This is a genomic window from Paraburkholderia sp. SOS3 (genome assembly GCF_001922345.1).
Lineage (GTDB): Bacteria > Pseudomonadota > Gammaproteobacteria > Burkholderiales > Burkholderiaceae > Paraburkholderia.
Map to the genome: position 1 here is coordinate 402267 of NZ_CP018811.1, position 228228 is coordinate 630494.

At 64.1% G+C, this 228228-nt stretch carries 208 protein-coding genes, 1 tRNA gene and 4 pseudogenes (2 of these 213 running past the window's edge); 111 read left to right on the plus strand and 102 right to left on the minus strand.

From position 1 onward, the window contains the following. From BTO02_RS01825 to BTO02_RS01845, 5 genes are all read left to right on the plus strand, one after another. A protein-coding gene (locus tag BTO02_RS01825; RefSeq protein ID WP_075155564.1) for a response regulator crosses the window boundary here: on the plus strand, positions 1-4535 show its 3' portion. It extends 511 nt beyond the left edge of the window; the window shows 4535 of its 5046 coding nt (coding positions 512-5046); the start codon falls outside the window, past its left edge; its stop codon occupies positions 4533-4535. A 67-nt stretch (positions 4536-4602) separates the two neighbouring features. Beyond that, positions 4603-5226, plus strand: a complete 624-nt coding sequence (locus BTO02_RS01830; protein ID WP_075155565.1) for a DUF2239 family protein — start codon at positions 4603-4605, stop codon at positions 5224-5226. A gap of 456 nt (positions 5227-5682) precedes the next feature. Further along, positions 5683-6987, plus strand: a complete 1305-nt coding sequence (locus tag BTO02_RS01835) for a solute carrier family 23 protein (protein ID WP_075155566.1) — start codon at positions 5683-5685, stop codon at positions 6985-6987. 436 nt (positions 6988-7423) lie between these two features. Further along, positions 7424-8701, plus strand: coding sequence for a sensor domain-containing phosphodiesterase (locus tag BTO02_RS01840; RefSeq protein ID WP_075155567.1), 1278 nt, complete (start codon positions 7424-7426; stop codon positions 8699-8701). A gap of 42 nt (positions 8702-8743) precedes the next feature. Continuing rightward, positions 8744-9496, plus strand: a complete 753-nt coding sequence (locus BTO02_RS01845) for a copper homeostasis protein CutC (protein ID WP_075155568.1) — start codon at positions 8744-8746, stop codon at positions 9494-9496. A gap of 115 nt (positions 9497-9611) precedes the next feature. Here BTO02_RS01845 and BTO02_RS01850 read toward each other — a convergent pair whose 3' ends face one another. From BTO02_RS01850 to BTO02_RS01890, 9 genes are all read right to left on the minus strand, one after another. Next, positions 9612-13388, minus strand: coding sequence for an indolepyruvate ferredoxin oxidoreductase family protein (locus tag BTO02_RS01850; protein WP_442953449.1), 3777 nt, complete (start codon positions 13386-13388; stop codon positions 9612-9614). Between the two features lie 292 nt (positions 13389-13680). Continuing rightward, complete coding sequence (locus tag BTO02_RS01855) at positions 13681-14487, minus strand: ion channel (RefSeq protein ID WP_232243423.1); 807 nt, start codon at positions 14485-14487, stop codon at positions 13681-13683. A gap of 241 nt (positions 14488-14728) precedes the next feature. After that, a complete protein-coding gene (locus BTO02_RS01860; RefSeq protein WP_075155570.1) occupies positions 14729-14974 on the minus strand; it encodes a hypothetical protein in 246 nt (81 codons plus the stop codon). 85 nt (positions 14975-15059) lie between these two features. Beyond that, on the minus strand, positions 15060-15281 hold the full coding sequence (locus BTO02_RS01865) for a hypothetical protein (protein ID WP_075155571.1): 222 nt from the start codon (positions 15279-15281) through the stop codon (positions 15060-15062). Positions 15282-15441: 160 nt separating this feature from the next. Beyond that, positions 15442-16353 carry a carbohydrate kinase family protein gene (locus BTO02_RS01870; protein WP_075155572.1) on the minus strand — a complete coding sequence of 304 codons (912 nt, stop codon included), beginning with the start codon at positions 16351-16353 and terminating at the stop codon, positions 15442-15444. Between the two features lie 5 nt (positions 16354-16358). After that, on the minus strand, positions 16359-17690 hold the full coding sequence (locus tag BTO02_RS01875; protein WP_075155573.1) for an AGE family epimerase/isomerase: 1332 nt from the start codon (positions 17688-17690) through the stop codon (positions 16359-16361). Then, a complete protein-coding gene (locus tag BTO02_RS01880; protein ID WP_075155574.1) occupies positions 17687-18673 on the minus strand; it encodes a LacI family DNA-binding transcriptional regulator in 987 nt (328 codons plus the stop codon). The genes BTO02_RS01875 and BTO02_RS01880 overlap by 4 nt, the downstream gene beginning before the upstream one ends. Before the next feature lie 308 nt (positions 18674-18981). Then, the gene (locus BTO02_RS01885; protein ID WP_075155575.1) at positions 18982-20829 is read right to left on the minus strand and encodes a GGDEF domain-containing protein; all 1848 of its coding nucleotides are present in this window, start codon (positions 20827-20829) and stop codon (positions 18982-18984) included. A gap of 284 nt (positions 20830-21113) precedes the next feature. Continuing rightward, a complete protein-coding gene (locus BTO02_RS01890) occupies positions 21114-22151 on the minus strand; it encodes a bile acid:sodium symporter family protein (protein ID WP_075155576.1) in 1038 nt (345 codons plus the stop codon). Positions 22152-22767: 616 nt separating this feature from the next. On the opposite strand from BTO02_RS01890, the gene BTO02_RS01895 reads away from it, so the two are divergent. From BTO02_RS01895 to BTO02_RS01910, 4 genes are all read left to right on the plus strand, one after another. Beyond that, positions 22768-23118, plus strand: coding sequence for a hypothetical protein (locus tag BTO02_RS01895; protein ID WP_232243424.1), 351 nt, complete (start codon positions 22768-22770; stop codon positions 23116-23118). 539 nt (positions 23119-23657) lie between these two features. Further along, complete coding sequence (locus tag BTO02_RS01900; protein ID WP_075155578.1) at positions 23658-24749, plus strand: porin; 1092 nt, start codon at positions 23658-23660, stop codon at positions 24747-24749. A gap of 103 nt (positions 24750-24852) precedes the next feature. Beyond that, positions 24853-25800, plus strand: a complete 948-nt coding sequence (locus tag BTO02_RS01905) for a LysR family transcriptional regulator (RefSeq protein ID WP_075155579.1) — start codon at positions 24853-24855, stop codon at positions 25798-25800. Positions 25801-25926: 126 nt separating this feature from the next. Beyond that, positions 25927-29514 (plus strand): methylmalonyl-CoA mutase family protein, encoded by a 3588-nt coding sequence (locus BTO02_RS01910; protein WP_075155580.1) that lies wholly within the window; start codon positions 25927-25929, stop codon positions 29512-29514. 65 nt (positions 29515-29579) lie between these two features. On the opposite strand, the gene BTO02_RS01915 is transcribed toward BTO02_RS01910, so the two are convergent. Further along, a complete protein-coding gene (locus tag BTO02_RS01915) occupies positions 29580-30539 on the minus strand; it encodes an NAD(P)H-dependent flavin oxidoreductase (RefSeq protein WP_075155581.1) in 960 nt (319 codons plus the stop codon). A gap of 320 nt (positions 30540-30859) precedes the next feature. On the opposite strand from BTO02_RS01915, the gene BTO02_RS01920 reads away from it, so the two are divergent. Continuing rightward, positions 30860-31564, plus strand: coding sequence for an alpha/beta fold hydrolase (locus tag BTO02_RS01920; RefSeq protein ID WP_075158526.1), 705 nt, complete (start codon positions 30860-30862; stop codon positions 31562-31564). A gap of 33 nt (positions 31565-31597) precedes the next feature. Then, a pseudogene (locus tag BTO02_RS01925) lies at positions 31598-31756 on the plus strand (EamA family transporter); the annotation flags it as partial. A 244-nt stretch (positions 31757-32000) separates the two neighbouring features. On the opposite strand, the gene BTO02_RS01930 reads toward BTO02_RS01925, so the two are convergent. From BTO02_RS01930 to BTO02_RS01955, 6 genes are all read right to left on the minus strand, one after another. Further along, a complete protein-coding gene (locus BTO02_RS01930; protein WP_075155582.1) occupies positions 32001-32921 on the minus strand; it encodes an MBL fold metallo-hydrolase in 921 nt (306 codons plus the stop codon). Beyond that, positions 32918-33409, minus strand: coding sequence for a MaoC family dehydratase (locus BTO02_RS01935; RefSeq protein ID WP_075155583.1), 492 nt, complete (start codon positions 33407-33409; stop codon positions 32918-32920). The genes BTO02_RS01930 and BTO02_RS01935 overlap by 4 nt, the downstream gene beginning before the upstream one ends. After that, complete coding sequence (locus BTO02_RS01940) at positions 33406-33666, minus strand: DUF1289 domain-containing protein (protein ID WP_075155584.1); 261 nt, start codon at positions 33664-33666, stop codon at positions 33406-33408. Before BTO02_RS01940 ends, BTO02_RS01935 begins: the two co-directional genes overlap by 4 nt. Continuing rightward, positions 33663-34211 (minus strand): YbaK/EbsC family protein, encoded by a 549-nt coding sequence (locus BTO02_RS01945; RefSeq protein ID WP_075155585.1) that lies wholly within the window; start codon positions 34209-34211, stop codon positions 33663-33665. Before BTO02_RS01945 ends, BTO02_RS01940 begins: the two co-directional genes overlap by 4 nt. A 31-nt stretch (positions 34212-34242) precedes the next feature. Further along, the gene (locus tag BTO02_RS01950) at positions 34243-35169 is read right to left on the minus strand and encodes a hydroxymethylglutaryl-CoA lyase (RefSeq protein WP_075155586.1); all 927 of its coding nucleotides are present in this window, start codon (positions 35167-35169) and stop codon (positions 34243-34245) included. Between the two features lie 74 nt (positions 35170-35243). Then, positions 35244-36185, minus strand: a complete 942-nt coding sequence (locus BTO02_RS01955; RefSeq protein WP_075155587.1) for a 2-hydroxyacid dehydrogenase — start codon at positions 36183-36185, stop codon at positions 35244-35246. 220 nt (positions 36186-36405) lie between these two features. Here BTO02_RS01955 and BTO02_RS01960 point away from each other — a divergent pair, with 220 nt between their 5' ends. After that, positions 36406-37029, plus strand: a complete 624-nt coding sequence (locus BTO02_RS01960; RefSeq protein ID WP_075155588.1) for an RBBP9/YdeN family alpha/beta hydrolase — start codon at positions 36406-36408, stop codon at positions 37027-37029. 20 nt (positions 37030-37049) lie between these two features. Here the strand turns inward: BTO02_RS01960 and bioB are convergent, their stop codons facing one another. The 12 genes from bioB to BTO02_RS02025 form a co-directional block, all read right to left on the minus strand. Next, entirely contained in the window at positions 37050-38129 is a 1080-nt protein-coding gene (gene bioB / locus BTO02_RS01965; RefSeq protein ID WP_075155589.1) for a biotin synthase BioB, read from the minus strand. Positions 38130-38184: 55 nt separating this feature from the next. Further along, on the minus strand, positions 38185-38916 hold the full coding sequence (gene bioD, locus BTO02_RS01970; RefSeq protein WP_075155590.1) for a dethiobiotin synthase: 732 nt from the start codon (positions 38914-38916) through the stop codon (positions 38185-38187). Further along, a complete protein-coding gene (gene bioF, locus BTO02_RS01975; RefSeq protein ID WP_075155591.1) occupies positions 38913-40097 on the minus strand; it encodes an 8-amino-7-oxononanoate synthase in 1185 nt (394 codons plus the stop codon). The genes bioD and bioF overlap by 4 nt, the downstream gene beginning before the upstream one ends. Beyond that, positions 40097-41470: an adenosylmethionine--8-amino-7-oxononanoate transaminase gene (gene bioA / locus BTO02_RS01980; protein WP_075158527.1), complete on the minus strand. Its 1374-nt coding sequence runs from the start codon at positions 41468-41470 to the stop codon at positions 40097-40099. The genes bioF and bioA overlap by 1 nt, the downstream gene beginning before the upstream one ends. Positions 41471-42088: 618 nt before the next feature. Continuing rightward, positions 42089-43393, minus strand: a complete 1305-nt coding sequence (locus tag BTO02_RS01990; protein WP_075155593.1) for a dienelactone hydrolase family protein — start codon at positions 43391-43393, stop codon at positions 42089-42091. 733 nt (positions 43394-44126) lie between these two features. Then, positions 44127-44639, minus strand: coding sequence for a YchJ family protein (locus tag BTO02_RS01995; RefSeq protein WP_075155594.1), 513 nt, complete (start codon positions 44637-44639; stop codon positions 44127-44129). A gap of 4 nt (positions 44640-44643) precedes the next feature. Next, positions 44644-45780 carry an acyl-CoA dehydrogenase family protein gene (locus BTO02_RS02000; RefSeq protein ID WP_075155595.1) on the minus strand — a complete coding sequence of 379 codons (1137 nt, stop codon included), beginning with the start codon at positions 45778-45780 and terminating at the stop codon, positions 44644-44646. 76 nt (positions 45781-45856) lie between these two features. Then, positions 45857-46234: an SDR family NAD(P)-dependent oxidoreductase gene (locus BTO02_RS02005; protein WP_075155596.1), complete on the minus strand. Its 378-nt coding sequence runs from the start codon at positions 46232-46234 to the stop codon at positions 45857-45859. 40 nt (positions 46235-46274) lie between these two features. Beyond that, on the minus strand, positions 46275-47465 hold the full coding sequence (locus BTO02_RS02010) for an acetyl-CoA C-acetyltransferase (protein WP_075155597.1): 1191 nt from the start codon (positions 47463-47465) through the stop codon (positions 46275-46277). After that, a complete protein-coding gene (gene can, locus BTO02_RS02015; RefSeq protein ID WP_075155598.1) occupies positions 47458-48234 on the minus strand; it encodes a carbonate dehydratase in 777 nt (258 codons plus the stop codon). The genes BTO02_RS02010 and can overlap by 8 nt, the downstream gene beginning before the upstream one ends. Positions 48235-48321: 87 nt before the next feature. Continuing rightward, positions 48322-50154, minus strand: coding sequence for a bifunctional isocitrate dehydrogenase kinase/phosphatase (gene aceK / locus BTO02_RS02020; protein ID WP_075158528.1), 1833 nt, complete (start codon positions 50152-50154; stop codon positions 48322-48324). A gap of 103 nt (positions 50155-50257) precedes the next feature. Further along, positions 50258-50662 carry a MerR family transcriptional regulator gene (locus BTO02_RS02025; protein WP_075158529.1) on the minus strand — a complete coding sequence of 135 codons (405 nt, stop codon included), beginning with the start codon at positions 50660-50662 and terminating at the stop codon, positions 50258-50260. Positions 50663-50927: 265 nt separating this feature from the next. Here BTO02_RS02025 and BTO02_RS02030 point away from each other — a divergent pair, with 265 nt between their 5' ends. Continuing rightward, positions 50928-51998: an MBL fold metallo-hydrolase gene (locus tag BTO02_RS02030; RefSeq protein ID WP_075158530.1), complete on the plus strand. Its 1071-nt coding sequence runs from the start codon at positions 50928-50930 to the stop codon at positions 51996-51998. Positions 51999-52144: 146 nt separating this feature from the next. On the opposite strand, the gene BTO02_RS02035 is transcribed toward BTO02_RS02030, so the two are convergent. After that, complete coding sequence (locus BTO02_RS02035; RefSeq protein WP_075155599.1) at positions 52145-53449, minus strand: MFS family transporter; 1305 nt, start codon at positions 53447-53449, stop codon at positions 52145-52147. A gap of 300 nt (positions 53450-53749) precedes the next feature. Here BTO02_RS02035 and BTO02_RS02040 point away from each other — a divergent pair, with 300 nt between their 5' ends. Then, positions 53750-55477 (plus strand): hypothetical protein, encoded by a 1728-nt coding sequence (locus BTO02_RS02040; protein ID WP_075155600.1) that lies wholly within the window; start codon positions 53750-53752, stop codon positions 55475-55477. A gap of 266 nt (positions 55478-55743) precedes the next feature. On the opposite strand, the gene BTO02_RS02045 is transcribed toward BTO02_RS02040, so the two are convergent. Next, positions 55744-56091: a hypothetical protein gene (locus tag BTO02_RS02045; RefSeq protein WP_075155601.1), complete on the minus strand. Its 348-nt coding sequence runs from the start codon at positions 56089-56091 to the stop codon at positions 55744-55746. Positions 56092-56319: 228 nt separating this feature from the next. Further along, entirely contained in the window at positions 56320-56649 is a 330-nt protein-coding gene (locus BTO02_RS02050; protein WP_075155602.1) for a ribbon-helix-helix domain-containing protein, read from the minus strand. A gap of 258 nt (positions 56650-56907) precedes the next feature. Between BTO02_RS02050 and sctC the strand changes: the two genes are divergently transcribed. The 15 genes from sctC (at position 56908) to BTO02_RS02125 (ending at position 70169) form a co-directional block, all read left to right on the plus strand. After that, positions 56908-58833, plus strand: a complete 1926-nt coding sequence (gene sctC, locus BTO02_RS02055) for a type III secretion system outer membrane ring subunit SctC (protein ID WP_075155603.1) — start codon at positions 56908-56910, stop codon at positions 58831-58833. Then, positions 58830-59930 (plus strand): FHA domain-containing protein, encoded by a 1101-nt coding sequence (locus BTO02_RS02060; protein ID WP_075155604.1) that lies wholly within the window; start codon positions 58830-58832, stop codon positions 59928-59930. Before sctC ends, BTO02_RS02060 begins: the two co-directional genes overlap by 4 nt. Positions 59931-60059: 129 nt before the next feature. Further along, positions 60060-60296 carry a hypothetical protein gene (locus BTO02_RS02065; RefSeq protein WP_075155605.1) on the plus strand — a complete coding sequence of 79 codons (237 nt, stop codon included), beginning with the start codon at positions 60060-60062 and terminating at the stop codon, positions 60294-60296. 82 nt (positions 60297-60378) lie between these two features. Further along, positions 60379-60747, plus strand: a complete 369-nt coding sequence (locus BTO02_RS02070) for a hypothetical protein (RefSeq protein WP_075155606.1) — start codon at positions 60379-60381, stop codon at positions 60745-60747. After that, entirely contained in the window at positions 60717-61613 is an 897-nt protein-coding gene (gene sctJ / locus BTO02_RS02075; protein WP_232243425.1) for a type III secretion system inner membrane ring lipoprotein SctJ, read from the plus strand. Before BTO02_RS02070 ends, sctJ begins: the two co-directional genes overlap by 31 nt. Next, on the plus strand, positions 61610-62218 hold the full coding sequence (locus tag BTO02_RS02080; RefSeq protein ID WP_156883732.1) for a hypothetical protein: 609 nt from the start codon (positions 61610-61612) through the stop codon (positions 62216-62218). Before sctJ ends, BTO02_RS02080 begins: the two co-directional genes overlap by 4 nt. Further along, positions 62212-62958 carry a FliH/SctL family protein gene (locus BTO02_RS02085; protein WP_075155609.1) on the plus strand — a complete coding sequence of 249 codons (747 nt, stop codon included), beginning with the start codon at positions 62212-62214 and terminating at the stop codon, positions 62956-62958. Before BTO02_RS02080 ends, BTO02_RS02085 begins: the two co-directional genes overlap by 7 nt. Beyond that, positions 62955-63941 (plus strand): FliM/FliN family flagellar motor switch protein, encoded by a 987-nt coding sequence (locus BTO02_RS02090; protein ID WP_075155610.1) that lies wholly within the window; start codon positions 62955-62957, stop codon positions 63939-63941. Before BTO02_RS02085 ends, BTO02_RS02090 begins: the two co-directional genes overlap by 4 nt. Continuing rightward, the gene (sctR, locus tag BTO02_RS02095; protein ID WP_075155611.1) at positions 63938-64585 is read left to right on the plus strand and encodes a type III secretion system export apparatus subunit SctR; all 648 of its coding nucleotides are present in this window, start codon (positions 63938-63940) and stop codon (positions 64583-64585) included. Before BTO02_RS02090 ends, sctR begins: the two co-directional genes overlap by 4 nt. Continuing rightward, positions 64582-64857, plus strand: coding sequence for a type III secretion system export apparatus subunit SctS (sctS, locus tag BTO02_RS02100; RefSeq protein ID WP_075155612.1), 276 nt, complete (start codon positions 64582-64584; stop codon positions 64855-64857). The genes sctR and sctS overlap by 4 nt, the downstream gene beginning before the upstream one ends. Positions 64858-64859: 2 nt before the next feature. Further along, positions 64860-65582 carry an EscT/YscT/HrcT family type III secretion system export apparatus protein gene (locus BTO02_RS02105; RefSeq protein WP_075155613.1) on the plus strand — a complete coding sequence of 241 codons (723 nt, stop codon included), beginning with the start codon at positions 64860-64862 and terminating at the stop codon, positions 65580-65582. Then, positions 65579-66319, plus strand: coding sequence for an EscU/YscU/HrcU family type III secretion system export apparatus switch protein (locus BTO02_RS02110; RefSeq protein WP_075155614.1), 741 nt, complete (start codon positions 65579-65581; stop codon positions 66317-66319). The genes BTO02_RS02105 and BTO02_RS02110 overlap by 4 nt, the downstream gene beginning before the upstream one ends. A 24-nt stretch (positions 66320-66343) precedes the next feature. Beyond that, the gene (locus tag BTO02_RS02115; protein WP_075155615.1) at positions 66344-68422 is read left to right on the plus strand and encodes a flagellar biosynthesis protein FlhA; all 2079 of its coding nucleotides are present in this window, start codon (positions 66344-66346) and stop codon (positions 68420-68422) included. Between the two features lie 11 nt (positions 68423-68433). After that, a complete protein-coding gene (locus BTO02_RS02120; RefSeq protein ID WP_075155616.1) occupies positions 68434-69756 on the plus strand; it encodes a FliI/YscN family ATPase in 1323 nt (440 codons plus the stop codon). Further along, positions 69753-70169, plus strand: coding sequence for a hypothetical protein (locus tag BTO02_RS02125; RefSeq protein ID WP_075158531.1), 417 nt, complete (start codon positions 69753-69755; stop codon positions 70167-70169). The genes BTO02_RS02120 and BTO02_RS02125 overlap by 4 nt, the downstream gene beginning before the upstream one ends. A 186-nt stretch (positions 70170-70355) precedes the next feature. On the opposite strand, the gene BTO02_RS02130 is transcribed toward BTO02_RS02125, so the two are convergent. The 7 genes from BTO02_RS02130 to argS form a co-directional block, all read right to left on the minus strand. Further along, positions 70356-71267, minus strand: a complete 912-nt coding sequence (locus tag BTO02_RS02130) for a hypothetical protein (protein ID WP_075155617.1) — start codon at positions 71265-71267, stop codon at positions 70356-70358. A gap of 239 nt (positions 71268-71506) precedes the next feature. Then, entirely contained in the window at positions 71507-73117 is a 1611-nt protein-coding gene (locus BTO02_RS02135; RefSeq protein ID WP_232243498.1) for an ABC transporter substrate-binding protein, read from the minus strand. 183 nt (positions 73118-73300) lie between these two features. Further along, the gene (locus BTO02_RS02140) at positions 73301-74128 is read right to left on the minus strand and encodes a helical backbone metal receptor (protein ID WP_075155619.1); all 828 of its coding nucleotides are present in this window, start codon (positions 74126-74128) and stop codon (positions 73301-73303) included. Positions 74129-74300: 172 nt separating this feature from the next. Next, a complete protein-coding gene (locus BTO02_RS02145) occupies positions 74301-75074 on the minus strand; it encodes an SDR family oxidoreductase (RefSeq protein WP_075155620.1) in 774 nt (257 codons plus the stop codon). 33 nt (positions 75075-75107) lie between these two features. Beyond that, a complete protein-coding gene (locus BTO02_RS02150; protein WP_075155621.1) occupies positions 75108-75746 on the minus strand; it encodes a thiol:disulfide interchange protein DsbA/DsbL in 639 nt (212 codons plus the stop codon). 217 nt (positions 75747-75963) lie between these two features. Next, positions 75964-76734 carry an SPOR domain-containing protein gene (locus tag BTO02_RS02155; RefSeq protein ID WP_075155622.1) on the minus strand — a complete coding sequence of 257 codons (771 nt, stop codon included), beginning with the start codon at positions 76732-76734 and terminating at the stop codon, positions 75964-75966. A gap of 173 nt (positions 76735-76907) precedes the next feature. Beyond that, the gene (argS, locus tag BTO02_RS02160; protein WP_075155623.1) at positions 76908-78692 is read right to left on the minus strand and encodes an arginine--tRNA ligase; all 1785 of its coding nucleotides are present in this window, start codon (positions 78690-78692) and stop codon (positions 76908-76910) included. 286 nt (positions 78693-78978) lie between these two features. On the opposite strand from argS, the gene BTO02_RS02165 reads away from it, so the two are divergent. Further along, entirely contained in the window at positions 78979-79305 is a 327-nt protein-coding gene (locus BTO02_RS02165) for a DUF1840 domain-containing protein (RefSeq protein ID WP_075155624.1), read from the plus strand. Positions 79306-79606: 301 nt separating this feature from the next. Here the strand turns inward: BTO02_RS02165 and metH are convergent, their stop codons facing one another. From metH to BTO02_RS02195, 6 genes are all read right to left on the minus strand, one after another. Then, a complete protein-coding gene (metH, locus tag BTO02_RS02170; RefSeq protein ID WP_075155625.1) occupies positions 79607-82324 on the minus strand; it encodes a methionine synthase in 2718 nt (905 codons plus the stop codon). 71 nt (positions 82325-82395) lie between these two features. Further along, on the minus strand, positions 82396-83472 hold the full coding sequence (locus tag BTO02_RS02175; RefSeq protein WP_075155626.1) for a homocysteine S-methyltransferase family protein: 1077 nt from the start codon (positions 83470-83472) through the stop codon (positions 82396-82398). Between the two features lie 248 nt (positions 83473-83720). After that, entirely contained in the window at positions 83721-83978 is a 258-nt protein-coding gene (locus tag BTO02_RS02180) for a BTH_I0359 family protein (RefSeq protein WP_075155627.1), read from the minus strand. A gap of 118 nt (positions 83979-84096) precedes the next feature. Beyond that, a complete protein-coding gene (locus BTO02_RS02185) occupies positions 84097-84885 on the minus strand; it encodes an alpha/beta fold hydrolase (RefSeq protein WP_075155628.1) in 789 nt (262 codons plus the stop codon). Positions 84886-84933: 48 nt separating this feature from the next. Further along, positions 84934-86256, minus strand: a complete 1323-nt coding sequence (locus BTO02_RS02190; protein ID WP_075155629.1) for a DUF3108 domain-containing protein — start codon at positions 86254-86256, stop codon at positions 84934-84936. Between the two features lie 106 nt (positions 86257-86362). Further along, positions 86363-87220: an IclR family transcriptional regulator gene (locus tag BTO02_RS02195; RefSeq protein ID WP_075155630.1), complete on the minus strand. Its 858-nt coding sequence runs from the start codon at positions 87218-87220 to the stop codon at positions 86363-86365. Positions 87221-87466: 246 nt separating this feature from the next. Between BTO02_RS02195 and BTO02_RS02200 the strand changes: the two genes are divergently transcribed. From BTO02_RS02200 to rfaE2, 5 genes are all read left to right on the plus strand, one after another. Beyond that, on the plus strand, positions 87467-88459 hold the full coding sequence (locus BTO02_RS02200; RefSeq protein WP_075155631.1) for a fumarylacetoacetate hydrolase family protein: 993 nt from the start codon (positions 87467-87469) through the stop codon (positions 88457-88459). 76 nt (positions 88460-88535) lie between these two features. Continuing rightward, positions 88536-89378 (plus strand): enoyl-CoA hydratase/isomerase family protein, encoded by an 843-nt coding sequence (locus BTO02_RS02205; protein WP_075155632.1) that lies wholly within the window; start codon positions 88536-88538, stop codon positions 89376-89378. Positions 89379-89699: 321 nt separating this feature from the next. Further along, a complete protein-coding gene (locus BTO02_RS02210) occupies positions 89700-90572 on the plus strand; it encodes a PhaM family polyhydroxyalkanoate granule multifunctional regulatory protein (RefSeq protein WP_075155633.1) in 873 nt (290 codons plus the stop codon). Positions 90573-91106: 534 nt separating this feature from the next. Beyond that, complete coding sequence (locus tag BTO02_RS02215; protein WP_075155634.1) at positions 91107-91985, plus strand: ferritin; 879 nt, start codon at positions 91107-91109, stop codon at positions 91983-91985. Between the two features lie 130 nt (positions 91986-92115). Next, a complete protein-coding gene (rfaE2, locus tag BTO02_RS02220) occupies positions 92116-92601 on the plus strand; it encodes a D-glycero-beta-D-manno-heptose 1-phosphate adenylyltransferase (protein WP_075155635.1) in 486 nt (161 codons plus the stop codon). Positions 92602-92614: 13 nt separating this feature from the next. Here rfaE2 and BTO02_RS02225 read toward each other — a convergent pair whose 3' ends face one another. From BTO02_RS02225 to BTO02_RS02235, 3 genes are all read right to left on the minus strand, one after another. Beyond that, positions 92615-92854, minus strand: a complete 240-nt coding sequence (locus BTO02_RS02225; RefSeq protein WP_075155636.1) for a hypothetical protein — start codon at positions 92852-92854, stop codon at positions 92615-92617. Positions 92855-92951: 97 nt separating this feature from the next. Continuing rightward, a complete protein-coding gene (locus tag BTO02_RS02230) occupies positions 92952-93839 on the minus strand; it encodes a type III pantothenate kinase (RefSeq protein WP_075155637.1) in 888 nt (295 codons plus the stop codon). After that, on the minus strand, positions 93836-94741 hold the full coding sequence (locus BTO02_RS02235; protein WP_075155638.1) for a biotin--[acetyl-CoA-carboxylase] ligase: 906 nt from the start codon (positions 94739-94741) through the stop codon (positions 93836-93838). Before BTO02_RS02235 ends, BTO02_RS02230 begins: the two co-directional genes overlap by 4 nt. Before the next feature lie 321 nt (positions 94742-95062). Between BTO02_RS02235 and BTO02_RS02240 the strand changes: the two genes are divergently transcribed. The 9 genes from BTO02_RS02240 to BTO02_RS02280 all read left to right on the plus strand — a co-directional run bounded on the left by BTO02_RS02240 (position 95063) and on the right by BTO02_RS02280 (position 103330). Beyond that, positions 95063-96199: an MlaE family ABC transporter permease gene (locus tag BTO02_RS02240; protein ID WP_075155639.1), complete on the plus strand. Its 1137-nt coding sequence runs from the start codon at positions 95063-95065 to the stop codon at positions 96197-96199. Next, positions 96196-97086 carry an ABC transporter ATP-binding protein gene (locus BTO02_RS02245; protein WP_075155640.1) on the plus strand — a complete coding sequence of 297 codons (891 nt, stop codon included), beginning with the start codon at positions 96196-96198 and terminating at the stop codon, positions 97084-97086. The genes BTO02_RS02240 and BTO02_RS02245 overlap by 4 nt, the downstream gene beginning before the upstream one ends. 24 nt (positions 97087-97110) lie before the next feature. After that, on the plus strand, positions 97111-98082 hold the full coding sequence (locus BTO02_RS02250; RefSeq protein ID WP_075155641.1) for an MlaD family protein: 972 nt from the start codon (positions 97111-97113) through the stop codon (positions 98080-98082). Between the two features lie 16 nt (positions 98083-98098). Next, entirely contained in the window at positions 98099-98788 is a 690-nt protein-coding gene (locus tag BTO02_RS02255) for an ABC-type transport auxiliary lipoprotein family protein (RefSeq protein ID WP_075155642.1), read from the plus strand. Positions 98789-98915: 127 nt separating this feature from the next. After that, a complete protein-coding gene (locus BTO02_RS02260; protein ID WP_075155643.1) occupies positions 98916-100085 on the plus strand; it encodes a VanZ family protein in 1170 nt (389 codons plus the stop codon). Positions 100086-100271: 186 nt separating this feature from the next. Further along, a complete protein-coding gene (locus BTO02_RS02265) occupies positions 100272-100595 on the plus strand; it encodes a (2Fe-2S) ferredoxin domain-containing protein (protein WP_075155644.1) in 324 nt (107 codons plus the stop codon). Between the two features lie 42 nt (positions 100596-100637). Further along, positions 100638-101264 (plus strand): alpha/beta hydrolase, encoded by a 627-nt coding sequence (locus BTO02_RS02270; RefSeq protein ID WP_075155645.1) that lies wholly within the window; start codon positions 100638-100640, stop codon positions 101262-101264. Positions 101265-101651: 387 nt separating this feature from the next. Continuing rightward, complete coding sequence (locus BTO02_RS02275; protein WP_075155646.1) at positions 101652-102875, plus strand: D-alanyl-D-alanine carboxypeptidase family protein; 1224 nt, start codon at positions 101652-101654, stop codon at positions 102873-102875. A 185-nt stretch (positions 102876-103060) separates the two neighbouring features. Beyond that, positions 103061-103330 (plus strand): DUF493 family protein, encoded by a 270-nt coding sequence (locus BTO02_RS02280; protein WP_075158532.1) that lies wholly within the window; start codon positions 103061-103063, stop codon positions 103328-103330. Here BTO02_RS02280 and BTO02_RS02285 read toward each other — a convergent pair. Next, positions 103296-104306 carry a transcriptional regulator GcvA gene (locus BTO02_RS02285; protein ID WP_083614952.1) on the minus strand — a complete coding sequence of 337 codons (1011 nt, stop codon included), beginning with the start codon at positions 104304-104306 and terminating at the stop codon, positions 103296-103298. The genes BTO02_RS02280 and BTO02_RS02285 overlap by 35 nt on opposite strands. A gap of 99 nt (positions 104307-104405) precedes the next feature. On the opposite strand from BTO02_RS02285, the gene BTO02_RS02290 reads away from it, so the two are divergent. The 9 genes from BTO02_RS02290 to BTO02_RS02330 all read left to right on the plus strand — a co-directional run bounded on the left by BTO02_RS02290 (position 104406) and on the right by BTO02_RS02330 (position 113874). Next, positions 104406-104732 (plus strand): DUF2917 domain-containing protein, encoded by a 327-nt coding sequence (locus BTO02_RS02290; RefSeq protein WP_075155647.1) that lies wholly within the window; start codon positions 104406-104408, stop codon positions 104730-104732. A gap of 170 nt (positions 104733-104902) precedes the next feature. Continuing rightward, positions 104903-105754 carry a lipoyl(octanoyl) transferase LipB gene (lipB, locus tag BTO02_RS02295; protein WP_075155648.1) on the plus strand — a complete coding sequence of 284 codons (852 nt, stop codon included), beginning with the start codon at positions 104903-104905 and terminating at the stop codon, positions 105752-105754. Further along, positions 105747-106760 (plus strand): lipoyl synthase, encoded by a 1014-nt coding sequence (lipA, locus tag BTO02_RS02300; RefSeq protein ID WP_075155649.1) that lies wholly within the window; start codon positions 105747-105749, stop codon positions 106758-106760. Before lipB ends, lipA begins: the two co-directional genes overlap by 8 nt. 300 nt (positions 106761-107060) lie before the next feature. Next, the gene (locus BTO02_RS34975) at positions 107061-107342 is read left to right on the plus strand and encodes a hypothetical protein (protein WP_075155650.1); all 282 of its coding nucleotides are present in this window, start codon (positions 107061-107063) and stop codon (positions 107340-107342) included. A 2-nt stretch (positions 107343-107344) separates the two neighbouring features. Further along, the gene (locus BTO02_RS02310; RefSeq protein WP_075155651.1) at positions 107345-107869 is read left to right on the plus strand and encodes a helix-turn-helix transcriptional regulator; all 525 of its coding nucleotides are present in this window, start codon (positions 107345-107347) and stop codon (positions 107867-107869) included. 96 nt (positions 107870-107965) lie between these two features. Then, entirely contained in the window at positions 107966-108736 is a 771-nt protein-coding gene (gene ugpQ / locus BTO02_RS02315; protein WP_075158533.1) for a glycerophosphodiester phosphodiesterase, read from the plus strand. A 370-nt stretch (positions 108737-109106) separates the two neighbouring features. Then, on the plus strand, positions 109107-110387 hold the full coding sequence (locus BTO02_RS02320) for a dicarboxylate/amino acid:cation symporter (RefSeq protein ID WP_075155652.1): 1281 nt from the start codon (positions 109107-109109) through the stop codon (positions 110385-110387). An 18-nt stretch (positions 110388-110405) separates the two neighbouring features. After that, entirely contained in the window at positions 110406-112505 is a 2100-nt protein-coding gene (locus tag BTO02_RS02325; protein ID WP_083614953.1) for an ATP-binding protein, read from the plus strand. Between the two features lie 19 nt (positions 112506-112524). Further along, complete coding sequence (locus BTO02_RS02330) at positions 112525-113874, plus strand: sigma-54-dependent transcriptional regulator (RefSeq protein ID WP_075155653.1); 1350 nt, start codon at positions 112525-112527, stop codon at positions 113872-113874. Positions 113875-113947: 73 nt separating this feature from the next. Here the strand turns inward: BTO02_RS02330 and BTO02_RS35370 are convergent, their stop codons facing one another. Both BTO02_RS35370 and BTO02_RS02345 read right to left on the minus strand, forming a co-directional pair. After that, complete coding sequence (locus BTO02_RS35370; protein WP_156883733.1) at positions 113948-115348, minus strand: M35 family metallo-endopeptidase; 1401 nt, start codon at positions 115346-115348, stop codon at positions 113948-113950. A gap of 540 nt (positions 115349-115888) precedes the next feature. Further along, a complete protein-coding gene (locus BTO02_RS02345) occupies positions 115889-116413 on the minus strand; it encodes a peroxiredoxin family protein (protein WP_075155655.1) in 525 nt (174 codons plus the stop codon). A 152-nt stretch (positions 116414-116565) separates the two neighbouring features. Here BTO02_RS02345 and BTO02_RS02350 point away from each other — a divergent pair, with 152 nt between their 5' ends. Then, positions 116566-117216, plus strand: a complete 651-nt coding sequence (locus tag BTO02_RS02350; protein ID WP_442953450.1) for a hypothetical protein — start codon at positions 116566-116568, stop codon at positions 117214-117216. 335 nt (positions 117217-117551) lie between these two features. Here BTO02_RS02350 and BTO02_RS02355 read toward each other — a convergent pair whose 3' ends face one another. Next, a complete protein-coding gene (locus tag BTO02_RS02355) occupies positions 117552-119114 on the minus strand; it encodes a YifB family Mg chelatase-like AAA ATPase (RefSeq protein WP_075155656.1) in 1563 nt (520 codons plus the stop codon). Between the two features lie 106 nt (positions 119115-119220). Beyond that, complete coding sequence (locus tag BTO02_RS02360; RefSeq protein ID WP_075155657.1) at positions 119221-119475, minus strand: accessory factor UbiK family protein; 255 nt, start codon at positions 119473-119475, stop codon at positions 119221-119223. A 433-nt stretch (positions 119476-119908) separates the two neighbouring features. Here BTO02_RS02360 and BTO02_RS02365 point away from each other — a divergent pair, with 433 nt between their 5' ends. The 7 genes from BTO02_RS02365 to ptsP (BTO02_RS02400) all read left to right on the plus strand — a co-directional run bounded on the left by BTO02_RS02365 (position 119909) and on the right by ptsP (BTO02_RS02400) (position 127579). Continuing rightward, a complete protein-coding gene (locus BTO02_RS02365) occupies positions 119909-120247 on the plus strand; it encodes a P-II family nitrogen regulator (protein ID WP_006048089.1) in 339 nt (112 codons plus the stop codon). Between the two features lie 27 nt (positions 120248-120274). Further along, entirely contained in the window at positions 120275-121729 is a 1455-nt protein-coding gene (locus BTO02_RS02370) for an ammonium transporter (RefSeq protein ID WP_075155658.1), read from the plus strand. A 245-nt stretch (positions 121730-121974) separates the two neighbouring features. Continuing rightward, positions 121975-123264: a glutamate--cysteine ligase gene (gshA, locus tag BTO02_RS02375; RefSeq protein ID WP_075155659.1), complete on the plus strand. Its 1290-nt coding sequence runs from the start codon at positions 121975-121977 to the stop codon at positions 123262-123264. Between the two features lie 113 nt (positions 123265-123377). Then, positions 123378-124334 (plus strand): glutathione synthase, encoded by a 957-nt coding sequence (gshB, locus tag BTO02_RS02380; protein ID WP_075155660.1) that lies wholly within the window; start codon positions 123378-123380, stop codon positions 124332-124334. 293 nt (positions 124335-124627) lie between these two features. Continuing rightward, positions 124628-125164 carry a PTS sugar transporter subunit IIA gene (locus tag BTO02_RS02385; protein WP_075155661.1) on the plus strand — a complete coding sequence of 179 codons (537 nt, stop codon included), beginning with the start codon at positions 124628-124630 and terminating at the stop codon, positions 125162-125164. Between the two features lie 117 nt (positions 125165-125281). After that, a complete protein-coding gene (locus BTO02_RS02390; protein WP_075155662.1) occupies positions 125282-125551 on the plus strand; it encodes an HPr family phosphocarrier protein in 270 nt (89 codons plus the stop codon). Positions 125552-125824: 273 nt separating this feature from the next. Then, positions 125825-127579, plus strand: coding sequence for a phosphoenolpyruvate--protein phosphotransferase (gene ptsP, locus BTO02_RS02400; protein ID WP_075158536.1), 1755 nt, complete (start codon positions 125825-125827; stop codon positions 127577-127579). A gap of 104 nt (positions 127580-127683) precedes the next feature. Here ptsP (BTO02_RS02400) and BTO02_RS02405 read toward each other — a convergent pair whose 3' ends face one another. The 3 genes from BTO02_RS02405 to gpmA all read right to left on the minus strand — a co-directional run bounded on the left by BTO02_RS02405 (position 127684) and on the right by gpmA (position 131400). Continuing rightward, on the minus strand, positions 127684-128496 hold the full coding sequence (locus tag BTO02_RS02405) for a HesA/MoeB/ThiF family protein (RefSeq protein WP_075155664.1): 813 nt from the start codon (positions 128494-128496) through the stop codon (positions 127684-127686). Positions 128497-128694: 198 nt separating this feature from the next. Continuing rightward, positions 128695-130296 carry a S41 family peptidase gene (locus BTO02_RS02410; RefSeq protein WP_075155665.1) on the minus strand — a complete coding sequence of 534 codons (1602 nt, stop codon included), beginning with the start codon at positions 130294-130296 and terminating at the stop codon, positions 128695-128697. A gap of 357 nt (positions 130297-130653) precedes the next feature. Further along, positions 130654-131400 carry a 2,3-diphosphoglycerate-dependent phosphoglycerate mutase gene (gene gpmA / locus BTO02_RS02415; RefSeq protein ID WP_075155666.1) on the minus strand — a complete coding sequence of 249 codons (747 nt, stop codon included), beginning with the start codon at positions 131398-131400 and terminating at the stop codon, positions 130654-130656. Positions 131401-131549: 149 nt separating this feature from the next. On the opposite strand from gpmA, the gene BTO02_RS02420 reads away from it, so the two are divergent. From BTO02_RS02420 to BTO02_RS02440, 5 genes are all read left to right on the plus strand, one after another. Next, positions 131550-131975 carry a rhodanese-like domain-containing protein gene (locus BTO02_RS02420; RefSeq protein WP_075155667.1) on the plus strand — a complete coding sequence of 142 codons (426 nt, stop codon included), beginning with the start codon at positions 131550-131552 and terminating at the stop codon, positions 131973-131975. Beyond that, the gene (gene grxC / locus BTO02_RS02425; protein ID WP_075155668.1) at positions 131972-132235 is read left to right on the plus strand and encodes a glutaredoxin 3; all 264 of its coding nucleotides are present in this window, start codon (positions 131972-131974) and stop codon (positions 132233-132235) included. The genes BTO02_RS02420 and grxC overlap by 4 nt, the downstream gene beginning before the upstream one ends. Positions 132236-132608: 373 nt before the next feature. After that, the gene (gene secB / locus BTO02_RS02430) at positions 132609-133079 is read left to right on the plus strand and encodes a protein-export chaperone SecB (RefSeq protein WP_075155669.1); all 471 of its coding nucleotides are present in this window, start codon (positions 132609-132611) and stop codon (positions 133077-133079) included. A gap of 22 nt (positions 133080-133101) precedes the next feature. Then, positions 133102-134100 carry an NAD(P)H-dependent glycerol-3-phosphate dehydrogenase gene (locus BTO02_RS02435; protein WP_075158537.1) on the plus strand — a complete coding sequence of 333 codons (999 nt, stop codon included), beginning with the start codon at positions 133102-133104 and terminating at the stop codon, positions 134098-134100. A 76-nt stretch (positions 134101-134176) separates the two neighbouring features. Then, entirely contained in the window at positions 134177-134743 is a 567-nt protein-coding gene (locus tag BTO02_RS02440; protein ID WP_075155670.1) for an O-acetyl-ADP-ribose deacetylase, read from the plus strand. On the opposite strand, the gene trmL is transcribed toward BTO02_RS02440, so the two are convergent. Next, positions 134716-135186, minus strand: coding sequence for a tRNA (uridine(34)/cytosine(34)/5-carboxymethylaminomethyluridine(34)-2'-O)-methyltransferase TrmL (trmL, locus tag BTO02_RS02445; RefSeq protein WP_075155671.1), 471 nt, complete (start codon positions 135184-135186; stop codon positions 134716-134718). The genes BTO02_RS02440 and trmL overlap by 28 nt on opposite strands. 19 nt (positions 135187-135205) lie before the next feature. Then, complete coding sequence (locus tag BTO02_RS02450) at positions 135206-135910, minus strand: ComF family protein (RefSeq protein WP_083615198.1); 705 nt, start codon at positions 135908-135910, stop codon at positions 135206-135208. 331 nt (positions 135911-136241) lie between these two features. On the opposite strand from BTO02_RS02450, the gene BTO02_RS02455 reads away from it, so the two are divergent. The 8 genes and pseudogenes from BTO02_RS02455 to BTO02_RS02485 all read left to right on the plus strand — a co-directional run bounded on the left by BTO02_RS02455 (position 136242) and on the right by BTO02_RS02485 (position 143519). Then, complete coding sequence (locus BTO02_RS02455) at positions 136242-137210, plus strand: methyltransferase domain-containing protein (protein ID WP_075155672.1); 969 nt, start codon at positions 136242-136244, stop codon at positions 137208-137210. A gap of 380 nt (positions 137211-137590) precedes the next feature. Beyond that, entirely contained in the window at positions 137591-138064 is a 474-nt protein-coding gene (locus BTO02_RS02460) for a DUF2244 domain-containing protein (RefSeq protein WP_075155673.1), read from the plus strand. Positions 138065-138209: 145 nt separating this feature from the next. After that, a pseudogene (coxB, locus tag BTO02_RS02465) lies at positions 138210-139553 on the plus strand (cytochrome c oxidase subunit II); the annotation flags it as partial. A 140-nt stretch (positions 139554-139693) separates the two neighbouring features. Next, complete coding sequence (ctaD, locus tag BTO02_RS02470; protein ID WP_075155674.1) at positions 139694-141307, plus strand: cytochrome c oxidase subunit I; 1614 nt, start codon at positions 139694-139696, stop codon at positions 141305-141307. A gap of 116 nt (positions 141308-141423) precedes the next feature. Then, complete coding sequence (locus BTO02_RS34075) at positions 141424-141558, plus strand: cytochrome oxidase small assembly protein (protein WP_232243500.1); 135 nt, start codon at positions 141424-141426, stop codon at positions 141556-141558. 42 nt (positions 141559-141600) lie between these two features. After that, on the plus strand, positions 141601-142197 hold the full coding sequence (locus BTO02_RS02475; protein WP_075155675.1) for a cytochrome c oxidase assembly protein: 597 nt from the start codon (positions 141601-141603) through the stop codon (positions 142195-142197). Between the two features lie 100 nt (positions 142198-142297). Further along, the gene (locus tag BTO02_RS02480; protein WP_075158539.1) at positions 142298-142507 is read left to right on the plus strand and encodes a DUF2970 domain-containing protein; all 210 of its coding nucleotides are present in this window, start codon (positions 142298-142300) and stop codon (positions 142505-142507) included. A gap of 154 nt (positions 142508-142661) precedes the next feature. Next, a complete protein-coding gene (locus BTO02_RS02485) occupies positions 142662-143519 on the plus strand; it encodes a cytochrome c oxidase subunit 3 (RefSeq protein ID WP_075155676.1) in 858 nt (285 codons plus the stop codon). Between the two features lie 190 nt (positions 143520-143709). On the opposite strand, the gene BTO02_RS02490 is transcribed toward BTO02_RS02485, so the two are convergent. Then, positions 143710-143919 (minus strand): twin transmembrane helix small protein, encoded by a 210-nt coding sequence (locus BTO02_RS02490; protein WP_075155677.1) that lies wholly within the window; start codon positions 143917-143919, stop codon positions 143710-143712. Positions 143920-144009: 90 nt separating this feature from the next. Here BTO02_RS02490 and BTO02_RS02495 point away from each other — a divergent pair, with 90 nt between their 5' ends. The 7 genes and pseudogenes from BTO02_RS02495 to BTO02_RS02525 form a co-directional block, all read left to right on the plus strand. Continuing rightward, the gene (locus BTO02_RS02495; RefSeq protein WP_075155678.1) at positions 144010-144789 is read left to right on the plus strand and encodes an SURF1 family protein; all 780 of its coding nucleotides are present in this window, start codon (positions 144010-144012) and stop codon (positions 144787-144789) included. A gap of 241 nt (positions 144790-145030) precedes the next feature. Continuing rightward, the gene (locus BTO02_RS02500) at positions 145031-145585 is read left to right on the plus strand and encodes an SCO family protein (protein WP_156883871.1); all 555 of its coding nucleotides are present in this window, start codon (positions 145031-145033) and stop codon (positions 145583-145585) included. A 46-nt stretch (positions 145586-145631) separates the two neighbouring features. Next, entirely contained in the window at positions 145632-146741 is a 1110-nt protein-coding gene (locus tag BTO02_RS02505; RefSeq protein ID WP_075155679.1) for a COX15/CtaA family protein, read from the plus strand. A gap of 6 nt (positions 146742-146747) precedes the next feature. Beyond that, a complete protein-coding gene (gene cyoE / locus BTO02_RS02510) occupies positions 146748-147653 on the plus strand; it encodes a heme o synthase (protein ID WP_075155680.1) in 906 nt (301 codons plus the stop codon). Positions 147654-147766: 113 nt separating this feature from the next. After that, complete coding sequence (locus tag BTO02_RS02515) at positions 147767-148396, plus strand: SCO family protein (protein WP_075155681.1); 630 nt, start codon at positions 147767-147769, stop codon at positions 148394-148396. 268 nt (positions 148397-148664) lie between these two features. Next, positions 148665-150524, plus strand: coding sequence for a methyl-accepting chemotaxis protein (locus tag BTO02_RS02520; RefSeq protein WP_075155682.1), 1860 nt, complete (start codon positions 148665-148667; stop codon positions 150522-150524). A 109-nt stretch (positions 150525-150633) separates the two neighbouring features. Further along, positions 150634-150747 (plus strand): annotated as a pseudogene (locus tag BTO02_RS02525) (MetQ/NlpA family ABC transporter substrate-binding protein); the annotation flags it as partial. 192 nt (positions 150748-150939) lie between these two features. On the opposite strand, the gene BTO02_RS02530 reads toward BTO02_RS02525, so the two are convergent. Continuing rightward, positions 150940-151866, minus strand: a complete 927-nt coding sequence (locus tag BTO02_RS02530) for a bifunctional helix-turn-helix transcriptional regulator/GNAT family N-acetyltransferase (RefSeq protein ID WP_075155683.1) — start codon at positions 151864-151866, stop codon at positions 150940-150942. Positions 151867-152235: 369 nt separating this feature from the next. Between BTO02_RS02530 and BTO02_RS02535 the strand changes: the two genes are divergently transcribed. The 5 genes from BTO02_RS02535 (at position 152236) to nagE (ending at position 159755) form a co-directional block, all read left to right on the plus strand. Then, positions 152236-152970, plus strand: coding sequence for a GntR family transcriptional regulator (locus BTO02_RS02535; protein WP_075155684.1), 735 nt, complete (start codon positions 152236-152238; stop codon positions 152968-152970). Positions 152971-153054: 84 nt separating this feature from the next. Continuing rightward, positions 153055-154158, plus strand: a complete 1104-nt coding sequence (gene nagA / locus BTO02_RS02540; RefSeq protein ID WP_075155685.1) for an N-acetylglucosamine-6-phosphate deacetylase — start codon at positions 153055-153057, stop codon at positions 154156-154158. Then, positions 154151-155158: an SIS domain-containing protein gene (locus BTO02_RS02545; RefSeq protein WP_075155686.1), complete on the plus strand. Its 1008-nt coding sequence runs from the start codon at positions 154151-154153 to the stop codon at positions 155156-155158. Before nagA ends, BTO02_RS02545 begins: the two co-directional genes overlap by 8 nt. A 12-nt stretch (positions 155159-155170) precedes the next feature. Continuing rightward, positions 155171-157840, plus strand: a complete 2670-nt coding sequence (gene ptsP, locus BTO02_RS02550) for a phosphoenolpyruvate--protein phosphotransferase (RefSeq protein ID WP_075155687.1) — start codon at positions 155171-155173, stop codon at positions 157838-157840. Between the two features lie 127 nt (positions 157841-157967). Beyond that, on the plus strand, positions 157968-159755 hold the full coding sequence (nagE, locus tag BTO02_RS02555) for an N-acetylglucosamine-specific PTS transporter subunit IIBC (RefSeq protein WP_075158541.1): 1788 nt from the start codon (positions 157968-157970) through the stop codon (positions 159753-159755). 59 nt (positions 159756-159814) lie between these two features. On the opposite strand, the gene cydX is transcribed toward nagE, so the two are convergent. From cydX to rpoH, 5 genes are all read right to left on the minus strand, one after another. Then, entirely contained in the window at positions 159815-159928 is a 114-nt protein-coding gene (gene cydX / locus BTO02_RS02560; RefSeq protein ID WP_075155688.1) for a cytochrome bd-I oxidase subunit CydX, read from the minus strand. A gap of 61 nt (positions 159929-159989) precedes the next feature. After that, positions 159990-161126 carry a cytochrome d ubiquinol oxidase subunit II gene (cydB, locus tag BTO02_RS02565; RefSeq protein WP_075155689.1) on the minus strand — a complete coding sequence of 379 codons (1137 nt, stop codon included), beginning with the start codon at positions 161124-161126 and terminating at the stop codon, positions 159990-159992. A 51-nt stretch (positions 161127-161177) separates the two neighbouring features. After that, entirely contained in the window at positions 161178-162767 is a 1590-nt protein-coding gene (locus tag BTO02_RS02570; RefSeq protein WP_075155690.1) for a cytochrome ubiquinol oxidase subunit I, read from the minus strand. Continuing rightward, positions 162757-163023 carry a cytochrome oxidase putative small subunit CydP gene (cydP, locus tag BTO02_RS02575; RefSeq protein WP_075155691.1) on the minus strand — a complete coding sequence of 89 codons (267 nt, stop codon included), beginning with the start codon at positions 163021-163023 and terminating at the stop codon, positions 162757-162759. The genes BTO02_RS02570 and cydP overlap by 11 nt, the downstream gene beginning before the upstream one ends. 341 nt (positions 163024-163364) lie before the next feature. Beyond that, positions 163365-164300, minus strand: coding sequence for an RNA polymerase sigma factor RpoH (rpoH, locus tag BTO02_RS02580; RefSeq protein ID WP_075155692.1), 936 nt, complete (start codon positions 164298-164300; stop codon positions 163365-163367). Positions 164301-164665: 365 nt separating this feature from the next. Here rpoH and BTO02_RS02585 point away from each other — a divergent pair, with 365 nt between their 5' ends. Both BTO02_RS02585 and BTO02_RS02590 read left to right on the plus strand, forming a co-directional pair. Continuing rightward, positions 164666-165229, plus strand: coding sequence for an acyloxyacyl hydrolase (locus tag BTO02_RS02585; RefSeq protein ID WP_075155693.1), 564 nt, complete (start codon positions 164666-164668; stop codon positions 165227-165229). A 45-nt stretch (positions 165230-165274) separates the two neighbouring features. After that, complete coding sequence (locus tag BTO02_RS02590) at positions 165275-165658, plus strand: nuclear transport factor 2 family protein (RefSeq protein WP_075155694.1); 384 nt, start codon at positions 165275-165277, stop codon at positions 165656-165658. A gap of 245 nt (positions 165659-165903) precedes the next feature. Here the strand turns inward: BTO02_RS02590 and leuA are convergent, their stop codons facing one another. Beyond that, positions 165904-167592, minus strand: coding sequence for a 2-isopropylmalate synthase (gene leuA, locus BTO02_RS02595; RefSeq protein ID WP_075155695.1), 1689 nt, complete (start codon positions 167590-167592; stop codon positions 165904-165906). A gap of 537 nt (positions 167593-168129) precedes the next feature. Next, positions 168130-169122, minus strand: a complete 993-nt coding sequence (gene ybiB, locus BTO02_RS02605; protein ID WP_075155697.1) for a DNA-binding protein YbiB — start codon at positions 169120-169122, stop codon at positions 168130-168132. 272 nt (positions 169123-169394) lie between these two features. Here ybiB and BTO02_RS02615 point away from each other — a divergent pair, with 272 nt between their 5' ends. Both BTO02_RS02615 and maiA read left to right on the plus strand, forming a co-directional pair. Beyond that, entirely contained in the window at positions 169395-170093 is a 699-nt protein-coding gene (locus BTO02_RS02615; protein WP_075155699.1) for a fumarylacetoacetate hydrolase family protein, read from the plus strand. 74 nt (positions 170094-170167) lie between these two features. Next, positions 170168-170812: a maleylacetoacetate isomerase gene (gene maiA, locus BTO02_RS02620; protein ID WP_075155700.1), complete on the plus strand. Its 645-nt coding sequence runs from the start codon at positions 170168-170170 to the stop codon at positions 170810-170812. A gap of 41 nt (positions 170813-170853) precedes the next feature. Here the strand turns inward: maiA and ftsY are convergent, their stop codons facing one another. Next, complete coding sequence (ftsY, locus tag BTO02_RS02625; RefSeq protein WP_442953451.1) at positions 170854-172251, minus strand: signal recognition particle-docking protein FtsY; 1398 nt, start codon at positions 172249-172251, stop codon at positions 170854-170856. 365 nt (positions 172252-172616) lie between these two features. Between ftsY and rsmD the strand changes: the two genes are divergently transcribed. From rsmD to BTO02_RS02640, 3 genes are all read left to right on the plus strand, one after another. Next, on the plus strand, positions 172617-173234 hold the full coding sequence (rsmD, locus tag BTO02_RS02630; RefSeq protein WP_075158543.1) for a 16S rRNA (guanine(966)-N(2))-methyltransferase RsmD: 618 nt from the start codon (positions 172617-172619) through the stop codon (positions 173232-173234). 133 nt (positions 173235-173367) lie between these two features. Further along, complete coding sequence (gene coaD / locus BTO02_RS02635; protein ID WP_075155701.1) at positions 173368-173874, plus strand: pantetheine-phosphate adenylyltransferase; 507 nt, start codon at positions 173368-173370, stop codon at positions 173872-173874. A gap of 117 nt (positions 173875-173991) precedes the next feature. After that, a complete protein-coding gene (locus tag BTO02_RS02640; protein ID WP_075155702.1) occupies positions 173992-174249 on the plus strand; it encodes a YfhL family 4Fe-4S dicluster ferredoxin in 258 nt (85 codons plus the stop codon). A gap of 46 nt (positions 174250-174295) precedes the next feature. On the opposite strand, the gene hisC is transcribed toward BTO02_RS02640, so the two are convergent. The 8 genes from hisC to BTO02_RS02680 form a co-directional block, all read right to left on the minus strand. Continuing rightward, positions 174296-175372, minus strand: a complete 1077-nt coding sequence (gene hisC / locus BTO02_RS02645) for a histidinol-phosphate transaminase (protein ID WP_075155703.1) — start codon at positions 175370-175372, stop codon at positions 174296-174298. Positions 175373-175420: 48 nt separating this feature from the next. Beyond that, complete coding sequence (gene pth / locus BTO02_RS02650; RefSeq protein ID WP_075155704.1) at positions 175421-176023, minus strand: aminoacyl-tRNA hydrolase; 603 nt, start codon at positions 176021-176023, stop codon at positions 175421-175423. Between the two features lie 207 nt (positions 176024-176230). Then, complete coding sequence (locus BTO02_RS02655; RefSeq protein WP_075158544.1) at positions 176231-176848, minus strand: 50S ribosomal protein L25/general stress protein Ctc; 618 nt, start codon at positions 176846-176848, stop codon at positions 176231-176233. Positions 176849-177012: 164 nt separating this feature from the next. Further along, a complete protein-coding gene (locus BTO02_RS02660; RefSeq protein ID WP_075155705.1) occupies positions 177013-177969 on the minus strand; it encodes a ribose-phosphate pyrophosphokinase in 957 nt (318 codons plus the stop codon). Positions 177970-178016: 47 nt separating this feature from the next. Beyond that, positions 178017-178093 (minus strand) — tRNA-Gln (locus BTO02_RS02665). 52 nt (positions 178094-178145) lie between these two features. Then, on the minus strand, positions 178146-179039 hold the full coding sequence (gene ispE / locus BTO02_RS02670) for a 4-(cytidine 5'-diphospho)-2-C-methyl-D-erythritol kinase (protein WP_075155706.1): 894 nt from the start codon (positions 179037-179039) through the stop codon (positions 178146-178148). Positions 179040-179094: 55 nt separating this feature from the next. Then, positions 179095-179769 carry a lipoprotein insertase outer membrane protein LolB gene (gene lolB, locus BTO02_RS02675; protein ID WP_083614955.1) on the minus strand — a complete coding sequence of 225 codons (675 nt, stop codon included), beginning with the start codon at positions 179767-179769 and terminating at the stop codon, positions 179095-179097. Continuing rightward, positions 179769-181631, minus strand: coding sequence for a tetratricopeptide repeat protein (locus BTO02_RS02680; RefSeq protein WP_075155707.1), 1863 nt, complete (start codon positions 181629-181631; stop codon positions 179769-179771). The genes lolB and BTO02_RS02680 overlap by 1 nt, the downstream gene beginning before the upstream one ends. Before the next feature lie 87 nt (positions 181632-181718). Here BTO02_RS02680 and mutM point away from each other — a divergent pair, with 87 nt between their 5' ends. Both mutM and mutY read left to right on the plus strand, forming a co-directional pair. Continuing rightward, positions 181719-182549 (plus strand): bifunctional DNA-formamidopyrimidine glycosylase/DNA-(apurinic or apyrimidinic site) lyase, encoded by an 831-nt coding sequence (mutM, locus tag BTO02_RS02685; RefSeq protein ID WP_075155708.1) that lies wholly within the window; start codon positions 181719-181721, stop codon positions 182547-182549. A 48-nt stretch (positions 182550-182597) separates the two neighbouring features. Then, positions 182598-183686 carry an A/G-specific adenine glycosylase gene (mutY, locus tag BTO02_RS02690; protein ID WP_198039174.1) on the plus strand — a complete coding sequence of 363 codons (1089 nt, stop codon included), beginning with the start codon at positions 182598-182600 and terminating at the stop codon, positions 183684-183686. A 31-nt stretch (positions 183687-183717) separates the two neighbouring features. On the opposite strand, the gene BTO02_RS02695 is transcribed toward mutY, so the two are convergent. From BTO02_RS02695 to kdsD, 11 genes and pseudogenes are all read right to left on the minus strand, one after another. Next, positions 183718-184353 (minus strand): LON peptidase substrate-binding domain-containing protein, encoded by a 636-nt coding sequence (locus BTO02_RS02695; RefSeq protein ID WP_075155710.1) that lies wholly within the window; start codon positions 184351-184353, stop codon positions 183718-183720. Positions 184354-184392: 39 nt separating this feature from the next. After that, positions 184393-185286 (minus strand): RNase adapter RapZ, encoded by an 894-nt coding sequence (gene rapZ, locus BTO02_RS02700; RefSeq protein ID WP_075155711.1) that lies wholly within the window; start codon positions 185284-185286, stop codon positions 184393-184395. An 86-nt stretch (positions 185287-185372) separates the two neighbouring features. Then, entirely contained in the window at positions 185373-186341 is a 969-nt protein-coding gene (gene hprK / locus BTO02_RS02705) for an HPr(Ser) kinase/phosphatase (RefSeq protein ID WP_075155712.1), read from the minus strand. A 220-nt stretch (positions 186342-186561) separates the two neighbouring features. Next, positions 186562-187077 carry a PTS IIA-like nitrogen regulatory protein PtsN gene (ptsN, locus tag BTO02_RS02710; protein ID WP_075155713.1) on the minus strand — a complete coding sequence of 172 codons (516 nt, stop codon included), beginning with the start codon at positions 187075-187077 and terminating at the stop codon, positions 186562-186564. A 275-nt stretch (positions 187078-187352) separates the two neighbouring features. Continuing rightward, positions 187353-187712: a ribosome hibernation-promoting factor, HPF/YfiA family gene (gene hpf, locus BTO02_RS02715; protein ID WP_075155714.1), complete on the minus strand. Its 360-nt coding sequence runs from the start codon at positions 187710-187712 to the stop codon at positions 187353-187355. A 172-nt stretch (positions 187713-187884) separates the two neighbouring features. Beyond that, positions 187885-189402, minus strand: coding sequence for an RNA polymerase factor sigma-54 (locus BTO02_RS02720; protein ID WP_075155715.1), 1518 nt, complete (start codon positions 189400-189402; stop codon positions 187885-187887). A 242-nt stretch (positions 189403-189644) separates the two neighbouring features. Beyond that, on the minus strand, positions 189645-190427 hold the full coding sequence (lptB, locus tag BTO02_RS02725; protein ID WP_075155716.1) for an LPS export ABC transporter ATP-binding protein: 783 nt from the start codon (positions 190425-190427) through the stop codon (positions 189645-189647). A 95-nt stretch (positions 190428-190522) separates the two neighbouring features. Beyond that, a pseudogene (gene lptA, locus BTO02_RS02730) lies at positions 190523-191164 on the minus strand (lipopolysaccharide transport periplasmic protein LptA); the annotation flags it as partial. A gap of 30 nt (positions 191165-191194) precedes the next feature. After that, a complete protein-coding gene (gene lptC, locus BTO02_RS02735) occupies positions 191195-191782 on the minus strand; it encodes an LPS export ABC transporter periplasmic protein LptC (protein WP_075155717.1) in 588 nt (195 codons plus the stop codon). A gap of 13 nt (positions 191783-191795) precedes the next feature. Beyond that, positions 191796-192332, minus strand: a complete 537-nt coding sequence (locus BTO02_RS02740) for a KdsC family phosphatase (RefSeq protein ID WP_075155718.1) — start codon at positions 192330-192332, stop codon at positions 191796-191798. Beyond that, a complete protein-coding gene (gene kdsD, locus BTO02_RS02745) occupies positions 192332-193315 on the minus strand; it encodes an arabinose 5-phosphate isomerase KdsD (RefSeq protein ID WP_075155719.1) in 984 nt (327 codons plus the stop codon). The genes BTO02_RS02740 and kdsD overlap by 1 nt, the downstream gene beginning before the upstream one ends. Positions 193316-193451: 136 nt before the next feature. Between kdsD and BTO02_RS02750 the strand changes: the two genes are divergently transcribed. From BTO02_RS02750 to purU, 5 genes are all read left to right on the plus strand, one after another. Beyond that, positions 193452-195458 (plus strand): monovalent cation:proton antiporter family protein, encoded by a 2007-nt coding sequence (locus BTO02_RS02750; protein WP_075155720.1) that lies wholly within the window; start codon positions 193452-193454, stop codon positions 195456-195458. A 169-nt stretch (positions 195459-195627) separates the two neighbouring features. After that, positions 195628-196194, plus strand: a complete 567-nt coding sequence (locus BTO02_RS02755) for an adenine phosphoribosyltransferase (protein WP_075155721.1) — start codon at positions 195628-195630, stop codon at positions 196192-196194. 123 nt (positions 196195-196317) lie between these two features. Further along, entirely contained in the window at positions 196318-196932 is a 615-nt protein-coding gene (locus BTO02_RS02760) for a LysE family translocator (RefSeq protein ID WP_075155722.1), read from the plus strand. 82 nt (positions 196933-197014) lie between these two features. Then, positions 197015-197893, plus strand: a complete 879-nt coding sequence (locus BTO02_RS02765; protein ID WP_075155723.1) for an NUDIX hydrolase — start codon at positions 197015-197017, stop codon at positions 197891-197893. Between the two features lie 117 nt (positions 197894-198010). Beyond that, positions 198011-198892 carry a formyltetrahydrofolate deformylase gene (gene purU, locus BTO02_RS02770; protein WP_075155724.1) on the plus strand — a complete coding sequence of 294 codons (882 nt, stop codon included), beginning with the start codon at positions 198011-198013 and terminating at the stop codon, positions 198890-198892. Positions 198893-198926: 34 nt separating this feature from the next. On the opposite strand, the gene BTO02_RS02775 is transcribed toward purU, so the two are convergent. Then, complete coding sequence (locus tag BTO02_RS02775; RefSeq protein ID WP_075155725.1) at positions 198927-200210, minus strand: PepSY-associated TM helix domain-containing protein; 1284 nt, start codon at positions 200208-200210, stop codon at positions 198927-198929. A 504-nt stretch (positions 200211-200714) separates the two neighbouring features. Here BTO02_RS02775 and BTO02_RS02780 point away from each other — a divergent pair. Then, positions 200715-202814, plus strand: a complete 2100-nt coding sequence (locus tag BTO02_RS02780; protein ID WP_232243428.1) for a TonB-dependent siderophore receptor — start codon at positions 200715-200717, stop codon at positions 202812-202814. 125 nt (positions 202815-202939) lie between these two features. Here BTO02_RS02780 and BTO02_RS02785 read toward each other — a convergent pair whose 3' ends face one another. Further along, complete coding sequence (locus tag BTO02_RS02785) at positions 202940-204025, minus strand: AI-2E family transporter (protein WP_075155727.1); 1086 nt, start codon at positions 204023-204025, stop codon at positions 202940-202942. A 41-nt stretch (positions 204026-204066) separates the two neighbouring features. Next, positions 204067-207021, minus strand: coding sequence for an excinuclease ABC subunit UvrA (gene uvrA / locus BTO02_RS02790; RefSeq protein ID WP_232243429.1), 2955 nt, complete (start codon positions 207019-207021; stop codon positions 204067-204069). On the opposite strand from uvrA, the gene BTO02_RS34690 reads away from it, so the two are divergent. Genes BTO02_RS34690 through BTO02_RS02800 form a run of 3 tightly spaced genes read left to right on the plus strand, consistent with a single transcriptional unit; the run spans position 207020 to position 209050 of the window. Then, positions 207020-207352, plus strand: coding sequence for a hypothetical protein (locus BTO02_RS34690; protein WP_198039264.1), 333 nt, complete (start codon positions 207020-207022; stop codon positions 207350-207352). The two genes, uvrA and BTO02_RS34690, sit on opposite strands and share 2 nt — an antisense overlap. Next, a complete protein-coding gene (locus BTO02_RS02795) occupies positions 207309-208496 on the plus strand; it encodes an MFS transporter (protein ID WP_075155728.1) in 1188 nt (395 codons plus the stop codon). Before BTO02_RS34690 ends, BTO02_RS02795 begins: the two co-directional genes overlap by 44 nt. Positions 208497-208534: 38 nt before the next feature. Beyond that, complete coding sequence (locus BTO02_RS02800) at positions 208535-209050, plus strand: single-stranded DNA-binding protein (RefSeq protein ID WP_075155729.1); 516 nt, start codon at positions 208535-208537, stop codon at positions 209048-209050. A 198-nt stretch (positions 209051-209248) separates the two neighbouring features. On the opposite strand, the gene BTO02_RS02805 is transcribed toward BTO02_RS02800, so the two are convergent. From BTO02_RS02805 to BTO02_RS02815, 3 genes are all read right to left on the minus strand, one after another. Next, a complete protein-coding gene (locus tag BTO02_RS02805; protein WP_075155730.1) occupies positions 209249-209779 on the minus strand; it encodes an RNA polymerase sigma factor in 531 nt (176 codons plus the stop codon). Between the two features lie 360 nt (positions 209780-210139). Next, positions 210140-211105, minus strand: a complete 966-nt coding sequence (locus BTO02_RS02810; RefSeq protein WP_075155731.1) for a LysR family transcriptional regulator — start codon at positions 211103-211105, stop codon at positions 210140-210142. Between the two features lie 302 nt (positions 211106-211407). Further along, positions 211408-211770: a BON domain-containing protein gene (locus BTO02_RS02815; RefSeq protein ID WP_075155732.1), complete on the minus strand. Its 363-nt coding sequence runs from the start codon at positions 211768-211770 to the stop codon at positions 211408-211410. Positions 211771-212253: 483 nt separating this feature from the next. Between BTO02_RS02815 and BTO02_RS02820 the strand changes: the two genes are divergently transcribed. Further along, the gene (locus BTO02_RS02820; RefSeq protein ID WP_198039175.1) at positions 212254-212655 is read left to right on the plus strand and encodes a c-type cytochrome; all 402 of its coding nucleotides are present in this window, start codon (positions 212254-212256) and stop codon (positions 212653-212655) included. Between the two features lie 129 nt (positions 212656-212784). On the opposite strand, the gene BTO02_RS02825 is transcribed toward BTO02_RS02820, so the two are convergent. Continuing rightward, on the minus strand, positions 212785-213528 hold the full coding sequence (locus tag BTO02_RS02825; RefSeq protein ID WP_075155734.1) for an SDR family oxidoreductase: 744 nt from the start codon (positions 213526-213528) through the stop codon (positions 212785-212787). Between the two features lie 154 nt (positions 213529-213682). Here BTO02_RS02825 and BTO02_RS02830 point away from each other — a divergent pair, with 154 nt between their 5' ends. Beyond that, positions 213683-214624, plus strand: a complete 942-nt coding sequence (locus tag BTO02_RS02830; protein WP_075155735.1) for a LysR family transcriptional regulator — start codon at positions 213683-213685, stop codon at positions 214622-214624. On the opposite strand, the gene BTO02_RS02835 is transcribed toward BTO02_RS02830, so the two are convergent. The 8 genes from BTO02_RS02835 to BTO02_RS02865 form a co-directional block, all read right to left on the minus strand. Continuing rightward, positions 214621-215424: a bestrophin-like domain gene (locus BTO02_RS02835; RefSeq protein ID WP_075155736.1), complete on the minus strand. Its 804-nt coding sequence runs from the start codon at positions 215422-215424 to the stop codon at positions 214621-214623. The genes BTO02_RS02830 and BTO02_RS02835 overlap by 4 nt on opposite strands. A 159-nt stretch (positions 215425-215583) precedes the next feature. Beyond that, a complete protein-coding gene (locus tag BTO02_RS02840; protein WP_075155737.1) occupies positions 215584-216411 on the minus strand; it encodes a c-type cytochrome in 828 nt (275 codons plus the stop codon). Continuing rightward, positions 216408-218045, minus strand: coding sequence for a b(o/a)3-type cytochrome-c oxidase subunit 1 (locus BTO02_RS02845; RefSeq protein ID WP_075155738.1), 1638 nt, complete (start codon positions 218043-218045; stop codon positions 216408-216410). The genes BTO02_RS02840 and BTO02_RS02845 overlap by 4 nt, the downstream gene beginning before the upstream one ends. Then, positions 218032-218613, minus strand: a complete 582-nt coding sequence (locus BTO02_RS02850; RefSeq protein WP_075155739.1) for a cytochrome C oxidase subunit II — start codon at positions 218611-218613, stop codon at positions 218032-218034. The genes BTO02_RS02845 and BTO02_RS02850 overlap by 14 nt, the downstream gene beginning before the upstream one ends. A gap of 9 nt (positions 218614-218622) precedes the next feature. Continuing rightward, on the minus strand, positions 218623-218796 hold the full coding sequence (locus BTO02_RS34695) for a hypothetical protein (RefSeq protein WP_198039176.1): 174 nt from the start codon (positions 218794-218796) through the stop codon (positions 218623-218625). A 64-nt stretch (positions 218797-218860) separates the two neighbouring features. Then, on the minus strand, positions 218861-220243 hold the full coding sequence (locus tag BTO02_RS02855; RefSeq protein ID WP_083614958.1) for a c-type cytochrome: 1383 nt from the start codon (positions 220241-220243) through the stop codon (positions 218861-218863). After that, positions 220240-221052 (minus strand): c-type cytochrome, encoded by an 813-nt coding sequence (locus BTO02_RS02860; protein ID WP_442953431.1) that lies wholly within the window; start codon positions 221050-221052, stop codon positions 220240-220242. The genes BTO02_RS02855 and BTO02_RS02860 overlap by 4 nt, the downstream gene beginning before the upstream one ends. 255 nt (positions 221053-221307) lie before the next feature. Continuing rightward, complete coding sequence (locus tag BTO02_RS02865; RefSeq protein WP_075155741.1) at positions 221308-222231, minus strand: LysR family transcriptional regulator; 924 nt, start codon at positions 222229-222231, stop codon at positions 221308-221310. 156 nt (positions 222232-222387) lie between these two features. Between BTO02_RS02865 and BTO02_RS02870 the strand changes: the two genes are divergently transcribed. Further along, entirely contained in the window at positions 222388-223734 is a 1347-nt protein-coding gene (locus BTO02_RS02870) for an MFS transporter (RefSeq protein WP_075155742.1), read from the plus strand. Between the two features lie 83 nt (positions 223735-223817). Here the strand turns inward: BTO02_RS02870 and BTO02_RS02875 are convergent, their stop codons facing one another. Beyond that, complete coding sequence (locus BTO02_RS02875; RefSeq protein ID WP_075155743.1) at positions 223818-224849, minus strand: hypothetical protein; 1032 nt, start codon at positions 224847-224849, stop codon at positions 223818-223820. Between the two features lie 627 nt (positions 224850-225476). On the opposite strand from BTO02_RS02875, the gene BTO02_RS02880 reads away from it, so the two are divergent. The 4 genes from BTO02_RS02880 to aqpZ all read left to right on the plus strand — a co-directional run. After that, entirely contained in the window at positions 225477-226109 is a 633-nt protein-coding gene (locus BTO02_RS02880; protein ID WP_075158547.1) for a response regulator transcription factor, read from the plus strand. A gap of 174 nt (positions 226110-226283) precedes the next feature. Continuing rightward, on the plus strand, positions 226284-226964 hold the full coding sequence (locus tag BTO02_RS02885; RefSeq protein WP_075155744.1) for a response regulator transcription factor: 681 nt from the start codon (positions 226284-226286) through the stop codon (positions 226962-226964). Between the two features lie 195 nt (positions 226965-227159). Continuing rightward, positions 227160-227801, plus strand: coding sequence for a response regulator transcription factor (locus BTO02_RS02890; RefSeq protein ID WP_075155745.1), 642 nt, complete (start codon positions 227160-227162; stop codon positions 227799-227801). A 225-nt stretch (positions 227802-228026) separates the two neighbouring features. Continuing rightward, positions 228027-228228: the 5' end (the start) of an aquaporin Z gene (gene aqpZ, locus BTO02_RS02895; RefSeq protein ID WP_075155746.1), read on the plus strand. 557 nt of this gene lie beyond the right edge of the window; the window shows 202 of its 759 coding nt (coding positions 1-202); its start codon is at positions 228027-228029; its stop codon lies off the right edge, out of view.

Sequence of the window (228228 nt, forward strand, 5' to 3'; positions counted from 1 at the left end):
GCGAAAGGCAGCTCGCCTTGTTGCGCGAGATCGGCGCGTTGACGACCGAAGCGCGCACCTGGCTCGAGGCATGCGAATCGGGCATGCGCGCGCTCGCGACCGATTCGCGCGACATCCCGTTTGCGATGTTCTATTCAGGCGAAGCCGGCAGCGACAGCGTCACGCTGACGGGCACATGCGGCATCGCGCCCGGCCACCCGGCCGCGCCCGTCTCGATGCAGGCGGGCGAGCACGCGCTGTGGCCGTTCGCCGAGGTGCAGCGCCGCCAGACGGTCGAGGTGGTCAGCGATCTGGCCGAGCGGTTCGGCCCAACGCTACCGGCCGGCCCATGGTCGCAGCCGCCGGCGCAGGCGGCCGTGCTGCCCGTGCAGCCAAGCGGCGAACGCGGCCGCGGCGGCGTATTGATTGTCGGGCTCAACCCGTTTCGCCTGTTCGACGATCGCTATCGCGCGTTTCTGAACCTGGCTGCGCGGCAGATCGGCGGCGCGATCGGCTATGCGCATGCCTACGAGGAAGAGCGCCGGCGCGCCGAAGCGCTCGCCGAAATCGATCGCGCGAAGACGACGTTTTTCTCGAACATCAGTCACGAATTCCGCACGCCGCTCACGCTGATGCTGGGGCCGCTCGAGGAACTGCTCGCGGACCCGGAAGCGGGCGCGAGCGACAGGCGCGAGCTCGTCGAAGTCACGCATCGCAACAGCCTGCGCTTGCTGAAGCTCGTCAATGCGCTGCTCGATTTCTCGCGGCTCGAGGCGGGCCGCATTCAGATTCGTCGCGAGCCTACAGATATCGCGGCGTTCACGGCCGAACTCGCGTCGCTGTTCCGCTCGGCGATCGAATCGGCCGGCATGTCGCTCGTGATCGACTGCGCGGCGTCGCCGCGGCTCGTCGATATCGACCGCGACATGTGGGAAAAGATCGTGCTGAACCTGCTGTCGAACGCGTTCAAGTTCACGCTGTCGGGCACGATCACCGTCAGCGTGAGGCCGGCCGACGGCGACACCATCGAGGTGTGCGTGTCGGATACCGGCATCGGCATTCCCGAGCACGAGCTGCCGCGTCTTTTCGAGCGCTTTCATCGCGTCGAAGGGGCGGCGGGCCGCTCGGTCGAAGGTAGCGGCATCGGTCTCGCGCTCGTGCAGGAGCTCGTGCGTCTGCACGGCGGCGAGATTCGGGTCGACAGCACGGTCGGCGTCGGTTCGTGCTTCACGATCGCGCTACCGGCCGACAGTGCCGTCGCTGCCGCACCGCCCGAGCGAAACGGGCAGCCGGCGCCTGCTACGACGAGCAGGCAGGCGCAATCGTATGTCGACGCGGCGCTGCGCTGGATGCCCGACGGCGCGGCCACGGCTCCCTTCGGCGCCGGCCCGGATGTCGATGCGGACATCGATACGAACACCGACGCGGACACCGACACGGACACCGACACGGACGCCGACGCGGACATCGATACCGACGCCAACGCCGACAACGCATGGCGCGTCGCCGCCGAGGCGCTCGACGGCACGGCGACGGCGGCGGCGCCGGCCGATGACCGGCCCGCACGCGTGCTCGTGGTCGACGACAACGCGGACCTGCGCGATTACATGCGGCGCATTCTGAGCGCGGCGGGCCACGACGTGCGCGTTGCCGACGACGGCATTAGCGCGCTCGAGGCCATCCACGCCACGCCGCCCGATCTCGTCGTGTCGGATGTCATGATGCCGCGCCTCGACGGCTTCCGCCTGTTGCGCGAGCTGCGCGCCGATCCGCAACTCGGCGAAACGCCGGTGCTGCTGCTTTCGGCGCGCGCGGGCGAGGAAGCGAAGGTCGGCGGCCTCGAATCGGGTGCCGACGACTATCTGACGAAGCCGTTTTCCGCGCGCGAACTGCTCGCGCGCGTGGCCGGCAATCTTCAGCTCGCCCGGCTGCGCCGCGAGACGCGGCAGCGTCTGGCCGACGAAACGCGCACGCTCGAAATCCTGAACCGCATCGGCACCGCGGTCGCGGCGGAACTCGACCTGAACCGCGCGGTGCAGGTCGTCACCGATGCGGCGACCGAGCTGACGGGCGCCGCGTTCGGCTCGTTCTTCTACAACGTCGAGGACGAAGACGGCGGCCGCTATACGCTCTATACGCTGTCGGGCGTGCCGAAAGACACGTTCTCGAAGTTTCCGATGCCGCGCAATACGGCCGTGTTCGGGCCGACCTTCAATGGCGAAGGCATCGTGCGTTCCGACGACATCACGAAAGACCCGCGTTACGGCAGGAACGACCCGCACCGCGGCATGCCGCCGGGCCATCTGAAGGTGACGAGCTATCTCGCGGCGCCGGTCGTTTCTCGCACTGGCGAAGTGCTCGGCGGCCTGTTCTTCGGCCACCCGGAACCGGGCGTGTTCACGGCGCGTTCGGAGCGGTTTCTCGCGGGCATCGCCGCGCAGGCGGCCAGTGCGATCGACAACGCGCGGCTTTATCGCGCCGCGCAGGACGAGATTGCGGCGCGCTCGAAAGCACAGGCCGCGCTGCACAACCTCAACGAAACGCTCGAAGCGCGCGTCGCCGAAGCAGTCGCGGACCGCGACCGCCTGTGGGAGCTGAGCGAAGACCTGCTCGTCGTGGCGGCCCTCGACGGCTCGCTGCAGCGCGTGAGCCCGTCATGGACGCGCGTGCTCGGCCATCCAGGATGGGCGCTGACGTCGCAGTCGTATTTCGACCTGATTCATCCGGACGACCGCGAAGCCGTCAACGCGCGCATCCACGACCTGCGCGTGACCGGCGTGCCGGTGCGTGACGAAAACCGGCTGCGGCGCAGCGACGGCAGCTGGTGCTGGATTGCGTGGACGCTCGCGCTCGACCCGCATACCGAGCGCATTCACGGCGTCGGCCGCGACGTCACTGCCGATCGCGAAACGCAGGAGGCGCTGCGCCATGCGGAAGAGGCGCTGCGTTTCGCGCAGAAGATGGAAGCGATCGGCAAGCTGACGGGCGGCGTCGCGCACGACTTCAACAACCTGCTGCAGGTGGTCGGCGGCAATTTGCAACTGCTTGCCGAAGACGTCGCCGGTTCCGAGCGCGCCGCGCAACGCGTGCGCAATGCGCTCGCCGGCGTCGCGCGCGGCGCGAAGCTCGCCGCGCAACTGCTCGCCTTCGGCCGGCGCCAGCCGCTCGCGCCAAAAGTGGTCAATCTCGGGCGCTTCGTGCGCGGCCTCGACGATATGCTGCGCCGTGCGCTCGGCGACGGCATCGAGATCGAGACGATCGTGTCGGGCGGGCTCTGGAATACGCTCGTCGATCCGTTCCAGGTCGAAAACGCGCTGCTCAATCTCGCCATCAACGCGCGCGACGCGATGAACGGCCAGGGCAAGCTCACGATCGAAGCGGGCAATGCCGCGCTCGACGACGCATACGCGCAGCGCAATGCCGACGTGCAGCCGGGGCAATACGTGATGGTCGCCGTGACCGATACCGGTAGCGGGATGACGCCCGAGGTGCAGGCGCATGTGTTCGAACCGTTCTTCACGACCAAGCGCGAAGGCCAGGGCACGGGCCTCGGACTCAGCATGGTGTACGGCTTCGTCAAGCAGTCGGGCGGGCATGTGAAGATCTACAGCGAGCCGGGGCATGGCACGACGATCCGCCTCTATCTGCCGCGCGTGCGCCAGGAGGAGGACCTCGAAACGGAAGTCGACCCGGGGTCGTCGAAGGGCGGCGCCGAGACGATCCTCGTGGTCGAAGACGACGAGGACGTGCGCACGACCGTCGTCGACATGCTGTCGAGTCTCGGCTATCGCGTGTTGCGCGCGAAGGATGCGCAAAGCGCGCTGGCGATCGTCGAAAGCGGCGTCCCGATCGATCTGCTGTTCACCGACGTCGTGATGCCGGGGCCGCTGCGCAGCACCGAGCTTGCGCGCAAGGCGCGCGAGCGGCAGCCCGCCATCGCGGTGCTGTTCACCTCCGGCTATACGGACAACGCGATCGTGCATGCGGGCCGGCTCGACGAAGGCGTCGAACTGCTGAGCAAGCCGTACACGCACGAAGCGCTCGCGCGCAAGATCCGCCACACGCTGCGCGTGCAAAGCGCGAGCGGCCCGATCGGCTTGACGCTGCAGGCCGAAGATTCGCAGACCGTGGCGCTCGTCGACCGCAATCGCAACGAAACCTTCGACGCGGTGCGCGGGCTGCGGATTCTGTTTGTCGAAGACGACGAACTGGTGCGCGCGAGTACCGCCGAAGTCCTGCGCACGTTCGGACTCGATATTTTCGAAGCGGGCGGCCACGACGACGCGCAACAGGTGATCGCCACGCAGCCGGTCGACGTGCTGCTCACCGATGTCGGGCTTGGCGCTCATTCGGGTGTCGACCTCGCGCTCGAGGCGACGCGGCGTCAACCGCATGTGCGCGTGATCTTCGCGAGCGGATATCCGGTCGAACTCGCGCCCGATCAGCAGGCGACGCTCGGCAACGCGCAGCATCTGCGCAAGCCGTACGATCCGCTCGACCTGATCAACGCACTGCATGCGTGTGTGGCACCGAATTCGCGAAATTTATCCGGGTAATATTGCGTTGTTATTTATACCCGGGTAGAATTCGGGCAACTCATCGTTCATTGAAGAGGCGCTCGATATGACCTTTCACACCCCCTCATCCTGCACCGCGTTCGAAGGCGTCCGGCGGATCGCGACCGGCACGCTTCGCGACGTCGCGGCCGCGGTCAAGCGCGCGCACGACCGCGCCGGCGGCGAGCCGATTCTCGTATTCGACGATGCGACGAGCCGCCCAATCGAATTCGATCTGCGTGGCGGCGTCGACGACGTGCTGGCGCGGCTTGCCGACGCGGGCGCGAACGGCGCCGGCGCGGCCGGTACGGCCGGGCAGGATGACGAACCCGCTGCGGCGCGCAGCCGCGGCCGCCCGAAGCTCGGCGTGGTCGCACGCGAGGTCACGTTGCTGCCGCGTCATTGGGAGTGGCTCAATGCGCAGCCGGGCGGCGCATCGGTCGCACTGAGAAAGCTCGTCGACGCGGCGCGCCTCGCGGGCGCCGACAAGCAACGCGTGCGTCTCGCGCAGGAAGCGGCCTACCGTTTTATGACCGCGATGGGCGGCAATCTGCCGGACTACGAGGAGGCGACGCGCGCGCTCTATGCAAACGACCGCGCGCGCTTCGAGCGGATGATCGCCGGCTGGCCCGGCGACATTCGCGAACATGCGGCGAGGCTCGCGGCTGCTGCGTTCTGCGAAGTAACGTGACAAAACGCGTGAAGAAATGCGCGACGGAGCGGAGCCGACGAAGAGCGCGACCAGACGCGTGACAAAAAGCGCGCAAAAAAAACCGCTCGCACCGGGGAGTGCGAGCGGAAAGTCGGAGAGTTACAACATCGCTTACGCTTCTCATGGGGTCGCGCAGCCAAAGCAGTGTAGCGACGCACCCCGATGCCGATAATCAGACTAGTCCCAAAGAATCTCGATCGCGGTCGCTCGCCAAGCGGGCGCCTGCGAAGGTTCCTGCCTTAACGCTTAGTCCGCGGCCCTGCAAGATGGGGTTACTTGCCTTGTCAGTGGAATTGCCTCTCCGTACACTCGCGCCTGGTACAGCCGCGCATCGCAGCAATCCCGCGCGGCCGATCGATGCATAAGCGATAACCAGCGAACAACGAACCAATAACCAGATCAACGTTCACGCCGTACAGAGGAGAACCCCCCGCAATGGCCGATTCCTACTTTCCCCGCTGGCGCCTTCAGCTACGAAGCGAAGGCCGTGTCATCGCCACCGACGAGCGGCTGCCATTGCCGCAAATGGTCGCAATGGGTATTCAGCACGTCGTCGCGATGTTCGGCTCGACGGTGCTCGCGCCGCTGCTGATGGGCTTCGATCCCAATCTGTGCATTTTCATGTCGGGTATCGGCACGCTGTGGTTCTTCGTCGTCACGGGCGGCCGCGTGCCCAGCTATCTCGGCTCGAGTTTCTCGTTTATCGCGCTCGTGATCGCGGTCACGGGCTATGTGGGGCATGGTCCGAATCCGAACGTGCCGCTTGCGCTCGGCGGGATCATTGCGTGCGGCATCGTTTATATGATCATCGGCGCCGTCGTCGCGGCGTTGGGCACTGCATGGATCGAAACGCTGATGCCGCCGGTCGTGACCGGCTCGATCGTTGCGGTGATCGGTCTCAATCTCGCACCGATCGCCGTGAAGAGTGTCAGTTCGACCGCCTTCGATTCGTGGATGGCGCTCGTGACGGTCGTCTGCGTCGGCGCGGTCGCGGTGTTCGCGCATGGCATGGTGCAGCGGCTGCTGATTCTCGTCGGGCTGCTGATCGCCTATGCGATCTACGCGGTCGTTGCGAACGGAATGGGCATGGGCACGCCGATCGATTTTTCGATCGTCGCGTACGCGCCGTGGTGGGGCATGCCGCGCTTCACGGCGCCCGTGTTCGATGCGCATGCAATGGCGCTGCTCGCGCCGGTCGCGGTCATCCTGGTCGCGGAGAATCTCGGCCATATCAAGGCGGTGGCCGCGATGACGGGGCAAAACCTCGACCGCTATATCGGCCGCGCCTTTATCGGCGACGGCTTTGCGACCGTGGTGTCCGGTTTCGCGGGCGGCACGGGCGTAACCACCTATGCGGAAAACATCGGCGTGATGGCGGTGACGAAGATCTACTCGACGCTCGTGTTCGTGATGGCCGCCGTGATCGCACTCGTCCTCGGCTTCTCGCCTAAATTTGGCGCAGTGATTCAGACGATTCCTGGGCCTGTGCTCGGCGGCGTGTCGATCGTTGTATTCGGTCTGATTGCGGTGACCGGCGCGCGCATCTGGGTCGTCAACAAGGTCGACTTCTCCGATAACCGTAATCTGATCGTTGCCGCGGTCACGCTCGTGCTCGGCGCCGGCGACTTCTCGCTGAAGATCGGCGCATTCGGTCTCGGCGGCATCGGCACCGCAACGTTCGGCGCGATCATTCTCTATGCGCTGTTGCGCCGTAAGCCTGCGCAGGAACCGGTGGTCTGAGCTTTCGTCGGCGGCATGCGTCGGAGCGCCGCGCGAAAGCGCTTTTCTTAAGAGCGCTTCGCACCGAAGGTATGCGTTTCCTGCACGGCCGATCGTCGAACTTCTGTAGACCCTAGTTGCCGCCCGCGTTTGCGCGTCTAAGCTGAATGCATGCGCGTGTTTCGCGCGGGCCACGATTTCATCCTCTTTACGAATCGCAGACGACGCACCGTCGCAGTGCGTCGCGCCCCAGATCGACCGCGCAAACCTTGCGAGCGGTGCAAGCGTCGCAACGAAGGGCGTGCGAAGGTGCGCTACCGTGCGCATGGAGCTTGCTAGATCAGCACCAGCTAATGCACATTTGACGCACGCACATCAGACACGGGGTCCGCGGGATCGCATTCATCGTCACGATCATCGTCACGAATGCGGCTTCGCTCTCGCGTGAGAGGAACGCATGTCCACAGCGCAACAGGAAAGAACGGCCGCGGCGCCGCATGGTTTCGAATTGAGCGTGAGCTCGGGCTTGCAGCGCTTCTCGGTGCAGCACGGCGGGCTCACGTTGACGAGCGTATTCCAGCCGGTCTTCAGCCTTTCGCATATGCGCGCGGTCGGCTATGAAGGATTGCTGCGCGCACACGATGCATTCGATCGCCCTGTTTCGCCGGTCGATGTATTCGGCGAAGCAGCGCGGGTCGGCGACGTGCTGCACGTCGATCGGCTCGCGCAGGTGCTGCATATGGAAAACTTCCGCATGCTTGGCGCCGAGCGCGAATGGCTGTTTCTGAACGTGCATCCGGGCGCGCTGACCGATCCTTACCATTCGGCGTCGCTGCTCGCGAATCTGCGGCGGCTCGATCTGTCGCCGCGGCGCATCGTGCTCGAGGTGCTCGAGCAAAGCGCCGTAGACGTCGAGCATCTGGCCGATGCGGTGCGCCAGTTCCGCGAGCGCGGCTTTCTGATCGCGCTCGACGACTTCGGCGCCGGGCATTCGAATATCGAGCGCATCTGGCAGCTGAACCCCGACATCGTGAAGCTCGACCGGATCATGCTGTCGCAGGCCGCGCATCGTGCCGATGTCGCGGCGATCCTGCCGGGCCTCGTCTCGCTGCTGCATGAGGCGGGCAAGCTCGTGCTGATCGAAGGTGTCGAGACCGAGCATGAAGCGCATATGGCGCTCTCATGCAATGTCGATTTCGTGCAGGGCTTCTTTTTTGCGCGGCCGGCACCGGGCATTGCCGATAGCGTGCATGCGGCGTCATGCATCGGCGAACTGAGCGAACGTCACCAGACGCTCGCCGACGCGCGCGAACGGCAAGCCGCGAACCGGCTCGCGCCGTATCTGCGCGCGTTCGAGCGCGCGGCCGAACGGCTTGCGGCCGGCGAACCGCTCGACGAAGTGTGCTGGAACTTCCTCGCGCTCGACGATGCGGCGCGCTGCTACGTCATCGATGCGAAAGGGCGGCAGTCGGGGCGCAACGTGGTGCTGCGCGCCGATCGCGCGTCGTACGAGACGCGCTTTCTGCCGCTCACCGACGCGCAAGGCGCGAACTGGCTCAGGCGCCCGTACTTTCGCACTGCGATCGACGAGCCCGGGCGCGTGCACGTGACGCAGCCGTATCTGTCGATCAACGAAGCGCTTCCGTGCGTGACGTTGTCGGTCGCGACGCAGATCGGCGATCGCACCTGTGTGCTATGCGGCGATATCGACTGGGCCGACGACGAGCGGTTCTGAGATCATGTCGTTTTTCACGACGACCTGTTCGAAAGCCGAGTCATGCCCGATCCCGATTCCGATCTGATACGACCGCGCGCCGCGCGGCGCGTCCTGCTCGAAGTCATCGCCACGACCGTTGCCGATGCGAAGGCCGCGGAACAGGCGGGCGCCGACCGGCTCGAGCTGATCACCGCATTCGGCGAAGGCGGACTGACGCCGGGCATCGGCATGGTCGAAGCGGTGGTCGATGCGGTGCGCATTCCGGTCAATGTGATCGTACGGCCGCATAGCCGGTCGTTCGTATTCGATACGCACGACTACGCTGTCATGCTGCGCGATGTGCGAGCGATCGCGGCGGCGCGTGCCAACGGCATCGTGATCGGCATGCTGACGCCGACCGGCGAGATCGATTGCGATGGGCTCGCGCGTGCGATCGATGCGGCCGATGGTTTGGCGATTACGTTCCACCGTGCGTTCGATGAAGCGCGCGATCTGCCACGGGCATTCGACGCATTGCTCGGATTTGGCGCGGTAACGAACCTGCTGACGTCGGGCGGTGCGCCGTCGGCGCTGCAGGCGCAGCAGACGATTCGCGCGCTCGTTGCGCAGGCGCGCGGTTCGCATTGCACGGTGCTCGCGGGCGCGGGGCTCACGGTCGATGCGCTGTCGGGTTTTGTCGCGGCGACCGGCGTGCATGCCGTGCATTTCGGCGGCGGCGTACGGGTCGGCGGCAATGGGCTTGCGCCGATCGATGCCGCGAAAGTCGCGCGTGTGAGGGCGTTGCTCGATGCGGCGGCTGAGGTTGCCAGATGAAGGCGGCAACTAAAAGCGGCAACTGAAAGCGGCAACTGAAAGCGGCAACTGAACGTGGCAACTGAAGGTGGCAACTGAAGGTAACGCGTAACCCGGGCCGCCATCCGTGCAGCGCTCACCGCGCCACAACCACTGGAATCCCCTTCAAAGCCCCGCCGCCTTTTGCGTCGTCGAGCGCGCGCTGCACGGCCGCACCGGTCGCCGCATCGACGCCGACGCGCGACGCGAGTTCACGTTCGCTGCGCTTCACCGCGACGAGGTTCGCGAGCTTCACGTGGCCGTACCCGCGCACACGTGAATGCAGCTCGGCGAGCAGCGCGATGTCGTTCGCGTTGTCGGCGGTGATGACCGTCATCGCGCGTTCGATCGTCGACTGATAGTCGTCGGCGAGTTGCCGTTCCATGCGGCGCTCGGTCGTGCGCCCGAACGGATCGAGCGGCGTGCCGCGCAAGCTGCGACAACGGGCGAGCACGCGCAGCACGGGCCACATCCATTGTCCGAACGTCTGTTTGCGCGGTTCAATGGCGAGCGCGTGGTCGCCGCTGCCTTTATCGCCGCCCTTATCGCTGCGCTTACCGCCGCCCACGCCTTTGCCACTGCTGCGCGCCACACGCGACAACGCCGGCGGCGCCATATTGAACCTGACGCGAAAATCCTTGCCCGCAACGCCTTCGAACTGCGCTTCGAGCGCGTCACGGAAAGCCGGATCCGCATAGAGCCGTGCGACTTCGTATTCGTCTTTCACCGCGAGCAGACGATAGAAAGTCGTCGCGACGGCGCGCGTGATGCGCTCGCCCGACACACCCGCTTCGCCGGATACGCCAGCTGACCCGCATGCGCGCGCTTCGGCACGCCGCACCGCATCCACGAGGGTGCGAAAACGCGTCACGTAGCCACGCCCGCCGTACGCCGCAAGCCGCGCTTCGCGGTCCGTGATCAGCGCATCGAGCGCCTCGAGCGCCTCGAGCGCGTCGGGCGACACTACGGCGCTCGATGTCCGCCGCGCCGTCCCCGCATGCCGTTGTTGCCACAACATTTCAAGCGCCGCGGCATCGCCGGCCGCCATGCGCCCAATCGAGAACGCGAGCTGATTCATCTGCACCGCGACGTTGTTGAGCTCGATCGCCCGCATCATCGCTTCGAGCGAAACCGGCACGAGCCCCTGTTGCCAGGCGAAACCGAGCATCAGAATATTCGCGCCTATCGTGTCGCCGAGAAAACGCGTCGCAAGCGCCTGGGCGTCGCATGCGGCGAGCCGGTCGCTGCCTGCCGCGTGGCGCATCTTGTCGAGTAAAGCGCCTGCGTGCAGATTCGCATCGGGGTTACGCACGAACGCGGCATTCGGAATCGCATGCGTATTGACGACGATTCGCGAGCGCCCATGCCGCACCGTCTGCAACGCTTCAGCGCTTGCGCCGACCACCATATCGCACGCGAGCAGCACATCGGCCTGTTGCGTATCGATACGTACCTGGTTCAACCATGCGTCGCGCGCGGCAAAGCGCACATACGACAGCACCGAGCCGCCCTTTTGCGCGAAGCCCATGAAATCGAGCACCGACGCGCTCTTGCCCTCGAGATGCGCGGCCATGCTGATCAGCGCGCCGACCGTCACGACGCCGGTGCCGCCGACACCGGTCACGAGGATGTCGTAGGGCGCCGCATCGAGCTTCGCAGCCGGGTGCGGCAGCGCATCGACGCGCGCCGCGAGCGCGTCGACATCGAAAGCAACGCCCGCAGCCTTCTTCAACGCGGCGCCTTCGACCGTGACGAAGCTCGGACAAAACCCGTTCACGCACGAGTAGTCCTTGTTGCACGACGACTGATCGATGCGGCGCTTGCGGCCAAGCGCTGTCTCGACCGGCTCGACCGACAGACAGTTCGACTGCACGCCGCAATCGCCGCAGCCTTCGCAGACGGCTTCGTTGATAAAGAGCCGCTTGTCCGGATCGGGAAATTCGCCCTTTTTGCGGCGGCGGCGTTTTTCGGCGGCACAGGTCTGGTCGTAGATCAGCACGGTGACGCCGTCGATATCGCGCAACTGCCGTTGCACCGCGTCGAGTTCGCTGCGGTGATGAAACGTCGTGCCCTTCGGGAACAGCGTATGGTGTCCGTCGTATTTCTCCGGCTCGTCGCTGACCACGACGAAGTGCGATACGCCTTCCGCTTCCACCTGCCGTGCGATCTGCGGCACGGAAATGCTGCCGTCGACCGGTTGGCCTCCCGTCATCGCAACCGCATCGTTATAGAGAATCTTGTACGTGATCGTCGCTTTCGCCGCGACCGCCTGACGGATCGCGAGAATGCCCGAATGAAAGTAGGTGCCGTCGCCCAGGTTCTGGAATACATGGCGCGTCTTCGTGAACATCGCGTGCGCGGCCCAATCGACGCCCTCGCCGCCCATCTGGATCAGCCCCGTCGTATCGCGCTCCATCCACGACGCCATGAAATGGCAGCCGATGCCGGCCTGCGCGATCGAGCCTTCGGGCACCTTCGTCGACGTGTTATGCGGGCAGCCCGAGCAGAAGTACGGCACGCGCCGCACCGCGTCGGCTTCGTTCGACAGGATCTGCGGCGCAACGAGATCGACGACGCGCTCGCGCCGGTCGAGCGTGGGCTTGTGGCGCGCGAGCCAGCTCGCGAACACGGGCAGGATCCGCGACGGCCGCAACTCGCCGAGCGCGGACAGTAGCGGTGTGCCGTCCGGCGCATGCTTGCCGATCACCGTCGGGCGCGCGCCGCTCGTCCGGTTGTACAGATATTCCTTGATCTGCTGTTCGACGACCGGACCTTTCTCTTCGATCACGAGCACTTCGGCGAGGCCGCCGACGAACGCATCGATGCGCGTCATCTCCAGGGGGAACGACAGGCCGACCTTGTAGATGCGCACGCCGGCCGCGTCGAGATCGGCGGCGCTCAGGTCGAGGCGGCGCAGCGCTTCCATCAGATCGAGATGCGCCTTGCCGCATGTGACGATGCCCACATTCGCATGCGGGCTCGGCGCGATCCATTTGTCGATGCTGTTGATCCGCGCGAAATGCCGCACGGCGTCGAGCTTGGCCGCGAGCCGCGCTTCGATCGCGAGACTCGGCAGATCGGGCCAGCGGTTGTGCAGGCCGCCCTCGGGCATTGCCTCGCGCATCTCCTCACACGTCGCGGCGTCGGGGCGTGCCGTCCAGTCCGTGCGCAATGCGTCGAGGTCGACGGTCGAGCCCGATTCGACCGTCTCCGAAATCGCCTTGAAGCCGACCCATGCGCCCGAGAAGCGCGACAGCGCCCAGCCGTAGAGGCCGAACTCGAGCATGTCGGCAATGTTCGACGGATTCACGACCGGCATATGCCACGACATCATCGCGAACTCGCTCTGATGCGGCATCGACGACGACACGCAGCCGTGATCGTCGCCCGCGACCACGAGCACGCCGCCGTGCGGCGACGATCCATACGCATTGCCGTGCTTGAGCGCGTCGCCGGCGCGGTCGACGCCCGGGCCTTTGCCGTACCACATCGCAAACACGCCATCGACGGTGCGCTCCGGGTCTGCTTCGGCGCGCTGTGTGCCGAGCACCGCGGTGCCGCCGAGCTCTTCGTTGATCGCGGGCAGGAAGCGGATGTTGTTGTCGGCGAGCAGCGTGCCCGCCTTCCACAATTGCTGATCGACCATGCCGAGCGGCGAGCCGCGATAGCCGCTGACGAAGCCGGCCGTGTCGAGCCCGCGCGCCTCGTCGAGCGCGCGTTGCATCAGCACGAGGCGCACGAGCGCTTGCGTGCCGGTCAGGAAGATCCGGCCGCGCGTCGCAGTGAGGTTGTCGGAAAGGCGATAGTCGGCGAGAGCGGGCGTGCCGTCCTGAGCGCGGTGCGAGGTGACGTTCGGGTTGGCGTCCGCCGTGATGTCCGGGTTTGCGTCATCGGGTAGGCGGGCCGTCATGAAGAGTCTCCGTTTCCTGTATGCGCATGCAGTGCCGACGGGTGCGGCCGGTACGAGATCGGCTCAAGCGTCGGCACATGATCGGCACGAGCGTCGGCAATGCAGCGAAAGAGACTCTATTTTTTAGCGCCGGACAGAGAGAGTTTTTGCTAAGTTCGCGCGAAGATCGGGTGGCGGCGCGATGGGCCGGGTGAATTCCGCCTTTTTTGAGATAAATCTGCCGGGTCGCATGCGGGGCGCGTTGCCGGGATACCTCTTATGCCTGCTCAGTCCGGATCGTATTCACATCGCCGGGCGCCAACGGCTCGAACGGCTCGACATCGTTAAAGCGCGTGTAGTCGACGTGACTGATGCCGCCTTCTTCGCGGATCACGTCGACATAGCGGGACTGCCAGCGGATATCGGCGCTCGGCCATGCATACCGTGCCTGCATCGTCTGCGAGGTATTTTCGTCGGAGCCTTCGATCGTGAGCAGCACCTGGGCGTGCTGGCTTGCGAGCGACTCGGCGGTCTCGCCGAACAGCGGACTTCTCTCGTCGATCACATGCATGAGGTTCCAGCCGAACATGAACAGCGGATGCTGGTCGCGCACGAGTTCGAGGTCGCGAATCCGGCGGATGCGGTAGCCTTCGGACGTCGTTTCGATGCGCATCAGCCGCAGCCGGGCGCGCGCTTCGGAGATCACGTTCTGACGCGCATTGGCCGCGCGCACCATCAGCGTGTTGCGGCCTTCGATCGGATGCACGACGGCAAGGCGCGCGAACATGATCTGCGCGCGCGGCCGCGAAAAACGCGCGAACACGAGACCGGTGGCCAGCGCGATCCCCGACATGCCGACGAAAATTTCGAGCGTGGCGACGAGATGGGCGTAGACCGTCTGCGGATGCATGTCGCCGTAGCCGACTGTCGCAAGCGTTTCGACGCTGAAGAAGAAGGCGCCGACGAAGCCCTGCGGCGACTGGTTCGCGATCGGTGCGTGGCCGAGCATATAGAGCGATGCGAAGCCGGTGTTGAGCACGAGAAACAACGCCGCGAGCGATGCGAAGAACGTGGGCCACTTCATCGTCAGCGCGCGGTGGTAGAGATCCTGCCAGACGCGCAGCGGCAATCCGTGCGTGACGATCGTATGTGCGTGGACGTGCGTGGTGCGGTTGATTACGCGGTTGCTTCGGTGACTGGAGCGTCTCGGTTCGTTTGTCCGGTTTGGCGTGCCGCTCGACGACATCGCGTTCTCACGGTGGTTGAAAACGCGCAAAGCGTAGCACGCGCCATGCGTGCGTCAGGTCGATTTTTGGCGCGGCGCGTTACGGGAACGCACGCGGCTTCGGAATGCCGGCGCCATGGTCGATATCGGCCACGGCCTGGCGCCGCGCCGATTCGACAGCCTCGGCCTCGCTCGCGTAGCCGGCGTCGCCGCCGACGGTCGTCCAGCGCTGCACGGCGTGGTCGTTGTGCCGGATCTCGTACTCGGCATCCCAGCGCGCGCCTTGCAGCGCGAGCGGCCGCACATGAATCGAATACACGCCGTAAAGGAAGAGCGGTTCAGCCATGTTCGTCTCCGCCTGATGATGAGCGGAACGGGACGCGGCACGGGGCGCCGGTCGCAGCGGGCGACCCGCATGCCGCGCTCGCCCGCTAGAGTTCGATTTCGCCGAGGATCCGATGGGCAAGCGCCTTGGCTTCTTCGAGCGCTTCTTCGGCACTGGCCGATACGCTTCCGACTTCGTAGACCGTGTTCTCGGTCTCGTCGCCTTCATCGCGCTCGAGCGCGACGACGCCCTGGTAGCGTCCACCGTCTACCGGCCGCACCGACGCCGTGGCCGTGTAGATCCCTTTCGTGTAGGTGACGTCCTCCATGATGAATCTCCTTCAGGAAGGAGATTCCATCCTAGCACGGCGTGTCGACGCTTTCAGCGCGGCGGCGCTCATGCCGGCGCGCCGGCTTGCGGCTTGGGTCTCGGGATCAGTCGCTCGTCGCGCGTTCAGTCGCGCATTTGGTCGCGCGTTCAGTCGCGCGTTAGTCGTTCAGCAGCGACACGACTTCGTCGAGCGTCGGAGAATGCGCGCCCGAGTGGCGGCACGCGGCCGCGCCCGCGGCGAGCGCGAACGCAAGATGCTCGTTCCATTTGCGCTGCGGCGCGCTCATGAGGCTGAACAGCAGGCCGCCGATCGACGCGTCGCCGGCGCCGACCGTGTCGACCACTTCGACGCGCGGCGGCGCCGCTTCGACGATCAGCCCGCCGTCGATCAACGTCGCCTTGTCCGCGCCGCGCGTGACGAGCACGATCGCGTCGGGATTCATCGTGCGCAACTGGTCGAGCGCGTTCGCTTCGCTGGTTTTGAACAGCATGCGCAGGTCTTCGTCGGAAACCTTGATCAGGTCCGCGAGCGCGGCCATCTTGCGCAGCGTCGGCTCGTAGCCGTGCTCCATCAGATTCCGGTAATTCGGGTCGAAGCTGATCTTCACGCCGCGTTCGCGCAGTTGCGCCGCGAGATCGACGAGCGTCGTGCCGAGCGGTTGCCGCACGAGGCTGATGCAGCCGAAGTGCGCCCACTTCACCTGCGCTTGCCAGTCCTCGGGCAGCAGCGCGGGATCGAACGCGAGATCCGCGCTGTGCTCGCCCATGAAGAAGTACGCGGGCGGATGCGTCTGATGCACGATCGCAAGCAGCGGCGGGCGGTCGACGCGCTGCATGAAGCGCATGTCGAGGCCCGCGGCGACGCTCGCGTTCCATAGTTCGTCGGAGAAGCAGTCGGTGCCGAGCGACCCGGCGCATGCGGTCGGCAGGCCCAGGCGCGCGACTGCGCGCGCGACGTTCCAGCCGGCGCCGCCCGGATGCGAGAGCCATTGCGAGTCGCCGGCGCGCACGAGGTCGGTCAGGATGTCGCCGGCCGATACGAAAACAGGTAGTGCAGTGCTCGCGGTCATGGTGCTCACCGTGCGGTTCGATTCAGGGAAAGAGCGGCCTGCGCGGCGGCATCCGCGGTTTGCGCTTCGGTTGCGGGATCCTGCAACGCGTGCATCAGCACTTCGTAGCAGGCGCCCATCGTGTGATAGTCGGTCTTGCCGGCCGGACTTTTTTCGTCGCTGTACTTGCGGTTATCGCAAGTCAGAATGCGATACCACGCGCCGTAGCGGTGATCGACGAAATAAGCCCAGCTATAGCGCCACAGTTCGTCGTACCAGTCCCAGAAACGCTCGTTGCCGGTGCGCTTGCCGAGCAGTGCGGCGGCCGCGAACGTCTCGGCCTGCACCCAGAAGTACTTGTCGTGATCGCAGATCGTGCGGTCCGGGCCGAAGCCGTAATAGAGACCGCCGTGGTCGTTGTCCCACGCGTGCGTCATCGCCGCGTCGAAGAGTTCGATGGCGCGCGGCAGCAGCCACGGCAGCGGGCGGTGCCGCTCGAGAATCAGCAGAAGCTTGGCCCATTCGGTCTGGTGGCCGGGCTGGAAGCCCCACGGCCGGAAGATGTTGGAGCTGTCTTCCTCGTTGTAATGCCAGTCCACCGACCAGTCCGCGTGATAGTGCTCCCACACGAGCCCTTGCGACAGCTTTGCCTGGCGGATCGTCATGTTGGAAGCGACACGTTCCGCGCGGTCCAGATAGACGAGGTGGCCCGTCGCTTCATACGCGGCGAGCAGCGCCTCGGTTGTGTGCATGTTCGCGTTCTGGCCGCGATATGTGCTCACGCGCCAGTCGGCCGTCGCTTCGTCGGCGTAGAGCCCCGCGGCTGCGTCCCAGAAGCGGTGCTCCATCAGCTCGAAGGTGGCGGCGATCATCGGCTTCGCTTCCTCGATGCCGGCCATATACGCATGCGCGTACGCGAGCAGCACGAAGGCGAGGCCGTAGCAGTGGCGCGTGCCGTCGAGCGTGCGCTTGTGGCCGTCGCGCCATTCGAGCTCCCAGTCGTAGCCCTCGTTATGCGCGTCCCAATGCGCGTCGCGCAGGAACTTGAGGCCGTGGCGCGCGTATTCGAGGTGCTGCGGATCGCCGAACTGCCGGTACGCCATCGCGTAATTGAACACGTAGCGGCAGCTGCTGACGAGGTGGCGCGTCGTGCGGTCGTAGATCGAGCCGTCGTCGCGCAGGAAATGGAAAAAGCCGCCGCTCGGATCGAGCACGTTCGGCGCGTAAAACGCGAGCGTGTGCCGGATATGCGCGAGCAGGAAATCGCGGTCGCGGTAGCTCGTGACCGGCGGCACGCCGGCTGCGGTCGCTGAACCGGGAGGAAGTGCGTCGGAAAGAAGCGTGTCGGATCGGGTCATGACGGATTTACCGAGGTACTGGCGCGGACAACGAGATTGACGGGCAGGCGCACTTCGGCTTCGGCCGGGGCCTCTTCGAGCAACAGCTCGATGCCGCGCCGGCCGAGCGCTTCCTTGTCGACGGCGATCGTCGACAACGGCGGCGTGGCGTGCGCGGCGGCGGGGATGTCGTCGAAACCGATGATCGCGATGTCGTCGGGCACGCGCAGGCCGCGCGCGGCGCACGCGCGCAGCGCGGCGAGCGCCGCCGCGTCGTTATACGCAAAGACCGCATCGGGCTTCGGGCCCGGCGCGTCGAGCAGGCGCTGCATGGCAAGCGCTGCGCCCGTGGCCGGGTCGAGCCCCGCGTCGATCGTCACTTCGAGCGACGGATCGAACAGCAGCCCCGCTTCGAAAAACGCGCGCCGGTAGCCGAGCGCGCGCTGCGCGATGCTGTAGTGCGCGAGCGATCCGCCGATAAACGCGACGCGTGTGCGCTTCTGCGCGAACAGATGGCGCATGGCGAGCGCCGCGCCCGTTGCGTTGTCGAGGTTGACCGAGCGCAGGCCGGGCGCCCACAGGTCGATCAGGACGAGCGGGCGTTGCATCGCGGCGAGCGTCGCGAGCGTTTCGGGCTCGACGAAGCCGGCCACCGCGATCGCGTCGGGCGCATGCAGACGCATTTGCTGCGCGACGTCTTCGGTCGGCCCGGCGGTCAGCACCGACGGCACGATGCCGCGTTCGCGGCACGCGTCTTCGACGCCGTGCAGCACGCTCGAGAAAAACGGGCTCGCGGCGAAATTGTTGTGCTGACGGTGCAGCAGGAACGTGAGCCGGCGAATCCGCGGGCGCAATTGGGCGGCGTCGTAGCCAAGCCGGCGCGCCGCTTCGACGACGCGTACGCGCGTCGCGTCGGAGAGGCCCGGCTGGTTTTTCAGCGCGCGCGAGACGGTGCCGATCGACACGCTGGCCTCGCGCGCGACGTCGCGAATCGTAGTTGCCATAGGTGATTTCGAGGCCGGGCGCGCAGTGCGCGACGCGGCAGGATTCGGGTTCGGGCGATTGTATAGTAAAACGATGCTCAAAAACCCTCAGGATCACGGCTTGGATACGCGTAAATACCCGTATAGCCGGCCTTTGGGTCGTAAGTGTGCGTTTAGTAAAAATGCTAAACAGCTAGGCTTTATTCGGCCGTTCGGTTGACCGACGACGAGCACGCGCGCGGCGTCGAGCGGTCTGTTTTGCCGGGAGGCGTCGCGCTGGGAAAATCGGTGTTCGCCCAGCGGTAAAACCTGAACGTCGTGAGCGGCGTTCAGTCCATCGTCGCGTGCGATGCTTCGGCGCGGCCGTGCATCAGCGTCCCGCTTTCGCTCGCGTCGATCAGCACGAGCCCGGACGATTCATGTTTCGCGCGGCGTTTGGCCAGCGCCGCCACCGATGCGATGTCCTCGCTCGTGCACGGCGCATGCGCGCCGTCCGGCCGCACATGCACGCAGCCGATCGCCATCGTGACGAAGCCGAAGAAGGTCGGATTGCCGCGCCGGTCCTCGCCGTGGATGCCGCCGGCAAGACGGTCGCCGGGTGCGTAGAAGCGCTGCGCGCCTTCGTTGAATGCATGAATCGCGCGCTGCGCACGCGCGATGCAATCGTCGCTCTGGAACAGAACCAGGAAATCGTCGCCGCCGACGTGGCCGAGGAAATCGCGCGTCGGATCGCAGACGTCCGCGAGCACGGCGGCGGCGAATTTCAGCACTTCGTCGCCTTGCCAGTAACCGTACTCGTCGTTGAAAGGCTTGAAGTGGTTCAGATCCACGTAGCACGCGTAGAAGCCGGCGCCGTTGCTAAGCAGCCGCGCGATGTGCGAGCTGATCGGAATATTGCCGGGCAGGAAAGTGAGCGGATTCGCGTAGCGCGCCGCTTCGATGCGCACCTCGGTGACCGCGCGCACGAGGTTTTCGCCGGTGCCGAGGCCTGCGTACTTGCCGTTGTCCGTTATCACGAAGCCGTCGGCGAGATAGCGCTGGTCGTCGCTCGCAAGCAGCTTCGCCATCTGCTCGACCGTCATCGATTTCTCGATGATGACGGGCGACGCATTCGCAAACAGCAGGCACGGCCGTTTGCCGAACAGCTCGCGGTGATACGGCAGCGCGTAGCGGTCCATGAATGCGCGACGGTTGATCAGCGCGACCGGCTCGTCATGTTCGACCACCGCGACCGCATGCAGATGCGGCAGCCGGTTGAAGAGCTCGAGCACGTCGTTGTTCGTCGCATGGCGCGGCAGCGCGGGCGCGTGCACCATCATCTTCGCCGACGCCATGCCTCCCGAGGGCGACGCGGTCAGCGTGCGGGTCGCCTCCGGGAATACCGCGATATGGCCTGCGCGAATCGCCTGCCGCGCGTCGTCGGCGACATTGCGCGGCGGCCGCGCGTGCGGTTTGCCGAAGAAATAGCCTTGCCCGCAGCCAATGCCCATGTCGCGCACGACGATCAGATCCGCTTCGTTGTCGATGCCTTCGGCGACGAGCGTCGCGCCGCTCGCATTCGCGAAGTACTGCATCGCCTTCACCGCTTCGAACTTCAGCGGATCGCTCGCAATGTCGTGAATGAAGAAGCGGTCGATCTTCACGACGTCGGGCCGCAGCCGCACCCACAGATTCATGCTCGCGTTCGCGGTGCCGTAGTCGTCGAGCGCGAATTGCGCGCCCGCCGTGCGCAGCGTCGCGATCGCGGGCAACACGTGGTTGACGTCGGGGATCGCACTCTGTTCGGTGAGCTCGATGACGATGCGGCTCGCGTCGACCCCGAGGCGCCGCAACAGCGCGAACGTTTCGTCGCGCGTATCGGCGAGCTGGCGGAGCGCGCCCGCGCTGAAGTTCAGGAACAGCTTGCCGTCGTAGCAAAGGCGCGCGAACGCCTCGATGCAGATGTGCGCAGCCGCGTGCTCGAGCGGAATCACCGCGTCTTCCGCGGCCGCCTGCGAGAACAGCGCGAGCGGCATTTCGAGATCCGAGCCCGCCGGCCCGCGTATCAGTCCCTCGTAGCCGACGATCGCGCCGCCGTCGAAATCGACGATCGGCTGAAACACGGCGGACAAGCTGCGCTGGGCAATCAGATCTGCAATGCGGGAAGCACTGGACCGGGCGGGCGAGCGAAGTGACATGACGGACAGCCGGACAGGGGACGTTCGGCATATCGGCGGCGGCGCTGAAGTCTTGAATGAACTTTTAATGAATTCCGCGTCGATATCGCGTTCGTCTTGCGCGAAACGTCTCGCGCTTTTTGCCTATCCCATCCGGCCAGGCTGACGGCAAACGTGTGCGCACGGTCAAATAGCGTCGCAACAACACACGAAGCAACGACGGCACGTAAAACAGGAACCGCATTGAAAGCCGCGCTACGCGGCGTTCGAAAACAGTCTCAGGGAGAGAGTGAATGAAGGTGTTATCACGGTCGAGGACCAACCCCGCCGCCGACGGCAGCCGCTGCGTCCTGCTTTCCGGCGCGCTTCTGGGCGTTCGTTTCGCGCGCGCCCCAGCGTTGGGCGAGCGCCGCGCAGGTCATCAGCTGGATTTGATGGAACAGCATGAGCGGCAGCACGGCGGCGCCGACCGCATGGGTCGCGAAGATCACCTTCGCCATCGGCACGCCGGCGGCGAGGCTTTTCTTCGAACCGCAGAACGTGATCGTAATCTGGTCGGCGCGGCTAAAGCCGAGGCGCTTGCTGATAAACATCGTGAGCGCAAGCGCGAGCGCGAGCAGCACCGCACACGCGACCAGCAGCCCGCCAAGCGCCGAAAGCGGAATGTGGTGCCACAGGCCTTCGGTTACCGCTTCGCTGAACGCGGCGTATACCACGAGCAGGATCGAGCCCTGATCGACGTACTTGAGCACGCCGCGGTTACGGTCCACCCAGTTGCCGATCATCGGACGCAGCAGCTGGCCCGCCACGAACGGCACGAGCAACTGGAGCACGATGTTCCACACGGTATGCCACGGCGACACGCCGCCGGCTGTCTGGCTCGCGACGATGACGCTCACGAGCGCGGGCGTGACGACAATGCCGAGCAGGCTCGAAGCGGACGCGCTGCACACGGCGGCTGGGACGTTCCCCTTGGCTATCGACGTGAAGGCGATCGACGACTGAACCGTCGAAGGCAGCGTGCAAAGGAAGAGGATGCCGATATAGAGCGATGGCGTGACGATCGGCGCAAGAAGCGGCTTGAGCGCGAGGCCGAGCAGCGGAAACAGCGCGAACGTGCATAGCAGCACCACCACATGCAGGCGCCAGTGCGTCGCGCCGGCGATGATCGCCTCGCGCGACAGCTTGGCGCCGTGCAGGAAGAACAGCAGGCCGATCGCCACGTCCGTGACCCAGTTGAACGCTATCGCGGCCTGCCCGTGAACGGGCAGCAGGCTGGCGAGAATCACCGTGCCGACGAGGCACAGTGTGAAGTTGTCCGGAAGCAGTTTCGGGCGAGCCATCTTTGGAATCTCGTTGCGGGTAGGGCGCACGGTATTAGGGAAAACGCTTATTTTCCATGCATTGGGATTAAATATGCAAATTCATTTGCCGAATTGATTGATGCGAAAGACGCATGAAAGGCGCGGGCTACTTATCGAAAGGGATGGGGCCGAGCGCCGGGCGATGCGTCGGCGGCGGGTTCGCGCTCGACGAAAACAGGCACTTTGAGTATTGGCGAGGGGCTCGGCGAGGAGGCAGTTCGCGTGCTGCGAATGTGGGCCGTTTCCGACTTTCGCATGCGCGCTTTCCCGCCCTCTTTTATGCTTGCGAAAATCTCTGTCAGCCCCGTCTGACATGCGTTTCAGACAGGTCATTTGTCAGAGAAACGAGGCGGTAACATGGTGTTACAACCCTGCTCAGGGCATAACACTTTTTGCCTCGACAGGTGTGAGCAGCCGCCCATAAATTACTGCTGAAAGGCCATTGGGACGCCCGTATTTCCGGATCACCGGAAAGCGGTTTTGCAGCGTTCCATTCAGCAGGTGACTGATCGTGAACGCAGGGTTTTCTCGAGCGAAGTACTGGCTATCGGGCGTGTTGGTCGCGGCCGCGGCTTCGCTTGCCCATGCAAACCCAATGCTCTCGCCACATGATGCGGGGCGCCATAGCGCAGCGTCCTCGTATCGTGCGTACAGTGCGACGCTCGTTGCAGCGCCGCGCCTTCCCGCGTTCGACAATGCATACGAAGTTCGCGCGCACAGGCTGCCTGCGGTGCAATACGCCGGTGTGCAATACGCGGGCGCGATCACGCCGGTCAGTACCGAAACGCGCGGCGCGCCGCGTCCGCCGTCGAACAGCCAGGCCATGCACGCGGGCTCGATCCGCGATGATGTTGCGCGCTATAACGAAGAGCGCGTGTCGCGGCAGATCGCGCATCCGCCGGGCGAAGGTAGCCGGCCGCCGGGGCCGTCGCCTTACCGCAACTAAGCGGAACTAGGCCTAACCAAGCGCAATCAAGCCCAACTGAGGGCGAGCGCAACCGAGCGGCAGTGACCGCGTAAAGCGCAACCGGACTGCGCGGTCTGCGTTTGCCGCCGCCGTGTCCTGGGCCGATCAAGGCCGCCAATCCTCCAGTTGATGTAACCGCGCCACACCGCGCCACACCGCGCGGCGTTTTTATTGCCATTCGCGATCCGCTCGCCCGTTCGATGCGGCGCCGCGACATAAATCGCGCGCCTGCGCTTACCCTCTTTGCGTCGATCCCGACAGCTCGCCTGCACAGGCGAGTCACCCCTCGTGCCGCACCGCAAGCAACACCCTCGTCCACGCACTGCTTCAGCACCGATCCGTCAGCCAGACTATCGGGCCCGCTATACCCGCAATAAGTCTCCGCGTTTTTGTCCAGAAAAATGGCCGGCAAAGATGGCCCGGCCCAGATCGGCTCGACGTCCGCACCGGTTCCTCGCGACGGATCGGCGAGCGCCCGGCCGCACAGCCCCATCCATTTGACAAAGACAGGAGAACCCATGAAAACAGCGCTCAGCCGTGCAATCAGGTGTACTTCACGCACGGTGCTGAAGGCGGGCGCCATCGCCGCGCTCGCAGCCGGCGCGGCTTCGCCGGCGTACGCGCAATCGAGTGTGCAGCTCTATGGCCAGGTCGACGAATGGGTCGGCGCCCAGAAATTTCCGGGCGGCGAGCGTGCGTGGCAGGTGTCGGGCGGCGGGATGTCGACGTCGTACTGGGGAATGAAGGGCTCCGAAGATCTCGGCGGCGGCGTCAAGGCCATCTTCACACTCGAAGATTTTTTTCGCGCGCAGAACGGCCGTTACGGCCGCTTCGACGGCGATACGTTTTTCGCGCGCAACTCGTATGTGGGCATCGAATCGCCATGGGGCACGGTGACGGCCGGACGGCTGACCACGCAGCTATTCGTGTCGACGATTCTTTTCAATCCGTTTGTCGATTCGTACGTGTTCTCGCCGATGGTCTATCACGTGTTCCTCGGCCTCGGCACATTCCCGACCTATACGACGGACCAGGGCGTGGTCGGCGATTCGGGCTGGAACAACGCGATCCAGTTTTCGTCGCCGAGTTTCAACGGGCTTTCCGGCAGCGCGATGTACGCGTTCGGCAATTCGGCGGGACAGAACGGCGCGAAAAAATACAGCGTGCAGTTCCTGTACTTCAACGGTCCGTTTGCGGCGACCGGCGTCTATCAGTACGTGAACTTCAACAACGATCCGGCCGACCTCGGCACGCTCGTGTCCGGCATGAAGAGCCAGGGCGCCGGCCAGTTCGGCGTGACCTACGACCTCAGGTTCGTCAAGTTCTACGGCCAGTACATGTACACGAAGAACGACCAGCAAACCGGCAGCTGGCACGTGAATACCGCACAGGGCGGCGTGACGGTGCCGGCCGGGCCCGGCACCGTCATGGCCTCGTACGCCTACTCGCGCGACAGCGGCGGCCTCGACCAGACACGTCAGACGGCGGCGCTCGGCTACGACTATCCGCTGTCGAAACGCACCGACGTATACGCGGCCTATCTGTACGACCATTTCTCAGGCCAATCGAGCGGCGACACGTTCGGCATCGGCATGCGCACGAAATTCTGAGCGGCGTCGGGCGTGCATTGACGCGCCTTGGCCGCTTTGCTGACCAGTCTTTGATAAAGTCGCCGGAAGTTCAACGATTGATTCCTGTCGAGAGCGACTGGTTATGGATACGCTCATCAGCATGAAAGTGTTTCGTTACGTCGTCGAAATCGGCAGCTTCGTCGGCGCGGCGGAACGGATGGATATGTCGGCGGCAATGGCGAGCAAGCATGTGATGCATCTCGAACAGCAGCTCGGCGCGCGCCTTCTGAACCGCACGACGCGCCGCGTCGCGCCGACCGAAGCCGGCCGCGAATACTACGAGCGGCTCAGCCAGGTGCTCGCCGAACTCGACGAAGCGGAGCAGGCCGTCGGCGCGGCGAGCGTCGTGCCGCAGGGACGGCTGCGCGTGTCGTCGCTGTCGGCGTTCGGTCTGCGTCACGTGATGAGCGCGACCGCCGATTACGCGACGCTGCATCCGCAAGTGACCGTCGACATCACGCTGTCGGACCGGGTCGTCGAGATGATCGACGAAGGCTTCGACGTGGCGATCCGCGCGTCGCCGACGGGGCTGAAGTCGTCGTCGCTGATCGCGCGGCAGGTCGCGACCGCGCATATCGTGCTGTGCGCGTCGCCCGACTATCTGCAGCGGCATGGCGTGCCGAAGACGCTCGACGATCTCCGACGGCACAACTTCATCGAATATTCGGGCGTCTCGGCTCAGGATCTGCTGACGGCGGCGAATACCGCGAATGCGGGCGGCGCGCACTTGCGGCTGACGGGCAATATGGTCGTCAATCACCTCGAGGCGCTGCGCGTGGTCGTCCTGCAAGGCGCCGCGATCGCGCTGCTCGGCACCGAAGTGGTCGGCGACGATATCGCTGCGGGCCGGCTCGTGCCGCTGCTCGTCGACGTCCTGCCGCCGCGCGAGCTGCCGATTCACGTGATGTATGCCAGCCGGCGCCACGTGTCGGCGAAAGTGCGCTCGTTCGTCGATTTCCTGGCCGACCGGTTCTCGAACGAATCGCTGTGGCCTACGCTCGAACAGGTGCGCACGCTTGCAGCAAGCTGATGCGGCCGCCGTTGGCGCGAAACCGTTTCGATATACTGCTTCCAGCACCCGCGAAGCGTGACCGTCGCCGCGCTGCGTCAACGCAGGCAGCGCATCTCGTCGCGCATCCATCGATCCGGGGGAGACATGACTGATCTTTCCACGCCGCAACGCGCCGGCGGCGCCGCGCTGTCCGACGAGGCGCCCGCAAGCGAGTCGCCGCCGCGCGCGGTTCAGCCCGGCCAGTCGAGCGCGCGCGGGCAGCGCGCGCGGCCCGCGCGTCTGCGATTCGTCACGGCGGCCGCGCTGTTCGACGGCCACGATGCGTCGATCAACATCATCCGGCGCATGTTGCAGGCAAGCGGCGTCGAGGTGATCCATCTGGGCCACAACCGCTCCGTCGAAGAAGTGGCGACCGCCGCGTTGCAGGAAGACGCGGATGGCGTCGCGGTGTCGAGCTATCAGGGCGGCCACGTCGAATATTTCCGCTACCTCGTCGATCTGCTGCGCGCGCGCGCAGGCGAGCGGATCAAGGTGTTCGGCGGCGGCGGCGGCGTGATCGTGCCCGACGAGATCGCGGAACTCGAGCGCTATGGCGTCGAGCGGATCTATTCGCCGCACGACGGGCAGCGTCTCGGTTTGCAGGGGATGATCGACGACATGATTGCGCGCTGCGCCGACGCGGCGCGCGACGAGCCGCAAGGCGAACAGATGGCGCAGCGTTCTGCCCTGCAGTTGGCCGGCGAAATCGCGCAAGCGTTGACCACGGACCTTGCGCGATCCGACGCACCGAAGCACGCAGGCAGCGCAGCGGAACGCGCCGCAGACTCGAATGGCGCTGTCTTCCGCAAACTGGCGCGGCTGATCACTCACCTCGAAACGGGCACCGACGCCGCGGCCACCGCCGCATTGAGCGCCGCGGTCGCACCGCACGCACACGCAGCGCGTGTACCGGTGCTCGGCATCACCGGCACCGGCGGCGCGGGCAAATCCTCGCTGACCGACGAACTGATTCGCCGCTTTCGCCTCGACTACGACGATGCGCTGACGATCGCGGTGCTCGCGATCGACCCGTCGCGCCGCAAATCCGGCGGCGCGCTGCTCGGCGACCGCATCCGCATGAATGCGATCGGCGACTGGGGCGCGGGCTCGCGCGTCTTTATGCGCTCGATGGCGACGCGCGAGGCGTCGAGCGAAATTTCCGATGCGTTGCCCGCTGCGATCGACGCCTGCAAGGCAGCCGGCTTCGATCTGATCGTCGTCGAGACATCGGGCATCGGCCAGGGCGACGCCGCAATCGTGCCGCACGTCGACAAATCGCTGTACGTGATGACGCCCGAGTTCGGCGCGGCCAGTCAGCTCGAGAAAATCGACATGCTCGATTTCGCGGATTTCGTTGCGATCAACAAGTTCGACCGCAAGGGCGCGGCCGATGCGTTGCGCGACGTCGCGAAGCAGGTGCAGCGCAATCGCGGCGAATTCTCGACGGCGCCGGCCGGTATGCCGGTGTTCGGCACGATTGCCTCGCGCTTTAACGACGACGGCGTGACCGCGCTCTATCAGCGCGTCGCTCGCGCGCTGCGCGCACGCGGACTGCGCGAGGGCCGCGCGCGGCTGCCGCTGCTCGACGGCGTGCGTCATTCGAGCGGGCGTCATGCGATCGTGCCGCCCGAACGCGTGCGTTATCTGTCGGACGTCGCGCAGACCGTGCGCGACTATCGGGCGCGTGCCGAAGCGCAGGCGCGCATCGCGCGCGAGCGCTGGCAACTGATCGAAACGCGTCGCATGCTGGCGGGCGGCACGTCTGAACCTGCGAATTCGGCCGCCGCTTCGTCGCAAGCCGGCGTTCGCGCGATGGACCCCTCGACCGTCGCGTCGCAGGACCGCGGCACATCGACAAACCCAGCGACAAACCCAGCGATCGACACATTGATCGCCGCCCGCACCGCGCAACTCGGCGAACGCGAAAAAGCGTTGCTCGACACATGGCCGCACACCGTGGCCGCCTATTCGGGCGACGAACACGTCGTAAAGATTCGCGACCGCGAAATCCGCACCGCGCTGACGGTCGAAACGCTGTCGGGCAACGCGATTCGCAAGGTGTCGCTGCCGAAATACACGGACCCCGGCGAAATCCTGCGCTGGCTCATGCTCGAAAACCTGCCCGGTTATTTTCCGTACACGGCCGGCGTCTTCCCATTCAAGCGCGAGAACGAAGACCCGACGCGCATGTTCGCGGGCGAAGGCGATCCGTTCCGCACGAACCGCCGCTTCAGGCTGCTCTCGGCCGGCATGCCGGCCAAGCGGCTGTCGACCGCGTTCGATTCGGTCACGCTCTACGGCGAAGAGCCGCACGAGCGCCCCGATATTTACGGCAAGGTCGGCAATTCGGGCGTGTCGGTCGCTACGCTTGACGATATGAAAGCGCTCTATGACGGCTTCGACCTGTGCGCCCCGGACACATCGGTATCGATGACAATCAACGGTCCCGCGCCGGCGATCCTCGCGATGTTTTTCAATGTCGCGATCGACCAGCAGATCGAACGCGCCCGCGAGCATGCGCGGCAGGCGGGCCGCGAACCGCTATCGGACGAAGCACTCGAAGCGGCACGCCGCACCGCGCTCGAAAACGCGCGCGGCACGGTGCAGGCCGACATCCTCAAAGAAGACCAGGGGCAAAACACCTGCATCTTCTCGACCGAATTCAGCCTCAAGGTGATGGGCGACATTCAGGCGTATTTCGTCGAGTACGGTGTGCGTAACTTTTATTCGGTCTCGATCTCCGGTTACCACATCGCGGAGGCCGGTGCGAACCCGATCTCGCAACTTGCGTACACGCTTGCGAACGGCTTCACGTACGTCGAGGCATATCTGGCGCGCGGCATGTCGATCGACGACTTCGCGCCGAATCTGTCGTTCTTCTTTTCGAACGGCATGGACCCCGAGTACACAGTGCTCGGCCGCGTCGCGCGCCGCATCTGGTCGGTCGCGCTACGCGAGCGTTATGGGGCGAACGAGCGCAGCCAGAAGCTCAAATATCATGTGCAGACGTCGGGCCGCAGCCTGCACGCGCAGGAAATCGACTTCAACGATATCCGCACGACGTTGCAGGCGCTCATCGCGATCTACGACAACTGCAATTCGCTGCACACGAACGCTTTCGACGAAGCGATCACGACGCCGACCGAAGATTCGGTACGGCGCGCCGTCGCGATCCAGCTGATCATCAACCGCGAGTGGGGGCTCGCGAAGAGCCAGAATCCGAACCAGGGCAGCTTCGTCATCGATGAACTGACGGACCTCGTCGAAGCTGCGGTGCTCGCCGAGTTCGACCGGCTGACCGAGCGCGGCGGCGTGCTCGGCGCGATGGAAACCGGGTATCAGCGCGGACGCATTCAGGACGAGTCGATGCTGTACGAGCATCGCAAGCACGACGGCTCCTATCCGATTGTCGGCGTGAACACGTTTCTGGGCGCCCATCCGCATGAAGCGCCGCCGCCGATCGCCCTTGCGCGCTCGACCGAAGACGAGAAGCAAAGCCAGCTAGAGCGGCTGCGCGCGTTTCAGGCGCGGCATCGCGATGCCGCGCCTGCCGCGCTCGAGCGTTTGCGGCAGGCGGTGATTGACGATCGGAATGTGTTCGCGGTGCTGATGGATGCGGTGCGGGTCTGTTCGCTGGGGCAGGTCACCCATGCGTTGTTCGAGGTAGGCGGGCAGTATCGCCGCAATATGTGAGCGCCTGGCTGCGCCAAGGTGCGGCGGCGCGCGTCGGCACCGCGACGGGGCCGCCGTCTCGCCCGCTACCCGCCGATCGATAACCGCTTCTTCGCGTCCGCATACTCCTGCTTGAGCCGCGCGACGAGTTCGGCCACGCTCGGCACGTCGTCCATGAGGCCGACACCTTGCCCCGCGCCCCAGATATCGCGCCACACCTTCGACTTTTCGTTCGCGAAGTCCATCTTCGATTTGTCCGACTCGGGCAGTGCATCGGGATCGAGCCCGGCGGCGACGATGCTTTCGCGAATGTAGTTGCCATGCACACCGGTAAACAGATTCGTGTACACGATGTCGGCCGCATTCGAATGAACGATCGCCTGTTTGTAGCTGTCGACCGCGTGCGCCTCGCGCGTGGCGATGAAACGCGTGCCCATATAAGCGAGGTCCGCGCCCATCGCCTGCGCGGCGAGAATCGAGCCGCCATTCGCAATCGCGCCCGACAGCACGATCGGCCCGTCGAACATGCGCCGCACTTCGCCGACGAGTGCAAACGGCGACGTGGTGCCCGCATGGCCGCCCGCACCGGCTGCAACCAGAATCAACCCGTCGACACCGGCTTCGAGCGCCTTGTTCGCGTGCCGCAGGTTGATCACATCGTGCAGCACGATGCCGCCGTAGCTATGCACCGCATCGATAATTTCCTTCGCCGGCGCGCGCAGGCTCGTGATGAAAATCGGCACCTTGTGCTCGACGCAGACGCGCACGTCGTGTTCGAGCCGCTCGTTCGAATGGTGGACGATCTGGTTGACGGCGATCGGACCGATCACCGCATCCGGGTGCGCGGCTTTATGTTCGGCAAGCGCGGCCTGAATTTGCGTGAGCCATTCGTCGAGCCGTTCCGCGGGCCGGGCATTGAGCGCGGGAAACGCGCCGACAATTCCGGCCTTACATTGCGCTAGCACGAGTTCCGGATAGCTGACGATGAACATCGGTGAAGCGACGACCGGCAGCGTGAGATTTTGCAGAACGGCTGGCAATGCCATGGCGGAAGTCTCCTGAACGATGAATCCTTGCCGATGCGCCCTGCGCAGCGGGGGGTGGCATGACGAGTGTAGCCGGAAGCGGCGTGCGGGCGGCAGTGCTCAATCCGGTTACATGCGCGGTTACATGCCCGGTTACATGCCGGATTGAACGATCGCGGTATGAACGATCGTTCGATTATAGGGCGGCAACTTGCTCCTGATGCGCGATCCTCGGTTGGAGGAAGAGTTCGGTTTCTATATTTGCGTGGGCTAGCCCACCTCGCGTGGGCACAGCGGCCTTCTACAATGCGCACACTCACAACGACAACGAGAATGCTCCGATGCCCTTCGAGCACTACGCACCGTTTCGCGTCTCAGCCGAGGGCGCCGAGATATATGGCGTCAAGGGCGGGTCGGGGCCGCCGCTGCTTCTTCTGCACGGCGATGCGCAAACGCATGCGGTTTGGCATCGGTGCGCAACACCGCTTGCCGCGCATTTCACCGTGATCGCAACCGACCTTCGCGGCTACGGCGCATCGGCGACGCTGCGAGGCGATGCATCGCCGCACGAGAAGCGTTCGAAGCGCACGCTGGCGGCCGACCAGCTTGCGGTGATGCGCCACTTCGACTACGAGCAATTTCTCGTCTGTGCGCACGATTGCGGCGCGCATGTCGCGTATCGGATGGCGCTCGATCACGCCGCCGCCGTCGAGCGTTTGATGCTGCTCGATAGTGCGCCCGCGTGTGCAACGGACCGGCAGGCGCAGCGAGTGGTTGCCAGCCCTTTGGCGGGCGCGGCAGACGACCTCGATTTCGAACACGACCGCGCCGATATCGAACGCGGCAACCGGATCGGTTGCCCGCTGCGCGTGCTATGGGGCGCACGTGGCGTGCCGGAGTCGCACGCCGAACCGCTCGCCGGATGGCGCAAGCTCGCGCGTGACGTCAGTGGCCGCGCGCTGCCATGCGGCCCCTCGATTCCCGAGGAAGCGCCGGACGAACTGATGGCCGAAATGTTGTCGTTCTTCGAAGCGATTGATTCGTAGACGTGGACGTAGACGTGCGAGCGGCAGCGCGTGCCGTTTGTCCGCTTCGATGCTTCGCCGACGAGCGCGATCCACTGGCTGCAGCTGGCGACGCTCGGCATCGTCAATACCGGCGTGATGTACGTGCTGCTGTACGGCGCGATCCAGAGACTGCCGACTGCGATGACGGGCGCGCTTTCATTTATCTTTCCGTGGTGGCAGGCTCCGACTCGATGAAAGGTTTGAAATGCATCGGTAGATAATACGGATTCCGTAACATGAAGCCAGACCGACGGATCGAGACCGAGATCCGTAGGGAAACCCCCGATGCGTGAGTATGCATTCTGGAAGTATCATTTCGACTGACGCTGATCACGTCACAAACAAAACATTGCGCCGCTCGCCAGATTTGCCGAGCGGCTTTCTTTTTTCCGCTTCCGGTTTCCGCGTCCCATTTTCACCCTGCGCGTGCGCTCACACGCTCGCCGTCGATTTGCAGCGGACCTTTGCCGCCTGCAAGTTCCCCGACAATTTGTCGCATCAGCGCCGGCCATGCCTCGCGCGGCGCCAGTATCGCCGCAGCGGCGCGCATCGCGCTTGCGTTTTCGAGCATGTCGATCAATGCCGCGAAATTCGTTGTGCGCACATCGAGCAGCCTGAACACGAGCAGCACCTTGAGCGCGTTCTTCGCGTTGCGCGTCGGGTCCGCGCGCAACCATGTCAACCGCGAGAAGGCGCGTTCGAGCGCGGGCTCGACGTTTGAGAACGGTGCGCCATGACCGGGAATCACCGTCGCAACGTCGAGACTCGCGATCAGTTCGAGCGCGGCCTGCTGTTCCGCGAATCCGCTCTCGCCGTCGAGTTCGGGAAAGATTACGCCGAAGCCGTTTTCCCATAGCGCGTCCGCGCTGATCAGCAAGCGCTCGTCGGCGCAGAAGAGCATCAGCGAATGCGGATCGTGGCCCGGCGCGCCGAGCACCTGCCAGTCGAGTGCGCCCATTTCGATGTGCATGCCCGGTGCGAGCGAACCGTTCGCCGAAAAGCGTTCGCAGAACTGTCCCGTCGCGCGAAATGTGAGGCGTGCTTCATCCCATTGCCGCACCGTTTCGCTCTCGGTGTCGGGGATCAGCGTTTCGCAGCGCCATGTTTGCTGCAAGAGCGCGTTGCCGCCGCAATGGTCCGAATGCAGATGCGTGTTGACGATGCGATCGAGCGCGCGTGTGCCGAGCGCGTGACGCACGAGCGCAACCGTTTGCGGCGCGTGCGTCGCGTATCCGGTATCGACGAGCGTCGCGTTGCGATCGTCGATCAGCAGCACGTTGTTCGACGACAGCCAGCCGCGTTCGAACACGCGCATCGACGCGGGTAGCGTAATCATGGCGCGGCGCCTTTTTTCACGGGTCGAGACGCGGACGCCGGCGCGGGCTCGCATGGCGGATTCGGCATCACGAGTACTGTCGCGCTCGCGAGCATCACCGTTTCGCCGCGCTCGTTCACGGCGTTGCCGTCGAGTTGAACGAGGTCGCCGGCGAGGCTCGGTTTCCAGAACGCGCGGCGCACGGCCCACGTGAACGTCAGCGTGTCGTCGCTGCGCACGGCCTTCTTGAGCTTGATGTCGAACTCGAGGCCGAGCGGTTGCGCGTATTGGGAAAAGTGCGTGGCGATCAGCGCCATCAGATGCGCGGCAGGCTGCGTGCCCGACGCGATCAGCGTGCCGAAGCGGCTTTGCGCCGCATAGGCTTCGTCGTGATGCAGCGGATTCATGTCGTTGACGAGCGTCGCGAACGACTTCACCGAATCGTTGGAAAACGCGAGCGTCGTGCTGAAGCGTTCGCCGATCGTCACGACGCGCGGCAGCGAATTCATTGCGAATCCTTATCGCTCGTGCTCTGCCCCGTATCCGGCGCACTCGTGCGTTGCGACATCAGGTGCGCATGCCTCGCTTCGAGCAGATCCCAAACGGCGCGCTTCGTCGCTTCGTCGTACAGCGACCAGTTTGCGATCTCGTCGATCGTGCGCAAACACCCGTCGCACCAGCCGGTCGCATCGTCCATCCGGCAGATGTTGATGCACGGCGACGGCACCGGTACGACGTTTTCCGTTGCGGGCGCGGCCTCGGTCATACCGGTTCGCGCAGCGCGACGTCGACCACGGGCGCGCCCGTCAGCGCGACGAGTTCCTGCGGCGACAGATTGAACACCGCGTGCGGATGCCCTGCCGCAGCCCACAGGCTGTCGAGCGCGAGCAGGTCCGCATCGATCAGTGCGACCGGCGCCGTCGCATGGCCGATCGGACATACGCCGCCGATTGCGTAGCCGGTCTTCTCGCGGACGAATTTCGCGTCGGCGCGGCCGACTGCGCCGACGTGCGCGGCTACCTTGTGTTCATCGACGCGATTCGCGCCGCTCGCGACCACCAGCACGGGCGCGTCGTCCTCGCGACGGCGAAACAGGATCGACTTCGCGATTTGCGCGACCGAGCAGCCAAGCCCCGCGGCCGCTTCGGCCGACGTCTTGCCGGTCTCCGGCAGCATCACGATCTGGCCGGCGTGGCCGCGCTCGCGCAACAGCAGTGCGACGCGGCGTGCCGCGTCGGGCAGCGCGTCGAGATCGGTCGGCATGGCGGCGGTTGCGTTGCGGGACGAAGCGTCGTTGGTGTCGTTTGTCATTGTCGAATGTGTCCGTTCTTCTGCGGTGAATTCAGGCGCAGCGTGTCTGCTCGCTGCGCGCCTTGGCCAGCATCGCCTTGCCGGCGCGCGATGCGTTCTGTCGTCCGATCGACTTCGAGATAAAGTCGCCGATCTCGACGACTTGCGCGAGATCGACGCCCGTTTCGATGCCCAGGCCGTTCATCAGGTACAGCACATCCTCGGTCGCGACATTGCCGGTCGCGCCTTTCGCATACGGGCAACCGCCGAGCCCCGCGACCGACGCATGAAAAATGGCAATACCTTCCTGCAGCGCGGCGTAGATATTCGCGAGCGCCTGGCCGTAGGTATCGTGGAAGTGGCCCGATAGCCGTTCGCGCGGAAACACCTCGGTAACGGCGGCGAATACCTCCTGGGTGCGCCTCGGCGTGCCGACGCCGATCGTGTCGGCAATGTCGATCTCATCGCAGCCAAGCGCGGCAAACCGTTCGACGACGTCGACCACCGATGCGACCGGCACTTCGCCCTGATACGGGCAGCCAAGCGAACACGACACGCTGCCGCGCAGGCGCAGGCCTTTTTCCTTGGCCGCATGTGCGACCGGCGCGAAACGCTCGATGCTTTCGGCAATGCTGCAGTTGATGTTCTTCTGCGAAAACGCTTCGCTCGCCGCGCCGAAAATCACGATCTCGTCGGCGCCTGCGGCAAGCGCGGCTTCGAAGCCGCGCAGATTCGGCGTCAACACCGAATAGATCGTGCCCGCGCGGCGCTCGATGCCGGCCATCACGTCGGCCGCATCGGCCATCTGCGGCACCCATTTCGGCGACACGAACGACGTGGTCTCCACATTCGGAAATCCGGCGGCCGAGAGCCGGTTGACGAGTTCGATCTTGATCGCGGTCGGCACCTGCTCCTTCTCGTTCTGCAGCCCGTCGCGCGGACCGACTTCGACGATCTTCACCGTTTGCGGGATTGCCATGTCGTTTCTCCTGCCGCCTCGCGCGGCGTCACTGCCAGTCAGATAAGCTCGCTTCGATCATGCGCCGTCGCGCGTCAGTAGCCGCGCGCCATATCGACGATACCGCTGATCGTCTCCCCGCGCGTCAACGCGACGATCTTCTGCGCAATCTGCGCGACGCTTTGCGCGCGCAGCGTGAGTGCCGAACTATGCGGCGTAATCGTGATGCGCGGCTCGCGCCAGAACGGGTGCCCGGCCGGCAGCGGTTCGTCGCGGAATACGTCGAGCGTGGCCGCGGCGATCCGGCCGCTCGCCAGCGCGTCGAGCAGGTCGCGCTCGACGAGATGCGCGCCGCGCGCGACGTTGATCAGGTACGCGCCTTCCGCGAGCTTCGCGAAGGTTGCGGCGTTCAGCACGTCGTGCGTATCGGGCGTATGCGGCAACAGATTGACGAGCACCTTGACGCCATCGAGGAACGCGTCGAACTGTGCGGGTCCTGCGTAAGTCTCGATGCCTTCGATGTGCCGCGCGCTGCGGCTATAGCCGCGCACCGGCAGCCCGAACGACGCGACAGCGTTGGCGACATGAGCACCGAGCACACCGAGCCCGAGCACGCCGACCGTGAACGACTCGCGCGGATGCGGCTCGAGCACATGCCAGCGATGTTCGCTCTGTAGCCGCGCGTATTCGTCGAATCGCCGCAGGTAGCGCAGCACCGCGTGGATGACGTATTCGGCCATCTGCTGCGCCATGCCCGTATCTTCGAGCCGCACGAGCGGCACACCGGGCGGCAAGGTGCCCGGCTGTTCGCGCTCGATCGCGAGAATCGCATCGACGCCGGCGCCGAGATTGAAGACCGCACGCAAGCCGTTGCGTCCCGCGAGCATCTCGTGCGGCGGGCGCCAGACGACGGCGACATCGGCCGGCGCGGTGTCGCCGGGCTTCCATTCGCGCACGTCGGCTTCAGGCAGCGCGCGCCGCAGATCGGCGAGCCACGCGTCGGTATCCGATGCCGGAGTATAGAAAAGGATTTTCATGCAGGACGCTCGCTGCGGCTGACCCGGTCTTTTATTGGGAGAGTGTCTATTCTACTTTTTCGAGCTGCGGCGCGTCGCGCGTGCGATCGCCGCGGCAATGCGATCGTCTGGTGCGGCGCCGGCGATCATCGAGCCATATGCAAAGCACGAAAAATTGGTTCGTGACGCACGCACGTGCGCATCACAATCAATTTCCGGCTTCGGACAGCGAGGAAGAACCATGTCTTCATGCAAAACATCGTCGTGGCCGCCGCGCCTCGTGACCGTGCCAGGCCTGCACGGCAGTGAGGGCGCCCACTGGCAGACATGGCTCGAGCGGCAATTTGCGCGTTCGATGCGCGTCGAGCAGGCCGACTGGGATGCGCCGAACCTCGAGCAATGGGCCCAATCGGTCGACGACCTCCTCGCGTGCCAGCGTGGCCCGTTCATACTGGCCGCGCACAGCTTCGGTTGCCTTGCGGCTGCGCATGCCTTACAGCAACGTGCGCAGCGCGCGAGGCCCGTAGACGTTGTGGGCGTGCTGTTCGTTGCGCCCGCGAGCCCGCGCAAATTCGGGTTCGCCGGTGCGTTCGAAGCGACACGCCTTGCCGTGCCTTCGATTCTGGTCGGCAGCGAGACGGACCCGTGGATGCCGCTCGCGGAGGCCCGCGAACTCTCGCAACGTTTGGGCAGTGCGTTCGTCAATCTCGGCCATGCGGGCCATATCAATGCGGCCGCAGGATTCGGCCCGTGGCCGCGCGCGAAGTATTTCGTCGATACGCTTGCGCACTGTGCGGCGCCGCTAAGGCTCGGCGAAGACGCCGCCTGGCGGCTGCAGCCGGAGTCGCCGGCTGCAGCCTGGTGATTGGGCTGTGCTCCTCGGCCTCAGTTCTGCTTCATATGACCGTCGCAGCCGTGCTCGCACTCGCTCGCGGCGCGCGGCATCTGTTGCGCGGCCTCGGCGTGCATGCCCAGGCGCGCGAGCAGTTTGCGATCGGCTTGCGCTTGCGGGTTGCTCGTCGTAAGCAGCTGGTCGCCGTAGAAAATCGAATTTGCGCCAGCGAAGAAGCACATCGCCTGCAACGCGTCGTCCATCTGCTCGCGGCCGGCGGAAAGCCGCACCATCGCGCGCGGCATCGTGATTCGCGCAATCGCGATCGTGCGCACGAACTCGAACGGATCGAGCGCTTCGGTGCCGGTCAGCGGCGTGCCTTCGACCTGCACGAGATTGTTGATCGGCACCGACTCCGGATACGGATCCATGTTCGCGAGTTGCGCGATCAGCCCCGCGCGCTCGCGCCGCGATTCGCCGAGACCGACGATGCCGCCGCAGCACACGTTGATGCCCGCGTCGCGCACGCGCTCGAGCGTATCGATGCGGTCCTGATACGTGCGCGTCGAGATGATCTGCCCGTAGAACTCCGGCGACGTGTCGAGATTGTGGTTGTAGTAATCGAGGCCCGCGTCGGCGAGGTCTTGCGCCTGATGCGGCTCGAGCATGCCGAGCGTCACGCAGGTTTCGAGGCCCATCGCCTTGACGCCGCGGATCATTTCCTTGATCGGTTCGAGGTGGCGGTCTTTCGGATTGCGCCAGGCGGCGCCCATGCAGAAGCGCGATGCGCCGTTTTCCTTCGCGGCGCGCGCGGCGGCGAGCACGCTGTCGATTTCCATCAGCTTGTCGGCCTTCACGCCGGTGTCGTAGTGCACGGACTGCGGACAGTACGCGCAATCTTCCTCGCAGCCACCCGTTTTGATCGACAGCAGCGTCGACAATTGCACGGCGTTCGGGTCGAAGTGCTCGCGGTGCACTTGCTGTGCGCGAAACAGCAGGTCGTTGAGCGGCAGTTCGTACAGCGCGACTACGTCGGCCACCCGCCAGCGCGCGCGCGCGGCGGTGGTCGATGCGGCCGCGCCGGTGGCCTGTTGCGCGTCGGCGTGGAGCGTGCGGGAAGTGACTTCAGTCATCGGTTCAATCCTTATCGATCAATTCAATTCGAAAATTCCGGCGCTGCCGAAAATTCTAGCGCTGCGCCTTGCGCAGCGTCTGCAACAGTCCTGCGATGTCGAGATGGCCGGCCGCGATCTCGGGCGAGGCCGGTTGCAGATGCGGCACCACGCCGACGAGCGGCGCGCCGTACTGGCGCGCGAGGCGCGTGCGCAACGCATCGATGTTCTCCTGCGGGAAGCGCATGGCCGGGTCCACCCGGTTCGCGACCCAGCCGGCGAGCCGCAGCCCGCGCGCCGCGATCGCCTCGGCCGTCAGCAGCGCATGGCTGATGCAGCCAAGCCGCATGCCGACCACAAGCAGCACCGGCAGATCGAGCGTTTTCGCGAGATCGGCGGTGTCGTGTGCATCGTCGAGCGGCACGCGAAAACCGCCGACGCCTTCCACCACGACGATATCCGCCGCACGCAACGCCTGCGTGTGGCAATCGACGATCCGTGCGACGTCGAGCGACACCTGTTCGAGCGCCGCGGCGATATGCGGCGCGGCCGGCTCCCTGAGCAGATACGGCGTGCGGATGGCGGGCGGCAGCGGCGCATTGGCCGCGGCGTCGAGCTGGTCCGCATCTTCGTTGCGCCAGATGCCGTCCTGTTCGTAGGCGCCCGCGGCAATCGGCTTCATGGCGGCCGCGCGCAAGCCTGCGCGCGCGAAGCCGCGCAACAGCGCAGCCGATACCAGCGTCTTGCCGATTTCCGTGTCTGTGCCGGTGACGAACAGCGACAGGGCCGACGATGGCGTGCCGCTCATGTGCGTTCTCCCGGCAGCACGCTGAGCGCGGCCTCGAGCCGGTCGAGGTCCGCGTGCGAATGCGCGGCCGACAGCGAAATGCGCAGCCGCGACGTGCCTTCCGGCACCGTCGGCGGACGGATGGCCGGCACCCAGAGACCGGCGCGATCGAGCGACGCGGCGATGTCGAGCGTCGCCTCGTTCGCGCCGATGATGAGCGGCTGCACGGCGGTATCGGAATCGACGGGCAGCCACGGCGTCGCTTTCAGCATCGCGCGCGTGCGCTCGATCAGCGTATGCAGATGCGCGCGCCGCGCATTGCCCTCGTCGCCGGCGATGATCTCGAGGCTCGCCGAAACCGCATGTGCGGCGGCCGGCACCGAAGCGGTCGTGAAGATATAGGGGCGCGCACGCTGCACGAGCCATTCGATCACCGTTTCGTGCGCGACGACGAACGCGCCGGACACGCCGGCCGCCTTGCCGAGCGTGCCGATCGAAACGAGGTTCGGCGAGCGCAGCGCGGCATGCGCGAGCGCGCCGCGCCCTTGCGGGCCGAGCACGCCGAAGCCGTGCGCGTCGTCGACGACGAGCCACGCGCCGTGCCGCTGCGCAAGCTCGACGAGGCGCGCGAGCGGCGCGAGGTCGCCGTCCATGCTGAAGATCGTATCGGTGACGATCATCTTGACCGGCGCATCGGACGCCTCGAGCATCGCGGACAGCGCGTCGGCATCGGCATGCGGATAGACCTGTACCTCGGCGCGCGACAGACGCGCGCCGTCGATCAGCGACGCGTGATTGAGCGCATCCGAAAACAGCATCGTGCCGCGGCCCGCGAGCGCGGTCAGCGTGGCGAGGTTCGCCATATAGCCGGTGCTGAAATAGAGCGCGCGCGGCGCATCCGAAAAGCCGCCGGCAAATTCGGCGAGTTCGTCTTCGAGCCGCGCGTGCGCGCGCGAATGGCCGCCGAGCAGATGCGAGCCGCCGCTGCCCGCGCCGTAGCGCCGCGCGCCTTCGATCAGCGCGGCGACGAGCAGCGGATGCGCGGCAAGCCCCAGATAGTCGTTGCTCGCGAAGCCGATCACGTCGCGGCCGTCGACCGTCATATGCGCGGAGCACGGACTGTCGGCCACGCGCCGGCGGCGGCGCAGACCCTGCGCGTCGAGTTCGGCGAGCCCGCGTTCGAGCCTGTCGAGCAACGGCATCAACGGCCCTCCGCGAGAGTCGCGTCGAACGTTTCGAGCGTGCGGGCGGCGAGCCATTCGATGTCGGCGCCGTCGAGCACGTATGGCGGCATCAGATATACGGTCGTGCCGATCGGACGCAGCAGCATCTCGCGTTGCAGCGCGTGTTCGAAGAAACGGCGCGAGAAGGTTCTGGCGAACTGCGGGTTGTCGACGGCGGCGTCGAACGCGAAGATCGTCCCGCATTGGCGCAGGTTGCGCGCATGCGGATGCTGCGCGAGCGGTTCGAGCGCCGCGCGCATCTGCGCCGCTTTCGCCGCGTTCGCGGCGAGCACGCCGTCGCTGTCGAACAGGTCGAGCGTGGCGAGCGCCGCGCGGCACGCGAGCGGATTGCCCGTGTACGAATGCGAGTGCAGGAAGCCGCGCGTCGTCTCGTCGTCGTAGAACGACGCGAAGATTTCGTCGCGCGTGAGCACGATCGACAACGGCAGGTAGCCGCCGCTGATGCCCTTCGACAGGCACATGAAATCGGGCCACACGCCGGCCTGTTCGCTCGCGAAGAACGTGCCGGTGCGTCCGCAGCCTACGGCGATTTCGTCGGCGATCAGATGGATGCCGTAGCGGTCGCACAGCGCGCGCAGGCCGGCGATATACGACGGGTCGTGCATCGCCATGCCGGCCGCGCATTGCACGAGCGGCTCGACGATCAGCGCGGCGATATTGCAGCCGCGCGCTTCGAACAGCATGCGCACGTTATCGAGCGCGCGACGCGCGACGTCGGCCGCGGTTTCGCCATCGCGCGCATGGCGCGCGTCGGGCGACGCGACCACGTGCGCATGGCGGATCAGCGGGTCGTAGGCGTCCTTGAAGAGCGCGACGTCGGTTACGCCCAGGGCGCCGATCGTTTCGCCGTGGTAGCCGTTCGCGACGCAGACGAACTCGCGCTTGTAGTCGTAGCCGCGGTTGCGCCACGCGTGAAAGCTCATCTTCAGCGCGATTTCGACGGCCGATGCGCCGTCCGATGCGAAAAACGCATGGCCCAACGTGTGCTGCGTGAGTGCGGCGAGCCGCTCGGCCAGTTCGACCGCGGGCTCGTGCGTGCAGCCGGCGAGCATCGCATGCTCGAGCGTGTCCAGCTGGTCCTTCAGCGCCGCGTTGATGCGCGGGTTCGCGTGACCGAACAGATTGACCCACCACGAGCTGATCGCGTCGAGGTAGCGTTGGCCGGCGCGGTCGTAGAGCCACGGACCCTGGCCACGCGCGATCGGCAGCAGCGGCAGCTGCTCGTGATGCTTCATCTGCGTACACGGATGCCAGACAGCGCGCAAACTGCGCGCGACCCAGTCGTCGGGCTGGGCCGAGGCCGGTGCCGACGCTGCGGCCGGCGGCTTGATCGCCGGGGCGATCGGCAGGTCGACTGGCGCGTTGATCTGCGGGTCGATCTGCGGGTTGATCTGCGGGTTGATCTGATCAGTTCCTTGCGTATCCAAAAACCACTCCGGGCAAAACGCGTGCGGACCGCGCAAAACGCGCGGACCTGGCACGATCGTGCGTTTGCAAACAGGGCACAAACAGGGCACAAACAGGGCACAAACAGGGCAAATCGTGACGGCGGGGCGTCGCCGGAAAACACGGCGAGCGCAGAGAGGTTGAAGAGATTAACGCGATATCGAACGTAATGCACCACCGAAATTATCCTGCGGGGGCTTGCATAACGCTTGATTCGTAACGCTTTTTCGATGTTCGGCGCAGCACGGTGCCGTTCGCTTGAGAAAGGCGCAAATCGCTGCAATTGACGACGGCAGATTGAACGCCCCCTACGGCGAGACATGTGGCGCGATGGGCCTGCGGAAAGCGAGGCCGCGGAAATGCGGAAAACGCGACGCACTCGCCGCCAGGGCGCAGGAAAACGCGCGAGCGCAACTGCCGTGCGCCTCGTCAGGCGCGCAGTCCAGCCCGGTTTACGGGTTGGGGAATGATTGAAGTCTGCCGCGTTGCGACGATTCAGCCGATCAATTGCGGCTTGCGAGCGCCGGCTTGCTGTCGGCCTTCTGCTTCGAAGCGTCGCTGTTGCTGGCGCCGCCACTGTCGGCCGTTTGCGTGTCGGCCTGCGTCTGCTTCCAGACCACCGTATCGTTGACCGCGTACAGCCGGCACGGGTCGCTGCTCTGCTTCTGGCAATTCGAAATCGCGACCGCCATCGGATCGTCGCCGCCCTCGGCCCACGACCATGCGCCCGTTTCCGACACGGCGAATGCGCGGCTCGGATACTGATGCAGGAAGTTGCGATAGCCGTTGCGGCCCGCGTCGTCGACGAACGGTACGGCGTTGACCGAATCGATCGATGCGAAGTCCGTCGCTTTCGGTTGTGACGGCTCGGACACCTGGTATTGAACGCGCGTCGGCATGCCGGCGCGCGCGAGGAAGCGCTCGACCGACGGCCACCAGATATGCACGCCGTCCCGATCGCCGACGAGGCGATGCGCGTCGTTCTTGTACATGCCGAAGTCGACCATCTTCGCGCTGGCGCCGTGCGCTTCGAACGCCGCGTACATCTGCCCGACCAGCTCCGGCGACCAGATCGAATCGTTATCGCCGTACAGCCACAGCGAAGGCACACGCACCTTTTCGCCGTAGGTGCCGAATGCGCGCGTCAGGTTGCCTTGCCAGTCGATGCACGCGTCCTGCCGCAGGCCGCCCGAGAAGTTGATGAGGCCGCGCACGCCCGGCGCGGCGTCGACGCCGTACGCGATCGTCGCGAGACCGCCATGCGACGTGCCTGCGATCACGATGTGTTTCGCGTCGACGTAGGGTTCCTTCGACATGAAGTCGACCGTCGAGGCGACGTCCGCCGCCTGGCTGATGCCGTTGCGTTCGACGTCGCAGCCGTCCTGCACGTACGTGCCGCCCGACTGTGCGAAACCTTGCCGGTTCGGCGCGACGACGACATAACCGCGCCGCACGAACTCGCGCGCGAACGAAACGGGATCGCTGCGCGCCTGCGTGCGCGGGTCGCCGTGGATCTTGCCGTGATTGAAAACGACGAGCGGGAACGGGCCCGGGCCATCGGGCTTGTAGATCGTCGTTTGCAGGGTGATCTTGCCGTCCGGGCCGGCTGGAATGCCGATGATCTGTTCGTTCAGGTGGACGGTGGGCAGATAGTGGTCGTCATCGAGCGCGATGCGCGGCACGGTGGCGTTCGCAAGCGGTCCGCCGTCGACATCCACGGATGTGCCTGCCTGTGCAACCGTGGCGGCCAGTGCCACGAGGCACGCCGCAACCATCACACACCCCGTTTGGAGTTTTCTCAACATCATCCGCTGTACCTGCTTCGAAATAACGCCTGAATACTTGCCCGGTTCGGGTTATTCGTCTGAATTGCCGCATGTTGCGCTGCAAAAAAGACAAAACAGCCCACCCGCGTGCGGAACTTGCATTCGCACGCCAGAGAAAATCGCACCGAGTGAATCGCACACCAAAGTCGACGCCACCCCACGCGCCGATGAAGAGCATCACGCGATACTCCGGAAGCATGCCGCTGCAACTCGCTTTCGCGGCATGTCTGAAGTTCCTGCGGGGCCGGTTGGGCCGCACCTCCGCGACGGATGCTCAAGACTATGGCTCGATCCTGGCACGACAATTTCCCTTTGTGCAATTCAGTAGAAACCCCTGCCGTACAAATTGCCGTTGCGGGATGTGGGAAATCAGCGTGTGAGCCGCGTCGTTGCTGGCGCTGGTAAATGTTGCGAGCTGTTTTTTGTCGCGGACAACCAACGATTTCGTGTCAATAAAAATCAACGCTTTTTAGGGGCGATATCGGAACGGCGGTTGCGAATTTTCAGTGACACGAAACAGATCTGACATAAAGAACGATCGCGGCGCCCGACCGCAGTGATCATGGCCGACGGATCGGAGTCGGGTAAACGCGGGTGTGGATGTCTGCGTAACCGGTTTCAACGCGGTGGTTTCAAAGCGCCGGTTGCAACGCGGCGGTTTCAAAGCGCCGGTCTGAAACACCGCGGTTCGCACCCTCGCGCTTTGCACGACGCGTCAGCGGTCGCTTACGTCGCCGTCGACGTAGCGCCAGCGGCCATCGTCGCCGCGCAGAAAGCGGCTCGACTCATGCAGCCGATGCGCCCGTCCGCCGGTTTTGTATCGTGCGACGAATTCGACTTCGGCATGCGTGTCGTCGATCGGCGTAAAGCGTTTGATCTGCAAACCAAGCCAGCGCGGCGAATCGGGCGCGCCGCGATCGACGTCGAGATCGGCGGGGCACGTGTGAGGCGCCCACGTCGCGCGCAGGTAACCGGTATCGCCAAGCACGTACGCGCTATAGCGCGAGCGCATCAGTTCGAGCGCGCGTGGCGCGGGCGCGCCGCCGTCGATATAGCGGCCGCAGCAGTCGGAAAAGCGTGGCGCTTGCGCGGATGCGTTGCCGCGCTTGTGTTTCTGCGCGGGTTGCGCGGCTGCCTCGGGCACCGCGCCGCCGCATGGACATGCCTCGGGTCGCTGCGTGGCGGCAGCATGCGGCTTTTCAGCGTTCGGATCGGCGTGCGTTGTCATCGTGTCAGCTCAGCCCTCGTGCGATGAGAATCTTCTGGATATCGCTTGTGCCTTCGTAGATCTGGCATACGCGCACATCGCGATAGATGCGTTCGACCGGAAAGTCGCTCAGATACCCGTAACCGCCATGAATTTGCAGCGCGGCCGAGCAGATCCGCTCCGCCGCTTCGGATGCAAAGAGCTTTGCCATCGCGGCTTCCGTGAGGCACGGTTGACCCGCGTCCTTCAACGATGCCGCGTGCCAGACCAGTTGCCGCGCCGCTTCGAGTTGCGTCGCCATGTCGGCGAGCCGGAACTGCACGGCCTGGTGGTCGAACAGCGGCCGGCCGAAGCTCTCGCGCTCCTTCGCGTACGCGAGCGCCGCTTCGAGCGCCGCGCGCGCCATGCCGACGCTTTGCGCGGCGATGCCGATGCGGCCGCCTTCCAGCCCCGACAGCGCAATGCGGTACCCCTCGCCCACGCCGCCGATCAGGTTTTCCGCCGGCACACGGCACTGTTCGAACACGATCTGCGCAGTATCGGACGAATGCTGACCGAGCTTGTCCTCGACGCGCGCGACGATATAGCCCGGCGTAGCGGTCGGCACGATAAACGCGCTGATGCCGCGCTTGCCGGCCTCGCGGTCGGTGACGGCCATCACGATCGCGACGTCGCCGTTTTTGCCGCTCGTGATGAATTGCTTGACGCCGTTCAGCAGGTACGCGCTGCCGCCTTCGACCGCTTGCGCCGTGGTGCGCAACGCGGATGCGTCGGAGCCGGCCTGCGGTTCCGTCAGGCAGAATGCGCCGAGCATCTCGCCGCGCGCGAGCGGCGTGAGCCAGTCGCGCTTCTGCGTATCGTTGCCATAGGTGAGAAGAATGCTGCACACGGGGCAGTTGTTGACCGAAATGGCCGTCGACGTGCCGCCGTCGCCTGCGGCAATTTCTTCGAGAATCAGCGCGAGCGCCAGCGCGTCGAGCCCGGCGCCGCCGTACGCTTCCGGCACGAGCACGCCATACGCGCCGAGCGCGGCAAGCTGCCGGTGCACGTCGGCCGGAAACGTGCGGTCGCGATCCCATTGCGCGGCATGCGGTATCACTTCGTCGCGCACGAATTCGCGCACCGCGTCGCGGATCATCGTGTGATCCTGATCAAGCACCATGAATGGGTTCCTCCGGTTTGGGGTCTGCTCGTGCGTCCGTTCGTGTGTCCGGCTATGCGCCAATCGATCGAAAATATCACCAGTCGAGCGCCGTGCCGTCGTATTGCCGGAACCGGCCATGAAAAGACGCCTGTGCGCCGGCCGCCTGCACGAGAACTTCGCGCATGGCGGCAACGCCATGTTCGACGGCGAGCGGTGCGCGCGGCCCGCCCATCTCGGTGCGCACCCAGCCCGGGTGCAGTGCGATGCAGGTTGCCGCACGCGTTTGCAGCGACGCGATCTTCAGCACGTCGTTGACGTCGACCGAAAACACCTCGGCGCCGAGCCCGGCGAGCGCGCCGAGCGATGCTTCGTCGCGTGCGGTTGCGAGCACACGCCAGCCCGACTGCCGATACTGCCGCGCGAATTCCCAGCCGATGCCGCGCGACGCACCGACGATCAACACGGTCTTCATCCGATACGGTCTCCGTCGAGGTTCGCGCGGCGGGGCGCCGTCAGACGAGTTCGATCCCCATCGCCGTCGCTTCGCCGCCGCCGATGCACAGGCTCGCCACGCCGCGCCTGAGCCCGCGATGCCGCAACGCGCCGAGCAGCGTGACGAGAATGCGCGCGCCCGAAGCGCCGATCGGATGACCGAGCGCGCAGGCGCCGCCGTTCACGTTGACCTTCTCGTGCGGCAAGCCGTGCTCCTTCATGGCCGCCATCGTGACGACCGCGAACGCTTCGTTGATCTCGTAGAGGTCGACGTCATTCGCGCGCCAGCCGTTTCGGTCGAACAGTTTGCGCAGCGCGCCGATCGGTGCGGTGGTGAACTTTGCCGGTTCCTGCGCGAAGGTCGTATGGCCGACCACGCGCGCAAGCGGTTTGACGCCGAGGCGCCCGGCGCTCGAGGCGCGCATCATCACGAGCGCCGCGGCGCCGTCCGAAATCGACGACGAGTTCGCCGCCGTGACCGTGCCGCTCTTGCTGAATGCGGGTTTCAACGTCGGGATCTTGTCGAGGTTGGCCTTGAAAGGCTGCTCGTCGCGCTCGACCCGCGTCTCGCCCTTACGCGTGGTCACCTTGACCGGTGCGATTTCCCACGCAAACGAACCGTCTTCGTTCGCGCGTTTGGCGCGCGTCAGCGATTCGATCGCGAATGCGTCCTGCGCTTCGCGCGTGAAATCGAACGACGCCGCGCATTCCTCGGCAAACGTGCCCATCAGACGGCCTTTGTCGTACGCATCTTCGAGGCCGTCGAGGAACATATGGTCGAGCACCTGGCCGTGGCCCATGCGCATGCCGGCGCGCGCCTTAGGCAGCAGATACGGCGCGTTCGTCATGCTCTCCATGCCGCCCGCGACGATGACTTCCGCCGAGCCCGCGGCCAGCATGTCGTGCGCAAACATCGCCGCGCGCATGCCGGAGCCGCACATCTTGTTGACGGTCGTGCTGCCGGTCGAAAGCGGCAGGCCCGCGCCGAGCGCGGCCTGACGCGCCGGCGCCTGGCCCTGGCCCGCGGGCAGCACGCAGCCCATCACGGCTTCGTCGATCTGCCCGGGTTGGAGACCCGCGCGTTGCACCGCGGCCTCGATGGCGGCCGCGCCGAGCTGCGGCGCGCTCAGCGCCGCGAAGTCGCCCTGGAACGCGGCGATCGGCGTGCGTGCAGCCGCGACGATGACAATGGGATCGTTCGTGTCACTCATGTTTGAGCTCCTTGATCACGCCCTGGACGACAGCGGGGATGTCGCCGAGCCTCGCGGCGTCGGCGGCGACGACATCGTTTTCGGCTTCATGCGCGTGGTTTGCCGAGACGGCCGCGACGCATTGCGCGTAGGTCGCGTCGAGTGCCTCGGCGTGGTCGATCGTCATGCCGAGGTCGCGCACGCGGCCGTCATGCACACCGTATGCCCAGCCGTGAATGGTGAGTTCCTGGCCGCGCGCCCATGCATCGGTGACGCTGGTCGTGCGGCACACGTTGACGACCTGCTCGATCGCGTTCAGCTCGACGAGGCGCCGATGCCGCGCTTCGCCGATCGGCCATTGATCGAGCAGGCCGGCGTGCTTCGCGCGCACGTCCTGCACGTGATGCAGCCAGTTGTCGGCGAGGCCGACGCGGCGGCCGAGCAGCGCCGCGCCGACGCCCGAGCAGCCGTAATGGCCGACCACGAGGATATGTTTGACCTTGAGCAGGTCGACCGCGAACTGGATCACCGACAGGCAGTTCAGATCGCTATGCACGACGACGTTCGCGATGTTTCTGTGCACGAACACCTCGCCCGGCGGCAAGCCGATGATCTGATTCGCCGGCACGCGGGAGTCCGAACAGCCGATCCACAGGTATTCGGGCGTCTGCTGATGGACGAGACGCGAGAAGTAGTCGGGGTCTTCGGCGAGCTTGCGCTTCGCCCACGCGTCGTTGTTGTCGAACAGATGAGCGAGCGGGTGTGCAGCAGGGGTAGCGTTCGTATTCATGATCGGTCAAAGCCGTGGTAAAGGGTGTGATGCGTGGTGTGATGGGCGGTGTGACGGGCTGTATGAGGCGGGTTTCGCCAGCGCGCGTCAAGCGGCTCGTGCGGCCCGCGCCGTCGCATCCGTCGCGGAAATTTCGGTCGCAAAACCGGCCGCGAACCGTTCGGGATAGCGGTTGCAAAAGCGCAGGCCGCGTTCGTAGGGATAAAAGTCGGGCAGTTCGCCTTTGAGAATGTGATCCTTATGCCGCTGCCATAACGCAGGGTCGAAAAAGTCCGCGTGATGCCGGATAAACGATTGGCGCACGCGCGGGTCGCCGAGCAAAAAAGTACCGTAGGTCTCCGGAAAGATATCGTGCGGGCCGACCGTATACCACGGCTCGTCCGACATTTCGTCTTCTTCGTTACGCGGTGCGGGCACCGCGCGCACATTGCAGTCGGTCAGATATTCGATTTCGTCGTAGTCGTAGAACACGACGCGGCCGTGACGCGTCACGCCGAAGTTCTTGTACAGCATGTCGCCGGGGAAGATGTTGGCCTGCATCAGTTCCTTCACCGCGTCGCCGTACTCCTTGATCGCGTGATCGATGTCGTCGTCGGTGCCGCTTTGCAGGAACAGGTTCAGCGGCACCATGCGCCGCTCGATGTACAGATGCTCGATCACGAGATTGTCGCCTTCGTATTCGAGCAGCGACGGCACTTCCTTTTGCAGTTCGCGCAGCAGCGCGTCGTCGATGCGCGACAGCGGCAGCGCGACGCTCGAATACTCGAGCGTGTCGGCCATGCGGCCGAGCCGGTCGTGACGTTTGACGAGCTGATACTTCTGCTGGATCTGCGCGCGCGTCGTGTCTTTCGGCGGCGGAAAGTGGTCCTTGATCAGCTTGAATACATACGGAAACGACGGCAGCGTGAACACGAGCATCACGAGGCCCTTGATGCCGGGCGCAATCGTGAACAGGTCGCTCGAATGCGACAGGTGGTGCAGCAGGTCGCGATAGAACAGATTCTTGCCCTGCTTCTGCAGGCCGACCGACGTGTAGATCTCCGCTTTCGGCTTGCCCGGCATCACCGTGCCGAGAAACTCGACGAATGCGGACGGCACTTCCATGTCGACGAGAAAATACGAATGCGAGAAGCTGAAGATGATCAGCAACTGTTCGCGTTTGAGCAGCACCGTATCGAGCGCGAGCACGCCGGGCCGGACATGGTGAACCGGAATCGCGAACGGCACGAGCAGGTCGCCGTTGATGATGCGGCCGACGATATACGCCGCCTTGTTCCGGTAGAACAGCGACGACAGCACGTGAATCTGGAAGTTTGGCGCTTCGACGAACGTGCCGAACGTATCGTGAATCGACTGCAGCACGCAGCCGACGTCGCGCTCCAGGTCTTCGAACGGCGGATCGAGCTGAAAATTCGTGACGATACGCTCGAGCGTCTGCGCAAAGCCGTCCTTGCCCGGGTAATACGCGCGGTAGGTGGGCTTGGCCGCGGGCTCGTCGTTTTCGATGTACTCGGTCGAGATCGCGGGGCGCACGAATATGAAGTCGTTGTTGAAATACGAGCGGTGCAGAATCTTGCAGCAGACGGAATTGAAGAACGTCTCCGCGCATTCGGGCTGACGGTGCGCGGTCAGCAGACCGATGTAGTGCAGTTTGATCTGTTGCCAGATTTCGTTGTCGATGCTTTCCGCGTCGTATTCGTCTTCGAGCAGTTCGACGCATTCCTTTACGCGCTCGTCGTATGACGTAATGCGCTCGCGCGCGAGGCGCTGGATGGCGTGCCAGTCTGCCGCCTCGAACAGCGTTTTCGCGTGGATCGCCGCATCGCGGAAAATCCGGTAATGCCGGTCGAAACCCTCGAGCATCGTCTTCGCGACGTCGAAGCCGATTTGCGAGGACAACAGTTTAGGGAAGTGATTCATGTCGACCGTGCATTCGTTCAATGTCGTGAAGACAGCTGCAATTGTAACGTTCGGACGGGGCCAAGGGCTTCTGTTCTTGCGGATCGCGTGCGCTCATGTGCGCTCACCTGCGTTCGGTTGCGTACACGTCGCGTTCGAGCAGCGCACGCGCCTGTGCTTCATATTGCGCGAGGTCTTCGAGCGTCGCGTCCAGATCTTCGCGCTGCCGCTCGAGCACCGCTCGATGCCGGGCGAGCGTGGCGAGAAATGCCTGCAATTGCGCGGACGTATCGGTCGGCGAGTCATACAGATCGAGCAGGTCGCGAATTTCGGAGAGCGTGAAGCCAAGGCGCTTGCCGCGCAAGGTCAGCTTGAGACGCGTGCGGTCGCGCGCCGAATAAACGCGGCGTAAGCCGCTCGATCCTTCGCGGCTCGGCGAGAGTAAACCCTGGTCTTCGTAGAAGCGGATCGCGCGCGGTGTGACGTCGAATTCGCGCGCGAGCTCGGTGATCGTGTATTGCACGCTCATTTGTTCTGATTCCGGTGTGGCGGGCGGCTTGCCATGGCTGACGCGGTTGCGGCCGAAGCCGCGGACCGTGTGCATGCCCGTTTGGGCACCCATTTGCGAGCCTGTTTGCGCGCCCATTTGCGCGCCCATTGCGCGCCCGGCACGATGCCGGCCTCGACGATAAAATCGACGTTTACGTTATCGTCAACCTGCGCAAAGCGCAACGGAGCCGGTGCCCGGCGCCGGCGCGATGTTGCTCCAACCCCGCAATGGAAAGCCTGCCACGATGAATGAACTCGAACACCAGCTCGACTACCCTTTCGCCGACACGCTTCCCGAAGCAGGAGCCGCGCATGAAGTCGCCCCGGGCGTCTACTGGGTGCGCATGCCATTGCCTTTTGCGCTCAACCACATCAACTTGTGGCTGCTGCGCGATGAGCTCGAGGGGCAGCAGGGGTGGACGATAGTCGATTGCGGCATTGCGTCCGATACGATCAGGGAGAACTGGGAGCGCGTGTTCGATACGGTGCTCGGTGGTTTGCCGGTGCTGCGTGTGATCGTTACGCATTGTCACCCCGATCACCTCGGCCTCGCGAACTGGCTATGCGAGGGCGGTGACCGTCGACGCTGGCAGGTGCGGCTGTGGATGTCGCTCGGCGAATACATGTACGGTCGCGTGATGGCGGCCGGAGAAGGGTCGAACGCGGGCGGCGAACGCGCGGCGCGACACTTCGGGCGGCACGGGCTCGTGGACCCCGAGTTGCTCGACCAGCTGCGTAATCGTAAAAGCTATTACACGAGCCTTGTCCCGGCAACGCCGAGTCATTACCGGCGTATGCGCGAAGGCGACGAGATTGCGATCGGCGGCCGCGCGTGGCGGGTCGTGACCGGTTTCGGCCATTCCCCCGAGCACTGCGCGCTGCATAGCGAAGAGGCGGGGCTGCTGATTTCCGGCGACATGGTGTTGCCGCGCATTTCGACGAACGTGTCGGTGTTCGATATCGAACCGGAAGGCAACCCACTTGCCCTGTACCTCGAGGCGTTGACGCGCTACGAGCCGATGGCAGCCGATACGCTCGTGCTGCCGTCACACGGCAAGCCGTTTCGCGGCTTGCGTACGCGCATTGCGCAATTGCGCGATCACCATGCGGCGCGCCTTGCCGAAGTGCGCGCGGCGTGCGCCGAGCGACCGCATAGCGCGGCGGATATCGTGCCGCTGATGTTCCGCCGCGCACTCGACTTGCATCAGCTGACGTTTGCGATGGGCGAGGCGCTCGCGCATCTGCATTTGCTGTGGCATGCAGGCGAACTGCGCCGCGTCAGCGGCGAAGACGGCGTGATCCGCTTTCTCGCATGAGTCGGTGAAACCGCACCGCGTCGGCTGCTGTAGCGAGCGCTTTCGGAATCGCGCTACGACATGCGTTCCGATTTCCGATCGATCGCTAGTGCCCCGCCAACGTAAGTGCCGCGCCTGACGCTCATTCGGCCGCCGCGGCACTGCGCTCACGGCTCGTGGCGCAAATACCCGACCTTCGACGGGTCGCGCATTGTGAAAGAGACGAGAAGCCCGATCGCGCACATTGCCGTGACGTACCAGTAGAAGGTTGTTTCGCTACCGGCCTGCTTGAGCCACAGCGCGACATACTCGGCGGAGCCGCCGAAGATCGCATTGGCGACCGCATACGAAAGCCCCACGCCGAGCGCGCGCACTTCAGGCGGAAACATCTCCGCCTTGATCAGACCGCTGATCGACGTGTAGAAGCTCACGATCGCGAGCGCCACGACTACGAATACGAATGCCATATACGGGCTCGTCACATCCTTGAGCGCATGCAGCAGCGGCACCGTGCCGATCGTCGCGAAGAAGCCGAACAGGACCATCGACTGGCGGCGGCCGATGCGGTCCGACAGCGCGCCGAACAGCGGCTGCATCAGCATGAAGACGAAGAGCGCCGCGGTCATCACATTGCTTGCGGTCTTCGCATGCATGCCCGCGGTATTCACGAGGTATTTCTGCATATAGGTCGTGAACGTGTAGAAGATCAGCGAGCCGCCTGCCGTGAAACCGACTACCGTCAAAAAAGCGCGCTTGTGCTTCCACATGCCGGCGAGCGTGCCCGCGTCGCTGCGCTGACGGCTCGCCGCCGTCGACGTTTCGTCGAGCGACTTGCGCAGATACAGCGCGACAAGCGCGGCGAGAGCGCCGACCACGAACGGCACGCGCCAGCCCCATGCCTTGAGCTCGTCGGTGGTCAGCGTCTGTTGCAGGATCACGAGCACGAGCAGCGCGCACAGCTGGCCGCCGATCAGCGTCACGTACTGGAACGAGGCGAAAAAGCCGCGACGGCCCTGCAGGGCGACTTCACTCATGTACGTCGCGCTCGTGCCGTATTCGCCGCCCACCGAGAGCCCCTGGAACAGGCGCGCCACGAGCAGCAGCGCCGGCGCAAGCACGCCGATCTGCGCATACGGCGGCAGCACGGCAATGACGAGCGAGCCGCCGCACATCATGAACACCGACACCATCATCGCAAAGCGCCGGCCGCGCTTGTCGGCCAGGCGCCCGAAGAACCAGCCGCCGATCGGACGCATCAGGAAGCCCGCGGCGAACACGCCCGCGGTGTTGAGCAGCTGGGTGGTCGTATCGCCCTTCGGAAAGAACGCGGGCGCGAAATACAGCGCGCAGAACGAGTAGACGTAGAAGTCGAACCATTCGACGAGATTGCCCGACGAGGCGCCGACGATGGCCATCACACGACGGCGTGTATCGCGAGCAGTGATTTCGTTTGGAATATTGAGATTGGTCATTTGTCAGTGTTCTCCTTCATGTTCCCCTGCGTATTCTGATAGGCATGAATTGTTTTTAAGACACTCTGATGGTGACTTGATTTGGCATTCTAAATGATTCGACGAAGTAGTTCGAAAAATATCTTCGCTTTCCGAAGCGACGGCCGGACACGGTGCGATGGTGCGAGCAGAACGCGGGCATGCGGACACAAAATGCATAGTCACGTCCGGTCCGGTTCGAGCGGAACGCAAAATAAAACGACGCGTTCGACGTGGTGCTTAGCGCCACGATCTATCCATATTCCGACAACGGAGACTCCGATGAGAACCGATGAAACGCAACACGACAATGCTTCGTCGACGTATCAAGCCGTCGCGCAGAATGCGGGCCAGCATGGGCTGGCGGTCGCGCAGCCGTCGCAAGTCGCGGACCGCTCGAACGCGGGCAGCACCGCACCGCCGCATGCTGCCCAGAATGTCGGGCCGAAGAATGCTGCCAAGCCAAATCCGCTTGGCCAATACAGCGCTTACGCAAAATACGCGAGCACCATCGTCCGGCAGATATTGTTCAGCGACAGCCGGTTCAACAATTCGAAGCTCGTGATGGACTCGATGCTCAAGCCGTTGCAGAACAAAAACGGCTTTGTGCCGCCGAACATGCGGCTGGGCACGCTTGGCTTGACGCGACTCAATTCGGCGACCGCGAATTTCTCGAAAGCATTCGGCTACGTCACGAGCGCCCTCGATAAGCGAAAGGCCGGAAAGGATGCGAACGACGACATCGTCAGCGCGACCGCGCTGATCGGCGAGGGTCTGACCGAGACATTCGCTGGCCTCGGCGCGGACGTCGGCAATTATCTGGTCAAGCAATGGCAAACGCAGTTGGGCGCAACGAGCAGCACGATCGGTTCGCTCGCGGCGCCGCCGTCGCCGGCACAAAGCGAGTCGCTTTCCGAAGCGGGAACGGGAACGCCGATACCGGCAAGCTCGATCGAGTCCGAAACCGATGCCGCACTGGCTCATCTTCCACCGATGTCGCCGGAGCAGCACGACGCGTTGATGGCGCAAAGCGCGAACGCGTACAAGGACAAGCTCGATGCGCAGCTCGCCTCGATGCACGAGCGCGAGCTTCAGGGCATCGTTGCGCAGCTCGAAGAGACGCCGCAGGCGAATCAGCCCGCGCGGCTCGCGGAGTTGGCCGGCGAGGCGCAGCGAAGGATCGAAACGGCCACTCAGCTGGCCGCAGCGGCGAAGCAGGATGTCTCCGCAAGGAAGGCTCAATCGTTAGGCGACTTCATCGAACTGGAGTCGCAGATGAAGGACGTTCGCGACCAGTTGAAGTTCGGCAAGTACACCGATCCGAGCGTCGCTGGTCTGACCCGCGAAGAGGCGGCAAAAAGTCTCGGCGCGAAGCTGCTCGGCTACCGGCGTCTCGAAGAGGAAACCGCACAACGCTTCGAAATGCTGACCGAGGATGCTTCACCGAACCTCGAGCAGATGGTGCGGCAGATCGACACGGCGAAAAGCATTGGAAGTCTCGAAGGTCTATCGGAAGAGGAACGGTGGGCCAAGCTCGACAAGCTGAAAACGGCGTATCGCGAGCGCTTCATGGCGTACCAGAGTGCGATATCGAAGCCGACCGCCGATTTGCCCGAATGGCTGAAGATCTCGCCTGCGTTGAAGGCACAGCTCGGGCCTGCGGTGCTCAACACGGCATTCGCCGCCGCCGATTTCGGCGCGAGGATCGACGACTACATCAAGAAGGTCGCGGCTGGCTCCGCGTCGGAGGCGGACCGATGGAAGCTGGCCGGCAGCACGGTCGGGCTGGTCGGCGGCATGGCGTCGTTCATTCCGGTCGTCGGGCCGATTGTCTCGATCGCACTCGCGCTGGCGGGCATCGGCATCAGCAATACCGCGGACGGTCTCGCCGATGCGGCCGCGCGCGAAAAGGCGAACGCGCTGCGTGACGAAGCCGTTCGGGCCTATCGGAAGAAGCATCCCGGCACGGAGAACTACGTTTATGAATCGGATGTGGGTGCGGGAGCGTAGCAGGTCGTGATGCGGGTAGTGTTGCGGCCGCTTGCGAATTGTCGATGCGACGCAAGCAGCGTGTCGTACCCGAACACTTTTGATTTACCGGGCGCCACGATTTGCAGCGCTCGTGCCCGGATATTGGGTAAGCGGACCATGGCGCAAGTTGGCGGCGGCCTCACGCTTTAACCGGCCACCCGATGACTGCCGCTCGAGATACCGCGCACTGACGTCGTACAAAGACGTCGCGCAGACGAGCCAGCAGTCACGATCATGCTGAAGCGTCAGGTGGCGCTACCGCCGCCAAGGCCCGACATCATGCCGCCGCCGAGCATCGGCGCGATCGCGCTCGCCATGGGCGCCAGTGCCTGCAGCAGTTGCTGCAGTATCTGGCCCGTGTCCCCCCCGCCGCCCGACGAACATTTGCCGCCCGCACACTTGCCGTCGGAGGCAGCGGCGTTGTCGCCACCGTCGCTGCCCGACGGACCGCCGTCGCCGCCGGCCCCGCCAGCCCCGCTTTGCGTTACGTCGGGCGAGAAAATGCGAGGACCATCGTTAAGTGCCTGCGCTGCGGCCGCCGCGCCCTCTCGCTGCCCCTGCATGTATGCCATGCCGGCATGAAGGTCAGCCATCCCGCCGCTCGCAAAACCGTCATTACCTGCAAAACGTTGACCCGCATGAAATAGAGTCGAGGAATCTTGAATAGGCATGAATGTATTTTCCGTTTCTGAAAGAGTGCCCTGAGTATCGTCAGAGCTGGTTTTGAATGGTTCGTGAGTCTGGTGTCGCAAGTCTCTTTACATGGAAGCCTCCTGATTGCCGTTGTGGATTCGGTGCGACTTGCCGCGCGACCGCATGCTTCATTGCATGTCGCGCGTATTCGCGAGGTCCGGCGTACCGGCGTTCCCATCGATCGGCATCGAACCTGCGCGCTTCATCAACTGCACCACGCAAATCACACGCACATAGCCGGTGAAGTTCCATACATCCTCGTGTGCGAGATCCATCTCGAGCGCCCAGCGTGAAATGAGTTTTCCCACGGTGAGCGATTCTTCGCGTGCGAGTTTTTCGATGATCGTCCAGTAGACCTCTTCAAGCCTTAGACAGGTTGCGAGACCATTGACGCGCACCGACCGCTGTCGCGGCCGCGCGAGGTCTGCGCTGAAATTGCAATACTGTGTAATGGGCATTTGAACCTGCTCAGAAATTTCGAAGCTGCTCAAAGTTATCGTTTGAATGCAAAGTGGAACTTTCTGCAATCGCTGATCCAGCGACAATTGCTTAGGCATATTGATCAAATAACCAAAAAAACATTTGCCTGCTGGCGTGTTGTCTATCCTCGCGCAGTTCGCGAGACTCCGGTGATATATTTGTATGACCGCGATGCATGTGTGCACAACTAAAGTTCCGTCATGACGAAGCTGGCCTCTGCCGGCATAGGAGCTTTGATGTTCACGAAGTGGTGCACCGCAGACAACGAAAGACGCCGCCGCTATCGACGCTGTTCGACCGGCGTCGCGGTGCGCCGTCTCGCGTTTGCATGGGTCACGTTGCATGCGTGCACGACGCATGCGGGCGAACCGCCATGGCGCAATGCGCCCATGCACTACTTCGCGCGCAATTCACAACTGTCCGATGTACTCAAGGATGTCGCGAGCGCAGGTGGCTTGTCTGTCGATATCGCGAGAAGCGTGAAGGGCACGGTGAACGGCACGTTCGATGAGCCGCCCGCAAACGTATTCGCAAAGCTGACGGAGGCGTATGGCCTCGCGTGGTATTTCGACGGAAGAACGCTGCACGTGTCCGCCGGTTCGGACATCAAAACCAGAACAATTCCGTTTGCGCCGATGAAGCGCGAAGCGGTCTCGGGCCTTCTGCGCAGCCTCGATCTCGACGATCCGCACTTGCCCGTGCGCTATTCGGACACCACCGCGAAAGCGACGGGACCCTCGCGCTTTGTCGACTCGATTGCCGATGCAATCGAAAAAGCACGACAACAGGCTGCCGTCGAGACGCCTTTCGATCAGACGCAGATTCGCGTGTTCCGCCTGCGGTACGCGCAAGCGCAAGACATCACGTATACGAGCGGATATCGCACGCACACGATTCCTGGTGTCGCGTCGCTATTGCGCAAACTGATGGGCGACACATACGTTCCTCGTCCGGCGACACGCATACCGCAGGTCAAGGAAGCGCGCACGCCGCGCAATGGTCCGCCGCCGTTGCCGAGCCTGCGCGGTCTCGGCTTGTCGGGCGGCGACAAGCCGGACGCGATGCTGTCGCCGGATCCCGACGCGACCACGCAGGTGGAAATGACCGTGCCGTCCGACGTGACGTCCGCACGGCGCAATATCGTGGCCGACGCGCGCACCAATTCGGTCGTCGTCTACGACGTTCCCGAGATGATGCCGAACTACGAGCGCGCGATTGCGATGCTCGATCAGCCGCAGGACCTCGTCGAGATCACCGCTGTCGTCATCGACGTCGCGACCGATGCGGCGCGCGAACTCGGCATCCGGTGGGGCGGTGGGACATCGGGACAGGATGGCGCCGCACATGCGATGGTCAACGCTTATCCGTCTGTCAGCCAGTCGGCGTTCTCGGGCGTGCAGGGCGCATTGCAAGGCGTCAATCTCACTACGCTGATCGGCAACTCCGTGAACTATCTGTTCGCGCAGATTCGTGCGCTCGAGCAGAACGGCAAGGCGCATATCCTGTCGCGGCCGCAGGTGTTGACGCTGAACAACTCGGAAGCGGTGCTGTCGTCGCGCAATTCGGTGTATGTGCGCGTCGCGGGCAATCAGGATGTCGATCTGTACAACGTCGATACCGGGCTCACGCTGAAAGTGACGCCGACGGTGGAATCGGCCGACGACTTGCGTAAGAACATTCTGCTCAACGTGCAGATCGAAGACGGCGCGTTCGATTCGACGCAATCGGTCGACGGCATTCCGCGCGTGAACAATCATTCGATCGTCACGCAGGCGATCGTCGCGGACGGCGAGAGTCTGCTGATCGGCGGCTATCAGTACGAGAAAAGCGAAACGACGAGATCGCAGGTGCCGGTGCTCGGCGACATTCCATATGTCGGCGCGCTGTTCGGCAGTACGCAGACGAGTTCGCAGCGTCTCGAACGGCTCATTCTGATCACGCCGCGCCTGAAGCGTCTGAATGGCGAAGCGCCCGGCAGCGCGCCGATCGACGTCGCCGCCGCGCAGCCGGTGCCCGCCGCGGCGAATGCGAACACGCATGCGTTGAGCGCCGCGGTTGCGGGCGCGCTGCTGTCGCAGCCGCAGCAAGCGCCGCGCACGAATCAGCCGCTATTGCCTCTCGTACCGGCGGCCGTGTCGCCTTCGCAGGGGCAAATGCGATGAACGGCAATGCGCTGATTGTCGTAACCGGCGGGATTCACGCCGGCGCAAGTGTGCTGCTGTCGGACGGGCACGAGCTGTCGATCGGCAGCGGCGAGAACGCCGATCTCGTGCTGATCGACGAAGGCGTAGCCGCACATCACGCGACGATTCGCCTCGACGGCGAAAAGCTGAAGCTTTCCGCGACGCAGGAAGGCGTGGCGGTATTCGGACATCCGCTGCGTGCGGGCAAGTCCACCGAGTTGCGCTACGGCGGCTCGTTCACGCTGGGCGCGGCGACGCTGCAGTTCAGCGGCCGCGATGCGCTGACGCCGCGCGCGACGCACAAGGCCGAGCTTGCATGGCTGCTCGCTCACGCGCCGGGGGCCTATGCGGCGAGGCGCGCCGCGACGCTGCCGCTGCCCGCGAAGGCGGGTTTCAGCGTATTGGCGCTGCTGCTCGTCGGTGCGCTCGCGTGGCAAGTGGCCAGTCCGTTCCTTACGGCAAAGGTCGCGCGCGAACCCGAGAATCCCGCGTTCCGCTTCGTGCGCACACGCGTCGATACGAAGACCGGCATGCCCGTGTACGAGGGGTATGTGCAGAGCTATGCGGATCTGTCCGCGCTCGCGATCGCTGCGCGCAGGGGCGCGCGCACGCCGGTGCTCAGGGTGATCGTGATCGATCAGTTGCGCGACCAGCTGCAGGCGTTTCTCGACCGGTACTACCGCGCATCGCAGATACAGGCTGTGCAGCCCGGGACATTCGCAGTCACGACGCCTCCCGCGGACGGCTATCTGCAGCCCGAATCATGGGACTACGCACGGATCGCGCGGCTCGCGCGCGTGGAGATCAACGGTTTGAACGCGTTGACGTTCGCCGGACAACCGGTAAGCGGCGGGCCCGTACGCGTGCCGCTGGAGTCGATCGGGATGAATCTGATGCGCTCTTCGCACGGCGCATGGCTCGTCGACCAGCAGGGCGGCATGTATTTCGCCGGGTCGCGGCTGAAGATCGGCAAGCTCACGCGCATCTCCGAATGTGTGGCGGAGGTCGTGCGCGACGACGATGGGTCGGTCTACGAGTTCTTCGTCAAGGACGCGCAGCCGGGCAACAAGTGTTGAGAGACGCCTGACTGGCTTACCGCCCGCTCGCTCAGGTTTCCGTCCGCCGGGCGCTTACGCGTCGCCCGTCGAACGGTGGCACGAAGCAGTTCGCTTCGAACACGCGTAGTTACTTTCAAGGAAAACGAAATGGCAATTGGTGCATTGAATGGCGGTGGTTACAACCCGGCTGGCTTCGCCGCGGTGGATACGGCAAACCGGAACGCGGACACGGCCGCCGACCGCGCCGCCCAGACGGGCGACCCTGCTGACGGCATGAAAGCGACGAAGGCCAGAAACGACGCCGAAAACAAAAACACGGCGGAAAAGAACAAGATGGATTCGATCCAGAGGCAATTCAAAGAGGCTATCGCTCCGTCGCGATAAGCGCTGACAGAACGCGCCCGCGAGGGCGCTTTGAATAAATACTGAGGCAAGAGAGAACTCAATGATTCCGCCAATATCTGGCATGAGCGCGCTGGCGCCGGATCGCCATGTCGCAGCCGTCGCGATGCCTGGACCGGAAACGGTTACGGGAAACTGGGGCGCCGATCCGACCCAGCATGTCCGCAATCCGTTCGCCTTCCGAAACGATGACTATCAAAGCGGCAATGCTGCGCTGGCGCTCGATCGCCTCGAGCAATGGGGAGACATCAGGCGACAGGAAGCGAAAGAACTCGAGGACGAATTCGACGCACGGAGGATCGGCCGCATGAGCGTCGGCGACGCGCTGCGCTTGCGCCAGCGTTTGAACGAGCAGGAACTGACGGTGACGTTCTGCAAGACCGCAGCCGATAGCTGTGTGCAATGCGTGAAGACTCTTTCCTCGGGAAGCTGATGCTGCGCCGCCTGCTGATTCTGCTGCCGTTGCTCGTCCTCGTCGGCTGCAGAACGTCGCTGTTCGAAAATCTCGACGAGGATCAGGCCAATCGCATCGTTGCGGTGCTGAGCCATCACGGCATCGAAGGCAGCAAACAGCGCAACGCCGACAAAACGTGGACCGTCACGGTCGACGGCGACGATGCGGTCGCCGCGACCGAACTGGCCGGCGCCTATGCGCTGCCGCGCACAGGCCACGCGAATCTTGGCGAACTGTTCAGCCGCCAGGGCCTGATTTCGAATCCCGACGAAGACCGCGTGCGTTTCATCTTCGGCGTATCGCAGGAGCTGTCGGAAACGCTCGAGAAGATCGACGGCGTGCTCGTCGCGCGCGTGCATATCGTGCAGCCGGAGCGCGACCCGGTGCTTGGCCTCGTCACGCCGCCTTCGGCGTCGGTGATGGTCCGCTATCGCACCGACTACAACCTCGAGCTGATGCGCGACAAGATCCGCGCGCTCGTGGCCGGCGGCGTCGAAGGCCTGAGCGTCGATCGCGTGAACCTTACGCTGATTCCGGTGACGCCCGTGCTGGTCGCCGGCGATGCATGCGGCGGCGTCAACGCATGCACGGCAGGACATGAGCGCGACGCACACGGCAGCGCAACGCTCGTGCTGGCCGCGCTGGCGATCGGCGTCATGCTGCTCAGCGTGTCGGCCTGGGTCTGGCGCAGCGGCATTCGCTCGTTTTCGCCGACATTTTTCCGGCGCAGAGGGCGCGGCCGTGCGCATGCGCCTGCCACCGGCAGCGGAGATCCGCAGCCTGCCACATCGACCGGCAGCCGCGACCCGCAGCCTGCCGCACAAACCGAAGGAGACACGCATTGATCTGCCTGCCCGCCCTATCGATCGGCAAATGGGCCCATCACAGCTGGCTGATGCGGCAGCGGCCGATTCGCGGCGAACGCGCGCTTGCCGATGCAAGCGCACGTTTGATCGTCGAGTATCCGCAGTTGACGCGCATCGATTTCCGGCAGACGCTGCCATGCGTCGGAGAATTGCCGCGCGCCGCGTGCGCACGGCTGTTCCGCATCAGCGCGGCGCTGGCCTGTTCGCGCTCGTTGCGGCGCGTCGTAACGGGCGCGGACCATCTGGCGTTCGCCCGAAGTGTCGCACCGCAACTGCTTCGCACGATTCAACAACACGCGCGTGCCGGGTCGGACGATCTGCCGCTCGGCGCGCCGTTGAACTTTCTCGATCGCCACGAGATGACCGCGGCGGGATTCGCGTTGTCGCTGCGCGGACTCGGCGATGGCGGCGAAGTGCAGCACACCTGGTTGCGGCTGCGCATGCCGCGCGACGTCGTCGAGTCGGCCGTACGCTTTCACGCGCGCGATGTGAGCGTGGATGCCGCGCGTGCACTGCTCGACGACGCGACGCGCTTGATGCAGTCGATGCACTCGCCGCGCCCGCTGCGAGGTGAGTCGTGCTGATCTGCAGAAAAGGAAACTGGCGAATCGAGTCCGACGGCTATCTGTCGTCGGCCGATCTCGTCGAACTCGACGATTTGCGGGCGCTCGACGAAGACCGCGCCAACGAGGCGGCCCGCGAAGCGTCGCGCCTCGCCGCGCGCGTACGCGAGCTGAAGCGCCGCGCGTGGCGGCGCGGCTACGACGCGGGGCGAGCGGCCGCGGCGCGCGATCTGGTCGTGCCGCAGGCTGCCGCATCGCTGATCGCGCGTTGCGTGGAGGAGCGTCTTGTGCGCGTCGCCCTCGATGCACTCGTGTTGATCATCGGCAAGCTGCCGCCCGCTGCGGCACTGCCCAACCAGTTGCGCCGCTGCATTGCCGCATCGCGCTCGCAGCAGGTCATCTCGCTGCGCGTATCGAGCGCCGACTATCGCGAAGCGAAGCGGCTGATCGCGCGGCTCGAGCAGGAAATGGCCGTGCCGCTTTTCACGGTATTGGCCGACGCGGGCTTGCCGCCTCACTCATGCATCGTCGAAACGGAGCGCGGCGTGATCGATGGCAGCTTGCGCATGCAGCTGGGCGCCGCGGAGCGCGGCATCCGGGACGCCATTGCCGCGATGCTCGACGAGTATCGCAATCTCGATGCAGCCGTCGACAGACAGTTCGATGTCATCGAGCGCGGGCTGCGCGACGTGATCGACGTCATAGGTCTTCCGCAGGAGCAGCAGCGCGCGCAGCATGCGCACGACGGAGGCATGCGGTGAATCCGTGGATCGGCATGCGCCGTTTTACACAGTCCGATGCCGCACGCCGCAATGTGGCGGCGTTGCAGTTCGGCACGCCCTATACCGTGCAGGTCGGCGTGCGCCGCTACGTGCTGCAGTTCGACGAATGCCGGCAACGCTATCCGCTGAGGCTCGCAGGCCGTGCATGCGGTCATCCGTTCACGCTCGACTGCGATGCGCGCGCGTGGCTGCCCGAATTGCCGGGGCACCCGTTGCCGCGCGACGACGCGCAGACGCGCAGCCTCGTCGAAGATGCGTTGGAAGACTGGATATCGGCGCTCGAAGGCGCGTTCGGATTTTCGTTCGATCTGCAATCCGTCTCGTTCGACGCCGCGTCGCCTGCCGGCGCGTATGGGCTGTCGCTCACGCACGAGAAAAGCGGACGCAGCGCTCACTTCTCGTTTCAGTGCGAAGCGGTCGATCAATGGCTGCAGCGCAGGCGGCCTGCCGCGTTACGGGCGGATCGCGATTTCTATCGACGCCTGATGGTGCCGGTTCAGGCCTGCATGGCCGGTCCTTCGCTTTCCCTTGCGCGCCTGCGCAGAATCAGGCCCGGCGACGCCTTGCTCGTCGATCGGGCGTCATATCACTTGCGTGTGCCGCTGCGCGACGGCGCGCGCCGCATTCTATTGAACCTATCTGGAGAGCAGATCGTGGTAGACCGCCCGATGATCGACGACGAGAGGAATCAACCGGAACTGACGAGCGAATTCATTGCCGTCGATGCGCTGAGCTTTGCGCTCGACGCGGTGCTCGGTACGGTTTCGCTCTCCGTTCACGAACTCGCGCATCTGCGCGCCGGCTCCCTGCTGTCGTTGCAGATTCCGGTACGCGAGCGCGCGGTCACGTTGCTGTGCCAGGGCGTGCCGTTCGCGCGAGGCGAACTGATCGATATCGAGGACGCGCTTGGCGTGCGCATTACGGAGATGACGCATGCCGCGCGTCCGGACGCCGACGCATGAATCCCCAGGTCGACCCGATCTCGCTCGTCGGCCTCGTCGCGCTGCTCGGCCTCTTGCCGTTCCTCGTCGTGATGGTCACGTCGTTCACGAAATTCAGCATCGTGCTGACGCTATTGCGCTCGGCGCTCGGCGTGCAGCAGGCGCCGGGCAATACCGCGATCGCAGGCCTCGCGATGGCGGCGACGCTCGTCGTAATGGCGCCCGTGATGTCGAAGATCGGCGCCGAGCTTTCGCTCGACGAGCGCCTCGAAAGCGGTGCGATGCCCGGCATTGCCGAGACATTGAAAGCGGTGCGCGGCCCGCTCGGCGAATTCCTGTTCGCGCACGCGCGGCCGTCGGAACGCGCGTTTCTCGTGAACGCGGCCAAACGGATCGATCCCGAGCGCGACGCGCAAGAAACCGATTTTTCGCTGCTGATTCCGGCCTTTCTGATCAGCGAGATTTCGAGCGGATTCGAAGCGGGTTTCCTGCTTTACATCGCGTTCCTCGTCATCGACCTTGTCGTGGCCAATGTGCTGACCGCGATGGGGATGATGATGCTGTCGCCGAGCACCGTGTCGATTCCGCTCAAACTGTTCGTGCTGGTCTCGGTATCGGGCATATCGCGACTCATGCACGGCTTGATTGTCAGCTACATCAAATGAATTCGTTTCCGTCACTTGCGTCGCTTTCCAGCGACGCGCTGTTGCTCGTATTCTGGCTTTCGTTGCCGGCGCTCGCGGTCGCAACGGGTATTGGCTTGCTGCTGGGTCTCGTGCAATCCGTCTTTCAGATCCAGGATCAGAGCCTTCCGTACGGCGCGAAGATCATCGGCGTCGGCATCACGCTGATCGTCACCGCCCCGTGGGCAAGCCGTGAAGTGACGCGTTTTCTCGAGCATGTCTTTACGTTTGTCGCCGCCGGGCGCGTGCATTGACGATGAACGTATTCGGCTATCTCGAAGGGCTCGCGTTCTGCTCGATCCGGCCCGCCGTTGCGCTAAGCCTCGTGCCGTTCGCGTTCGGCGATTCGCTCGGCACGAAGCTGCGCGTGCCGCTCGTGCTGCTGTTCGCGGTGCTGCCGCTCAAAGTGGGTGCTCCAGCTTCGCTGATTCCGGCCGCGCTGTTCGAGGTACTGGTCGGGCTCGCGCTCGGCTTGCTGCTTGCGGTGGTCTTTCACGTTGCATCGTGCGCGGGCGCGCTACTCGATCAGCAGGGCGGCTATTCGATCGCGGCTGTCTACGACCCGAACTTCAAGCAGGAAGCCGCGCTTTTCGAAACCCTGTTCACCCAGTTTGCCGCGCTCACGTTTTTCACCGGCGCGGGGCTGCGCTTCGTCTGCGGATTCTTCGCCGATGCGTGGGCGATCTGTCCGCCCGGCGCAGCGCACGTGAACCTGACCGAGGTGTTCCGTCAGGTCGCCATCGACCGCGTGGCCGCCGCATTCGCCGAAGGCGTACGGCTCGCGATGCCGCTGATCGGCCTGATGGCGATGGTCGATATTTCGCTCGGCGTGATGTCGCGGCACGTGAAGCGCCTCAATCCGTTTACGACCGCACGCACGGTGAAGGCGATGGTCATCTCGTTCGCCGCGATGTCCTGTGTGCCGGTATTTATCGAGCGGCTGTCCGTCATTTTCCGGCAAAGCCTGATCCTGCGATGAGCGATAAAACCGAAGCACCGACTCCGCAGCGCCTCGTCAAGGCCATCAAGGAAGGCGATATCGCGAAGAGCGCGCACGCGAGCGTCGCCGCGAGCGGCCTGATCTGGTGGCTGTTTCTCGTCGTCGAGTCGCCGCACTTCTACGCGCTTTTTCAGGCCCTGATTCGCGAGGCGACCGGTCTCGACCAGACGCGCACGTTCGCGGAGCTTTTCGCGCAAGTCATGGCGTCGCTCGATGCGGCGCTGCCGGCCACGCTCGTCACGCTAGGAGCCGGTGTGCTTGCAGCGGTTGTGCCGGAAGTCGTGCAGACGCGCGGCGCCATCGCATGGAAGCGCGCGGCGCCCGATATCAAGCGACTCGATCCGGTGTCCGGCCTGAAAAACATCTTCAGCTCGCGCGTGCTCGTCGATACGCTGATCGCGCTCGTGCAATTCACGATTCTGCTTGCGGTCTTCTGGTACGCGTTCGTCAAGTGGTGCGCGCAGCTGGTTCCTTCATACACGCTGCCATTGCCGATGCTGCTCGCCGATATCGGCGTGTCGGGCGCGTCGCTGCTCGCGATGATGACCGCATCCCAGCTCGTGCCGGCAGCCGTCGATTTCGTCATGCAGCGCGTGCTGTGGCGGCGGCGCCTGCGCATGGACAAGGAAGAAATCAAGCGCGAGTACCGCGACAGCGAGGGCGACCCGTACGTGAAGGGCCGGCGCCGCGCGATGCATCGCGAACTGAGCCGCTGATATGGAAAACCGCCGCGAAACTCCATGCCAAACCGTTCGATGATGCGCCGCCCCGATATTCCCGGGCTGCTTGCCCGCCATGCCGATGTCGCCGTCGGCCTCGGCATTCTGTTCGTGCTCGTGCTGCTGATCCTGCCGGTTCCGGCATTCGTGCTCGACTTCTTTATTTGCGTGAGTTTTTGCGCAAGCTTCGTGATGCTGAGCACGACGATCTACGTGACGAAGGCCGCGGAGCTGTCGAGCTTTCCTTCGCTGCTGCTCGTCACGACATTGCTGCGGCTCGCGCTGGCGATCGCATCGACGAAGATGATCCTGCTCTACGCGCATGCCGGCGACATCATCGGCGCGTTCGGCGAGATGGTGGTCGGCGGCAATGTGGCGGTCGGGATCGTCGTGTTCGTGGTGCTCTCCGCGATCCAGTTCATCGTGGTCGCGAAGGGCGCGGACCGCGTTGCCGAAGTGTCGGCGCGCTTCACGCTCGACGGTATTCCGGGCCGCCAGATGAGCATCGATGCCGATTTACGCAACGGCCTGATCGCGCCGCGCGATGCGGGACGGATGCGCGCCGAACTCGAGCGCGAGACCTATTTTTACGGGTCGCTCGACGGTGCGATGAAGTTCGTCAAGGGCGACGCGGTAGCGGGCCTCGTCGTTGCACTCGTCAATATCGTCGGCGGCCTGACGGTGGGAATCGCACAGCGCGGCATGTCGTTCGGCGACGCGCTGCATACGTACACGATTCTCACGGTCGGCGACGGGCTCGTTTCGCAGATCCCGTCGCTGATCGTATCGATCGCCGCGGGTCTGCTCGTCACGCGCGTTTCGTCGGGCGGGCCGCCGACCAATCTTGGCGGCGATATCTTCCGCCAGCTGTCGCTGCATCCGAAAGCGCTCGCCATGGCCGGCGTCGGCTGTTTCGCACTGGGCGCGATACCGGGCTTTCCGCATCTGCAGTTCGCCCTGGCGGGCGGCGCGTTGATCGGCCTGTCGGTGCTGATGATGCGGCAGGCGGCAAGCCGCGAGCGCATGCAGCGGCCGTTCATGCCGGCGATGACGCGCGACGGCGGCAACTATACGCAGCGGATTCTCGACGACGTGGAACTCGGCACGAGCGCAATACTGCGGCTGCGCATGGGAAACAAGGCATACGAGGCGCTGCGTCCGGGGCTCTTCGATACGCAGCTCGGCAGGGTGCGCCGCGATCTGATGACGCGGCTCGGCTTGCCGTTTCCAGGCCTTGCGCTGCAGCGCGATGCGCGGCTCGACGAAGAGCGCTACATCGTCGATATCGACGAAGTGCCGTTCGCGAGCGGGACGCTGGTGGCGAACCATGTGCTCGTGAGCGGCGACGACACGCAGATCACGATGGAAGGCGTCGCCGGATACAGTCCGGGCGCGCCGAAGGCCGTCTGGGTCAGCGCGGCCGACGCGGCGGCGCTCGCCGATGCACTGCTCGGCAAGGCAAGCGTCGAAGAGGCGCTATGCGCGCATCTGGCCGACGTCTGCGAGCAGAATGCGGCCGCGTGCATCGGCACCCAGGAGGCGCGTTTTCTGATGAACCAGATCAGCATCGAGTTTCGCGAGCTCGCGAGCCAGGTCGACCAGCTGGTGGGACCCGTGTTGCTGGCGAGTGTGCTGCGCCGGCTGCTCGACGAGCATGTGCCGATTCGCAATCTGCGCGCGATTACGGAGGCGTGCATCCGGATTCCCGACGGCGAGCGCACGATCGACCGGATGGTGCGCGAAGCGCGTATCGCGCTCGGGTCGCGGCTTGCGCGCCGGCATGCAGACCTCGACACCTGGCGAATCGATGCGGCGGTAATGGACCCGTCGTGGGAGGCGGAACTCGAAGACCAGATCCGCGGCGGCCCGGATGGCGAACCTTACTGCATGCCCGGCGTAGGCGAACTCGAACACTTGCAGCGCGCGTTTGCCGATGCCTATGAGCAGGGCATTCGACTGCTCGTGACGACAGCGGTGCTGCGGCCGCATTTGCGCCGGCATTTGAAGACGTTCGGCATCCGTATCGAAACGCTCGCGATCGAAGAGATTCCGCTCGATACGTTCAGCGTGCATGCCGTATCGACGTTGTCGCGAGAGTGAGCGGGACGAACATGAAGCTTCTCCAGCATCCCGCTCCCACGCCTGCCGACGAACCCACGCTTTACGGACGTGTCGCCGAAGCGCGCGGCGTGGTCGTGCGGGCGGTCGGCGTATCGTTGCGGATCGGCGAAATGGTGCGTCTCGTGCGGCCCGATACGCTCGATACGCAGCTCGGCGAAGTAGTCGGCTTCACCGACGATGGCGCGCTCGTGATGCCGCTCGACGGTCTCGCGGGCTTGTCGAATATCACCCAAGTGCATGGGTGCGGCCACGCGTGGGGCAGATTCGATCCGCTCGATCTGCTGGGCCGCACCGTCGACGGACTCGGACGGCCGCTCGATCGTGGCCCTGCGTTGCGCGAGGCCAGTGCCGCCGCGCAAGGCGGCGCGCCGCTCGCCAGCATCAATCCGCTCGAGCGGCCTGTCATTGCGAAGCCGTTTGCGACTGGCGTGCGTGCGATCGATGCGCTGCTCACGTGCGGCGTCGGGCAGCGTGTCGGTATTTTCGCGCCGGCCGGCGGCGGCAAAAGCACGCTGATGGGGATGATCGCGAACGGCGCCGATGTCGATGCGATCGTCGTCGCGCTGATCGGCGAGCGCGGGCGCGAAGTCTCCGAGTTCATTCACGATCATTTGTCGCAGCGGCGCGCTGCGTCGATCGTCGTTGCGTCGACGTCCGAGCGGCCCGCCGCGGAACGGCTCAAGGCTGCCGAACTTGCCTGCGAAGTCGCGAGCGGATTGCGCGCGAGCGGGCGCCGCGTGCTGCTGCTGTTCGACTCGTTGACGCGCTATGCGCGCGCCTTGCGCGAAGTTGGCCTCGCGGTCGGCGAGCCGCCCGTGCGGCGCGGCTATCCGCCACGCGTGTTCGCCGAGCTGCCGAAGCTGATCGAATCGGCGGGTTTGACGCAGGAAGGCAGTGTGACCGCGTTTTTCACCGTGCTCGCCGAAGACGAAGAGTTGTCCGATCCGATCGCCGAAGAAGCGCGCTCGCTGCTCGACGGGCATATCCAGTTGTCGGGCAAACTCGGCGGCGCCGGGCACTATCCGGCCATCGATATCCTGAAGAGCAAGAGCCGCGTGATGACGCGTGTGACCGACGTGGCGCATCGCCAGCATGCGGACCGCGTGCGTGGATGGATGAGCCGTTATCAGGAACTGGAACTGCTGCTGCAGATCGGCGAGTACCAGCGCGGCAGCGACGCGGCGAGCGATCTGGCGATCGACCGGTATCCGGAGATCGTGCGCTTTCTGCGGCAGCGTTACGACGAGCATTGCGAGGTGGAGGCGACGCGCTCGATGCTTCGCGCGCTATGCGGTGCCGCGCCGGTGCGATGAGCGACGCGAAGCGCAACGCGGAACTATGGCGCCTGCTTGCCCGGGTGCGGGAGTTGCGGCTCGAGCGCCGGCGGCGTGCGCTCAATGCGGCGCGCGACGGGTTGCATCAGGCCGATGCGCGGCTCGAACAGCGCCGCGAAGAAATCAGGCGTCATGACGCGCAACGCGAATCGATCCTGCAATCGTGCGGCCACGATAAACGCGGCGGGCGGCTGTGGCGCGAGGCGTTGCGCTGGCACGACGAACGCACGCCGGAACTGCATCGCGCACTTGCGTTTGCGATTCGCGAGCGGTCGGCTGCCGCCGATCAGGTGACGAAGGCGTCGACGCAACTGCAGCGGGAGACGATCGGGCGCGACGATGCGCTCGAGCGTGCGCGGCGCTTCAAGGCGGCGTTGCTCGATCGCGACTGATCGATGCAGGCATCGCATGCGATGCCTGCCGTTGCAGAGCGTGCCGGATCGGCCTTTCTCCGAAAGGAGGAGCCGGCCGGTGCCACGGTCGCTCCGGCCGGCACGGGCGAGGAAAGGAAAAGGAAGCGCGCCTGCCAGTCTGCCCCTTCTTCCCGCCCGATTGATGCATGGGTAGCCGATGCTAACTTATACGACCTGCTGACCCGTCTTCTGGTCGATGATCTTGTCGTCCTTAGGTACCGCCTTCTGCGCGGTGTTCGCGGTGTTCCTCATCTGGGCTATTTCGCCATTGTCGGTGACCTCGCGGAACGAGACCTTTGCCTTGTCGCTCGGGCTCAGATGTTCGCCGACAAAGACCTGCTGGCTCCCTTTGGGTTCGTAAATGACGCGATTCATATGGGGCGGCGCACTATCGCTCGATTGCTTCGTTTCCGGGTCCATGGTCACGCGCATATCTTTCGTGTCGAGGCTCAGCGGCTTCGAGAAGTCGGCCTTCGATTCCTTGCCGTTGACCTTGATAATGCCGTGCGGATCGCCCCAGCCGGTGAATTCGACGTCATTGCCGCCGACCTTCATTTTGGTCGTAGCCTTGTCTTTGCTGAGTTCGCTATGCGTATTGCCGATGTCGACGTTGAGCTTGTTGCCATTCTGCGAGACGACCGGCGCTACCCTGTTCCGATCGTCGCTATCGTGGCGCGTGCCCTTGCGGAAGTCGTTATGGTAGTGGTCCGGCACGTTGTTGAAGCCCTTCGGTCCGGACTGCTGGAACGAGGTATACGACGTTTTCATCGTCGTGCCCTGCGGCGTGCGGGAAATTTCGCGCTGGTACTGAATCATCGACGTGCTGCGTTGCGCGGTGCCGTACGGGCCGAATGGCTGCGTGTTACCGAAGGGCATCTGCTGCGGATAGATACCGGGTCGATTGTGCGCACCGAATGAACCCGACGAGCCGAACGGCGAACTGAACGGCGAATTGAAGGGCGAACTGAACGGCGAACCGAACGAAGAGCGGGACGTGTTTGCCGATTTCGCCGCATTCCATAAGTTGTTGTTGCTGTTGTACGACTGAACCGTACGCATATCGATCGTTGCTTGCATGTGCGAATCCTCTAACAGGACAATGCGTTGAATGAAGAACTTATGATGTGCAGGATGCGCCGGCGCGCACGAATGCGCACACCGTCGATTCCGCATGCAGAGTCTAGGGTCGAAGCAACGCACAAGGGCACTACATACGTAGTGCTACGGGATCGCACACGCATTTACAGATTCGCTGCAAAAAAACAGGCCCGCGTGTTACGAGCGGGCCTGCGTTATCGCTGCGCGAAGCGGATGCGCTACTGCACATTCACCGCCGTAAAGTTCTGTCGCCCGAACGCGCTCACCTGATAGCCGCTTACGTTGCTCGTCGTAATTGCGGTGGCAGTGGGATAGCCGAGCGGAATCCATAGCGCCGCATCGTGAATGATCTGCTGCGCGGCTTTGTACGCTTTCGTACGCTGCGACTGATCGGACGTGCGCCTGCCCTGATCGATGAGTTTGTCGAGGTCCTGGTCGCAGAAGCGCGAGAAGTTGATGCCCGACTTCACGCCGTTGCAGCTGAAAAGCGGTGTCAGATAATCGTCGGGGTCGCCGTTGTCGCCGGCCCAGCCCATGAATAGCGTGTCGTGCTGGCCCTGCTTCGCATCGCGAATCAGTTCGCCCCATTCGATCACGCGCACGTCGGCCTTTACGCCGATCTTCGCAAAGTCCGCCTGCAACAGTTCCGCGCCGGCCTTCGGGTTCGGATTCAGCGAACTGCCCGTGGGGCGCACCCAGATCGTCGTCGAAAAGCCGTTCGGATAGCCGGCGTCGGCAAGCAGCTTCTTTGCTTTCGCAATGTCGTAGGGCCACGGCTTCACGGCCTTGTCGTAGCTCCATGTATTGGGCGGATACGGGTTGACCGCGGGCATCGCGGTGTCGTTGAACACCACTTTCAGGTAGGTCGCGCGATCGAACGCCATGTTCAGCGCAGCACGCACTTTCTGGTTATCGAGCGGCTTCTTCTCGGTGTTCAGCGCGACGAAGGCGGTCATGAACGCCGGCGTCTGCACGACCTTCAGCGACTTGTCCTTTTTCGCCGCGGCAATATCCTCGGGTTTCGGCGACAGCGCAATCTGGCATTCGCCGGCCTTCACCTTCTGCGCACGCACGGCCGCGTCCGGCGTAATCGCGTAGATCAGGCGGTCGACCTTCGGCTTCGGCCCCCAGTAATTCGGATTCACGTCGTAGCGGATCACCGCGTCCTTCGTATAGCTCTTCAGCATGAACGGGCCGGTGCCGATCGGCTTCGCGTTCAGGTCGGTCTCTTTGCCGGCCTTGAGCAGCTGGTCTGCGTATTCGGCCGAATAGATCGAGGCAAAGCCCATCGACAGCACCGACAGAAACGGCGCGTCGGGTTCGCTCAGTTCGATCTTGACGGTCTGGTTGTCGACCTTCGTGATCGACTTGACGAGCTTCGTCAGCCCCATCGATTGGGCGTGCGGAAAGCCGTTTGCGCCCGCGACCTTGTGCCACGGGTTGCTGTCGTCGAGCATGCGGCTGAATGTGAAGACGACGTCGTCGGCGTCGAGCGGCCGCGTCGGCTTGAAGTAGCTGGTGGTCTGGAATTGCACGTTCGGGCGCAGGTGGAACGTGTACGTGAGTCCGTCGGCGCTGATCTCCCATTTGTCGGCGAGGCTCGGCACGACTTTCCTCGACGCCTCGTCAAACCCGACGAGCGTGTTGAAGATCACGTCGGCCGAGGCATTGGTCGTGACGAGCGAATTGAACTGGACGACGTCGAAGCCGTCGGGGCTCGCTTCGGTGCAGACGGTCAGCGGCTTCGCGACTGCGAGCGTGGGCGAAGCGAACAACGCGGTGGCGGATACGGCAACAGCGACGGCGGCAGCAGAGGCAGCGGACGGCATAAAACGCATGACATCTCCCGGAACGGTCGTAATCAGATAACGCGGCTTATAGGTTTATTACGCGATTCGGCGAACGGCGAAAAACTTCGCGAATCGCGCAAGCTTATCGAACGGTCGTTGCAGCGACAACCACGCATTGGCGGCACGTATTGGACATACCGGTATCGTCGCATGGCGCGCACTTTATTGCCGTGAAGCATAGCGCTGCAGGTAGCCGATGCCTCCGATTGCGCGCGAGCCGTACCACGACACCTGTTCGCCGTCGATCAGTTCGATGCGCTTGCCCGTCAGTTTGCCGGCCGCCTGGAGCGCTTGCGCGAGCGCGTCGCAATGCGATTGCGTGAAGCGGTACGGTTCGGTGGACAGCAGTATGCGGTCGACGTCGTCGAGCCACGGCGCGTCGAGCGCGAAGGCCGGATAACGCCGGGCGCCAGCAGGGCCGCCGTCGACGGCCGGCAGCGTGTGCCAGTTCACGAGACGCAGCACCGCGGAGATATACGTATCGCGCGCGACGGTCATCCATGGGTCGTGCCAGATCGCATACAGCACACGTTGCGACGGCCAGTCGCGCGCTCCGATCGCTTCGAGCTGCTCGTTCAACGCCTGGCCGAGGCGGCGCGCCGCATCTTCGCGGCGGAAGATCGTGCCGAGCAAGGCGAACAGTGCGAGATTATGTTCAGGCGCGAGCGGATGCGTGACGACGATATGCGGAACGAACGCGCGCAAGGCATCGACGGTCGTCCGCTCGTTTTCGTCGATATTGACGATCACGTGCGTCGGCTTCAGCGCCCGCACGGCGTCGATGCGCACGGACTTCGTGCCGCCCACTTTGGGCACCGCGCGCACGCGGTCTCGCGGATGCACGCAAAAGCCGGTGCGGCCGACAATCTGTCGATCGAGGTCGAGCGCGAACAGCAGTTCGGTGATGCTCGGCACCAGCGAGACGATGCGTGCATCGTCGCCCGCCGGGGTGTGTCCGATTCCGGCTGCATCGACCGTCTGCTCGTTCATGGCCGGTTCCGTCGATGGTGGAGGGGCGAGGTGCGCCTTGCGTTTATCGCTCGTGGCTCGTGGTGTGTCGCTTGTCGCGTGTCGCGCGCGGCCGGCTTTGGCGGCGGCGTTGCGACTGTCATTGCCGCCGTCGGTGCCGTTGCTGCTGCCGCGGCCCCCGGCCGTGACGTCGCTAGCCGGCCCCGGAGCGCGGCTTGTGCGGCGCCTTCTTCATCGCCGCATCGTAAAGCCAGCGCGGCACCGCATGCAACACCATCGCGACGAAGCGCATCTGCCACGGAAGTACGACGTAGCGCTTCTTCCGTTCGATCGCATGGGCGGCTTCGCGCGCGAATCGCTCGACATCCATCAGGAACGGCATGGCGTACGGGTTGTGCGCCGTCATCGGCGTGCGGATGAAGCCGGGCGCGATCGTCACGACCGAGACGCCGCGTGGCCGCATCTCGACGCGCAGGGCTTCGAGATAGGTGCGCGCCGCGGCTTTCGATGCGCTATAGGCGCCCGAACCGGGCAGGCCACGTACGCCCGCGACGCTCGAGATACCGACGAGCGTGCCTTTGTGCGCAGCGGCCATTTCGGCCGCGAACGGTTCGAAGGTGGCGACCATGCCGTAATAGTTGGTATCCATCACGTCGCGAAACGCCTGCAGATCGCCGAGACCGGTGACCGTGCCGCGGCTTACGCCGGCATTCGCGATCACGATATCGGGGCAGCCATGCTTCGCGAAAAAGTCTTGCGTGGCAGCCGCGAGCGCGTGCGCATCGCGGACGTCGGCGGCATAGATCAGGATGGGGTGCTCGGGATGGGCGTCGCGGAAACGCTCGAGCGCGTCCTTGCGCCGTGCGACGAGGCCGAGAATCGCGCCGCGCCGCACGTATTCGGACGCGAGCGCGAGGCCGATGCCGCTCGATGCGCCGGTAATGAAGACCTTTTGTGGTGAGCCCATATACCGGCGCCTCCGAGGATCGCCCCCCGGTGATTACATCTTCTTCGCGCGAACCTGGCCGACGAGGTAGTCGAGCACCTGGATCGTGCCGGGCAGGCTGTCGGTTTGCGCCGGGCCCGTTTCATACTTGCCCTGAATCGCGAGCGTCGGCACGCCGTCGATCTTGTAGTCTTCGATGAGCTTCTTGTCGCGCTGCAGCGCCGTTTGCGTCGAGAACGAGTTGTACGCGTCCATATACTTCTTCGGGTCGACGCCGTTCTTCGCGAGGAATTTCGCCTGATCTTCGGGCGTCAGCAGGTAGTCCTTGTTGACGTGGATTTCGTGGAAGATCTTCGGCGTCAATTCCTGCGCGAGGCCGAGCGCGTCGACGGCGTGGTACATCTTCGAATGCGGGATGAAGTCATCGCGGAAGGCGACCGGCACGCGCTTGAAGACGACGTCGGGGCCCTGCTTCCTGATCCAGTCTTCGAGGTACGGGTCGAACTCGTTGCAGTGCGGGCAGCCGTACCACATGAACTCGATCACCTCGATCTTGCCGGCCGGCACTTCGACCGGCTGCGGCGACGACAACACCGTGTAGTCCTTGCCGGAGACCGGCGCGGCGGGGCTGGCGCTTGCCGCGCCAGCGATGAGACCGAACGAGAGGCAAAGAAGGCCAAGCAGCTTTTTCATGTCTTGTGATCCCAATCGGGAAGTAGCGGTGACGGTTGAACGGAGGCGTCAGAGGCCTGTCACCGTGAGCGCTGAGACGGACGGCAGGCTTTCGCCGTGATGAGACTACGCGTGCGTGCCGAAGGTTCAAGCCGTTAGGCCGGTTCGGCCGGGTTGGCCTGGTTCGGGCGGCGCGCACGCAATAAGCGATAAAGCGGGTTACAGCGGTTACGGCAGGTTACTGCTTCGTAAAACGGATCACGGCAGTGTCGATGCCCGCGTCGGAGAGGCGCTGACGCGTGCTGTTCATGTCTTCGAACTTCGCGAACGGCCCGATCCGTACGCGATAGTACGTGATACCGCCCGCATCGCGCTGCGTCACTTTCGATTCGAAGCCCTGGAACGCAAGCCGCGCGCGCTGCTGTTCGGCGTCGGCCGCGGTCTTGTACGCGCCGACCTGCAGCAGATAGCCGGTGTTCGCGTCGGCTGCGGACGGCGGAGCCGATGTACCGGGCTTGGCCGGCGGCGGGACATTCGCAACCGCGGCGCCCGGTGTGCCGTTCGGCGCGCTGCTCGCAGGCTTCTTCGCGCCCGCGACCGCCGCCGCCGACGGGTTGCTGCCGGCCACGCCCGGTGCGGCCGCCGAAGCGCCGCCCGCCGCGGGCGGCACTTCGACGATCTGCGGTTCGTCGAGGATGCCCGACGATTGCGTCTGATTGTTGGTCTGGCCAGGCGCCGTGTTCGGCGGCGCGGGCTGGGCCGCTTGCGGCACCGGCTGGCCCGGACTCTTGCCCTGCAGCGCCCGGTTCGGATCGTATTGCGGCTGGCTTGCGCCGGCATCGGATGCGGCAGGCGGCGCGACTTTCGCGACGAACGGCGTCGGCGCGCGCGTGATGTACAGCGCGACCACCACCGCGATCGCCAGACCGACGATCAGGCCCAGCACGATGCCGAGAAACGTTCCCCCGGATTGCTTCGACTGCTTCGTTGTGCGGCGTGGCTTTGCCATTGTCTGAATCACCTGCAAAAGGAAAACTTGAATGACCGTCGATTATAACGACGGCGGCGACGCCGACCGCGGCGATGCCGGCTGTCTGTGCCGCCGCGCCGCCGCGTGGCAACGGTCGCGCGCTATGGGCGCGCGTTATGGTCGCATAAGCGGCTTGCGCGGGCGAGTCGAATTTACATCTTCGAGGGGGCCGATACGCCGATGATCGCAAGACCGTTCGCCAGCACCTGGCGCGTGGCCGCGAGCAGCGCGATGCGCGCGTTGCGCACTGCTTCGTCGTCGACCAGAACGCGCTCGGCATTGTAGAACGAGTGGAATTCACCGGCGAGGTCGCGCAGATAGAACGCGACCGCGTGCGGCGCGAGTTCGTCGGCTGCTTGCGTGAGCAGATCGGGGAACTCGGCGAGCTTCTGCAACAGGGCCATCGCGCGTTCGCTCGAGAGCGGCGCGAGATCGACCGAGGGCAGCAGCGCTTCGTCGGCGACAAAGCGCGACTTCCATTCGCCGAGCACCGAGCAGATCCGCGCGTGCGCGTACTGCACGTAGTAGACGGGGTTTTCGTCGTTCTGCTTGAGCGCGAGATCGATGTCGAACACGAACTGGGTGTCGGCCTTGCGCGAGATCAGGAAGAAGCGCACCGCATCGCGGCCGCGGCGAATCGTCTCTTCGTCGATCAGATCCGGTGCGGCTTCCTGGCCAGGCGTCGCGCCGCCCGACCATTCGATCAGGTCGCGCACCGTCACGTAGCTGCCCGCGCGCTTCGAAATCTTCACTTCCTGGCCGTCGCGCATCACCGTGACCATCTTGTGCAGCACGTAGTCGGGGTAGCCCTTCGGAATGCCGATGCCGAGACCCTGCAGGCCGGCGCGCACGCGTGCGACGGTGCCGTGGTGATCCGAGCCCTGGACGTTGATCACCTTCGTGAAGCCGCGCTGCCACTTCGTGACGTGGTAGGCGACGTCCGGCACGAAGTACGTGTACGTGCCGTCTTTCTTGCGCATCACGCGGTCTTTGTCGTCGCCGTCGTCGGTGGTGCGCAGCCACAGTGCGCCGTCTTCCTCGAAGGTCTTGCCGGCCGCCACGAGCGCCTCGACCGTCTGCGCGACGCGTCCTTCCTTGTACAGCGACGATTCGAGGTAATACTGATCGAACTCGACGCCGAACGCCTGCAGGTCCATGTCCTGCTCGTGACGCAGATACGCGACCGCGAAGCGGCGGATCGCGTCGAGATTTTCGATGTCGCCCGCGCCTTTGACCGGCTCGCCGTCGCGTGCCGAAACGGTCTCGCCGTTCAGGTAGTCGCGCGCGATATCGGCGATGTACTCGCCGGCGTATGAATCCTCCGGCCAGCCCGCGTCGCCGGGTTTCAGCCCGCGCGCGCGCGCCTGCGTCGAGATGGCGAGCGTCTGGATCTGCACGCCTGCATCGTTGTAGTAGAACTCGCGATGCACGTTCCAGCCCTGCGACTCGAGCAGGCTCGACAGCGCGTCGCCGAGCGCCGCCTGGCGGCCGTGGCCGACGTGCAGCGGGCCGGTCGGGTTGGCGGACACGAATTCGACGAGCACGCGCTTTCCTGCTTCGCGCTGTGAACGGCCGAACGCTTCGTTCTGCGCGAACACCTCGCGTACGACAGCCTGCTTCGCGGCGGCCGCGATACGCAGATTGATGAAGCCCGGCCCGGCGACTTCGGCGCTATCGACAAGGCCTGTTGCCTGCGGATGCGCGAGCACCGCATCGACGATCTGCTGCGCAAGCTGGCGCGGATTGGCGCGCAGCGGCTTGGCCAGCTGCATCGCGACGTTGCATGCGATGTCTCCGTGCGCGGCGACCTTCGGGCGTTCGAGGGTGATCGTCGGCGTGACGAACGCGGCCTCGGCGGCGCCTTCGTTGGCCGTCGCGATCTGCTTCACGGTGTCGGCGAGCAGGGTTTCGAGAATATGTTTATGTGCAGGCAGCATGCTTGTTGCGTGTCCAGTGAGGCAGTCGGGTCAGACGAGATTGCGTTGGATGCGTGTACGCGCACCACGGCGCGCTCATTCCATCAGGACGGATTTTAGCAGGTGCTAATATGTCCAATGAGGTGCCCGGTCGGGACGAGGCGCGCCGGCGCGGCTGTCATAGCGCACGAGAAGCGCCTCGTGGCATCGCGCAAAGGCCTGCGCAAGCACCGGCAGGAACGCCGCGCAGGGCCGCTTTGCCAGTCGCCGCCGAGGGAGAGATCAACAAAACGAAAAGGGAACTGTCATGCTGATTACTTTCAAGTGTCGTGCCGCGCCGGACGTGATGATGTTGGAGAATCTGGCCCAATATCTTGTCGGCATCGTCGGCAAGCAGCTCGGTCAACGCGGCGTCATCACGCATGACGAACTCGGCGACGCCATTACGAAGCTCGAAGCGGCCATCGTCACCGACAAAAAAGAGCGTGCCGAACACGACGGCCACTTCCATGAAGGCGAAGAAGGGCACGACCCGCACGAAATTCCGATCGGACTCGCGCAACGCGCTTATCCGTTTCTCGACATGCTGCGCGCGGCGCAGAAAGAGAACGCGGATATTGTCTGGGGGATCTGAACCGCGCCGGTTGCGGCACATGGCGGATGCGCCGTGTGCTGCGTTCCCGGCGTTGCTCGTGTCATAGAAAAAGCCCGCCTTGCGCAAGCGCCGGCGCAGCACCGGCGGCAAGCGAAACGGCCATCCACATCAGCGACAGCTTCTTCATACGATTTTCTCCGGGACGGTTGCCCGTAAAATGCCGCGCGTTGTTGCCGACGCATTCGGCGTCATGAAGCAGCTGCAGTTTACAAAGCCGAAAACTCGATCGCCGGAAATATTCGGTGTTTGCGCGCCGATATAGTGGACGCGCCAGTGCGAGTCAAAGCAGGGGCGCCAATGCGCGCTGCGCATCGGCCTTCGAAAGCGCCATACGCCGTGCGTAGTCGTCCAGCTGATCTTCGCCGATCTTGCCGACCGAGAAGTACGTGCTGTCCGGGTGCGCGAGATAGAAGCCCGATACGCTCGCGGCAGGCAGCATCGCGAGCGACTCGGTCACGCTCATGCCGATCTCGCCGGCCTGCAGCACGTCGAACATGTCGCGCTTGACCAGATGGTCCGGGCACGCGGGGTAGCCGGGCGCGGGACGAATGCCGCGGTATTTCTCGTCGATCATCTCGTCGTTCGACAGCGATTCGGCCGACGCGTAACCCCACAGGTCGCGCCGCACGCGCGCATGCATCGCTTCGGCGAACGCTTCGGCGAAGCGGTCCGCCAGCGCCTTCAGCATGATCGCGCTGTAGTCGTCGTGGTCCTTTTCGAACTGCTTTTCCTTCACGTCTACGCCAAGCCCTGCCGTGACCGCGAACAGGCCGATATAGTCGGCCACGCCCGAGTCTTTCGGCGCGATGAAATCCGCGAGCGACCGGTTCGGCCGCATTACGCCGTCGACCACGGGACGCTCGCTCTGCTGGCGCAGATTGCGCCACGTGAGCGCGATTTCGCTACGCGATTCGTCGGTGTAGATTTCGATGTCGTCGTCGTTGACGGTGTTGGCCGGCAGCAGCGCGATCACGCCGTTCGCGGTCAGCCAGCGGCCCTGTATGAGCCGCGCGAGCATCGACTTCGCGTCCGAAAACACGCGCCGCGCCGATTCGCCGACGATCTCGTCGTTCAGAATGGCCGGGTACTTTCCGGCCAGATCCCAGGTCTGGAAGAACGGCGTCCAGTCGATGTAGTTCGCGAGTTCGTTCAGATCGAAATTCCTGAACACACGGCGTCCGATGAACTTCGGTTTGACCGGATGGTACGCACTCCAGTCGATCTTCGTTTTGTTCGCGCGCGCCTGCGCGAGCGTGACCATCGGCTGCGCCTTCCGGTTCGCGTGCTGCTGGCGGATGCGATCGTAATCGGACTTCAGTTCCTGGAGATACTTCGCGGCGCCTTCATCGGACAGCAGGCTCGACGCAACCGACACCGAGCGCGAGGCATCGGGCACATAGACGACCGGCCCTTCGTAGTTCGGCGCGATCTTGACGGCCGTATGCACGCGCGAGGTCGTCGCGCCGCCGATCAGCAGCGGAATCTTCCTGATGCGGAAGTAGTCGTCGCGCTGCATCTCAGACGCGACGTAGGCCATCTCTTCGAGGCTTGGCGTAATGAGCCCCGACAGCCCGACGATGTCCGCGCCTTCCACTTTCGCCTTCGCGAGAATGTCGTTGCACGGGACCATCACGCCCATGTTGACCACTTCGAAGTTGTTGCACTGGAGCACGACCGACACGATGTTCTTGCCGATGTCGTGCACGTCGCCCTTCACGGTGGCGATGACGATCTTGCCTTTCGCGCGCACGTCGCCGCCGGCCGCGGCCAGCTGCTTCTTTTCTTCCTCGATGAACGGAATCAGGTGCGCGACAGCCTGCTTCATCACGCGCGCCGACTTCACGACCTGCGGCAGGAACATCTTGCCCTGACCGAACAGGTCGCCGACGATATTCATGCCGTCCATCAGCGGCCCTTCGATCACGCTGATCGGCCGGCCGCCATTCGCGGCGATCTGCGCGCGCGCCTCTTCGGTATCGTCGACGATGAAATTCGTGATGCCGTGCACGAGCGCATGCGCAAGGCGTTTTTCGACGGGCTGATTGCGCCACTCGAGGTTTTCTTCCTTCTTCGCGGCGCCGGTCTTGAATTTGTCGGCGATCTCGAGCAGCCGGTCGGTCGCATCGTCGCGGCGGTTCAGCACGACGTCTTCGACGCGCTCGCGCAACTCGGCGTCGAGGTCCGCATAGACGCCGAGTTGCCCCGCGTTGACGATGCCCATATCCATCCCGGCCTGAATCGCGTGATAGAGGAACACCGTATGAATCGCTTCGCGCACCGGGTCGTTGCCGCGGAATGAAAACGACACGTTCGACACGCCGCCGCTCACCTTCGCATAGGGCAGATTCTGCTTGATCCAGCGCGTCGCGTTGATGAAATCGACCGCGTAGTTGTTGTGTTCTTCGATGCCGGTTGCGACGGCAAAGATGTTCGGGTCGAAGATGATGTCTTCGGGCGGAAAGCCGACTTCGTTGACGAGCACGTCATACGAACGCTTGCAGATTTCGGTCTTGCGCGCGAACGTGTCGGCCTGGCCTTTTTCGTCGAATGCCATGACGACGGCCGCGGCGCCATAACGCCGGATCAGCCGCGCATGATGAACGAACGCTTCCTTGCCTTCCTTCAGCGAAATCGAGTTGACGATCGCTTTGCCCTGCACGCACTTCAGGCCCGCTTCGATCACTTCCCACTTCGACGAGTCGATCATGATCGGCACGCGCGCGATGTCGGGTTCCGACGCGATCAGATTCATGAAGCGCACCATCGCCGCCTTCGAATCGAGCATCGCCTCGTCCATGTTGATGTCGATGACCTGCGCGCCGTTTTCGACCTGCTGGCGCGCGACCGCGAGCGCTTCGTCGAACTGCCCGTTGAGAATCATCCGGGCGAAGGCCTTCGAGCCGGTTACGTTGGTACGTTCGCCGACATTGATGAAAAGCGTTCCGGACGTGACGTTGAACGGTTCGAGGCCCGAAAGGCGCAGCGTATGGTCGGTCATGGCTTGCAGGAGTGCGTGAGTTGGCGTCGTGGGCGAAGAAGGTTCGGGGCGATGCGGTTGGGTCGCCCGGGTCAGGCCGCGTCGCGGTACTGCGTCGGCCACTTGCGCGGCTTGACGTCGCTGAGCGCTTTCGCGATCGCGGCAATATGCTCGGGCGTCGTGCCGCAGCAGCCGCCCGCGATATTCACGAGGCCTGCTTCGGCGAATTCCTTCAGGAGCCCGGACGTATCCGCGGGCAGCTCGTCGAAGCCCGTGTCGCTCATCGGATTCGGCAGGCCCGCGTTCGGGTAGCACGATACGTACGTATCGCAGAGCTTCGACAGTTCGGCGATGTATGGGCGCATCAGCGCTGCGCCGAGCGCGCAGTTCAGGCCGAACGTGAGCGGCTTCGCATGACGCAGCGAATTCCAGAACGCTTCGACCGTCTGGCCCGACAGAATGCGGCCCGAGGCGTCGGTGACGGTGCCCGAAATCATGATCGGCAGCCGCTCGCCCGTGTTCTCGAACAGTTCGTCGAGCGCAAACAGCGCGGCCTTGGCATTGAGCGTGTCGAAGATCGTTTCGACGAGGAACAGGTCGACGCCGCCGTCGAGCAGCGCCTTCGCCTGCTGGTAGTACGCGGCACGCAGTTCGTCGAAGGTCACGTTGCGCGCGGCCGGATCGTTGACGTCGGGCGAAATGCTCGCCGTCTTCGGTGTCGGTCCGATCGCGCCGGCCACGAAGCGCGGCTTCTCCGGCGTCGAATACTTGTCGCACGCGGCGCGTGCGAGCTTCGCCGACGCTATATTCATTTCTTCGACGAGATCTTCCATGCCGTAGTCGGCCTGCGCGACCGTCGTTGCGCCGAACGTGTTCGTTTCGACGATATCGGCGCCCGCGGCCAGGTACTGTTCATGGATCTCGCGGATCACCTGCGGTTGCGTGATCGACAGCAACTCATTGTTGCCTTTGATATCGCGTGCGAAGTCCTTGAAGCGCTCGCCGCGATACTGCGCTTCACCGAGCTTGTAACGCTGGATCATCGTCCCCATCGCGCCGTCGAGAATCAGGATGCGCGACTTGAGCAATGAAGGCAGCGCCGTGCCGCGTGTATAGGCGGCATCGCTGTTCGAAGCAGACGAAGTAACGGGAAGGGCAGGCTTGTTCATGGCGGAAGGGCCCCAAGGGCATTCAGCGGTTTCTCAACCGCTTTTTTTCAGGAAACTCAACATTGTAGCCCGCGTGCGGCGTGGCCGCCCCGGCGACGCGCGAAGCGCTTCCACCATCGCGCGCAACGTGCCGGAAACGACGGTCGGTATCGAGTGTCGGGGTTACCAATGAAAAACCCCGTCCGGCGTGCCGGACGGGGTTCATGAAGTGTTGCCGGGCGTTGCCTGGCGTGTCGCCGCAGCGGACCTTAGTGCAACACGACCGGCTGGTGCATCAGGCTGTCGAACTGGCCGAGGAACTCGTCGACTTCATCGAGCGACGGTTCTTCTTCGATCAGCTTTTGTACATGCTCGCGAAAGCTTGCCGCCATTGCTCCATCGATGTAAATCTCACGCTGGGTGTTCTTGTCGACAATTTCATAACCGCCCGACTTCATCGCGAGATGACCGTCCTGTGGTGGGAATTCGACGACACAGTAGTTGGGGCTGTTGTAGATCATTTGCATGGCGACACTCCTTATTTCCGTTGGCTCCTGGCCAGTCCTGCGCCGTACGTGGAGCATTTGGCGTGGAATTCAAGGGGTGGGTCCGGTGTGGCGCTTGTAATTTCTCCGGACCTTGTTGTTAGACTCGCGAGCGCAAAAACGTTTCGAGCAACGCCGCAAAACGTTGCGATTGCTCGATGGGCGCGAGATGAGCCGCGTCCAGCACCTCGAATCGCGCCCCCTGGATGGCATCGGCTATGACCTGTGTAGCAGCAGGAGGCGTGCCCGTGTCATGACGCCCTGCTACGGCGAGCGTGGGCGTCCGTATTTGCAGCAGTCTATCGCGCACGTCGAATTCGCGCAGCGCCGCGCTCGCGAGCGCGAAGCCCTCTACGGACGTGTGGATATAGACGTCGCGAATCTGTTCGACCACTTCGGGATGAGCGCGTTGAAAGTCCGACGTAAGCCAACGTTCGAGCGAGGCGGGTGCAAGCGCTGCGACGCCGTCGCGGCGGGCCGTTTCGATGCGCTGATCCCAGATGCTGCGCGACTCGGGCGCGGTAAAGGCGAATGTATCGGCGAGCGTCAGCGTATCGACGCGCGATGCGTGATCGATCGCGAACTGCTGCGCGATCGCGCCGCCCAGCGACATACCGACCACATGTGTGCTTTTTGCGCCCAGTTTGTCGAGCAGCGCGGCAAGGTCGTTCGACAGGTCGGCAATGGTGAACGGAGCCGTGGGCGCGGAAGATTCGCCGTGTCCGCGGATGTCGTAACGCAATACCGTGTAGTCGTTGCGGAAATAGCCGGCAAGCTGATCCCAGATCGACAGATCGCCGCCCAGCTGATGAATGAAGGTGAGCCACGGGCCGCCGCCCTCATTGCTCAGCACATAGCGTGTCTCGATGCCGTTGACGTTCACTTGCATGCCTGCTCCTTATGTAAGGGTGATGCGGTGACCGATGCGCCCGGGTGTTTATGGTTTCTCGTAGTTGCTATTCGGCTCTGCAGCCGATGGCGTTGCAGGTTGCGGGCCCGGGTTCTGATCGTTCGCATTTGTCGCGCCCGCATTCGGTGCAGCGGTCTCGCCATGCCACAGCAATTCGACCTGCGTGCCGTTGGGTTCGGTCTGTACGAAACGCACGGGTAACCAACCGAGCGACGGGGCAAGCCACACGTCGATGCGGCGCCGATCGCCTGCGTGGCGCGGCAGCCGCGTGAAGTGCCGCGCCTCGACAAAGCCTTGTTGCGTTCGCACCGTTTCGTCGCCGATTGTTTCGATGGGCCATATTTCGCCGCTATCGTTATCGGTCACATAGAACTCGCGCGTGACGCCGGGCTGGTACGCGTCGGGCGCGCCGCGCACGAGGCTCGCGAGCTGCATGATCATGCTGAATCGGTCCTGCGCGCCGTCCTGCAGCGCGAGCGTTTTCGGCGTGCGTGTGAACGCGATCTGCCGGGTTTCGCGATTGAACACGGTCACGTCCTGGCCGCGCCGTCCGTGCGTTTCGATGTACTGGTCCGGCGCGAGACCGAACGCGTCGACGCGGCCATGGCTTTCGTAGCTGTACGTGCCGACGAACGGTAGCGGCACGGAGATGACGAGGCGATAGGTGTGCCCGTCGCTTTCCCAATGGATCGTGCCCGGCTGGTTGCGTACGCCGTTGTAGAACGTGTCGTATTCGAGATCGCCCGACGGCGGGACGGAAAATTTGACGCCTGGTGTCGCATGCGCGGCGTTGCCGCTGCCGCTGTCCGTGCCGCTTGCTGCATTGGCCGCTTGTGCCGGCGAACCTGCTCCCGGGCCGGATGCGGCCGCCGCGCTTGCTGCTGTGCTTGCCGCAGCGCTCGCGGCCGTGCTCGCTGCGGCGTCTGCAACTGCGCTGGCCGTGTCGTTCGCGGCTTCGTCGGGCTTCGGCTGAGCTTTTTCGGCCGTCGCGCTCTGCGTGACCGGCGCTCGCGGCGCAGGCTGCTGTTTCGGTTTCCGCTCGGGTCGAATCGCGGTCAACGCGTGCGGCTGCGGGGCCTGCCCGGGCAGTTTCTGCCGTGTGGCGGGCGGCGTGGCCGCGCCGGCCGGCTGCTGTTCGACACGTTCGGGTTTCAGCAGCGCAACCTGCACGGGCACATGCTGCTGATCCGCTGGCTTGAACGTGTCGCGATGCCGCTCGAACCACTGCGCGGCGATCCAATGCGCGATTGCGACGACGACGAGCACGGCAATCCAGCGCCAACGAAGCGAGCGAGGCGAATGAGCGCGCGGTGGACGATCGGAGCGGCGTGCGACGGACGGAGACGACATCGAAACGGTGAGATTCTGCCGGCAAAAATGAATGATTCAGGCGAGGGACAGCATTCGTGGTTCCAGGTTCGACCGCACGGCTTGCACTCGCGTTCCGCGCACGCAATCAACGCGGCGTCGAACTGTACCCGAGTTCATACGACAGCTTGTGCGCGCATTCGCGTAATGCTGCGTCGACTTCCCCGTCCCAGCGGATATCGAACGCGCCCTCATGACCGAGCGCGATCAGTCCAAGCGCGAGATCGCCGGTCGAATCGAAGACGGGCACGCAAAACGCGTGAATGGTCGGCAGCAGCATTCCTTCCACGCGCGCCGCGCCATGTGCGCGTACGTCTTCGAGCAACTGCTCGACCTCGCCGATGTCGCGCGGGCCGCCGGTCTGTGAGGAGCGGCGCGTGTCGGCGAGTTCGCGCTCGATCATCGCGGCCGTCTTGCTGCGCGGCAGATACGCGGCGAACAACAGACCCGTCGCCGAACCGAGCAGCGGCATCACGTCGCCGAGCTTGAGCGACGCCTTCGCCGGATAACTCGATTCCATCCAGTGCACGACGGTCGGCCCCTGATTGCCCCATACCGCGATACCCACCGTCATATCGAGCCGGTCGCGCAGCCCGGCGAGCGCGATGCGCGCGAGTTTCACACCGTCGACTCTTGCCAGACGCGCGAGACCGAGTTGCAGCGCAAAGCCGCCCAGTTCGTATCGGCCCGACAGCGGATCTTGCGCGACCACGCCAAGCCGCAAGAAACTGACGAGATAGCGATGCGCTTTCGCCGGACTCATGCCCGCGCGCTGCGCAAGGTCGCGCAGCATCATCGCGCGCGGCTCGTGCGTCAGCACCTCGAGCAGGCGAAAGCCGACTTCGATCGATTGAATGCCCGAGCGCGGCTTTTCTTCGCCGCGTTCATGTGCGTCGCCGGTGTCGTCGTCGACGCCGGAATCGTGCAGGTCGTTTGACTCGTCCATTGAAATATTGGAGTGGTCCGAGGCGTGATCGGATGGGCGGGCTGCGGGTGACATGGCCGATATGCGCAATTCGAAAAGTGGAGGGCCGCGCGTTGTAGTGTTGCCATTGCGACGTCGACGAAACGTCAACGGCAAAGTCAACGGCACAGTCAACGCCGTGCGACGCGATGACGATGCAAGTGGGCGGCGCCGATTCACCATCGTAGAATACATTCCTCCCACCGTCATCCACATGCTTTATCGCCTATGAAACTTGCCACGCTGAAGGACGGCACGCGCGACGGTCAGTTGATCATCGTGTCCCGCGACCTGCAAACCGCCGCGGTCGCCGACGGGATCGTCGCGACACTGCAACGCGCGCTCGACGACTGGCCTTTCTACGCGCCGCAACTGCGCGACCTGTACGACGCGGTAAACCAGGGCCGCGCCCGTCATACATTCGCGTTCGATGCGAAAGACTGCATGGCGCCGCTGCCGCGCGCGTTCCAGTGGGCCGATGGGTCGTCGTATGTGAACCACGTCGAACTCGTGCGCCGCGCGCGCGGCGCCGAGATGCCGCCCGAGTTCTGGACCGATCCGCTGATGTATCAGGGCGGCAGCGACGACTTCATCGGGCCCAAAGACGATATCGTCTGCGCCTCGGAGGAATTCGGCATCGACTTCGAGGCCGAAGTCGCGGTAATGACCGGCGATGTGCCGATGGGCGTCAAACCCGAGCAGGCATTGAAGAGCGTGCGTCTTGTCACGCTCGTCAACGATGTGTCGCTGCGCAATCTGATTCCGGCGGAACTCGCGAAAGGCTTCGGTTTTTTCCAGAGCAAACCGGCCACGTCGTTCGCACCGGTCGCCGTGACGCCCGACGAACTCGGCGAGCATTGGCGCGAAGGCCGCGTGCATCGCCCGATGATCGTCCATTGGAACGGCAAGAAGGTCGGGCAGCCCGACGCGGGTGTCGATATGGTGTTTCACTTCGGGCAACTGATCGCTCACGCGGCGAAGACGCGCAATCTGCGCGCGGGCACGATCGTCGGCTCGGGCACGGTGTCCAACAAGGATGCAAAGCGCGGCTATTGCTGTATCGCCGAGAAGCGCTGCCTCGAGATGATCGAGCACGGCGCGGCGCAAACCGGATTCATGAAGTACGGCGATACGGTGAAGATCGACATGTTCGACGATGCAGGCAAATCGATCTTCGGTGCGATCGAGCAGTCGGTCGCACCGCTCGAGCCGGCACATTGATCTGACGCGCGGCGCGGGCGGGGTGGTGCGTAGCGTGTAGTGCCGTTACAACCGGCGGTAACACTGGGGCATAGCCATGTCGAACGGATCGCGTGTCAGTCATCCCGGGTTTTACGCACACTATCAGTCGCTGCGCGTGCAGCGGCATCCGCACGGCATCGTCGAAATCGTGATGAGCGGCGAGGGCGCGAACCGCAGCAAGCTCGCGACCGCGAATGCGCTGATGCATCGCGAACTGGCCGAAATCTGGCGCGACGTCGACCGCGATCCCGATGCGCGAGTCGCCTTGATTCGTGGCGAAGGCAAGGGCTTTTCGGCGGGCGGCGATCTCGAACTCGTCGAGCAGATGGCCGCCGATTTCGCGGTGCGCACGCGCGTGTGGCGCGAGGCGCGCGATCTCGTCTACAACGTCATCAACTGCGGTAAGCCGATCGTGTCGGCCATGCACGGACCGGCGGTCGGCGCGGGGCTCGTGGCAGGGCTGCTCGCCGATATTTCGATCGCGGCGAAGTCCGCGCGCATTATCGACGGCCACACGCGCCTCGGCGTCGCGGCCGGCGATCACGCGGCGATCGTCTGGCCGCTTCTGTGCGGAATGGCAAAGGCCAAGTACTACCTGCTGCTGTGCGAACCGGTGAGCGGCGAGGAGGCGGAGCGCATCGGGCTCGTGTCGCTCGCGGTCGATGAACGCGATCTGCTGCCGAAGGCGTTCGACATCGCGCAAAGGCTGTCGAAGGGCTCGCAAACGGCGATTCGCTGGACCAAGTACGCATTGAACAATTGGCTGCGCTCGGCCGGCCCCGCGTTCGATACGTCGCTTGCGCTCGAATTCATGGGATTTGCCGGACCTGATGTGCACGAGGGCGTGACGTCGCTGCGCGAGCGCCGTGCTCCCGATTTCCCTGGCAGCGAGACGTGAGCCGATGTGTTCGGGACGCCGCGGTGGGGAGCGGTATTTGCTGGCCGCATGTGCCGCCGCGCGAATCTTCGACGCGCTTTAGCTTTTACTCCGGGACATTCGACGCATACTTTCGCAGTACGACGTCCAGCGCCGACGCGCGAGGTATGATCCGACGGGCATTCTTCGCTGCAGCCGCCGTCTGCGTCGCGCTCCCGGGCTGCAGACGCGCATCAGGGTCGAGATTTATCCGAGGTTCACCGAGATTGGCTAAGTTTGACCGAGTATGACTTTTCCCGCGCTTTGTTTTCACAGCGCCCGTTACGCTGCGAGGAGATCAGCATGACCGACACCCCCGGCTCCACGCCGCCGTTTCCCGGATTTCCCGGCTTCCCGCCCGCCGAAATGCTCGACCGGATGTGGGGGATGATGCGCCTCACGCCATTTGGTGCGGCGTTTCCGGGCACGCAGCCGGGCGCGGCGCAAGGATTCGTGCCATCGCTGTCGATGATGTCCGACATGATGGCGCCGCTCACGAACGTCGAGGAACTCGACAAGCGCATCACCGACATGCGCGCGGTCGAGCAATGGCTGAAGCTGAACCTGAACATGCTGCAATCGGCGATTCAGGCGCTCGAGGTGCAGCGCGCGACGCTGGCGACGCTGCGTGCCTTCGGCGCGTTCGCGCAGCAGTCGATGACGCAGCCGGTCGCCGATGTGCCGCCGCGCGAAACATCGACACGGGAGCGTGCGGAAGAGGAACGCGCGGCGGCCGGCTCGCGCGCGGGTTGGCGCGAAGATGAAGCCGCCGCAACCGGACAATCGGCGCAGGATGCCGGACCGGCCTCTGGCGAGAGCGCACCGCCGCCCGGGTTCGACGCATCGGGATGGTGGAACCTGCTGCAATCGCAGTTCAACCAGATCGCGCAGTTTGCGATGGCGCAACCGGGCATGGCGGCGGGCGCGGCCGCCGCAGACGGTAACGAGGGCGGCGAGCGCGAGGCCGGTGCGGACGCCGCCGCCGGTTCGGATCGCGCCAGTCACGGCGGCCCGGAACGTGGCGTCGGCGCCGAAGCAGGCGCCTCGGGAGCACGCGTGCGTCAGCCCGACGCGAAACGCCCGGCTGCCAGGCGCGCCGCGGCGGGCAAAACGGCCAAAGAGGGGAAGGGAACGGGCGCCGCCGCCTCGCGCAAGACCCCGAACCAGCCCGAATAAACCACGTTCGAATGCAGAGACGGCGATGGGCGCGGTGTGACGGTGTCCGAAACGCACCGTTCCGGAGTCGGGCCGCCCGTTACCCCTCGCGCCCCTTGTTCCAGATCAACGATTGCCGCATCCGGCGGGCCGCCGGGCCTTTTCGGGCGCGGCCATTCAAGATGCGCATGCTATTATTCGAGATGTTTTTCAGCCCGCGAGCCTGCGTCGAAAACCTCAAATACAGCGGCTTGCAGCGCGCCGGCCTCCCGGTGCGAGGGCTCACTGCGGCGTTGCGCCGCATGCTGGCTTGACCTCAGGCACAGGGTCTCCCTCACCCACGGTTGGCCGCGTTTGTGAAATCCACATTTCGCAAGCGCTTAAAAACGCCGCTGGTACTTCTTTGCCACAGATTCTTCTGGGCGACCGATTACCGCGTAAAATCGAATGCTGCGCTGGCGAAAGCGCGGATTTCGTTCGTCAGCAGCAAAAGTAGCAATAAGTAGTCAGACAGACACAAACAGACGTCGCTTTGCGCAGAACAGGGGTGGGACTATGAACACCATGCTTTATCCGGAACTGTATAGATCGCTCGAATCCGTCCGATGGGACATGGAAAAAGACATTCCCTGGGACAAATTCGATGCGTCGCTGCTCACCGACGAGCAGGCCGCAACGATCAAGATGAACGCGATCACGGAATGGTCCGCATTGCCCGCCACCGAAATGTTCCTGCGCGACAATCATCACGACAGCGATTTCTCGGCCTTCATGAGCGTGTGGTTCTTCGAAGAGCAAAAGCATTCGCTGGTATTGATGGAATATCTGCGCCGCTTCAAACCCGACCTGGTTCCCACCGAAGAAGAGCTGCATGCGGTGCGCTTCGAATTCGATCCCGCGCCGCCCCTCGAAACGCTGATGCTGCATTTCTGCGGCGAAATCCGTCTGAATCACTGGTACCGCCGCGCGGCCGAATGGCATACCGAACCGGTCATCAAGCACATCTACGAAACCATCTCGCGTGACGAAGCCCGTCATGGCGGCGCGTATTTGCGTTACATGAAGAAGGCGATGGGCAATTTCGGCGACGTCGCGCGTGCGGCGTTCGCGAAAATCGGTGTGCTCATGGCATCGGCGCGCCGCACCGAAAAGCCGCTTCATCCCACGAACCTGCATGTGAATCAGGCGCTGTTCCCGCGCGACACGATCCAGTCGCGCCTGCCCGATCCCGAGTGGCTCGAGCGCTGGCTCGACGAACAGATCCGCTTCGACGACGGCTGGGAGAAGAAGGTCGTCGAACGGATTCTGCACAACCTGTCGATCCTGTTCGAGCGCACATTCAATACGGCACAGGAACTGAACCGCTACCGCAAGGAAGTCACCTCGCGCCTGCAGGGCAATAGCGATCAGGGTTCGACTCAGCAGCCCGCGTAATGCGCTGATCTTTCCGCGCATTTTCAGAAAAGATCACCCACGGCCCGGCAGGCGCAAGCCCGTCGGGCCGTGTTGCATGTTCGCCGACACGTGTATCGTTGCGGCAATCCACGCTACTCCCTCTTTCGCCATGGCCGCTTCTTTCGAACGCAAACTCGTTACGCGCGACGCGCTCGCGCAAATCCGTCCCACGCTGCAAGGACCGGTGGTCTTCACCAATGGCGTATTCGACATCCTGCATCGCGGCCATGTCACGTATCTCGCGGATGCGAAGGCGCTAGGCGCGACGCTGATCGTGGGCGTGAACAGCGATGCATCGGTGCGCATGCTCGGCAAGGGCGACGACCGTCCGATCAATCGCGAAGACGACCGCATGGCGCTGCTTGCGGCGCTCGAGTGCGTCGACTGGGTTGTGCAATTCGACGAGCGCACGCCGATCGAGCTGATCGAAGCCTTGCGTCCGGACGTACTCGTGAAGGGCGGCGACTACGATATGGACGCTTTGCCCGAATCGGCGCTCGTGCGGAGTTGGGGCGGACGCGCACTGGCCATTCCGTTCGAGCACGATCGCTCGACGACGGCGCTGCTAAAGAAGGTTCGCGCGCACCAGAAGTAGTCGATGCGCAGCGCTACTGCGCCAGCGCCGACGCCGCGATCGGCGCGACCGGCGCGGGACCGCCGACCACGGCCTGGTCCGCGGCGTCGGTGGCCGACATCGGTTGCACACGCAACCCTTCCGGATGAATTTGCCGGTTCAGATGAAACGGCTCGCGTGCCCCGGCTGCCGGCGTAGGGCCGAACAGGCCGCGTACGGCGGCGAACGCCAGCAAATTGGCAATGACGAGCAAGGCGATCAGCCAGCGCAGCATGGTTGGACTCTCCGTCGTGTGGTGTCGGTCATCGTTATTGACAGCTTTTTCCTATTCTTGCTGATTCGCGGACGGCAGTCGCGTCATGCCGTATGCGTCACTGCGGCGTGCGGGTCGCCGGCGTAAGAGTCGCGTCGGCGTCATCGGCGGCGATCAGCGCGAGCCCTGCGAGCACGAGCGAATCATGCCGCGTATGCGGCACCTGCAGCGAGCCGGCCACTTCCGCGGCCGCGCCGCCGCCGACCACGAGCCGTACCGGCGTCTGCCATTCATCCTGCAGCTCGCGCCACATGCGTTCGATCAACGCGGCCTGCGCAAGCACGCAGCCCGCTGCGATCGCGTCGCGCGTATTGGTGGCGAAGCATAGCGCGGGCGGCTCCGGCAGTGCGGCGGGTGCGTCAAGTGTCGGATGGTCGCCCGCGAGCGCGGCTTGCACGCCCGGCGTGCCGAGCGTCGGCAATTGCGCCGTGTGCTCGCCGAGCGCGCGCATCATCAGCAACCAGCCCGGCGCAATGAGCCCGCCCGTGAACGTGCCGTCCTTGCGCAATGCTTCGAGCGTCGTCGCCGTGCCGAAGGTCGCGATCAGCAGGTGCTCGTCCGGGAAGGCCGCGCGCGCGCCGATCATTCCGGCCCAGCGGTCGCTGCCGAGCGACTCCGGCGTCGCGTAGCCGTTGCGCACGCCGCATTGCTCCGACGTGGCGCGGATCGTCGTGCGCGGCAGGCCAGGCCAGGTTGCATCGAGCAAGGTATCGATGCGCCGCGCGACCGCGATGCCCGCGACGTTCGATACCCACGCACCGCGTGGCATCGGCAATACGCTCCAGTCGGGTTCGTGTTCGGCGACGAGCGGATCGCCCACGCCCTTCACGAGCAAACCCGCATGCGCGAACGTGCCGCTCGTCGTCCGTGCGCCGTTTCCATCGACGAGCGCCCATTTGACGCGGCTATTGCCCGCGTCGATCAGCAGAAACGGCGCGCCGCTCACACTGCACCCCGGCCGGCGAGGCGCAGCGTCACATCGCCGGTCGCGATCGCGGTGCGGCCTGCAGGCGTGTCGAGCAGCAACTGTCCGCGCTCGTCCACACCCGATGCGATCCCGCGCGCGGATTCGACGCCCTGTTCGAACAGCAGCACCTCCCGGCCCGCATACGCGTGACAGGCGTTCCAGCGTGGCTGGAACGGCGCAAAGCCTTCCGCTGCGAAACGCTTGAGCGCGGGCTCGAGCGCGTTCAGTTCGGCCGCGAGCGTATCGGTCAGATTCGCGTTCGGCAACGCGCGCGACAGCGCGGTCGGTGTCGCGCCGCGCGCTTCGGGCGGCACGTTCGCGTTGAGTTCGCCGACCTTCGCGGCGAGTTCGTCGGCGCCTTTCACGTTGGTGCCGATGCCGATCACGACCGCACTCGCGTCGTCGGTGCTCCACGCGGTCTCGATCAGGATGCCGGCCAGCTTGTCGCCCTCGAGCAGCACGTCGTTCGGCCACTTCAGCGCGATCTGGCCCGGCCCGGCGACCGGCAGCGACCGCAGCCCGTCGACGAGCGCGACGCCGACCGCGAGGCTCAGACCCGCGAGCCCTTCGAGCGGACGCGGCAGCACGCACGCGACCGAAAACAGCAGCGCGTTGCCGGGCTCGGCATACCACGGCCGGCCGCGCCGGCCGCGGCCGGCCGTCTGCAGATACGCGACGCGGACGATCGGCCGCTCGAGCGCGTCGGCTCTACGTGGCAGGGTTTTCACATGCGCCATCAGGTCGGCGTTGGTGGACCCGGTCTCTTCGACGATTTCGATCGGCCAGTCGTGTGCGGCCGGGCCGAATAGCGTGATCGCGCGCTTGCGGTCGATGCGCCAGTCGTCGGCTGGCGTGGCGGCGATGGAGATGGGTGTAGTCATGCCGCGTATTGTAGCCACTCGCACCGGCCAGAATGCGTCATCCGCGCGCCGTCAGGGCGGCGGAAAGGCGCTGGAAAGACACTGGAAAGACATGGTCCGCCCGATCGCCGTGCCGACTGGCCATAGACACCGCCGAGGTGCCGCATGGAGGCGCGCGCCGGGCCATGGCGGCCGGGCCGTGCGCCCCTCTGCACTGGCCTTTGCGCGAGTATTTCCGCAGCGTACAAAACCTCCGCTGCGTTGGGCCGGACAAGCCAGCAAGGCTCGCGGGCGGCTCGTTCGATACAATGCCCGTTAATCCGATAACGACCTTCCAGCGCCTTGAACTACGACACTCCGCCCGGCCTCGAAGTCGCGGCAGGCAGACAGGGCAAGATCGTCCGGCTGTCTGGCCAGTGGACCGCGCTCGCCCTCGCGCGCGACCGCTCGCAGGAGCGCGCGCTGCCGCGCCTGCGCGAGCTGATCGGCACCGAGAAGGTCGCGCAATGGGACCTGTCGCGCATCGACCGGCTCGATCACGTCGGCGGCCAGGCGCTGTGGCGCATCTGGGGCTACCGTCTGCCTGCCGATCTCGTCGCGCTCAATGCGACGCAGCGCGACATCTTCGACCGCATCGCACTGCTCGATCGCGAGCGCGAGAACCCGGAGCACGTGCAACGCTACGACCCGTTCACGCGGCTCGGCCTCGGCCTCTTCTCGTTCGTCGAACATCTGCAGGGCGGCATCGCGATGTTCGGACGCGTGGTGCTCGACCTGCTGTCGATCGCGCGCAACCCGAAGATCATGCCGTGGAAGGAAATTTCCGCGAACGTCTACTATGCGGGCGCAAGGGCGCTGCCGATCATCGCGCTCGTCGCCTTTCTGATCGGCATCGTGCTCAGCTATCTGTCCGCGCAGCAGTTGCGTCTGTTCGGCGCGAACCAGTTCATCGTCAATATTCTCGGTCTCGGCGTGATTCGCGAACTGGGGCCGGTGCTCGCGGCGATTCTCGTCGCGGGTCGCTCGGGTTCGTCGATCACCGCGCAGATCGGCGTGATGCGCGTGACCGAGGAGCTCGACGCGATGCGCGTGATGGGCATTCCGCATGGCCTGCGGCTGATCCTGCCGCGCGTGATCGCGCTTGCGGTGGCGATGCCGCTGCTCGTGATGTGGACCAATATCGTCGCGCTGTTCGGCGGCGCGCTGGCCGCGAAGCTCGTGCTGCAGATCGACCTGTCGTACTTCGCGCGCTCGCTGCCGTCCGTCGTGCCGGTCGCGAACCTGTGGATCGGCCTCGGCAAGGGGGCCGCGTTCGGCGTGCTGATCGCGCTGGTCGGCTGCCATTTCGGCTTTCGCATCAAGGCGAATTCGCAAAGCCTCGGCGAAGGCACGACGACTTCGGTCGTCACCTCCATCACGGTCGTGATTCTCGCGGATGCCGTGTTCGCGATTCTCTTTCAGAACCTGGGGCTCTCATGATTGCGCCGCTTACCCATGCCGTACGTGACCAGCCGCTGCCCGAGATTGCCGAAACCGTCATCGAGGTGCGCAACCTGACGAAGCGCTACGGCCGCAACATCGTGCACGAGCATCTGAACTTCGACGCGCGGCGCGGCGAAATCGTGTCGATCGTCGGCGGCTCGGGATCCGGCAAGACTACGCTGATGCGGCAGATTCTCGGGCTCGAGCGGCCGACCTCGGGCACGATCAAGGTGTTCGGCGAGGACACGTCGAAGATCGATCCCGAGGAAGCGCGCCTGATGCGCAGCCGCATGGGCATGCTGTTCCAGCAGGGCGCGCTCTTTTCGTCGCTGTCGGTGTTCGACAATATCGCGCAGCCGCTGCGCGAACTCGGCAAGGTACCCGAAGAACTGCTGCGCGACATCGTCATGCTGAAGCTCGAAATGGTCGGCCTGCCGTGCAAGAACGCATCGAAGATGCCGGCCGCGCTGTCGGGCGGCATGATCAAGCGCGTCGGCATTGCGCGCGCGATCGCGCTCGAGCCGGAGCTGCTGTTTCTCGACGAACCGACCGCGGGACTCGATCCGCAGGCGTCCGATGAATTCGTCGAGCTGATCGGCGCGCTGCATCGCGCGCTCGGCCTCACCGTCGTGATGGTGACGCACGATCTCGACACGATGGTGGCGCTATCGTCGCGCGTCGCGGTGCTGGCCGAGCGCAAGGTGCTCGTCGCGGCGCCGGTCGAGGAAGTGGCGGGCGTCGATCATCCGTTCATCCGCGAGTATTTTCTCGGCCTGCGCGGGCGTCTTGCGCTGCAGGGGTTGTCGCCCGAGCGCCGCGCGAAGCTGCCGGCGACGGCGCTCGAACCCGCGTGCGACGCGATCGCGCTCAAAACCGCGATGTAAGCGGAGAACCTGGGGAACCTGACGATGGAAAACAAATCCCATGCCTTCTGGGCCGGGCTGTTCACCGTGGCGCTCGCGCTGGCGATCGGCGTGGCGGCGTTCCTGTTCAACGTCGACCGGTCGGTGCGCGTGCCCTACGACCTGATCGCGCGAACGAACGTAACGGGGCTTTATCCGGACGCGGCGGTGCGTTTTCGCGGGCTCGACATCGGCAAGGTGCAATCGCTGAAGTTCGATCGCAACCATCCGGGACAAATCGTGATTCGTATTCTGGTCGACACGCGCGCGCCGATCACGCATTCCACTTTCGGCACGCTTGCGCTGCAGGGTGTGACCGGCATCGCGTTCGTGCAACTCGACGATACGGGCAAAGACCAGACGCCGCTTGCTTCGTCGAGCAAGGACGTCGCGCAGTTGCCGCTGCATCCGGGCCTTTTCGACCAGTTGCAAAAACGCGGCGACGTGCTGCTGCGCGAACTCGAGCGCGTGGCGGGCGATGTCGACGAATTGCTGTCGCCCGAGATGCGCAAGCAGATCGCGGCGACCGTCGTGAGTCTGCAGCAGGCGGCCGATGGCGTGACCGCGCTGACGCAGCAGATCGCGCCGACGGCCGGCAAGCTGCCCGGCACCGTCGATCAGCTCAACCAGACGCTGGCGTCGACGAATCAGCTGATCACGAGCCTGAACAAAGCGGACGGTCCGCTCGAAACCAATCTGAACAAGGTCGGCACCGCGGCGCAACAGGCCGGCGATGCGTTGACCGCCATGAATGCGTCGTTGCAGGAGATGTCGTCGCGCGTGGGCTACGACACGCTGCCGAAGGTGAACTCGCTCGCCGACGACGTGCGCACGGCGGTGCGCTCGGTCGACAGGGCGGCGAATACGTTTAGCGAAAGCCCGCGCAGCATTCTGTTCGGCGCGCCGAGCGAGGCGCCGGGCCCGGGCGAGAACGGCTTCTCCTGGCCCGCTGCCGCCGCGCAATCGGCGCAGAAATGATCTGAAAGGAACCCACATGTCACGCACGATCCATCGCCTCGTACGATCCGCCGCTCCGATGATGCCCGCGCCTGTCAGGCACGCGCTGGCGACGGCTCGCGTGCCTTCGCCGATGCCCGCCGTGACCGCGGCGCTTGCCGCCGGTTTCCTGCTCGCCGGATGCGCGGGCAATTCCGCGGCGATTTCCGACATTCGCTACGACCTCGGACCGCCCGCACAGGTGGCCAGCGCCGGACCGCTGCCGACCGTGAAAGTGCTCGACGTGACGGCGCCCGAAACGCTCGGCTCGGACAAGGTGATCTACCGGCTCAGCTACGCGGATGCGCAGCGCACGGCCGCCTACGCGAACAGCCACTGGACGATGCCGCCCGCGATGTTGCTGACGCAACGGTTGCGCGGCGCGCTGTCTTCGCGCGCCACGGTGCTGACGGGCGGCGACGGTGTGCATGCGCCGGTTCTGAAGGTCGAGCTCGACGAGTTCGAGCAGGACTTCGACGGACAGACGCAAAGCCACGGCGCCGTGACCGCGCGCGCGACGCTGCTGTTCCACGGCAAGCTGATCGGCCAGCACACGTTCATGGCGCGCGCGCCGGCGAGCACGCCCGATGCGGCGGGCGGCACGCGGGCGCTTGCGGCGGCCAGCGACGATCTCGTCGCGCAGATCAGCGCATGGCTCGGCGTGCAGGCGCTCGTCGCGGCGCAATGAGCGGGCCCATGGGCGCAACGATGCGCGGGCGGTGCGGTGAAAGGGGCAGCGCAACGAGCCGCGTAGGGCGCGGCGCGGCGAGCCACGGAACCACGCGCGGCACGCCGTGCGCGCCGGGCTGCGCTGCATGACCGACAAGCCGTGGCAGCACCGCCCGTCGGCGTTCGCAAGGCAGGCGCTTGCGCTTTATGCGGCGCTTGTCGTCTACGGCTCGTGGTATCCGTTTTTCGGCTGGCGCTCGCTCGGGATCGCACCGTTTGCGTATTTGACCGATCCCATGCCGCAGTACCTCACGCTTTTCGATGTCGTCACGAACGTGCTCGGCTACGTGCCGTTCGGCGCGCTCGTCGTGCTGGCCGTCTATCCGCGTGTGCGCGGCGCGCTGGCGGTCGCGCTGGGGTTCGGCGCGGGCACGCTGCTGTCCGCGCTGATGGAAGCGGGGCAGACCTGGCTGCCGACGCGCATCGCATCGAATCTCGATCTGGCCGCGAACGCGCTCGGGGCCTTGCTCGGAGCGACGCTCATGTCGCCCGCGACCGGCGCGCTGCTCGATCGCGGCCTGTTGCGCCGCATCCGCTTCCTGTGGTTCGAGCGCGATAGCACGGCGATCATCGGCATCGTCGCACTATGGCCGTTCGCGACGATGTTCCCGGCGCCGCGGCTGTTCGGCGTCGGCGACTGGCCGCATGCGCTGTGGCAGCGCTTCGACGCGGGCATGCAGGAGACGCTGCTCGCGTGGACGCCCGCCGCCTGGCACGTGCTGGCGTGGCCCGCGCTCGTCGCGGCGTGGCTGCCCGAAGACGGCTGGGAGGCCGTGATCACCGCGCTCAACCTGCTTGCGGTGGGCGCGCTCGCCTCGCTGCCGATGCGCACGCGCGCGCCGCGCCGGTTGTTGCTCGTGGTATTCATCGGCGCGACGCTCATGGTCAAGGCGGGTGCGACATTTCTGCAATCGCAAAGTGGCCTCGCCTTCGACTGGGCGACGCCCGGCGCGCTGATCGGCCTCGCGTGCGGCACCGTCGCCGTGCTGCTCGCGCCCGCGCTGCCGCCCGGATGGCGCGCGGCGCTCGCGGCGCTCGCGCTCGCCACGTCGCTCGTCTTCGTCAATCTGCTGCCGGTGAATCCCTATTTCGATGTCGTGCTCGCCGATTGGCGCCAGGGTCGCTACCTGCATTTCAACGGGCTTGCGCGCTGGCTCGCATGGACGTGGCCGTATGCGGCACTCGTGTGGCTTGCGTTTTCGGCGGAGCGTGCATGGCTCATGCGGCGGCGTGCGGGCCGGACGCGGCGCGACTGATGGATGCGCGTCAGCGGCAACGAGCGGGTACATGAGCGGCGCATGAACGCGGTCGCTATAATCGGTCGGATCGAACGGCGAGCGACAACGCTTCCTGCCAGAAGCACCGAACCGGTATGACTGACCCGCTTTCGGTTCTCTCGCGCCCCGCACTTTCAAAATCATTTCGTCCTAGCGTCAACGCCGATGGAACCACATTTCAAGTATCACGTTTTCTTCTGCCTGAATCAGCGCGAACCAGGTGCCGCACGCCCGTGCTGTGCCAACTGCAATGCTCAGGAAATGCAGGAGTACGCGAAAAAGCGCGTGAAGCAGCTGGGCCTCGCCGGTCCCGGCAACGTGCGTATCAACAAGGCAGGATGTCTCGACCGCTGCGAAGAAGGGCCGACCATCGTCATCTATCCGGAAGGGACGTGGTACACGTACGTCGATAAGAGCGATATCGATGAAATCGTCGAATCGCATCTCGTGAACGGCAAAGTGGTCGAGCGTCTGAAAATCGATCAGTAATCGTCCCATCAAGATCCACCAATTGACCCGGAAGCGGTGCCAATGAATGCTCAAACGCAGAAATTCCTGATCGACGGTCCTGCCGGCAAGATCGAGGTCGCGCTCGATCTGCCCGACGGCGAGCCGCGCGGTATCGCGCTCGTCGCGCATCCGCATCCGCTGTTCGGCGGTTCGATGGACAACAAGGTTGCGCAGACGCTTGCGCGCACGCTCGTGCAACTGAAGTACGTGACGTACCGCGCGAATTTCCGCGGCGTCGGCGCGACCGAGGGCGAGCACGACGACGGCATCGGCGAACGGGATGACTTGCGCGCGGTGCTCGATTACATGCGCGCGCAGCCCGCTCAGGCCGACGTGCCGCTCGTGCTGGCGGGCTTTTCGTTCGGCACTTTCGTGCTGTCGCACGTGGCGGCACGCCTTCGCGAGGAAGGCCGCGCGATCGAGCGAATCGTGTTCGTCGGCACTGCGGCGAGCCGCTGGGACGTCGCGCCGGTGCCCGAAAACGCGCTCGTGATTCACGGCGAAATCGACGAAACGGTGCCGATCAAGTCGGTCTTCGACTGGGCGACGCCGCAGGAATTGCCGGTTGTCGTGATTCCTGGCGCCGAGCATTTTCTGCATCGCAAGCTGCACATCCTGAAGCGCATCATCGTCGACGCATGGCGTTGAGCAAGGTCGCGCCGCAAGATGCGCGAACACAACACTCGAGCCGTAAATCGCGGTAAAAAGCGGGGCCCGGCTGCAAATTTGGGGTTCTGCGGCGCGTATAATGAGCGCTCTTTTTTGGGCGCAGCGCCCCCATTTTGCCGCAGGCATCGTGCAATGATTCCGCGTCGATCATGCATTGACCACGCATCGTTTTTCCATGCGCGCCGCGACGGATGCAAGGCGCGTTGCGCGAACCGATCCTTTAGCCGGCAGTCCAAGAAGCGCCGCGCTGTTCTTGCCGCTGTCCTCTTCGAGGGCGCGCATGGTGCGGTGCGACGCGTGCTGACCGGCTTGTCCACACTACGCGCCGCTCACGCGTGATTGCTCATTTCTGCCCGAACCGATCCTATGCGCTTTTCCAAACCCGGCTTCCCGTCACTGGCGTCATTCGTTCCCCAATCCATTAGTCGTGCCGTGATGCTCGGCGTCGTGCTGCCGGCATCGCTCGTCGTCGCGAGCAGCGCGTTCGCGCAGGTGCCGCCGCCGGCCGTGAATGCGCGCTCGTGGGTGCTCGTCGATGCGACGAGCAATCAGGTGCTCGCATCCGGCAATCCGGACGAGCGCGTCGAACCCGCGTCGCTCACGAAGCTGATGACCGCCTATCTCGTGTTCCAGGCGCTCGACGCGAAGAAGATCTCGATGGATCAGACCGTGATGCCGAGCGTCGCGGTCCGCCGCGTGGGCAACGACGAATCGCGCATGTTCATCGAGGCGAACAAGCCTGTGACCGTGCACGACCTCGTCTACGGCATGATCGTGCAGTCGGGCAACGACGCGGCGATCGCGCTGGCCGAGCTGGTCGGCGGCACGGAGACGCAGTTCGTCGCGATGATGAACGCGCAAGCGCAAAAGCTCGGCATGAAGAACACGCACTTCGCCGACGTGAACGGCATGCCGGACGCGCAGCACTACACGACCGCCGGCGACCTCGCCGTGCTGTCGGCGCGCCTGATCCGCGACTACCCCGACTACTACAGCATCTTCTCGGTCAAGGAATTCACGTACAACAAGATCAAGCAGCCGAACCGCAATCGCCTGCTGTGGCTCGACCCGACCGTCGACGGCCTGAAGACGGGCCACACGGAGGCCGCCGGCTACTGCCTGATCGCGACGGCGAAGCGTCCGGTGGCGGGCGTACCCGATGCGTCGCGCCGCCTCGTCACCGTCATGATGGGCGAGCCGAAGGAACACGACCGTGTGCAGGACAGCCTCAAGATGCTGAACTACGGCTATAGCGCGTACGACCTCGTGCGTCTGTACAAGGCGGGGCAGGTGATCGAAACGCCGCGCGTCTACAAAGGCACTCAGGATACGGTCAAGATCGGCGTGAACACCGACCAGTACATCACGGTGCCGAAGGGTCTCGGCGACAAGCTCAAGCCGCAGGTCGAGCATGCCGATCCCTTGATTGCGCCGATCACGGCGGGCCAGCAGATCGGCACCGCGAAGCTCGTGTCGGATGGCAAGACGCTGGCGCAGTTCCCGGTCGTCGCGCTGCAGCCGGTGCCGCAGGCGGGTATCGTCGGCCGCGTATGGGATTCGCTGATGCTGATGTTCAACAAGAAGAAGTAAGCATTGCGACCATGGCCCGGCTGCTGCCGGGTTGGTGTCGGTGGGCGTGAGGGCGTCGCGGGTCGGCGTCCGGGTTGCCGGCCTGCGGTGTGTTTTGGGGTGGCGCGACGCGCGGTCCGCCCGTTTCAATCGCCGCATGCGTGCCGCGCAGGTGCGCGCGCGGCTTGTCGCAAGGAGGCGAAGGTATGAGCGCCGAGAAAGAATCGTTGATCGACTTTCCATGCGATTTCCCGATCAAGGTGATGGGCAAATCGCACCCCGAGTTCGCCACGACGATCGCCGCGGTGATCGTGCAGTTCGACAGCAGTTTCGACGCTGCGCGCATCGAAACGCGTCCGTCGAGCGGCGGCAACTACATGGGTTTGACCGTGACGGTACGTGCGCAGAATCGTGAACACCTCGACGATATCTATCGCGCGCTTACGGGGCATCCGATGGTGAAGGTGGTGCTGTAACAGCAGTCCGGGCAGGTCCTCCCTTCGCGCGCGCCTGAGTCCGTTTCGTCGGGGCGCCCGAGCCCGTGCAGACTGCTTCGATCTGCGCTCCGAACTGCCGCGCTTCGCTGAAGATCCAGTCATGAAACGCTTCGACGCGCGGCGTGTGCCGCAACTGCGGCGGGCAGACGAAAAAGTACTGCCACGGGCTTGGACCATCGATATTGAATAGCCGCACGAGCCGTCCTTCGGCGATATCGTGCATCGCGAGCGCACGGCGTGTAAGCGCCACACCCTGGCCATCCATCGCCGCCTGCAGCAGGTTCGACGAATCCTGATACAGCACGCCGCGGCTCGGTTCGGGCCAGTCCGGCAGGTCTGCTGCGTCGAACCATCGCTTCCACAACTGATCGTCCGAGCGCAGCAGCGGCAAGTTTGCGAGCTCCGCTGGCGTCTTCGGCAGCTTGCCGCCGTTGAAATCGGGCGTGCACGCCGGAAAGAACACCTCTTCGAGCAGCAACTCGACATGCAGTCCCGGATACCGGCCATAGCCGAACCGGATCGCGATGTCGACGTCGTCGCGCGCGAAGTCGACGAGCACATTGCTCGTTTGCAGTTCGAGATCCCACTGCGGATGCGACTCGATGAAGCTGCCGACACGAGGCGTAATCCAGCGCGCCGCGAACGACGGCAGGATCGATACGACGAGCCGCCGCTCGCGGTCGCTCGCGCGAATTTCGCGCGTGGCTTCGGCGAGCGTGACGAGCGCAGTGCGCACGCGCACGGCGTAGCGCCGGCCGACGTCGGTCAGCCTCAGGCGCTTGCCCTCGCGGGTGAATAGCGTGACGCCGAGTTCCGCTTCGAGCGCCCGGATCTGATGGCTGACCGCGCCGTGCGTGACGAACAGCTCGTCGGCCGCGCGCGAAAAGCTTTCGTGTCGCGCGGCCGCCTCGAATGCCTTGACCGCGTTCAACGTGGGGAGATCGCGAAGGTCCATTGCTAATTTTTCTCACATACGCGTGAAAAATGATCGTTTGGTGCAAACCCTTGTGGTGACTACGATTCTAGCCATGGAACGCTTTTTTGAGAGGGTGTCATGCGAGAAATTTCCTCTAGCATCTGGTTCGAGGTCGGCACTGGCGAAACGGTGCCCCTGCGCGTCACGGACAGCACACGGCTGACGGTTCACGGCGGCGCGGTGTGGGTCACGCGCAGCGACGACGTCGAGGATTACTGGCTCGAGCCGGGCAAAACGCTGCGTTTGCGGCGCGGCGAACGGTTGTGGCTGAGCGCCGAAGGCAAGACGCACGCGTGCGTCGAGTTCTTCGTGCCGAAGCGTGCCGGCGAGCGGGCGATCAACTGGTTTGCGCGTGTCGCCGAGCGATTCGGCGCGCGGATGCGCGGTGGCTGGCTGACCGTATGAGACAGGCGTATGAGACAAGTGGGATGCGGCATGCGGTACGAGACGAGCGACACATAACGTATGACGAACCGGCCTTGAACGCGCGTCCATGCGTTCGCAAGCGGCCATCATGTTCGCGGATCGGGTCGGGGCCGGCGAGGTGCGCAAGATTTCGGTAAACTTGCGCAATCATGTGTGCCACGCCGGTTACCCTGCCTGTCGCGCCTTCCGGCACTGCCGCTGCTGGAGCGGCGCCGTCCGAAACGGCTTCCGTTGAAATCCCGGAGGGCGCCGCTACGGCGTCCGGTTCCGCTCGTGCTGCCGTCGCAGCGCCGGTTCTGCTGCGTTGGCGCGGCGTCGAACCTTATCAGCAGAGCTTCGACGCGATGCGCGCCTTCACCGGGTCGCGCACAGCCGAAACGGTCGACGAAATCTGGCTTGTCGAGCACCCGCCCGTTTTCACGCTCGGCCAGGCCGGCAACCCCGCACATCTGCTCGCAGCCGACAGCGGCATTCCGCTCGTCCAGGTCGATCGCGGCGGGCAGATCACATATCACGGCCCCGGTCAGGTCGTCGCTTATCTGCTGCTCGACTTGCGCCGCCGCAAACTGATGGTACGAGAGCTCGTCACGCGGATCGAAGCAGCCGTGATCGAAACGCTCGCAGCGTATAATCTTGCCGGAGAACGTAAAGCTGGCGCGCCGGGTATCTATGTCGCGCCGGGGCTTGCCGCAGGGCAGCACGCCGGCGCCAAGATCGCCGCGTTGGGTCTCAAGATCCGCAACGGCTGCAGTTATCACGGCGTAAGCCTGAACGTGAAGATGGACCTTGAGCCGTTTCTCGCAATCAACCCATGCGGCTACGCCGGCCTCGAAACGGTCGATATGGCAACACTCGGCGCGAAAGCGGACTGGACCGACGTAGCGCGCACGCTGGCCGCGTGCCTCACCGCAAACATCGACGGCATTTCGAGAGCCGCCGCCCACTCTGCCCAATCGCAGGCCGGTGCCGCCACCGCCTCACTGGAACGAACGAATGACTGACGTTACCGCGAACCTCGCAGGCCAATCCTCTGCCAATACTGGCGCGGCCCCTGCGGCCCCTACCGCTTACGACGCGACCGCCAAGCAGAAGGCACAGGCGAAAACAGCGCGCATTCCGATCAAGATCGTTCCGATCGAAAAACTGAAGAAGCCGGACTGGATCCGCGTAAAGGCGGCGACCGGCAATTCGCGCTTTTACGAAATCAAGCAGATCCTGCGTGAGCACAACCTGCATACCGTGTGCGAGGAAGCGAGTTGCCCGAATATCGGCGAATGCTTCGGCAAGGGCACGGCCACGTTCATGATCATGGGCGACAAATGCACGCGCCGCTGCCCATTCTGCGATGTCGGCCACGGCCGGCCCGATCCGCTCGACGCCGATGAGCCGCTCAATCTCGCACGCACGATCGCGGCGTTGCGGCTGAAGTACGTGGTGATCACGAGCGTCGATCGCGACGATCTGCGCGACGGAGGCGCGGCGCACTTCGTCGAATGCATCGAGAAGACGCGTGAGCTGTCGCCCGAGACGCGCATCGAGATTCTGACGCCGGATTTCCGCGGGCGTCTCGATCGTGCGCTCGGCATCCTGAACGCGGCTCCGCCCGATGTGATGAATCACAACCTGGAAACGGTGCCGCGTCTGTACAAGGAGGCGCGTCCGGGCTCCGACTACGCGCACTCGCTGAAGCTGCTCAAAGACTTCAAGGCGCTGCATCCCGACGTCGCCACGAAGTCCGGGCTGATGGTAGGGCTTGGGGAGACCGAAGAAGAAATCCTGCAGGTGATGCGCGACCTGCGCGCGCACGATGTGGACATGTTGACGATCGGCCAGTATCTGCAGCCGTCCGAACACCACCTGCCGGTGCGCGCTTACGTGCACCCCGACACCTTCAGGATGTACGAAGAAGAAGCCTACAAGATGGGCTTCACGCACGCGGCCGTCGGCGCGATGGTGCGTTCGAGCTACCACGCCGATGTGCAGGCGCACGGAGCAGGAGTGGTCTGAACACCCCACGCTGCAACTCGGAGAAGTCTCGCAAAGCCCGCTTTTTAGCGGGCTTTTTTGTTGCCCGTCATCGGGATGTTCCCGTTGAGAAATGGTTCGGACTACATCGTTCGGCATATTGATGTAGCGCGGTTTGCCAGGCACGATGCCTGTTCTTCGAACACATTGCGAGGGCATCCGATGAGTGATCTTTTTGTCGGTTAGACAAACGGCGGACGGCAAACGTCCGCACAATACGCTCCATCTCAAAATTGTTGTCAATTGACAACTTGGTTCACTGCCGTTAGTCTTGAGGTCGATATGTCGCGATCAGTTCACCCCAAAAAGGAAGTCGAAAAAGCGCTCAAACATGCGGAGGCGGAAGGCTGGCGCATCGAAGTCGGCGGAGCGCATGCATGGGGAAGGCTTTATTGCCCGTATAAAGGCGACGAATGTCGTTGTGGAGAATTTTGTATCAGTTGTGTCTGGTGCACGCCGCGCAGCGCCGGTAACCACGCCAACGCGTTAAGACGGGTTGTCGACAACTGTGCGACGCACATGAGGCACAAGGCAGCAATGCGGCTTGCGCCGCAGGGAGAGTAGCAATGGAGTACATCTTTACGCTGAAGTACCAGTTGCCGGAAGCCGATGCCGATCTGGACGAGCTCGTCGAACGGCTCGGCGCTGCCGGGTGCGACGATGCATTGATTGGCATTGGTCTTCCTGGTCGTATCGCACTCGAATTCACGCGTGAGGCGGAGTCGGCCGATGAAGCGCTGGTCAGTGCGCTTGCAAGCGTCAAGTCAGTTGTTCCGACAGCGAGGCTGATCGAGGCTGCCCCCGACTTTGTCGGGCTGACCGATGCCGCGCAGGCGGTTGGCGTGACGCGCCAGAACATGCGCAAGCTGATGCTCAAACATGCGACGAGCTTTCCTACGCCCGTACACGAAGGAACGACGACAGTGTGGCATCTGGCCGATATCCTTGCGTGGCTGCAGGCGAAGTGCAACTACAACCTCGAGCAGCGCCTGATCGATGTCGCATCCACCGCGATGCAGATCAACCTGGCGAAGGAGGGGCGCCAGATGACCACGCGCATGCAACGTGAAGTCCGCATGCTGGTTGCGTAGTCGCCTTTATGAAGCCGTACCGTATGCAGGGAGCGAGCTTCGTTACATAAACGGCAGCATATCGACAAGCAGCACCTCAACTCAGGCAGGCGGATGATGACAAACGGAATCGCCGGTGAAGCGCAAGTCGAAGTGACGCATTGGCCGTACCCTCGGCTCGTGGCGCATCGTTGCGGCGGTAAGCTCGCCCCCGAAAACACGCTCGCCGGATTCGACGCTTGCGTGCAGCACGGTTACCGGATGGTCGAATTCGATGCGAAGCTGTCCGCAGATAATCAGGTTTTCCTGCTGCACGACGACACGCTCGATCGAACCACAAACGGTTGCGGCGCGGCGGCGCAGCACACGTGGGCACAATTGGCCGCGCTCGACGCGGGCTCTTGGTTTGATCGCCGATTCGCAGGCGTATGCCTGCCCACGATTGCCGATGCGGCAACCCGTTGCGAACGCGATGCGCTTGCGGCCAACATCGAGATCAAGCCCTGCCCAGGCCGCGACGCGTTGACGGGCGAACTCGTGGCTGCGGCGGCGCTTTCGCTGTGGCGGCGCTCGCAAATGCCGCTGCTGTCGTCATTCTCGTATGACGCATTGGCTGCCGCACGCAAGGTTGCGCCGACGCTGCCGCGCGGCATGCTGTTCGATGCAGTGCCTCGCGACTGGCGGCGCATCGTGCACGAACTCGAGTGCGTATCGCTGCACGTGGATCACAGGCATCTGACCGATGCCCTCGTCGCCGAAATTCGCGCGGCTGGTTTGCGCGTACTCGCCTACACGGTGAACGACCCCGTTCGCGCGCGCGAACTCGTTCAATGGGGTGTCGACATGATCTGCACCGATCGCCTCGATCTGATCACCGAAGCCTTGTAGCGCTGAGCCCGCAACCAATGCGCGCGTAGGGGTTTCACCTTACGCTCACATTCTGGAATCCCCGACATACCAATTCCGGATTTCCGGAAACCGGGACGCGCGCGCCTGTGCGGGCTAAAAATAGCTTTAGAAATCAATGCGTCGCCATGCTGGCAAGCATTGGCATCGACCTTGCAATATGTCCGGCGCGGCACGCTACGGGGTGCTGCTTATAAATAAAGCAAGGAGACAACGATGCCTGAATTCCTGTCCTGGACCTTCTGAAATCGTCGTCTTGTAGCGGCTTGTCGCCCGCGCACAAGCGCACGAACTCCGTTCGCATGATGCGCCGCGTGACGAGCCTGTCGCTTACTCCATCGCAGGAACCATCGTGAAGAAACCCTTCTACAAAATCCTCTACGTCCAGGTGATCGCCGCCATCATTATCGGCATCGTGCTCGGACACTTCTCGCCGGCGTTCGCCGTCGACATGAAGCCGCTTGGCGACGCGTTCATCAAGCTGATCAAGATGGTGATCGGCCCGATCATCTTCTGTACGGTCGTGACCGGTATCGCCGGCATGCAGGACATGAAGAAGGTCGGGCGGGTCGGCGGCAAGGCGCTGCTGTACTTCGAGATCGTCTCGACCTTCGCGCTCGTGCTCGGCCTGATCGCGACGCACGTGCTCAAGCCCGGCGTCGGTTTCAACATCGATCCGGCCACGCTCGACGGCAAGGCGGTTGCCTCGTATGCGGCGAAAGCGCACGGCCAGTCGAGCGTCGAGTTCCTGATGCACATCATTCCGGACACTATCTCGTCCGCGTTTGCGCAAGGTGAAATCCTGCAGATCCTGCTCGTTGCGCTGCTGTTCGGCAGCGTGCTCGCGACGATCGGCGAACGCGGCAAGGTCGTCACCGACTTCATCGAAGGCATCTCGGGCGTGCTGTTCGGCATCGTGAAGATCATCACGAAGCTCGCGCCGATCGGCGCGTTTGGTGCGATGGCGTTCACGATCGGCAAGTACGGCATCGGCTCGCTGCTGCCGCTCCTGAAGCTGATCGGCACGTTCTATCTGACGTCGATCGTGTTCGTGGTCGTCGTGCTCGGCCTTATCGCGCGCGTGGTCGGCTTCAATATCCTCCGCTTCGTCGCTTACATCAAGGAAGAGATGCTGATCGTGCTCGGCACCAGTTCGTCGGAAGCCGCGCTGCCGCAGTTGATGCTGAAGCTCGAGAAGCTCGGCTGCTCGCGTTCGGTCGTGGGTCTCGTCGTGCCGACCGGCTACTCGTTCAACCTCGACGGCACCAATATCTATATGACGATGGCGGTGCTCTTCATCGCGCAGGCGACGAACACCGATCTGACGCTGACGCAGCAGTTGACGCTGCTCGCCGTGACGATGCTGACGTCCAAGGGCGCGAGCGGCGTGACGGGCGCAGGCTTCATCACGCTCGCCGCGACGCTCGCTGTCGTACCGACGATCCCGCTGTCGGGCATGGTGCTGATTCTCGGCATCGACCGCTTCATGAGCGAATGCCGTGCGCTGACCAACATCGTCGGCAACGGCGTGGCGACGGTCGTCGTGTCCGCATGGGAACGCGAACTCGACCGCTCGAAGCTGCGCGCGGTGATGCAGCGCGACGTGTCGGTCAACGAACCGGCCGAAGTTTGAGCAACCAGGGTTTTAGCCATGGGGACCACGGCGCCGCGAGGCACAGCGGCGCCGCCCGCAACCGCGCAAGCTACGCAACAGACGTATCGCGCGCGGCTTTCCAACAATAAGAACGGCGCGGCGCGAGACGCATCCGCTGCCGCGCAGAAGGCGGATCGCGCCTCGCTGGACGCAGACGGCGATGCACAATGTGCCACAATAGGCGACTCCCATCGTCCTGACCTGGTTACCGTGACGCGCCGTCTGCTCGTTTTCTTCGCGCTCGTCGCCGGGCTCGCGGCGGCATGCGGGCTCACGTGGTCGGTGAGCTGGCAGCGCGGCATCGAAGCGCTGCGTCTGAATGCGGCCGCTCGCGCCGATCGCACCACGAGTGCGCTCAGAAGTACACTCGAGCGCTACGAGTCGTTGCCGTATCTGCTCGCAGAACATCCGGTCGTGCAGGATGTCGTCGTTGCGCCCACCGAGGCCAATGTCGCGCGCGCAAACCACTATCTCGAAGACCTGAACCGTCAGGCCCGCGCGAACGTCACCTATATCATCAAAGCCGACGGCATTTGCGTGGCAGCCAGCAACTGGCTCGACGCGGACAGTTTCATCGGCGTCGAATATCTGTTCAGGCCATATTTCATCGAGGCGATACAGGGTCGTGTCGGCCGCTTCTTCGCGATCGGCACGACCTCGCACGATCCGGGCTACTTCATCTCGCAACCGGTGATGCGCGACGGCAAGATCGTCGGCGTTGCGGTCGTCAAGCTCAATCTCGAGTGGTTTCAGGGCGCGGATGCATCGGAGCCGCTGATCGTCACCGACGATCACGGCGTGATCTTTCTGTCTTCGGTGGCCGCGTGGAAGTACCACACCGTGCGGCCGCTTCCGAATGAAGTGATGGATTCGATCCGGCAGACGCGCCAGTACGCGCAGCAGCCGATCACGCCGCTGCCGATGACCGTCGAGCGCACGCTCGCCGGCGGCGCCCGGATCGTGCGGATCGGCGGCGGCCGCTATGCGCCGCGCTATCTCGCGTCGAGCCGCGCACTCGGCGAACCCGACTGGCATCTGATCACGATGTCGCCGGTCGAACCGGTGAACGCGGACGCCCGCTATGCGACGGTCGTGACCGGCTTCGGCTACGTATCGCTGTGTCTGTTGCTGTTCTACTGGCGCATGCGCCGCGCGCGCGTGCGCGAAGTGATGAAAAGCCGTGCGCTGTTGCAAAAGGCGTATGCCGAACTCAACGAGCGTGTCGCGGAGCGCACCGCGGACCTCTCGCAGGCGAACGAGCAACTGAAAAACGAGGTGCGCGAGCGCGCGCGTGCCGAACAGGAACTGCGCGCCGCACACGACGAACTGATCCAGGCGAGCAAGCTCGCGGCGCTTGGCCAGATGGCGGCGGGCATCACGCACGAGCTGAACCAGCCGCTTGCCGCGTTGCGCAGCTTTTCCGACAACACGCGCGTGCTGCTCGAACGCGGCGACCAGGCGGCCGCGCATGAAAATCTCGAGGCGATCGCGGCGCTCACCGAGCGCATGGGCAAGATCACGAATCAGCTGAAGCTGTTCGTCGGCCGTGCGCGGCCGCGCAATGCGCGCTCGCCGGTCGCACGCGCATTGCGCAACGTGCTCGGGCTGTTGCAGACGCGCTTGCAAGGCGTGACGGTCGATGTGTCGGTACTCGATGCGACCGCGGCAAACCCGGCACGCGAGCATTTCGATATCGATGCCGAGCATCCGCAGCTCACGGTCAATTGCGACGATCTACGGCTCGAACAGGTCCTGATCAATCTGCTCGGCAATGCACTCGATGCGGTCGCTGGCCTGCCTGAACCGCGTATCGCAATCGAGATGGAAGTGTCCGACGCGGCTACATTGACGATCACGGTCCGCGACAACGGACCGGGTATCCCAACCGACGTGCTGCCGCGCCTGTTCGAACCGTTTTTCACGACGAAGGAGATGGGGCAGGGCCTGGGGCTCGGCCTTGCGATCTCGTCGTCGATCGCGCGCGATTGCGGCGGCTCGCTTGCCGCGCGTAACGTGGCGGAGGGCGGCGCGGCTTTCACGCTGACGCTGCGCCGCGCCCGCGCGCAGGTCGGCGACCCGCTTGCCGCGGGAACCTGACATTCATCTGGCGACGATCATGGTGACGAAGAGCATTCAGGTGCTGTATGTCGAAGACGACGAACTCGTGCGGCGCGCGAGCGTGCAGAGCTTGCAGCTCGCGGGCTTCGAAGTGATGGGGCATGCGCTGGCCGAGTCCGCGCTGAAGCTGGTCGGCGCCGATTTCGCCGGTGTCGTGGTCAGCGATATCCGGCTGCCCGGCGCGAGCGGGCTCGAGCTGCTCGCGCAATGCCGCGAGCGCGCACCCGACGTGCCGGTGATCCTCGTCACCGGACACGGCGATATCTCGATGGCCGTGCAGGCGATGCGCGACGGCGCGTACGACTTCATCGAAAAGCCGTTCGCGTCCGAGCGGCTCGTCGAGACGGTACGGCGCGCGCTCGAGCGCCGCACGCTGGTGCTCGAGAATCTCGCACTGCGCCGCGAGCTGGCGGAACAGAGCTCGGTCGCGCCGCGCATTATCGGCCGCAGTCCGGCCATCGAGCAGGTGCGCCGGCTGATCGCGAACGTCGCGCCCACCGATGCGGCCGTGCTGATCAACGGCGACACCGGCGCGGGCAAGGAACTCATTGCGCGCAGCCTGCACGAACTGTCGCCGCGCCGCGACAAGCCGTTTATCGCGGTCAATTGCGGCGCGCTGCCCGAGCAGATGTTCGAGTCCGAGATGTTCGGCTACGAGCCGGGCGCATTCACGGGCGCGGCTAAACGTCGTATCGGCAGGCTCGAGCATGCGTCGGGCGGCACGCTGTTTCTCGACGAAATCGAAAGCATGCCGCTTGCGCTGCAGGTGAAGCTGCTGCGTGTGTTGCAGGATGGCGTGCTCGAGCGGCTCGGTTCGAACCAGCCGGTTCATGTCGATTGCCGGATCGTTGCCGCGGCGAAAGGCGAGATGACGGAGCATGTCGCGGCCGGGACGTTCCGGCGCGACCTGCTGTATCGGCTCAATGTCGTGACGATTGCGCTGCCGCCGTTGTCCGAGCGTCGCGAGGATATCGTGCCGCTTTTCGAGCACTTCCTGCTCGATGCAGCGGTGCGCTACCAGCGGCCTGCGCCAATGTTGACCGACCGTCAGCGCACAGGCCTGATACAGCGCGAGTGGCCCGGCAATGTGCGCGAGCTGCGCAACGCGGCCGATCGCTTCGTGCTTGGCATCGTCGACGACACGGTTGCGACGTCGGCTGACGATGGCGACACGCAGTCGCTGAAGGAGCGTGTCGAACAGTTCGAGCGCGCGGTCATTGCCGAGGCCCTCGAGCAGGCGGGCGGCGCGGTCGCCCTGGCCGCCGATCGCTTGCAGCTCGGCAAGGCGACGCTGTATGAAAAGATCAAGCGGTACGGGCTGGTCGCGCGGGGTGAGGGCGAGCGGTAGCCGGCATCGTTCCGGAGTCGGTGTCGACGACTCCGGCGGCGCCGGGGCAAGGCGGACCCGACTGCGAGGCCGGTCACGCGAGCTGCGCCACTTGCCGGATGAACATCCCATAGTTTTCCGCGTTGTGCATGGCGGCCGAGCTGTTTGTTCTGGCAAGGTTCAATGCGTTCTGGTCGCCGTAGATCAGATCGCGTGTGCCGGCTATATCGTTGAAATGGCTCAGTTCGTGGGCAATCGTGACCTCGGGCGTGTTTTTACCGAACACGGCATCGAGCATGTGCGGCCTCACGTGGATCGTGTGCGATCCGTCGGTGGGGAACACGTGGGCCATCTCCCAGTTATCGCGGGTTCGCGGGTCGAGCGAGAATTTATAGTCTCCTGAGGCAAGCGTCTGCCGCATCCTCTCCAGCGTCCGCCTTATTTCATCGACGTTCGCATTCTTGCCGAACCACTGCTGAACCTCCGGATCGTTGGCGCCATACTTTTCGAGCCTGCCGAGCGCGAGATCGAGCAAATGCATGAGATTTTGCGGCGCGCCGTTCAGTCGATTCAACGCCGCCTGCGAGAATTGCGATGCGCCCGCGCCGCCCTCGATGTCGGGCGGGGCCGCATGGCCGCCCGGGCCCGCATTCGGCATTTGGCCGACGTTGCCGCCACCGCCACCGCCACCGCCACCGCCACCGCCACCGCCACCGCCACCGCCACCGCCACCGCCACCGCCACCGCCACCGCCACCGCCACCGCCACCGCCGCCGCCACCACCGCCACCACCGCCACCACCGCCACCACCGCCACCGCCACCACCACCACCCGGGCCATGTCCATGGCCTGTTGAACCGGTCTCGCCGTGCCCGCGTCCCGGACCCGTCGTGCCGTGGCCGTACCGGCCGTCACCGACGGGGCGTTGCTCCGGTTCTCCGGCGGTCGGTTCGGCACGAGGTCTGCCCGCTCCGGGCGGGCGAGCGCCGACATCGCCTGGCATCGACTCCGGCTGCGATGAATCGTCGCCCGGCGATGCAGGTGCGGATCCGCCCGGGCCGCGCCGATTGTTTGCCGGGTCCGCATCGACCGTATTGGCATGCTTGAGCATGTCCTGCGTCCGTGCGGTCAGCTCGTTCCACGCGTTGCGCAGATATTGACCCTGCGCGGTCCATGCCTCCTGCACATGGTTACCTTGCTCGTCCCACGCGTCGTGCACATGCGAACCGTCTGCTGCCCACGCGTCGCGTACGTGCTGGCCGGTCTGTTCGCTCCATGCGTTGCGCACGTGTGTGCCGTCCATGTCCCACGTCTCATGTGCGCGCGTGCCGTTCTGGTCATTCCACGTATCGCGTACGTGCGTGCCGCCGTCGTCCCATCGGTCGCGGACATGGTTGCCGTTGGCGTCGTCAGTCGAATCTCCGGGCTGGCTTCGTGTGTCCGGATCGTCAGGCCGGTCAGGCCGTAACCGCTGGGTGACATTGAACGCCGGCAAGCGGGTGTCGTCGCGGCTGCCGCTTTGCGGGTCGGCGGTGCCGTACTGTGCACCGCCGGTCTGCGCAGAGTGGCCCGGCGCGATATCGAGGAACGCGCGCTGAGCGGGCGCATGAGTGCGCATCTGCGCTTGTGGGGCAGACGCGACTCGTAACGGCATTTGATCCGGCGCGCCTTCGCGCGCATACGTGTTGCGATAGTCACTGATTCTCATGAGGTTCCCGTCTTCTTGTGATGGCGCGGATTCGCGACATGCGCCGACCGATCGATGCGCACACAACGATCCGCCGTTCGCGGATCTTGCGTTCGAATGACGCGTACTCACGCGTGCCGAACGATTTAAGCATTGGCGCGCGCGCGTCGTGAGATACAGGGATCGCACACCGGCTTACACATCGACGTGTGCATCGACGCAGGGGGAACCGGCAGGAGAGCGTATGAAAGGGCAAAGCTACGTGTCGCGCATGAGGCGACTGGCAACAAAAAAGCCCGCGCATTCGCGCGGGCCTCATGTTCCGGCAGCGAGCTGACTGCCTGATGTTTATGCCGAACCCAGTTCCTTATCGAGCAGCGCGTCCAGTTCCTGGAAACTCGGCTCGCCGACATAGCGCTTAAGAATCTTGCCGTCGCGACCTATGACGAACGTGGTCGGCGTGAGCTGGACATTGCCGAATTGCTTTGCCGCAGAGCCGTCGTCCATCGCAACCTTGAACGGCAGCCGACGCGTTTCGGCGTAGTTGGTGACGTACATCGGCGCGTCGTAATTCATCGCGACCGCGACAAACTCGAGACCTTTGCCTTTGAAGCGGTTGTACGTGTCGACCATCTGCGGCATTTCCTTCATGCAGGTGTCGCAATTCGTCGCCCAGAAGTTGACCAGATAGACCTTGCCCTTCAGATCGCCGGTCGTGACCTTCTGGCCGGACAGCAAGGTGAAGGTTGCGTCGGGAACATGTTGCTGGCTGCCGAATGCGAAATAACCGGCAACCGCGATCGCACCGGCGACGACCGCCATCGCAATGTAGCGAATCGGGCTGCTGCGTCGGGAAACAGTGTCTTGGCTCATGAGTCGGAATCTCTGGGGCGCACCGCGTGCGCGAAAGGGGCGGGCAGTGCGCCGCGCGGCTGTCATTGTAGCCTCATTCAGTATAGGAGGCAGTTCCGACCATGCGGGCGGATAATGACGTTTTCAGCGCAATTTCGACTGTCCTGTCATTCATGTTTCGCGTCAATTTCCGATCGCTTTCGCTTGCCCGCTTTCATCCCCGTACTTCCGATCTCCAGTCTGCTGCCCGGCTCGTCCGTCGCGGCGCGCGGCACAGCCCGCCGGCGTGTTCGTCATGGTGCCGCGCCCTGTGTGTGACCGTGTGCGCCGTCGCGCTCGCGGCATGCTCGCCGACTTACGACTGGCGCACGATCATGAATAACGACAACGGCTACACCGTCGATCTACCCGCCAAGCCGAGCCTCGACGAACGGCAGATCGACATCGACGGCACGCCGATGAAAATGGACATGCAGACCGCCGAAGCAGGCGGAGCGGTGTTCGCGATCGGCACGGTGCAACTCCCTGACGACGACCCCAATACGCAACGTGCGGCGCTCGAGTTTCTGCGCGCGGGCCTTGCACGCAATCTGGGCGCGGCGCCCGACGCGCACGCGACGATGATTCCGCTCGCGGTCGGCGGCGACGTGCCGGGGCTCGAAGTGACATTCAGCGGCGCCGCCGGCCCGAAGAAAGAGGCGCGCATCATGCATGCGCGCCTTGTCGCAAAGGGACGGCACGTCTACCAGGCCGCGGTCGTCGCGAAAAAAGAGTTGCCGCCGGAGCAGCTAGATCAGTTCTTCCAGTCGTTCAAACTGTATTAAGAGCGGTAAAAGCTCCGCCGCACGGCGCCGATCGAGCAGCGCTCGAAGTGAAAGTCCCTTCGTAGCTAACGTCTGTAATCGATGGATTTCACTGAAGTTTTCGGGTTACCCACAGGACTTGTGGATATCTTTGTTGAGAACTATGTGCGGGAGGCCGCACAAGCCCGCCCGGCGGGCCTCGGGTTATTTTGCCCTGATTGTTGGCACACAATAAAACTCAATAAAATCAAAGGACTTTGACGTCGGTCTCACAAGTCGCTTTCAGTTGTATCCAAACGTATCGGTGGGCGGTTTGTGTGCATAAGTCAAGTCTTGACACGCGTTTTTTGCTGAGATCACGCTGAGGCGAACACACGCCGGTATTGCACGGCTTCTGCTATCTGGGACGCACTCGGTGTCGCGGTGCCGGCCAGGTCCGCAATGGTTCGCGCTACTTTCAGCACCCGGTAATAGGCCCGCGCCGACCAGCCGAAGCGCTCGCCCGCTTCGCGCAACAGACTCTCGCCCGCATTGTCGGGACGACACACCTCGTCGACCTCGCGTCCGTCGAGCTCGCGGTTGGTCTTGCCCTGGCGCGTGATCTGCCGCTCGCGCGCCTGCTGCACGCGAGCGGCGATCGCGGCGCTCGGCTCGCCGGTATCGGAGGCGCGCGCCGAAAGCTCCGCCGGCGACAGCGCGGGAATCTCGATCTGGATGTCGATGCGGTCGAGAAGCGGGCCTGACAGCTTGCGCATGTAGCGCGCCGCAATTTCCGGAGTGCACCGGCAGCGGCCGTTCGGGTCGCCACGCCAGCCGCAAGGACACGGGTTCATGGCGGCTATCAGCTGGCAAGCGGCGGGAAAATCGGCCTGCCAGGCGGCGCGTGAAATCGTGATGCGCCCGGCTTCGAGCGGCTCGCGCAGCGTTTCGAGCACATGACGATCGAATTCGGGCAATTCATCGAGAAACAGTACGCCCAGATGCGCGAGTGTGATTTCCCCTGGCCGCGGCGGATTGCGTCCGCCGACCAGCGCCGCCGCGCTCGACGAATGATGCGGCGCGCGGAACGGCCGTTGCCGCCATTGCGCCGGCGAGAAGCCGCAGAGGCTTGCCGACAGCAGGGCTGCCGAGGTCAGCGCTTCGTCGTCGGTCATCGGCGGCAACAGGCCGGGCAGGCGTGCCGCGAGCATCGATTTGCCCGCGCCCGGCGGTCCGACCATCAGCACGTGATGACCGCCTGCCGCCGCGACTTCGAGTGCGCGGCGCGCGCCGCGCTGACCGATCACATCGGCCATGTCCGGCCCGGCAGCCGACGTTTGCGCGGATGCGGGCGGGGTCGCGAATGGCCACAGCCGGGCGTCGGCGTCTCCCGCCAGATGCGCGCACAGCGACGGCAGATCCGCCGCGCCGAATACGTCGACCCCAGGCACGAGCGCCGCCTCGGCCGCGCTCGCGGCCGGCAGATACAGCTCGGGAACGCGGTGCGAGGTATCGGTACCTTCGGTGGCGGCCAACGACGCAGCGCTGCGGGCGGTGCCGCACGCCATCGCGAACGCGCCGCGCATCGGCCGCAGCGCGCCGGTCAGGGACAGTTCGCCAGCAAACTCCCGATGTGCGAGCGACTCGGCGGGAATCTGTCCGCTCGCGGCGAGTATGCCGAGCGCAATCGGCAGATCGAAGCGGCCGGATTCCTTCGGCAAATCGGCGGGGGCGAGATTGACGGTAATTCGGCGGACCGGGAAATCGAGTCCGCAGTTCTGCAAGGCGGCCCGCACCCGTTCGCGGCTTTCGCGCACTTCGAGATCGGGCAAACCCACTATCGAGAAAGAAGGCAAACCGTTCGCGAGGTGGACCTCGACGGTGACTTCAGGCGCGCGGCCAGCAGCCGGCGCGCGGCTCTTGACCACGGCAAGCGACATGTTTACTCCCGTCGGAACGCGCGGTCGTTGCCGCGCACTCCCATTAATACGCTGATGACGTCACGGCTCGCTTGCCGATGATGTGCAGCTTGATGAGGAGGTTCAGTCAGGACGATTGGGTAAGGGGCAGCTTCTGCTCGAGTTCGGCGACGCGCCGCTCGAGCTCTTCGAGCCTCGCGCGCGTGCGCACGAGCACCTGGGTTTGGGTATCGAATTCCTCGCGCGTGACGAGATCGAGCTTCGAGAACCCCTGGGCCAGCATCGCCCTCACATTGCGTTCGACATCTTTGGCCGGTGAGTTTTTGAGCAGGTCGCTCATGCGCGCCTGCAGGTCGTTGAAGATGTCGTTCGGTTGTCTCATTGCATTCCCCTTGTGCACAAATCATGTGCAAACGTCGTTACCACAGTGCTTCGCGAGCGCCAATGTTCGTTGATGGTGCATCCCGCGCCGGCAAAGCACGCCGCATGTGCGAGCCTGGTGCACATTCGCTGCGCACAGCCGTGCTGCATGCGTGCGGACACTCTAACAACGATCAACGCGCCGCGCCACCGTAGGCCGCCAACGCTGGCCATTCGGACGAGTTTGCGTGCCGGTCGCCGCGAGAGCCTTGTGCGGCATGAACTTTACCCTTTCCGCGATGCAACATGGCATGGAAGCTGCTGTTATTGGCCCGCGCATCAATCGGGACGCCGATCGGCGCGCGGGCCCGCGGCTTCATTGGAGTGGCCGCCGACAGGCGAAAGGCACTAGAAAGCAGCACGCAACGGGTTGAGTCACTACAGCGAGGGATTTCATGAAACTGATTACCGCAATCATCAAGCCGTTCAAGCTCGATGAGGCGCGCGAAGCCCTGTCGGCGATCGGCGTCTCCGGGATCACGGTGACGGAAGTCAAAGGCTTCGGCCGTCAGAAGGGACACACGGAGTTGTATCGGGGCGCGGAGTACGTAGTCGACTTTCTGCCCAAGGTGAAGATCGAGGCGGCCGTATCGGACGACATCGTCGATCAGGCCATCGAAGCGCTCGAACGCGCGGCGCGCACCGGCAAGATCGGCGACGGCAAGATCTTCGTCACGCCGATCGAACAAGTAATTCGGATTCGCACCGGGGAGACCGGCGCGGATGCCCTTTAGAAGAACAGTGACAAGAGGAAACCGGAAATGCGCAAACTTTTGATGTCCCTGCTGATGGTCGGCTCGCTGCTCGCAGCCGGCATCGGCAACGCCGTTGCGGATGACGCGTCGGCACCGGCCGCTGCATCGGCACCTGATACGACCGCCAGCGCGCCGGCCGCGGATGCTTCCGCGGCGCCGGCCGCCAGCGCCCCCGCGGATGCGTCCGCTGCCGCCGCGGCAGCGCCTGCCGCACCGACCGCGCCGTTCTCGGTCGATTCGTCGAAAATCAGCTCCGGCGACACCGCCTGGATGCTGACCTCCACCGCGCTCGTGCTGTTCATGACGATTCCGGGCCTCGCGCTCTTCTACGGCGGCATGGTCCGCAAGAAGAACGTGCTCGCGACCGTGATGCAGAGCTTCGCGATCACGTGTCTTGTAACGGTAGTCTGGACCGTGATCGGCTACAGCCTCGCGTTCACGCCGGGTAACTCGTTCATCGGCGGATTCTCGCGGGTGTTCCTGTCGGGCATGAACTACATCAAGGGCGACAAGGCGACCACGCTGACGGTGAGCCACCTCGCGACGACGATTCCGGAATCGGTCTACTTCTGCTTCCAGCTGACCTTCGCGATCATCACGCCGGCGCTCATCACCGGTGCGTTCGCGGACCGTATGAAGTTCTCGTCGATGCTCGTCTTCATGACGCTGTGGTCGATTCTCGTCTACTCGCCGATCGCGCACATGGTGTGGGAACCGACCGGCTGGCTGGCTAGCGCGGGCATCCTCGACTTCGCGGGCGGCACGGTCGTGCACATCAACGCGGGTATCGCGGCGCTCGTCTGCGCACTCGTGCTCGGCAAGCGCACCGGCTACGGCAAGGACGTGATGGCGCCGCACAACCTCGTGCTGACGATGATCGGCGGCTCGATGCTGTGGGTGGGCTGGTTCGGCTTCAACGCGGGTTCGGCGGTGGCCGCCGACGGCCGCGCGGGTTTCGCGATGCTGACGACGCAAATCGCCACCGCGATGGCCGCAATGGGCTGGATGTTCGCCGAGTGGATCGCCAAGGGCAAGCCGTCGGTGCTCGGCATCGTGTCGGGCGCGGTGGCGGGGCTGGTCGCGATCACGCCGGCGTCGGGCTTCGTCGGCGTGGCCGGCGCGCTCATCATCGGCCTCGTCGCAGGCGTGATCTGCTTCTGGTCGGCTACGTGGCTCAAGCACAAGCTCGGCTACGACGACTCGCTCGACGCGTTCGGCGTGCACTGCGTCGGCGGTATCGTGGGCGCCATCCTGACCGGCGTGTTCGCGGTCAAGGACATCAGCGGCCTCGACGCAAGCGTGATGCTGCAGGTCAAGGGCGTGCTGACGACCGTCATCTATTCGGGCGTGGTCAGCTTTGTCCTGCTGAAGGTGATCGATATGGTGATGGGCCTGCGCGTGACCGAAGAGGAAGAGCGCGAAGGTCTCGACGTGATCCTGCACGGCGAACACGTCGAATAAAACAACAGACGAATCTCAACCCGGATTTGACCAGAACCACCTGACCGGTTGGTAAGTGCAGCGACCTTGGCCCGCCTCTTCGGCGGGCTTTTTTCTTTCCGCGCCATCTCGTAAATAGAGGATTTTCCTCACATTTTCGACGGCGGCAAGAATAGCTTCATCCGTGCCTTGCGATTGGAGAAAGCGTCCCCAGATGGGCCTAGCATTTGCTCTACAATCTTTCTTCTCCAGTCTGCGAGTGATCAATGGTTCCGCATCTAGTTACGGCGTTGAATGGTCCGCTGCTCGACCTCGAGCGGAAGATCCTCGACGCGACTCCCGCTATCGAGCGCTGGTTCCGGCTTGAGTGGCAGGAGCACACGCCGCCGTTCTACTGCTCGGTCGACCTGCGCAACGCCGGCTTCAAGCTCGCACCGGTCGATACGAACCTGTTTCCGGGTGCGTTCAACGCGCTGCCGGTCGAAGTACTGCCGCTCGCGGTCCAGGCCGCGATGGCATCGATCGAAAAGATCTGTCCGGATGCGAAGAACCTGCTCGTCATTCCCGAGCGCCATACGCGCAACGCGTTCTACCTCGAAAACGTCGCGCGGCTCGCGACGATCATGCGGCAGGCAGGCCTGAACGTTCGCTTCGGCACGCTCGATGAATCGATTCACGGCCCCGTCACGATTGCGCTGTCAGACGGGCAGAAGATCGTGCTCGAACCGCTCGAGCGCTCGCAGCGCCGGCTCGGCCTGAAGAATTTCGATCCGTGCTCGATCCTGATCAACAACGATCTGTCGGGTGGCATTCCGCCCGTGCTCGAGAATCTGCATGAGCAGTATCTGCTGCCGCCGTTGCACGCGGGCTGGGCCGTGCGCCGCAAGTCGACGCATTTCTCGTGCTACGACGACGTCGCGAAAAAATTCGCGAAGATGGTCGAGATCGACCCGTGGATGATCAACCCCTATTACGCACACGTCGAGGGTGTGGACTTCGAAGCGCGCACCGGTGAGGAAGCGCTCGCGGATGCGATCGACGGCGTGCTGAAGAAGATTGCGAAGAAGTATCGCGAGTACGGTATCTCCGAAAAGCCGTATGTCGTGATCAAGTCCGACGCGGGCACGTACGGCATGAGTGTGATGACGGTGCACGACGCGTCCGAAGTGGCCGCGCTGACCAAGCGCGAGCGTACGAAGATGGCGGCGACGAAAGAAGGCCTCGAAGTGCACGACATGCTCGTGCAGGAGGGCGTTTATACGTTCGAGCGCATCGGCGAGGAAGTCGCGGAGCCGGTCGTCTACATGATCGACCGTTACGTGGTGGGCGGCTTCTACCGCGCGCACGGCAGCCGCGAGCGCGACCAGAACCTGAACGCGCCCGGCATGCATTTCGTGCCGCTCGGCTTCGAGCACACCGCGCTGCCCGATGCGCACGCGAAGCCGGGCGCGGCGCCGCCGAATCGCTTTTACATGTATGGTGTCGTTGCGCGGCTGGGGTTGCTTGCCGCATCGCTGGAACTCGAGCGGACCGACCCGGAAGCGATCCAGGTCTGAGTTCGAGGTCCGGGTCTCAGTGATGTCCGGGCGGTTCCGGCGAGCGCGCGTCTTTCCGGCCATTTCCGTGTCACGAAATCAACGCGAGCCCGCGTGGCTGCACCAGGTATTCCATGGACATTCTTTTTATCGCCGACCCGCTTTCCCGTTTCAAGATCTACAAGGACACGACGTACGCAATGATGGCCGAAGCCGCGCGCCGCGGCCATAAGCTCTACACGTGCGAGCCGCGTCATCTGGCATGGACGGGCGGGGCAGTTGAGGCGAGCGCGCAGCGCTTCGAGATCGTCGGCGACGAAGCGGATAGCCACCGCGAGCCGTGGTTCGCGGCGCAGGACGCGGCGCCGCGCGCGCTGACGAGCTTCGGCGCGGTGCTGATGCGCAAGGATCCGCCGTTCGACATGGAGTACGTGACGTCGACTTGGCTGCTCGAGCTCGCCGAACGCGCGGGCGCGCGCATCTTCAACAAGCCGCAGGCCATTCGCGACCATTCGGAGAAACTCGCGATCGGCGAGTTCCCGCAGTTCGTCGCGCCGACGCTCGTGACGCGCGACGCGGCGCGCCTGCGCGAATTCCACGCCGAGCACGGCGACGTGATCCTCAAGCCGCTCGACGGCATGGGCGGGATGGGCGTGTTCCGCGTGAAGGCCGATGGCATGAACCTCGGCTCGATCGTCGAGATGCTGAGCCACGATGGCGCGCGAACGGTGATGGCGCAGAAGTTCATCCCCGAGATCAAGGACGGCGACAAGCGCATTCTGCTGATCGGCGGCGAGGCCGTGCCCTATTCGCTCGCGCGCATTCCGCAAGGCAACGAGGTACGCGGCAACCTCGCCGCGGGCGGCCTTGGCGTGGCACGGCCGCTCACGGCGCGCGATCGAGAGATCGCCGAAACGCTCGCCCCCGTGCTTGCCGCGCGCGGCCTTCTGCTGGTCGGGCTCGACGCGATCGGCGACTGGCTCACCGAAGTCAATGTGACGAGCCCGACGTGCTTTCGCGAAATCATGGATCAGACTGGCTTCGACGTCGCCGGCATGTTCATCGGTGCGTTGGAGCGTGCGGTCGGGTAGGCGTGGTTTCCGCACGGTGCTGGCCCACCGCAGTGCGCGCGCCTCGCAAGCGGGAATCGAGCGGGAATCGCCTGAAGGCGCGAAAATGACGCTGTTACAATGCCCGCTCGCGCGCTGATCTGCGTGGTTCACGCAGACGTTCGGTCTCCTGGACATATGTTCGGACCCTTACGACGAAACAGCGGGCCAAGCGCCGCGCGCCCGAGGCAGCGCCTGGTTCGAGACCGGGCCGCCGCTTGCGGGTCACGACTTCCGGGTCACGACAGCGGGCCGTTTTCTGCAGCAAGGCTGACATGGCAGGCATTCTGATCATTGCGCACGCTCCGTTCGCCACCGCGTTACGCGAGTGTGTCGCGCATATTTACGGCGGCTTGCCCGCCCGCATCGGCGTGATCGACGTCACGCCCGATTGCGATCCCGCACAGATCGTCGCGCTCGCGTACAGCGAGATCGAACGTCTGAAGGAAGACAACGGCGCGCTCGTGATGACCGACATGTTCGGCGCGACGCCTTCGAATATCGCAGGCCGGCTCGCGGCGATACCCGACGTGCGAGTCGTCGCGGGTGTCAATCTGCCGATGCTCGTGCGCGCCGTGTGCTACCGTGCCACGCCGCTCGATACGCTCGTCGACAAGGCACTTGCCGGGGCGACGAAAGGCATCCACGCGGTTGGCCCGGCCACACCGCCGCCCGCCGCGCCGATCGCAAGCGGCGCGGACTGCATTCCGGCGATGCCGCCGGACTGCGAGCTGAATACGAATGCGGCGGGGCAAGCCGAAGCAGGGGCGGCGGCCAATACCGAAGCGAGCGGCAAGGCAGGCGGCCGATAGGATCGACGGCGTCCGTCGGCGGGTCTGTCGCACGACGTTCGCGCACGCCATGCCAACGCTACCAGCAGCACCAACAACAGCACCAACAACTTTAATAACCGCTCTTCGGATCATCAGATGCTGCAACAGGAAACGACAATCGTGAACAAGCTGGGCCTGCACGCACGCGCGTCGGCCAAGCTGACGCAACTGGCCGCGAACTTCCAGTCCGAAATCTGGATGAGCCGCAACGGCCGCCGCATCAACGCGAAAAGCATCATGGGCGTGATGATGCTTGCAGCGGGCATCGGCAGCACCGTGCTGATCGAGACCGAGGGCGCCGACGAAAAAGAAGCGATGGATGCGCTCCTGAAGCTGATCGCGGACAAATTCGGCGAAGGTCAATAGCAGGCTGCGGCGTCGTGCCCGATGTGAGAAAACGCCGCGGCCATTCCCGCGGCGTTTTTCTTCTGGCATAACGGCGGCATCCGCGGTGTGGGGCCGCAGCCGCTGCCCGAGCGCAACGGTGCAGACGTTTCGCCGGCATTATTGCGTTCCGTGTGAAGGCATTTCTGCTGCATCGCACATCACACGGGGATGCCGCGGAATCTATAATCGTGGGCGGGGTCTGAGAGCACTGCAGCGGTTTGCCGCGGCATCGAACAACTAGAGGAGGTGCGCGTGTCGTTCACGCTGCATGGAATTCCCGTGTCACGCGGTATTGCCATCGGGCGGGCCTATCTGATCGCCCCGGCCGCACTCGACGTCGACCACTATCTGATCGAACCCGCCGAAATCGAAGGCGAGATCGAACGCTTTCGCTCAGCCCAGCTCGTCGTCACCGAGGAACTCAACGCATTGCGCGCCGACCTCGCCGCCGATGCGCCGACCGAGATGAGCGCGTTCATCGACGTGCACTCGATGATCCTGAACGACGCAATGCTCGTGCAGGAAACGTTCGATCTGATCCGCACGCGCCGCTACAACGTCGAATGGGCGCTGACCGAGCAGCTCGAGCGCCTGTCGCGCCACTTCGACGAAGTCGACGACGAATACCTGCGCGAGCGCAAAGCCGATATCGAGCAGGTCGTCGAGCGCGTGCTGAAGGCGCTTGCGGGCGCATCGGTGAATCTCGCGCACGGCGCGCACGGCGCGTGCGACGAGATGATCGTCGTCGCGCACGACATTGCGCCCGCCGACATGATGCAGTTCAAGACGCAGACGTTCCAGGGCTTCGTCACGGATCTCGGCGGCCGCACGTCGCATACGGCGATCGTTGCGCGCAGTCTCGGCATTCCGGCTGCGGTCGGCGTGCAGCAGGCGAGCGCGCTGATTCGCCAGGACGATCTGATCATTGTCGATGGCGATCATGGCATCGTGATCGTCGATCCCGCGCCGATCGTTCTCGAAGAATATTCGTACCGTCAAAGCGAGAAGGCGCTCGAACAGCGCAAACTGCAGCGGCTCAAGTTTTCGCCGACCAAAACACTGTGCGGCACGAACATCGAGTTGTGCGCGAACATCGAATTGCCCGACGACGCGCGCGCGGCGGTCGATGCAGGCGCGACCGGCGTGGGGCTGTTCCGCACCGAGTTCCTGTTCATGAACCAGAAGGACGGCCGGCTGCCCGAAGAGGAAGAGCAGTTCGATGCGTATCGTCGTGCGGTCGAACTGATGAACGGCATGCCCGTGACGATCCGCACGATCGACGTCGGCGCCGACAAGCCGCTCGAAGCGATGGGCAGCACCGGCGACGGTTACGAGACCGCGCCGAACCCCGCGCTCGGGCTGCGCGCGATTCGCTGGAGCCTGTCCGAGCCGCAGATGTTCCTCACGCAGTTGCGCGCCATTCTGCGTGCGTCGGCGTTCGGCAGCGTGAAGATTCTGATTCCGATGCTCGCGCACGCGCAGGAGATCGACCAGACGCTCGACCTGATTCGCGAGGCGAAGCATCAGCTCGACGATGCGGGACTTGCGTACGATCCGAACGTGCGCGTCGGCGCAATGATCGAGATTCCGGCGGCGGCGATCGCGCTGCCGCTTTTTCTGAAGCGGCTCGATTTCCTGTCGATCGGCACGAACGACCTGATCCAGTACACGCTCGCGATCGACCGCGCCGATAACGCGGTCGCGCATCTGTACGACCCGCTGCATCCGGCCGTGCTGCATCTGATCGCGTTCACGCTGCGTGAGGCGAGGCGGGCGGGCGTGCCGGTTTCGGTATGCGGCGAGATGGCTGGCGATCCGGCGTTGACGCGGCTTCTGCTCGGGATGGGGCTGACTGAATTCTCGATGCATCCGAGCCAGTTGCTGCTCGTGAAGCAGGAGATCTTGCGCTCGAGCGTGAAGGCGCTGGAAAAGCCGGTAGCCGATGTGCTCGCGGCATTCGAGCCGGCCGAACTCGAGGCGGCGTTGAAGCGCCTGGCGCAAGCCTGATGGCCGGGCTATTTGCGTCAGGAGAGCAGTAGCAGGAGCCGGTCACGCGGTGAGCGGGCGGCGGCCAGGTCGATGCGCGGCGCCCGCCGCCTGAGTCTGCGCCGCTATGCCGCGCCGCGTGAAGCGCTCTGGGCGCCGGACCCAACCCCATCTCCAACGCCGCTGCCGTGCCGCTCGCCGCACACCGCGCAATCGGGTTGCCGCGCGATTCGCATCGTCGTCCACTCCATGCGCAGCGAGTCCAGCATCATCAGGCGGCCGACGAGCGGCGTGCCGATGCCGGCGATCACGCGCAGCGCTTCGGCTGCCTGCATCGCGCCGATGATGCCGACCGTCGGCGAGAACACGCCCATCGTCGAGCACGCGACTTCCTCGAACGGCTGGTCTTCCGGGAACACGCACGCATAACACGGCGACGCGTCTTCGCGCAGATCGAACGTGCTGATCTGGCCGTCGAAACGTAATGCCGCGCCGGAGACGAGCGGTATGCGGTGCGCGACGCACGCGCGATTGATCGCATGGCGCGTTGCGAAGTTGTCGGTGCAGTCGAGTACGACGGTCGCCGACGGCACGGCGCGAGCGAGCCATGCATCGTCGACCCGCTCGGTCACCGCGTGCACTTTCACATCGGGATTCAGGCGTGCGATCGCGTCGCGTCCCGACTCGACTTTCCTGCGGCCGACCGACGCGGTCACATGCAGGATCTGCCGCTGCAGGTTGGTCAGATCGACCGTATCGGCATCGACGAGCGTGAGTTGCCCGACGCCCGCTGCCGCCAGATACATGGCGGCCGGCGACCCCAGGCCACCCGCGCCGACGACGATTGCGTGCGCGTCGAGAAAGCGCTGCTGCGCCTCGATGCCGAGCTCGTCGACGAGGATATGGCGGGAATAGCGGAGCAGTTGTTCGTCGTTCATGGCGGGGCGCGTCGCGTTATCGCATTACGAAGCCGCCGCGCGACGGCACGGCGGACAGCGGCAATGATCTTATTCTAGCCGCGCGCGAAATCAGGACTTCGAGTAGGGACTTGCGGATTCGGATTCGGGAAGCAGGGTTTCAAACGCGTTCGGGTCTTCGCGGCATGCAGCCAGCCGCGAAGACCCGCGATTCAACCCTTACTTGCTGCTGCTCGACGTCGCACCGGCCGACGCCGGTGCGGGCGCCGCGGCACCCGGGCCCGACGCGCCCGGCGTGACCGGCAGCGCCGGCTTCACCGCAACCGGCGCCGAAGCCGATTGCGCCGGCTTGTTCTGCGCGAGACGGCGCTCCATGAGCGACTTCGATTCCACGACGGGCTTGCCTTCGAGCTTGTTGAGCCCCTGTTGCAGCATGAAGTCATCGTTCGAACCGAACTCGACCGGCTTGCGATCACGATCTTTCTGACGCTGTTCCGGCGTCTTCTTATCGTTTTGCTCTTCGAGCAGACGCAGCTGATCCATGCGTTCCTGTTCGCGCTCTTCCTGCTCCTTCTTCTCGTTCGGATCCTGCGTATTCGCGAGGTGATTCGAATAATCGACTTCACGCGTGACGAGTGCGTCGTCCGGATCGCCGTCGGCGTATTGATCGACCGCGATATCGGGGCGAATGCCCTTGTTCTGGATCGAACGGCCGCTCGGCGTGTAGTAGTACGCCGTGGTCAGGCGCAGCGCCGTGTCGGCGGTCATCGGCCGCACGGTTTGCACCGAACCCTTGCCGAACGTCGTCTTGCCGACGATCAGCGCGCGATGCTGATCCTGCAGCGCGCCAGCGACGATTTCCGATGCCGAAGCCGAATACGCGTTGGTCAGCACGATCATCGGCACCGTCTTGAAGATCGGCGGCAGACCCTTCAGCGGATCGCCGTCGAACGACGACAGGCGGTAGTTATCGTAGGTGTCGCGATAGACCTGCTTCGAATCCGGAATCTGGCCGTTCGTCGAAACGACGACCGAATCGGGCGGCAGGAACGCGCCGGCGACGCCGACCGCGCTTTGCAGCAGCCCGCCGCCGTTGTTGCGCAGATCGAGAATCAGGCCCTTCAGGTTCGGCTGCTGGCGCGCGATGTCCTGCAGCGCGGCGGCGAGATCCGGCACTGTCCGTTCCTGGAAGCTCGTAATACGGATGTAGGCGTAGCCGGGCGCGAGAATCTTCGACTTCACGCTCTTCACCTTGATGATCGCGCGCGTCACCGTCAGCGGGAAGGTGCGGTCGTCGGTCTTGCGGAAGATCGTGAGCGTGACCTTGGTGCCCGGGTCGCCGCGCATCTGCTTGACAGCCTTGTCGAGCGTCATGCCGCGCACGGGCTTGTCGTTGATGCGCGTGATCAGGTCGCCCGGACGGATGCCGGCGCGGAACGCCGGCGTGTCTTCGATCGGCGAGATCACCTTGATGAGGCCGTCTTCCTGCGAAATCTCGATGCCGAGACCTGCGAAACGGCCCTTGGTCTGTTCCTGCAGCTCTTCGTAGTCGGTCTTGTCGAGATACGACGAGTGCGGATCGAGGCTCGACACCATGCCCTTGATCGCGGCCGTCAGCAGCTTTTTATCGTCGACGGGTTCGACATATTCATGCTTGATCTGACCGAAGACTTCGGCGAAGAGCCGCAACTGGTCGAGCGGCAGGGGACTGGACGCGGGGACGGGCGTTTGCTGGGCCGAGGCGGAAAGTTGCAAGGTAGCAAAAACGCCGGTAGCAAGGCCCGCGGCGATCAGGCCGATAGTTTTCAGGTTCTTTCGCATAGAGTCTGTTGCGGTCGGAAGCGCGTGGCAGCGTGAAGGGTAAGGACGGACAAGTATAACTTCTCGACGCCGGGACGGCCGTTTGGGCGGCTGACCGGTTCTTCGACAAGATCAGTACAGCGAGGTTCTTCGGATCGTCGCGGGCGGCAGCGCATAGTGTATGTGCGCTAGCCGACGCGCGGTGGTGCGTTGATACGGCGTGGCGGCCTGCGTGTTTATAGGCGAGCGCGCTTAAAGCCGTCTTAAAGCCAACTTGAAGCAGCGATCTGAAAGACCCGGTCTGAAGCGCGGAGCTCGAAGCGGCGTTCGTGCCGCGCAGATCCCGCCCGCGCCCCGACGCGCGCCGTTTCCGCTCGATCAGCCCGCCTTGCCCTGATTGGCGACGGCCGCCTGCGCTTTCGCGATCGCTTCCGGGTCTCCCAGATAGTAGTGTTTGATCGGCTTCAGCGCTTCGTCGAGTTCGTAGACGAGCGGCACGCCGTTCGGAATGTTCAATCCGACAATATCCTTGTCCGAGATTTCGTCCAGATATTTGACCAGCGCGCGAATCGAGTTGCCGTGCGCGGCGATCAGCACGTTGCGGCCCGATTTAATGGCCGGCGCGATCGATTCGTTCCAGATCGGCATCACGCGCGCAACCGTATCTTTCAGGCACTCGGTCAGCGGCAACTGTTCGCGCGGCACCTTCGCATAGCGCGGGTCGTCGAACGGCGCGCGCGAATCGGACGGATCGAGCGCGGGCGGCGGCGTGTCGTAGCTGCGGCGCCAGATCAGCACCTGTTCGTCGCCGTACTTCTGGGCCGTCTCGGCCTTGTTCAGGCCGGAGAGCGCGCCGTAATGGCGCTCGTTGAGCCGCCACGAATGGACCACGGGCAGGTACATCAGATCCATCTGGTCCTGGACGTGCCACAGCGTGCGGATCGCGCGCCTGAGCACCGACGTGTACGCGATGTCGAACGTGTAGCCGGCGTTCTTGAGCAGGTCGCCCGCCTGTTTTGCCTCGCGAACGCCCTGCTCGGTCAGGTCGACGTCGACCCAGCCCGTGAAGCGGTTTTCCTTGTTCCACGTCGATTCGCCGTGGCGGATGAGAACGAGTTTGTACATGGTCTTGCCGGTCGGTAGTAAGGAAGCGGTATGCGAGGCGCGCCGCGGCACATTCTATGCGGTCGCCATCGAGACAGGCGGTTATTTTATAATGGCCGGATTGCCCTTTTTTATTTCTCACCGTTTCTTACTTTTCCGGCAAATATTCCGTGACGTTTTTCACCGACTACTCGAACCTTGTCCTGATTGCGGCCGCCCTCATCTCTGGAGCGTTGCTCCTGTGGCCGATGATCGCTCGCCGCGGCCGCGGCGGCCTGTCCGCGGCGCAAGCGACGCAGCTCATCAACCGTCGCAATGCCGTGGTGGTGGACCTGCGCCCGGCAGCGGAGTTCGCCAAAGGCCATTTGCCGTCGGCGCGCCACGTGGAGCTTGCGGAATTGCAGGCAAAGGTCGGGCAGCTCGTGAAGAACAAGAGCAACCCGGTGCTGCTGGTGTGCCAGACCGGTCAGCATTCGAACAAGGCCGCACGTATCGTGCGTGACGCAGGCTATGCCGAAGTGCATGTGCTCGAAGGCGGCGTGAACGCCTGGCAGCAAGCGGGCATGCCGGTCGTCAAACAAGGAGCAGCGAAGTGAACAAAGTGATCATGTACAGCACGCAAGTGTGCCCGTATTGCCAGATGGCCGAGCGGCTGCTGAAGTCGCGCGGCGTCGACCAGATCGAAAAGGTGCTGATCGACAAGGATCCGGCGCGTCGCCAGGAAATGATGACCCGCACGGGGCGCCGCACGGTGCCGCAGGTTTTCATCGGCGAAACACATGTCGGCGGGTACGATGATCTGTCTGCGCTCGATCGCGCGGGCGGTCTGACGCCGCTGCTCGAAGAAGTGGTCTGAGCGTTTTCGGGCGTCGGCCTGCGCCGCCGGTCGCGCTGCCTGGGCTTTGTGTGGGCGCGTCGGCGAAGCGGATGTTTCGAAGGTATCGGCGGCGCGGGGTCGGCTCGACCATCTGGCGCGACCGCCGGACGCAACCATTCGGCTCAACCGCTGACCGGCTTCATCGGACGGGTTCAGCCGCCGATGCCTGCCACCGGCTCCAACCGCTGCCATGCCCGTTCGAGCGCCTGAGCCGGCGTCACTCCGACGCCATGCGAACGTGGCCCGAACGCAAGGCGCATACGCTCCGCCCGGGCGGTGTACAAACTAGCGAACCTATAATCCGGCGGGCCGCCAAAGCCCGCCGCAACGTACCACGAGGGAGTACCGAATCATGTCCGACGAGAACAACCAGCCGTTCTTCAACATCCAGCGCATTTATCTGAAGGACATGTCGCTCGAGCAGCCGAATTCGCCGGCGATCTTTCTCGAGCAGGAAATGCCGGCGGTCGAAGTCGAAGTCGACGTGAAGGCCGAGCGCCTCGCCGATACCGTGTTCGAAATTCTCGTTACCGGCACCGTCACCGCGAAGGTCAACGACAAAGTCGCGTTCCTGATCGAAGCGAAGCAAGCGGGCATATTCGACATCCGGAACATCCCGGCCGAGCAGATCGATCCGCTCGTCGGCATCGCATGCCCGACTATTCTGTTCCCGTACCTGCGTTCGAACATCGCCGACGCGATCACGCGCGCCGGTTTCCCGCCGATCCACCTCGCCGAAATCAACTTCCAGGCGCTCTATGAGCAGCGTCTCGCGCAAATCGCCTCGCAAAACGGCGGCGCGCAAAGCGGCGCAACGCACTGACGCGCCCCGCACGGTGCCGGCCATGAAGGTCGCTGTACTGGGCGCCGGCGCATGGGGCACCGCGCTCGCCGGGCATCTGGCGAGGCGGCACGACACGGTGCTGTGGGCGCGCGATGGCGCGCTTGTCGCCGAACTTGCGTCGACGCATCAGAACGCCCGCTATCTGGCGGGCGTTGCTTTGCCTGCGGCGCTTCGTTACGAAGCCGGTCTGTCCGCGGCGCTCGATCATGCGCTTGCCGACGACGCGCTCTGCGTCGTTGCGACGCCCGTCGCCGGCTTGCGGGCGTTGCTTCGCGCGATGCACGACGCGCAGCGCGTGCCTGCGAACGTCGTCTGGCTGTGCAAAGGCTTCGAAGCCGATACGCAATTGATGCCGCATCAGGTCGTCGCGCAGGAACTGGCCGGCCATCCGAGCAACGGCGTGCTGTCGGGACCGAGTTTTGCGCGCGAAGTCGCTCAGAACCTGCCGGTTGCATTGACGGTGGCGAGCGCGTCGGCCAGGTGTCGCGAACGCACGCTTGCCGCGTTTCACCATGGCGCGATGCGCATCTATACCGGCGACGACGTAGTCGGCGTCGAAGTGGGCGGCGCGGTGAAGAACGTGCTCGCGATCGCAACCGGCATTGCCGACGGATTGGGCCTCGGGCTCAACGCGCGTGCCGCATTGATCACGCGCGGGCTCGCTGAAATGACGCGCCTTGGCGTGACCCTTGGTGGTCGTGCGGAAACGTTCACGGGCCTCACGGGCCTCGGCGATCTGATCCTGACGGCGACCGGCGATTTGTCGCGCAATCGCACGGTCGGCATGCAACTCGCGTCGGGCCGCTCGCTGGCCGATATTCTCGGCGCACTCGGTCATGTGGCCGAAGGCGTGCGCTGCGCGCAAGCGGTGCTGTCGATCGCACGCGCGCACGCGATCGACATGCCGATCACGCAAGCCGTGTGTGCGGTGCTGTTCGATGCAGTGGCGCCGCGCGACGCGGTCAGCGCATTGTTGCGCCGCGACGCGAAAGCGGAGTAGCCGCGGCGGGCGCGCCGCGTGCTCCGCGTACCCTGCGTACGGCTGCGCTGCGAGCAACCTCGGGACGGAGGTACCCATGCTCACCATCGATCATTGCACGCTCGAAGCGCGAGTCGTCGACATCACGACGCTCGACGTCGATGCCATCGTCAACGCGGCGAATACGTCGTTGCTGGGCGGGGGCGGCGTCGACGGCGCAATTCATCGCGCGGCGGGCCGCGAGCTGTTACGCGAATGCGAAACCCTGAACGGCTGCGCGACCGGCGACGCAAAAATCACACGCGGCTACAAGCTGCCGGCCAAACATGTCATTCACGCGGTCGGGCCCGTGTGGCATGGCGGCGGCCGGGGCGAGGCCGAACTTCTCGTGTCCTGCTACCGGCGCTCGCTCGAACTCGCGCAACACGCGCGCCTCAAAGGCATCGCTTTTCCGGCAATCAGTTGCGGCGTTTACCGCTATCCACCGGACGCCGCCGTGCATATCGCCGTGTCGACTGTTATCGATACGCTGCCGCACGCGCGCAGCATCGAGCGCGTGGTCTTCGCATGCTTCGACGACGCGATGTTTCGCCGTTATGAAGCGAGGCTCGAGGCCGGGTACGCGACGCGGCGCGATCAGGCGCCGCCTTCGAAACCGGCCTGACGCCACGCCTCGAACACGACCACTGCCACTGTATTGGACAGATTGAGACTGCGGTTGCCGGGCCGCATCGGCAAGCGCACGCGCTGCGCCGCGTCGAAGCGGCTCAATACCGCATCGGACAGCCCGCGCGTCTCCGCTCCGAAGACGAACCAGTCGCCCGGGACGAACGCGTGCGAGTGGAACGGACTCGAGCCGCGCGTCGTGAACGCGAACATTCGCGCTGGGTTCGGGGCTTCGGCGGCAATCAGCGCATCCCAGTCGCGATGCACATGCATCTGCGCGTATTCGTGATAGTCGAGGCCCGCGCGACGCATTTTCGCGTCGTCGAGCGGGAAGCCGAGCGGCTCGATCAGATGCAGCCGTGCGCCGGTGTTGGCACACAGGCGGATGACATTGCCGGTGTTCGGCGGGATTTCCGGTTCGACGAGTACGACGTTGAACATGGTCAGCGAATGTTGAGGGCTAGTGTTTCGGCGTACGGAGGACGACGAAATTCGTCACGCGGCGTGCGCCGGCCGCTTTCAGCATATGAGCGAGCGCTTCGAGCGTGGCGCCGGTCGTCATCACATCGTCGACGAGCGCAACGTGCAGGCCTGTCACGGGTCTGGTCAGCGCAAACGCTCGCCCGACGTTTTGCCGGCGCGCGTTCAGATCGAGCCGCGATTGCGGCGCGGTCTCGACGATGCGGCGAATCAGCGTCGCGTCCGCCGGTACGCGCAAAGCGTTGGCGAACGGCCGCGCGATCTCCCACGCCTGGTTGTAGCCGCGTTCGACGAGCCGCCTGTGCGCGAGCGGAACCGGCGCGACGACGTCGGGCCGCTGCATGCCATCGAGTGCATCGCCGGCGAGCGTCGCGAGGCGCGACGCGAATTCGCGTGCAAGCATCAGACGCGCGCGAAACTTGAGACCGAGCGCAAGCGCATCGAGTGGCGCACGGTAATCGGCGAGCGCGAACGTCGCATCGAATGGCGGCGGCTCGGCCCGACAGGTCGCGCATAGATAGCGCGCGACGCCGGTGCGGCGCGATGAGCCTGTGGCTAGCGGAAACGCACAAACCGTGCAGCGCAGACGCGTTTCGTTCCAGTACGCTGCGTCGCAGCCCGCACACAACGTTTTATGCGACATATTGCCGCACAACGCGCACAGATTGGGTAGCGCGAACTGCAGGATGCGAGGCGCGACCTTCGACCCGCACCGTTTCAACCGTCGCGCGGCCGATCGCGCGAAGCCAGCGAGCCGCGACAAAAACGGCCGCGCACCGTCGATCGACTTTGCGCAATGCAAAGACCGACGAATCATGGCTGACGACTGCTGGAGAAAAGTGCTCGACTGCATGGGTTCGACTGCATACGAAGGCGACGCGCTTCGACGGATGCCAAAGTGCCTGGTAAGTGCTGGTAAGCGCCTGATAAGCGCCTGATAAGCGCCCGCGAGGCGCTGGCGCTGAACGGATGGAAGCGAGCGAGTATACTTCGCACTCTTCGTCAGTACGACACTCATGCCCCCCTCTTCGAGCCACACTGGCCGTCCGGCCTATGATTCGCGACGCCTGAGGCGCATTTTCGATCGCCGTGCCGCGACCTTCGGCGAGGTCGCGTTCCTGCCGCGCGAAATCGCGCAGCGCATGCGCGAGCGGCTCGATTACATCAAGGTGACGCCAGCGCACGTACTCGATGCGGGCTGCGGCGCGGGCGACGATCTGCCGGTGCTGCGTCAGCGCTTTCCCGAGGCGCCGGTTTTCGGCGCGGATCTGTCGTGGCAGATGCTCTCGCGCGCGGTGCATCACGATGTCGGCGACACGAGCTGGCGGCGCTTCCTGCCTGCCGCGCTCGGCAAGGCGCTCGGCGCGCGCGGTCCTCGCTTCGCGCAGGCGGACTTCGCCGCGCTGCCGTTTAGCGCAGGTGCGTTCGAACTGGTCTGGTCGAACCTCGCGCTGCATTGGCATTCGCGACCCGATCTCGTCTTCCCCGAATGGCAGCGTGTGCTGAAAGTGGGGGGGCTGTTGATGTTCAGCACGCTCGGCCCGGACAGCCTGAAGGAATTGCGCGGCGCGTATGCCGAGGTCGAAGCGGCGCACGGCGGTTCGTCGCGCGCGCACGTGATCGACTTCGTCGACATGCACGATCTTGGCGACATGCTGGTCGAGAGCGGCTTCGAGATTCCGGTGATGGACCAGGAGACGTTGACGATTACCTATAAATCGCCGCAATCGTTATTGGCGGACGTGCGCCGCTGGGGCGCTTATCCGTTCGAACGCACGGCAGCGGCTTCGGGCATATCCGCGCGGCGCCTGCACCACGCGCTGCTGGCCGCGCTCGAAGCGCGCCGCCGCGCGGACGGCACGATCCCGCTTACGTTCGAAGTGATTTACGGCCATGCGTGGAAGGCGGTGCCACGCATGACCGCGGAAGGGCACGGCATCGTACGGATCGAGGACATCGGACGCGGTCCATCGAAGAACCGTTGACGAAAATGATGCTAAAGGCGGCAACGCGCGCATCCGTTATGTCGGGAATCAGCCTCGCAAAGACCCTTGCACGAGGTGCGGCAAAACGGCGCAGAGGCTTGTCGCACATGGCTTACAGGCCGATAGACGCTTGCTTGTGGATGCCATAGAACGCGCCTATAATGCGTCAGTTTGTCGCCCGGGGTTCCCACATTTGGGCGTCAGGCGCAACGGATTGGGCGCTGGGATCGGTACCGGCGTGCATCTCGGGGTATGCCCCGGGGTGGCCGGGGTTGTCGGAGTTGTCCTGATACGGCTGGCGGTCAGAGGCAAGCGAGTAGCACGGCAGCAGCGCCGGGGTCGAGCGGTAATCGGCGGCGGGCAGTACGCGGGAGGCAGCGATGGAAGCAACCGATCTGCTGACGGGTTCTGAACCGGTCGTAAAAGACTGGCTGATGAAGCGCAACTGCGCGGTCTCGCCGCGGCAGTTCGTGTGGTTTTATATGTCGCTCGCGTCGTTCTCGCTGTTCATCGCTTTCCTGCTGGTGTTGTGTGGCGCATGGCTGGTGTTGCCGTTTACGGGCATCGAGTTGTTGGCGGTCGGCGTTGCTTTTGCGGTGTATGCGCGGCATGCGGTCGATTACGAACGCATCAGGCTCTACCCGAACCGGCTTGTCATCGAACAGGTCAGCGCCGAAGATGTCACGCAGTTCGAGTTCAATCCGCGCTGGGTGCGGGTCGAAACGGGAGCAACGCCGCGCGACCGGATCAAGCTGGTCTCGCGTGGCGAGACGATCATGATTGGGCAGCATCTTGCGCAGTATCGGCGCGCCGAATTTGCGAACGAATTGCGCAGGTGGCTCAGACAGTGTTGACGTGACGGGTGTCGGCGAACGATCAGCGAGGCATGCGCGCCGCAGCATCAGCGTGCGCGCCGGTAAGCATCGGACGCAACGGGCGAACACTGACCGCGCCATTGAGGGGAGCGCGGAACACCTTCCTGCGGGGTCGAGGGTTTGAATGGAAATTTTGGGTAAGGAAGCTATGAAAACAATCAAGCGAGCCCTGATGGGCGTGCTGGCGGGTAGCGGGCTGCTGTTCGCCGGTGCCGCCCTTGCAGTCGGCGACAGTCCCGGCGGTCCCCGCGTCAACGAGATCAATTTCCAGCCGCCGGTGACGAAGATCGCTGCAGAGCTCTACAGCCTCCACATGTCCATGCTGGTCCTGTGTACGGTGATCTTCGTCGGCGTGTTCGGCGTGATGTTCTACTCGGTGTTCATGCACCGTAAGTCGAAGGGCTACAAGGCTGCCAATTTCCACGAAAGCACGACCGTGGAAATCATCTGGACGGTCGTTCCGTTCATCATCGTCGTGCTGATGGCGCTGCCCGCCACGAAGACCGTGGTTGCGATGAAGGACACGAGCAACGCCGACCTGACGGTCAAGGTCACGGGCTATCAGTGGAAGTGGGGTTACGACTACGTGAAGGGCCCGGGCGAAGGCATCAGCTTCCTGTCCACGCTCTCCACCCCGCGTGCCGAGGTTGACGGCCGCGAGCCGATCAGCGACACCTACCTGCAGGAAGTCGACAATCCGCTCGTCGTTCCTGTCAACAAGAAAATCCGCATCATCACCACCGCCAACGACGTCGTGCACTCGTGGTATGTGCCTGCCTTCGGCGTGAAGCAGGACGCGATTCCCGGTTTCGTGCGCGATACGTGGTTCAAGGCCGACAAGGTCGGCACGTTCCGCGGTTTCTGTACCGAGCTGTGCGGCAAGGAACACGCATTCATGCCGGTCGTCGTCACCGTGCTGTCCGACGATGACTACGCAAAGTGGGTCGACGCCGAGAAGAAGAAAATGGCGGCCGGCGCCGACGATCCGAACCGCACGTACACGCTCGCCGAACTGACCGAGCGCGGCGCGAAAGTCTACGCGGCGAATTGCGCGGTGTGCCACCAGCCGACGGGCAAGGGCGCGGGCCAGTTCCCGGCGCTCGACGGCAGCAAGATCGTCAACGGTCCGATCGCGCAACACGTGAGCATCGTGCTGAAGGGCAAGAACGCGATGCCGTCGTGGGCGCCGACGCTGAACGACGTCGAGATCGCATCGGTCATCACCTTCGAGCGCAACTCGTGGGGCAACCACACGGGCGACATCCTGCAGCCGAAGCAGGTTGCCGATGCGCGCAACGGCAAGCTTCCCGAAGGCGGCAATCACCTGGCCGGCGGCGCGGGCGCCGCTGCGGGGGCGAGCGAGTCGGCCGCGAGCGGCGCGGCAGGTGCGAGCGATGCCGCAGCAGCAGGCAGCGAACCGGCCGGTGCGTCGAACACTGCCGGCGCGTCGGCAGCGGCGCCGGCATCGGGTGCACAATGAAGCGAAAAAACATGATGGGCGGCGCGAGCAGCGCATGGAGCAAGCGCAACGACGCCCCGCGTATTGAATCAGCCCTGCGGCCTGACATGTTGCTGTCGGCCAAGAAGTATTCGTTTTAGGAGATTGTCATGTCTAGCATCGGACACGATGTTGTCGCAGGGCACGAGCATGTGCACGGCGATCATGCGCACGGCACGCCGACCGGCTGGCGCCGCTGGCTGTTCGCGACGAACCACAAGGATATCGGCACGCTGTATCTGCTGTTCTCGTTCATCATGTTCCTGTCCGGCGGGGTGATGGCGCTTGGCATCCGCTCGGAGCTGTTCGAGCCGGGCCTGCAGATCATGCGTCCCGAGTTCTTCAACCAGTTGACCACCATGCACGGCCTGATCATGGTGTTCGGCGCGATCATGCCGGCTTTCGTCGGCTTCGCGAACTGGATGATTCCGCTGCAGATCGGCGCGTCGGACATGGCCTTCGCGCGGATGAACAACTTCAGCTTCTGGCTGCTGCCGGTTGCAGCGTGTCTGCTGGTCGGCTCGTTCTTCGTGCCCGGTGGCGCGACGGCCGCGGGCTGGACGCTGTACGCGCCGCTCTCCACGCAAATGGGCCCGGGCATGGACTTCGCGATCTTCGCGGTCCACATCATGGGTGCCTCGTCGATCATGGGCGGTATCAATATCGTCGTGACGATCCTGAATCTGCGCGCGCCCGGCATGACGCTGATGAAGATGCCGATGTTCGTGTGGACGTGGCTCATCACCGCGTATCTGCTGATCGCCGTGATGCCTGTGCTTGCAGGCGCGATCACGATGATCCTGTTCGATCGCCACTTCGGTACGTCGTTTTTCAACGCGGCAGGCGGCGGCGACCCGGTCATGTACCAGCACATCTTCTGGTTCTTCGGTCACCCCGAGGTGTACATCATGATCTTGCCGGCGTTCGGGATCGTGTCGCAGGTGATCCCGGCGTTCGCGCGCAAGCCGCTGTTCGGCTATAGCTCGATGGTCTATGCAACGGCGTCGATCGCGATCCTCTCGTTCATGGTCTGGGCGCACCACATGTTCGCCACGGGCATGCCGGTCACGGGCCAGCTGTTCTTCATGTACGCCACGATGCTGATCGCCGTGCCGACGGGCGTGAAGGTGTTCAACTGGGTCGCCACGATGTGGCGCGGTTCGCTCACGTTCGAAACGCCGATGCTGTTCGCGGTGGGCTTCCTGTTCGTGTTCACGTTCGGCGGTCTGACGGGCCTGATGCTCGCGATGGCGCCGCTCGACATCCAGTACCACGGCACCTACTTCGTCGTCGCGCACTTCCACTACGTGCTGGTGGCGGGGTCGCTGTTCGGGCTCTTCGCGGGCTGGTATTACTGGTCGCCGAAATGGACCGGCTGGATGTACAACGAGACGCGCGGCAAGATCCACTTCTGGTCGTCGCTGTTCTTCTTCAACCTCGCGTTCCTGCCGATGCACTTCGTCGGTCTCGCCGGTATGCCGCGTCGCTATGCCGACTATCCGGCGCAGTTCACCGACTGGAACCAGGTGATTACCATCGGCGCGTTCGGCTTCGGTCTCGCGCAGGTGTATTTCCTGTTCGCGGTCGCGCTGCCTGCCTATCGCGGCGGCGGCGACCTCGAAAAGGCGAGCGACAAGCCGTGGGAAGGCGCGACGGGCCTCGAGTGGACGGTGCCGAGCCCGGCTCCTTTCCACACGTTCGAAAATCCGCCGACGGTCGAATAAGCGGCCCGACGAACGAACTCAAAACCGGGGAGAAGGCGATCTCCCGGCGCGTACGCCGGCTCTGAGATCGCCGGATCGAGCAGGCAGCGATGGAAGAAGCAACCCGAAACATCAGCATGACGCGAAAACCACCGAAGAGGCGTACTCCCGAGGAAATTCGCGCAGGCACCCGGCGGCTTGGCCTGATCCTGTCTGCCATTGCGGTCGCATTTTTCGTGGCGGCCTTTGTCAAGCAGATCTGGTTTTCGTAGCCGCTTTTTCGTAGTGGCTTGACGCTTCATTAAGGAAGTTCGATGTCGATGCATTCGCCGAACGAGGCCACTCGCTCGTTCAACCGCTCGATGCTGTTCAAGCTCGTGGTGGTGGCGTTTCTGATGTTCGGTTTCGGTTTTGCGCTGGTGCCGATGTACCGTGCGATCTGCGAGGTGACGGGCATCAACAATCTCGTGCAGCGCGATACGAGCAAGCGCGAGGCGAAGAACACGCAGGTCGACATGACGCGCACGATCTCGATCGAGTTCGATGCCAATGCGCGCGGTCCGCTGGGTTTCAGGCCGGAGCAGAGCGCTGTCGACGTGCATCCGGGCGAAGTGACGACGGTGATGTATCAGGTGACCAATGCGCAGGCGCGCGCGATCGACGCGCTGGCGATTCCGAGCTACGCGCCGCGCGAGGCCACCGAGTACTTCAGGAAGATCGAATGCTTCTGTTTTACGCAGCAGAAGCTCGCTGCGCACGAGACGAAGCTGCTGCCGGTCGTGTTTGTGGTGGACCCGAAGTTGCCGAAGGACGTAAAGACGATCACGCTGTCGTACACGTTCTTCGAGTTGAATGCGCCGGCCGTGCCGGCAAAAGACAACACGGATGGGCAGGGCCCTGACCCGGCCTGACGGACATCGGGAAAAGCGGTTGAAAACCATAGCCCAAAAAGGCGGCTGCACGGGCAGCGACAGCAAGAACGGGAACAGCGCGACGGGAGAGGCGGCGACGATGAGCGATAACGGCCGTGGACGCAGCAAGAGCAGCTTCGGCCAGTCGATGAAGGCCGTGATGTGGTCGTTTTTCGGCGTGCGCAAGCGGCGCGACCTCGAAGCGGACGCAACGCAGCTGAATCCGCTGCATGTGATTGCCGCAGCGCTGATCTGTGCCGCGGTGTTTATCGGCATCCTGATTCTCGTCGTGCACGCGGTGGTAGGTTGACGGCGATAGCTTGACGCTGGTGAATTGCGCGGGTGGGTTTGGCGGGTGGGTTTGAACAGGCAGGACGATTAGAGCGAAGCGGTGCGGTATCGACGCGCCGTCGAGATACAGCCGGGCAAGCCCGGAACAACTGGACTGAAGTGGAGAATCAAGAATGAGCGGCCAAAACGAGAGCCCGTACTATTTCATACCGCACCCGTCGCGGCACCCGATCAGCGCGGCGGTGGGGCTTTTGATCATGCTTTCGTCGTTTGCCTCATGGGTGAACGGCGAGCCGTGGGCGCCGTATACCTCGCTGGTCGGTCTGCTCTGGTTGCTCTTCACGCTGTGGCACTGGTTCGGCGACGCGATCTCCGAATCGGAAGGCGGCATGTACGGCAAGCGCGTCGACGTGTCGTACCGCTGGAGCATGAGCTGGTTCATCTTCTCCGAAGTGATGTTCTTCGGCGCGTTTTTCGGTGCGCTGTTCTACGCGCGCGAAATCGCGATGCACCAGTTGGGCAGCCTCGACTACAAATTGATCTGGCCGGATTTCTCGGCCGTGTGGCCGAATAACGGACCGGCGGAACTCGTCTCGCACTTCAAGTCGATGACGCCGTGGCCGGTGCCGACCATCAACACCGCGCTGTTGCTGTCGTCGGGCGCGACGCTGACGGTCTCGCACCATGCGCTGCGCGACAATCATCGTAAGAAGGCGATCGTGTGGCTCGCGGCAACGATCCTGCTCGGCCTCACGTTCCTGTTCTTTCAGGCTTTCGAATACTTCCACGCGTACAACGAGCTCAATCTCACGCTCGCATCGGGCGTGTACGGTTCGACGTTCTTTCTGCTGACGGGCTTCCACGGTTTCCACGTGTTCCTCGGCGGCACCATGCTGACCGTGGTGCTGGTTCGCCTGATCCGCGGCCACTTCACGGCGGACCATCACTTCGCGTTCGAAGGCGCCGCGTGGTATTGGCACTTTGTCGACGTCGTATGGCTGGGGCTGTACGTCGTTGTCTACTGGTTGTAATGCAGGCTGTAATGCGGCTCGGGTGTGCGCATATGTCGCGCATCACCGCAATGGCAGGACAGGTAAGACGGCAGTAGCGAAGATCAACAAGGCGCCGCCCTCGACTGTGTCGGGGCGGCGTTTTGCTATCGGGCCGCGCCGCTATAATCGGCGCGCTTCTGTAGCGGTCTCTTGAGCGGTCTTGAGCGGTTTATCGGCCGTACGGAATGCCGGTCGACTGGATCCAGCCCATCCAGTGTGCGAACAGGATGAACAGGAACAGCGAGATAGACAGCCCGACGCGCGTCGCGAGCGACCAGACCATGCGCTTTGTGCGGCCGCGATCGTGCATCATGAAGTACAGCGCCGAGATCATGCTCGCGATGATGAGCGCAAAAGCGATGGGAACCAGTATGTGCATGAAAGCCACGGAAACTCTTCAGGAAAGCGAACGTAACGACACTATTATCGCACCGGCCGCAAGGGTTCGTCGGTTCGTGGGGCCGCTACGATGAAGATTCGCTGGCTCCCGGCGCTGCTCATTCTGATTGTCGTCGCGGTAACGGTGCGGCTCGGCTTCTGGCAGCGCGACCGCGCGCATCAGAAGGAAGCGCTCGAGGCGCGCATTACCCAGTTCGAAAACGCGCCGGCCGTGCCGGTCGGCGCCACGCTGGTTGCGCTGAAGGACATCGAATTTCACCGCGTGCGGGCAGTCGGTCAATTTATGCCCGAGCAAGTGGTGTACCTCGACAATCGGCCATATAACGACCAGGCGGGCTTTTACGTCGTGATGCCGCTTAAACTGCGCGACGGCGGTTACGTGCTGGTCAATCGCGGCTGGCTGCCGCGCAATGCCGACGTGCGCACGGCGATCGAACATTACGACACGCCGAAAGGCGAGGTCGAAATCGAAGGCATTGCGCGCGCCGATGCGAGCAAGGCGTTCGAGCTCGGCGAAGGCGGTTCCGCGCCGCATCAGAAGATTCGGCAGAATCTCGACGTGCATGCTTACGCGGCTGAAACCGGCTTGCCGCTGCAGCCGTTCGTGATCCAGCAGTTGAGCGACGACGGCGACAAGCTCGTGCGCGACTGGCCCGCGCCGACGACGGGCGTCGAGCGTAACTACGGCTACATGTTCCAGTGGTGGGGCATGGCCGTCGCCGCGCTCGGTTTCGGTTTGTATGCGGCGCGTCGTGCAGCGAAGAAAGATCAGCGGGTTCTGGACGCACAACCGACGCAGAATCCGGAGCACCCGCACGAGCAGGAAAGCGAAAGCACGCGCGGCGTTTAAGCGCGTGGACGCCGGGGCGCTGATGCGGCTTGTTGTCGCATGCAACGCACCCGTCGACGCCGATCCGCCCATGCAATCATTAAACGAGGTCAAAGCAGTGTCGATGCAAAAGTCGCCTTCACAGGCATCCTCCGACCACGCACAGCCAGGCAATACGCAGTCCGGCCAACAGCGCGGCACGACGCCCGCATCGGACCAGCGCGCGCCGGGCGGCGGCTCGTGGAAGCGCGGCCGCTGGACCATGCTGCTGATCGCGCTGATCTGCGCGGCGCCCGTGATCGGATCGTATTTCACGTATTACGTGATCAAGCCGACCGGCGGCACGACGAGCTATGGCAAGCTGATCGAGCCGCAGCGGCCGATTCCCGATACGCTCGTCGTCACGGGCGAAGACGGCAAGCCGATCAAGCTCGCGTCGATGCGCGGCCGCTGGCTCATGATCTCGGTCGACGGCAGCGCGTGCGACAAGGCTTGCGCGACCAAGCTGTACTTCATGCGGCAGATCCGCGCGACGCAGGCCGGCGAACGCGAGCGCATCGTCAATATCTGGCTGCGCACCGATGCGTCGAAGGTGCCGGATGTGATCGAGAATGCGTATCCCGATACGGAAAAGTTCGTCGCCTCCGCCCCCGATGTGGCCGCATGGCTGCCCGTCGACGACGGCACGCAACTGACCGATCACATTTACATGGTCGATCCGAACGGCAACCTGATGATGCGTTTCCCGAAGGATCCGAACCCGAGCAAGATCAAGGGCGATGTGTCGAAGCTGCTGCGCAATTCGAGCATCGGCTGACGACATTGAAGCGTCATTGAAGATCGCGAGATAGAGGTAGACACGGATGTTCGTATTGCAACTCGGCCTGATCGGACTGTGCATCGCACTGTTGCCGCTCTCGTACGTATGGGTCAAGGCCGACGACGACAAATTCCGCAAGCTCGTCTGGGTGACGACGTTTCTGACGCTCGACCTCGTGATGTTCGGCGGCTTCACGCGGCTCACCGACTCCGGCCTCGGCTGTCCCGACTGGCCCGGCTGCTACGGCACGTCGTCGCCGTTTATCGCGCATGCGGCGATCTCGGCTGCGTATCAGGCGATGCCGACCGGCCCGGTCAGCATGACGAAAGCATGGATCGAGATGATCCACCGCTACTTCGCGATGGCAATCGGCGTGCTCATCATCGCGCAGGTATTGATCTCGTGGACCGCGCGTATCCGCAAGCGCCCGTTGCATGTGTCGCCGTGGTGGCCCACGTCGCTGCTGTTGCTCATCGTCGTGCAGGGCATTTTCGGCGCATGGACCGTGACGATGAAGCTGCAACCCGTCATCGTCACGACGCATCTGCTGCTCGGCCTCACGCTGCTCGGCGCGCTCGGCTGGCTCGCGGCTCGGCAAACGCCGCTGCCCGTGTTCGAGCCCGCGGCGGGCCGCTGGCGCGCGGCCGCGTTGGCGGGCCTCGTGTTGCTGATCGTGCAGATCGCGCTCGGCGGCTGGGTCAGCACGAACTATGCGGTGCTCGCGTGCACCGACTTCCCGACCTGCAACGGCCAATGGCTGCCGCCGATGGATTTCGCGCACGGTTTTCACCTCTGGCGCGCACTCGGCATGACCGGCGACGGCGACATGATCACGCAGGACGCACTCGTCGCGATCCACTGGACGCATCGCACGTTCGCGCTCGTCGTCGTGGCGTATCTACTGTGGCTCGCATTGAAACTGCGCCGTTTCGAGTCGCTGCGGCGGCCCGCGAACGGCATGCTGCTCGTGATCGTCATCCAGTTTTTCACGGGCCTGTCGAACATCGTATTGCAATGGCCATTGCCGATTGCGGTCGCCCATAACGGCGGTGCCGCGGTCCTGCTGCTGCTGCTCGTTATGCTAAACTTTCGAATCGCTTCTAGCCGTCCCGGCCGCGCCATGTTGTCTGCGCGCGATGCCGCACCAGCGTGACCCCACATGGACAGCACAACTCTCCTTCATTCATCCGGTAACCGGATCTCCCAATACCTCGCGCTGACGAAGCCGCGCGTCACACAACTCGCCGTGTTCTGCGCGGTGATCGGCATGTTTCTCGCGACGCCGGGCATGGTGCCGTGGACCGTGCTGATCGGGGGCACGATCGGCATCTGGCTGCTCGCGGGCGCCGCGTTCGCGATCAACTGCCTCGTCGAACAGAAGGTCGATGCGATGATGCGTCGCACCGCGTGGCGCCCGTCCGCGCGCGGCGAAATCACCACGACGCAGATCCTGCTGTTCTCCGCTGTGCTCGGCGGCCTCGGCATGTGGACGCTCTACACGTTCACGAATGCGCTGACGATGTGGCTCACCATCGCCACGTTCGTTGGGTATGCGGTGGTCTACACGCTGCTGCTCAAGCCGTACACGCCGCAGAACATCGTGATCGGCGGCGCATCGGGCGCAATGCCGCCGGCGCTCGGCTGGGCAGCGGTCACGGGACATGTGCCGGGCGACGCATGGATTCTCGTGCTGATCATCTTCGTGTGGACGCCACCACATTTCTGGGCGCTCGCGCTCTATCGCCGCAAAGACTATGAGAACGCCGGCTTGCCGATGCTGCCGAACACGCACGGCGAGCAGTACACGCGTCTGCACATTTTCCTCTACACGGTTATTCTGTTCGCCGTGACGCTGATGCCGTTTATCTCGGGGATGAGCGGCATTGTGTATCTGAGTGCGGCGGTGCTGCTCGGCGCCGTGTTTCTCGGTTACGCGTGGAAGATCTACCGGGAATATTCCGACGCGCTTGCGCGTAAGACCTTTCGTTACTCGATCGTTTATCTGTCGCTGCTGTTTGCGGCCTTGCTGATCGATCACTATGCGCACGCCGTGATCGGCGCATGATCCATGATCGTCGCGTGATCGTCGCCTAATCGTCGCATAAGCGCGCATACAGGGCCGACGCGGACCGCGGCGCCGGCCTGGATTCTCCCACCGTTACAGCTGCCACTCATGTCATGCTGAAGAAGAACCGGTTTGCTCTCGCGACGCGTGTCGCGCGCATTGCTGTCGCGGTCTGTGCGCTAGGCGGCGCCGTGCTCGTCGCCGGCTGCGGCCAGGATGCGCCGGCGTTCCAGAACGTCGATATCACGGGCAACAAGCAGTTCGCGACCGATTTCTCGCTGCCCGACACGAGCGGCAAAATGCGCACGCTCGCGGACTACAAGGGCAAGGTGGTCGTGCTGTTCTTCGGCTACACGCACTGCCCCGACGTGTGTCCGACAACGATGGCCGAACTCTCGCAGGCGATGCAGCAACTCGGGCCCGCGGACGCCAAACGCGTGCAGGTGCTGTTCGTCACGCTCGACCCCGAGCGCGACACGCCCGCGCTGCTGGGCGAATATGTGCCCGCGTTCAACCCGACCTTCGTCGGCCTGCGGCCCGCAAACGCGGCGCAGCTCCAGAAGATCGCGAAAGACTTCCGCGTCTACTACGCAAAGGTGCCGGGCAAGACGCCCGATAGCTACACGATGGACCATACGGCGGCGAGCTATGTGTTCGACCCGGATGGCCGCCTGCGGCTTTTCGCGCGCGATGGCCAGGGCGCCGGGCCGTGGGTGCACGACATCAAGCTGCTGCTCGGTTGAGCGCGCCGCACCGCTGAGCCCTCCCGCGATTCGATCGCGGGCCAAAACGGCAAACAGACGCGCGGGCCAAACGCGCGCCGAGCGCGTCCTGAAAGCGCTTTCGCTTTTGCATCCGCTCCGTTTGTCTTTCGTTTCTCCTTCGTTTGTCCTTTTAGCACGCTCGTTCAAGTCGTCTTCCTTTCGTGCCGTTATCCCGTAAGGCAATCGTTTGCGTCGCGTCCGCGCGCGTGCGCATTGCCGGAGAAACCACACGAAAGAGACCAAAACAATGAGCGGGATGAGTCTGAATCGCAAGCTGTGGCTGTCGCTCGCGCTTGTCTGGCTGGGGTTGCTGGGCATTGGTTTGCTAAGCGCGGTCGAAACGCGCTCGACGATGCTGGCCGAGCGCAAGGCCGGCATGGTGAATCTCGTCGACGCGGCGCAGAACGTCGTGAACGGCTATTACGCCCAATCGCAGGCCGGCAAACTGACCGAAGCCGACGCGCGACGCGAAGCATTGGCGCGTCTGGCGACCATGCGTTACGGCGACGCCGGCTATCTTTTCGTGATCGACTCGAAGCCGGTCGTGCTGATGCACCCGACGCTGCCGCAGATGGTCGGCAAGCCGGTCGGCGATTTCAAGGATCCCGACGGCAAGCTGCTCTATATGTCGGTGATCGACAGCGCGAAGGCGACGGGCCGCGGCTTTGCCGAATATCGCGGCCGCCTGCCGGGCAGCGAAACCGCGTTGCCGAAGCTCAGCTACGTCGAGCGCTTCGCACCGTGGGACTGGTACATCACGAGCGGCGTGTTCGTGCGCGACATCGATACGGCGTACTACCGGAACATCGTCGAACATCTGGTCGCCGTGCTCGTGATCGGCACGCTGATCACGCTCGCGATGATCGTGGTGATGCGCAGCATCCGCAACGGGCTCGGCGGTGAACCGCAGGCGGCCGCGCTACTTGCCACGCGCATCGCGGGCGGCGATCTGACGCAGGTCGTCAAGGTGCGTTCGAGCGACACGTCGAGCATGATGGCGGCGATGCAAGCAATGCAGGACCGCCTGCAACGCGCGATCGGCGAGATCCGGCACTCGGCCGAAGCGATCGCGTCGGCCACGCAGCAGATCGCGGCCGGCAACAACGACCTGTCGCAGCGCACCGAACAGCAGGCCGCATCGCTGCAGGAAACGGCAGCGAGCATGGAGCAGCTGACTGCGACGGTCAAGCAGAACGCCGACAACGCGCGGCAGGCGAGCGGTCTCGCCAACAACGCATCGGATATCGCGACGAAGGGCAACGAAGTGGTGAACCGCGTGATCGGCACGATGGGCGAGATCAACGACAGCTCGCGGCAGATCGCGGACATCATCGGCGTGATCGAGGGGATCGCGTTCCAGACCAACATTCTCGCGCTCAATGCGGCGGTCGAAGCGGCCCGCGCGGGCGAACAGGGCCGCGGCTTCGCGGTCGTCGCCGGCGAGGTGCGCAGTCTCGCGCAGCGTAGCGCGACGGCGGCGAAAGAAATCAAGCAACTGATCGGCGCATCGGTCGAGCGCGTGAAAATCGGGTCGGCGCTCGTCGGGCAGGCCGGCGCGACGATGGGCGACATCCTGCAGGCCGTGCGGCGCGTGACCGACATCATGGGCGAGATCGCAGCGGCCTCGGAAGAACAAAGCAGCGGCATTTCGCAGGTCGGACGCGCGGTCGCGCAGATGGACGAAGTGACGCAGCAGAACGCGGCGCTCGTCGAACAGGCGACGGCCGCCGCGGCTTCATTGCAGGACCAGGCGGCACGCTTGCGCGAGGCAGTCAACGCGTTTCGCGTGATCGATGCGCAGGCGTCGACAGCAACGGCGCGCGTTGCGCTGCCGGGTGGTGTGGAGCCTGCTGTCCGGAAGCAGCCGGCAAGACAACCTGCGTTGAAGGCGTCTGCTGGGGTGACCGCTGGGGTGCACACGGTCTCGCCCGATGTCTCGCGTGTTGCCGCGCCTGCGACAGCACGCGCCGCGCAAAAAGTGCCCGCAGTGGGAGTTGCTGCAACCGGCGCAACCGACGCAAGCGCCGCAACAGAGCAGGCTGATGCGCCAACCGCGCGACCGCGCGCGGCCAAACCGGTCGACGACGGCGACTGGACGACCTTCTGAACGTCGCATCGAGCCAGATCGCGGCGATCAGCGCGAGCAGGCCAACGGCGCGGCTCCGGGCGCGCCGATGTCGTTTCCCGTAGCCATCGAGTCGCGCAGCCGCGGGTCAGTCGTCCAGAAGGTTGCGAAACGCCAGGGCCTCAACGTGAAAGTCATCGGGTTCAACGACTACGTGCAGCCGAATGCCGCGCTCGACGCAGACGAACTTGACGCAAACAGCTTCTAGTACCAGCCGTATCTCGGCCGTGGGTGAAGAAGCGCGTGGCCGCGTATCGGTCGGACGATGTGCGGCGGTTCATCAAGTCCGGGTTCAAAGGCGCGGTCCTGCCGTCGTTCTCATGCGCACCGGGCCTTCTGATGCAAGGGGCCTTCCGATCCGATCCATTGGACCGCTCGCGCGTGCACGACGCTCGACTCAGAGATGGCGCACCCAGCGCTCGAGTACGAGCTGGCGGCCGAAGCGCTGCGCCGGCTCGGCGGTCATACGAATAAAGCCGGCGTGCTCGAAAAGACGGCGCGCGTCGAGCAGGGCGGTTGCCGTCGTTACCGACAGCTTCGTATAGCCGGCCCGCGCGGCAAAGCGTACGCACTCGTTCATCAGATGCGTGCCGATACCGAGACGCTGGACGTCCGGCTCGACGTACAACATCTGCACCATAGCGGTATCGGGCGCGTGCTGCGTGATCAGCGCGGAACCGGCGACCGTTCCCCGCTGCTCTGCAATCATGCACGTTTCGCGCTGCGGATCGTGTTCCTCCGAAAACGCGGCTACCGTTCGCGCGAGCAACCCTTCGAACCGATGGTCCCAGCCGTGACCGTTCGCGAACAATTGCGCCTGGCGCTGCACGAGAAAGCCGTAGTCTCCGGTTTTCGGCCCGCGCAGCATCACGGCGCCGTGCCGCGGCCCTTCGCCGATCAGGCGCTCGATCAGTTTCATCGCGCCGATCAGCTGTTCCTGCGATTGGTCAGCGAGCTTCGCGAGCATCGCGGACACTTCCCGGATCGCGGCCGCGTCGAGCGGCCGATACGCGGCGCGGCCGTTATCGGTCAGCGATAGCATCGACTGCCGCGCATCGGCGGTCGAGGGCCGCCGGTTGATCAGCCTGCGTCGCTCGAAGCCGGTCAGCAGCCGGCTCAGATAGCCGCTATCGAGGCCAAGACCGCGCGCCAGCGCCGAGGCAGTCTGCGCGCGGCCGAGCGCGAGCTCGCGCAGGACGCGGACTTCGGTAAGCGAGAACTCGCTGTTGTTCAAATGGTCGTGGAGTTCGCCGATGTGCTTCGTGTAGAAGCGATTGAAATGGCGGACGGCTTCCGCGCGTCGCAAGGCGGTGGAATCGGACACCGTGATGGCTCCAGTAGTTTTTACCTGGCGGCCACTATATTCGGATCGATCCGGCGATAAAACCTACACAGGTTGGCAGTGTCCACATTGCGCACATGCATGCTGCGTTTGCGAATCGAAAGTTAATGTATCGACCGGGCGCCGCGCCGTTGACTGGCATCAGAACTGGCTTCGATTCGGGTATGTCCTGGTCACCGCCAGCGGGCCGAAAAACGCGCACAAATCGCGGAAATCCGTTGAATAACAAGAGCTTATAAAATAATACCGGTTAGATACCAGTACGTTGACTGGTATTATGTTGGTTATATAATGGGCTCCGATTCTGTTCCAGGCGCAATGCCTTCGTCCTCCTCGCCCCGCCGGAGCCCCATGGAAACACGCTGGTCCGCCCTGATGCCCGATGCGCGCAACGTGACGCCGTTGTACCTGCAGCTTGCGCGCAACCTTGCAACGGCGATTCATTGCGGTGTCTGGTCGGCGGGCGAGGCGTTGCCGTCCGAGCGCACGCTATCGGATTCGATCGGCGTGTCGCGCATCACGGCGCGCAAGGCGATTTCGCTGCTCGTCGAGCAAGGCCTGATTCGCCGTGCACCCGGTGCGCGCAGTTTCATCACGCCGCGTGTGGAAGACCCGTTGTCGCGACTCATGGGTTTCACGAAGAAGATGGAACAGCGCGGTTTTCGTCCCGACTCGATCTGGCTCGAGCGCGACGTGCGCGCGGCGAGCCGCGACGAGATCGTGCATCTCGGGCTGTCGCCGGGCGCGAATGTCGCCAACCTGCGCCGCCTGCGCCGCGCGGACGGCATCGTGATGGCGGTCGAACATACGGCGCTGCCGACGTCGATCGTGCCGGACCCGCTGCTGATCGACGGCTCGCTGTACAGCTATCTCGAGCAGCGCGGCATCGCCGTCGTACGCGCGTTGCAGCATTTTCGCGCGGTCAATGCGTCGAGCGAAATCGCCGCGCTGATGGACATCGAGCCGCGCACCGCGCTGCTGTTGATCACACGCGTCGGTTACAGCGCGGATCAACGCGCGATCGAACTCACCGATACGTATTGCCGGGACGACTACTACGATTTCGTCGCCGAACTGCGTCTTTAAATATGCCGTCGCGGCGGAACACTGCCGCGCGACTTCAGTCATGCATTGCATCGCCCCCATCGCCTCAGGCTCCCAGAGAAACCCATGCTGACCGGAAACATACTCACCCCCGATGGTTGGATCCACGGCACGCTCGAATTCGAGAATGGCCGCATCACGGCGCTGACGGGCCACGTTGCCGACCCGTCGACCAACGACGCGCCGTACATCCTGCCCGGCTTTATCGATCTGCATGTGCACGGCGGCGGCGGCGCCGATGTGATGGAGGCCGGCAATGCGATCGAGGCGATCACGCGCACGCATGCGCGTCACGGCACGACGAGCCTGCTCGCGACGACGATGACCGCGCCGCGCGACGAGCTGATGGACGTGGTCGCGGGACTCGCCGAGGTCGCGCGCAATCGCACGCCGGGCGGCTCGCGCGTGCTTGGCGTGCACCTCGAAGGGCCGTACATCAACCCCGGCAAGCTCGGCGCGCAACCGGACGCGGCGGTGTCCGCCGTGCTCGACGAGGTGTTGAAATATCTCTCGCTCGGGCCGATCCGCGTCGTCACGATCGCGCCTGAAATCGCGGGCCATATGGACATCATCTCGGAAATCGCTGCACGCGGCGTGCGCGTGCAGCTCGGCCATTCGCTCGGTACATACGACGATGCGGTCGCCGCGATGAAGCACGGCGCGCGCGGCTTCACGCATCTGTTCAATGCGATGTCGCCGCTGCATCACCGCAACCCGGGCATGGTCGGCGCGGCGCTTGCGCATGCCGAGTACGCGGAGATCATCCCCGATCTGCTGCACGTGCACCCGGGTGCGATTCGCGCCGCCATGCGCGCGATTCCGCGCCTATATGTAGTGACCGACAGCACGTCGGCGACCGGCATGCCCGACGGCGAATACCGCCTCGGCAGCCAGCACGTGACGAAATGTCTTGGCGGCGTGCGTCTTGCAGACGGCACGCTCGCCGGCAGCACGCTGACGATGGATCAGGCGTTGCGCAACCTGTGTTCGCTCGGCCTGCCGTTGGCCGACGTTTCAAACCGTCTGTCGCGCCATGCCGCCGACTACCTCGGCATCGAAGACCGCGGCCGCATCGCGCGTGGCGCGTGGGCCGACGTCGTCGTGTTCGACCGGGAGCTGGCGCTGAGCGCGACATACGTCGAAGGAGAATCGATTGTCGAATATGCTTAAAGAGGCGCTCGCGTCCGCTGAAGCGGTCGCCGCGCAACTCGCGGACACGTCCTATGTCGAGGCGCTCGCGGTGCGCCTGTCGGCACGCCCGCGCGATGTCGCGCTGACCGTTGCGCGCGGCAGCTCGGACCACGCGGCGAGCTATTTCGCCAGCCTCGCGATGAGCCGGCTCGGCGTGCCCGTCGCGTCGCTGCCGATGTCGGTCGCGACGCTGCAGCAAGCACCGCTGCGCGTGCGCGAACAGCTCGCGATTGCGTTTTCGCAATCGGGCAAGAGCCCCGATCTCGTCGGCACGATGGCCGCGTTGCGCAATGCGGGCGCGCTGACCGTCGCCGCGGTGAACGCGCCGCAATCGCCGCTTGCCGATGTCTGCGAATGGCAGTTGCCGCTCGTCGCCGGTCCGGAACTCAGCGTGGCCGCTACGAAGAGCTATATCGCAATGCTGGCCATTTCCGCGCAGCTGGTCGCGCGCTGGCAACGCGATGCCGCGCTGCTCGGTGCGCTGCAAGGCTTGCCCGATGCGTTGCAGAAGGCCGGCGTACTCGACTGGTCGCATGCGGTCGACGAATTGCGCGGCGCCGAGCGGATGATCGTGATCGGCCGCGGCCTCGGTCTCGCGATCGCGCAGGAAGCGGCGCTGAAGCTCAAGGAAACTTCGGGCATCCAGGCCGAGGCGTTTTCGAGCGCCGAAGTGCGGCACGGTCCGATGGAACTGATCGGCGACGGCTATCCGCTGCTCGTGTTCGCGCTGCCCGGACCCGAACAGTCCGGCCTGTTGCAACTGGCGCGCGACATGCGCTCGCGCGGCGCGCGCGTGCTGCTCGCGGCGCCGGATGGCGTCGCGCAGCGCACGCTGCCGCTCGTCTCGACGGCCAATGCGGCGCTCGATCCGATCGCCGCGATCCTTTCCTTCTATGTGATGGCGGCCGGCCTTGCGGCTGCCCGCGGACGTAACCCTGACGCGCCTCGCCATCTGAACAAGGTCACAGAAACTCACTGATCGGGAAAACAGATGCGACGTGTCGAGGAGACAGTTTTGATGAGCCATAACGCGAGCCCTGCAACCAGCCGTGCGGCTGGTGAAATCGCAGGCCATACCGTGCCGGGTCATATCGTGCTGACTGCGCCGTTGAGCGGACCGGTCGTGCTGCTTGCGGATGTGCCCGACCCCGTGTTTTCGGGCGGCATGTTCGGCGACGGGATCGGTGTCGATCCGCTCGAAGGCAAACTCGTTGCGCCGTGCGACGGCGTGGTGACCCATATCGCACGCACGGGCCACGCGGCGACGCTTGTCACCGGCGAAGGCGTGGAAGTGCTGTTGCATATCGGCATCGACACCGTTGCGCTCAACGGCAAAGGCTTCGCGCCGATGGTCGAGCAGGGCGCGCGCGTGCGTGCAGGCGACGTGCTGATCGAGTTCGATCAGGACATTGTCGCGTGTTCCGCGCCGAGTCTCGTGTCGGTCGTGGCAATTGCGAATTCGGAGGCGTTCGAGATCGTCGAGCGCAGCAGCACCGGCGGCACGCTGAAAGCTGGCGAAACGCCGCTGCTCGTGCTGCGTGCGCGCGAAGGCGCAGCGGACGTCGTGGCGCGCGGGGCGAGCGCGATCATGGAGGAGGCGCGCCGACACGTCACGCTGACCCACGCCGGCGGTCTGCACGCGCGACCCGCGGCGCGCGTGCGCGAAGCGGCGCGCGGCTTCGATGCGCGCGTCGAAGTGCGTTTCGACGGGCGCAAGGCGCCGGTCGAAAGCGTCGTCGGTCTGCTCGGGCTGGGGGCAGGCGAAGGTGCGACGGTCGAAATCCTTGCGATTGGCGCGCAGGCAGCCGCGGCCGTCGAAGCGGTCGCGAACGAACTGATGCGCGACGCGCACGGCGAGAATGAAGAGAAGGCCGCACGGCGGATGTCGCCGGCGCCGCAGGCTGTCGGCGGTGCGACACCGTCTTCGTCGAATGCAGATGCGGCGGCCGCGCCGACGCTTGCGCCCAATACGCTTGCCGGCGTATGCGCCGCGCCGGGCGTCGCGGTCGGCAAGCTCGTGCGCTGGGACGACGCCGATATCGTGCCGCCCGAGCAGGCGGAGGGCACGCCAGCGGCGGAAAGCCGTCGCCTCGACAAAGCGATCGCCGCAGTCGACGCCGAACTCAATTCGACGGTGCGCGACGCGTCGCAGCGCGGCGCGGTCGGCGCGGCCGGCATCTTCACGGTCCATCGTGTGCTGCTCGAAGATCCGACGCTCGTCGACGCGGCACGCGATCTGATCAGCCTCGGCAAGAGCGCGGGCTTCGCATGGCGCGAAGCGATCCGCGCGCAGATCGCAGTGCTCGCCAATCTCGACGACGCGCTGCTCGCCGAGCGCGCGGCGGACCTGCGCGATATCGGCAAGCGCGTGCTGCGTGCCCTTGGGCTTGCGAACACGGCGGCGCGCGAGCTGCCCGACGAAGCGGTGCTTGCCGCCGACGAATTCACGCCGTCCGACCTGTCGTCGCTCGATCGCACACGCGTGACCGCGCTCGTGATGGCGCGCGGCGGCGCGACGTCGCACGCGGCGATCATCGCGCGTCAGCTCGGCCTGCCGGCCCTCGTCGCGATGGGCGATGCGCTGCATCGAATCGCGGAAGACACGCAAGTGGTTGTGGATGCAACCAACGGCCGGCTTGAATATGCACCGGGCGCGCGCGACGTGGAACGGGCGCGCAACGAATGCCGGCGCCTCGCCGGCGTGCGCGAAACGAATCGCCGCGCGTCGCACCAGGTCGCGGCGACGAGCGACGGCCGCGGCATCGAGGTCGCCTCGAACATCGCGACACTCGACGATGCGAAGACCGCAGTCGACAACGGCGCCGACGCCGTCGGCCTGTTGCGCACCGAGCTGCTGTTCATTCACCGGCAGGCCGCGCCGACCGTCGACGAGCATCGGCAGAGCTATCAGGCGATCGTCGATGCGCTCGCGGGCCGCACGGCGATCATTCGCACGCTCGATGTCGGCGCGGACAAGGAAGTCGACTATCTGACGCTGCCGCCCGAACCGAACCCGGCGCTCGGCCTGCGCGGCATCCGGCTCGCGCAGGTGCGGCCCGACCTGCTCGACGACCAGTTGCGCGGGATGCTCGCCGTGCAGCCGGCCAGCGCGGTGCGCATCCTGTTGCCCATGGTGACCGACGCGGGCGAACTCGTACGCCTGCGCCGCCGCATCGACGAGCTTGCGCGTGAAAGCGGCCGTGCCGAGCCGGTCGAAGTGGGCGTGATGATCGAGGTGCCGTCGGCGGCGTTGCTTGCCGATCAGCTCGCGCAGCACGCGGACTTCCTCTCGATCGGCACCAACGATCTTACGCAATACACGCTCGCGATGGACCGCTGCCAGCCCGATCTTGCAGCGCAAGCCGACGGGCTGCATCCGGCCGTGCTGCGCCTCGTCGATGCGACCGTGCGAGGCGCGCAGAAGCACGGCAAGTGGGTCGGCGTGTGTGGTGCGCTTGCGGGCGATCCGCTGGCGGTACCGCTGCTGATCGGCCTTGGCGTCACCGAGCTGTCGGTCGATCCGCCGTCGGTGCCGGCGATCAAGGCGCGCGTGCGCAAACTCGATTATCAGCAGTGCCGGCAGCGCGCGCAGGACGCGCTCGCGCTCGATTCGGCGCAAGCGGTAAGGACGGCGAGCCGGGCGCACTGGCCGCTCGATTGAGCGAAAACTGAACGAAAGCGCGAACGCGCGGCTTACTGCTCACGCACGCCGCGCCGACGCGCGCCCCATGATGCCAGGGATATCGAAACGATGTCCCAAACAAAAGAAAGATGGAGTGGAGCAGGCAATGGATGCAAACCCCTTTTTGAAAGTGCAGCGTCTCGGCCGTGCGCTGATGCTGCCGATTGCGGTGCTGCCGGTCGCGGGCCTGCTGCTGCGGCTCGGACAGCCGGACGTCTTCAACATCAAGATGATCGCCGACGCGGGCGGCGCGATTTTCGACAACTTGCCGCTGCTGTTCGCGATCGGCGTCGCCGTTGGTTTTGCGAAAGACAACAACGGCGTCGCGGCGCTTGCCGGCGCGATCGGCTATCTCGTCGAAATCGCGGTGATGAAGGATATCAACGATAAGCTCAACATGGGCGTGCTGTCGGGGATCGTCGCCGGCATCGTCGCCGGGATGCTGTACAACCGGTACAAGGACATCAAGCTGCCCGATTACCTCGCGTTTTTCGGCGGCAAGCGCTTCGTTCCGATCGTGACGGGCGTGGTGTGTCTCGTGCTCGGCATCGCGTTCGGTTACGCGTGGGCGCCCGTGCAGTCCGCAATCGATGCCGCCGGCCATTGGCTCACGACGGCCGGTGCAATCGGCGCATTCGTGTTCGGCCTGCTGAACCGGCTGCTGCTCGTGACGGGCCTGCATCACATCCTGAACTCGCTTGCGTGGTTCGTGTTCGGCTCGTTCACGCCGCCGAACGGCGCCGCGGTAACGGGCGACCTGCATCGCTTCTTCGCCGGCGACCCGAGTGCGGGCACCTTTATGACGGGCTTTTTCCCGGTCATGATGTTCGGCCTGCCGGCAGCGTGCCTCGCGATGTTCCACGAGGCGCCGAAGGAGCGTCGTGCGATGGTCGGCGGCCTGCTGTTCTCGATGGCGCTGACCTCGTTCCTGACCGGCGTCACCGAGCCGATCGAGTTCAGCTTCATGTTCCTCGCGCCGGTGCTGTACGCGATTCATGCGGTGCTGACGGGCCTTGCGCTCGCGGTCTGTTCGGCGCTCGGCATCCATCTCGGGTTCACGTTCTCGGCTGGCGCGATCGACTACGCGCTGAACTACGGGCTGTCGACGAAGGGCTGGGAGGCAATTCCCATCGGGCTCGCCTATGCGGTCATCTACTACGGCCTGTTCCGCTTCTTCATCCGCAAGTTCAATATGGCGACACCGGGCCGAGAGCCCGAGAGCGCGGATGCCGCGCAGGCTGCTTCGTCGGCCGCCGAAGACGGTTACGCCGCGCCGGTGGCGGGCGCGGCGCTCACGCGCGCGCAGCGCTATATCGCGGCCTTGGGTGGCGCGGGCAACCTGACCGTTGTCGATGCATGCACGACGCGTTTGCGCCTCTCGGTGGTGAACGCCGAGAAAGTTTCGGATGCCGGGCTGAAAGCGATTGGCGCGCGTGGCGTGTTGAAGCGCGGCTCGACGAACGTGCAGGTGATTATCGGACCCGAGGCGGATATGATCGCCGACGAGATTCGCACGACGATCGGACACGGTGCGCAAGCGGCCGGTGCCGGTTCACAGGCAATGGCCGCATCGTCGGCTGCGGTGCAAACGGCTGCGGTCGTTGCCGCCGCGTCCGCGGCGGTCGGCGGGCCGCTCGATCCCGACCCGTTGCGCTGGCTCGCCGTGTTCGGCGGCGCGACGAATATCGTGTCGCTGCAGGCGGTTGCGGCCACGCGTGTGCGTATCGTGGTGCGCGATGCGTCGGCTGTGGACCGTCGACGGCTTGGCGCGCTGGACGTTGCGTGGGTCTCGACCGATACGTTCCATATCGTCGTCGGGCAGGCGGCGCAGCGCTATGCGCAGCAGTTGTCGGCGCGTTTGCCGGCGATCGGCGGGGCGGCACAGCCGGCGTGATGCGCGCCTGACGCGTTCGAACGGAGCGGCGCCCTCGAACACAGGGCGCCGCTTTGCGTTTACCGCTTCGTCTTCGTGGCCTCGGACGCCCGCTGCGCTTCAAGCCACATCACGTTGATAATGCCGAACGCGAGCGCGACGCCAATGCCTAGAATCCAGCTGAAATACCACATCGGAATGCTCCTTCGCTTCTGTTAATGCGATACACGCGCCGGTGCGCGTGACCGTGCGCAATCAATACATCGAGTGACTGTTTTGCTCGAGCGCTTGCGCGGTGACCTTGCCGCGCATCACGCGATACACCCAGCCCGTGTAGATGAGAACGATCGGCAGAAAAACGACGACCGCGATCAGCATGATCTGCAGCGTCATGTGGCTCGATGTCGAATCCCAGACGGTCAGGCTGCTGCGCGCGTCGAGCGACGACGGCATGACGAACGGGAACATCGAGAAGCCCGCCGTCAGAATCACGCCGATCACCATCAGCGAGGTCGCGAGAAATGCGGTCGTTTCGAAGCGCGATTTCGCAAGCAGCGCCGCGAGCAGTGCGCCAAGCACACCGGCGACGGGCGCGGCCACCATCCACGGATAGAGCGCGTAATTCGTGAGCCACAGTCCGGGCGCGCCGATCACGCTTTTCAGCAGCGGATTCGACACCGTATCGAGCGGCGCGGCGTCGACGATCTGATAGCCGCCGATCACGGTTGCGATCAATGCGCCGGCGAGCAGAAACAGCACGACGGCGACAAGCGAGGCAATGCGCAGCGCGCGCGCGGCCCGTTCGGCGATCACGCCGTCCGTCTTCATCTTCACGAACGCCGCGCCGTGCGCCATCAGCATCGAGACGCTGACGAGCCCGCACAGCAGTGCAAACGGGTTCAGCAGCGCAAAAAAGCTGCCGTGGTAAGTGGAGCGCAGGTCCTGATCGAACGCGAACGGCACGCCTTGCAGCAGATTGCCGAACGCCACGCCGAACACGAGTGCCGGCACGAAGCCGCCGACGAACAAGGCCCAGTCCCACGCATTGCGCCATCCCGCATGTTCGCGTTTGCCGCGGTAGTCGAAGCCGACTGGCCGGAAAAACAGCGCGAACAACACGAGCAGCATGGCGAAGTAAAAGCCCGAGAACGACGCGGCGTAGACAAGCGGCCAGGCTGCGAACATCGCGCCGCCTGCCGTGACGAGCCACACCTGGTTGCCTTCCCAGGTCGCACCGACGGTATTGACGACGATGCGCCGTTCGCTATCGGACTTGCCGATGAACGGCAGCAGAATCGCGGCGCCCATATCGAAGCCGTCGGTCAGCGCGAAGCCGATCAGCAGCGCGCCGATCAGTACCCACCAGATCAGTTTGAGGGTTGCGTAGTCCATGATGATGTTTTCCGTTCCTGTGCAGAATGAAGCGTGCCGGATGGCGTCGAATCAGACGGCCGTCTTCACGTTGACCGGCTGCTGACCGGGCAACTCGTGGTGATAACGCCCGGTATGCAACGATGACGGACCGAGCCGCGCGTACTTGAACATCAGCATGATCTCGATGATGAAAAGCGCCGTGTAGAACACGACAAAGCCCGCGAGGCTCAGATACAGATCGCTCGGCGCGAGACTCGAAGCGGACAGCGACGTCGGCAGAATGCCGGCGATCGTCCATGGCTGGCGGCCGACTTCGGCGACGATCCAGCCGAATTCGGCGGCGAGCCACGGCAGCGGAATCGCCCAGACGGCCCAGCGCAGAAACCAGCGGCGTTTTTCGAGCAGCAGCGAGCGTTGTGCGCAGAACCAGAATGCAAGCACGAACGTCGCGAGAAACAGGATGCCGAGACCGACCATCAGACGGAACGAAAAGAATACGGGCGCGACAGGCGGAATCGTTTTCTTCGCAGCCTGCTGGATCTGCTCGGACGTAGCGTCCGTCACGTTCGGTGTGAATTGCTTGAGCAGCAGGCCGTAGCCGAGATCGGCCTTGTGCGCGTCGAACGCGGCGCGCACTTCATCGCTGGTATCGCCCTGTTTCAGTTTCTGCAACGCTTCGTACGCGATCATGCCGTTGCGGATGCGCACTTCGTGACGCGCCATCAGCTCTTTCAGGCCGACCACGGGCTCGTCGAGCGAACGCGTCGCGATCAGGCCGAGCGCATACGGGATACGGATCGCGTAGTCGGTTCGCTCTTCCTTTTGATTCGGGATGCCGATGATCGTAAACGGCGCGGGCGCCGGCGACGTCTCCCATTCCGATTCGATCGCCGCAAGCTTGACCTGCTGCACTTCGCCCGTGCGATAGCCGGATTCGTCGCCGAGCACGATCACGCAAAGCGTAGACGCGAGGCCGAAGCCGGCGGCGATCGCAAACGAGCGCAACGCAAATTCCGTATCGCGGCGCTTGAGCAGATACCACGACGACACGCCGAGCACGAACATCGAAGCGGTCACATAGCCGGCCGACACCGTATGCACGAACTTCACCTGCGCAACCGGATTGAACACGACGTCGAACAGGTTCACGAGCTCCATGCGCATCGTTTCATAGTTGAATTCGGCGCCGACCGGGTTGTTCATCCAGCCGTTCGCCACGAGAATCCACAGCGCCGACAGGTTCGAGCCGAGCGCGACGAGAAACGTGATGATCAGATGCTGGACCCGCGACAGCCGGTTCCAGCCGAAGAAGAAGAGCCCCACGAACGTCGATTCGAGGAAGAAGGCCATCAGTCCTTCGACGGCAAGCGGCACGCCGAAAATGTCGCCGACGTAATGCGAGTAGTACGACCAGTTCGTGCCGAACTGGAATTCGAGCGTGAGACCGGTGGTGACGCCCATTGCGAAGTTGATGCCGAAGAGCTTGCCCCAGAACTGGGTCATATCCTTGTAGATCTGTTTGCCGGTCATCACGTAGACCGACTCCATGATCACAAGCAGCCACGACAGCCCGAGCGTGAGCGGTACAAACAGAAAATGGTAGAGCGCCGTAACGGCGAACTGAAGACGCGAAAGATCGACGACTTCGCTAACGGGCATGGTGATCACCTTCGGACGGATTCGATGCGGGCACCGACAGTAGTGCCTGTGCGACTTGTTCAGGCGGCAGCGACATGTGCTGCGCCTGCGGATGGTTGAAAAATGCAAACTTGAGCGCGAACAGCAATGCAAACTTGATGGCGAGGACGATCGCGATATCGCGTGCGAAGGTCGGGCCGCGCGCCCAGCCTGCGATGCGCGTCCATGTCCACGATGCGGCTCGCATTGGGTTCCTGAGATTCAGCGTGATGGTCATGATCGGTTGACAACGACGTCACCCGGCCGCCTGCGCGTCGACGCGTGGCGCTTGCCGGATGCATAACGATTCTAGGAGCGCGTTTGCCGTCGCGCGTGGAATGCGCTGCGGCATGAAGTCGCGAAGGCATCCTTACGATAGAAGTATTGCGATCCGGATTGCGCCAGGTCAAGGAAACGCAACGTGCGCAACGTCGAGGATGCGGATGTGATGCGAGCGGAGACAAAAAAGCCCCGCCGGTCGTTCGAGGGCGGGGCTTTCCGAGTGCGCTAACGAATGTTCGGGCGAACCTTCGTTGTTGCGGGTAGGTGTGTGCCGGGGCCGAGCCCGGCATTCATGCGTTATGCGTATTCAGCGAGCGCACTGCGCATCTTCTTCATCGCACTTGCTTCGATCTGACGGATCCGTTCCGCCGATACGCCGAATTCATCCGCCAGTTCGTGCAGCGTCGAGCCGCCCGAGCCATCGTCTTCGACTTGCAGCCAGCGCGCTTCGATAATCCGGCGGCTGCGCGCGTCGAGCGACTCCAGCGCGGAAGCGATGCCGTCGCTGTGCAGCTTGTCGCGCTGGCGCTGGGCCAGCACCGCCGTCGGCTCGCTGTGCGAGTCCGCGAGGTAGGCGATCGGCGCGAACGACTCTTCGCCGTCCTCGATCTGTCCTTCCAGCGCGACATCGCCACCGGACAGACGCGTTTCCATCTCCGCGACTTCCTCGCGCTTCACGTTCAGCTCTTTCGCGAGGCCTTCGATTTCGTCCGGCGTGAACGCCTGCAAACCCTGCTTGTGGCTGCGCAGATTGAAGAACAGCTTGCGCTGCGCCTTCGTCGTGGCGACCTTCACCATACGCCAGTTGCGCAGGATGTATTCGTGGATCTCGGCCTTGATCCAGTGCATGGCGTACGAGACGAGACGTACGTTCTGCTCGGGATCGAAGCGCTTGACCGCCTTCATCAGACCGATGTTGCCTTCCTGAATCAGGTCCGCATGCGGCAGGCCATAGCCGAGGTAATTGCGTGCGATCGACACCACGAGCCGCAGGTGCGACAGAACGAGCCGCCGCGCGGACTCGAGATTGTTCTGCTCGCGGAACTCCGTCGCGAATTGCCGCTCTTCTGCCGGCGTCAGCATCGGAATCCGGTTCACGGCCTGGATGTAGGCGTCGATATTGCCCAGCTGCCCGGGCAGAAGAGAAGCGTGCGCGAGCGTCAGTGCACCTGCCGAGCCGGCCTTAGCCGACAACGGGCTGAGAGTATTCGGAAGGGTCATTGCGTTACTCACGTAGCGTACTCCTTTGGGTCAGACAAAACGCCGTGTTTTAAGCGGCGCCACCATGGATGTTAGCACTCAAGTCTACCGAGTGCTAACACTTAGAGGCCCTAGGGTCATCCAAGTTCCCGTTTTTCCTATTGAAACCTAATTCTCAATAGTATTGTACCCTGCCTGCGAAATTTGCCCTAGCAGGTTAGGATTCATCCGCACTGCGGTTGTGGACATATGAGGCGCATGATCCGTATGCAAACCGCAAAATCCCGTGGCGGCGGTGGGCGGCATATATAGGGAACGATACATGCTGCTGTCTCGATAATAAGTCGCTTTGCTCTTCATTCCACTTAAGGTTCAACCTGCCAAATTCAGGGCGCAAGATGAACGAAAACAAAGAGTTTTGGCGTGATCTGGTACTAAAAAGTGTTTGCGCAGCCACTTTTCTCGGTCTATCCGGAGCTGCGGCGGCTGATCAGTTTGGCGTTCAGATAGCGGGCGGCTGGGCCGATCGCCACACGAGCAAGGTCGACCTCGGTTTCGTGTGGGACCCCAACCTGACCTGGTGGCAAATGGGAGACTGGCATTTCTCGCTGGTCGGCGAGGCGCACGCGGCCTGGTGGAATACCGGCGAAGGCAACGTCAACAGGAACATCGGGGAATTCGGTGTCACGCCGGTCGTCCGATTCATCAAGACGAGCGGATGGATACGGCCGTACCTCGAAGCCGGTATCGGCGTTCGACTGCTTACCCACGCGCGGCAATCCACCAATTTCACGATGAGTTCCGCGTTCCAGTTCGCGGATATGGTGGGGGTTGGCTTCGGCCTCGGCGAGAAACAGCATTACCAGGTCGGCTATCGCTTTCAGCACCTGTCCAACGCGAGTATCAAAGAGCCCAATCCTGGTATAAATTTTCAGCAAATCTACGTGCAGTACAACTTCTGACAACCGCGGCCGCTTTCGGCTCCGTCGGTGAAGGGGGCGAATGCGATGGCCGCTAAAGTGATCGAGGCGATTCGCGGGCTCGAACGCGAGCGCTTTCGGGCGATGGTCGACGGCAATGGGCCGCAGCTCGACGCGTTGCTGTCGGATAGCGTGATCTACGTCCATACGAACGGCAAACGCGAGACGAAGCAGCAGTTCATCGACGCAATCACCGCGGGCCGCCGTCGCTATCGCCAGATCGAGATCCAGTCGCAGGACGTGCTGCCGGTCGGGCGCGAAACCTGTGTGGTCACCGGGCGCGCGTTGATCGAAATGGAAGCGAACAACGGCGCATTACTCTTTCCGATTGCTTACACCGCGATCCAGGCTCAGGAAGAAGGGCAGTGGCGGCTGATTGCCTGGCAGGCGACGCGCTGCGCGCTCGAGTGACGACGGGCGGGTGCTCCCGTTGCGGATGGCCGATTTCCTTGTTCACGCTGTCACTGCTGTTCCGGTCGCGTCTTATGGACGGACCATTTACGCGCGGCAATCCGATCGGAACTGCCCGCGTCGCGCTTTCTTCCCGCTTCATTCACGCTTCATTCACGCTTCCCGAGTGCACCTTGGTGCGCCGCCTGCCTGCTTCAGTCTCTCCCGACGCCCCGTCTTCGTTTCGTACGCGTGTCGACGCGACCTCAGGCCGCAACCCTGATCGGCTCGGGCGACAGCCACGCGGCGCAGCGGTTGATTGCGCTAACCACTGCATCGATGATCGCCGTCGCCTCGTCGTCGGCGATGCCGGCGCCGTGCCGAAGCGTATCGTCGTCGACGCGACAGCCTACGAAGACGGCGACCCGGCCATCGGTCGCGCGCACGGTTTCGCATGAGGTGACTTCGATGTGCCGTCCGGCCGCCGTGGCGATTTCGCCGGCGATATGTCGCGCGTAGGCGTCGTGCGTGCCGCCGGCGGCTGCCCGTGTTTCCGCCACGGTCGCTGCCGTTGCCGCGCCGATGCGAATCGCGCGGCCTTCCCAATGCACGCTCTGCGCATCGACACGCCGCGCAGGCCCGGCAACCTCGAGGTATTCGCGCGCGAAAAGTGCACAGATCGCTTCCGCGCTGACTTCGGCGCCCGACTGGTCCGCGACCGCCTGCACCGCATGGCTGAACTCGATCTGCACACGGCGCGGCGGCGCGAAGCCCATCGCGCGCTCGAGCAGATAGGTGGCCCCGCCTTTGCCCGACTGGCTGTTGACGCGAATCACCGCGTCGTAGCTGCGCCCGACGTCGGCCGGATCGATCGGCAGATACGGCACTTCCCACACCGCATCGGGCGCCTGCTGCGAAAAGCCCTTGCGGATCGCATCCTGGTGCGAGCCCGAGAAGGCGGTGTAGACGAGGTCGCCCGCGTACGGATGGCGCGGATGCACGGGAATCTGATTGCATCGCTCGACGACACGGCGCACGGCGTCGATATCGGAGAAATCGAGGCCCGGATCGATGCCCTGCGTATAAAGGTTCAGCGCGAGCGTGACGAGATCGACGTTGCCGGTGCGCTCGCCGTTGCCGAACAGGCACCCTTCGATGCGATCGGCGCCGGCCATCAGCGCGAGCTCCGCGGCCGCGACCGCGGTGCCGCGATCGTTATGCGGATGTACCGAAAGCACGATGCTGTCGCGGTAGCCGAGATTGCGGTCCATCCATTCGATCTGGTCCGCGTAGACATTCGGCGTGGCCGCTTCGACGGTGGCGGGCAGGTTCACGATCATCTTGTGCTCGCGCGTCGGCCGCCATGTCTGCGCGACCGCGTCGCACACTTCGCGCGCAAACGCGAGCTCGGTCATGCTGAAGGTTTCCGGCGAGTACTGATAGGTCCAGCGCGTATGCGGCCGCGCGTCGGCGTACTCGCGGATGAGCCGCGTGCCTTCGACGGCGAGCGCCTTCACCTGCTCCTTCGTCTGGTTGAACACGATCTTGCGGAACGACGGGCAGATCGCGTTGTACAGATGCACGATCGCGCGCGGCGCGCCTTCGAGCGCCTCGAAGGTGCGCGCGATCAGATCCTCGCGTGACTGCACGAGCACTTCGACCGTCACATCGTCGGGGATGCGCGACTCGTCGATCAGCTTGCGAATGAAATCGAAGTCGGTCTGCGATGCGGACGGAAATCCGACTTCGATTTCCTTGAAGCCGATCGCCACGAGCATCTCGAAGAATTCGAGCTTCTGCGCAATGCTCATCGGCTCGATCAGCGACTGGTTGCCGTCGCGCAGGTCGGTGCTCATCCAGATCGGCGCGTGCGCGATCGTGCGGCTCGGCCATTTGCGGCCGTTCAAACGGACAGCGGGGAAGGGACGGTATTTCTCGGCAGGGTTGCTCAACATGATGGGTAGCCTTGTTCGTTCAGTCGTATGCGATGGGGTGTCGCGTCCGGCGGCTGGCCGGGTGCGACGGATGCACGATCCGCGCGTGCGTGGTCGAAGCCGGCGCTAGCGGCAGCAACGAACGGGCGCGGACGAACAAGGACGTCGGGAACGCGATGGCGATGGTGACGCCGGCAACGTTCGACAACAGAGCGCATGCAGTGTGCATTTGACCCTCGCGACTCGTCCGAACGGTATTCGGGCGAGCACAGACGACTACAGGTTGTGAAGAACTACGGTGGGGATACAGCTGAAACTACAGGGAGGACCGCGGGAGCTATCGGACGGGAGTCCTGGGCAAACGCGGCGCTACGCCTTGCTTACGCTAGACGTAGCGATAGGGGCCGCGCTAGGCGACCGATGGTAATTCGGAGGGGGTTCAGGATTGAACGCATTGTGCGAATGTAAGCGAGCGGGCGCCCCGATGTCAACTGACGATTCAGCGACAAAGCGGCGCAACAGCAGCCGCACGAGCGCTGCGAGCACGCCCGCCGGGTCTCAATCTCGATCCGCCGCCTGCTTCGCGATGCCCGCGATCACGTCGATCTGACGCGCAATCGCGCTGGGCACCGGCGCGGCGCCGCGCAACACGTCTTCGATCCACGCGGCCGTGGTCGCCGCGTCGCGGGCTTCAGGCAGATCGACGACCGGCGCATCGGTCGACGAGCGCTCGGGTGCGACGAGCGTTTCGCACCGTCCGTCGTGCAGCCAGTGGATCTGGACCTGGCGACGCGTGTCGGCGACGGCCTCGCCTTCTGTGCCGCGTGCGAGCAATGCGCCGCCCGCGGCCACGTCCGGATGCGTGACGAACAGCTCCGTGAGGCTCTCGCGATACGGCGGATGCGTGTAGTTGACGAGCCGCAGCCCCGGCTGCGCGAATGGCTGCAGGATCTTCACGAGCGTATGCGTCGAGTTGCGCACGCCCATCCGGCGTCGCAGCGCAAGCAGTCGCGCGAGCTTCGGCGCGAGCGTCTCGATCGGCGCGAAGGCGACGCGGCGCGCGGCGAGCGCGTCCTCGATCTCGCTGTGCGTCTGGGCGGCGGCAACCTGCAGACGGGCGAAGATTTCGGCGCTCGTCACGCGGCCCGGGTCTTCGGTCACGCCGTGCACGAGCACCGGCACGCCCTCGCGCGCGAGCAGCAGCGCGAGCAGCGGCACGAGGTTCGGCTGCTTGCGCGCGCCGTTGTAGCTCGGAATCGAAACGGCGGACACGGCGTTGGCTGCATCTTGCGTCACGCGGATCGGCTCGAACGATGCATGCGCGGCCGCATGCATGGCGGCCAGTTCCTCGGCGGTCTCGCCTTTCAGGCGATAAGCGAGCAGCACGGCGCCGAGTTCGAGCTCGGGCACGCGGCCGTCGAGCATCGCGCTGTAGAGCGCCTGCGTATCTTCGGGTGCGAGCGCGCGGGCGCCATGCGGTCCGCGCCCGATCTCCTTGATAAAGCGGGCGCACGGAAAGGGGGACAACTCGGTAGCGGCGGAATCGTTCATCTGCGGATGGAGGTCTTGTAGTGACGGTGGGGCGCTTGCAGGTCGAGTATCGCATGACGCGTGGTTCGTCTCACGCGGACGAAGCCGACGCCGGGCATCGCCGCACGACCGGTTGCATCGCTCGCGGTCGCGCGCCGCAACGAGCCACGCCGCACGAGCCGTTTCGTCTGCAGAAAGCTCTGCGTCAAGCGTCGGATATATCAGCGCGTTAAACTCGCTGCTTTGTCGTTTTTATCGCCGCATGCGCGGCTTCATGAATATCGGAGAACGGAATGGGTTACGTCATTACGCCGGCGCCGATCGTCGGCGTGCCGGTGGTCGGGTCGGACGACCAGTTCGCGGTGCGTCGCATCTACTGCGTCGGCCGCAATTACGAGGCGCACGCGCGCGAGATGGGGCACGACCCGGATCGCGAACCGCCGTTCTTCTTCTGCAAGCCGGCCGATGCGGTGCTGTACGTCGCGCCCGGCGCAACCGGTGAAATGCCGTATCCGTCGCAGACCAGCAACCTGCATTTCGAAATGGAAATGGTCGCGGCGATCGGCAAGGCGGGCAAAGATATCTCCGTCGACAGCGCGCTCGATCACGTATACGGCTACGCGCTCGGCCTCGATATGACGCGCCGCGATCTGCAGGCCGAAGCGAAAAAGCTCGGCCGTCCGTGGGATACGGCCAAGGGCTTCGACTACTCGGCACCGATGGGGCCGATCCATCCGGCGTCGAAGGTCGGTCATATCGGCAAGGGCGCGATCTGGCTGTCGGTGAACGGCAACGAGAAGCAGCGCTCGGACGTGTCGCAACTGATCTGGTCGGTGGCTGAGACGATCGCCTATCTGTCGACGCTGTTCGAACTGCAGCCGGGCGACCTGATTTTCACGGGTACGCCGGAAGGGGTCGGCGCAGTCGTGAAGGGCGATCTGATGAAGGGTGGCGTCGACGGGCTCGGCGAGTTCAGCGTGCGCCTCGTTTGATAGCGCGGCGCATGGGCAGCGAAACCGCGACGTAGCAGCCGCGTTTCGCTGCAGGCAGGGAGGGGAGACATCAAATGAAGCTGTACAGCTACTTTCGCAGTTCCGCCGCGTACCGCGTGCGGATTGCGCTCAATCTGAAGAAGCTGCCGTACGAATATCTGCCGGTGCATCTGTTGCGCAACGGCGGCGAGCAGTTCGCCGGCGCGTACCGCGAACTCAATCACGACGCGGTCGTGCCGACGCTGATCGACAACGGCAACGTGCTGCAGCAGTCGATCGCGATCATCGAATATCTCGAGGAGACGCATCCGCAGCCGCCGCTGCTGCCGGGCTCGCCGGTCGAGCGTGCGTTCGTGCGCGGCGTTGCGCTGCAGGTTGCGTGCGAAATCCATCCGGTCAACAACCTGCGCGTGCTCAAGTATCTGAAGCGCACGGTCGGCGCGAACGACGACGTGAAGGACGCGTGGTATCGGCACTGGATCGCGTCGGGCTTTACGGCGCTCGAGGAACATCTGGTCGCGAGCCGCCGCACCGGTGCGTTCTGTTTCGGCGATGCGCCGACCGTTGCCGATGCGTGTCTGATTCCGCAGGTGTTCAACGCCGATCGCTTCAACGTCGATATGAGCGCGTTTCCGACCATTCGCCGGATTAACGATCACGCGATGCAATTGAGCGCGTTCGCGGACGCGGCGCCGGGTGCGCAACCCGACGCGGAGTGAACATCGGTTGGGAAGGCGGCGTTGGTGAGCCGCCGATCCGCCTAGCTGCCAAGCAGCGCGTCCGAGAATTCCTCTGCGCTGAACGGCTGCAGATCCTCGACCTTTTCGCCGATGCCGATGAAATACACGGGCACCGGCCGCTGCCGCGCAATCGCGGCGAGAATGCCGCCTTTCGCGGTGCCGTCGAGTTTGGTCACGATGAGGCCGGTAAGGCCGAGCGCGTCGTCGAATGCCTTGACCTGAGCGAGCGCGTTCTGGCCGGTATTCGCATCGATCACGAGCAGCACTTCGTGCGGCGCGCCGTCGAGTGCCTTGCCGATCACGCGTTTGACCTTGCGCAGTTCTTCCATCAGATGCAGCTGCGTCGGCAGACGCCCCGCAGTGTCGGCCATCAGCACGTCGATCTTGCGCGCGCGCGCCGCGCCCACCGCATCGAAAATGACCGCGGCCGGGTCGCCGCTTTCCTGTGAGACGACCGTCACGTTGTTGCGCTCGCCCCAGATTGCGAGCTGCTCGCGCGCGGCCGCGCGGAACGTGTCGCCGGCGGCGAGCAGCACCGATTGATCGAAGCGCTGCAGATGCTTCGCGAGTTTGCCGATGCTCGTGGTTTTGCCTGCGCCGTTGACGCCGGCGATCATCATCACGAGCGGCTGGGCGCGGCCGAGCATCAGCGATTTTTCGAGCGGTTTCAGCAGGCCGACCAGCAGCTCGCGCAACGCGGCCTTCACCTGTTGCGGGTCGGTGAGACGCTCGGCGCGCACCTTTTCGCGCAGCGTTTCGAGCAGATATTCGGTTGCGTCGACGCCTGCATCGGACATCAGCAGCGCGGTTTCGAGCTCTTCGTACAGTTCCTCGTCGATTTTCGCGCCGACGAAAATGCCCGTGATGCTCGAACTCGTCTTCGACAGGCCGCTCTTCAGGCGCGTAAGCCACGAGCGCTTCGCGGCCGGTTCGGGCGCGGGCGGCGGGACGATTTCGACGGTTTCGTAGGCGGTCGATGTGTCCGAGGATTCAGACACAACGGGCGCTTCAGGCGCGCGCGCCGTGGCAGCCGGCCCAATGGCAGGGCGCTCTGGTTCGCGGGCGACCGGAGGTGCCGGCTGGAACGGCGCTCGAGGTTGTGGCTGAGTTTGTGGATGCGCTTGCGGTTGCGCTTGCGGGCTCTGCGACGTCTGCGGCTGCGGCTGCGTTTGCGTGTGCTCGGGTTCCGTGCGCTGTGGCTCGGCCCGCGGCGGCGCGACGGGTTCGACCGACGCGGGTGCGAACGCTTGCGTGCCGGCAACAGGCGCCGGCGCGGCTTGCGGCGCAATAGGGCGCGCCGGCTGTGGCGCGAGCTGCACGGGTTGCGCGGCTTGTGCCGGCGCTTGCGCGACATCGGCGCGTGCTTCGATCGCGGGCTGAACCGGCGTTTCGGTTACCGGGGCGGCATCGGCCGGCACGTCGGGCGTTGCCGCGTCGGCTGCGTTCGGCGATTCGGCCGGCGCATTGTCGGACGCTTTGGAACCCCTGAATCGTTTGAGAAAGCTGAACATGTGCTGGCGTATTGGAGAGGCGAGCCGGCATTTCCGGCGACGGGGGGGCGCATGCGCATCGTGGTGTGGCATCGATGCGAGCAAATGAATTCGGGCGCGGCGGATCCGGTGCAACGGTAACGCTCTGCGGAATGCTGCGCGCGCAAGCGTGACATTTTATCAGGCGCAGCCGCGCTCGCGTGGCAGCGAGTTGCTGCCGACCCATGTGGTAACGTGAGCGCTCCGGCCCGCGAGCGATGCGCGGCCGGCACCCGTTCAGCGACTTCACTTACATGTCCCGTCTTTCCTCATCCCGCGCGCGCAGCGCGCCGCCGCCCGGACGCGGCCCTGCTCATACGATCCGTATCATCGGCGGCGACTGGAAGCGCACACCGCTCCCGGTGCTCGATCTCGACGGTTTGCGGCCGACGCCCGATCGCGTCCGCGAAACGCTTTTCAACTGGCTCGGCCAACGTCTCGACGGGCAACGCTGCCTCGATCTGTTCGCCGGCAGCGGCGCGCTCGGTTTCGAGGCCGCTTCGCGCGGCGCCGCGCGCGTGCTGATGGTCGAGCGCAACGCGCGCGCAGCCGCTCAGTTGCGCGCGATCCAGGCGAAGCTCGGCGCGCGCTCGGTCGAAGTTGCCGAAGCCGATGCGCTGCGGCTTGCGGCGGGCCTCGCGCCCGGATCGTTCGACGTCGTGTTTCTCGACCCGCCGTTCGGCGAGAATCTGCTGGACCGTGCGCTTGAACTCGCTTTGCCGCTCGTCGCGGCTGGCGGTTCCGTCTATGTCGAAACAGGAGAAGCGCTGGCGATCGAACAGACACCGGCGCTGGCCGGATGGACGATCGTCCGGCACGGCAAGGCCGGCGCGGTCCACTATCATTTGCTGCAGCGCGAAAATGAGGAATAATGCGCGTTCGATTACAAGTGCCGGATAACGGCCCACGCGTCGAAGCCGGACGCCGCACCCAGCGGTTCTATTGCCTGCGCGGGCAGCGCACCCGGACGGCGCCCTTCAGTCTGACGGAACAGAGGAGAAGTCCATGGTAGTCGCCGTGTACCCGGGTACGTTCGATCCGCTCACGCGCGGTCACGAAGACCTCGTTCGGCGTGCGTCGAGCATCTTCGACACGCTCGTCGTGGGCGTCGCCGACAGCCGCAACAAACGGCCGTTCTTCACGCTCGACGAGCGCCTCGACATAGCGCATGAAGTGCTCGGCCACTATCCGAACGTGCAGGTTGCGAGCTTCACGGGGCTGCTAAAAGATTTCGTACGCAGCAACAACGCGCGCGTGATCGTGCGCGGTCTGCGCGCCGTGTCGGACTTCGAGTACGAGTTTCAGATGGCCGGCATGAACCGCTATCTGCTGCCGGATGTCGAGACGATGTTCATGACGCCGTCTGATCAATACCAGTTCATTTCGGGCACGATCGTGCGTGAGATCGCGCAACTGGGCGGCGATGTCAGCAAGTTCGTGTTCCCGTCGGTCGAAAAGCGTCTGCAGGACAAGGTTGCGGAAAATCTGGCGCAGCAGGCGAGCCAGCCCTGAACGAATGCGGCCGAAGCGCGTAAACTACGGGTTTTGACGCGTTACCGGCTGGCGCTGTGTCCATGAGATTTCGCCGGCATCGACGCGAGGAAGTGACAGGCAGCAAGTGAGGCAGGTATGGCCCTGATAATTACCGACGAGTGCATCAACTGCGACGTCTGCGAGCCCGAATGCCCAAACGACGCAATCTCGATGGGCCCCGATATCTACGTGATCGACGCGACCAAATGCACCGAATGCGTCGGCCACTTCGATGAACCGCAATGCCAGCAGGTGTGCCCGGTCGAGTGCATTCCGCGCGATCCGCAACATGCGGAATCGCCGGAACAGTTGATGGTCAAGTATCGCGCGCTGCAGGCGGCGAAGGGCGCGTGAGCGCGCGATCCGATCTGGAGATCGAGGATCGCGCGCGCGCCGCGAACTACGCGGCGCCGTTGAGCAGCTCCTTCAACGCGGCAAGCAACGTATCGCATTCGGCATCGGTCCCGATCGTAATCCGCAGATGCTGATCGATACGCGGCAGCTTGAAGTGCCGCACGAAGATTTCCTTTTCCCTGAGGCGCGCTGTAAGCGTCGCGGCATCGTGACCTGGGCGGCGCGCGAACACGAAGTTCGCCGCCGACGGCACGACGTCGAATCCCAACGCCGTCAATCCCGCTGACAGCCGTTCGCGGCTCGCAATGACCTTCGCGCGACAGTCGCGGAACCATGCTTCGTCCGTGTAGGCGGCGGTCACGGCCGCTTGTGCGACGCGATCGAGCGGATACGAGTTGAAGCTGTCCTTGACGCGCACGAGCGCATCGATCAGCTTCGCATCGCCGAACGCGAAGCCGACGCGCATGCCGGCGAGCGAGCGCGACTTCGATACCGTGTGCACGACCAGCAGATTCGGATACCGGTTGATCAGCGCGATAGCCGATTGCGCGCCGAAGTCGACATACGCCTCGTCGATCACGACCACCGAGTCCGGATTCGCCGCGACGAGCTTTTCGATTTCGGCAAGCGGCAAGGCATGACCGGTCGGCGCGTTCGGATTCGGGAACACGATGCCGCCGTTCGGCACGGCGTAGTCGTCGACGCAGATTGTGAAGTCATCGGCGAGCGGTACGGTTTGATAGACGATGTCGTAGAGCTTCGCGTAGGTCGGATAGAAACTGTACGTAATGTCCGGAAAAAGCAGCGGGTGCTCGTGTTTGAGCAACGCCTGGAACGTCATCGCGAGCACTTCGTCGGAACCGTTGCCGGCGAACACCTGCTCGACGGCGAGCCCGTGATATGCGGCGACCGTCTCGCGCAGCTTGCGCGCGGTCGGGTCGGGGTAGCGGCGCAACGACTCGCCGGTTTCGCCGAGCTCATGGCGAATCGCGGCGAGCACCGCAGGCGACGGCGGGTACGGGTTCTCGTTGGTGTTCAGCTTCACCGGATGCGCGAGTGCAGGCTGTTCGCCGGGAACATACGGCGAGAGTCGGTGGACGATGTCACTCCAATAGAGGCTCAATTCATTCTCCTTCGCATCGAGTCGGCACTGCGAGTCGGCACTGCGGCACTAACCATTGCGATGCAACTGCATCATCGCGCGCTCGAGTTCACCTTTGACCACATGCGGCATCACAGCGAGCGCACGCTCGATCGATGCATCGATCACATCCTGCTCTTCCTTGCGCGGCGGCTTCAGCACGAAGTTCGCGACGTCGGGCTTCGCGCCGGCGCGCGCGCTTTCCGGGATCAGGTCGCGCGGATGCCCGATGCCGATGCGCAAGCGCCAATACTGCTGCGTGGTCAGGTGCGCGGAAATGTCCTTGAGCCCGTTGTGCCCGCCGCTGCCGCCGCCGAGCTTCAGCTTGACGGTGCCCGGCGGCAGATCGAGTTCGTCGTGCGCGACGAGAATCTGGTCCGGAAGAATCTTGAAGAAATGCGCGAGCGCGACGACCGCTTGGCCCGAGCGGTTCATATACGTCTGCGGCTCGAGCAGATGCACTTCCTCGCCGTAAAGCCGCGCCTTCGTATAGAAGCCGTGAAAGCGCCGCTCGTCGCGCAGCGTCGCGCTGGCTTCGCGCGCGAGCTGGTCGACGAGCCAGAAGCCGGCATTATGGCGTGTCGCGGAATATTCGGCGCCCGGGTTACCGAGTCCGACGATCAGCTTGATCATGGTGTCGAGGTTAGCCTTGGTCTTCGGTTGCCGGGTTCGGCGGGCGTGGCGCGCTTGGCGAATAGCCAACCATTAACAGGAACGGTCCACTTCGCGGCAGAAAATCGCGAAAAAAAACCCGCCGGGGCGAACCTCGGCGGGTCACGTCGTCCGTTCCATTGCAACGGATCGAGAGGATAGCTCGCAGATTGCGGCTCAGGCGGCCACTCAGGCGGCCGGTGCTGCGCCTTCGGCAGCCGAGGCCGCTTCGTCTGCAACTGCACCAGCCGGGATGGTCGCGGATGCGATCACCGGGTTTTCCGCGTCGACATGCGCGGTCAGCGACACACCTGCCGGCAGCACGATGTCCTTCGCGTGCATCGTTTGACCCGCTTCGATCTTCGCGAGATCGACTTCGAGGAACTCCGGCAGCGAGGCCGGCAGACATTCGACTTCGATTTCGTTCACGACGTGCGAGATCACCGCGCCCGACAGCTTCACGGCCGGGTTGGTTTCCTGGTTCATGAAGTGCAGCGGCACCCTCGTGTGCAGCTTCTTGTTCGGGTCGACCCGCTGGAAATCAACGTGCAGCACGATCTGGCGGAACGGATGGTATTGCACATCGCGCAGCAGCACTTGCTGCGACTTGCCGGCCACTTCCAGATCGAGGATCGACGAGTGGAACGATTCCTTCTTCAGTGCATGCCACAGCGCGTTGTGATCGAGTTCGATCAATTGCGGTTCGCTGCTTGCGCCATACACAATACCCGGGGTCTTGCCCGTGTTGCGCAGGCGGCGGCTCGCACCCGTACCTTGCTTGTTACGCTCAAAAGCGACGACTTTCATTTGCTTCTCCATACGACTGCCCGCGACCAGGCAGTGAAAAGGACCTCGCGTGACGTGCTTGACGCGACTTGAGGCCCCGGACTCGACGGCGTGAACCTTCGTTCGTTCACGCCGATTGTGCGAAAACGCCGCGTCAAACGATACGGCGGCTTCGCAAATTCAGTTCAGCTTTCTGCAAACAGCGACATCACCGAATCGCCGCGGCGGATGCGCGAGAACGTTTCGGCAAGCAGGCCCGCGCTCGACAGCGAACGGATTTTCGCGCACGAGCGCGCTTCTTCGCTAAGCGGGATGGTATCGGTCACGACGAGTTCGTCGAGCGCCGATGCGGAGATTCGTTCGCCGGCGCCGCCGGACAGCACCGGGTGCGTTGCATACGCGTAGACCTGCTTCGCGCCGCGTTCCTTCAGCACTTGCGCCGCCTTGCACAGCGTGCCGGCCGTATCGACCATGTCGTCCATGATCACGCAGGTGCGGCCTTCGACTTCACCGATGATATTCATCACTTCGGCGATGTTCGCCTTCGGACGACGCTTGTCGATGATCGCGAGGTCGCAGTTCAACTGCTTCGCGAGTGCTCGTGCACGCACGACGCCGCCGACGTCCGGCGACACCACGAGCAGATCTTCGTGATTCTGTTTGCGCAGATCGCCGAGCAGGACGGGCGTGGCGTAGATGTTATCGACAGGGATGTCGAAGAACCCTTGAATCTGGTCCGCGTGCAGATCCATCGTGATGATCCGCTCGACGCCCGCAATTTCCAGCATGTTGGCGACCACTTTCGCCGAGATCGCGACGCGCGCCGAACGTGGGCGCCGATCCTGGCGCGCGTAGCCGAAATAGGGAATCGCAGCGGTGATGCGGCCGGCCGAAGCGCGCTTCAACGCATCGACCATGATCATCAGTTCCATCAGATTGTCGTTTGCCGGCGCGCACGTGGATTGCAGGACAAACACATCCTTGCCTCGCACGTTCTCCTGAATCTCGACCTGGATCTCACCGTCCGAGAAGCGGCTGACCATTGCTTTGCCGAGGGGAATACCGAGAATCTTGACGACTTCCTGTGCAAGCGCCGGATTCGCGTTGCCAGTAAAAACCATCAGGCCGTCATGGCTGCTCATCGTGCACCTGCTTCAGGCTGTGGGAGGCGAGGAACTGCGAGAAATTTTGGCAGGGGAGGAAGGACTCGAACCCTCGCATGCCGGAATCAAAATCCGGTGCCTTAACCAACTTGGCGACTCCCCTACACTAACTTTGAGCGCCGCCGGATGCGTAGGAACACCCGACGTTGCGAAATTCATGACGCGAAGCCAAAGAGTGGATGCGTATCCAGGCTTGCCGTTACTGCGCTGTTCCATCCGGCCGGCAAGGCGGCTTGTGCCGCTTCTGCTTCGCCGATGCTGCGGAATGCTGCAAAAACGCTTGCACCCGACCCGGTCATCCGCGCGGGCGCGATGCTGTTCGATACGCTTTCGAACCACCGCAACACCTGCGCTACCTCCGCGTATTTTCCCACGACAACTTGCTGCATGTCATTCCGGCCAAAACTGTCTGGCCATTCCGATCCGAAGCTTCGCTGTGCAAGAAAGTCCGTAATTGTGATGGGTTCGGAATCCCTTGTCAACGATTTTTCAGAGAATATCGCCGCGGTCGGGACGTGCACTTCCGGCTTCACCACGAGGAAATAACGCGGCGGCAATTGTACCGTCTGAAGCGCCTCGCCGACACCCTCGGCGAACGCATTTTTGCCGAACACGAAGAACGGCACATCGGCACCGAGACGCAGCGCGAGCGCTTGCAGTTCGGTGCGCGGAAGATTCAGGTTCCAGAGCCGGTTCAATGCGAGCAAGGTGGTTGCCGCATCGGAGCTTCCACCGCCGAGTCCCGCGCCCATCGGCAGACGCTTGTCGATTTCGATGTCGACGCCATCGGCGCAACCCGTGTGTGCCTTCAGCAGCTTCGCGGCACGTACGGTCAGGTCGCTTTCGGCGGGAACGTCCGGCACGTCGGTCAAGCGCTCGACGCGTCCGTCGGCGCGCCGCGTGAAATGCAAACGGTCGCCCCAGTCGATCAGCTGGAAGACCGTTTGCAGCAGATGGTAACCGTCTGGCCGGCGGCCGGTGATGTGCAGGAAAACATTGAGCTTCGCCGGAGCGAGGCAATCGCGCAGCGAATCGTTCGTGTCGGTCATGAGTCCGGAGTGTGACGCGTGATGTTCGGGGAACGCGTCATTCTATTGCGTAATTTTATTGGTCCAGCACGAGCTTGATGTTCAGCGGAGGCTGCTCGCGGTTCAGGTCGACACGCTTGACGCCGGTGGCGGGCTTGTCCGCGTACGCGACATAGTCGATCGTCCAGCCGTCCTGGTCGATCTGCTTCGGACGCGATGGATCTTCGGGATCGGGCATCGTTCTCGCTCGCGAAGTCGGCGCAACGGACGGTTGCAGCCAGTAGCGCAATCCTTCGACCGGCAAGGCGAACCCGAGCGCATTCTGCATTAGCGTCGACACGTTGTCCGCGGTGAGCGGCTGACGGTTCGGCAGCTCGAGCGTAGCCGAAGACGGCGACGACGTGACGATCGCCATGGTCTGCCCGAGTGGATTGCGCAGTTCGACGGTCACGGTGTCGCCGGTCTCGCGCCAGTCGAAGTTGCCATAGGCGTTCTGCTGATGACCGTACCCGTCCTCGTATTGCACCGCGAAGCGCCCGCGATATTCATGCGCGGTCTGCGCGGTGACGGCCGTCGCCGCGTTGGACGTGGACGGACCTTGCGGCTTCACACTCGCACAACCGGCGAGCGCGAGAACCGCGGCGCTAGCGAAAGCGGGAAGGACGAGCGCCGCGCGACGCGACGCTCGTGTGCTACGCAGGTGACGGAAAAGCCCGATGAACAGTTCGTGAAGAGGCGCGAAAAAAAGCATTAGAGGTCGTTCACCTGAAAGCGTTTGAGCGTCTTGAGAAGGGTGTCGTTATCGGGCTCTAGCTTGCGCGCTTCGCGCCATGCGGCCTTGGCCTGTTCCTGATCGCCGTTCTTCCACAGCACTTCGCCGAGGTGCGCGCCGATTTCCGCGTTCGGCTGCAGATCGTAAGCCTTGCGCAGAATCTTGATCGCATCCGAGTTGTCGCCGAGGCGATACTTGACCCAGCCGACGCTATCCATGATGAACGCGTCGTTCGGCGCGAGCGCCGAGGCTTTCTCGACGAGCTTGTCCGCTTCCTGCAGACGCTGGTTGCGATCCGCGAGCGAATAGCCGAGCGCGTTGTACGCCTGCGCATTGTCGGGCTGCGTGCGCATGAGCTTGCGCAACTGCGCTTCCATTACGTCGTAGTGGCCGGTCTTTTCGGCGGCCATTGCGTAGTCGTACGTGAGATCGGGGTCGTCGGGGAAATCGGCCGTTGCCTGCTGCAGCCGCGCTTCGGCTTCCTGATAGCGCTTTGCGTCGAACAGGATCGCCGCGTCCGTGCGTGCGATCAACGCCTGATCGCGCGGGTCCAACGCATGGATATTCGCGAGCAGCTTGCGCGCTTCATCGGGCTTGCCCTGCTTCTCGAGCAGTTGCGCACGCGTGATCTGCGCGGGGATGTATTGCTGGCTCGTCTGCGGAATCTTGTCGAGATAAGTAGCTGCGCCCGCCTCGTCCTTCTGTTCGAGAGCGATCTGCGCGAGGTAGATGTAGGCCTGCCCCGAATCCGCACCCTGGGTCTTGTCGGCCTGCTGCACATACTGCGTCAGGTAGGTTTTCGCCTCGGGGTAGTTCTTTTGCTGGATCTTGATCAGCGCGAGCGCCATCAGCGGCGTGAGATCGTTCGCGTCGTTCTTGTGCATGAACTCGAACTGCTTTTGCGCATCGTCGAGGCGGTCGCTCGCGAGGTACATCTGCGCGAGCGCGAGACGCGCATCGTGCGACTTCGGATTCTGCTGCACGTATTTTTCGAGCGACGCAATGCCTTCGGCACGCTCCTCGGGACCCATCTGCGCAAGCGTCAGCGCGGCGGGCAGATAGTCGGGCTTCAGCGCGAGCGCCTGTTCGAGCGATTTGCGCGCGCCCGGCGCATCGTCGGCGAGCAGCTGCTGGCGTGCAATAGCCAGTTGCGCTTCGGGCCGATTCATGTCGTTCTTCAGCAGATCCTGCAGCACATGCAGGCCGCCGACGCGGTTCGGACCGCGCGAAATCAGCAACTGCAGCGAGAGAATGCCGGCGCCGCGATTCTCCGGCTTGATCTTCGCGAGTTCGTTCGCGAGTAGCGGTGAGGCTTCATCGGGCTTGCCCGACAGCACGAGCAGCGAAGCGTCGAGCTGGGCCGCGCGCTCGGAGCCCGGCGCGTACTGTTGCCACAACTGCGCGGCCGCGAGCGCATCGGTCGGGCTCTGCGCCGCGAGGGCAATCTCGGTCGCGCGCTGCGCCATGCGCGGGTCGTGCGTGTCGCGCGCGAGCGCGAGGTAGGTCTGATAAGCGGGGGCCGGCTGATTCCGCTGCAACGCGACTTCCGCCGCGAGCACCTGGAATACGATCTGGCTCGAGAGCGGTACGTCCGGAAGATTTTTTTGCTCGTCGGCATCCGGTCCGAACGCATCCTGCACCGAAACCGAATTGTCATCTGTATCGGGTGACGGGTCCTGCGCATGTGCGGGCAACGCGGCGAGCGTCCATGCGGCCAGCGCCGCAGCGGCCATCAGCCGGCGCGCGAAGCCGCCGCGCGGCACCGGGTTCGCCTCGCCGTAGGGCTCGCGGCCGGCCTCGGCCGGACGCTTCAGAAAGAGCTTTACGAAGGACAGGTTCATGGAAATCCGTTCAATGTTTCGGTCGATTGTAACGCGCTCGCTACAATACGCGCATAACCAACAGCGCAAGTTGCAGACCCGTTAGACATGCCAGAGCTTCCAGAAGTCGAAGTCACCCGCCGTGGGATCGAGCCTTATGTGGCCGGGCGCCGCGTCGAACGGGTGGAGGTGCGCACAGCAGCGCTGCGCTGGCCGATTCCGGCTGATCTGCCGCGCATGCTGCGCGGCCGGCTCGTGAAGCATGTCGAGCGACGCGGCAAGTATCTGCTGTTCGAGATCGACGAGGGCTGGTTCATCGTTCACCTCGGCATGACGGGCACGCTGCGCGTGTTGCGCAACGTGCCGCATCCGCCGGCGGCTGCGAAGCACGACCATGTCGACTGGGTGTTCGACGACTTCATCTTGCGCTTTCGCGACCCGCGCCGTTTCGGCGCCGTGCTCTGGCATCCGCGGTCGGACGGCGACGTGCTCGAACACCCGCTGCTCGCCGGCCTCGGCATCGAGCCGTTTGCGCCGGCCTTCACGGGCGCGCTCATGCATCGTAAGACGCGTGGAAGGACCGTATCGGTGAAGCAGGCGCTGCTCGCCGGCGAGATCGTGGTCGGCGTGGGCAACATTTACGCTTCCGAAAGCTTGTTTCGAGCAGGCATCCGGCCGACCACGCCCGCGGGCCGCGTGTCGCTCGTGCGTTACGAACTGCTTGCAGATGCGGTGCGCGTGACGCTTGCCGCCGCGATCGAAAAAGGCGGCAGCACGTTGCGCGACTTCGTCGGCAGCGACGGTGAGAGCGGCTACTTCCAACTCGATTATTTCGTCTATGATCGCGCGGGGCTGCCGTGCCGGGTATGTGAAACGCCGATCAGACAGATCGTGCAGGGGCAGCGTTCCACTTACTATTGTCCGACCTGTCAGCGCTGAATTGTCCAGTGACCGAATGACCCAACGAACCACTGACCCAGTGACCCCATGTCCGTAGCGCCCACGATACCCGTTTTGACCGATTTCTCTGTGCGCTTGATCGCATGGCAGCGCGAGCACGGCCGTCACGACTTGCCGTGGCAGAACACACGCGACGCATATCGCATCTGGCTATCCGAAATCATGCTGCAGCAGACCCAGGTGTCGACGGTGATCCCGTACTACGCGAAGTTTCTTGCCCGCTTTCCCGATGTCGCGTCGCTCGCCGCCGCGCCGTCGGACGATGTGATGGCGCTATGGGCCGGGCTCGGTTACTACTCGCGCGCGCGCAATCTGCATCGTTGCGCGCAGGTGGTCGTCGAGCAGCACGGCGGCGTGTTTCCGGACTCGGTCGAAGCGCTTGCGGAATTGCCCGGCATCGGTCGCTCGACCGCGGCGGCGATCGCGTCGTTCGCGTTCGGCGCGCGCGCGACGATTCTCGACGGCAACGTCAAGCGTGTGCTTGCGCGCGTGTTCGGTGTCGAAGGCTTTCCCGGCGAGAAGCGCGTTGAAAACGCGATGTGGGTGCTGGCGGAGTCGCTGCTGCCGCCGGATGCGACGAACGACGAGGTCAGTGCCTATACGCAAGGCCTGATGGACCTCGGCGCGACGCTATGCGTACGCGGCAAACCCGATTGCATGCGTTGCCCGTTCGCGGCGGACTGCGTGGCGAACGTCACGGGCAGGCAGCGCGAACTGCCGGCCGCGCGCCCCAGGAAGGCCGTGCCGACGCGTCGCACGTGGATGCTCGTGCTGCGCGACGGCGACGCGGTCATGCTCGAAAAGCGTCCCCCGTCCGGTATCTGGGGCGGTCTGTGGAGTTTGCCGGAAGCCGCCGACGAAGCGGCGCTCGCGGCGCGTGCACGATCGTATGACGCAAGCGCGACGGTCTCGCCGCTTGCGTCGCTCACGCATACGTTCACGCATTTTCGGCTCGATATCGAGCCGCGCGTCGTCGAGTTGAATCGCGTGGCGGGGGCGCAAGCGGCGCTCGCCGATGGCGAAACGGCGTGGGTCGCGCTGTCGGATATCGACGCGTATGGCGTGCCCGCACCTGTGCGCAAGCTGCTCGTCGGATTGCAGGGTTCGCTGCTGTAGCGGGAAGTAGCGGGAAGGAGCGGCAGAGTCGTTACAGCAACTGATGCTGCTGCATATAGTGATGCACGACATCGATGCGCGCCCCTGCATCGAGCAGCTCCATCAGCTTTTGCCGCGCGCGCAGCGCTACGGGCAGCACTTCCGACAAGCGGTTCGATACCCACGACGGGTCGTCGAAGCGGAACGGTTCGAGAAACGGCAGGCTTTCCGGATCGCGCTCGCGAATGGTCGCGATAATCCGCTCGAGCACCTCGGCGCACGCACCGAACTTCTCGACATGCGTCGAATCTTCGAGCGGCACATCGCCGCCGAGCGGGTCGGCCATGCCGACCAGCAAGCCGCTCGGTTCGGCGCGGTGCGACAGCAGCCTGAAGCGTTCGGTCCCGCGTGCGCGAATCAGCAGTATGCCGAATTCGTCGACGTCGCATTGATCGATCTCGGCGAGACAGCCGACCGGTTCGGGCACCGACGGCTCGTCCGGCTTGGCCACCTCGCCGCCGCTTTTCAGCAGACACACGCCGAACGGCGACTTGTCGCGCAGGCAACCTCGCACCATGTCGAGATAGCGCGCTTCGAAGATCTTGAGGGGCAACAGCCCACCGGGAAACAGCACTGTGTGCAGCGGGAAAAGCGGCACATCGGCATATACAGGCGATGTAGAGGACATGGCGCAACGCTTCGGTTAAGGCCGCGCACGCGCGGCCGGCTAAGCCACCAGCTTCGACGATTGGTCGACGTCGATCGGTGCGTCCCGATGCCGCACGATGACGTTTGCTTGACCCTTGAGACGCGCAGCAAGCGTCTCTGCAATGAACACCGAGCGGTGCTGGCCGCCCGTGCAGCCGATGGCGACGGTCAGATAGCTGCGGTTGTCGTCGCGAAAGTGCGGCAGCCATTTGACGAGAAACGCCTCGATGTCGTCGATCATGTGATGCACGACCGGCAACGCGTCGAGAAAATCGATGACGGGTTGATCGAGGCCGGTCAGCGGCCGCAATAGATGATCGTAATACGGGTTCGGCAGCGTGCGTACATCGAAAACGAAATCGGCGTCGAGCGGCACGCCGCGCTTGAAGCCGAACGATTCGAACATCAGCGCGAGGCCGCCGTGCTCCTGTTCGATGAAACGTTTGACCCACGCGCGAAGCGTATTCGCACGCAGATTGCTCGTGTCGATCTGATGCCCGAATTCGGCGAGGCCCGCGACGAGTTCGCGTTCGCGCTCGATCGCTTCGGCAAGCGACGTCAGCAGGCCGACGTCGGCGTCGTGCGAGGTCGATCCGGACAGCGGGTGGCGGCGGCGGGTTTCCGAAAAGCGCTGGATCAGGGACTGCGTGCTCGCATTGAGAAACAGCACGCGCACGTCATGCTCGCGCGACAGGTCGCGGATCATCTCGGGCATTTCGTCGAGCGACGAACTCGAGCGGGCGTCGATCGCCACGGCGAGGCGGTCGTAGCCGTCGGCGGCGAGGTAGGTGGCCAGTTCGGGCAGGAAACGCGGGGGCAGGTTGTCGACGCAGTAATAGCCTGCGTCTTCGAGCGCGTTCAACGCAACAGACTTGCCGGAGCCGGAGATGCCGGTGATCAGGACGATGCGCATGGGGTCGAGTGGTCGGTTCGTTTCATCATAGCATCAGGTCTTTGCGCCAGCCCCCGTCACCCGCCGCCTGTTACTTCAATTGAGCATCAGATGAGCTTGCCCGGGAACTGGCTGTCGGGATCCTGCATCGCCAGACGCTGGCGGTCCATGAAATCGCGCAGCGTGTCGATGCCGCGCAGCTGCAGGATCGTATTGCGCACCGCGGCCTCGACGAGCACCGCGAGGTTGCGGCCGGCCGCCACCTGGATGGTTACCTTGCTGATCGGCAAGCCGAGCACGTCGACGGTCTGGCTTTCGAGCGGCAGGCGCTGGAATTCGCCGTCCGGGCGGCGCACGAGCTGAACGATGAGCTTGAGCTTCATCTTGCGGCGCACCGCGGTCTCGCCGAAGATCGTCTTGATGTCGAGCAGGCCCAGGCCGCGCACTTCGAGCAGGTTCTGCAGCAGCGGCGGGCAGCGCCCTTCGACGAAGTCCGGGCCGAGGCGGACGAAATCGACGGCGTCGTCGGCCACGAGGCCGTGGCCGCGGCTGATCAGCTCGAGGCCGAGCTCGCTTTTGCCGAGGCCCGAGTCGCCGGTAAGCAGCACGCCCATGCCGAGGATGTCGAGAAACACGCCGTGCAGCGTGGCGCGCGGCGCGAGGATGCGCGACATGTAGAGCCGCAGGCTGTCGATTACCGCAGCCGGCGACATCGGCGTGGTGAAGAGCGGCGTCGACGAGCGCGTGCAGCGCAGCACCAGTTCCGGCGGCGCGGCAACCCCGCCCGCCACCACGAGGAACGGCGGCTCGAGCGCGATCAGCTCGGCCATATGGCGCGAGCGGTCTTCGTCGGACTGCCGCTGGTAGTAGTTCGTTTCGGCTTCGCCGAGCACCTGAATACGGTTCGGGTGGATCAGGTTCAAGTGGCCGACGAGGTCCGCACTGGACGTTGCGGTTGCAACCGTTTCTGCCGAGAAGCCGCGCTCCCAGCCTTCATGCCCGGTCAGCCAGCTCAATTTCAGCGTGGCAGCGTTGTCGTCGAAAATGCTTTGGGCGTTGATGCTGGACGTATCCATGTGTCCATGACTCCGGTGTGCGCCGCTTGCCTGCTACTCGCAGCGGCGCGTGCGCCGTGGGTTTGGCCGGCGCGGGCCATGACGGTTTCAGGCTGCGGCTCCATAACGGTCGCGGCGTCGCCGGCTGGCGACCGGCCGCCGCGCTCGCGCGTCGCCCGATCGTTGCTCGACCCCTGGTCGCGCATTGTGCCGCTTTACCCGTAACTGTCAACCGTATCCGTTAAGGTTGCCACTGAGTCAGCAGGCGATGCAACGCTTCGCGATTTTCTTCCGTGTGCAGACGCTCGCGTGTCTCGCGGTCGGAGAGCAGCTGGGCGATTTCGGACAGAATTTCGAGGTGCTGCTGGGTGGCCTGTTCCGGGACCAGCAGAAAGATCAGCAGCGACACCGGCTGGCCATCGGGAGACTCGAACGGAATCGGTTCCGCGAGGCGTACGAACGCCGCGAGCGGCTGCTTCAGGCCTTTGATCCGGCCATGCGGGATCGCGACGCCTTCGCCGAGCCCGGTCGAGCCGAGACGCTCGCGTGCGAAAAGATTGTCGGTGACGGTACTGCGGGCAATGCCGTTCTGGTTCTCGAAGATCAGGCCCGCTTGCTCGAATACACGCTTCTTGCTGGTAACGGAAAGGCCGACGACGACGTTTTCGAGCGGAAGATATTTGGCTAAACGATTCATGTTGGCAGGCGCGTTGATCGCCTGGGTTCTCCTCGCTGTGGCGTTTGAATAGCGTTCCATGCTCGGCAGATGCTGCGGCGATACGCAGTGGAGTCCCACAGTATGAGCCTTCAGTTGACCCCATAAGGCGGGACTCGGGCTGGTTGACCCCGAAAGTAACCAAAACATTATAGAACAGCGGTGCTTAAGATGGTGCGCCGCGCCATGGCCGCCGGATTTGCCTCCGGAGCACGCGAGCCGTGCATTTCGTCGAAAACCGCAAGTACGCACCCGCAGCTTTCGCTAAACGAAAAACCGCCCTGAACAGGGCGGTTTCGCATGAGGGATCCGCAGCGCTATTGCGGCGGCACTTCCGCCTGAGAAGGCACCGGCTGATACTTGATCGCTTCGTGCTGGTGGCCCTGCAATCGATCCTTGTGACGAATGACTTGCCTGTCCAGCTTGTCGATCATCAGGTCGATAGCCGCGTACAGGTCGCTATCGCAGCTCTCGACAAAAATATCCTTGCCCTTCAGATGCAGGTTGATTTCAACCTTTTGTCTCTTTTCCTTTTCCTTGTGATTGTCGACCGAGAGGACCACACTGCCGTCGATCACCTGATCGAAATGTCTTAGCACTCTATCCAGTTTGGTGATCACGTATTCTCGCAATGCTGGTGTGACTTCGAGATGGTGTCCACTGATCTTCAGATTCATAGTGCTTCTCCAAGCGAATGGCCGCCAGGATCCGCGTGAATGACGTCAGCACCGGTCGATCTGCGGGCCTGCCCGTGCCGTCCCCCGGAAACAGCGTAGCAGCTCGTATCGGCCGGCCTGCTCCGCCAACAAGCGGTGCGGCCGGAAAATGCCCGCCACGGGAGGCAGCGAGCTACAGAGACTTGCGCAGATTGACTGCCGGGATCTTCAGCGCTTCGCGGTATTTCGCTACGGTGCGCCGTGCGACCACGAAACCTTGTTCGGCCAGCAGTTCGGCAATGCGGCTGTCTGAAAGAGGAGATTTGGTGTCTTCTGCTCCTATCAGTTGCTTGATGAGGGCGCGAATGGCCGTGGAAGAGGCCGCGCCCCCAGTGTCGGTCGATACGTGCGATCCGAAGAAGTACTTAAATTCAAGCGTCCCGAACGGGGTGAGCATGTACTTCCCGGTCGTCACACGCGAGACCGTCGACTCGTGTAGACCCAGCGTATCAGCAATTTCCCGCAAAACCAAGGGGCGCATGGCAATTTCACCATGGGCAAAAAAATTCTTTTGACGCTCGACAATGGCCTGCGCGACGCGCAGTATCGTTTCGAATCTTTGCTGGATATTCTTGATGAGCCAGCGTGCTTCCTGTAGTTGTTGGCGCAGCGATCCACTGCCCGGATCGCCGCGATTGTTGCGCAGAATATTCGCGTACAGATGGTTGATGCGCAGCTTCGGCACCACTTCCGGATTGAGTTCGGCGAGCCACCCCTGTGCTGTTTTGCGCACCATGATGTCCGGCACCACGTAGTCCGCTTCGGCCTTGCCGTATGCGGCGCCCGGGAACGGCTCGAGCGAGCGGATCAGCGTATGCGCGTCGCGTAGGTCGTCATCGCTTGCTTTCAGGTGTTTGCGCAGGCGCGTGAAGTCGCGCGCAGCAAGCAGTTCCAGATGGTGAGCGACGATTTCCAGTGCAAGCGTGCGCGTGGGCGATGGCTCGAGACGGCACAGCTGCAACTTCAGACACTCCGATGCCGAACGTGCACCGACACCGGCCGGGTCGAAGCTTTGCAGCAGCGCAAGCGCAGCATTCAGTTCGTCGAGATCGACTTCGAGTTCTTCGGGCAGGTCCGCAAGCACTTCTTCGAGCGTCGCGGTCAGGTAACCGTCGTCGTCGAGCGATTCGATCAGGAACGTGATGAGCGCGCGATCGCGCGGGCTGGCCTGCGTAACACGCAATTGCGCGGTCAGATGATCGCGCAGCATGGTCGCGGATTCGTGGATTTGCAGCGGCGGCAGGTCGTCGTCGTCGGACGCGTTGCCCGAGCGGCCGTAATCGTCGAGATTCCACTGGTTCGCATCGGCATTGCTGTCCGACGCGAGACCGTTATATTCGTCGACGCCCTGCGGCTCGCTGTTTTCCGAGCTTTCGCCAGACGTGGAAGTGCTGGTGGACGATGGCGCGCTTGCCATCGGCTCGGGCGCGCTGGCATTCGGCACCTGCGCGATGACCGAGCCGTCGGCCGCGACGCGCAGCGGGCTGGCGATCCAGTCGTCTTCGGTTTCGAGCAACGGATTCTGCGCGATCGCCATCGACACCTCCTGCTGCAGCTCAAGCGTAGACAACTGCAGCAGCCGGATGGACTGCTGCAGTTGGGGTGTCAGCGCAAGATGCTGTGACAGGCGAAGTTGGAGGCTAGCTTTCATGGCGATGTGTGAATCATTTTAGAGAGTTTGCCACGACCGCGAAACCTCGCAACAGCGCATAAATGCGGGTTACGGAGATTTTTCGCTGCGCAGGGACACGACCAGGTGCAATGGACCGAAGCCATTGAGCCTATGTCGTCAAAATTACTGGAACGGCAGCCGTCCTGCGCGCGGACGGTGCAAGCTCGCGCGTGCACGCAGACATTTGCAGGGAGGCCCTGCGCCCTGCGACGCGCGCGGCGTTACATGCGGAAGTGCTCGCCCAGATAGACGCGGCGAACGCTCTCGTTTTCAATAATGTCGCCGGGCGCGCCCGCGGCCAGCACGCTGCCGTCGCTGATGATGTACGCGTGATCGCAAATGCCGAGCGTCTCGCGCACGTTGTGGTCGGTGATCAACACGCCGATATTGCGCTGCTTCAGGAACTTCACGATCTTCTGGATTTCGAGGACCGCGATCGGGTCGACGCCCGCGAACGGTTCGTCGAGCAGAATGAAACTCGGATTCGTCGCTAGCGCACGCGCGATTTCGACGCGCCGACGCTCGCCGCCCGACAACGACAGAGCCGGGTTTTCGCGCAGGTGAGCAATCTGCAATTCGTCGAGCAACGCTTCGGTGCGTTGCGCGATCGCGTCTTTCGACAGACGTCTGCCGTCTTCCCCGTATTGCAACTCGAGCACCGCGCGAATGTTCTGTTCGACGGACAGTTTGCGGAACACGGACGCTTCCTGAGGCAGATACGAAAGTCCGAGCGATGCGCGCTTGTGAATCGGCAGCAGGCTGATCGAGTTGCCGTCCAGATCGATTTCGCCCGCGTCGAGCGGCACGAGGCCGACGATCATATAGAACGACGTGGTCTTGCCGGCACCGTTCGGGCCGAGCAGGCCGACCACCTCGCCGCTCTTCACATCGAGCGAGACGTCCTTGACGACCGTGCGCGAGCCGTAGCGCTTCTTCAGATTGCGCACGACGAGCGAACTGCTGGTGCCTGCCGGCTTGCGATTGGGGAGGGCAGGTGCGCTCACGGTTTCGTCGTTCCTTGTCCTTGACTTTCGGTGGCCGACGGAGCGGTCGACCGCTCGGACGTCGAAGTTGCGCCCGGCGTCGGGTTCGCGTTCTGGCCTTGGAACCGGGTGGTGGGCTGCAGCGTCGTGGACGGGCCGGTAGCCGGCTGCGCCCCGCCGTTGCGCGGCGCGAGCATCGCGCGCACGCGGCCGTTCGGGTTGCCCGGGCCGGCAACGTCGGGCCCCGCTTTCGCGGTATAGAAATCGTTCTGGCCGTCGTAAGTAATGACGCTGCCGTGCACTTCATCCATCACTGTCGACAAACCTTGCAGGCGGCGCACGGTTGCGCGCGTGGTCAGCGTGGTGAGGTCCTTCTTGCCGTCATAGTCGATGCGCTCGGCATCCCCGTCGATGTATTCGTCGACGCCGTCGCGCTTCTGCCGGAAATACGCGTGGTCCTTGCCGGTCGACGTACCCGTTGCGTACTGGTAGCCCTGCGGATCCTGCGTCACTTCGACGCGATCGGCCTTGATCACGATCGTGCCCTTCGTCGCCACGACGTGGCCGGTGAAGATGTTGATCTGCTTCAGGTCGTCGTACGTCATATTGTCCGCTTCGATATTGAGCGGCTTGTCCTTGTCGGCGCGTTCCGCATGCGCGAGCGGCGCGAAGGCCGCGAGCGGCAGCGCGACGAGCAGGGCAGCCAGCAGCGCGAGCTGCGGGCGGCTGAAGTTGAAACGGGGGAACGATTCGCTCATGCAGTCACGTCTGGATATGAAACGCCCGGGTTACTTGGTGTCCGATGCGGCGATCGCGCCGCGCACGTTGCCGAACAGCTTCATGACCCGGGTCACGTTGTTGTAATTCATGCCGTCTTGGGCCGTCATGACCGAAAGGCCGCGACGAAGTTTAACCGGCTTTTCCGTTTCGATGACATCGTCGTTCACCAGTACCCGAAAATGCTCCGAATCCGCCTGCATCTCCGGATCGCCGTAACCGGCCGCACGGATGATGTGCGCGTTGTCGTACAGGTTGACGATCGACGCGTCGCTATTGACGGTGCCCCGGTCGCCGGTCGCGGTAACGATCGGCTTGCCGGGCTGGAATGCGCGGATGGCGGGCTTCGTCAGGTCGCTGTCTTCGGTGTCTTCGTAGTGAATCAGCGTTTGCGCGGTGAGGCGATATTGCGTCGAGCCGGACTGATCGAGCTCCGATACCGAGAAACTGTCGGCGAAGTAATCGGGCGTATGCGTCTTCGGGCGGACCACGTCTTCGTTTTCGCGCGGCCTCGTCGCTTGCAAAAGCCAATACGTGACGCCGGCGAGCAGCGCCATGGCGACGACCGGAAGCAGCGAAGTCCAGCGAAACCTGTTCATTCGTGTGTTCCGGTTACATTCCGCACGCGGCGCGCAGCAGATCGTCGTAGCGATTCTGCGCGCGCAGCAGCGTATCGCACACCTCGCGCACCGCGCCGTGGCCGCCGCGCGCTTCGCTGACCCAATGCGCGCGTGCGATGACTTCCGGATGCGAGTTCGCCGGCGCCGCGGCGAAGCCGACCTTCAGCATCACGGCGAGATCGGGCCAGTCGTCGCCCATGTAACCGCAATTCTCCGCTTTCATGCCGGTCGCCTTCAGCAGTTCGGCAAATGCGACGCGCTTGTCTTCGACGCCCTGGTACACATGCGTGATCTTCAGATTCTTCGCGCGCTCGACGACGATGCCCGACTGGCGCCCCGTGATGATCGCCGTTTCGATGCCCGCTTCGCGCAACAGCTTCGCGCCGTGGCCGTCCATCGAATTGAACGACTTCATATAGTCGCCTTCCGCGGTGAACATGAGGCCGCCGTCGGTCAGCACGCCGTCGACGTCGAAAATCATCAGCTTGACGCGGCTTGCGCGTTCGGTAGCGCTCAGGGTGGTTGCCATCAAATCACCTTCTTCGAAAACAGATCGTGCATGTTGAGTGCGCCGACGAGCCGTCCGGCTTCGTCGACGACGAGCAATTGATTGATGCGGTGGCGCTCCATCAGTTCCACGGCTTCGACTGCAAGGCGGTCCGGACCGATCGTGCGCGGATGCGGCGTCATCACCGAGCCGATCGGCAGATTGCGGAAGTCGCCGTCGCGTTCGAGCACGCGGCGCAGATCGCCATCGGTGAAAATGCCCTTGACGCGCGCTTCGTCGTCGATAATCGCGGTCATGCCCATGCGCTTTGCCGTCAGCTGGAACAGCGCGTCGCGCACGGTCTCGTCGGGCTTCACGCTCGGCAACTGGTCGCCGGTGCGCATCACGTCGTGCACGTAGGTCAGCAATCGACGTCCGAGCGCGCCGCCCGGATGCGAGCGCGCGAAGTCGTCGGGTCCGAAGCCGCGCTCTTCGAGCACGGCGACGGCGAGCGCGTCGCCGAGCGCCAGCGCAGCGGTCGTGCTGGCCGTCGGCGCAAGATTCATCGGGCAGGCTTCTTTCGATACGCCCGAATTCAGATGCACGTCCGCAATCTTCGCGAGGCTCGAATCGGGACGGCCCGTCATCGCGATCAGCTTCGAGCCGAGGCGTTTGATCAGCGGCAGAATCGCAAGCAGCTCTTCGGATTCGCCGGAATTCGACATGGCGATGAATACGTCGTCGGCCGTGATCATGCCGAGATCGCCATGGCTCGCTTCGGCCGGATGCACGAAGAACGCAGGCGTGCCGGTACTGGCGAAGGTCGCGGCAAGCTTGCGTGCGATATGACCTGATTTGCCTATGCCGGACACGACCACGCGCCCGCGGCAGCTGAGAATGAAGTCGATCGCTTCGACAAAGCCGTCGTCGAGCTGATCGCGAAGCGCGCGCACGGCGTCCGCCTCGATGTCGAGCACGTCGCGAGCCAAGGCTAACGCCCGGTCGCCATTGATTTTCGCTATCATTCGCGAAGTATAACAAAGGCGTATGTTCGCCGCGCCGGACGGAACTCGTCCGGATGTTGCCTTCACGGGCCTCTGAACCTTGCTGCGCGGGGCTTTGCGCGCAGCGTTCTCTGACGAACCAGGACGCTCATCGCCGATGATTTCCCCGCTTGAAATGACGCTCTTCCTGCTGCTTGCTTCAGTGGTGGGCGTCGTCGTGTTCCGGTATCTGAATCTGCCGCCGATGCTCGGATATCTGACGGTGGGGATTCTCGTCGGGCCGCACGCGTTCGGCGTCGTGCCGGACTCGAAGGGCGCGCAGAATCTGGCCGAGTTCGGTGTCGTGTTCCTGATGTTCTCGATCGGCCTCGAGTTTTCGCTCGCGAAGCTGCGCTCGATGCGCAAGCTCGTATTCGGCCTCGGCTTGCTGCAGGTGCTCGGCACGATTGCGGCCGCGATCGTGCTCGGCTTCGCGGTCGAGCGTTGGGTGCATCTGTCGTGGCAGGGCTGCATCGCGCTCGGCGGCGCGCTGGCGATGTCGTCGACCGCGATCGTCAGCAAGATGCTCGCGGAGCGGCTCGAGATCGAGACCGAGCACGGCCGCAATATCTTCGGTGTGCTGCTGTTCCAGGATCTCGCCGTGGTGCCGCTGCTGATCGTGATCGCCGCGCTCGCCGGCGGCGATACGCACGACGTGATGGCGGCGCTCGGTCTCGCGTTCGTGAAGATCGTCATCGCGCTCGCGCTGCTGCTCGTGATCGGGCAGCGCTTCATGACGCGCTGGTTCAACGTCGTCGCGCGGCGGCGCTCGCAGGAACTGTTCGTGCTGAACCTGCTGCTCGTCACGCTCGGCGCCGCGTTCGTCACCGACAAGTTCGGCCTGTCGCTCGCACTCGGTGCGTTTATCGCCGGCATGCTGATCGCCGAAACGCCGTACCGGCATCAGGTCGAGGAAGACATCAAGCCGTTTCGCGACGTGCTGCTCGGTCTCTTCTTCGTGACGACCGGCATGCTGCTCGATCCGCTCGTGATCTGGCAGCATCCGCTTATCGTGCTCGGCTTTCTGCTCGGGCCCATTCTGCTGAAGGCCGTGATGGTCACGGCCCTCGCGCGGCTGTTCGGCGCGACGCCCGGCGTGGCGATGCGCACCGGCATCGGCCTCGCGCAGGCAGGCGAGTTCGGCTTCGTGCTGCTGAATCTGATTCTCGACAAGCACCTTGTCGATGCGACGCTGCTGCAGGCGATCCTCGCGGGCATGCTGCTGTCGATGCTCGCGGCGCCGTTCCTGATCCAGAACGCGGACCGGATCGTGCTGCGCCTGTCGTCAACGGAGTGGATGCAGCAGTCGCTGCAAATGACGCGCATCGCGACGCAAAGCCTGAAGCAGAGCGGACATGTGATCATTTGCGGTTACGGCCGCTCGGGGCAGAACCTGGCGCGGATGCTCGAGCACGAAGGGCTCTCGTATGTCGCGCTCGATCTCGACCCGGATCGCGTCGCGGCCGCGGCGGCGGCCGGCGAGCAGGTGGTATTCGGCGATGCCGGCCGCCGCGAATCGCTGCTTGCCGCGGGTATCCACCGCGCGCGAACGGTGGCGATCACCTACGCGAACACGCCGTCGGCACTGCGCGTGCTGCACAACATCCACGAACTCGAACCGACGCTGCCGGTCATCGTTCGCACCGTCGACGACAGCGATCTCGAACGGCTGCTCGCCGCAGGCGCGACCGAAGTGATTCCGGAGATCGTCGAAGGCAGCCTGATGCTCGCCTCGCATACGCTCGTCGTGATGGGTGTGCCGATGCGGCGCGTGCTGCGGCGGGTCGAGGAACTGCGCGACGAGCGCTACAGTCTGTTGCGCGGCTACTTCCACGGCGCCGACGACGTCGACGACGACGACGGCCACGAACAGGTGCGGCTACAATCGGTGCCGGTCGACGAAAAGGCCGACGCGGTGGGACGCACGCTTGCCGAGCTCGGTTTGTTCGAACTGGGTCTCGAGGTGACGGCGATTCGCCGGCACGGCATTCGCGGCGTCGAGCCGGACCCGTCGACGAAGCTGCGCGCAAGCGACATCGTCGTGCTGCGCGGTTTGCCCGAAGCGCTCGCCGAAGCGGAAGAGCGGCTGTCGAAACATCGGCGGGCGGGCGCGGCGACGGTTTGAATCTCACTCCATGTGCCCGCAGCCCGGTGTTGCGAAGGGCGTCGCGATCCCGAACGGCAACGAACGGCAATAAGCGGCAACAAGCGGCAACAAGCGGCACATGGCGAACATGCGGGAAATTTTCTTCCCGAGTTTGACCCGGATCGTCAACGATCCTTCTGGAGACATCATGTCCATCGCACCTGCGAACGTGCCGCTCAACGCGGCCGAGTTCGTCAAAAGCCAGATCCGCACGGTGCCCGACTGGCCGCAGCCCGGCGTGCAGTTTCGCGACATCACGCCGCTTCTGCAGCACCCGAAAACGCTGCGCGTGCTGATCGATCTGTTCGTGCAGCGCTATATCGATGCGAGCCTCGATTACGTCGCGGGACTCGACGCACGCGGGTTCATCATCGGGCCGATTCTCGCGTACGAGCTGAACCTCGGCTTCATTCCGATCCGCAAGAGCGGCAAGCTGCCGTACAAGCGCGTCTCGGAATCGTACGAGCTCGAGTACGGCGCGGCCACCGTCGAGATTCATGAAGACGCATGCAAGCCCGGCGACCGCGTCGTGATCGTCGACGATCTGATCGCAACCGGGGGCACCATGCTCGCCGGCAAGAAGCTGCTCGAGCGTCTCGGCGCCGTGGTGGTCGAGGGCGCGGCGATTATCGATCTGCCCGACCTCGGCGGGTCGGCGCTGCTGCGCTCCGCGGGTCTGCCGCTTTATACGGTGACGGATTTCGGCGGTCACTGAGGTGCTCACTGAGGTGGCAACTGAAACAGCAACTGAGGCGGCGACCGCGCCGAAAACGGCGGCAGCCGCCACCGTTGCCGTGCATTACCCGTCGTACAAAGTCACCCCGTAAAAAGGTTCACGATGCCCAATTTCTTGCTTTTTCTCGCCACGTCGCTTGCGATCACGTTCGCGCCTGGTCCGGACAATCTGCAGGTGCTCGCGCGCGGCATTTCGCAGGGCCGCGCCGCGGGCTTCGTTGCGGCGCTCGGTTTTGCCGCCGGCATCACGTTTCACACGACGCTTGCCGCGCTCGGCGTGGCGGCCGTGTTGCGATCGTCGCCGGTCGCATTCCAGGCGATCAAGCTCGCGGGCGCCGCGTATCTGATCTGGATCGGCATCAAGGCGCTGCGCAGCAAAGGTCTCGCGACCGCGCACGAGCGTCCGCCGCAGCCGCTTTTATCGATCTTCCGGCAAAGCGTGATCGGCAACATGCTGAATCCGAAGGTCACGCTGTTCTTCATCGTGTTCCTGCCGCAGTTCGTCAACCCGCATGGCGTGCAAAACGTGACCGTGCAGATGCTCGAACTCGGCGCGTTGTTCATGCTGCAGACAGTCGCCGTGTTTTCGCTGTTCGGCGTGTGCGCGGGGACGATCGGCAACTGGCTGAAGCGCCGTCCGCGCGCGGGCGTGTGGCTCGATCGCATTGCCGGTGCGACGTTTATCGCGATCGGTTTGCGCGTCGCGCTGCGCGATTGATGCCGAAGCGCGTGGCGGCCCGTCGACTCGACTTGCCTCGCATGCGTTGCTGCCGGATAGAAACGAATTTGCTGGAGCTTCGATGACTTTGCCTTCAATCGCGGCCGCGCGCCGCTTCGACGCGCACGCGCACGCTTCGTTCTGGATCGACGGGCAGCAGGTTGGCTGGTTGCGCGCGGCCGATGTGCCGCTGCTTGCGCGCTGGCCCGATGTGTTCGAGATCGACGCGCAGCGCGTCGTGCTGAGCGCGCGTTTTTCAACGCTCGACAACCGCAGCGCGGCGCTCGGCGCCGTGATCGGCGCGCTGGCCGCGGACGGCCGCATTCCCGGCTGGCGCGACGAGACCTATGCGATCCGCAACGCGTTCGATGCGCCGCCGCTCGCGTATATCGAGCGTGCCGCATCGCGCTTCTTCGGCACGATGACGTACGCGGTGCATCTGAACGGCGTCGTAGAATACGCGCACGGTGCGCCGCGGCTCTGGATCGCTCGCCGCAGCGAGACCAAGGCCACCGACCCGGGCATGTTGGACAACGTCGTCGCGGGCGGGATCGGTTGGGGCTTCAGCGTCGAAACGACGATTATCAAGGAGTGCTGGGAAGAGGCGGGCATTCCGGAAGACATCGCGATTCGCGCGACGCCGGGACGTACGGCGCATGTGTTGCAGTCGTTGCCGGAAGGCACGCAGGCCGAGCAGGTCTTCATCTACGACCTCGCGCTGCCCGAAGACTTCGCGCCGCGCAATCAGGATGGCGAAGTAGGTGAACATCGGCTCGCCCGCATCGAAGAAGTGGCGCGCTGGATCGAACAAGGGTCGATGACGGTCGATGCAAGCCTCGCGACGCTCGATTGCATGCTGCGCCGCCAATGGATCGACGAAGCGGTGTGCGCGGGCATCGAGGCGCTGTTCGAGCCACCGGCGCTTGCATCCGCGACGGCATTCGGACGCGCGGCCAGGTAGCAACCCAAACACGCGGGCAAACGCGGAGCCAGACGCGCAAGCCAGACGCGCAAGCCAGCGGCGCGGCCACACTAGCCAAACGAACCACAGGATTAGCAGAAGGGAGTCACCAGGGTCATGTCGACCGATCACAGCTTTATCCTTAAACTGTCGTGCGCCGATCGGCCCGGCATCGTGCATGCGGTCTCGGGCTTTCTGTTCGAGCGCGGCAGCAATATTCTCGACTCCGCGCAATTCGGCGACAGCCACACCGGCGAGTTCTTCATGCGCGTGCACTTCCAGCAAGTCGGCGGCGACCCGGGTCTCGACGCGCTGCGCGCGGCATTTTCGGCGCTCGCCGAACAGTTCGGCATGCGTTGGGAACTGCACGACGCGACGGTCAAGCCGCGTGTGGTGATCATGGTGTCGAAGATCGGGCATTGCCTGAACGACCTGCTGTTCCGCTATCGCACCGGGCAACTGGGCATCGAGATACCGGCGATCATTTCGAACCACAAGGATTTTTATCAGCTCGCCGCGAGCTACGACATTCCGTTTCATCACTTCCCGCTCGCTGCGGCGAAGGGTGATGGAAAGGCCGATGCGAAGGCTGCGCAGGAAGCGCGCGTGCTCGAAGTGATCGACGAACATCAGGCCGATCTGGTCGTGCTCGCGCGCTATATGCAGATTCTGTCGCCGCAACTGTGCGATCGTCTGGCCGGGCGCGCGATCAATATTCACCATTCGTTTTTGCCGAGCTTCAAGGGCGCGAAGCCGTATTACCAGGCGTTCGACCGCGGCGTGAAGCTGATCGGCGCGACGGCGCACTATGTGACGACCGATCTCGACGAAGGCCCGATCATCGAGCAGGAAGTCGAGCGCGTCGACCACAGCATGGCGCCCGAGCAACTGACGGCGATCGGCCGCGACGTCGAATGCGTGACGCTTGCGCGCGCGGTGAAGTGGCACGTCGAGCACCGGATCGTGCTGAACGGCAGCAAGACCGTGGTGTTTCGTTAAGCGGCACGAGGCGCGTCGCCTGTCGCCGCGTTGCCTATTGCGGTGAGGCGATCCGCTCGCCTCGTTCCGGGCGCTTTGCACGCCGGGCCTGCGGTGCATCGATGTCGGCCGGCGTCGTGTCGCGCACGGATTGCGCGTGGCGCGTCTGGCGCCGCCGCGCTTCGAGCTTCTTCAACCAGATCATCAGACCGGTCACGCTCAATACGGCCACTGCCACGCCCAACGCGCTGACCGCAATCCGTCCGCCCAATCCCGCAATCCGTCCCGAGTGCAGCGGGAATTGCGCCTGCATGAAGATGTCGCCGGCCGAACCCTTGCCGGGAATCGTCGCACCCGTCGGCTGGCCGGTCTCGGCGTTCAGATAGATCCACGCATTACCGAGCGGGCCGTCGCCGTGATCCTTGCCGGCGGCGAAATAGCCGACGCCATAGGTGTGCAGCGCAGCCGCATAGAAGATTGCGCCCGGCGGCGCGGCGATGTGCTTTTCAGCGGCGATCCTGCCAGCCGCCTCGAGCACCTGTTCGCGCGTCAGATCGGGCGTGCCCGGCTGCGGCGTGCCCGCGAGCGCCGGATCGGAGAACGGCGTCGGTGCGAGCGGCGACAGCAACGACACGATGGGCCGCACGACCTCGTTGCTGAGGTTCATCGATACCGACGTGACCGCCATCATCAGCAGCAGTCCCCAGATCCAGACGCCGCCGGAGCGGTGCAAATCGAAGGTCAACGGATAGCCGCCGCGCGCGACACGAAACGCAAACGACTTGCGCCACGCCTTCGCGCTCGGAAACGACAGCACGAGTGCAATCGCGCTGTCGAAGATCCACACGATGCCGACGATGCCCATCAGCCATGTGCCGATGTCGATGCCAGCCGCGAACGGCAGATGCAGCGTGTAGTGCAGCTTGTACAGAAACGGAATCAGATTGAGCCGCGCGAGCGAGACCGCGCCCCATTCGCGGCGGCCCTGAATGTCGCCGGTCGCGGGGTCGACGGCGATCTGGTTGAAGTCGAGCTTGTACGGCTGCTGCGTCTTCGGATCGGTGCGCGGCCAGACCATCGCCTGCAACGTATGGCCTGGTTCGACCGCGAGCGGCAGATAGGTGACGCGAAGACGCGGGTCGGCCGCCTCGATGCGGCGCGCGAGTTCGAGCGACGACAACGCGGGACCGTCGGTGCGCGCGTGAAAGAACGATGGGTTCAGCAAGCCGTCGAGCTCGTGATCCCACGCGATCACAGCGCCGGTCGACCCGGCGACGAACAGAAATAGCGCGATCGCGATACCGAACCATCGATGCAAACGGACGAGTGCAGGCCTCATGCGCGAACCGGAACGCGCAGAGAAAGCGGCGGGTGCTGCAGGCGCGGCGCGGCAAAAACGCTCAGCGCGGCGCGCGGAACGGCGCTCCCGATTGAATCCAGATCCATAGGCCTGCGTCCGATTTTATAAATAAGAATTGTTCGCATCTTAAGGATTGTCGAGGCCGGCTGCAAGGGGGAGGGGTTGGTGCTGCGCGCCGGTGGTGAAAGCACGTCGAAATTAAATTGACGATTCAGCCTGTCGCTTCGCCTTGTCGTGCCGGACTTTCCGGTATATGCGACGAAATGCCGCACCTCATTTTCTTACAAATATCAGACGACATTTGGCATCATCGCGTCTCTTGTAAATAAGAATTGTTCGCAATTAATCTCGAGCGACGCGATGAGGGTTCAGACAACAATGCACGACGCCGCACGACACGCACGGTCACACCGGTCAGGCAACCGGTTCCGCGCGCGGTTTTCCAAAAAGCCGATTCACCTGACGCTGTTGATGACGGCGGCGATGGCCACCGTTGCCGCGCCGGCCGCCTTCGCACAGCAGCAGACGACGAGCGGCGCCACGCAGCCCGACACCGCAGAGAAAGCGCTGCCCGCGGTGCGCATCACCGCATCGCAGGACACGCCGTTGCATCTGAACGAAGACGTGAGCAGCGGCGCGCTCGGCACCCGCTCGCAACTCGATACGCCGTTCTCGACCACGATCGTCACCGACGAGCAGCTACAGGAGCTGCAGCCGGCCAAACTCGGCGACGTGTTCATGCGCGACGCGTCGGTATCGGACAACGGCAATCCATACAACGCATGGGCGAGTTACGTGACGGTGCGCGGCATGCAGCTCGACTGGCAGAACGCGTTCAAGATCGACGGCCTGCCGTTCAACGCCTATGGCGTCACGATGCCGTACGAGCAGCTCGAGAGCGTTCAGTTGCTCAAAGGTTTGTCGGGTTTCATGTACGGCTTCGGCGCACCGGGCGGCATCGTCAACTACGTGACGAAGAAGCCGCCGCGTTCGGCGGCGTTTCTCGGCAGCGTGGACGTCGGATATCGGACCGACGGCGTTTGGAGCGAGCACGTCGATCTCGGCGGCCGCGTCGGCCCGGACGCGATGTTCGGCTACCGGATCAACGCGACGCACGAGGAAGGGCAGACCTTCAACGACGGGACCATCCGACGCGACGCGGTATCGCTCGCATTCGATGCGCGGCTCACGCGCGACCTGACGGCGACGTTTGGCCTGCTCTGGCAGCAGCGCCGCGCGACCGGCATCACGAGTGCGATCTACACCGCGCAGTATCCGGGGCTCAACCTGCCGCCGCCGGTCAGCGGCGGCAGCGACAACCTCTCGGGCCCGGACCAGCATCTGAACACGAACCTGCAGTGGTACACGGCCGGCCTGCGCTACAACCTCACGCCCGACTGGACCGCGAGCTTCACCTACGGCTTCAGCAAGAGCTACCGCGACCGCAACGAAGGCACTTTCTTCCTGCAGAACTATCTCGGCGACTACGACGACTTCCGTTTCGCGGGCAAGGAAGGGCACCGGCTGACGTCGTGGCAGGCGATGATCGAAGGGAACGTGAAGACAGGGCCATTCGGCCATCAGCTGGTGTTCGGCGCCGCATACCAGAAGCAGGTCAACGACTATGAGGTGACGAGCTTCTACGACCAGATCGGCACCGGCAATCTGTATCAGCCGAATACGAACGTGTTCTATAGCCCGGAGGGCCTCACGACCTATCCGAGCGCCGACATCACGCAAAAGGCGCTGTTCGCGAGCGACACGATCGAGCTGACCGAGCGCTGGTCGGTGCTCGGCGGCGTGCGATACACGAATTACGAGCAGAACGGCTACGCGCTCGGCGGCGCCACGACCTCGACGTACGGAAAGAACGGCGTCGTCACGCCGACCGTTGCGCTGATGTTCAAGCTCGCACGCACGACGACGCTTTATACGAGCTACGTCCAGTCGCTCGAGCCGGGTTCGATCGTCGGGCCCACGTACGCGAACGGCGGCACGTTGCTGCCGCCGATCCGCAGCAAGCAGTACGAGCTCGGCGTGAAGAGCGAACACGAGCGATGGAGCGCGACCGCCGCATTGTTCCGCATCGAACGCGGCGCCGAATATCCGAACGGTGCAAACGTCTTCGTGCAGGACGGCGAGCAGATCTTTCAGGGCGTCGAAGCGGGCGCCGACGTGCGGCTCGGCAGGAGCTGGACCGTCGGCGGCGACCTGATGTGGATCGACACGAAATACGAGCGCGGCGCGGCGAACGTCGGCAATCGCGTCGCGGGCGCGCCGAAGTTCGTCGGCGCCGGCTACGTCAGCTATGCGGTGCCGGGCGTGCCGGGGCTGCGTCTCGGCGTCGATGCGAAGTACACGGGCAACACGGAAGTACGTCCGGCGGGCGGTCTGGAAACAGGCGGCTATCTGCTGGTGAATGCGGGCGCGAGCTACACGACGCGCCTCGCCGGGCACGATGTGACGCTGCGCGCGGCCGTCGACAATCTGTTTAACCGGCGCTACTGGATGTTCCAGTACGCGGACTATGTCGGACCGGGCGATCCGCGCACGTTGGCGCTGAACGCGCGCTTCGACTTCTGACCGGCCTGAGCTGAGGACGGCCGTGGACTGGCGAACTGGCGGCTTGCGTGGCCGCCTGCCGGTGAGCACGCAGGCGGCGCGAACGCGGCGCGAAAGTGGCCGCGAAAGTGGCGGCTGGGCTTGTGCTAAACCAGCCGCAAGTAGATCAGCTCGCGCTTGATGTAAGCGTAGAAGACCGGCGCTGCGATTACGCCGGGAATGCCGAAGCCCGCTTCCATCACGAGCATCGCGATCAGCAGCTCCCACGCGCGCGCCTCGATCTGTCCGCCGACGATGCGCGCATTGAGGAAGTACTCGAGCTTGTGTATCACGATCAGAAATACGAGCGACGTGACCGCCGCCGGAAAACTGACCGATAGCGCGACTGCGACGATCAGCGTGTTCGAGATCAGATTGCCGATCACCGGCAGCAGCCCGACGATGAACGTGATGATCACGAGCGTCTTCGCGAGCGGCAGCGGCGCGTGAAAGAGCGGCAGCAACAGCAGCAGGAAAATACCGGTGAACACGGTATTGATGCTCGAGATCTTCACCTGCGCGAACACGATGCGCCGGAACGCATCGGAAAAGCGCGACAGGCGCTGGATGAACGCCGTGGAAAGCGGCAGCCGCTGCACGTGTTTTTGCGCGCCGACCGCGATGATCGCACCGATGATCATGCCGATCAGCACATGCGTAAAGCCGCGCGCGACCATCTTGCCGCTTTGCTGCAGCAAGCCGGCGTGCGTGTGCATCATCGACGCGGCCTTTTCCTTCATCTGATCGGCATCGACCGGCAGGTTATCCGCGATGAACTGCGGTACGCGGCTGCGCGCGTCGTTCATCAGCTGCATGGCCTGATCGAGCAGCTTCTGCACGCTCGGCACGTCGTGCTCGAAGTGCTCGATGATGCCGATCGTAAAGCCGGTCAGCACGCCCACAATGATGATGGACAGCCACACCACCGAGAGCCACCGCGCCCACTGGCTCGACATATGCCGCTCGATGCGAGGCGCGATCGTGTGCACGAGCTGGAACACCAGCATGCCGGCGAGCAGCGCGCCGAGCAGCTTCAGTTCGAGCACCGCCCACATCGCGAGCAGCGCGACGAGATAGCTGCCGATTTCCACCGCCGACAGCTTCGGCAGACTCATATCGCTCGTCAGCCTGACCGGGCGAGGGCGTAGATCCTGTACCGGCTTTTCGTCGGTCGCCTCGTTACGCTTGGCCATGGCGTTGTCCAGTCTCCAACCTCGGGTTATGCGCGCTTGGGTTATGCACTTTGCTTTGCGGCTCGCACCGATCGGTTCGCCGCGTTGCGTGCTGCCTTGCTGCTCGGACTGGCTGATTCCGCTTGCGCCGGCTGCGTCCCGCGCTCGAGCAGCGGCGCGAGATAACGGCCGGTAAAACTTGCCTTCGACTGCGCAACCTGCTCGGGCGTCCCTTGGGCGATGATCTGCCCGCCGCCCGCGCCGCCCTCCGGACCGAGATCGACGACCCAGTCGGCGGTTTTGATCACGTCGAGATTATGCTCGATGATCACGACCGTATTCCCCTGATCGCGAAGCCGGTGAATGACTTCGAGCAGGAGCGCGATGTCATGGAAGTGTAGCCCGGTCGTGGGCTCGTCGAGAATGTATAGCGTGCGACCCGTGTCGCGCTTGCTCAGTTCCAGCGACAGTTTCACGCGTTGCGCCTCGCCGCCGGAAAGCGTGGTGGCCGACTGGCCGAGCCGAATATAACCGAGGCCGACGTCGAGCAGCGTTTTCAGCTTGCGCGCGACGACGGGCACCGCCTTGAAGAACTCGTGCGCATGTTCGACGGTCATGTCGAGCACTTCGCTGATGTTCTTGCCCTTGTACTGCACTTCCAGCGTTTCGCGGTTGTAGCGCTTGCCGTGGCACACGTCGCACGGCACGTAGACGTCGGGCAGGAAGTGCATTTCCACCTTGATCACGCCGTCGCCCTGACACGCTTCGCAGCGGCCGCCCTTTACGTTGAACGAAAAGCGGCCCGGGTCGTAGCCGCGCTCTTTCGCGGCCGGCACGCCCGCGAACAGCTCGCGGATCGGCGTGAACACGCCCGTATAGGTAGCCGGATTCGAGCGCGGTGTGCGGCCGATCGGCGACTGGTCGACGTTGATCACCTTGTCGAAGTGCTCGAGGCCTTCGATCGCCTCGAACGGCGCCGGCTCGGTTGCCGAACCGTAAAGGTGGTGCGCGACCGCCTGGTAAAGCGTGTCGTTGATCAGCGTCGACTTGCCGGAGCCGGAGACGCCCGTCACGCATGTGAGCAGGCCGACCGGCAGGTCGAGCGTCACGCGCTTCAGATTGTTGCCGTACGCCTCGATGATGCGCAGATGCCGCTCGTCGGGCTGCTTGCGATCTTCAGGGTATTCGATGCGGCGCGTGCCGTTCAGATACTGGCCTGTCAGCGATGCCGGATCGGCCTGCACTTCGTCGGGTGTGCCTTCGGAGATGATCATGCCGCCGTGCTCGCCGGCGCCCGGCCCCATGTCGACGATATAGTCGGCCATCCGGATCATGTCTTCGTCGTGCTCGACGACGACGACCGAGTTGCCGAGGTCGCGCAAGTGCTTCAGTGTCGAGATGAGCCGGTCGTTGTCGCGCTGATGCAGGCCGATCGACGGTTCGTCGAGCACGTACATGACGCCGGTCAGGCCCGAGCCGATTTGCGACGCGAGCCGGATGCGCTGCGCCTCGCCGCCCGACAGCGTTTCGGCGCTGCGTTCGAGCGACAGGTAATCGAGCCCGACGTTATTGAGGAACATCAGCCGTGCGACGATTTCCTTGATCACCTTGTCGGCAATGTCGCGCTTCGCGCCTTCGAGGCGCAGCGTCTGGAAATAACCGAGCGTGTCGCGCAGCGGCCACCCGCTGATTTCGAAGATGCCGCGCGCGTGATCGTCGGCGCCGATTCGCACGAAACGCGCTTCGCGGCGCAGGCGCGTGCCCTCGCACGCGGGGCATGCCTGGTTGTTCTGATATTTCGCGAGCTCCTCGCGCACGGCGACCGAATCGGTTTCCCGGTAACGGCGCTCGAGATTCGGAATGATCCCTTCGAACACGTGCTCGCGCACCGACGTGCGGCCGCGCTCATTGATGTACGAGAACGGAATGGTTTGCTTGCCCGATCCGTACAGCAGCACCTTGCGGATTTTTTCGGGCAGATCTTCGAATGGCGTGTCGATGTCGAATTCGTAGAACGCCGCGAGGCTTTGCAGCATCTGGAAATAAAACTGGTTGCGCCGATCCCAGCCCTTGACCGCGCCCGCCGCCAGCGACAGCGACGGATGCGCGACCACGCGTTTCGGATCGAAGAACGTGATCTGCCCCAAGCCATCGCACTCGGGGCACGCGCCCATCGGATTGTTGAACGAAAAGAGGCGCGGCTCGAGCTCCTGCAGCGAGTACGAGCAAATCGGGCACGCGAACTTCGAGCTGAACAGATGCTCGGTGTCGGTGTCCATTTCGAGCGCGATCGCGCGGCCGTCGGCAAGGCGCAGCGCCGTTTCGAACGATTCGGCAAGACGCTGCTTCATATCCGGCCGCACCTTCAGACGGTCGACGACGACGTCGATCGAGTGCTTGTCGTTCTTCTTCAGCGCGGGCAGCGAATCGACCTCGTAGATTTTCGCGACGCCTTCGTTCGCGGTGCCGCCGCCCGAGCGCACGCGAAAACGAATGAAGCCTTGCGCCTGCATCTCTTCGAACAGTTCCGCGTGCTCGCCCTTGCGGTTGGCGACAACGGGCGCGAGGATCATCAGCTTCGTGTCTTCCGGCAGCGCGAGCGCCGCGTCGACCATTTGCGACACGCTTTGCGCTTCGAGCGGAATGTTGTGGTCCGGACAGTAAGGCGTGCCGACGCGCGCGAACAGCAGGCGCAGATAGTCGTGAATTTCGGTGACCGTGCCGACGGTCGAGCGCGGATTGTGCGACGTCGCTTTCTGCTCGATCGAAATGGCCGGCGACAGCCCCTCGATCAGATCGACGTCGGGCTTTTCCATCAGTTGTAGAAATTGCCGCGCATACGCTGACAGGCTTTCCACGTAGCGCCGTTGCCCTTCCGCATATAGCGTGTCGAACGCAAGCGACGACTTGCCCGACCCCGACAGCCCGGTAATCACGATCAACTTGTGACGCGGCAAGTCGAGATTGACGTTTTTCAGGTTGTGGGTGCGAGCCCCACGGATACGGATTTGTTCCATGAATCCTGCGGGAAGAAGGGAAACTAAACCTGCTACTATAACGACTTTTCCAGACCGCCGTTATGGCGACCTGATCGTGCCCGAAAGCCTGTGCAAGCTCGGGGGAAACAGCGGCGCAGCGGGCTGTGTCCGCGCTGTATATCGGGCGTTGCAGCGGGCGGTGTGGCAAGATGCGCTGCATCGCAATGCGCGTCACCGCAAGTGCAGCAAAAAGCGGGCGCGGTGCGTCACCCAACGCGAGCCGGGTCCGAGCCCGCATCCGCACGTTCATCAGAAAATCTCCATCGATGTCCAATCCGTCTGCCGCTTCCACTCGCATGAGCGCATCTGAGATGCGCGCGACCGTGGCGCTTGCGTCGATCTTCGCGTTGCGCATGCTCGGTCTCTTCATGATCATGCCGGTGTTCTCGATCTACGCGAGGACGATCCCGGGCGGCGACAACGTGTTCCTCGTCGGCGTCGCGCTTGGTGCGTACGGCGTCACGCAGTCGCTGCTGTATATCTTCTACGGCTGGGTGTCGGACAAGGTCGGCCGCAAACCCGTGATCGCAACGGGCCTGCTGATCTTCGCGCTCGGCAGCTTCGTGGCCGCGCTCGCGCACGACATGACGTGGATCATCGTCGGCCGCGTCATTCAGGGCATGGGCGCGGTGTCGTCGGCGGTGATCGCGTTCATCGCCGATCTGACCTCCGAAGAACATCGCACGAAAGCCATGGCGATGGTCGGCGGCAGCATCGGCATTTCGTTCGCGGTGGCGATCGTCGGCGCACCGGTCGTGTTCCAGTGGGTCGGCATGAGCGGGCTCTTCGCGCTGGTCGGCGTGTTCTCGGTGCTCGCGGTCGGCGTCGTGCTGTGGGTCGTGCCCGATGCGCCGAAGCCCGTGCACGTGCGCGCGCCGTTCAGGGAGGTACTGCACAACGTCGAACTGCTGCGGCTCAATTTCGGCGTGCTCGTGCTGCACGCCACGCAGACCGCGCTCTTTCTCGTCGTGCCGCGCATTCTCGAAGCGGACGGCCTGCCGGTGCGCTCGCACTGGATGATCTACCTGCCCGTCATGGGGCTGTCGTTCGTCATGATGGTGCCCGCGATCATCGCGGCCGAGAAACGCGGCAAGATGAAAGCGGTGCTCGTCGGTGCGATTTTCCTTATCCTGACCGGCCAGTTACTGCTGGGCGCCGCTGCGCATACCATAGCGATCGTGGCGGCGATCCTGTTCGTCTATTTTCTCGGCTTCAATATTCTCGAAGCGTCGCAGCCTTCGCTGGTCTCCAAGCTGGCGCCCGGCACGCGCAAGGGCGCGGCGGTCGGCGTCTATAACACGACGCAGTCCATCGGACTCGCGCTGGGCGGCGTGGTCGGCGGATGGCTTCTGAAAATCGACGGATCGAGTGCCGTGTTCTTTACGTGTTCGGGGCTTGTTTTCTGCTGGCTTATAATCGCCGCAAATATGAAACAGCCTCCGCGCAAGGCTTGACGCCGCCGCCCGCAAGCAATGATTAACTGGAGAAACCAATGGCATCCGTGAACAAGGTCATTCTCGTCGGCAATCTCGGCGCCGATCCGGAAGTCCGTTACCTTCCGAGCGGCGACGCAGTGGCGAACATTCGCCTTGCCACGACCGACCGCTACAAGGACAAAGCGTCCGGCGAAATGAAGGAAATGACCGAGTGGCATCGCGTCTCGTTCTTCGGGCGGCTGGCCGAAATCGTGAACGAGTACCTGAAGAAGGGTTCGTCGGTTTATATCGAAGGACGCATTCGTACGCGCAAATGGCAGGCGCAGGACGGCACCGATCGTTATTCAACCGAAATCGTCGCGGACCAGATGCAAATGCTCGGCGGCCGCGGCGGCTCGGGCGGCGGTGGCGATGACGGCGGCTACAACCGTGAACCGGCTGAACGCAGCGGCGGTGGACGCGCGGCAGGCGGCGGCGGGGGCGGTGCGCGCAGTGGCGGCGGTGCTGCAAGCCGGCCGAGCGCGCCGGCCGGCGGCGGATTCGACGAGATGGACGACGATATTCCGTTCTGACGGGTGCGCCGCGCGCGGTGCCTTGACTGTCGTAGTCGTTCGTATCCGCTGTGGCAACAGTCCGAAGTCCGGAACGAAAAAGGCCGGAACCTTACACCAAAGGTTCCGGCCTTTTGATTGTTCAGCGGTCTGACGCCAAGCGCCTGTCCCGGTGAGCCGAGCCGTTCGATCCGGCCGCAACACCCCGGCGATAGTCCTTCAGCACAATTCGGATTGCCAGGCGCCGCTATATTGCCGATGCTTGCTGAGCATACCCGCGACCTTGGCCCGCCCTTGCGCGACGATTTCGGCAACCTCGTTCTTCGAGATGCCGAGCACGTCGCCCGCCTCCGCATAGCTCAAACCCTCGACGAGTACGAGCAGCATCGGTACGCGTTGCGAATCGGGAAGCGACGCGACTGCGTGTCGCAACAGACAATGGATGCATTCCGTCGCGGGACGCTCGCGCGAGTCGCCCGGCGCGCACGCGCAATCGCCGCCGAGTGGCCGCAGCTGCGCATAACGCTGCGCGTACCCTTCTTCGAGCCAGAGCGTCGCCATGATCGAAAAGAACCGGTGCAGCGGGCGCAGGCAACGCGACGCGCCACGGCTCAAATCTCCGGCCGAGAAGCGCCGGCATGCCTGCACGACGAGCCGCTCGGCGTCCCGTTCCTGTTCGGTGAGGCGCAGCGCGAATGCCCAGATGCGCGGCAACGACTCGATACCGGCGATGCTGTCCTGGTTGATCATACGTCAGTGCCCCCTGAATGCCCCCGAACTCAAACGCAATCGCACGCGTGGCAAGCCTCGCGACCACAAGCCATGCCCGGTCCGCGCGAAAAAGCGGGACCTGTAAAGCAATGGGTGTGAGTAAGGAGTTTGTATGAGGTGGACCGAGCGGCCCACCGCGACCTTGTGACCGATGTTAAAGACTGCGAAAGCAGTTCAACACCACGATAGGCGAAAGGCAACGTTGCATGTCACGTAACGAACCCTGTCGATGCCGGTCGCCGCGCCGCCGTGCTTGAACGAGCAGCCGCGAAGCGCGCTATTCGCCAGCCGCAATTCAGATATGCGTGCGGCGAAAGGCCGGTACGATATTTACCTCGATCAAACTTCGGTCGACGTCGCGATGTACCGCGAGACCATCAGTTCATCGCGTCCGAGCGCTACGGGCAACTTCTCCGCGATCAGGTCGATCCACGCGCGCGTTTGCGCGGGCAAATAGCGGCGCGACGAAATCAGCGAATAGACGCCGATTTCCGGCGTGCGCCATTGTGGCAGCACCGGCACGAGGTCGCCGGTCTTCAGGCTGTCGATGATCGACCATGGCGGCAGCAGCGCGATCCCGAGACCGCTGAGCGCCGCGCTCAGCACCGCATCCGGCGAGTCCCCTCTGAATGGGCCGGATATCGGCAACGTAATCGTCGAATCGCCGTCGGTAAGCTGCCAGTCGCGCGTGATATTGACAAGCTTCAGGCAGCTATAGGTCATCAAATCTTCGGGGTGCGACGGAGTGCCGTGATGCGAGAGGTAATCGGGCCGTGCGCACAAGATACCGCGCACGCCGCCGACCTTGCGTCCGACGAGTGTCGAATGCGGCAGTTCCTGCGCGAAGTAGACGCTCGAATCGATTCCTTCGGCGAGCACGTCCGGCGCGTTCTGACGCGTCGTAAATTCGACCTTCACGTCGGGATAACGCTGCAGATACTCCATCAGCAACGGCAGCAGATGATGCCGGCCGAAGCTCGACATGCACGACACCTTCAACGTGCCGGCCGGTCGCGTCGCCGCATCGCGCGCCTCGTTCTCGGCTTCGTCGACGAGGTCGAGGATCGATCGGCATTTGAGCAGATAGCGCTCTCCGGGGCCCGTCAGCGACACGTGGCGGGAATTGCGATGCAGCAGTTTGGTGCCGAGCCTTTGCTCCAGCTCGCCGATCATCCGCGACACTTGCGCCGCGGTCAGGTCGGATTGCAAGGCGGCGGCAGTGAAGCCGCGCGCGTCGACGACCCGCACGAACAGACGGATCGCGTGCAGGAGGCCGGAGTTCAGGCGGGGTGAACTAGTGGCCATGGTGCTGGCTGAATAAGTGCCAAGGGTCGTCCGGTCAACGCAATTCCCCGGTTATTGTGTTTTGAATGAACCGCGCAAGGCGGCCGATTGGACGGATAACACCTTGGCGCGTGCTTTATTCCGCGTTCAGCCGATCTTTTTTAATAGCCGACTTTATGAACGCAGCAGGTAATAATGACCTGCCATGTCGCCCGCTGGGCCATGCGGAGTGGGTTCCCCGCTCGAAAAAAGGAACCCCGCGTCGCCGCGGGGTTCTTTCCACACTGCCGGTGCCGTTTTCGCCGTCGGCGACGCGCCGCGTGTCAGTTTCCGCCGCCTTGCACGCCGAGCGTGACCTTGTTGTTCACGGACTTCACGCCGGCGACGCCCTTCGCGATCTCGCCCGCCTGGGCGATCTGGTCTCCTTCCGGCACCGTGCCGGAGAGCGTCACCGCACCGCCTCGGGCTTTCACGAACACATTGGAGACGTCGAAGCCTTGAGCTTTCGCCATCGCGCGGCGTACGTCGCGAGCGAGCTTGCGGTCCGCCTTTTTCATCGCTTTTGCGTCGGTCGTGGTGGCGGTCGACGGATTCGCCATCGAATCGCTCGTCTGCGACCAGGCGCTCGACGTGACAGCCACGCATCCTGCAACAACCATCACCTTCAATAGATTGATCGCGCTCATGACAGCTCCTTTTTGTCTCGGTTATGGGGGGCCAGCGTAACGAATCGGAAACTGCGGAAAAGCAAAAGTAAAAATAGGCAATTGCAGCCCTATTGCAAGGCTAAATTGACTCATAGCTTCTAACCGCAGGGACAGTATGCACGCGTCGCCCGTTAAATGCATCGCGTGCTTCGCGCAAGCCGGTACGCGACCATTCGTCCGGTGAAGCGAAGCGGGAAAAGCGCGTTTATCGCCTGATTCTCGATAACAGTCCGCCATTTAAGCATTCGGAATAAAGCGATTTTCGACGGTGTTTTTTGCGGCAAGGCGGTGCCGTTCCGCCCCGACAAAAAACCGCCCGGGCGATCGGCCCGCGGCACCTACAACCCGTTGGAGAACAATGAAATGACGGACAATCAGTCGAAGTCTGCTTCGCTTATCAGACGCGCGGCGCGCGACCCGCGTGCTGCCCGCCTGGTACGCCATGCCATCAAGGCGCTTTGCATGCTCGCCCTGCCGCTCGCATTTGCGCCGACAGCTGCTTTCGCGAAGCCTCCCATCGATTCGGAAGCGGCGCTGATCGCACACGGCAACTACATCGTGCATCGCGTTGGCATGTGCACCGACTGCCATACGCCGAAGGATGACCACGGGATGCCGATTGGCGCTCAGGACCTGCAGGGCGCAGAACTTCATTTCACACCGGATGTGCCGGTACCGGGCTTTACCAATCGCTCCGTCAGGCTCGCGGGCCTGCCGGCCGGGTACACGGAAGCGCAACTCGCGACGTTTCTCGAGACAGGCCACACGCCGGGCGGCGCAATCGCGCGTCCGCCGATGCCCGCCTACCGTCTGAACGAGCACGACGCACGGGCCGTGGCGGCTTACCTGCACTCGCTCAATTGAGCGACGCAGCGACGCAGCGACGCGCGACGCATGCGGCCGCCTGAAGCGGCTTCGTGAGGCTCGCGCGAGATCTTCGAACTGCTGATCGTCGGGTTCAGCCGCATTGCGCCCGTCGGCCGCCGCTCGCGTTCATGCGGCGCCGCCGTTCGCTCGCAGAATCTGTCCGTTCACCCAGCCGCCGTCGGGGCCGGCGAGGAACGACACGACCGCCGCGATTTCATCGGGCCGGCCGAGGCGCTGCAGCGGCGGGATGTTCGCGAAAGCCTGGATTTGCTGTTCGGTTTTGCCCTTGTAGAAGAGATCGGTGCCGATCGGCCCCGGGGCGACCGCGTTGACCGTCACATTGCGGCCGCGCAGTTCTTGCGAATACGCGCGCGTCAGCGCTTCGGCTGCGCCCTTGGATGCGTTGTACAGCGCATAGCCGGGTTTGTTGAGCGCGATCGACGTGCTCGAGAAGTTGATGATGCGGCCGCCTTCGGCAATCCGCGACCACGCTTCGCGCATCGTGTTGAACGTGCCGCGTACGTTGGTGTTCATCGTCTGTTCGAAGGCTTCGTCGGTGGTGTCGTTGAGTGGCACGACCTTCATCACGCCCGCATTGTTGACGAGCACGTCGACCTTGCCGAGTTCTTTTTCGACCGTGTCGAACATGCGCCGCACATCGGCCGGGTTCGCCACGTCGCCCTTTACTGCAATCGCCATTGTGCCTTCCTCGCGCAGTTCGGCGACGAGCGCCTCGGCCGCCTTCGCGCTCGATGCGTAGTTGATCGCAACGGCGAACCCGTCCGCCGCGAGTCGCGACGCAACCGCTGCGCCGATGCCGCGCGCCGCGCCGGTGATGAGAGCCACTTTTTCGTTCCTGATCGCGTTCATGATTCGTTTCCTTTGAAGGTGTCGAGTTGGTGAAACCAATCATGGACGAAATGCGTCGCGAGATAATCACGTGCAAATTGGCATAATCATTCCATTTGCTTTAACAAATGAACCGCACCGGAAAGTTGCTCTTTCCGGCGCGACGGAGCGAAACATGGACCGGTTTCAGGAAATGCAGGTCTTCGTGCGGATCGCCGAGCGGCAAAGCTTTACGCGCGCGTCGGACGATCTGCAGATTCCACGGGCGACCGTCACGAACCTGATGAAGCGAATGGAGAAGCGCCTCGGGGCACGGCTGCTCGAACGCACGACGCGTTCGGTGCGCCTCACGCACGACGGCGAGGCGTATTACGCACGCTGCCTCCGGCTGCTCGCCGACCTCGACGAGGCGGAAGGCTCGTTTCGCCATGTCGCGCCAAAGGGGCTGTTGCGGGCCAATCTGCAAGGCACGCTCGCGCGCCACTTCGTGATGCCCGCACTGCCGCAGTTTCTGGGACGCTTCCCGGAGATCGAACTGCACCTTGCCGAGGACGACCGCTTTGTCGACCTCGTGCGCGAAGGCGTCGATTGCGTGCTGCGCGCCGGAACGCTGCAGGATTCGTCGATGGTCGGACGGCGCCTTGCGCGGCTCGAACAGGTGACGGTCGCGAGCCCCGCGTATCTCGACGCGTACGGCGAACCCCAAACCCTCGACGAACTGCGCGTGCATCGCGCGGTGAACTTCGTTTCGAGCGCGAGCGGCAGCCCGATGCCATTCGAATTCACCGTCGACGCTCGCGTGACCGAGGTCGTGGTCGGCGGAACCGTCGCTGTGACATCGGCCGATCTCTATACCGGTGCGGCGCTTTCGGGCCTGGGTCTCGTTCAGGTGCCGCGCTACCGGATTGCCGATGAACTTGCACGCGGGCAGTTGAAAATCGTTCTCGAGCAGTTTGCACCGCCACCGATGCCGGTCACGGTGCTCTATCCGCAGAACCGGCAGCTGTCGTCTCGCGTGCGCGCCTTCGCGGACTGGCTGCGTGAAGTGTTCGAGACGGCCGCGCCGGCGGCTGCCGGGCCCGCGGCGGCAAGCGCGTCACGCGCGGCGCTGCGCTAGCGGTCCAGATGCGAAAGCGCATCGCGCATCGGCTGGCTCGATGTGGTGAGCGGGCCGGTCAGCGGCGTATCGAGGTCGACGATCACGTACATCGCCGACGCAATCGACACCGCGCCGAGCGAGATCATCACGAGTGCAAGCGCGTTGCGCGGCGCGATCAGCCCGAAGCTCAGAAAGATCACGAACAGCCAGAATCCGAGCGTCGTGAGAAACGGCCGCGAGATCGAGCTGTGCACCTCTTCGAGCAGCTTCCAGCGCGCGGCGACGAGCCGGTCGAACTGACTCAGTATCTGGTTCAGCGCGCGCTGTTGCGCGGCGTCTTGCGCCCGCAGGTTGCGCGCCTCCATGGTCGCGGCGGTCAGCATCTGGCCGAGTTCGATGCTCTCGAGGCGGTTATAGGCAGTCGACGGAAACGCGCGCTTCGGGTAGTAATCGCCCGGCGGCGCGGGCTCGTTCGGCCATGTCGAAGCGATCGCTTCGGCGGTATAGACGCGCAGCATCGTACGCACCGGCTCGGCATCCTTACCGTATTCGCGCAACGTCTGATCGAGCCGGATCAGGTCCGACGCGTAGGCGCGAAAGTCGTTGCCGACCGTATCGAAGCTGTTTTTCGCGGAAGCCGTGAGCAGACCGAGCACGAGCGCCGCGAACGTAACGAGCATGCCGATCACGAGCTGGATCAGCTGCACGGTTTCATGCGCCTTGTGTTCTTCGGGCAGCAGCGGCTTGACGAACCAGCCGATCGCGGTGCCGATGAGCAGCGCGACGAACACGACGAGCGCTGACGTGATTTCCTGCATCGGAGGGGCTCCGGGACGCGAAACATGGCGCCGGCGCACAGGGCCCTTGCGGTGACGATGCACAGATGCGGCAGGGACGATGCGGGCGCAATCAATCCGGCAATGTGCCCTTATCGTGCGTGAAGTGCAATGCGTGTCTTCCAGAGCGTTGCGGCGCGTTCACGGCTGTGCCGCGTAATACTTCGCCACGCCGGCGATTTCCTCCGGCGTCATGTTGCGCGCGACGTTGCGCATCTGCTCATTGATGTCGTTGCGGCGCTGGCCGTTAGCGAACAGCCGCAACTGCCCCGCGAGATAGACCGAAGACTGCCCGCCGAGCCACGGCGCCGCACCTTTGCGGTCGCGCTCGCCGTGACATGCGGCGCACGGGGCGATATTGCGCATCGGGTCGCCTTCGTTGACGAGCTTGCGAATGGCCCTGGCTTCCGCGCTATTGTCCGCACCTGCCGCCGCCGCGCCGCCCGCTTCTGCCGGACCCGGTCGCGGCAGCGACGCATAGTACGCGGCGAGGTCGTGAAGATCGCGGTCGTTCAGATTGCGGATGATGGGCGGCATGATCGAGTTCGGCCGCTGGCCGCTCTGGTAGTCGCGCAGCTGCTTGTAGATCGCATCCGCATACTGGCCCGCGAGCACGGGCGACGTGACCATCACGACGCCTTGCACGCCGTGGCACATCGAGCAGTTCTGCGCGAGCGTCGCGCCGCGGCCGATCGATACCGCATCGGCATGCACGCGGTGCAGCGGCGGCATCACGATCACATCGCTCGGCGGTGCACCCGCGATGTCGTCCGCGCCGCTGTACCACGATTCCGGCGCACCGGCCGCGCGGCAGATCGTTGCCCACAAGCCGCCGCGCGTGAAGTCCGGATGTTTCGACGGCAGCCAGACAAAGCCGATCAGTATCGCGACGATCGCGATCGCGAGCGTATAGCCGACGCCCGCGGTGAACCAGCGATTGCGCAAGCTGAATACGCGCTCTTCACTCATCGCGACGCTCCTACCGCCACCGCGGGCACGGAAGTTTGCGGCAGCGCGACCAGCTGCGCGATCGGCACGCTGTAGTTGACGACCGTGAGGCCGATCATCAGTGCGACCCACATACCGAAACCGTTGAGCGCCGCCGGCACGCGGTCGACCGGATGTGCGGGCACGCTGAAGCCGAACGGCCGCGGCTGCTCATCTCCCGCCCGAGTGGGTCCGAACTGTCCCTTGACGAGGATATAGATGAACATCACGCCCGAGACGACGAGCACGAGTCCGCCGAATGCCGACATGGCGACCCACACGGCCTGCGCTTCGATGCCGGGCGCGCTGTAGTCGTAATACGCCATGCGGCGCGGCGCGCCGAGCAACCCGACGTAGTGCCAGGGAATCGTCACGACCATCATGCCGATGAACCACAGCCATAGCTGCGTGCGTATCAGGCCGACGTGGCCGAGCGCGCGGCCGGTGAGCTGCGGCCACAGCTCATAGGCGATCGCAAAGTACATGATCACGATCGCGCCGCCGAAAATCAGATGGAAGTGGCCGGTGACCCACTGCGTGTTGTGCACCGATTCGTTCAGCTGGTAGCTCATGTTGATGAGCCCGCCGGCGCCGCCGAAGCCGAGCATGATGAACGAGAACGCGATGACGAGCATCATCGGATTGCGCCACGGCAGCGGGGCGAGCCAGCCGAACGCACCCTTGCCGCCGCGCAGCCGGCCGGCGATTTCGACCGACGCGCAGATCGTGAACACGGTCAGCAGCGTCGGCACCGAGACCATGCCGGTGAACACCGCATGCAGGAACTTGAAGCCCGAACCGACTTGCGGATCGGCGAACAGATGGTGAATGCCGATCGGCATCGCGAACACGAGGAACAGGATGAACGACACGCGCGCCATCGAATCGCTGTACAGACGCCCGCCAATGGCACGCGGCACGATCGTGTAATACGCGATATACGCGGGGATCAGCCAGAAGTAGACGATCGCGTGCAGCGTCCACGAAAAGAGCACGCGCGCGAGGCCCGCGTCGATGGTCGACTTCAGGCCGAGCGCGACGGGCAGGATCTGAAACAGGATCTCGACGGCGGCGCCGACCGCGGTCCACGCCCACAGATAGGCGCCGGCGACATTCGCGAACATCGCAAGCGGCACCGGTTTGCCGGGGTTCGCGCGCTTCCATACGCGCAGGTTCACGTGCATCAGCGCCACCCAGATCCACGAGCCGACCACGACCAGCACCACGCCGATGTAATAGAACGCGTTGCCGATCATCGGCGGATAGAACGTGTAGAGCACCGATGCGCGGCCCATCGCAACCGGAATCGTCGCGACCACGGCGCCGATCGCGAGCAGGATGAAACCGGCCCAGCCCCACTTGAGGCCGACCAGCGCCTGCTTCAACGCGAGTTCGACGATCGCATAGCCGAAGCCCATCGCGACGAGCGTCGGCAGCACGTAGGCCATCACCGTGCCGTGCTCGGTCACCGAACGGTAGTAGAGCTCGGGGTTGCCGAGCCATGGGTGCAGCGGACTGCGCACGAGCATCTGCCAGGCGCCGAGAAAGAGCGCGATGATGAACGCGATAAACGCGAGCCAGAAATGCGCAAGAACGAGTCGCCTAGCGTTCAACACAGCTGAGCCTCCGGTTTTGTCGCGCCTGCTCGAAGAAGGCGGCCTTGTCGATCACTTTCACGTGGGCCCACATCGTCTGATGGCCGAAGCCGCAGAACTCGTGGCATGGCATCAGGTGCTCGCCGGGCTTGTCGAAGCGCGTCGTGAGCGTGGCGACGTAGCCGGGCACGACCATCGTGTTCACATTCGTGTCGGCGATCAGCAGGCCATGCACGACGTCCGCGCTCGTCGTGCGCAGTGTGACCGGCGTATCGGCCGGCACGAGCAGGCACTGCGGCGTGAACGAGTATTGCTGCGCGATGAAACGCACGATGACCGAGCCGTCGGGTTCGACCGCGCTGCCGAGATTGCTCTCGACGAACTCCCCTGAAATTTGCAGCCGTGACGGGTCGATGGTTTCGACGCGCGACGGCGGCATGATCGCCCAATGCAGTCCCGTGAATACCACGACCGCGAGCATCAGCACGATGATCGCGCCCGCGAACCAGGCCCAGCGGCGCTCGGCGAGCGCGGCGACGCGTTCTGCGGGGCTGCCGCCGTTTCGATGATCGGAAGGTTGGCTCGACATGATTAGCGCTTACTGGATGACGCCGCGCGGCAGGAAAACGAGAAAGTAGAAGCCGATCCAGATTGCCAGCACGACGAGCGCGGCGACGCCGGCGAGCGCGATCGCGCCGCTCGGCCCGGCGGCGACGATGCGCTCGACGTCTTCGTCGGAAGCGCCGGCGCTGGAGGATTCGTTGACATCCATCTGCATGTTCTCCCGATGCAAAGGGTTCGGCGCGGCAGCCGCGAAGCGGCCGCGCCACGCGCTTTCAGCGCAGCGGCGCGTTGCGCAGGTCGTTCACTTCTTTCGGCGTCACCGGCAGCCCGTGATTGCCCCACGCGGTACGGATATACGTGACAACCGCGGCCGCATCGGCATCGTTCAGTTCCTGTGCGAAAGGCGGCATGCCGTAGGGCTCGGGGTTACGCCGCGTGCCGGGCGGGAAGCCGCCGTTCAGCACGATACGGATCGGGTTGACGGCCGAGTCCATTTCGATCGATTGATTGCGCGCGAGCGGCGGGTAGTGCTGCAGCTTGCCCTCGCCGTTCGCGCCGTGGCACATCGCGCATTTGTCCGCGTAGATATGCTCGCCCCGCGCGAATATCTTCGGATCGGCCTTTGCCGACGGGCCGGTCTTGCGGCCGGGGTCGTTGTCGGGCAGCGACTTCAGGTAGACGGCCATCGCCTTGACGTCGTCGTCGTTCATGTACTGCAGGCTGTGATAGGTCACCTCGGCCATCGGACCGTACACGGCGCCGCGATCGGAAATGCCCGCTTGCAGCAGGTCGACGATGTCCTTGATGCTCCAGTCGCCGAGGCCGCCGTCCTTGTCCGAGGTCAGCGACGGCGCGTACCAGTTCTGCACCGGAATCAGGCCGCCCGCGAACTGCTTGTCGCGCGACGAGCCGCCGAGCATGTTGATCTTCGTGTGGCACATCGTGCAGTGGCCGAGCCCTTCGACGAGGTAAGCGCCGCGGTTCCATTCGACCGAGCGCGTCGGATCGGGCTTGAATTCGCCTTCGCGGAAATAGAGCGAGCGCCAGCCGATCAGCAGATCGCGATGATTGAACGGGAAGCGCAGTTCGTGCGGTCGGTTCGGCTGATGCACGGGCGGCACCGACATCAGGTACGCGAAGATTGCATCGGAGTCCTCGCGGGTGACCTTCGTATATTGCGCGATCGGCATTGCCGGATAGATGAGCTTGCCATCGGGCGCTTTGCCCGTGCGCATCATGTTGAAGAATGCGTCCGCGCTCCAGGTGCCGATGCCGTATTGCACATCCGGAGAGATATTCGGCGAATACAGCGTGCCGAACGGCGTTTCCATCGCGAGGCCGCCGCCGAATGTCCTGCCGCGCGGCGCGGTGTGGCACGCGACGCAGTCGCCGGCGCGCGCCAGATACTCGCCGCGGATCACGATCTCCGGGCGCGTGTCCGGGGCGCTTGCCGGGCTGCTTGTACCCGCGTTCGCAGCGGCCGCGGTTCCGGCAGCTTCGGCGGCGCGGGCTTTCTCGACGAACGGCGCGTGCGCGAGCATTGCCGCACACGCGAGCGCCACGACGGTGAGGGCGGTTCGGGTTGCGAAAGAACGGATCGCGATCGATCGCGTCATGCGTCCCATCAGTCCAGCGGGATAGAAGATCGGCTTCATTCCGGTTGACTCCCGCATGCCATCGGCAGCCGCCCCGTGTGCTTCGGCGCGGGCGTCGGATCGGCGGGCCTCGGCTGACGCGCGAGCCAGCTCGACACCGCCGTGATGTCGCGATCGGTCAGCTTGACGGCGATCGTATGCATGCAGTCGGGCGCGATCGCGTGGCGCGTGCCCGAGCGCCATGTGCCCATCTGCCCGGCGATATAGCTCGCGTGCAGGCCGAGCAGGCCCGGAATGCCGGGCTGCGTGCCGGTGAGCCGCGCGCCGTGACACGACGCGCATGCGGGCAGCTTGCGCGACGGATCGCCTTGCATGACGAGCGTCTTGCCGTAATCGAGCACGGTCGCAGGCAGCGGCTGCGTGTCCGGGTTCGGATAGGGCGGCTGCAGCGCGGCGAAGTATTCGGCGATCTTGTGCAGATAAGGGTCGGGCAGGAACGCGAGCAGATAGCCCATCGGCGGATAGTTGCGTCCGCCGTCGCGGAATGCGATCAGCTGGTTGAACAGATAGTCCGCCGGCTTGCCCGCGATGCGAGGAAAGTAATCGTTGTTGCGTCCCTGGCCCTGGACGCCATGACAGGTTGTGCACGCATGCATCCGTTCATCCATGGCCGATGGCATCGAGGCGGCCTTGCCTGGCGCTGCGGTTTGGGTGGCGTTCTGAGCGGCAGTCTGGGTGGTGGTTGATGTCGTCGCGGCCGTGCGCCCCGCATCGGCGGCGGTATCGGCTGCGCAAGCTGGAATGGCCGCGTCGGCCAGTAGCAGGCCTATGAAAAGCACGACCGATATGCCGACAGTTCCGCGACGCACGAGGAGCCTCGTAGGTAGTGAGGGTTGGCTTCTACTTCGAATTGTTTTTGCACCCTCGCGGGACCTTGGCGCCCCGCGACAGTCTGCTACCTGCTACTGCGAATCCTGACCATCATACGTGCCCTCGTTTGAGCTTTCAACGGAGGGTGTTCGATCCATTTGATCTATGTCTATTAACCAACGAATTTTTAATCGCATAGCCGTATCGTCATGCACGCGACATGTTTGCATCCACTTTCCCGTTTCCGTGCTCGCTCAGGCGAGCAGCCGCGCAAATGCGGTGCGTGCCTCGGTGACCCGTTCGCTTTCGCCGACGCGCGCCGGCAGCAGATGGAATTCGACCGACGGCAGCGGCGGCAGGCCGATGTTCGCTGCGCATGGCACGAGGCCCGCGCCGAGCGACGATTCGTTGAGGCATGAAATGCCGAGCCCCGCCTTGAGCGCGAGCTGCAGGCCCGCGACGCCCGACGCCGAATGCGATACGACGTACTGCACCTTGCGCTCGTCGAGCAGCTTGACGATGAAGCGCTGCAACTGGCAGGTCGACGGCAGCAGCACGAGGCGATAAGGCGGCGGGTGATCCGTGACATGCGAAGCCGCGCGTGCGGACGTGCGCGCGTCGGCGTCGGCGCTCGTGACCCACAGCAGCTTCTCGCGCCTGACGACAGTGCTCGCCTTGCGCGATGTGCCTGCTCCCGCACGCCGATTGCCGGGCGTGACGATACGCAGCGACAGGCCGATGTCGAAGGCGGCGTCGTTGGCTTCGCCACTGTCGATGACAGCGCTCGGCAAAACCGTCACATGCAGCTTGAGCCGCGGATGCTGTTCGGAGAACGACTTCAGCACGCGGGCGATGTCGTGCGGACGATAGTAGTCGGTGACTGCGATACGCAGCTCGCCGTCGAGCGAGCGGCCCTGCAGATCATCGAACGCCGCTTCGCTCATCGCGAGGATCCGGCGCGCGTGCTCGAGCAGCCGCGCGCCGGCGGGTGTCGCGGTGACGCCGAGCTTGCCGCGCACGAAGAGCGGCTGGCCGGTGCGCTCCTCGAGCTTCTTCAACTGCTCGCTGACCGACGACTGCGACAGGAACACGCGTTGCGCGCCGGCCGATACGCTGCCCGCTTCGGCGACAGCGACGAAGGTTCGCAACTGGTTCAAATCGAATGCGCGCTGATTCATGGATGCGGCTCGGGAAAACGTAGGTGTGAAGGGCTCGGACAGAGTCTGTTTCGGGGTTTCGGAATATCCGATGGATGGCATTGAATATTCCCGCTTTTCCGATAGATGGTGGCCCCGTACGATCGGCCCTGTCAATGCCTTTTGCGGAGAGCGGCAATGCAGTGCGAACGAGGTTTGAACAATGCGGTCCGTGCGATGGGCCATCGGTGGAAGGTGCTGGGCGTCGGCTTTGCCGCCAACGCGAGCTTTGCGGCCGCGTTCTCGGGCATCCCCGCGACCGCGGTATATCTGCGCGCGGACTACCACCTTGCCAATAGCGCATTGGGACTTGTGCTCGGGATGCTCGGTCTCGGTATTGCGTTGAGCGAAGTACCATGGGGCCTGCTGACCGATCGTTGGGGCGACCGTCGCGTGCTGCTGCTCGGGCTTGCGTCGACGGGCGCGGCGTTGGCCGCGATGGCGATGTTTGCGGTTGCGCGTAGTGCCGACGCGTCCAGCCACGCTTTCGCTCTCGTGTCCGGTCCGGTGGCCGATCATGCGCGAAGTTTCGTCGTGCTCGCAGGCGGGTTGCTCGTGGTTGGCCTGCTAGGCGGCAGTGTCAACGGTTCGAGCGGGCGGGCCGTGATGGCGTGGTTTGCCGAAGGCGAACGCGGTTTCGCGATGAGCATCCGGCAAACCGCGGTACCTGCGGGCGGCGGGCTCGGCGCGCTGGTGTTGCCCGCGTTGGCATCGCAAGGCGGATTCGCCGCTGTGTTCGGCCTGCTTGCCTTGTTGTGCGGCGTGACCACGGCCTTGACATGGTATTGGTTGCACGAGCCGCCGCCGTCGTCTGCGTCGGCGACCGAGGCTGCGGCGATGCCCGGCGCGCGCCATGCCGTCTCGCCGCTGCGCGACTTGAGCGTATGGCGGGTCGCGCTCGGCATCGGCATGCTCTGCGTACCGCAGGCTGCGGTCATCACGTTTACCGCCGTCTTTCTGCACGACTTCGTTCACGCGAATCTCGTGATGATCAGCGCGACCCTCGTGACCGTGCAAGCAGGCGCCTCCGTCGCACGCATCTCGAGCGGCCGCTGGACCGATCGACGCGGCAACCGGCGCGCGTATCTGCGCGCCTGCAGTCTCATCACCGCGCTCCTGTTTGCGGTTATCGCGATCGTCGTCATATTGATGACGGGGGCCGGTCCCCACGGTCAAACGCAACGCGTGATGCTGGCGGGCATGCTTGCCATGGCCGGTTTGTGCGCATCGGCATGGCATGGTGTCGCATTCACCGAACTCGCGACGCTCGCCGGCACGCGCCGCGCGGGCACGTCTCTCGCGATGGGCAACACGGGCGCGTTCATGACGTTGTTCGTCACGCCGCTGGCTATTCCGCTGCTTTTGTCAGCGGGATCATGGCCCGCGGTGTGGGCCGCAGCGAGCGTGTGCGCGCTCGTGGCAATACTCGTATTTCCGCGGCCGCTGCCGCGCGCAACCGTGCGCTCGACCGCCGCTCGGGTCTGACGGTGTGCCGACGTGCGGGTCGTCAGCGGGATAGAGGCGCCTGGGCGGACGCGAGTACCTGCCTTCGTATCGATCCGTGTCTATCAGAACCGGTAGCCGATGCCCGCCTGGATCATGTCGGCGTCGAGACTGTTGCGCGTGACCACGCGGTTCCATGTGACCCGCGCAAGCCAGCGCTTGCTGAACCGGTAACTCGCGGACAGCGACACGAGTCCCGATATCGTGCCCTTGATGCCGGCCGAGCCGGGCGCGTTGAAGACGTCGATCGCGTAGTAAGCGCCCTCACCGGCCGCGAGTGTCAGATGCTCGTTGAAGAATGCGCGCGTGAGCCAGAGCTGTGTGGCGAGGCCGTTGCGCCGTACGGCAGCGGGCACGTTTTCGTGCATGTACGTCGCGGTCCAGTCGAGATACCTGAAGAGGCCCCGCCGATACTCGACGCTCGTCGAGAAGCCCGATTCGGAGTTGAGCGAGTTCTTGATCGTCTCGCCGGCCAGCACCGTGAATTCATTGCTGGTCACGCGATCGCCGCGCCTGACTGGCCGGGCGCGCGGGCCCGGCTCGTCGGGCGCGTCGAGCTGGTAGCCGACGCCGAACAGGATGCCGGTCGTATTCGGTCCGCCGTTCAGCTGCACGCGGTTTAGCTGCAGTTGCATGATCCAGCGATTCGACGTGTAGTACGCGGCGCGCACGCTCATCAATGCGCCCCAGCCGTGGTTGTTCATGAAACCGTTCGGGCCGTTCGGCACGGTGTCGGAGTATCGATAAGGGCCGACGCCGGCCGACAGCACGAAGCGCCGGTTTTCGAGCGGCAGCCGCCCCCACAGCTGAATGCTCTGCCCGTCGCGATGGTGATTGGGCAGGTGCCCCTCGTTGAGCCATGCGATGCCGAGCGCCGCGTATTGGCCGAGCCCCTCCTGATAGTCGAACGCCCACGAATACGTGTGTGAACCGGCACCGGTCAGCGCTCCCCCGAAGAGCGCGAATTCCTGTGCGCTCGCACGTTCTGCGTGGCAGGCGCCAACGCCGACGAGCACGGTGGCAAGCAGGCGAAGCAACGAGGAGGGTGATGTCCGGTTGGACAATTGAGAAGTCGATTCGCCACGATCGGCAGGCATCAAACGAGCCACCGGCACTTCCTCCCATGTAGAGAACTAAAAGAAAAGCAAGGCATTGGCAAACATTGTCTGACTTAGCAATCGTTCAAATCAGATATACCTGATGTCGTGCCGTCAATTACCGACACTTTGCCACAGCGACGTCGGGAATGCAGATTCGTGCTCAATCTGGAATCGCAACGACTAAGGAATTGATAAGAATTGACAAGAAGATCGGGCACCCAGGCGGATCTTCTTGAGGCATCTATAAGCCAACAACGCCGTGATTCAGAATATTCGCCGCGAATTTTCAGACGTTGCTCCAAAGGAAATTGAAAATTGGGAATGACAGATTAAATAGGTTAACTTGGTAATCCTGATCGGTTATTTTATTGGCTTCTTTCGAGATTTTTTGACGATTCGGAACTCTCTGATTCTATTTCCTTGCGCAAGATGTTTTGATTACGATTCCCGCACGCCTTTTGCCGCCTCTATTGGTCATCGAGTACCAACGGTCTTAAGCACCCTTGGCCGGAAGTCCAGCAGGCCGCAATGTCGACCCCCCCGTTCTCCATGTCACGCGAATGGGCGCGTCAGGAACACCAACAACAAGCAAATACCGAGGGAGCATCCGTGAAGCTACGAGTCATTCTGGCGGACGATCATCCGTTCGTACTGCTCGGCATCCAGGCCACGCTTGCCGAGCAGTGCGACGTGCGTGTAGTCGGTGAGGCGACGAGTCCGGCGTCGCTGTTCGAAGTCATGCAGCGCACCGCTTGCGACGTGCTCGTCACCGATCTCGCCATGCCGAACGAATCAGGCGATGCCGAGGATGGGCTGCGCCTGATCCGGCGCATCCGCAGCGACTGGCCTCAGGTGCGCATCGTCGTGCTGACGAGTCTGACCAATGCAGCGATTCTTCGTTCGATCATCTCGGCGGGCGTGCTCGGCATGCTCAACAAGATCGAGTCGATGGACGAACTCGCGGCCGCGATTCGTGCAGCGGGTGCCGGCCGCCCGCACGTGAGCCGCTCGGTGCTCGACGCGCTCTCGTCAACCAACGGCGAAACGTTGACGCTGCTGCCGATGCGCGATCTGTCGCCGCGCCAGACCGAGGTGCTGCGCCTGTTCGTGCGCGGTCATTCGATCTCGGAGATCGCCCAGCATCTGGGCCGCGACGTGCGCACGGTCAGCCGTCAGAAGCGCGACGCGATGGCGAAGCTTGGCGTGAGCAACGATCCCGGCCTGTTCGCTTTTGTGCGCGCACACGGTCTCTCATGACGCGGTCTTACATGACCCGAAGTTCTTCAGCTATCGAATGTGTTTTGTTGCGAATTCTCATTGCTAATTCGGAGCAATCTTATGTCTGTCCGGCACTAAATGCATGATTCTCGCCGGGTGCAGCTAACGCTCCGTTATTTGGCCTTAGGACACGGATCAAAAGGAGCTTTTTCAATGAATGCCAGGAACGACATCACCGCGCCAGTTCGAACGATCATTGCCGACGATCATCCGCTCGTGCTGCTGGCGATTGAGAATCTGATGTCGACGTATCCCAACATGGAAGTCGTGGGACGCGCTGCAGATTCTTCTCAATTGTTCGCCGAAGCGGGGCGAGTGTCGTGCGATCTGGTCGTTATGGATCTGTACATGCCCGGAGGCTTGTACGGCGATGGACTCGACATGGTTCGCGAATTCCGGGCGCGTTTCCCCGAGGTCGTGCTCGTCGTGCTGACCATGGAAACCGATGCGGATGCGCTGCAGAAGGTCATCGCGCTCGGCGTCGGCGCCATTGTGAGCAAACGTGACCGGATCGATCTGATTCATGTTGCGATCATCACGGCACTTGCGCACGAGTGCTATCTTGGCCCCGCGATCCGCGTGCTGCTTGCGGATGCAACGATCGCCCGCAGACTCGACTACGTTCGTCAAGTGTTGTCTCGGCGCGAGATCGAAGTTCTGACTCTTTACGCATCTGGCTTGGGCGTGACTGAGATCGCGGCGAAACTCGGCCGCAGCGTTAAGACCATCAGCGCGCAAAAGTGCACAGCGATGCGCAAGCTGTCGTTGCATAGCGACGCGGACCTGTTCAGGTTTGCCGTCGAACACGGTGTCATTGCCGCCGATCGTGCGTAGCCGCATACCGCCCACGCCTCGAACGCACATTGATCGCGCTTGCCAGCCGTCGGGCCGGGCTCCTCGCCGTTCGTGTCGCCATGATGGCAACGGACAGCGAGCGGGGCGAGATGTGACGCGAAACATCCATAACTGGTGGTCAGAGCCCGGGGATTCGCAACGTGCGGGGCTGTCCACGCGCACACAAAGAACAACATGGATCAGATTATCCGGATCATCGTCGCCGATGACCACAGCAGCGTTCGCCTCGGCGTCAGCAAACTGCTCGACAGCGTCCCCCATATGTCGGTGGTGGGCGTGGCGTCGGACACGCTCGCGCTTGCCGAGTTGCTCGATACGTGCCCGTGCGATCTGATCGTATCGGACATCGGCATGCCGGGCATCGACGGGGAGAGCAACGCAATTATCTTTCTGCGGCGCACGCTGCGTTACGTGCCTCAAGTGCCGATCGTCATTCTGACGATGATCCATCAAACAAGAACACTGGCGGGACTGTTGAACATGGGCGCGGCCGCGATCGTCGACAAGCGCGACGCTGCCGCTTCGCTGATTACCGCAATCGAAGCCGCGTATGCGGGCCGGCGCTTCCTTTCGAAGCACGCCCGCGAAGCAATCGGCGACGCCGCGAAAGTGCAGCCGGGCGCCGCGGTGCTGAGCGCGCGAGAGTGGGAGGTGTTCAGACTCTACGTGCAGGGCCTGACGATCCAGCAGATCGCCGAGCGGCTCTCGCGCAGCGGCAAGACGATCAGCACGCAGAAGCGCAACGCGATGCGCAAGCTGGGGCTCGAAGATGAACTCAGCCTGATCGCCTATGCGAGGCAGATCGGCTTGACGTGACGAACAAAGTTCACACACTTGTTCAGCGTTTCCTTCATTTAAGAATAGTCCGATTAACCTGACCCGGCATCGACTCGACAATTTGCGGTCGCGCCCGGCCGCTGCCGGGCACGCCGCGCCCGGAAATGATTCGTTATGCACAACGATATGCGAGTGGCGCAACACTGAGGGGTAGCCATCGCAGGCTGGCCTTCGTCGACACGTGACGCATGGACGGAAATCGCAATGGCAAGCCTGGGTAAACGGTTGGTAGTCGAAGGTGCCGGTACGGCCTGGCTCGTATTCGTCGGTTGCGGCAGCGCGGTCCTGAACGCGGGGGCGGTGCAGCAGGGTTGGGGCGTACTGGAAGTGCCGTTTGCATTCGGTCTCGCGCTGACGACGGCGATCGCGGTACTCGGACGCGTGTCGGGCGCGCATTTCAATCCCG

What these genes read in the sequence shown, in the direction of transcription:
- BTO02_RS01830 (WP_075155565.1), top strand. Translation starts at nt 4,603, where the DNA reads ATGACCTTTCACACCCCCTCATCCTGCACCGCGTTCGAAGGCGTCCGG.
- BTO02_RS01835 (WP_075155566.1), top strand. Translation starts at nt 5,683, where the DNA reads ATGGCCGATTCCTACTTTCCCCGCTGGCGCCTTCAGCTACGAAGCGAA.
- BTO02_RS01840 (WP_075155567.1), top strand. Translation starts at nt 7,424, where the DNA reads ATGTCCACAGCGCAACAGGAAAGAACGGCCGCGGCGCCGCATGGTTTC.
- BTO02_RS01845 (WP_075155568.1), top strand. Translation starts at nt 8,744, where the DNA reads ATGCCCGATCCCGATTCCGATCTGATACGACCGCGCGCCGCGCGGCGC.
- BTO02_RS01855 (WP_232243423.1), bottom strand. Translation starts at nt 14,487, where the DNA reads ATGAAGTGGCCCACGTTCTTCGCATCGCTCGCGGCGTTGTTTCTCGTG.
- BTO02_RS01860 (WP_075155570.1), bottom strand. Translation starts at nt 14,974, where the DNA reads ATGGCTGAACCGCTCTTCCTTTACGGCGTGTATTCGATTCATGTGCGG.
- BTO02_RS01865 (WP_075155571.1), bottom strand. Translation starts at nt 15,281, where the DNA reads ATGGAGGACGTCACCTACACGAAAGGGATCTACACGGCCACGGCGTCG.
- BTO02_RS01870 (WP_075155572.1), bottom strand. Translation starts at nt 16,353, where the DNA reads ATGACCGCGAGCACTGCACTACCTGTTTTCGTATCGGCCGGCGACATC.
- BTO02_RS01875 (WP_075155573.1), bottom strand. Translation starts at nt 17,690, where the DNA reads ATGACCCGATCCGACACGCTTCTTTCCGACGCACTTCCTCCCGGTTCA.
- BTO02_RS01880 (WP_075155574.1), bottom strand. Translation starts at nt 18,673, where the DNA reads ATGGCAACTACGATTCGCGACGTCGCGCGCGAGGCCAGCGTGTCGATC.
- BTO02_RS01885 (WP_075155575.1), bottom strand. Translation starts at nt 20,829, where the DNA reads ATGTCACTTCGCTCGCCCGCCCGGTCCAGTGCTTCCCGCATTGCAGAT.
- BTO02_RS01890 (WP_075155576.1), bottom strand. Translation starts at nt 22,151, where the DNA reads ATGGCTCGCCCGAAACTGCTTCCGGACAACTTCACACTGTGCCTCGTC.
- BTO02_RS01895 (WP_232243424.1), top strand. Translation starts at nt 22,768, where the DNA reads ATGCTCTCGCCACATGATGCGGGGCGCCATAGCGCAGCGTCCTCGTAT.
- BTO02_RS01900 (WP_075155578.1), top strand. Translation starts at nt 23,658, where the DNA reads ATGAAAACAGCGCTCAGCCGTGCAATCAGGTGTACTTCACGCACGGTG.
- BTO02_RS01905 (WP_075155579.1), top strand. Translation starts at nt 24,853, where the DNA reads ATGGATACGCTCATCAGCATGAAAGTGTTTCGTTACGTCGTCGAAATC.
- BTO02_RS01910 (WP_075155580.1), top strand. Translation starts at nt 25,927, where the DNA reads ATGACTGATCTTTCCACGCCGCAACGCGCCGGCGGCGCCGCGCTGTCC.
- BTO02_RS01915 (WP_075155581.1), bottom strand. Translation starts at nt 30,539, where the DNA reads ATGGCATTGCCAGCCGTTCTGCAAAATCTCACGCTGCCGGTCGTCGCT.
- BTO02_RS01920 (WP_075158526.1), top strand. Translation starts at nt 30,860, where the DNA reads ATGCCCTTCGAGCACTACGCACCGTTTCGCGTCTCAGCCGAGGGCGCC.
- BTO02_RS01930 (WP_075155582.1), bottom strand. Translation starts at nt 32,921, where the DNA reads ATGATTACGCTACCCGCGTCGATGCGCGTGTTCGAACGCGGCTGGCTG.
- BTO02_RS01935 (WP_075155583.1), bottom strand. Translation starts at nt 33,409, where the DNA reads ATGAATTCGCTGCCGCGCGTCGTGACGATCGGCGAACGCTTCAGCACG.
- BTO02_RS01940 (WP_075155584.1), bottom strand. Translation starts at nt 33,666, where the DNA reads ATGACCGAGGCCGCGCCCGCAACGGAAAACGTCGTACCGGTGCCGTCG.
- BTO02_RS01945 (WP_075155585.1), bottom strand. Translation starts at nt 34,211, where the DNA reads ATGACAAACGACACCAACGACGCTTCGTCCCGCAACGCAACCGCCGCC.
- BTO02_RS01950 (WP_075155586.1), bottom strand. Translation starts at nt 35,169, where the DNA reads ATGGCAATCCCGCAAACGGTGAAGATCGTCGAAGTCGGTCCGCGCGAC.
- BTO02_RS01955 (WP_075155587.1), bottom strand. Translation starts at nt 36,185, where the DNA reads ATGAAAATCCTTTTCTATACTCCGGCATCGGATACCGACGCGTGGCTC.
- BTO02_RS01960 (WP_075155588.1), top strand. Translation starts at nt 36,406, where the DNA reads ATGTCTTCATGCAAAACATCGTCGTGGCCGCCGCGCCTCGTGACCGTG.
- bioB (WP_075155589.1), bottom strand. Translation starts at nt 38,129, where the DNA reads ATGACTGAAGTCACTTCCCGCACGCTCCACGCCGACGCGCAACAGGCC.
- bioD (WP_075155590.1), bottom strand. Translation starts at nt 38,916, where the DNA reads ATGAGCGGCACGCCATCGTCGGCCCTGTCGCTGTTCGTCACCGGCACA.
- bioF (WP_075155591.1), bottom strand. Translation starts at nt 40,097, where the DNA reads ATGCCGTTGCTCGACAGGCTCGAACGCGGGCTCGCCGAACTCGACGCG.
- BTO02_RS01990 (WP_075155593.1), bottom strand. Translation starts at nt 43,393, where the DNA reads ATGATGTTGAGAAAACTCCAAACGGGGTGTGTGATGGTTGCGGCGTGC.
- BTO02_RS01995 (WP_075155594.1), bottom strand. Translation starts at nt 44,639, where the DNA reads ATGACAACGCACGCCGATCCGAACGCTGAAAAGCCGCATGCTGCCGCC.
- BTO02_RS02000 (WP_075155595.1), bottom strand. Translation starts at nt 45,780, where the DNA reads ATGGTGCTTGATCAGGATCACACGATGATCCGCGACGCGGTGCGCGAA.
- BTO02_RS02005 (WP_075155596.1), bottom strand. Translation starts at nt 46,234, where the DNA reads ATGAAGACCGTGTTGATCGTCGGTGCGTCGCGCGGCATCGGCTGGGAA.
- BTO02_RS02010 (WP_075155597.1), bottom strand. Translation starts at nt 47,465, where the DNA reads ATGAGTGACACGAACGATCCCATTGTCATCGTCGCGGCTGCACGCACG.
- can (WP_075155598.1), bottom strand. Translation starts at nt 48,234, where the DNA reads ATGAATACGAACGCTACCCCTGCTGCACACCCGCTCGCTCATCTGTTC.
- aceK (WP_075158528.1), bottom strand. Translation starts at nt 50,154, where the DNA reads ATGAATCACTTCCCTAAACTGTTGTCCTCGCAAATCGGCTTCGACGTC.
- BTO02_RS02025 (WP_075158529.1), bottom strand. Translation starts at nt 50,662, where the DNA reads ATGAGCGTGCAATACACGATCACCGAGCTCGCGCGCGAATTCGACGTC.
- BTO02_RS02030 (WP_075158530.1), top strand. Translation starts at nt 50,928, where the DNA reads ATGAATGAACTCGAACACCAGCTCGACTACCCTTTCGCCGACACGCTT.
- BTO02_RS02035 (WP_075155599.1), bottom strand. Translation starts at nt 53,449, where the DNA reads ATGACCAATCTCAATATTCCAAACGAAATCACTGCTCGCGATACACGC.
- BTO02_RS02040 (WP_075155600.1), top strand. Translation starts at nt 53,750, where the DNA reads ATGAGAACCGATGAAACGCAACACGACAATGCTTCGTCGACGTATCAA.
- BTO02_RS02045 (WP_075155601.1), bottom strand. Translation starts at nt 56,091, where the DNA reads ATGGCTGACCTTCATGCCGGCATGGCATACATGCAGGGGCAGCGAGAG.
- BTO02_RS02050 (WP_075155602.1), bottom strand. Translation starts at nt 56,649, where the DNA reads ATGCCCATTACACAGTATTGCAATTTCAGCGCAGACCTCGCGCGGCCG.
- sctC (WP_075155603.1), top strand. Translation starts at nt 56,908, where the DNA reads ATGTTCACGAAGTGGTGCACCGCAGACAACGAAAGACGCCGCCGCTAT.
- BTO02_RS02060 (WP_075155604.1), top strand. Translation starts at nt 58,830, where the DNA reads ATGAACGGCAATGCGCTGATTGTCGTAACCGGCGGGATTCACGCCGGC.
- BTO02_RS02065 (WP_075155605.1), top strand. Translation starts at nt 60,060, where the DNA reads ATGGCAATTGGTGCATTGAATGGCGGTGGTTACAACCCGGCTGGCTTC.
- BTO02_RS02070 (WP_075155606.1), top strand. Translation starts at nt 60,379, where the DNA reads ATGAGCGCGCTGGCGCCGGATCGCCATGTCGCAGCCGTCGCGATGCCT.
- sctJ (WP_232243425.1), top strand. Translation starts at nt 60,717, where the DNA reads ATGCGTGAAGACTCTTTCCTCGGGAAGCTGATGCTGCGCCGCCTGCTG.
- sctR (WP_075155611.1), top strand. Translation starts at nt 63,938, where the DNA reads ATGAATCCCCAGGTCGACCCGATCTCGCTCGTCGGCCTCGTCGCGCTG.
- sctS (WP_075155612.1), top strand. Translation starts at nt 64,582, where the DNA reads ATGAATTCGTTTCCGTCACTTGCGTCGCTTTCCAGCGACGCGCTGTTG.
- BTO02_RS02105 (WP_075155613.1), top strand. Translation starts at nt 64,860, where the DNA reads ATGAACGTATTCGGCTATCTCGAAGGGCTCGCGTTCTGCTCGATCCGG.
- BTO02_RS02110 (WP_075155614.1), top strand. Translation starts at nt 65,579, where the DNA reads ATGAGCGATAAAACCGAAGCACCGACTCCGCAGCGCCTCGTCAAGGCC.
- BTO02_RS02115 (WP_075155615.1), top strand. Translation starts at nt 66,344, where the DNA reads ATGCCAAACCGTTCGATGATGCGCCGCCCCGATATTCCCGGGCTGCTT.
- BTO02_RS02120 (WP_075155616.1), top strand. Translation starts at nt 68,434, where the DNA reads ATGAAGCTTCTCCAGCATCCCGCTCCCACGCCTGCCGACGAACCCACG.
- BTO02_RS02125 (WP_075158531.1), top strand. Translation starts at nt 69,753, where the DNA reads ATGAGCGACGCGAAGCGCAACGCGGAACTATGGCGCCTGCTTGCCCGG.
- BTO02_RS02130 (WP_075155617.1), bottom strand. Translation starts at nt 71,267, where the DNA reads ATGCAAGCAACGATCGATATGCGTACGGTTCAGTCGTACAACAGCAAC.
- BTO02_RS02135 (WP_232243498.1), bottom strand. Translation starts at nt 73,117, where the DNA reads ATGCCGTCCGCTGCCTCTGCTGCCGCCGTCGCTGTTGCCGTATCCGCC.
- BTO02_RS02140 (WP_075155619.1), bottom strand. Translation starts at nt 74,128, where the DNA reads ATGAACGAGCAGACGGTCGATGCAGCCGGAATCGGACACACCCCGGCG.
- BTO02_RS02145 (WP_075155620.1), bottom strand. Translation starts at nt 75,074, where the DNA reads ATGGGCTCACCACAAAAGGTCTTCATTACCGGCGCATCGAGCGGCATC.
- BTO02_RS02150 (WP_075155621.1), bottom strand. Translation starts at nt 75,746, where the DNA reads ATGAAAAAGCTGCTTGGCCTTCTTTGCCTCTCGTTCGGTCTCATCGCT.
- BTO02_RS02155 (WP_075155622.1), bottom strand. Translation starts at nt 76,734, where the DNA reads ATGGCAAAGCCACGCCGCACAACGAAGCAGTCGAAGCAATCCGGGGGA.
- argS (WP_075155623.1), bottom strand. Translation starts at nt 78,692, where the DNA reads ATGCTGCCTGCACATAAACATATTCTCGAAACCCTGCTCGCCGACACC.
- BTO02_RS02165 (WP_075155624.1), top strand. Translation starts at nt 78,979, where the DNA reads ATGCTGATTACTTTCAAGTGTCGTGCCGCGCCGGACGTGATGATGTTG.
- metH (WP_075155625.1), bottom strand. Translation starts at nt 82,324, where the DNA reads ATGACCGACCATACGCTGCGCCTTTCGGGCCTCGAACCGTTCAACGTC.
- BTO02_RS02175 (WP_075155626.1), bottom strand. Translation starts at nt 83,472, where the DNA reads ATGAACAAGCCTGCCCTTCCCGTTACTTCGTCTGCTTCGAACAGCGAT.
- BTO02_RS02180 (WP_075155627.1), bottom strand. Translation starts at nt 83,978, where the DNA reads ATGCAAATGATCTACAACAGCCCCAACTACTGTGTCGTCGAATTCCCA.
- BTO02_RS02185 (WP_075155628.1), bottom strand. Translation starts at nt 84,885, where the DNA reads ATGCAAGTGAACGTCAACGGCATCGAGACACGCTATGTGCTGAGCAAT.
- BTO02_RS02190 (WP_075155629.1), bottom strand. Translation starts at nt 86,256, where the DNA reads ATGTCGTCTCCGTCCGTCGCACGCCGCTCCGATCGTCCACCGCGCGCT.
- BTO02_RS02195 (WP_075155630.1), bottom strand. Translation starts at nt 87,220, where the DNA reads ATGGACGAGTCAAACGACCTGCACGATTCCGGCGTCGACGACGACACC.
- BTO02_RS02200 (WP_075155631.1), top strand. Translation starts at nt 87,467, where the DNA reads ATGAAACTTGCCACGCTGAAGGACGGCACGCGCGACGGTCAGTTGATC.
- BTO02_RS02205 (WP_075155632.1), top strand. Translation starts at nt 88,536, where the DNA reads ATGTCGAACGGATCGCGTGTCAGTCATCCCGGGTTTTACGCACACTAT.
- BTO02_RS02210 (WP_075155633.1), top strand. Translation starts at nt 89,700, where the DNA reads ATGACCGACACCCCCGGCTCCACGCCGCCGTTTCCCGGATTTCCCGGC.
- BTO02_RS02215 (WP_075155634.1), top strand. Translation starts at nt 91,107, where the DNA reads ATGAACACCATGCTTTATCCGGAACTGTATAGATCGCTCGAATCCGTC.
- rfaE2 (WP_075155635.1), top strand. Translation starts at nt 92,116, where the DNA reads ATGGCCGCTTCTTTCGAACGCAAACTCGTTACGCGCGACGCGCTCGCG.
- BTO02_RS02225 (WP_075155636.1), bottom strand. Translation starts at nt 92,854, where the DNA reads ATGCTGCGCTGGCTGATCGCCTTGCTCGTCATTGCCAATTTGCTGGCG.
- BTO02_RS02235 (WP_075155638.1), bottom strand. Translation starts at nt 94,741, where the DNA reads ATGACTACACCCATCTCCATCGCCGCCACGCCAGCCGACGACTGGCGC.
- BTO02_RS02245 (WP_075155640.1), top strand. Translation starts at nt 96,196, where the DNA reads ATGATTGCGCCGCTTACCCATGCCGTACGTGACCAGCCGCTGCCCGAG.
- BTO02_RS02250 (WP_075155641.1), top strand. Translation starts at nt 97,111, where the DNA reads ATGGAAAACAAATCCCATGCCTTCTGGGCCGGGCTGTTCACCGTGGCG.
- BTO02_RS02255 (WP_075155642.1), top strand. Translation starts at nt 98,099, where the DNA reads ATGTCACGCACGATCCATCGCCTCGTACGATCCGCCGCTCCGATGATG.
- BTO02_RS02260 (WP_075155643.1), top strand. Translation starts at nt 98,916, where the DNA reads ATGACCGACAAGCCGTGGCAGCACCGCCCGTCGGCGTTCGCAAGGCAG.
- BTO02_RS02265 (WP_075155644.1), top strand. Translation starts at nt 100,272, where the DNA reads ATGGAACCACATTTCAAGTATCACGTTTTCTTCTGCCTGAATCAGCGC.
- BTO02_RS02270 (WP_075155645.1), top strand. Translation starts at nt 100,638, where the DNA reads ATGAATGCTCAAACGCAGAAATTCCTGATCGACGGTCCTGCCGGCAAG.
- BTO02_RS02275 (WP_075155646.1), top strand. Translation starts at nt 101,652, where the DNA reads ATGCGCTTTTCCAAACCCGGCTTCCCGTCACTGGCGTCATTCGTTCCC.
- BTO02_RS02280 (WP_075158532.1), top strand. Translation starts at nt 103,061, where the DNA reads ATGAGCGCCGAGAAAGAATCGTTGATCGACTTTCCATGCGATTTCCCG.
- BTO02_RS02285 (WP_083614952.1), bottom strand. Translation starts at nt 104,306, where the DNA reads ATGGACCTTCGCGATCTCCCCACGTTGAACGCGGTCAAGGCATTCGAG.
- BTO02_RS02290 (WP_075155647.1), top strand. Translation starts at nt 104,406, where the DNA reads ATGCGAGAAATTTCCTCTAGCATCTGGTTCGAGGTCGGCACTGGCGAA.
- lipB (WP_075155648.1), top strand. Translation starts at nt 104,903, where the DNA reads ATGTGTGCCACGCCGGTTACCCTGCCTGTCGCGCCTTCCGGCACTGCC.
- lipA (WP_075155649.1), top strand. Translation starts at nt 105,747, where the DNA reads ATGACTGACGTTACCGCGAACCTCGCAGGCCAATCCTCTGCCAATACT.
- BTO02_RS34975 (WP_075155650.1), top strand. Translation starts at nt 107,061, where the DNA reads ATGTCGCGATCAGTTCACCCCAAAAAGGAAGTCGAAAAAGCGCTCAAA.
- BTO02_RS02310 (WP_075155651.1), top strand. Translation starts at nt 107,345, where the DNA reads ATGGAGTACATCTTTACGCTGAAGTACCAGTTGCCGGAAGCCGATGCC.
- ugpQ (WP_075158533.1), top strand. Translation starts at nt 107,966, where the DNA reads ATGACAAACGGAATCGCCGGTGAAGCGCAAGTCGAAGTGACGCATTGG.
- BTO02_RS02325 (WP_083614953.1), top strand. Translation starts at nt 110,406, where the DNA reads ATGGGGACCACGGCGCCGCGAGGCACAGCGGCGCCGCCCGCAACCGCG.
- BTO02_RS02330 (WP_075155653.1), top strand. Translation starts at nt 112,525, where the DNA reads ATGGTGACGAAGAGCATTCAGGTGCTGTATGTCGAAGACGACGAACTC.
- BTO02_RS02345 (WP_075155655.1), bottom strand. Translation starts at nt 116,413, where the DNA reads ATGAGCCAAGACACTGTTTCCCGACGCAGCAGCCCGATTCGCTACATT.
- BTO02_RS02350 (WP_442953450.1), top strand. Translation starts at nt 116,566, where the DNA reads ATGTTTCGCGTCAATTTCCGATCGCTTTCGCTTGCCCGCTTTCATCCC.
- BTO02_RS02355 (WP_075155656.1), bottom strand. Translation starts at nt 119,114, where the DNA reads ATGTCGCTTGCCGTGGTCAAGAGCCGCGCGCCGGCTGCTGGCCGCGCG.
- BTO02_RS02360 (WP_075155657.1), bottom strand. Translation starts at nt 119,475, where the DNA reads ATGAGACAACCGAACGACATCTTCAACGACCTGCAGGCGCGCATGAGC.
- BTO02_RS02365 (WP_006048089.1), top strand. Translation starts at nt 119,909, where the DNA reads ATGAAACTGATTACCGCAATCATCAAGCCGTTCAAGCTCGATGAGGCG.
- BTO02_RS02370 (WP_075155658.1), top strand. Translation starts at nt 120,275, where the DNA reads ATGCGCAAACTTTTGATGTCCCTGCTGATGGTCGGCTCGCTGCTCGCA.
- gshA (WP_075155659.1), top strand. Translation starts at nt 121,975, where the DNA reads ATGGTTCCGCATCTAGTTACGGCGTTGAATGGTCCGCTGCTCGACCTC.
- gshB (WP_075155660.1), top strand. Translation starts at nt 123,378, where the DNA reads ATGGACATTCTTTTTATCGCCGACCCGCTTTCCCGTTTCAAGATCTAC.
- BTO02_RS02385 (WP_075155661.1), top strand. Translation starts at nt 124,628, where the DNA reads ATGGCAGGCATTCTGATCATTGCGCACGCTCCGTTCGCCACCGCGTTA.
- BTO02_RS02390 (WP_075155662.1), top strand. Translation starts at nt 125,282, where the DNA reads ATGCTGCAACAGGAAACGACAATCGTGAACAAGCTGGGCCTGCACGCA.
- BTO02_RS02405 (WP_075155664.1), bottom strand. Translation starts at nt 128,496, where the DNA reads ATGAACGACGAACAACTGCTCCGCTATTCCCGCCATATCCTCGTCGAC.
- BTO02_RS02410 (WP_075155665.1), bottom strand. Translation starts at nt 130,296, where the DNA reads ATGCGAAAGAACCTGAAAACTATCGGCCTGATCGCCGCGGGCCTTGCT.
- gpmA (WP_075155666.1), bottom strand. Translation starts at nt 131,400, where the DNA reads ATGTACAAACTCGTTCTCATCCGCCACGGCGAATCGACGTGGAACAAG.
- secB (WP_075155669.1), top strand. Translation starts at nt 132,609, where the DNA reads ATGTCCGACGAGAACAACCAGCCGTTCTTCAACATCCAGCGCATTTAT.
- BTO02_RS02435 (WP_075158537.1), top strand. Translation starts at nt 133,102, where the DNA reads ATGAAGGTCGCTGTACTGGGCGCCGGCGCATGGGGCACCGCGCTCGCC.
- BTO02_RS02440 (WP_075155670.1), top strand. Translation starts at nt 134,177, where the DNA reads ATGCTCACCATCGATCATTGCACGCTCGAAGCGCGAGTCGTCGACATC.
- trmL (WP_075155671.1), bottom strand. Translation starts at nt 135,186, where the DNA reads ATGTTCAACGTCGTACTCGTCGAACCGGAAATCCCGCCGAACACCGGC.
- BTO02_RS02455 (WP_075155672.1), top strand. Translation starts at nt 136,242, where the DNA reads ATGCCCCCCTCTTCGAGCCACACTGGCCGTCCGGCCTATGATTCGCGA.
- BTO02_RS02460 (WP_075155673.1), top strand. Translation starts at nt 137,591, where the DNA reads ATGGAAGCAACCGATCTGCTGACGGGTTCTGAACCGGTCGTAAAAGAC.
- ctaD (WP_075155674.1), top strand. Translation starts at nt 139,694, where the DNA reads ATGTCTAGCATCGGACACGATGTTGTCGCAGGGCACGAGCATGTGCAC.
- BTO02_RS34075 (WP_232243500.1), top strand. Translation starts at nt 141,424, where the DNA reads ATGACGCGAAAACCACCGAAGAGGCGTACTCCCGAGGAAATTCGCGCA.
- BTO02_RS02475 (WP_075155675.1), top strand. Translation starts at nt 141,601, where the DNA reads ATGTCGATGCATTCGCCGAACGAGGCCACTCGCTCGTTCAACCGCTCG.
- BTO02_RS02480 (WP_075158539.1), top strand. Translation starts at nt 142,298, where the DNA reads ATGAGCGATAACGGCCGTGGACGCAGCAAGAGCAGCTTCGGCCAGTCG.
- BTO02_RS02485 (WP_075155676.1), top strand. Translation starts at nt 142,662, where the DNA reads ATGAGCGGCCAAAACGAGAGCCCGTACTATTTCATACCGCACCCGTCG.
- BTO02_RS02490 (WP_075155677.1), bottom strand. Translation starts at nt 143,919, where the DNA reads ATGCACATACTGGTTCCCATCGCTTTTGCGCTCATCATCGCGAGCATG.
- BTO02_RS02495 (WP_075155678.1), top strand. Translation starts at nt 144,010, where the DNA reads ATGAAGATTCGCTGGCTCCCGGCGCTGCTCATTCTGATTGTCGTCGCG.
- BTO02_RS02500 (WP_156883871.1), top strand. Translation starts at nt 145,031, where the DNA reads ATGCTGCTGATCGCGCTGATCTGCGCGGCGCCCGTGATCGGATCGTAT.
- BTO02_RS02505 (WP_075155679.1), top strand. Translation starts at nt 145,632, where the DNA reads ATGTTCGTATTGCAACTCGGCCTGATCGGACTGTGCATCGCACTGTTG.
- cyoE (WP_075155680.1), top strand. Translation starts at nt 146,748, where the DNA reads ATGGACAGCACAACTCTCCTTCATTCATCCGGTAACCGGATCTCCCAA.
- BTO02_RS02515 (WP_075155681.1), top strand. Translation starts at nt 147,767, where the DNA reads ATGCTGAAGAAGAACCGGTTTGCTCTCGCGACGCGTGTCGCGCGCATT.
- BTO02_RS02520 (WP_075155682.1), top strand. Translation starts at nt 148,665, where the DNA reads ATGAGCGGGATGAGTCTGAATCGCAAGCTGTGGCTGTCGCTCGCGCTT.
- BTO02_RS02535 (WP_075155684.1), top strand. Translation starts at nt 152,236, where the DNA reads ATGGAAACACGCTGGTCCGCCCTGATGCCCGATGCGCGCAACGTGACG.
- nagA (WP_075155685.1), top strand. Translation starts at nt 153,055, where the DNA reads ATGCTGACCGGAAACATACTCACCCCCGATGGTTGGATCCACGGCACG.
- BTO02_RS02545 (WP_075155686.1), top strand. Translation starts at nt 154,151, where the DNA reads ATGCTTAAAGAGGCGCTCGCGTCCGCTGAAGCGGTCGCCGCGCAACTC.
- ptsP (WP_075155687.1), top strand. Translation starts at nt 155,171, where the DNA reads ATGCGACGTGTCGAGGAGACAGTTTTGATGAGCCATAACGCGAGCCCT.
- nagE (WP_075158541.1), top strand. Translation starts at nt 157,968, where the DNA reads ATGGATGCAAACCCCTTTTTGAAAGTGCAGCGTCTCGGCCGTGCGCTG.
- cydX (WP_075155688.1), bottom strand. Translation starts at nt 159,928, where the DNA reads ATGTGGTATTTCAGCTGGATTCTAGGCATTGGCGTCGCGCTCGCGTTC.
- cydB (WP_075155689.1), bottom strand. Translation starts at nt 161,126, where the DNA reads ATGGACTACGCAACCCTCAAACTGATCTGGTGGGTACTGATCGGCGCG.
- BTO02_RS02570 (WP_075155690.1), bottom strand. Translation starts at nt 162,767, where the DNA reads ATGCCCGTTAGCGAAGTCGTCGATCTTTCGCGTCTTCAGTTCGCCGTT.
- cydP (WP_075155691.1), bottom strand. Translation starts at nt 163,023, where the DNA reads ATGACCATCACGCTGAATCTCAGGAACCCAATGCGAGCCGCATCGTGG.
- BTO02_RS02585 (WP_075155693.1), top strand. Translation starts at nt 164,666, where the DNA reads ATGAACGAAAACAAAGAGTTTTGGCGTGATCTGGTACTAAAAAGTGTT.
- BTO02_RS02590 (WP_075155694.1), top strand. Translation starts at nt 165,275, where the DNA reads ATGGCCGCTAAAGTGATCGAGGCGATTCGCGGGCTCGAACGCGAGCGC.
- leuA (WP_075155695.1), bottom strand. Translation starts at nt 167,592, where the DNA reads ATGTTGAGCAACCCTGCCGAGAAATACCGTCCCTTCCCCGCTGTCCGT.
- ybiB (WP_075155697.1), bottom strand. Translation starts at nt 169,122, where the DNA reads ATGAACGATTCCGCCGCTACCGAGTTGTCCCCCTTTCCGTGCGCCCGC.
- BTO02_RS02615 (WP_075155699.1), top strand. Translation starts at nt 169,395, where the DNA reads ATGGGTTACGTCATTACGCCGGCGCCGATCGTCGGCGTGCCGGTGGTC.
- maiA (WP_075155700.1), top strand. Translation starts at nt 170,168, where the DNA reads ATGAAGCTGTACAGCTACTTTCGCAGTTCCGCCGCGTACCGCGTGCGG.
- rsmD (WP_075158543.1), top strand. Translation starts at nt 172,617, where the DNA reads ATGTCCCGTCTTTCCTCATCCCGCGCGCGCAGCGCGCCGCCGCCCGGA.
- coaD (WP_075155701.1), top strand. Translation starts at nt 173,368, where the DNA reads ATGGTAGTCGCCGTGTACCCGGGTACGTTCGATCCGCTCACGCGCGGT.
- BTO02_RS02640 (WP_075155702.1), top strand. Translation starts at nt 173,992, where the DNA reads ATGGCCCTGATAATTACCGACGAGTGCATCAACTGCGACGTCTGCGAG.
- pth (WP_075155704.1), bottom strand. Translation starts at nt 176,023, where the DNA reads ATGATCAAGCTGATCGTCGGACTCGGTAACCCGGGCGCCGAATATTCC.
- BTO02_RS02655 (WP_075158544.1), bottom strand. Translation starts at nt 176,848, where the DNA reads ATGAAAGTCGTCGCTTTTGAGCGTAACAAGCAAGGTACGGGTGCGAGC.
- BTO02_RS02660 (WP_075155705.1), bottom strand. Translation starts at nt 177,969, where the DNA reads ATGAGCAGCCATGACGGCCTGATGGTTTTTACTGGCAACGCGAATCCG.
- ispE (WP_075155706.1), bottom strand. Translation starts at nt 179,039, where the DNA reads ATGACCGACACGAACGATTCGCTGCGCGATTGCCTCGCTCCGGCGAAG.
- lolB (WP_083614955.1), bottom strand. Translation starts at nt 179,769, where the DNA reads ATGCTTTTTTTCGCGCCTCTTCACGAACTGTTCATCGGGCTTTTCCGT.
- BTO02_RS02680 (WP_075155707.1), bottom strand. Translation starts at nt 181,631, where the DNA reads ATGAACCTGTCCTTCGTAAAGCTCTTTCTGAAGCGTCCGGCCGAGGCC.
- mutM (WP_075155708.1), top strand. Translation starts at nt 181,719, where the DNA reads ATGCCAGAGCTTCCAGAAGTCGAAGTCACCCGCCGTGGGATCGAGCCT.
- mutY (WP_198039174.1), top strand. Translation starts at nt 182,598, where the DNA reads ATGTCCGTAGCGCCCACGATACCCGTTTTGACCGATTTCTCTGTGCGC.
- BTO02_RS02695 (WP_075155710.1), bottom strand. Translation starts at nt 184,353, where the DNA reads ATGTCCTCTACATCGCCTGTATATGCCGATGTGCCGCTTTTCCCGCTG.
- rapZ (WP_075155711.1), bottom strand. Translation starts at nt 185,286, where the DNA reads ATGCGCATCGTCCTGATCACCGGCATCTCCGGCTCCGGCAAGTCTGTT.
- hprK (WP_075155712.1), bottom strand. Translation starts at nt 186,341, where the DNA reads ATGGATACGTCCAGCATCAACGCCCAAAGCATTTTCGACGACAACGCT.
- ptsN (WP_075155713.1), bottom strand. Translation starts at nt 187,077, where the DNA reads ATGGAACGCTATTCAAACGCCACAGCGAGGAGAACCCAGGCGATCAAC.
- hpf (WP_075155714.1), bottom strand. Translation starts at nt 187,712, where the DNA reads ATGAATCTGAAGATCAGTGGACACCATCTCGAAGTCACACCAGCATTG.
- BTO02_RS02720 (WP_075155715.1), bottom strand. Translation starts at nt 189,402, where the DNA reads ATGAAAGCTAGCCTCCAACTTCGCCTGTCACAGCATCTTGCGCTGACA.
- lptC (WP_075155717.1), bottom strand. Translation starts at nt 191,782, where the DNA reads ATGAACAGGTTTCGCTGGACTTCGCTGCTTCCGGTCGTCGCCATGGCG.
- BTO02_RS02740 (WP_075155718.1), bottom strand. Translation starts at nt 192,332, where the DNA reads ATGGCAACCACCCTGAGCGCTACCGAACGCGCAAGCCGCGTCAAGCTG.
- kdsD (WP_075155719.1), bottom strand. Translation starts at nt 193,315, where the DNA reads ATGATAGCGAAAATCAATGGCGACCGGGCGTTAGCCTTGGCTCGCGAC.
- BTO02_RS02750 (WP_075155720.1), top strand. Translation starts at nt 193,452, where the DNA reads ATGATTTCCCCGCTTGAAATGACGCTCTTCCTGCTGCTTGCTTCAGTG.
- BTO02_RS02755 (WP_075155721.1), top strand. Translation starts at nt 195,628, where the DNA reads ATGTCCATCGCACCTGCGAACGTGCCGCTCAACGCGGCCGAGTTCGTC.
- BTO02_RS02760 (WP_075155722.1), top strand. Translation starts at nt 196,318, where the DNA reads ATGCCCAATTTCTTGCTTTTTCTCGCCACGTCGCTTGCGATCACGTTC.
- BTO02_RS02765 (WP_075155723.1), top strand. Translation starts at nt 197,015, where the DNA reads ATGACTTTGCCTTCAATCGCGGCCGCGCGCCGCTTCGACGCGCACGCG.
- purU (WP_075155724.1), top strand. Translation starts at nt 198,011, where the DNA reads ATGTCGACCGATCACAGCTTTATCCTTAAACTGTCGTGCGCCGATCGG.
- BTO02_RS02775 (WP_075155725.1), bottom strand. Translation starts at nt 200,210, where the DNA reads ATGAGGCCTGCACTCGTCCGTTTGCATCGATGGTTCGGTATCGCGATC.
- BTO02_RS02780 (WP_232243428.1), top strand. Translation starts at nt 200,715, where the DNA reads ATGGCCACCGTTGCCGCGCCGGCCGCCTTCGCACAGCAGCAGACGACG.
- BTO02_RS02785 (WP_075155727.1), bottom strand. Translation starts at nt 204,025, where the DNA reads ATGGCCAAGCGTAACGAGGCGACCGACGAAAAGCCGGTACAGGATCTA.
- BTO02_RS34690 (WP_198039264.1), top strand. Translation starts at nt 207,020, where the DNA reads ATGAATCCTGCGGGAAGAAGGGAAACTAAACCTGCTACTATAACGACT.
- uvrA (WP_232243429.1), bottom strand. Translation starts at nt 207,021, where the DNA reads ATGGAACAAATCCGTATCCGTGGGGCTCGCACCCACAACCTGAAAAAC.
- BTO02_RS02795 (WP_075155728.1), top strand. Translation starts at nt 207,309, where the DNA reads ATGTCCAATCCGTCTGCCGCTTCCACTCGCATGAGCGCATCTGAGATG.
- BTO02_RS02800 (WP_075155729.1), top strand. Translation starts at nt 208,535, where the DNA reads ATGGCATCCGTGAACAAGGTCATTCTCGTCGGCAATCTCGGCGCCGAT.
- BTO02_RS02805 (WP_075155730.1), bottom strand. Translation starts at nt 209,779, where the DNA reads ATGATCAACCAGGACAGCATCGCCGGTATCGAGTCGTTGCCGCGCATC.
- BTO02_RS02810 (WP_075155731.1), bottom strand. Translation starts at nt 211,105, where the DNA reads ATGGCCACTAGTTCACCCCGCCTGAACTCCGGCCTCCTGCACGCGATC.
- BTO02_RS02815 (WP_075155732.1), bottom strand. Translation starts at nt 211,770, where the DNA reads ATGAGCGCGATCAATCTATTGAAGGTGATGGTTGTTGCAGGATGCGTG.
- BTO02_RS02820 (WP_198039175.1), top strand. Translation starts at nt 212,254, where the DNA reads ATGCTCGCCCTGCCGCTCGCATTTGCGCCGACAGCTGCTTTCGCGAAG.
- BTO02_RS02825 (WP_075155734.1), bottom strand. Translation starts at nt 213,528, where the DNA reads ATGAACGCGATCAGGAACGAAAAAGTGGCTCTCATCACCGGCGCGGCG.
- BTO02_RS02830 (WP_075155735.1), top strand. Translation starts at nt 213,683, where the DNA reads ATGGACCGGTTTCAGGAAATGCAGGTCTTCGTGCGGATCGCCGAGCGG.
- BTO02_RS02835 (WP_075155736.1), bottom strand. Translation starts at nt 215,424, where the DNA reads ATGCAGGAAATCACGTCAGCGCTCGTCGTGTTCGTCGCGCTGCTCATC.
- BTO02_RS02840 (WP_075155737.1), bottom strand. Translation starts at nt 216,411, where the DNA reads ATGAGTGAAGAGCGCGTATTCAGCTTGCGCAATCGCTGGTTCACCGCG.
- BTO02_RS02850 (WP_075155739.1), bottom strand. Translation starts at nt 218,613, where the DNA reads ATGTCGAGCCAACCTTCCGATCATCGAAACGGCGGCAGCCCCGCAGAA.
- BTO02_RS34695 (WP_198039176.1), bottom strand. Translation starts at nt 218,796, where the DNA reads ATGGATGTCAACGAATCCTCCAGCGCCGGCGCTTCCGACGAAGACGTC.
- BTO02_RS02855 (WP_083614958.1), bottom strand. Translation starts at nt 220,243, where the DNA reads ATGAAGCCGATCTTCTATCCCGCTGGACTGATGGGACGCATGACGCGA.
- BTO02_RS02865 (WP_075155741.1), bottom strand. Translation starts at nt 222,231, where the DNA reads ATGAATCAGCGCGCATTCGATTTGAACCAGTTGCGAACCTTCGTCGCT.
- BTO02_RS02870 (WP_075155742.1), top strand. Translation starts at nt 222,388, where the DNA reads ATGCAGTGCGAACGAGGTTTGAACAATGCGGTCCGTGCGATGGGCCAT.
- BTO02_RS02875 (WP_075155743.1), bottom strand. Translation starts at nt 224,849, where the DNA reads ATGCCTGCCGATCGTGGCGAATCGACTTCTCAATTGTCCAACCGGACA.
- BTO02_RS02885 (WP_075155744.1), top strand. Translation starts at nt 226,284, where the DNA reads ATGAATGCCAGGAACGACATCACCGCGCCAGTTCGAACGATCATTGCC.
- BTO02_RS02890 (WP_075155745.1), top strand. Translation starts at nt 227,160, where the DNA reads ATGGATCAGATTATCCGGATCATCGTCGCCGATGACCACAGCAGCGTT.